Annotated in this window: 214 protein-coding genes and 2 riboswitches; of the genes, 60 read left to right on the top strand and 154 right to left on the bottom strand. The window is 52.5% G+C overall.

Features of this window, described 5'->3' with window-relative positions:
- Window positions 1-607 precede the first annotated feature (607 nt).
- Complete coding sequence (locus EDM58_RS13580; protein WP_122913789.1) at window positions 608-1,072, top strand: hypothetical protein; 465 nt, start codon at window positions 608-610, stop codon at window positions 1,070-1,072.
- A 53-nt stretch (window positions 1,073-1,125) separates the two neighbouring features.
- Here EDM58_RS13580 and EDM58_RS13575 read toward each other — a convergent pair whose 3' ends face one another.
- Window positions 1,126-1,386 (bottom strand): YuiB family protein, encoded by a 261-nt coding sequence (locus EDM58_RS13575; RefSeq protein WP_023558222.1) that lies wholly within the window; start codon window positions 1,384-1,386, stop codon window positions 1,126-1,128.
- Between the two features lie 625 nt (window positions 1,387-2,011).
- On the opposite strand from EDM58_RS13575, the gene EDM58_RS26390 reads away from it, so the two are divergent.
- Complete coding sequence (locus tag EDM58_RS26390) at window positions 2,012-2,137, top strand: hypothetical protein (RefSeq protein WP_281275086.1); 126 nt, start codon at window positions 2,012-2,014, stop codon at window positions 2,135-2,137.
- Window positions 2,138-2,197: 60 nt separating this feature from the next.
- Here EDM58_RS26390 and EDM58_RS25720 read toward each other — a convergent pair whose 3' ends face one another.
- From EDM58_RS25720 to EDM58_RS13565, 3 genes are all read right to left on the bottom strand, one after another.
- On the bottom strand, window positions 2,198-2,338 hold the full coding sequence (locus EDM58_RS25720; RefSeq protein ID WP_183187503.1) for a YuiA family protein: 141 nt from the start codon (window positions 2,336-2,338) through the stop codon (window positions 2,198-2,200).
- A 180-nt stretch (window positions 2,339-2,518) separates the two neighbouring features.
- Window positions 2,519-2,995 (bottom strand): NUDIX domain-containing protein, encoded by a 477-nt coding sequence (locus EDM58_RS13570; protein WP_122913788.1) that lies wholly within the window; start codon window positions 2,993-2,995, stop codon window positions 2,519-2,521.
- 80 nt (window positions 2,996-3,075) lie between these two features.
- Window positions 3,076-4,266 (bottom strand): NAD(P)/FAD-dependent oxidoreductase, encoded by a 1,191-nt coding sequence (locus EDM58_RS13565; protein WP_122913787.1) that lies wholly within the window; start codon window positions 4,264-4,266, stop codon window positions 3,076-3,078.
- A 338-nt stretch (window positions 4,267-4,604) separates the two neighbouring features.
- Between EDM58_RS13565 and EDM58_RS13560 the strand changes: the two genes are divergently transcribed.
- On the top strand, window positions 4,605-5,615 hold the full coding sequence (locus EDM58_RS13560) for an NAD(P)/FAD-dependent oxidoreductase (protein WP_122913805.1): 1,011 nt from the start codon (window positions 4,605-4,607) through the stop codon (window positions 5,613-5,615).
- Window positions 5,616-5,736: 121 nt separating this feature from the next.
- Entirely contained in the window at window positions 5,737-6,018 is a 282-nt protein-coding gene (locus tag EDM58_RS13555) for a hypothetical protein (protein WP_122913786.1), read from the top strand.
- A 6-nt stretch (window positions 6,019-6,024) separates the two neighbouring features.
- On the opposite strand, the gene EDM58_RS13550 is transcribed toward EDM58_RS13555, so the two are convergent.
- The 5 genes from EDM58_RS13550 to EDM58_RS13530 form a co-directional block, all read right to left on the bottom strand.
- The gene (locus EDM58_RS13550; protein ID WP_122913785.1) at window positions 6,025-6,555 is read right to left on the bottom strand and encodes a hypothetical protein; all 531 of its coding nucleotides are present in this window, start codon (window positions 6,553-6,555) and stop codon (window positions 6,025-6,027) included.
- 55 nt (window positions 6,556-6,610) lie between these two features.
- Window positions 6,611-6,970 carry a hypothetical protein gene (locus EDM58_RS13545; RefSeq protein WP_122913784.1) on the bottom strand — a complete coding sequence of 120 codons (360 nt, stop codon included), beginning with the start codon at window positions 6,968-6,970 and terminating at the stop codon, window positions 6,611-6,613.
- A gap of 152 nt (window positions 6,971-7,122) precedes the next feature.
- On the bottom strand, window positions 7,123-7,512 hold the full coding sequence (locus EDM58_RS13540; RefSeq protein ID WP_023558232.1) for a cupredoxin domain-containing protein: 390 nt from the start codon (window positions 7,510-7,512) through the stop codon (window positions 7,123-7,125).
- A 121-nt stretch (window positions 7,513-7,633) separates the two neighbouring features.
- Complete coding sequence (locus tag EDM58_RS13535) at window positions 7,634-8,446, bottom strand: metallophosphoesterase (RefSeq protein ID WP_122913783.1); 813 nt, start codon at window positions 8,444-8,446, stop codon at window positions 7,634-7,636.
- A gap of 216 nt (window positions 8,447-8,662) precedes the next feature.
- Entirely contained in the window at window positions 8,663-10,162 is a 1,500-nt protein-coding gene (locus tag EDM58_RS13530; RefSeq protein WP_122913782.1) for a DUF4153 domain-containing protein, read from the bottom strand.
- 141 nt (window positions 10,163-10,303) lie between these two features.
- Between EDM58_RS13530 and EDM58_RS13525 the strand changes: the two genes are divergently transcribed.
- Window positions 10,304-10,762: a DinB family protein gene (locus EDM58_RS13525; RefSeq protein WP_122913781.1), complete on the top strand. Its 459-nt coding sequence runs from the start codon at window positions 10,304-10,306 to the stop codon at window positions 10,760-10,762.
- Between the two features lie 74 nt (window positions 10,763-10,836).
- On the opposite strand, the gene EDM58_RS13520 is transcribed toward EDM58_RS13525, so the two are convergent.
- The 3 genes from EDM58_RS13520 to EDM58_RS13510 form a co-directional block, all read right to left on the bottom strand.
- Complete coding sequence (locus EDM58_RS13520) at window positions 10,837-11,178, bottom strand: YolD-like family protein (RefSeq protein ID WP_122913780.1); 342 nt, start codon at window positions 11,176-11,178, stop codon at window positions 10,837-10,839.
- A 270-nt stretch (window positions 11,179-11,448) separates the two neighbouring features.
- Window positions 11,449-11,808, bottom strand: a complete 360-nt coding sequence (erpA, locus tag EDM58_RS13515; protein WP_023558239.1) for an iron-sulfur cluster insertion protein ErpA — start codon at window positions 11,806-11,808, stop codon at window positions 11,449-11,451.
- A 138-nt stretch (window positions 11,809-11,946) separates the two neighbouring features.
- Entirely contained in the window at window positions 11,947-12,174 is a 228-nt protein-coding gene (locus tag EDM58_RS13510) for an aspartyl-phosphate phosphatase Spo0E family protein (RefSeq protein ID WP_023558240.1), read from the bottom strand.
- A gap of 254 nt (window positions 12,175-12,428) precedes the next feature.
- Here EDM58_RS13510 and mqnE point away from each other — a divergent pair, with 254 nt between their 5' ends.
- Complete coding sequence (gene mqnE / locus EDM58_RS13500; protein ID WP_122913778.1) at window positions 12,429-13,532, top strand: aminofutalosine synthase MqnE; 1,104 nt, start codon at window positions 12,429-12,431, stop codon at window positions 13,530-13,532.
- Window positions 13,533-13,627: 95 nt separating this feature from the next.
- On the opposite strand, the gene EDM58_RS13495 is transcribed toward mqnE, so the two are convergent.
- Window positions 13,628-13,888, bottom strand: a complete 261-nt coding sequence (locus EDM58_RS13495; RefSeq protein ID WP_023558242.1) for a YuzB family protein — start codon at window positions 13,886-13,888, stop codon at window positions 13,628-13,630.
- Between the two features lie 173 nt (window positions 13,889-14,061).
- Here EDM58_RS13495 and EDM58_RS13490 point away from each other — a divergent pair, with 173 nt between their 5' ends.
- Both EDM58_RS13490 and EDM58_RS26200 read left to right on the top strand, forming a co-directional pair.
- Window positions 14,062-15,129, top strand: coding sequence for an NAD(P)/FAD-dependent oxidoreductase (locus EDM58_RS13490; protein WP_023558243.1), 1,068 nt, complete (start codon window positions 14,062-14,064; stop codon window positions 15,127-15,129).
- Window positions 15,130-15,212: 83 nt separating this feature from the next.
- Window positions 15,213-15,347: an NUDIX hydrolase gene (locus EDM58_RS26200; RefSeq protein WP_023558244.1), complete on the top strand. Its 135-nt coding sequence runs from the start codon at window positions 15,213-15,215 to the stop codon at window positions 15,345-15,347.
- Window positions 15,348-15,377: 30 nt separating this feature from the next.
- On the opposite strand, the gene EDM58_RS13480 is transcribed toward EDM58_RS26200, so the two are convergent.
- On the bottom strand, window positions 15,378-16,466 hold the full coding sequence (locus tag EDM58_RS13480) for a threonine aldolase family protein (protein WP_122913777.1): 1,089 nt from the start codon (window positions 16,464-16,466) through the stop codon (window positions 15,378-15,380).
- A gap of 114 nt (window positions 16,467-16,580) precedes the next feature.
- Here EDM58_RS13480 and EDM58_RS13475 point away from each other — a divergent pair, with 114 nt between their 5' ends.
- Window positions 16,581-16,838, top strand: a complete 258-nt coding sequence (locus EDM58_RS13475) for a hypothetical protein (protein ID WP_023558246.1) — start codon at window positions 16,581-16,583, stop codon at window positions 16,836-16,838.
- A gap of 74 nt (window positions 16,839-16,912) precedes the next feature.
- Entirely contained in the window at window positions 16,913-17,773 is an 861-nt protein-coding gene (locus EDM58_RS13470) for an AraC family transcriptional regulator (protein ID WP_023558247.1), read from the top strand.
- 15 nt (window positions 17,774-17,788) lie between these two features.
- Here the strand turns inward: EDM58_RS13470 and EDM58_RS13465 are convergent, their stop codons facing one another.
- The 7 genes from EDM58_RS13465 to cysK all read right to left on the bottom strand — a co-directional run bounded on the left by EDM58_RS13465 (window position 17,789) and on the right by cysK (window position 23,830).
- Complete coding sequence (locus EDM58_RS13465; protein WP_023558248.1) at window positions 17,789-18,130, bottom strand: hypothetical protein; 342 nt, start codon at window positions 18,128-18,130, stop codon at window positions 17,789-17,791.
- Window positions 18,131-18,421: 291 nt separating this feature from the next.
- Window positions 18,422-19,315 carry a hypothetical protein gene (locus tag EDM58_RS13460; RefSeq protein WP_023558250.1) on the bottom strand — a complete coding sequence of 298 codons (894 nt, stop codon included), beginning with the start codon at window positions 19,313-19,315 and terminating at the stop codon, window positions 18,422-18,424.
- A 107-nt stretch (window positions 19,316-19,422) separates the two neighbouring features.
- Window positions 19,423-20,628 carry a hypothetical protein gene (locus EDM58_RS13455; RefSeq protein WP_023558251.1) on the bottom strand — a complete coding sequence of 402 codons (1,206 nt, stop codon included), beginning with the start codon at window positions 20,626-20,628 and terminating at the stop codon, window positions 19,423-19,425.
- Between the two features lie 105 nt (window positions 20,629-20,733).
- Window positions 20,734-21,168: a helix-turn-helix domain-containing protein gene (locus EDM58_RS13450; protein WP_023558252.1), complete on the bottom strand. Its 435-nt coding sequence runs from the start codon at window positions 21,166-21,168 to the stop codon at window positions 20,734-20,736.
- 230 nt (window positions 21,169-21,398) lie between these two features.
- Entirely contained in the window at window positions 21,399-21,734 is a 336-nt protein-coding gene (locus EDM58_RS13445; RefSeq protein ID WP_023558253.1) for a YuzD family protein, read from the bottom strand.
- Between the two features lie 37 nt (window positions 21,735-21,771).
- Window positions 21,772-22,905: a bifunctional cystathionine gamma-lyase/homocysteine desulfhydrase gene (locus tag EDM58_RS13440; RefSeq protein ID WP_122913776.1), complete on the bottom strand. Its 1,134-nt coding sequence runs from the start codon at window positions 22,903-22,905 to the stop codon at window positions 21,772-21,774.
- Between the two features lies 1 nt (window position 22,906).
- Window positions 22,907-23,830: a cysteine synthase A gene (gene cysK, locus EDM58_RS13435; protein ID WP_122913775.1), complete on the bottom strand. Its 924-nt coding sequence runs from the start codon at window positions 23,828-23,830 to the stop codon at window positions 22,907-22,909.
- A gap of 186 nt (window positions 23,831-24,016) precedes the next feature.
- Between cysK and EDM58_RS13430 the strand changes: the two genes are divergently transcribed.
- The gene (locus EDM58_RS13430) at window positions 24,017-24,244 is read left to right on the top strand and encodes a NifU family protein (protein ID WP_122913774.1); all 228 of its coding nucleotides are present in this window, start codon (window positions 24,017-24,019) and stop codon (window positions 24,242-24,244) included.
- Window positions 24,245-24,266: 22 nt separating this feature from the next.
- On the opposite strand, the gene EDM58_RS13425 is transcribed toward EDM58_RS13430, so the two are convergent.
- The 3 genes from EDM58_RS13425 to EDM58_RS13415 are packed head-to-tail and all read right to left on the bottom strand — an operon-like array spanning window position 24,267 to window position 27,200.
- Complete coding sequence (locus EDM58_RS13425) at window positions 24,267-25,202, bottom strand: alpha/beta hydrolase (RefSeq protein WP_122913773.1); 936 nt, start codon at window positions 25,200-25,202, stop codon at window positions 24,267-24,269.
- Window positions 25,196-26,158, bottom strand: coding sequence for a 2-hydroxyacid dehydrogenase (locus EDM58_RS13420; protein WP_023558258.1), 963 nt, complete (start codon window positions 26,156-26,158; stop codon window positions 25,196-25,198). Before EDM58_RS13420 ends, EDM58_RS13425 begins: the two co-directional genes overlap by 7 nt.
- Entirely contained in the window at window positions 26,115-27,200 is a 1,086-nt protein-coding gene (locus EDM58_RS13415; protein WP_122913772.1) for a hypothetical protein, read from the bottom strand. The genes EDM58_RS13420 and EDM58_RS13415 overlap by 44 nt, the downstream gene beginning before the upstream one ends.
- Before the next feature lie 179 nt (window positions 27,201-27,379).
- Here EDM58_RS13415 and EDM58_RS13410 point away from each other — a divergent pair, with 179 nt between their 5' ends.
- A complete protein-coding gene (locus EDM58_RS13410) occupies window positions 27,380-27,877 on the top strand; it encodes a phosphatidylglycerophosphatase A family protein (RefSeq protein ID WP_122913771.1) in 498 nt (165 codons plus the stop codon).
- Here the strand turns inward: EDM58_RS13410 and EDM58_RS13405 are convergent.
- From EDM58_RS13405 to hepT, 4 genes are all read right to left on the bottom strand, one after another.
- Window positions 27,874-28,656 carry a TIGR01457 family HAD-type hydrolase gene (locus EDM58_RS13405; protein WP_023558261.1) on the bottom strand — a complete coding sequence of 261 codons (783 nt, stop codon included), beginning with the start codon at window positions 28,654-28,656 and terminating at the stop codon, window positions 27,874-27,876. The two genes, EDM58_RS13410 and EDM58_RS13405, sit on opposite strands and share 4 nt — an antisense overlap.
- 49 nt (window positions 28,657-28,705) lie before the next feature.
- Window positions 28,706-29,983, bottom strand: a complete 1,278-nt coding sequence (locus tag EDM58_RS13400; RefSeq protein ID WP_023558262.1) for an Nramp family divalent metal transporter — start codon at window positions 29,981-29,983, stop codon at window positions 28,706-28,708.
- Between the two features lie 121 nt (window positions 29,984-30,104).
- Window positions 30,105-30,734: a helix-turn-helix transcriptional regulator gene (locus EDM58_RS13395; RefSeq protein WP_023558263.1), complete on the bottom strand. Its 630-nt coding sequence runs from the start codon at window positions 30,732-30,734 to the stop codon at window positions 30,105-30,107.
- A 91-nt stretch (window positions 30,735-30,825) separates the two neighbouring features.
- Window positions 30,826-31,215 carry a type VII toxin-antitoxin system HepT family RNase toxin gene (gene hepT / locus EDM58_RS13390; protein WP_246000716.1) on the bottom strand — a complete coding sequence of 130 codons (390 nt, stop codon included), beginning with the start codon at window positions 31,213-31,215 and terminating at the stop codon, window positions 30,826-30,828.
- 281 nt (window positions 31,216-31,496) lie between these two features.
- Here hepT and glpX point away from each other — a divergent pair, with 281 nt between their 5' ends.
- Window positions 31,497-32,471 (top strand): class II fructose-bisphosphatase, encoded by a 975-nt coding sequence (gene glpX / locus EDM58_RS13380; protein WP_122913770.1) that lies wholly within the window; start codon window positions 31,497-31,499, stop codon window positions 32,469-32,471.
- 10 nt (window positions 32,472-32,481) lie between these two features.
- Window positions 32,482-32,751, top strand: coding sequence for a DUF3055 domain-containing protein (locus EDM58_RS13375; protein ID WP_023558267.1), 270 nt, complete (start codon window positions 32,482-32,484; stop codon window positions 32,749-32,751).
- Window positions 32,752-33,228: 477 nt separating this feature from the next.
- Here EDM58_RS13375 and EDM58_RS13365 read toward each other — a convergent pair whose 3' ends face one another.
- The gene (locus tag EDM58_RS13365) at window positions 33,229-33,861 is read right to left on the bottom strand and encodes a YutD family protein (protein WP_246000715.1); all 633 of its coding nucleotides are present in this window, start codon (window positions 33,859-33,861) and stop codon (window positions 33,229-33,231) included.
- A gap of 123 nt (window positions 33,862-33,984) precedes the next feature.
- Between EDM58_RS13365 and EDM58_RS26025 the strand changes: the two genes are divergently transcribed.
- The gene (locus EDM58_RS26025) at window positions 33,985-35,097 is read left to right on the top strand and encodes a YhcN/YlaJ family sporulation lipoprotein (protein WP_221175410.1); all 1,113 of its coding nucleotides are present in this window, start codon (window positions 33,985-33,987) and stop codon (window positions 35,095-35,097) included.
- Window positions 35,098-35,158: 61 nt separating this feature from the next.
- Here the strand turns inward: EDM58_RS26025 and lipA are convergent, their stop codons facing one another.
- The 3 genes from lipA to EDM58_RS13345 form a co-directional block, all read right to left on the bottom strand.
- A complete protein-coding gene (gene lipA, locus EDM58_RS13355; RefSeq protein WP_122913767.1) occupies window positions 35,159-36,046 on the bottom strand; it encodes a lipoyl synthase in 888 nt (295 codons plus the stop codon).
- Window positions 36,047-36,138: 92 nt separating this feature from the next.
- Entirely contained in the window at window positions 36,139-38,322 is a 2,184-nt protein-coding gene (locus EDM58_RS13350; RefSeq protein WP_122913766.1) for an ATP-binding protein, read from the bottom strand.
- Window positions 38,319-39,443, bottom strand: a complete 1,125-nt coding sequence (locus EDM58_RS13345) for a metallophosphoesterase family protein (protein ID WP_122913765.1) — start codon at window positions 39,441-39,443, stop codon at window positions 38,319-38,321. Before EDM58_RS13345 ends, EDM58_RS13350 begins: the two co-directional genes overlap by 4 nt.
- A 160-nt stretch (window positions 39,444-39,603) precedes the next feature.
- On the opposite strand from EDM58_RS13345, the gene EDM58_RS13340 reads away from it, so the two are divergent.
- Entirely contained in the window at window positions 39,604-40,620 is a 1,017-nt protein-coding gene (locus EDM58_RS13340; protein WP_122913764.1) for a M23 family metallopeptidase, read from the top strand.
- A gap of 112 nt (window positions 40,621-40,732) precedes the next feature.
- Complete coding sequence (locus tag EDM58_RS13335) at window positions 40,733-42,265, top strand: aldehyde dehydrogenase family protein (RefSeq protein ID WP_122913763.1); 1,533 nt, start codon at window positions 40,733-40,735, stop codon at window positions 42,263-42,265.
- A gap of 7 nt (window positions 42,266-42,272) precedes the next feature.
- Here EDM58_RS13335 and kynA read toward each other — a convergent pair whose 3' ends face one another.
- A complete protein-coding gene (gene kynA, locus EDM58_RS13330) occupies window positions 42,273-43,121 on the bottom strand; it encodes a tryptophan 2,3-dioxygenase (protein ID WP_122913762.1) in 849 nt (282 codons plus the stop codon).
- Window positions 43,122-43,252: 131 nt separating this feature from the next.
- Here kynA and EDM58_RS13325 point away from each other — a divergent pair, with 131 nt between their 5' ends.
- Window positions 43,253-43,936 (top strand): hypothetical protein, encoded by a 684-nt coding sequence (locus tag EDM58_RS13325; protein ID WP_122913761.1) that lies wholly within the window; start codon window positions 43,253-43,255, stop codon window positions 43,934-43,936.
- A gap of 63 nt (window positions 43,937-43,999) precedes the next feature.
- Here EDM58_RS13325 and yunB read toward each other — a convergent pair whose 3' ends face one another.
- The 6 genes from yunB to EDM58_RS13300 form a co-directional block, all read right to left on the bottom strand.
- Entirely contained in the window at window positions 44,000-44,725 is a 726-nt protein-coding gene (gene yunB / locus EDM58_RS13320) for a sporulation protein YunB (protein ID WP_246000712.1), read from the bottom strand.
- 105 nt (window positions 44,726-44,830) lie between these two features.
- Window positions 44,831-46,015, bottom strand: coding sequence for an MFS transporter (locus tag EDM58_RS13315; RefSeq protein WP_122913760.1), 1,185 nt, complete (start codon window positions 46,013-46,015; stop codon window positions 44,831-44,833).
- 228 nt (window positions 46,016-46,243) lie between these two features.
- A complete protein-coding gene (locus tag EDM58_RS13310) occupies window positions 46,244-46,927 on the bottom strand; it encodes a hypothetical protein (RefSeq protein WP_183187502.1) in 684 nt (227 codons plus the stop codon).
- Window positions 46,920-47,615: a hypothetical protein gene (locus tag EDM58_RS25510; protein ID WP_148039325.1), complete on the bottom strand. Its 696-nt coding sequence runs from the start codon at window positions 47,613-47,615 to the stop codon at window positions 46,920-46,922. The genes EDM58_RS13310 and EDM58_RS25510 overlap by 8 nt, the downstream gene beginning before the upstream one ends.
- Window positions 47,616-47,627: 12 nt before the next feature.
- On the bottom strand, window positions 47,628-48,263 hold the full coding sequence (locus tag EDM58_RS13305) for a YhbD family protein (protein ID WP_122913758.1): 636 nt from the start codon (window positions 48,261-48,263) through the stop codon (window positions 47,628-47,630).
- 402 nt (window positions 48,264-48,665) lie between these two features.
- Window positions 48,666-49,982, bottom strand: a complete 1,317-nt coding sequence (locus EDM58_RS13300; RefSeq protein ID WP_122913757.1) for a globin-coupled sensor protein — start codon at window positions 49,980-49,982, stop codon at window positions 48,666-48,668.
- 214 nt (window positions 49,983-50,196) lie between these two features.
- Here EDM58_RS13300 and corA point away from each other — a divergent pair, with 214 nt between their 5' ends.
- A complete protein-coding gene (gene corA, locus EDM58_RS13295) occupies window positions 50,197-51,132 on the top strand; it encodes a magnesium/cobalt transporter CorA (protein ID WP_122913756.1) in 936 nt (311 codons plus the stop codon).
- 14 nt (window positions 51,133-51,146) lie between these two features.
- On the opposite strand, the gene EDM58_RS13290 is transcribed toward corA, so the two are convergent.
- From EDM58_RS13290 to EDM58_RS13270, 5 genes are all read right to left on the bottom strand, one after another.
- Window positions 51,147-52,241, bottom strand: coding sequence for an HD-GYP domain-containing protein (locus EDM58_RS13290; protein ID WP_122913755.1), 1,095 nt, complete (start codon window positions 52,239-52,241; stop codon window positions 51,147-51,149).
- Window positions 52,242-52,384: 143 nt separating this feature from the next.
- Entirely contained in the window at window positions 52,385-52,687 is a 303-nt protein-coding gene (locus tag EDM58_RS13285) for a YunC family protein (protein ID WP_122913754.1), read from the bottom strand.
- A gap of 72 nt (window positions 52,688-52,759) precedes the next feature.
- The gene (locus tag EDM58_RS13280) at window positions 52,760-54,199 is read right to left on the bottom strand and encodes a bifunctional metallophosphatase/5'-nucleotidase (protein WP_122913753.1); all 1,440 of its coding nucleotides are present in this window, start codon (window positions 54,197-54,199) and stop codon (window positions 52,760-52,762) included.
- A 24-nt stretch (window positions 54,200-54,223) separates the two neighbouring features.
- A complete protein-coding gene (locus EDM58_RS13275; protein ID WP_122913752.1) occupies window positions 54,224-55,048 on the bottom strand; it encodes a sulfite exporter TauE/SafE family protein in 825 nt (274 codons plus the stop codon).
- 2 nt (window positions 55,049-55,050) lie between these two features.
- Complete coding sequence (locus EDM58_RS13270; RefSeq protein ID WP_122913751.1) at window positions 55,051-55,920, bottom strand: DUF72 domain-containing protein; 870 nt, start codon at window positions 55,918-55,920, stop codon at window positions 55,051-55,053.
- Between the two features lie 26 nt (window positions 55,921-55,946).
- On the opposite strand from EDM58_RS13270, the gene EDM58_RS13265 reads away from it, so the two are divergent.
- Entirely contained in the window at window positions 55,947-56,402 is a 456-nt protein-coding gene (locus tag EDM58_RS13265) for a M67 family metallopeptidase (RefSeq protein ID WP_122913750.1), read from the top strand.
- On the opposite strand, the gene EDM58_RS13260 is transcribed toward EDM58_RS13265, so the two are convergent.
- Window positions 56,375-57,775 (bottom strand): aspartate kinase, encoded by a 1,401-nt coding sequence (locus EDM58_RS13260; protein WP_122913749.1) that lies wholly within the window; start codon window positions 57,773-57,775, stop codon window positions 56,375-56,377. The two genes, EDM58_RS13265 and EDM58_RS13260, sit on opposite strands and share 28 nt — an antisense overlap.
- Window positions 57,776-57,966: 191 nt before the next feature.
- Here EDM58_RS13260 and EDM58_RS13255 point away from each other — a divergent pair, with 191 nt between their 5' ends.
- Window positions 57,967-58,716: a polysaccharide deacetylase family protein gene (locus EDM58_RS13255; RefSeq protein WP_122913748.1), complete on the top strand. Its 750-nt coding sequence runs from the start codon at window positions 57,967-57,969 to the stop codon at window positions 58,714-58,716.
- A gap of 57 nt (window positions 58,717-58,773) precedes the next feature.
- On the opposite strand, the gene EDM58_RS13250 is transcribed toward EDM58_RS13255, so the two are convergent.
- On the bottom strand, window positions 58,774-60,309 hold the full coding sequence (locus EDM58_RS13250; protein ID WP_425455619.1) for a flotillin lipid rafts scaffold protein FloT: 1,536 nt from the start codon (window positions 60,307-60,309) through the stop codon (window positions 58,774-58,776).
- Between the two features lie 2 nt (window positions 60,310-60,311).
- Entirely contained in the window at window positions 60,312-60,851 is a 540-nt protein-coding gene (locus EDM58_RS13245) for an NfeD family membrane protein (RefSeq protein ID WP_425455618.1), read from the bottom strand.
- A 177-nt stretch (window positions 60,852-61,028) separates the two neighbouring features.
- Between EDM58_RS13245 and EDM58_RS13240 the strand changes: the two genes are divergently transcribed.
- Genes EDM58_RS13240 through EDM58_RS13230 form a run of 3 tightly spaced genes read left to right on the top strand, consistent with a single transcriptional unit; the run spans window position 61,029 to window position 64,662 of the window.
- On the top strand, window positions 61,029-62,432 hold the full coding sequence (locus tag EDM58_RS13240) for a spore germination protein (RefSeq protein WP_122913747.1): 1,404 nt from the start codon (window positions 61,029-61,031) through the stop codon (window positions 62,430-62,432).
- A 2-nt stretch (window positions 62,433-62,434) separates the two neighbouring features.
- Window positions 62,435-63,526, top strand: a complete 1,092-nt coding sequence (locus EDM58_RS13235; protein ID WP_122913746.1) for a GerAB/ArcD/ProY family transporter — start codon at window positions 62,435-62,437, stop codon at window positions 63,524-63,526.
- Entirely contained in the window at window positions 63,421-64,662 is a 1,242-nt protein-coding gene (locus tag EDM58_RS13230; protein ID WP_122913745.1) for a Ger(x)C family spore germination protein, read from the top strand. Before EDM58_RS13235 ends, EDM58_RS13230 begins: the two co-directional genes overlap by 106 nt.
- Here EDM58_RS13230 and EDM58_RS13225 read toward each other — a convergent pair.
- Together EDM58_RS13225 and EDM58_RS13220 are read right to left on the bottom strand one after the other, a co-directional pair.
- Complete coding sequence (locus EDM58_RS13225; RefSeq protein WP_122913744.1) at window positions 64,655-64,870, bottom strand: CLC_0170 family protein; 216 nt, start codon at window positions 64,868-64,870, stop codon at window positions 64,655-64,657. The two genes, EDM58_RS13230 and EDM58_RS13225, sit on opposite strands and share 8 nt — an antisense overlap.
- A 68-nt stretch (window positions 64,871-64,938) precedes the next feature.
- Complete coding sequence (locus tag EDM58_RS13220; protein ID WP_342769015.1) at window positions 64,939-66,378, bottom strand: aminotransferase-like domain-containing protein; 1,440 nt, start codon at window positions 66,376-66,378, stop codon at window positions 64,939-64,941.
- 154 nt (window positions 66,379-66,532) lie between these two features.
- Between EDM58_RS13220 and EDM58_RS13215 the strand changes: the two genes are divergently transcribed.
- Window positions 66,533-67,444: a DMT family transporter gene (locus EDM58_RS13215; RefSeq protein WP_122913743.1), complete on the top strand. Its 912-nt coding sequence runs from the start codon at window positions 66,533-66,535 to the stop codon at window positions 67,442-67,444.
- 33 nt (window positions 67,445-67,477) lie between these two features.
- Here the strand turns inward: EDM58_RS13215 and EDM58_RS13210 are convergent, their stop codons facing one another.
- The 4 genes from EDM58_RS13210 to EDM58_RS13195 form a co-directional block, all read right to left on the bottom strand.
- Window positions 67,478-67,945, bottom strand: a complete 468-nt coding sequence (locus tag EDM58_RS13210) for an NUDIX domain-containing protein (RefSeq protein WP_122913742.1) — start codon at window positions 67,943-67,945, stop codon at window positions 67,478-67,480.
- Window positions 67,908-68,504 carry a suppressor of fused domain protein gene (locus EDM58_RS13205; protein ID WP_246000710.1) on the bottom strand — a complete coding sequence of 199 codons (597 nt, stop codon included), beginning with the start codon at window positions 68,502-68,504 and terminating at the stop codon, window positions 67,908-67,910. The genes EDM58_RS13210 and EDM58_RS13205 overlap by 38 nt, the downstream gene beginning before the upstream one ends.
- A 199-nt stretch (window positions 68,505-68,703) precedes the next feature.
- On the bottom strand, window positions 68,704-69,561 hold the full coding sequence (locus EDM58_RS13200) for a hypothetical protein (RefSeq protein ID WP_122913740.1): 858 nt from the start codon (window positions 69,559-69,561) through the stop codon (window positions 68,704-68,706).
- Complete coding sequence (locus tag EDM58_RS13195; protein ID WP_122913739.1) at window positions 69,554-70,135, bottom strand: sigma-70 family RNA polymerase sigma factor; 582 nt, start codon at window positions 70,133-70,135, stop codon at window positions 69,554-69,556. Before EDM58_RS13195 ends, EDM58_RS13200 begins: the two co-directional genes overlap by 8 nt.
- A gap of 216 nt (window positions 70,136-70,351) precedes the next feature.
- Between EDM58_RS13195 and EDM58_RS13190 the strand changes: the two genes are divergently transcribed.
- From EDM58_RS13190 to EDM58_RS13180, 3 genes are all read left to right on the top strand, one after another.
- Entirely contained in the window at window positions 70,352-70,675 is a 324-nt protein-coding gene (locus EDM58_RS13190; protein WP_122913738.1) for a MazG nucleotide pyrophosphohydrolase domain-containing protein, read from the top strand.
- A gap of 168 nt (window positions 70,676-70,843) precedes the next feature.
- The gene (locus EDM58_RS13185; RefSeq protein WP_183187501.1) at window positions 70,844-71,350 is read left to right on the top strand and encodes a hypothetical protein; all 507 of its coding nucleotides are present in this window, start codon (window positions 70,844-70,846) and stop codon (window positions 71,348-71,350) included.
- Between the two features lie 66 nt (window positions 71,351-71,416).
- On the top strand, window positions 71,417-72,478 hold the full coding sequence (locus tag EDM58_RS13180; RefSeq protein ID WP_246000709.1) for a DUF3231 family protein: 1,062 nt from the start codon (window positions 71,417-71,419) through the stop codon (window positions 72,476-72,478).
- Between the two features lie 197 nt (window positions 72,479-72,675).
- Here EDM58_RS13180 and sufB read toward each other — a convergent pair whose 3' ends face one another.
- The 17 genes from sufB to EDM58_RS13090 form a co-directional block, all read right to left on the bottom strand.
- Window positions 72,676-74,073, bottom strand: coding sequence for a Fe-S cluster assembly protein SufB (gene sufB, locus EDM58_RS13175; RefSeq protein ID WP_023558335.1), 1,398 nt, complete (start codon window positions 74,071-74,073; stop codon window positions 72,676-72,678).
- Window positions 74,074-74,114: 41 nt separating this feature from the next.
- Complete coding sequence (sufU, locus tag EDM58_RS13170) at window positions 74,115-74,552, bottom strand: Fe-S cluster assembly sulfur transfer protein SufU (protein WP_023558337.1); 438 nt, start codon at window positions 74,550-74,552, stop codon at window positions 74,115-74,117.
- The gene (locus EDM58_RS13165) at window positions 74,539-75,765 is read right to left on the bottom strand and encodes a cysteine desulfurase (RefSeq protein ID WP_122913736.1); all 1,227 of its coding nucleotides are present in this window, start codon (window positions 75,763-75,765) and stop codon (window positions 74,539-74,541) included. The genes sufU and EDM58_RS13165 overlap by 14 nt, the downstream gene beginning before the upstream one ends.
- Entirely contained in the window at window positions 75,765-77,063 is a 1,299-nt protein-coding gene (gene sufD, locus EDM58_RS13160; RefSeq protein WP_122913735.1) for a Fe-S cluster assembly protein SufD, read from the bottom strand. The genes EDM58_RS13165 and sufD overlap by 1 nt, the downstream gene beginning before the upstream one ends.
- Before the next feature lie 21 nt (window positions 77,064-77,084).
- Window positions 77,085-77,873, bottom strand: a complete 789-nt coding sequence (gene sufC / locus EDM58_RS13155) for a Fe-S cluster assembly ATPase SufC (protein WP_122913734.1) — start codon at window positions 77,871-77,873, stop codon at window positions 77,085-77,087.
- Between the two features lie 233 nt (window positions 77,874-78,106).
- Window positions 78,107-79,582: an alanine/glycine:cation symporter family protein gene (locus EDM58_RS13150; protein ID WP_148039324.1), complete on the bottom strand. Its 1,476-nt coding sequence runs from the start codon at window positions 79,580-79,582 to the stop codon at window positions 78,107-78,109.
- Window positions 79,583-79,770: 188 nt separating this feature from the next.
- Window positions 79,771-81,348 (bottom strand): phosphoenolpyruvate carboxykinase (ATP), encoded by a 1,578-nt coding sequence (gene pckA / locus EDM58_RS13145; RefSeq protein WP_122913733.1) that lies wholly within the window; start codon window positions 81,346-81,348, stop codon window positions 79,771-79,773.
- 380 nt (window positions 81,349-81,728) lie between these two features.
- On the bottom strand, window positions 81,729-82,883 hold the full coding sequence (locus EDM58_RS13135; protein WP_122913731.1) for a M20 peptidase aminoacylase family protein: 1,155 nt from the start codon (window positions 82,881-82,883) through the stop codon (window positions 81,729-81,731).
- A gap of 76 nt (window positions 82,884-82,959) precedes the next feature.
- Complete coding sequence (locus EDM58_RS13130; RefSeq protein ID WP_122913730.1) at window positions 82,960-83,304, bottom strand: SCP-2 sterol transfer family protein; 345 nt, start codon at window positions 83,302-83,304, stop codon at window positions 82,960-82,962.
- A 176-nt stretch (window positions 83,305-83,480) separates the two neighbouring features.
- On the bottom strand, window positions 83,481-83,882 hold the full coding sequence (locus tag EDM58_RS13125; protein ID WP_023558346.1) for a VOC family protein: 402 nt from the start codon (window positions 83,880-83,882) through the stop codon (window positions 83,481-83,483).
- Window positions 83,883-83,907: 25 nt separating this feature from the next.
- Window positions 83,908-84,342 (bottom strand): hypothetical protein, encoded by a 435-nt coding sequence (locus tag EDM58_RS13120; RefSeq protein ID WP_023558347.1) that lies wholly within the window; start codon window positions 84,340-84,342, stop codon window positions 83,908-83,910.
- Window positions 84,343-84,593: 251 nt separating this feature from the next.
- The gene (gene gcvH / locus EDM58_RS13115) at window positions 84,594-84,974 is read right to left on the bottom strand and encodes a glycine cleavage system protein GcvH (protein WP_023558348.1); all 381 of its coding nucleotides are present in this window, start codon (window positions 84,972-84,974) and stop codon (window positions 84,594-84,596) included.
- A gap of 62 nt (window positions 84,975-85,036) precedes the next feature.
- A complete protein-coding gene (locus EDM58_RS13110) occupies window positions 85,037-85,489 on the bottom strand; it encodes a redoxin domain-containing protein (RefSeq protein ID WP_122913729.1) in 453 nt (150 codons plus the stop codon).
- A 483-nt stretch (window positions 85,490-85,972) separates the two neighbouring features.
- Window positions 85,973-86,521: a peroxiredoxin gene (locus EDM58_RS13105; RefSeq protein WP_023558350.1), complete on the bottom strand. Its 549-nt coding sequence runs from the start codon at window positions 86,519-86,521 to the stop codon at window positions 85,973-85,975.
- Window positions 86,522-86,684: 163 nt separating this feature from the next.
- Window positions 86,685-87,872, bottom strand: coding sequence for an aminotransferase class I/II-fold pyridoxal phosphate-dependent enzyme (locus tag EDM58_RS13100; protein ID WP_122913728.1), 1,188 nt, complete (start codon window positions 87,870-87,872; stop codon window positions 86,685-86,687).
- A 4-nt stretch (window positions 87,873-87,876) separates the two neighbouring features.
- Entirely contained in the window at window positions 87,877-88,239 is a 363-nt protein-coding gene (locus EDM58_RS13095; protein WP_122913727.1) for an arsenate reductase family protein, read from the bottom strand.
- Between the two features lie 92 nt (window positions 88,240-88,331).
- On the bottom strand, window positions 88,332-89,144 hold the full coding sequence (locus EDM58_RS13090; RefSeq protein ID WP_122913726.1) for a DUF2797 domain-containing protein: 813 nt from the start codon (window positions 89,142-89,144) through the stop codon (window positions 88,332-88,334).
- A gap of 191 nt (window positions 89,145-89,335) precedes the next feature.
- Between EDM58_RS13090 and EDM58_RS13085 the strand changes: the two genes are divergently transcribed.
- The gene (locus EDM58_RS13085; RefSeq protein ID WP_246000718.1) at window positions 89,336-89,995 is read left to right on the top strand and encodes a polysaccharide deacetylase family protein; all 660 of its coding nucleotides are present in this window, start codon (window positions 89,336-89,338) and stop codon (window positions 89,993-89,995) included.
- Between the two features lie 60 nt (window positions 89,996-90,055).
- On the opposite strand, the gene EDM58_RS13080 is transcribed toward EDM58_RS13085, so the two are convergent.
- Entirely contained in the window at window positions 90,056-90,787 is a 732-nt protein-coding gene (locus EDM58_RS13080; protein ID WP_122913725.1) for an amino acid ABC transporter ATP-binding protein, read from the bottom strand.
- A 92-nt stretch (window positions 90,788-90,879) separates the two neighbouring features.
- Complete coding sequence (locus EDM58_RS13075; RefSeq protein ID WP_122913724.1) at window positions 90,880-92,790, bottom strand: heavy metal translocating P-type ATPase; 1,911 nt, start codon at window positions 92,788-92,790, stop codon at window positions 90,880-90,882.
- 267 nt (window positions 92,791-93,057) lie between these two features.
- Between EDM58_RS13075 and sppA the strand changes: the two genes are divergently transcribed.
- Together sppA and EDM58_RS13065 are read left to right on the top strand one after the other, a co-directional pair.
- On the top strand, window positions 93,058-94,032 hold the full coding sequence (sppA, locus tag EDM58_RS13070) for a signal peptide peptidase SppA (protein ID WP_122913723.1): 975 nt from the start codon (window positions 93,058-93,060) through the stop codon (window positions 94,030-94,032).
- Window positions 94,033-94,042: 10 nt separating this feature from the next.
- The gene (locus EDM58_RS13065; protein WP_122913722.1) at window positions 94,043-94,510 is read left to right on the top strand and encodes an RDD family protein; all 468 of its coding nucleotides are present in this window, start codon (window positions 94,043-94,045) and stop codon (window positions 94,508-94,510) included.
- Window positions 94,511-94,780: 270 nt separating this feature from the next.
- Here EDM58_RS13065 and EDM58_RS13060 read toward each other — a convergent pair whose 3' ends face one another.
- The 9 genes from EDM58_RS13060 to EDM58_RS13015 all read right to left on the bottom strand — a co-directional run bounded on the left by EDM58_RS13060 (window position 94,781) and on the right by EDM58_RS13015 (window position 105,557).
- Window positions 94,781-95,971, bottom strand: coding sequence for an MFS transporter (locus EDM58_RS13060; protein WP_122913721.1), 1,191 nt, complete (start codon window positions 95,969-95,971; stop codon window positions 94,781-94,783).
- Between the two features lie 27 nt (window positions 95,972-95,998).
- Complete coding sequence (locus EDM58_RS13055; protein ID WP_122913720.1) at window positions 95,999-98,068, bottom strand: ABC transporter ATP-binding protein; 2,070 nt, start codon at window positions 98,066-98,068, stop codon at window positions 95,999-96,001.
- Between the two features lie 15 nt (window positions 98,069-98,083).
- Window positions 98,084-99,835 (bottom strand): ABC transporter ATP-binding protein, encoded by a 1,752-nt coding sequence (locus tag EDM58_RS13050; RefSeq protein WP_122913719.1) that lies wholly within the window; start codon window positions 99,833-99,835, stop codon window positions 98,084-98,086.
- A 281-nt stretch (window positions 99,836-100,116) separates the two neighbouring features.
- Window positions 100,117-100,683, bottom strand: coding sequence for a GNAT family N-acetyltransferase (locus tag EDM58_RS13040; RefSeq protein WP_023558364.1), 567 nt, complete (start codon window positions 100,681-100,683; stop codon window positions 100,117-100,119).
- On the bottom strand, window positions 100,680-101,150 hold the full coding sequence (locus EDM58_RS13035; RefSeq protein ID WP_023558365.1) for an OsmC family protein: 471 nt from the start codon (window positions 101,148-101,150) through the stop codon (window positions 100,680-100,682). The genes EDM58_RS13040 and EDM58_RS13035 overlap by 4 nt, the downstream gene beginning before the upstream one ends.
- 94 nt (window positions 101,151-101,244) lie before the next feature.
- Window positions 101,245-102,285 (bottom strand): S-methyl-5-thioribose-1-phosphate isomerase, encoded by a 1,041-nt coding sequence (mtnA, locus tag EDM58_RS13030; RefSeq protein WP_122913718.1) that lies wholly within the window; start codon window positions 102,283-102,285, stop codon window positions 101,245-101,247.
- A complete protein-coding gene (gene mtnK / locus EDM58_RS13025) occupies window positions 102,282-103,511 on the bottom strand; it encodes an S-methyl-5-thioribose kinase (RefSeq protein ID WP_122913717.1) in 1,230 nt (409 codons plus the stop codon). The genes mtnA and mtnK overlap by 4 nt, the downstream gene beginning before the upstream one ends.
- A gap of 117 nt (window positions 103,512-103,628) precedes the next feature.
- A riboswitch (SAM riboswitch) is annotated at window positions 103,629-103,771 on the bottom strand.
- Between the two features lie 81 nt (window positions 103,772-103,852).
- Window positions 103,853-105,043 (bottom strand): anti-sigma factor, encoded by a 1,191-nt coding sequence (locus EDM58_RS13020; protein WP_122913716.1) that lies wholly within the window; start codon window positions 105,041-105,043, stop codon window positions 103,853-103,855.
- A complete protein-coding gene (locus EDM58_RS13015) occupies window positions 105,024-105,557 on the bottom strand; it encodes a sigma-70 family RNA polymerase sigma factor (protein ID WP_246000708.1) in 534 nt (177 codons plus the stop codon). The genes EDM58_RS13020 and EDM58_RS13015 overlap by 20 nt, the downstream gene beginning before the upstream one ends.
- A gap of 153 nt (window positions 105,558-105,710) precedes the next feature.
- Window positions 105,711-105,855, top strand: a riboswitch (SAM riboswitch).
- A gap of 118 nt (window positions 105,856-105,973) precedes the next feature.
- Between EDM58_RS13015 and EDM58_RS13010 the strand changes: the two genes are divergently transcribed.
- The 4 genes from EDM58_RS13010 to EDM58_RS12995 are packed head-to-tail and all read left to right on the top strand — an operon-like array spanning window position 105,974 to window position 109,048.
- Window positions 105,974-107,188: a 2,3-diketo-5-methylthiopentyl-1-phosphate enolase gene (locus EDM58_RS13010; RefSeq protein ID WP_122913715.1), complete on the top strand. Its 1,215-nt coding sequence runs from the start codon at window positions 105,974-105,976 to the stop codon at window positions 107,186-107,188.
- A complete protein-coding gene (locus tag EDM58_RS13005; RefSeq protein WP_122913714.1) occupies window positions 107,185-107,859 on the top strand; it encodes a 2-hydroxy-3-keto-5-methylthiopentenyl-1-phosphate phosphatase in 675 nt (224 codons plus the stop codon). The genes EDM58_RS13010 and EDM58_RS13005 overlap by 4 nt, the downstream gene beginning before the upstream one ends.
- A 2-nt stretch (window positions 107,860-107,861) precedes the next feature.
- A complete protein-coding gene (locus EDM58_RS13000; protein ID WP_023558373.1) occupies window positions 107,862-108,521 on the top strand; it encodes a methylthioribulose 1-phosphate dehydratase in 660 nt (219 codons plus the stop codon).
- A 14-nt stretch (window positions 108,522-108,535) separates the two neighbouring features.
- A complete protein-coding gene (locus EDM58_RS12995; protein ID WP_023558374.1) occupies window positions 108,536-109,048 on the top strand; it encodes a 1,2-dihydroxy-3-keto-5-methylthiopentene dioxygenase in 513 nt (170 codons plus the stop codon).
- Between the two features lie 47 nt (window positions 109,049-109,095).
- On the opposite strand, the gene EDM58_RS12990 is transcribed toward EDM58_RS12995, so the two are convergent.
- From EDM58_RS12990 to EDM58_RS12965, 6 genes are all read right to left on the bottom strand, one after another.
- The gene (locus EDM58_RS12990) at window positions 109,096-110,214 is read right to left on the bottom strand and encodes a Ger(x)C family spore germination protein (protein WP_023558375.1); all 1,119 of its coding nucleotides are present in this window, start codon (window positions 110,212-110,214) and stop codon (window positions 109,096-109,098) included.
- Window positions 110,211-111,311 carry a GerAB/ArcD/ProY family transporter gene (locus EDM58_RS12985; RefSeq protein ID WP_122913713.1) on the bottom strand — a complete coding sequence of 367 codons (1,101 nt, stop codon included), beginning with the start codon at window positions 111,309-111,311 and terminating at the stop codon, window positions 110,211-110,213. Before EDM58_RS12985 ends, EDM58_RS12990 begins: the two co-directional genes overlap by 4 nt.
- Window positions 111,308-112,855 (bottom strand): spore germination protein, encoded by a 1,548-nt coding sequence (locus tag EDM58_RS12980; protein ID WP_122913712.1) that lies wholly within the window; start codon window positions 112,853-112,855, stop codon window positions 111,308-111,310. The genes EDM58_RS12985 and EDM58_RS12980 overlap by 4 nt, the downstream gene beginning before the upstream one ends.
- A 163-nt stretch (window positions 112,856-113,018) precedes the next feature.
- A complete protein-coding gene (locus tag EDM58_RS12975) occupies window positions 113,019-114,797 on the bottom strand; it encodes an acyl-CoA dehydrogenase family protein (RefSeq protein WP_023558378.1) in 1,779 nt (592 codons plus the stop codon).
- Between the two features lie 38 nt (window positions 114,798-114,835).
- A complete protein-coding gene (locus EDM58_RS12970) occupies window positions 114,836-116,014 on the bottom strand; it encodes an acetyl-CoA C-acetyltransferase (RefSeq protein WP_122913711.1) in 1,179 nt (392 codons plus the stop codon).
- Window positions 116,015-116,027: 13 nt separating this feature from the next.
- Window positions 116,028-118,436, bottom strand: coding sequence for a 3-hydroxyacyl-CoA dehydrogenase/enoyl-CoA hydratase family protein (locus EDM58_RS12965; protein WP_122913710.1), 2,409 nt, complete (start codon window positions 118,434-118,436; stop codon window positions 116,028-116,030).
- A gap of 455 nt (window positions 118,437-118,891) precedes the next feature.
- On the opposite strand from EDM58_RS12965, the gene EDM58_RS12960 reads away from it, so the two are divergent.
- A complete protein-coding gene (locus EDM58_RS12960; protein ID WP_246000706.1) occupies window positions 118,892-119,689 on the top strand; it encodes a hypothetical protein in 798 nt (265 codons plus the stop codon).
- Between the two features lie 72 nt (window positions 119,690-119,761).
- Here the strand turns inward: EDM58_RS12960 and EDM58_RS12955 are convergent, their stop codons facing one another.
- The 4 genes from EDM58_RS12955 to EDM58_RS12940 all read right to left on the bottom strand — a co-directional run bounded on the left by EDM58_RS12955 (window position 119,762) and on the right by EDM58_RS12940 (window position 123,979).
- Window positions 119,762-120,883 (bottom strand): S-layer homology domain-containing protein, encoded by a 1,122-nt coding sequence (locus EDM58_RS12955; RefSeq protein WP_122913708.1) that lies wholly within the window; start codon window positions 120,881-120,883, stop codon window positions 119,762-119,764.
- Between the two features lie 170 nt (window positions 120,884-121,053).
- The gene (locus tag EDM58_RS12950; protein ID WP_122913707.1) at window positions 121,054-122,712 is read right to left on the bottom strand and encodes a putative ABC transporter permease subunit; all 1,659 of its coding nucleotides are present in this window, start codon (window positions 122,710-122,712) and stop codon (window positions 121,054-121,056) included.
- Window positions 122,705-123,430 carry an ABC transporter ATP-binding protein gene (locus tag EDM58_RS12945; RefSeq protein WP_122913706.1) on the bottom strand — a complete coding sequence of 242 codons (726 nt, stop codon included), beginning with the start codon at window positions 123,428-123,430 and terminating at the stop codon, window positions 122,705-122,707. The genes EDM58_RS12950 and EDM58_RS12945 overlap by 8 nt, the downstream gene beginning before the upstream one ends.
- A 135-nt stretch (window positions 123,431-123,565) precedes the next feature.
- On the bottom strand, window positions 123,566-123,979 hold the full coding sequence (locus EDM58_RS12940; RefSeq protein ID WP_122913705.1) for a hypothetical protein: 414 nt from the start codon (window positions 123,977-123,979) through the stop codon (window positions 123,566-123,568).
- A gap of 185 nt (window positions 123,980-124,164) precedes the next feature.
- Here EDM58_RS12940 and EDM58_RS12935 point away from each other — a divergent pair, with 185 nt between their 5' ends.
- From EDM58_RS12935 to EDM58_RS12915, 5 genes are all read left to right on the top strand, one after another.
- On the top strand, window positions 124,165-124,881 hold the full coding sequence (locus tag EDM58_RS12935; RefSeq protein ID WP_122913704.1) for a DL-endopeptidase inhibitor IseA family protein: 717 nt from the start codon (window positions 124,165-124,167) through the stop codon (window positions 124,879-124,881).
- Between the two features lie 367 nt (window positions 124,882-125,248).
- The gene (gene proB / locus EDM58_RS12930; protein ID WP_122913703.1) at window positions 125,249-126,349 is read left to right on the top strand and encodes a glutamate 5-kinase; all 1,101 of its coding nucleotides are present in this window, start codon (window positions 125,249-125,251) and stop codon (window positions 126,347-126,349) included.
- A 70-nt stretch (window positions 126,350-126,419) separates the two neighbouring features.
- A complete protein-coding gene (locus tag EDM58_RS12925) occupies window positions 126,420-127,688 on the top strand; it encodes a glutamate-5-semialdehyde dehydrogenase (RefSeq protein WP_122913702.1) in 1,269 nt (422 codons plus the stop codon).
- A gap of 21 nt (window positions 127,689-127,709) precedes the next feature.
- Complete coding sequence (gene proC, locus EDM58_RS12920) at window positions 127,710-128,552, top strand: pyrroline-5-carboxylate reductase (protein WP_122913701.1); 843 nt, start codon at window positions 127,710-127,712, stop codon at window positions 128,550-128,552.
- A 63-nt stretch (window positions 128,553-128,615) separates the two neighbouring features.
- Window positions 128,616-129,437: a hypothetical protein gene (locus EDM58_RS12915; protein WP_122913700.1), complete on the top strand. Its 822-nt coding sequence runs from the start codon at window positions 128,616-128,618 to the stop codon at window positions 129,435-129,437.
- Window positions 129,438-129,482: 45 nt separating this feature from the next.
- On the opposite strand, the gene EDM58_RS12910 is transcribed toward EDM58_RS12915, so the two are convergent.
- The 5 genes from EDM58_RS12910 to EDM58_RS12890 form a co-directional block, all read right to left on the bottom strand.
- Window positions 129,483-130,814 carry an LLM class flavin-dependent oxidoreductase gene (locus EDM58_RS12910; protein WP_122913699.1) on the bottom strand — a complete coding sequence of 444 codons (1,332 nt, stop codon included), beginning with the start codon at window positions 130,812-130,814 and terminating at the stop codon, window positions 129,483-129,485.
- 96 nt (window positions 130,815-130,910) lie between these two features.
- Window positions 130,911-131,657, bottom strand: a complete 747-nt coding sequence (locus EDM58_RS12905; protein WP_122913698.1) for an ABC transporter permease subunit — start codon at window positions 131,655-131,657, stop codon at window positions 130,911-130,913.
- A 32-nt stretch (window positions 131,658-131,689) separates the two neighbouring features.
- The gene (locus EDM58_RS12900) at window positions 131,690-132,718 is read right to left on the bottom strand and encodes an aliphatic sulfonate ABC transporter substrate-binding protein (RefSeq protein ID WP_183187500.1); all 1,029 of its coding nucleotides are present in this window, start codon (window positions 132,716-132,718) and stop codon (window positions 131,690-131,692) included.
- An 11-nt stretch (window positions 132,719-132,729) separates the two neighbouring features.
- Window positions 132,730-133,944, bottom strand: a complete 1,215-nt coding sequence (locus EDM58_RS12895) for a M24 family metallopeptidase (RefSeq protein ID WP_122913696.1) — start codon at window positions 133,942-133,944, stop codon at window positions 132,730-132,732.
- Between the two features lie 17 nt (window positions 133,945-133,961).
- Entirely contained in the window at window positions 133,962-134,720 is a 759-nt protein-coding gene (locus tag EDM58_RS12890) for an ATP-binding cassette domain-containing protein (RefSeq protein WP_122913695.1), read from the bottom strand.
- A 287-nt stretch (window positions 134,721-135,007) separates the two neighbouring features.
- Here EDM58_RS12890 and EDM58_RS12885 point away from each other — a divergent pair, with 287 nt between their 5' ends.
- Together EDM58_RS12885 and EDM58_RS12880 are read left to right on the top strand one after the other, a co-directional pair.
- On the top strand, window positions 135,008-135,313 hold the full coding sequence (locus EDM58_RS12885; protein WP_122913694.1) for a ferritin-like domain-containing protein: 306 nt from the start codon (window positions 135,008-135,010) through the stop codon (window positions 135,311-135,313).
- 12 nt (window positions 135,314-135,325) lie between these two features.
- A complete protein-coding gene (locus EDM58_RS12880; RefSeq protein WP_122913693.1) occupies window positions 135,326-135,658 on the top strand; it encodes a spore coat protein in 333 nt (110 codons plus the stop codon).
- 50 nt (window positions 135,659-135,708) lie between these two features.
- On the opposite strand, the gene pdxR is transcribed toward EDM58_RS12880, so the two are convergent.
- On the bottom strand, window positions 135,709-137,163 hold the full coding sequence (gene pdxR / locus EDM58_RS12875) for a MocR-like pyridoxine biosynthesis transcription factor PdxR (RefSeq protein ID WP_122913692.1): 1,455 nt from the start codon (window positions 137,161-137,163) through the stop codon (window positions 135,709-135,711).
- Window positions 137,164-137,297: 134 nt separating this feature from the next.
- Between pdxR and EDM58_RS12870 the strand changes: the two genes are divergently transcribed.
- From EDM58_RS12870 to EDM58_RS12860, 3 genes are all read left to right on the top strand, one after another.
- The gene (locus tag EDM58_RS12870) at window positions 137,298-137,915 is read left to right on the top strand and encodes a LysE/ArgO family amino acid transporter (protein ID WP_122913796.1); all 618 of its coding nucleotides are present in this window, start codon (window positions 137,298-137,300) and stop codon (window positions 137,913-137,915) included.
- 81 nt (window positions 137,916-137,996) lie between these two features.
- Window positions 137,997-138,614 (top strand): DUF47 domain-containing protein, encoded by a 618-nt coding sequence (locus EDM58_RS12865; RefSeq protein ID WP_023558401.1) that lies wholly within the window; start codon window positions 137,997-137,999, stop codon window positions 138,612-138,614.
- A gap of 20 nt (window positions 138,615-138,634) precedes the next feature.
- Window positions 138,635-139,642: an inorganic phosphate transporter gene (locus EDM58_RS12860; protein ID WP_023558402.1), complete on the top strand. Its 1,008-nt coding sequence runs from the start codon at window positions 138,635-138,637 to the stop codon at window positions 139,640-139,642.
- A gap of 40 nt (window positions 139,643-139,682) precedes the next feature.
- On the opposite strand, the gene EDM58_RS12855 is transcribed toward EDM58_RS12860, so the two are convergent.
- Genes EDM58_RS12855 through EDM58_RS12845 form a run of 3 tightly spaced genes read right to left on the bottom strand, consistent with a single transcriptional unit; the run spans window position 139,683 to window position 141,266 of the window.
- On the bottom strand, window positions 139,683-140,240 hold the full coding sequence (locus tag EDM58_RS12855; RefSeq protein ID WP_122913691.1) for a DUF4825 domain-containing protein: 558 nt from the start codon (window positions 140,238-140,240) through the stop codon (window positions 139,683-139,685).
- Complete coding sequence (locus tag EDM58_RS12850; protein ID WP_122913690.1) at window positions 140,227-140,919, bottom strand: permease prefix domain 1-containing protein; 693 nt, start codon at window positions 140,917-140,919, stop codon at window positions 140,227-140,229. Before EDM58_RS12850 ends, EDM58_RS12855 begins: the two co-directional genes overlap by 14 nt.
- A 5-nt stretch (window positions 140,920-140,924) precedes the next feature.
- Entirely contained in the window at window positions 140,925-141,266 is a 342-nt protein-coding gene (locus tag EDM58_RS12845; RefSeq protein ID WP_122913689.1) for a PadR family transcriptional regulator, read from the bottom strand.
- Between the two features lie 187 nt (window positions 141,267-141,453).
- On the opposite strand from EDM58_RS12845, the gene EDM58_RS12840 reads away from it, so the two are divergent.
- A complete protein-coding gene (locus EDM58_RS12840; RefSeq protein ID WP_122913688.1) occupies window positions 141,454-141,843 on the top strand; it encodes a cupredoxin domain-containing protein in 390 nt (129 codons plus the stop codon).
- Here EDM58_RS12840 and EDM58_RS12835 read toward each other — a convergent pair.
- Genes EDM58_RS12835 through EDM58_RS12825 form a run of 3 tightly spaced genes read right to left on the bottom strand, consistent with a single transcriptional unit; the run spans window position 141,833 to window position 144,976 of the window.
- Window positions 141,833-143,050, bottom strand: a complete 1,218-nt coding sequence (locus EDM58_RS12835; RefSeq protein WP_122913687.1) for an MFS transporter — start codon at window positions 143,048-143,050, stop codon at window positions 141,833-141,835. The two genes, EDM58_RS12840 and EDM58_RS12835, sit on opposite strands and share 11 nt — an antisense overlap.
- An 8-nt stretch (window positions 143,051-143,058) precedes the next feature.
- Complete coding sequence (locus EDM58_RS12830; RefSeq protein WP_122913686.1) at window positions 143,059-143,997, bottom strand: 4-hydroxy-3-methylbut-2-enyl diphosphate reductase; 939 nt, start codon at window positions 143,995-143,997, stop codon at window positions 143,059-143,061.
- 49 nt (window positions 143,998-144,046) lie between these two features.
- On the bottom strand, window positions 144,047-144,976 hold the full coding sequence (locus EDM58_RS12825) for a ketopantoate reductase family protein (protein WP_122913685.1): 930 nt from the start codon (window positions 144,974-144,976) through the stop codon (window positions 144,047-144,049).
- Window positions 144,977-145,205: 229 nt separating this feature from the next.
- On the opposite strand from EDM58_RS12825, the gene glnA reads away from it, so the two are divergent.
- Complete coding sequence (gene glnA / locus EDM58_RS12820; RefSeq protein WP_122913684.1) at window positions 145,206-146,624, top strand: type I glutamate--ammonia ligase; 1,419 nt, start codon at window positions 145,206-145,208, stop codon at window positions 146,622-146,624.
- A 47-nt stretch (window positions 146,625-146,671) separates the two neighbouring features.
- On the opposite strand, the gene map is transcribed toward glnA, so the two are convergent.
- From map to EDM58_RS12805, 3 genes are all read right to left on the bottom strand, one after another.
- Window positions 146,672-147,421, bottom strand: a complete 750-nt coding sequence (map, locus tag EDM58_RS12815) for a type I methionyl aminopeptidase (protein ID WP_122913683.1) — start codon at window positions 147,419-147,421, stop codon at window positions 146,672-146,674.
- Between the two features lie 110 nt (window positions 147,422-147,531).
- Window positions 147,532-147,762, bottom strand: coding sequence for a LexA family transcriptional regulator (locus EDM58_RS12810; protein ID WP_122913682.1), 231 nt, complete (start codon window positions 147,760-147,762; stop codon window positions 147,532-147,534).
- The gene (locus EDM58_RS12805; protein WP_122913681.1) at window positions 147,752-147,967 is read right to left on the bottom strand and encodes a WYL domain-containing protein; all 216 of its coding nucleotides are present in this window, start codon (window positions 147,965-147,967) and stop codon (window positions 147,752-147,754) included. The genes EDM58_RS12810 and EDM58_RS12805 overlap by 11 nt, the downstream gene beginning before the upstream one ends.
- 193 nt (window positions 147,968-148,160) lie before the next feature.
- On the opposite strand from EDM58_RS12805, the gene EDM58_RS12800 reads away from it, so the two are divergent.
- Window positions 148,161-148,646, top strand: a complete 486-nt coding sequence (locus EDM58_RS12800; protein ID WP_122913680.1) for an immunoglobulin-like domain-containing protein — start codon at window positions 148,161-148,163, stop codon at window positions 148,644-148,646.
- Window positions 148,647-148,701: 55 nt separating this feature from the next.
- Here EDM58_RS12800 and EDM58_RS12795 read toward each other — a convergent pair whose 3' ends face one another.
- Window positions 148,702-149,376, bottom strand: coding sequence for a hypothetical protein (locus tag EDM58_RS12795; RefSeq protein WP_122913679.1), 675 nt, complete (start codon window positions 149,374-149,376; stop codon window positions 148,702-148,704).
- A 136-nt stretch (window positions 149,377-149,512) separates the two neighbouring features.
- Between EDM58_RS12795 and EDM58_RS25715 the strand changes: the two genes are divergently transcribed.
- Complete coding sequence (locus tag EDM58_RS25715; RefSeq protein WP_183187499.1) at window positions 149,513-149,662, top strand: hypothetical protein; 150 nt, start codon at window positions 149,513-149,515, stop codon at window positions 149,660-149,662.
- Between the two features lie 73 nt (window positions 149,663-149,735).
- Here EDM58_RS25715 and EDM58_RS12790 read toward each other — a convergent pair whose 3' ends face one another.
- Window positions 149,736-150,824: a quinone-dependent dihydroorotate dehydrogenase gene (locus EDM58_RS12790; protein WP_122913678.1), complete on the bottom strand. Its 1,089-nt coding sequence runs from the start codon at window positions 150,822-150,824 to the stop codon at window positions 149,736-149,738.
- 137 nt (window positions 150,825-150,961) lie between these two features.
- Here EDM58_RS12790 and EDM58_RS12785 point away from each other — a divergent pair, with 137 nt between their 5' ends.
- Genes EDM58_RS12785 through EDM58_RS12775 form a run of 3 tightly spaced genes read left to right on the top strand, consistent with a single transcriptional unit; the run spans window position 150,962 to window position 154,609 of the window.
- Window positions 150,962-152,068, top strand: a complete 1,107-nt coding sequence (locus EDM58_RS12785; RefSeq protein ID WP_246000704.1) for a GerAB/ArcD/ProY family transporter — start codon at window positions 150,962-150,964, stop codon at window positions 152,066-152,068.
- Entirely contained in the window at window positions 152,058-153,437 is a 1,380-nt protein-coding gene (locus EDM58_RS12780; protein WP_122913677.1) for a spore germination protein, read from the top strand. The genes EDM58_RS12785 and EDM58_RS12780 overlap by 11 nt, the downstream gene beginning before the upstream one ends.
- A complete protein-coding gene (locus tag EDM58_RS12775) occupies window positions 153,434-154,609 on the top strand; it encodes a Ger(x)C family spore germination protein (RefSeq protein WP_246000702.1) in 1,176 nt (391 codons plus the stop codon). Before EDM58_RS12780 ends, EDM58_RS12775 begins: the two co-directional genes overlap by 4 nt.
- 57 nt (window positions 154,610-154,666) lie before the next feature.
- On the opposite strand, the gene ald is transcribed toward EDM58_RS12775, so the two are convergent.
- The 4 genes from ald to EDM58_RS25710 form a co-directional block, all read right to left on the bottom strand.
- On the bottom strand, window positions 154,667-155,791 hold the full coding sequence (gene ald, locus EDM58_RS12770; protein ID WP_122913676.1) for an alanine dehydrogenase: 1,125 nt from the start codon (window positions 155,789-155,791) through the stop codon (window positions 154,667-154,669).
- A gap of 128 nt (window positions 155,792-155,919) precedes the next feature.
- On the bottom strand, window positions 155,920-157,113 hold the full coding sequence (locus EDM58_RS12765) for a PucR family transcriptional regulator (protein ID WP_425455620.1): 1,194 nt from the start codon (window positions 157,111-157,113) through the stop codon (window positions 155,920-155,922).
- Between the two features lie 135 nt (window positions 157,114-157,248).
- Window positions 157,249-157,602, bottom strand: a complete 354-nt coding sequence (locus tag EDM58_RS12760) for a response regulator (protein ID WP_122913674.1) — start codon at window positions 157,600-157,602, stop codon at window positions 157,249-157,251.
- Between the two features lie 90 nt (window positions 157,603-157,692).
- The gene (locus EDM58_RS25710) at window positions 157,693-157,860 is read right to left on the bottom strand and encodes a hypothetical protein (RefSeq protein WP_183187498.1); all 168 of its coding nucleotides are present in this window, start codon (window positions 157,858-157,860) and stop codon (window positions 157,693-157,695) included.
- 189 nt (window positions 157,861-158,049) lie between these two features.
- Between EDM58_RS25710 and EDM58_RS12755 the strand changes: the two genes are divergently transcribed.
- Both EDM58_RS12755 and EDM58_RS12750 read left to right on the top strand, forming a co-directional pair.
- A complete protein-coding gene (locus EDM58_RS12755; RefSeq protein ID WP_122913673.1) occupies window positions 158,050-159,057 on the top strand; it encodes a BMP family ABC transporter substrate-binding protein in 1,008 nt (335 codons plus the stop codon).
- A gap of 6 nt (window positions 159,058-159,063) precedes the next feature.
- Complete coding sequence (locus EDM58_RS12750) at window positions 159,064-160,890, top strand: sensor histidine kinase (RefSeq protein ID WP_122913672.1); 1,827 nt, start codon at window positions 159,064-159,066, stop codon at window positions 160,888-160,890.
- On the opposite strand, the gene EDM58_RS12745 is transcribed toward EDM58_RS12750, so the two are convergent.
- The 5 genes from EDM58_RS12745 to EDM58_RS12725 all read right to left on the bottom strand — a co-directional run bounded on the left by EDM58_RS12745 (window position 160,847) and on the right by EDM58_RS12725 (window position 167,466).
- Window positions 160,847-161,698, bottom strand: coding sequence for an alpha/beta hydrolase family protein (locus EDM58_RS12745; RefSeq protein WP_122913793.1), 852 nt, complete (start codon window positions 161,696-161,698; stop codon window positions 160,847-160,849). The two genes, EDM58_RS12750 and EDM58_RS12745, sit on opposite strands and share 44 nt — an antisense overlap.
- Window positions 161,699-161,855: 157 nt before the next feature.
- Window positions 161,856-162,269, bottom strand: coding sequence for a S1 RNA-binding domain-containing protein (locus tag EDM58_RS12740; RefSeq protein ID WP_122913671.1), 414 nt, complete (start codon window positions 162,267-162,269; stop codon window positions 161,856-161,858).
- Window positions 162,270-162,415: 146 nt separating this feature from the next.
- Window positions 162,416-162,913: a VanZ family protein gene (locus EDM58_RS12735; RefSeq protein WP_122913670.1), complete on the bottom strand. Its 498-nt coding sequence runs from the start codon at window positions 162,911-162,913 to the stop codon at window positions 162,416-162,418.
- Between the two features lie 49 nt (window positions 162,914-162,962).
- Entirely contained in the window at window positions 162,963-166,235 is a 3,273-nt protein-coding gene (locus EDM58_RS12730) for an efflux RND transporter permease subunit (RefSeq protein ID WP_122913669.1), read from the bottom strand.
- Complete coding sequence (locus EDM58_RS12725) at window positions 166,228-167,466, bottom strand: efflux RND transporter periplasmic adaptor subunit (RefSeq protein ID WP_122913668.1); 1,239 nt, start codon at window positions 167,464-167,466, stop codon at window positions 166,228-166,230. The genes EDM58_RS12730 and EDM58_RS12725 overlap by 8 nt, the downstream gene beginning before the upstream one ends.
- 286 nt (window positions 167,467-167,752) lie before the next feature.
- On the opposite strand from EDM58_RS12725, the gene EDM58_RS12720 reads away from it, so the two are divergent.
- From EDM58_RS12720 to EDM58_RS12710, 3 genes are all read left to right on the top strand, one after another.
- Entirely contained in the window at window positions 167,753-168,445 is a 693-nt protein-coding gene (locus EDM58_RS12720) for a CoA transferase subunit A (protein WP_122913667.1), read from the top strand.
- A gap of 39 nt (window positions 168,446-168,484) precedes the next feature.
- Entirely contained in the window at window positions 168,485-169,141 is a 657-nt protein-coding gene (locus EDM58_RS12715; RefSeq protein WP_122913666.1) for a CoA transferase subunit B, read from the top strand.
- A 150-nt stretch (window positions 169,142-169,291) separates the two neighbouring features.
- Entirely contained in the window at window positions 169,292-169,969 is a 678-nt protein-coding gene (locus EDM58_RS12710; protein WP_122913665.1) for an alpha/beta hydrolase, read from the top strand.
- On the opposite strand, the gene EDM58_RS12705 is transcribed toward EDM58_RS12710, so the two are convergent.
- Window positions 169,947-171,173 carry an MFS transporter gene (locus tag EDM58_RS12705; protein WP_122913664.1) on the bottom strand — a complete coding sequence of 409 codons (1,227 nt, stop codon included), beginning with the start codon at window positions 171,171-171,173 and terminating at the stop codon, window positions 169,947-169,949. The genes EDM58_RS12710 and EDM58_RS12705 overlap by 23 nt on opposite strands.
- A gap of 121 nt (window positions 171,174-171,294) precedes the next feature.
- Here EDM58_RS12705 and EDM58_RS12700 point away from each other — a divergent pair, with 121 nt between their 5' ends.
- Entirely contained in the window at window positions 171,295-172,185 is an 891-nt protein-coding gene (locus EDM58_RS12700) for a LysR family transcriptional regulator (RefSeq protein WP_122913663.1), read from the top strand.
- Between the two features lie 73 nt (window positions 172,186-172,258).
- Here EDM58_RS12700 and purU read toward each other — a convergent pair whose 3' ends face one another.
- The 9 genes from purU to EDM58_RS12655 all read right to left on the bottom strand — a co-directional run bounded on the left by purU (window position 172,259) and on the right by EDM58_RS12655 (window position 189,527).
- Window positions 172,259-173,155, bottom strand: a complete 897-nt coding sequence (gene purU, locus EDM58_RS12695) for a formyltetrahydrofolate deformylase (RefSeq protein WP_122913662.1) — start codon at window positions 173,153-173,155, stop codon at window positions 172,259-172,261.
- Between the two features lie 119 nt (window positions 173,156-173,274).
- The gene (locus EDM58_RS12690; protein WP_023558437.1) at window positions 173,275-173,949 is read right to left on the bottom strand and encodes a TetR/AcrR family transcriptional regulator; all 675 of its coding nucleotides are present in this window, start codon (window positions 173,947-173,949) and stop codon (window positions 173,275-173,277) included.
- A gap of 15 nt (window positions 173,950-173,964) precedes the next feature.
- Window positions 173,965-175,104, bottom strand: a complete 1,140-nt coding sequence (locus EDM58_RS12685) for an ABC transporter permease (protein WP_023558438.1) — start codon at window positions 175,102-175,104, stop codon at window positions 173,965-173,967.
- The gene (locus tag EDM58_RS12680; RefSeq protein ID WP_122913661.1) at window positions 175,101-175,871 is read right to left on the bottom strand and encodes an ABC transporter ATP-binding protein; all 771 of its coding nucleotides are present in this window, start codon (window positions 175,869-175,871) and stop codon (window positions 175,101-175,103) included. The genes EDM58_RS12685 and EDM58_RS12680 overlap by 4 nt, the downstream gene beginning before the upstream one ends.
- The gene (locus EDM58_RS12675; RefSeq protein ID WP_122913660.1) at window positions 175,868-177,058 is read right to left on the bottom strand and encodes an HlyD family secretion protein; all 1,191 of its coding nucleotides are present in this window, start codon (window positions 177,056-177,058) and stop codon (window positions 175,868-175,870) included. The genes EDM58_RS12680 and EDM58_RS12675 overlap by 4 nt, the downstream gene beginning before the upstream one ends.
- Window positions 177,059-177,288: 230 nt before the next feature.
- Window positions 177,289-181,131, bottom strand: a complete 3,843-nt coding sequence (gene addA / locus EDM58_RS12670; RefSeq protein ID WP_122913659.1) for a helicase-exonuclease AddAB subunit AddA — start codon at window positions 181,129-181,131, stop codon at window positions 177,289-177,291.
- A complete protein-coding gene (addB, locus tag EDM58_RS12665) occupies window positions 181,100-184,603 on the bottom strand; it encodes a helicase-exonuclease AddAB subunit AddB (protein WP_122913658.1) in 3,504 nt (1,167 codons plus the stop codon). Before addB ends, addA begins: the two co-directional genes overlap by 32 nt.
- A gap of 16 nt (window positions 184,604-184,619) precedes the next feature.
- Window positions 184,620-188,270 carry an AAA family ATPase gene (locus EDM58_RS12660; protein WP_122913657.1) on the bottom strand — a complete coding sequence of 1,217 codons (3,651 nt, stop codon included), beginning with the start codon at window positions 188,268-188,270 and terminating at the stop codon, window positions 184,620-184,622.
- Window positions 188,271-189,527 (bottom strand): exonuclease SbcCD subunit D, encoded by a 1,257-nt coding sequence (locus EDM58_RS12655; RefSeq protein WP_122913656.1) that lies wholly within the window; start codon window positions 189,525-189,527, stop codon window positions 188,271-188,273.
- A gap of 150 nt (window positions 189,528-189,677) precedes the next feature.
- Here EDM58_RS12655 and EDM58_RS12650 point away from each other — a divergent pair, with 150 nt between their 5' ends.
- The gene (locus EDM58_RS12650) at window positions 189,678-190,448 is read left to right on the top strand and encodes a hypothetical protein (protein ID WP_122913655.1); all 771 of its coding nucleotides are present in this window, start codon (window positions 189,678-189,680) and stop codon (window positions 190,446-190,448) included.
- A 45-nt stretch (window positions 190,449-190,493) separates the two neighbouring features.
- Here the strand turns inward: EDM58_RS12650 and EDM58_RS12645 are convergent, their stop codons facing one another.
- The 27 genes from EDM58_RS12645 to EDM58_RS12515 all read right to left on the bottom strand — a co-directional run bounded on the left by EDM58_RS12645 (window position 190,494) and on the right by EDM58_RS12515 (window position 213,836).
- Entirely contained in the window at window positions 190,494-191,408 is a 915-nt protein-coding gene (locus EDM58_RS12645; RefSeq protein WP_122913654.1) for a COX15/CtaA family protein, read from the bottom strand.
- Between the two features lie 135 nt (window positions 191,409-191,543).
- Window positions 191,544-192,479 carry a heme o synthase gene (gene cyoE, locus EDM58_RS12640; protein ID WP_023558447.1) on the bottom strand — a complete coding sequence of 312 codons (936 nt, stop codon included), beginning with the start codon at window positions 192,477-192,479 and terminating at the stop codon, window positions 191,544-191,546.
- A 118-nt stretch (window positions 192,480-192,597) separates the two neighbouring features.
- Entirely contained in the window at window positions 192,598-193,056 is a 459-nt protein-coding gene (locus tag EDM58_RS12635; protein ID WP_023558448.1) for a DUF420 domain-containing protein, read from the bottom strand.
- Between the two features lie 228 nt (window positions 193,057-193,284).
- On the bottom strand, window positions 193,285-194,727 hold the full coding sequence (locus EDM58_RS12630) for an NAD-dependent succinate-semialdehyde dehydrogenase (RefSeq protein WP_122913653.1): 1,443 nt from the start codon (window positions 194,725-194,727) through the stop codon (window positions 193,285-193,287).
- Window positions 194,728-194,750: 23 nt separating this feature from the next.
- Window positions 194,751-195,254, bottom strand: a complete 504-nt coding sequence (gene paaD / locus EDM58_RS12625; protein WP_122913652.1) for a 1,2-phenylacetyl-CoA epoxidase subunit PaaD — start codon at window positions 195,252-195,254, stop codon at window positions 194,751-194,753.
- A gap of 14 nt (window positions 195,255-195,268) precedes the next feature.
- Window positions 195,269-196,102: a 1,2-phenylacetyl-CoA epoxidase subunit PaaC gene (gene paaC, locus EDM58_RS12620; RefSeq protein ID WP_122913651.1), complete on the bottom strand. Its 834-nt coding sequence runs from the start codon at window positions 196,100-196,102 to the stop codon at window positions 195,269-195,271.
- Between the two features lie 17 nt (window positions 196,103-196,119).
- Window positions 196,120-196,461, bottom strand: coding sequence for a 1,2-phenylacetyl-CoA epoxidase subunit PaaB (gene paaB / locus EDM58_RS12615; protein ID WP_122913650.1), 342 nt, complete (start codon window positions 196,459-196,461; stop codon window positions 196,120-196,122).
- A 9-nt stretch (window positions 196,462-196,470) separates the two neighbouring features.
- Entirely contained in the window at window positions 196,471-197,439 is a 969-nt protein-coding gene (paaA, locus tag EDM58_RS12610; RefSeq protein WP_122913649.1) for a 1,2-phenylacetyl-CoA epoxidase subunit PaaA, read from the bottom strand.
- 120 nt (window positions 197,440-197,559) lie between these two features.
- Window positions 197,560-198,390 (bottom strand): methyl-accepting chemotaxis protein, encoded by an 831-nt coding sequence (locus EDM58_RS12605; RefSeq protein WP_246000700.1) that lies wholly within the window; start codon window positions 198,388-198,390, stop codon window positions 197,560-197,562.
- A gap of 99 nt (window positions 198,391-198,489) precedes the next feature.
- Entirely contained in the window at window positions 198,490-199,722 is a 1,233-nt protein-coding gene (locus EDM58_RS12600) for an ABC transporter substrate-binding protein (RefSeq protein WP_122913648.1), read from the bottom strand.
- A gap of 35 nt (window positions 199,723-199,757) precedes the next feature.
- Entirely contained in the window at window positions 199,758-200,501 is a 744-nt protein-coding gene (locus EDM58_RS12595; RefSeq protein ID WP_122913647.1) for an ABC transporter ATP-binding protein, read from the bottom strand.
- Window positions 200,502-200,505: 4 nt separating this feature from the next.
- Window positions 200,506-201,285 carry an ABC transporter ATP-binding protein gene (locus EDM58_RS12590; RefSeq protein ID WP_122913646.1) on the bottom strand — a complete coding sequence of 260 codons (780 nt, stop codon included), beginning with the start codon at window positions 201,283-201,285 and terminating at the stop codon, window positions 200,506-200,508.
- Entirely contained in the window at window positions 201,282-202,298 is a 1,017-nt protein-coding gene (locus EDM58_RS12585; RefSeq protein ID WP_122913645.1) for a branched-chain amino acid ABC transporter permease, read from the bottom strand. The genes EDM58_RS12590 and EDM58_RS12585 overlap by 4 nt, the downstream gene beginning before the upstream one ends.
- Window positions 202,298-203,176: a branched-chain amino acid ABC transporter permease gene (locus EDM58_RS12580; protein WP_122913644.1), complete on the bottom strand. Its 879-nt coding sequence runs from the start codon at window positions 203,174-203,176 to the stop codon at window positions 202,298-202,300. Before EDM58_RS12580 ends, EDM58_RS12585 begins: the two co-directional genes overlap by 1 nt.
- Before the next feature lie 133 nt (window positions 203,177-203,309).
- Window positions 203,310-204,137, bottom strand: coding sequence for a phenylacetic acid degradation operon negative regulatory protein PaaX (gene paaX, locus EDM58_RS12575; RefSeq protein ID WP_122913643.1), 828 nt, complete (start codon window positions 204,135-204,137; stop codon window positions 203,310-203,312).
- Between the two features lie 168 nt (window positions 204,138-204,305).
- Window positions 204,306-204,716, bottom strand: coding sequence for a thioesterase family protein (locus EDM58_RS12570; RefSeq protein WP_122913642.1), 411 nt, complete (start codon window positions 204,714-204,716; stop codon window positions 204,306-204,308).
- 22 nt (window positions 204,717-204,738) lie between these two features.
- Complete coding sequence (locus tag EDM58_RS12565; protein WP_122913641.1) at window positions 204,739-205,938, bottom strand: thiolase family protein; 1,200 nt, start codon at window positions 205,936-205,938, stop codon at window positions 204,739-204,741.
- Window positions 205,939-205,987: 49 nt separating this feature from the next.
- Complete coding sequence (locus tag EDM58_RS12560) at window positions 205,988-207,190, bottom strand: thiolase family protein (RefSeq protein WP_122913640.1); 1,203 nt, start codon at window positions 207,188-207,190, stop codon at window positions 205,988-205,990.
- 5 nt (window positions 207,191-207,195) lie between these two features.
- Window positions 207,196-207,945 (bottom strand): 3-hydroxyacyl-CoA dehydrogenase family protein, encoded by a 750-nt coding sequence (locus EDM58_RS12555; protein ID WP_122913639.1) that lies wholly within the window; start codon window positions 207,943-207,945, stop codon window positions 207,196-207,198.
- Window positions 207,929-208,786 carry a 3-hydroxyacyl-CoA dehydrogenase NAD-binding domain-containing protein gene (locus EDM58_RS12550; RefSeq protein WP_031306117.1) on the bottom strand — a complete coding sequence of 286 codons (858 nt, stop codon included), beginning with the start codon at window positions 208,784-208,786 and terminating at the stop codon, window positions 207,929-207,931. Before EDM58_RS12550 ends, EDM58_RS12555 begins: the two co-directional genes overlap by 17 nt.
- Before the next feature lie 23 nt (window positions 208,787-208,809).
- Window positions 208,810-209,586 (bottom strand): enoyl-CoA hydratase-related protein, encoded by a 777-nt coding sequence (locus EDM58_RS12545; RefSeq protein WP_122913638.1) that lies wholly within the window; start codon window positions 209,584-209,586, stop codon window positions 208,810-208,812.
- A 9-nt stretch (window positions 209,587-209,595) separates the two neighbouring features.
- Window positions 209,596-210,369: an enoyl-CoA hydratase-related protein gene (locus EDM58_RS12540; protein WP_122913637.1), complete on the bottom strand. Its 774-nt coding sequence runs from the start codon at window positions 210,367-210,369 to the stop codon at window positions 209,596-209,598.
- Window positions 210,370-210,399: 30 nt separating this feature from the next.
- The gene (paaK, locus tag EDM58_RS12535; RefSeq protein ID WP_122913636.1) at window positions 210,400-211,728 is read right to left on the bottom strand and encodes a phenylacetate--CoA ligase PaaK; all 1,329 of its coding nucleotides are present in this window, start codon (window positions 211,726-211,728) and stop codon (window positions 210,400-210,402) included.
- Between the two features lie 45 nt (window positions 211,729-211,773).
- On the bottom strand, window positions 211,774-212,559 hold the full coding sequence (locus tag EDM58_RS12530; protein WP_122913635.1) for an enoyl-CoA hydratase-related protein: 786 nt from the start codon (window positions 212,557-212,559) through the stop codon (window positions 211,774-211,776).
- A gap of 13 nt (window positions 212,560-212,572) precedes the next feature.
- Window positions 212,573-212,965: a PaaI family thioesterase gene (locus tag EDM58_RS12525; protein ID WP_122913791.1), complete on the bottom strand. Its 393-nt coding sequence runs from the start codon at window positions 212,963-212,965 to the stop codon at window positions 212,573-212,575.
- A 106-nt stretch (window positions 212,966-213,071) separates the two neighbouring features.
- The gene (locus EDM58_RS12520; protein WP_122913634.1) at window positions 213,072-213,533 is read right to left on the bottom strand and encodes a hotdog fold thioesterase; all 462 of its coding nucleotides are present in this window, start codon (window positions 213,531-213,533) and stop codon (window positions 213,072-213,074) included.
- Between the two features lie 3 nt (window positions 213,534-213,536).
- Window positions 213,537-213,836 (bottom strand): EthD family reductase, encoded by a 300-nt coding sequence (locus EDM58_RS12515; RefSeq protein WP_031306119.1) that lies wholly within the window; start codon window positions 213,834-213,836, stop codon window positions 213,537-213,539.
- Window positions 213,837-214,297 lie beyond the last annotated feature (461 nt).

Genomic DNA, 214,297 nt, shown 5'->3' with positions numbered 1-214,297 from the left:
GCCGCTAAGAGCGTGTTCCGCTTTTCCGTTCCCGGCTTGGTCAAGATCCCAAATGCCTTCGCTTTTTTCTCCTTTTTCCTCGACCAGCTCAGGTCTCCTACGCGCTCCAAGGTAAACCTTGTGATGACTTACACTTCAGAATTGCAGAAATCAGGAAAAAAAGAGAGGGAATCATAAACAATTTGTACATGTTTCCGTTTAAAAATAAGTAGACGCTAAACGGAAATGAAATGACAAACGAGATGATGATAAGTGGTGGTCGAACAAATGAAGCAATGAGTCCAATTAAAGCGGGAAGTAACAAAAGGATCGAGGTTAAAACGGAGATCGAAGAGTCAAGGAATAAAAGAGCCCAGAGGTACATTGTCCCTACAGAGGCAACCAAACCAAATAACAGCGAGATCGGATGTTGGTACGATTTAATCAAATTTTTCATTGAAGTCCCCCACTTAGTGCGATATGTAACACAAACATGGTATATTTACATAATATTACCAAAATATTCGATCTAATCGTTACATCTATTTGTTGTCAAGAAGATGGAAAAACCAACCACTAAAAGAGCCCCCAGTCGCTGTCCGAAAAAAATTAACTAAGGGGTGTAGGGATGAAAGTCAAAAGAATTTTGTCATTCGGTGCATTGCTCATTATTTTCATCGGTGTTTTTCTTCTTTTCAATCATTCCCAAACATGGTCCTATCACTTTCAAGGATCCAGCGACCATTGGGAAGGGCAGTGTATTTTGACACCTAACAGAGATAAGAGTATGGTGCTCTTCGTGGGTAAGCTGAAGCCAAAAACTTCTTCGAATATCACCCAATTTACAGTTCAGACAGACTTGGTTATAGGCCGACCTAAGGGCACATGGGAATCACCAGATTTCAAGGAAGGAAAGCCACTTCAAATATTTACATCAAGTGCGGGGAATGGTTCCATATCATTTCGTGCGGGGATGAGTACCGAAGAGATAAACCGTATTTTTTATCGGGACCTTGTTTTTGAAATCACTTGGAATGACGATTCGGGGATGCATACAGAAACAATTTTCTTGAAGTTTGTACCATCTTATTAGGTGGGCTACCTGAAAGAACAAAAAAACAGGCCTGTTCTTGGCCTGCCGTCTTGTTAAAACATCCGATATCCTTTTTTACGCAAAGTTTGAATCGTCCAACCGCTTGCGACAGTGCCGACCATGCCGCAGCCGAGAATAACCGCATCCCAAATTCCTGGGACGATCTGTTGGTAGATGAGTGTTCCGATTACCACGCCGATCGCGATGATGATCGGGAGCCAGGTCGTACGCAAGATCATGTTAAAAATAAATCCGATCCCAAAGCCAAGAACGGAGAATAGGACGATGGATACGACAAATTGCAGTATGCTCATGGATCGTTAGACCTCCTGCCTGTCTTTTCCGAAAACGATATCCTGACGGAAAAAGCTGGCTTGTTTTCGTATCCAAGTGTATCGAAATCAGCAAAACAGGTCAATACAAGAAGCCGATCCAATGGATCACTTGCTTGTTTCGGCGCACATCTGATGACAATCTGTCACAGTTGGGGTAGGATTGAAGAAGAGAAATTTTTTTAAGATGCTCGGAAAGGAAATCAAATGGCACTGCTCAATTTTCGATCCGCTCAAACATATATCATAACCGTTTTGGTGGCTTGTCTCTGTCTATTTGCGGTTGTACCTGCCTCGGTAAACGAGCCGATTACACCACAGCAGGAGACTGCCTATTGGTCGACCTTTACCGGTGTTTACCACTTCGTCAGCGTTCGCCCTCATGTCCTGATCAAGTTTTTGGACCACAAGCTGCAGTTCACCAGCCTGCCGGACATCTACCGGAATATTCCCGATGCCTCTTCGGCCCTGCCCGATATGTTTCTTTGCATCATCCAGGTTCTATTGATCCTTCTTTTGCTCGTGCCATTGAAGTATGGGTCCACCAGATTCGTGGCTGATGCCCCCGACAGAATAAAAAACATTCTAGAGAGGGGCAATAGGCGCGATGAAAAACAACGAACCTGTGAGCAAACTGATCGAGCGAACGGTAAAAGATTTGAAGAGTTTCCTCGTGTTTTTCGGGCTGGCAATCGTCGGACTGCTGGCAGCCAAATTTTACATCGGATTTTAACAGCAAATCCTCCCCCAATTTTTGCGGGGAGGATTTTTAGATTGATCTTGTCATGATTCTCTATTTTCTGCTTGCGAGGACGGCCTCTTGCGCATGTGCTCCTGTCCCCTCACAGCCGGGGCAACTCTCCGTTCCTCCCAGCAAGAGATGGAAATAACCTTCTCCTTTGCAGTATGGGCATTTTTCTTGTGTTTCTCTCATGATGCTCTCCCCTTTCCCTTGCCATGCACTGGAAACAATTGCATGTATTTTCAGATAATTTAGATGAGTTTTATAATATCATGCTTTTGCTGCGCAACACAATCCAATGATCTCGGAAAAAAGGCAAAAAATCGGCGGTGTAAGCGATAACATTGCCGATTTTTTGCTTCATGCTTTGAATTACTTAAAAATCTTATAGGACGTGTACGAAAAGACCGGGTCGATGGGATAGTTGCTGCCGCTCATTCCCTGCTCGCGCTTTCGGTATTCAGGAAGAATGATCTTCAGGTACGTCGAGGACAAAGGGTCCGTGATCAGCTGCTCAATCGGCATGAACCGTGCATCCTCAATCTCGCCTTCCTGCGGACGCGGCTCTCCTTCGATGTAATCCATCCAGAAAACCACCATATTGTCGCTGACGGTTCCCCGGATCACCCCGGAGCGGATCGCTGCCACCTGACGGATCTCAGCTCTAACCCCTGTCTCCTCCATCACTTCCCTTACGGCCGCTTCATCGACTGTCTCGCCCTCCTGCACAAACCCGGCAGGAAACGACCACTGTCCCTTCAAGCCGCTGTACGCCTTTTTCACGACCAATGCCTCGTCGCCGCGAATCACGATGCCGCATGCGCCCAGCCACACCTTGCCATCCCGCATCCACCAGCACTCCTTCTGACTGCAAAACCCCCGGCGCTTGCGTAGCCGGGGGCATTCGATGTCCTTTTTCGTCGTCTAGCTTACAGCTTTACTTTCTTCAATGCAAGCCCGACTCCGCCGATCTTCCACAAATAGCGCAGATCGCTTGCTTTTTTCATCATGGCTGCTGTGCTGCCAAACAGCTTTTTCGAGCCTACTTGACCGATGCCTTCCCCTTTGCCCAAGGAAGCCAGCGTGCCTTGCAGGTGAGGAACGAATTTTTGCGGAAGCTCTCCGCGCAGCATCGCCACCAGATTGTCGCCGAGCGTCTCGCCTTCTTGCACCGCGATTTGTGCGGTAGGCGGATACGGACGGCCTTCTTCATTGAAAATCAGGGCGCAATCGCCGACGACGAAGACATTCTCATGTCCGGGAGCACGCAGGAATTCGTCTACCTTGACCCGTCCGCGCATGACCTCGAAGCCTGCTTTTTCCACGATGCTGTTGCCGCGAACCCCCGCAGCCCAGATCACGGTCTTGGATTTGATTTCTTCACCCGTCGCGAGCAGTACGCCGTCCGGAGTGCATTTTTGGATCGGAGTGCCGATCTTGAATTCGATTCCTTTGCGCTCCAGTACTTCCATCGCATACTTGATCAGCTCAGGATCGAAGCCAGGAAGTGCCGTCGGAGCAGCCTCGATGCAATACACTTTCACCAGCGAAGGATCTACGTCGAACTCCTCGCACAATTCCGGAATCCGATCCCCCAGCTCGCCGCAGAACTCGATCCCGGTAAATCCGGCTCCGCCAACGACAAACGTGAGGTAATCCGTACGATCCCGCTCGCCTTTAAACTTCGCGAACATGTACTCGATATGCTCGCGAATGTGGCGCACGGCATTGATGCTGCGAATGCTGAAAGCATGCTCTTTCAAGCCCTCAATGCCGAATGTTTCCGGCTCGCTGCCAAGTCCGATCACCAGGTAATCATAGGAGAGAACGGTTCCATCCTCGAGTGTGACAGTTTGTTCCTCGGACTGGATGGATTGGACTGTCCCTTTGACGAAATTGACCTTGTCTTGATTGAGGATGCCTTCCAGATTGACGCGAGCATGGTCTGCCGTAGAAGTTCCGGCAGCCGGTTCGTGCAGCCAAGTCGTGATGTAATGGTAATTGTGCTTGTTGACCAACGTGATTTCCGCTTCATTGTAATTCAGTTTCTTTTGCAGCTGCAGAGTGGTCAGCAATCCTCCGTACCCTGCACCAAGGATGAGGATTTTGGGTGTGCTCATGGTATCCCTTCCATTCATCAACAGTGATATTTGGGCGAAGTTTGTGCGAAATTTCACGTAGAACGTTATAAAAGAAAATCAGTGCGGGTCATGATGCGGTATTATCTGTGAAAAAAAGCACAAACTCACGTAATACAAAATGTGACAATTTTTTAACAGTCACCCCCATCATATCCACAGAGCATTCTTTTTGCAAGCCTTTTTTCTCTATTCGCAATGTTTCAGCACAAGCTCGAAAAAAAAGGGGCAAAAAGCTGTTTTTTCCCTGCTTTTTTTAAATTGGAAGTATAGGTATAATGAGGAAGGAGTTTGTTCAGAATATTTCGGAGGTGCTGAGATTGAATCTTCTGCAAAAGGACGAGCAAGTATATGACATCACGATTATTGGCGGCGGTCCTGCCGGCTTGTTTACAGCATTTTACGGCGGAATGCGACAAGCAAGTGTAAAAATAATCGAAAGCATGCCGCAGCTTGGCGGTCAGCTTTCTGCTCTTTATCCGGAGAAGTACATATACGATGTTGCCGGATTCCCCAAAGTTTTGGCTCAAGATCTGATCAATAATCTGAAAGAACAGATTTCCCAATTCCAGCAAAGCATCTGCCTGGAAGAGAAAGTGGAAAACGTCGTGAAGAATGATCAGGATGTGTTTGAGATCACGACTGATAAGGGCATCCATTACTCCAAAGCAGTGATTATTACCGCGGGAGTAGGCGCATTTGAACCGCGCAGACTGGAACATCCCGATGCCGTCAACTACGAGAAATCCAATCTGCACTACTTCGTCACCGATCTGAACTCCTTCAAAGGGCAACGTGTAGCCGTCATCGGCGGCGGCGATTCTGCTCTGGACTGGTCTTTGATGCTTGAGCCGATCGCCAAGGAAGTCACGCTCATTCACCGCCGCGACAAGTTCCGTGCCCACGAACACAGCGTAGAGATGCTGATGGCCTCCAAAGTAAAAGTAACGACTCCATACGAAATAGCAGGCTTGGAAGGCGACGGCAAAATTGAGCGCATCACGCTTGCCCACTGCACCACAAAAGAGGAAATTGCACTGGATGTCGACGCGGTGATCGTCAACTTCGGCTTCATCTCTTCCCTTGGCCCGATCAAAAATTGGGGCCTGGAGCTGGAGAAAGGCTCGATCGTCGTCAACTCCCGCATGGAGACGAATATCCCCGGCATCTATGCAGCTGGAGATATTGCCACCTATCCAGGAAAAGTAAAGCTGATCGCCGTCGGGTTTGGCGAGGCTCCTACAGCCGTAAACAACGCCATCGCCTACATCAATCCCAACGCAAAATTGCAGCCAGGCCACTCCTCCAGCATGGACAATTTCAAATCGTAATGACTGCCAAAAGTCCTGCCGCTCCTCACTGAGCTGTGCAGGACTTTTTTGCCTTCTGCATACCTTCCTCCCTGTTCGCACACAGTAAAAAGGAAATTCATGCTCGGGAGGCGCCATCGCTATGAGTTATCTCTGTCCAGTATGCAACGGTTTTGAAACGCTTCAGGAGGATTGCCCCCTTTGCCAAACCACGTTACTAGACGGCGGACGGCTTTACGATTATTACGGCCAATACAGTCCATACCGGGAGATCGATGACGCCAAGCTCGACAATGGCTATTCGGATCTGCTCCACCATCACTGCCTGCATGCATGCTGGTGCCCCAATTGTGCGGCAGAGCGCACCGTCATCATCGAAGAATGGAATACCAAAAAGGGCGCATTTCCCATACGCCCCTCCTAGTTAACCTTATTTTTTTGCCTCTGCCACTTTTTTCGCCAGGCGCTCATTCTTCGCTTTCATCTGCTCCAGCAGCTTCGGCAGCACTTCCTTGATTTTCGCTTCTTCTCCAGACTCGATCGCCGCATGGAATTCTTTGTACACCTGTCTGGACTTCTCCATGTGGGCGCGATGATCGGCATCCTCGCTCTCGGTTTTTGCCTGCTTGTTCATTTTTCCCTCTTGGCTGGAGGTCTTCCGAGCTGCCTTCAGCTCCCCGATCAGTCTTTCCCTTTCCTTAAACACCGATTGCCACTCAGCCGCTTGCTTTGGAGTGTATTTTTCGGCCAGCAGCGTCATGTACATTTTTTGATGTACACTCAGCCGCATCTTGAACTTGTGATGTCCATGATGATCCTGGCTTTCCTGTTCAGGTACGCTTGTGACAGCTCCCGGATTGGATAGAGGCTGTGCCTGAATCGATTGTGCCTGTGCCCCTATCGGCATGACCAATCCCATTGCAAGTGCTGTCGTGACGATTCCTTTTTTCCATTGCTTCATCCCGCTCACTCCTTATTGATTCCAATTGATTGAATAGGCTCACAGCAAACAATACCTAGAACGGGCGCAAATCTTCCTGATCCAGCCGCAAGGCCTCTACAAGTCCCATCTGCTCCAGATCGCTTCTGGTTTTGGGAGTTCCAAGACGGTAGATGATTTGGTAAATGGACCGCAGGTTGTCATCGTACTCATCATTATCCCGATCAGGCATATCGGACCATAGCGTGTGACTGTGCATCCACATCATGAAGTCGCCATGGACGCAGTTGTTGAACAAATCCCGCAGCATCCCTACCTCTACTTCTGAAGCCTCGATTTCGTAATCATAAGCAGAGGTTCCTTTTACGTCGCGGATTTCAGCAACAGTCGTGCCCGCTTGCAGCGTGACGTAATACTTCTTTTTCTCCAGAACCATCCATCTCCTTTTCCTGCCACATGCGTCCTGTTCGTTGCCTGTAAACCTTCCTTCTATACCATGCACCATCTCAAGGTAAAATATGTATGAAAAAAGCACCCTGCCCGCTAATCGGACAAAGTGCTTGGTTTGATGTCATTTGGTTATGCCGCTTATTTTACGACCAGTGTAGCAACCATTTTTCCATGGTCCGGTCCGCAAATAATGTTGCAGAAGATTTTATACTCGCCTGGCTCGTCGACTTTCAATGTTTTGCTGCCGTCTTTTTGCAGGTCTACATCGAGACCTTCAATTCCGATTCCGTGGAAGCCCTCGGTGGATTTGAAGTTGATCGTGAATTCCTCGCCAGCTTTTACTTCAAATGTATCCTGGTTGAATTTCCAGTTGCTCGCTTCGATATTTACCTGTGTTCCAGAAGAAGCCGCAGCGGGAGCAGCCTCGTTGCCACTGGCAGCCTGGTTATTTGTTTCCCCACCACATGCTGTCATTAACATCGCGGATACGGCAACTGCCGACACCAGCAAACCCCACTTCTTTTTCATAGGAGACCCTTCTTTCTAAAATCTTATAATGATCTTTACATATTCATTGTACTGAATTCATGTCGTCCAATATATGGCAATCTGTGAACGAACCATGACAAACTGGCAAAGGATTGGTGAACTAAAGGGAAATCCGATCGGAATTAAAGCGATAAACCGTGATTTCTGGGAAACAACCGAAGCGTACAGGCAATTTGGTTGTTCCGAGCCCCCGACTGATCGCAAAAAGACCAACGCGATTGTCTGGCTTGACTCCTACGTGAAAATGCTTGTACGCCCCCCATGTTTTGCCGAACAATCTGACTTGCCCGCCGTGTGTATGACCAGTCAGCAGCAAATCTGCCCGCAATCCTCTTTCTTCTATATAAGAAATGATGTTCGGCGAATGGGCCAGGAAAACCGTATAGTCCGGTTCTTCTTCCCTATGCTGCGGGACGTATTTTTCATTTCCATAGACGGAATTGTCGAAGCCGTAAAGATAAAGGATCTTATTTTCAAAAGGAACCGCGATGCCTTGGTTTTCCAAGACTCGCATGGACCCTTCCCACACCCGCTTCATCCTCTCGTACTCCTGATCGGTATAACGCAATTTGCCGATGACGCGTTTCTCTTCCCGCTCGTAATTGCCGGGAACAAAAAAGATGCCCTCTCTCGCCTCGATTCTGCCGATCTCTCCCATTACGCGTTTCAATTGCCTACGAAACTGGACCAGATCTCCGGTCACACAGACGAGATCCGGCTGCCACTTGTTGATGAGACGATGCAGCGAGCCATTCAAAAAATGCGTACGTCCGTGAAGATCCGTGATGTGAATCAGAGTGAGTGCTGGCAGACGGGGCGCACGGCATTCGACAATGGTCGTGCGTACCAGAAAGGTGTGATACAGCAGCATTGCCATACCTATCATGATGCATATGAAAAGGAGGTGGCTCATTGTTTTCACACCCTTTTTTCAGATAACGAGCGGACCGCGAATATTGCTAACGATCTCTTCGGTTTTTCAAGCTGACATAGAGCGCTGCTAGAGCAGTAAGCAGCCCAGCAACCGCGATAATGGCAATAAGGATTTTCATGTCTATGACCTCCCTTTGCAAAAAGATATGGGGATCATACCCTCTAAATCTATCACACACGATCTATCCGTTGTCTATCAATTCCCTATTGCTTCCTCCACCTTTTTCATCGCCAGATACGTAGACAGATTGAACGATTGCCAGTTCCACTCCGACTCCCGCTCCTCTTCCAAGCGGATTTCCAGCCTCTTCTTCACCCGCTCTCCCATCTGCGGATCATTCGTCAAAGCCAATAAATAAGGATACGCGTCATCTGAGAGCCTCGTGAGATAATCCAGGTCGATGTTCCCGGTCTCGGCATAGCGTGCCAGGTTGTTTTTCACGATGATCGCATCGATGTTGATGTAGTTGATTACGACGTATGCGATCAAGCCGACGATCGCGTAGTATTTGACCAGGGAGAAGCCGCCACGCCAGATTTTGAGCAGCCCGATGAGAAACACGACCAACAGATACATCATGAAGGCGTGGCCCAACAACCGCGAATAGGTATAGCCGTAAGCCGCTTCGTACAACGAAAGCCGAAAGTACGCAGAAAAGAGCATGAAGCCTGTACATACGGTCAACAAGCTGAGCAAGACCTGAATGACCCGATAGACCCCGTGTTTTGCGCGCGAAGCAAAATGCATCGTGGCAATCAGGATAAGAAAATTGATCAGCGTGACCATAACCAATTCGTTAAATCCGTTTTTGGCGTACTCTGCATAGGTCATGCCCTCGGGCAAAAGCATCTTCTCCCCCGTAAACAAGTACGAGATCTGAACGGCTGTAAACGCAATGTACACCACATTGATAATCGTCAACATCGTTGCCAGCACAATTCCATCCCAGACGATCGGCTTTTCCTCCTGGTTCGGTACAGGAACTTCTGCGAAGGGCTCCCACTTGCCCACTAACGTGAAAAAATAAGCAAACATGCCTATCGCCAAGGCCCCGATCAGGAAGAGGCGAAACAGCGTCTCCACGGAAACGGTTTCCCAAAACAGGCGGGGAATCTCACCCAGGAAAAACCCAAACACACCGTCTGCCTGTGACAAGAGGGACAATACCACAAACAAGATAGGTAGCGAGACTCCGATCCCGGTCGCGATTTTTTTGCCGACTCCATACTTTTTCTGGTCGACCCTGCTTTTGATCCATTCTTTGATCCCGCCAAAAGGCACGCGGATATGGCGCAGCGTGTAGAGTAAAGCGATTTCAATCAAATTCCCGAGAAAGCCTAATGTATACCACTTTTTGCGGTTCCGCTCGGTCAGCAGGATCGTTTGTACGATGAACAAAAAGGGAACCAGCATAAAATTGGCGATGTGGAACAAGGAGTTGGAGAATAAGAGAAATGTAAAAGCAAGCAGCAGGATCGGCACCGTCATTCCCAGGGAAAAAGCGTGACGGCGAGCAATATTCATCCTGCCGTTCGCTCTCGCTTGCCACCAGAACAACCCGTATAGACTGAGTAAAAACAAAGGATACGAGATTCCCGGCGCTTTGCCGTAGAACAAAATATCAGCCCAGACGGCGAGAACCAACGAGCCTGCGCCTAACCCCAAAATCCTTGTTTGTCCTGTACCTTCCGTCATCTCACGTCGCTCCTTTTGCATATTCAACGGTAGATACGTGGAAGAAGCAGAAGCCGATACAGACAGTATGTAAAAATACACCAGACAAGCAGGAAGAAATCGGATACACTGGGGGGCAAAAGGAGGTTGGAGGACTCGATCATGAAAAAGCTGTTTTTGTATAACTGGCAAATACGGGCTGAGTGGTTCGAACGCTGTCGACTCGTCCCCCATGAAGAATTGCTGGTCAACCGTGTCGGGGGTGCGGGCAGCATTCTCTACACGCTGTATCATATCGTGGATGTGGAATACAGCTGGATTCGCGGAATTGCGGGAAAACCAGACGTACAGGTTCCTTTTGAGCAGGTCCAGACGCTTTCACTCGTCAGGGAGCTTTCTGATTCCTGGCATCACGAAGTCCGCTCCTTCATCGACAACTGGTCCAGCGACCTCGAACATGAGTTAGTCGACATTTCCTGGAACGACCGTCCCTACTCACAAGGGGACATTCTCCGCCACCTCATTGCACATGAAATTCACCACGTCGGACAGCTTTCCATCTGGATGCGCGAGCTGGGGATCGAGCCGGTATCCGCCAGTTTGGTGGACAGGAACCTATAGATAGGACTTGCGAGGCGATGCCTAAATAATAAAAACGGCCCATTCGCGATTTCTCGCCGTTGGGCCTTCGCTGATCACTTCTTTACGCTCACGAGATCCCGCACGTTTATCCAATGCGACTCCCAATCGCTGACGAGTTTGAACTGTTCGTACTTCTTATCAATCTCGCGCACTACGCCCCATGCGGACTCGAACGTGCCGAAGTCGCCTTTTTGTGGAATGAACCACTTCACATTGATCGGGTAGTTATACTGGGTTGAATCATAGATCCGGAAGCACATTTCGCCGAAATCCTCTTCGTCGATTTCCGGACGCGGCTCAAACCCAAGGATTTCATTGTTCTCAAGATTAGTTGCTCGCTGTTCCGGCAATGCCACCCTCATGCTATCGAATAGATCATCCATTTTCTTCGCCATACATATCACCCCATATATCGAACGCATGTTCCTATTATGGGGTCTTATTCAGAATTTATCAAGACTCAATCCGTCACTAGGAAAGGTACTTTTATCCATTTTGTTGGTAATCCGAGACTTCCCTCTCGTTCCGCTTCTGGCACTACTTAACCCCATGAAAAAGACCTCCTTAACGAGGTGTCGCACTTCACCGTTAAGAAGGTCGTTATCCGCAACCCTACAGCATACATGTGGGGTTGTTCTTGTTCGTTTCGGGATTGCTGACGCCAATTAATCGTCACACTTCTCTTCCTTGCCCTTCGCCAAGGCCGTCTTGAACGACGAACCGCAGCCGCAGGAAGCGATCGCATTCGGGTTATGAATGGAGAAGCCTCCGCCCATCATGGAATCCTTGTAGTCGATCTCGGTGCCTTTGATGTATAGATAGCTGTCCTGGTCGACAACAATTTTGATTCCATCCTGTGTGAAGGTCTCGTCGCCTTCCTTCATTTCCTTGTCCCAGCCGATTCCGTAGGTGAAGCCGCTGCAACCGCCTGGGCGAACGCCGACACGCAAAAACACGTTGGGATCATTTTCTGCGGCCAACATTTCCTTTACCTTCAAGCTGGCTTGCTCGGTCAATGTAATCATTTTGTTCCCTCCTTTGCCAGGCCCGTGAAGCACCTGCTTCCTCTATATAGTATACAAAAGAAGCGTCCTCTCCCACAAGGTTCCCCTACACTTGCGCAGCCCATTCTATAGCCAAATAAAAAAGAGAGGTGCCCCTCTCTATGCAAAGTGCGCTTTATTTTCCAGCAAATAAAAGCGATACGATTTTTTACTGCTAGTATCTACTACCTTAGACAGACTATGATCGATCTGGTTCAGTTCGTTATGCAGTTGATCAATTTGGATACTGTATTCCAGGACTTTTGGATGATCCAACCCAAACTCTAACCCCATGTTAACCATTCGCTGTCGAAGGAGTTCGATTTTTTCGAGTAAAATGTCCCGCATTTTGAAGCTCCTCCTATACATAGATCAGGCTTTCATACCTACATTTTACAAGAATTGCCTTGGTTTAGCAAACAAAATTTACCACCATTCTCGTTACTTCGGACATAAAATGCCGATATTTGTTAGTTTTTTACAGTCGACACTTGCAAGACATCTGATGTTGTTCGGTCATGACAAGAAGTTTATAATATAGATGCCCTTGTGTCCGATAGACCGTATGATTTTTTACGACTTGTAGAAAGGAAGTGATTGGAATGGCACTAGAGACTATTGCCATCCAAGACAAATCGCTCGCTGGTATTGCTGAAAAAGTACTACACGGCGAACGTCTGACACTGGAGGATGGCGTAACGCTATTCAACTCCAACGACCTGCTCACCATTGGCCAGCTCGCCAATTACGTCAACCAGCAAAAAAATGGTGACAATGTTTATTTTTTACAAAATCTTTACATCAATCCGACCAATGTTTGCGAAGCGCATTGCAAATTTTGCGGATTCCGTCGAGATCAAGGCGAAGATGGCGCCTACACCATGAGCATGGAAGAGTTGCTCCATTATGTAGAGACGCGTTATCATCCAGGCATCCGCGAATTCCACATCGTCGGCGGTCACAACCAGCACATGCCGTTCGACTACTATCTGGATACCCTGCGTACGCTGCGAAAAGCGTATCCCGATGTAACGCTCAAATCGTATACTGGCGCGGAGATCGAATTCTTCTCCCGCATCTCTGGCCTCTCCATCCGCGAGGTGCTGCAGGAATTGATGAAGGCCGGTCTGCAAAGCCTGACAGGCGGCGGTGCCGAAATCCTGACCGAACGCTACCGGATGAAGATGAGCCCGGAAAAAGCGAGCACCGATATGTACCTGCAAGTACACCGGACTGCTCACGAGTTGGGACTGAAGACACATACGACCATGCTTTACGGCTCGATTGAGACCTTGGAAGAGCGTGTGATTCACATGCTTCGCCTGCGTGAGCTGCAAGACGACACCAATGGCTTCATGGTCTTTATTCCGCTTGCCGTACAGCCAATCAAGGCGACTGCAGGCATCAAGCGCCGCAATTCCGCGATTGACGACCTGAAAACCATGGCGATCAGCCGTCTGATGCTGGACAACTTCCAACATATCAAAGCCTACTTCATTAATATTGGTACCCAACTGACGCAAATCTCCCTGACCATGGGGATCTCTGATGCACACGGCACCTTGATCGAGGAACGCATCAGCCACTCGGCAGGAGCCTTGACGCAGCAAGCCCTTACAGTAGATGAGCTGGTCTGGCTGATCAAAGGCGCAGGCAAACGCGCCCTCGAACGCGACACCTTCTACAACGTAATCAAAGAACACTAGCAAGCAAAAAAGCTGATCCATGTCTTGGAAGAGATACATGGAATCAGCTTTTTCTTTTTCTGCCATAGTAAGAGGAAATACGGCGAGCCCTCATGCTACAACGGGAGATCCTTGAAGGGGTCGTCCTCTTCCTTCAATACCTGCTTGATCTTATCCAGCAGCGCCTCTGCCGTTGGCGCTTGAACCAATTTTCCATTGACGAGTGCGAACGGCTCCAGATAACATTCGCCGCAATACCCCAAACACCCGTATTCGAGCACGTCCACATCCAATTCCGGATCTTGCTCCAATGCATCCATGACGGCCTGGGTGTAGGACGCGACGTTGCTCGCGCAAAATTCTACCAATGCTTTCATACCTTGTCACCTGCCAATTGCCTTGACTTCATATGCCCTTTATTGTACCGCGTCTTTTGCAAAAATACAGTGGGGATTGCGGGAAAAAGATTCTGCTTGCAATTTTGGCGAAAGAGAACTAAAAATAGAATGGGTGCTGTAAAAAACGGACATAAGAAAGGAATAGACCTTCTATGAAACGACTTGTAATCCTTGGCGGAGGATACGGGGGTCTTCGTATTATCGAGCGTGTCCTGTCTTCGGACTTACCGGACGATGTGATGATCACTCTGGTAGACCGGATGCCGTTTCACGGTTTGAAGACAGAGTACTATGCTCTGGCTGCTGGGACACAGCCAGAATCCCATCTGCGTGTCGCCTTTCCCAACGATCCACGCCTGTCAGTAAAATACGGCGAGGTATCGGCAGTTCATCTGGATGAGCAATCAGTCAGTTTTGCCAATGGAGACAGTCTTGCGTACGATTGGCTGGTCATCGGTCTGGGCTGTGAGGATCGCTACCACGATATTCCTGGCGCTGATCAATACACTTGCTCGATCCAATCCATGCGTTCCACTCGCAACACATACACAGCCATCAACGATCTGAACCCCTATGCTACGGTCAGCGTCGTTGGAGGCGGACTGAGCGGCGTAGAGCTTGCCGCCGAGCTGCGCGAGAGCCGTCCTGACCTGAACATACGGATCATAGACCGCGGACAAAGCATATTGAGCCCGTTCCCGAAAAAATTGCAGGAGTATGCGTCTCAATGGTTCATTGAGCATGAGGTGCAGCTTGTCTCGATGGCGAGCGTAACAAAAGTCGAGCCAGGAGTTGTGTACAATCACAACGAACCAGTCGAAAGCGACGTCATCGTCTGGACGGCAGGCATCCAGGCCAGCTCCATTGTTCGCAATCTGCCGATCGAAACCGACAACATCGGCCGCGCCAAATTGAACCAATACCATCAGATTCCATCCCATCCCAACGTCTACGTCGTCGGAGATTGCGCCAGCACGGCTATTGCTCCGAGCGCGCAAACAGCCGAGTTGATGGGAGATCAGATCGCTATGATCCTGAAGCTCGATATCAAGGGCGAAGCGTTCCCATCTTCCCTTCCCCCTCTCAAGCACAAGGGCTTTCTGGGGTCGCTTGGCAAAAAAGAAGGCTTTGCCAGCATGGGCAAAGTCTCGTTGGTCGGTCAAATGGCACGCGTCATCAAGAGCGGACAGTTGTGGATGTACAAAAAACATATGGGCTAACCCGATAACCCTATCTGGCACTCTAGTCAGATAGGGTTTCTTTTTTGTATGATGAGGAATGAAGAAATTGGGGGGAAATGGTAATGAACGACTACATACAAAGCATGCGCCGCCTCATCGGACAAGAAACCTTGATTACCGTGGGCTGTGGAGCGATTATCGAAGATGAGCATGGCCGTATCCTGCTTCAGCGTCGGAAGGATCAGAATTTATCCTAGACTGGGCGCAAGGAAAAGAGACCCCCATCGTCAGATAAGCTCATTCATCAATATGTGAAAGGCTTGCTTCAACGATTCCTTGGGTACCTGCGCATATCGATCGCCGATGCTGACCTCAAAATAACAGCCTGCCCCGTTGTGATCATCCCGGAGATAATGGGTCAGGGCAACACCTGTCGCTTCACAGACGGAAAGCAAAAGCGGCTCCAGCTTCTCTTTTGGCATCTGCACATGGACGTGGAACATATTGGAGACGGGCTCCACCGGTCTGGTCGCAAAGAAACGGCATTCATTATAATAACGCGCAAGTTCTTTGGCGTCTTCACAGTACTTTGGAAACTGGTCTTTTCTCTGTTCAAAATAGTAATCTGCGCTTACGATATATGGATACAAACTGATCAAATCGCCTCCATGGCGTCTTTTCCATACCTTCGATTCCTTGGTAAAAGCTTCGTCGCCGGCGAGAATAGCTCCGGCGATCCCTCCGATCCCTTTGTAAAAGGACAGGTAGACACTATCAAACAAGGCGCAAACCTCGGCTGCTGTTTTTTGATAATACGGGAGAACCTCCAAGAGACGGGCTCCATCCAGATGGATCTTGATTCCCTTGTCGCGACAGTACCGGGAGATCGCTACCAGCTCCTCATAATCAGGCAACTGCCCGCCAATCTCGCGCTGGGGGAGTTCAATCAACAGGCAGGCAATCTCTTCCTTCATGCTCCTTACATCTTCTAGAGTAATCACTCTCTCTTTATCTGCCAAAAGAACGGCTTCGATCCCGTGCAGCTTTTTCAAGCCATCTTCCTCATGAATCTCCAGATGGCACAAGGGATGGTAGGCGACCCTCTTCACTCCGAGCTGGTCAGACCAAATTCTCATGGCAATTTGCTGGGCCATCGTGCCGCTCGGAAAAAACACCGCCGTTTCTTTTCCGAGAAACGTTGCCATTTTCGCTTGAAAATCTTCAATCAGTGGACCAGAACCGTAGATGTCGCTGTCTTGATGGTCCTCCCACTCGCTCAAGGCATCTTTCAAGACTTGCAGATTTCTCGCCCGGTGTCCGGTTAAAGGGTATGCAGCGCGATCATAGGCTTGTTGCAGACTTGTAGCTGGACTCATAGGGTACATCTCCTTTTCCGATTCAAAGGATGGGGTTATTCTCTCTCCTGAATATACACCCTCTTTCCTTTTGTAACAGCAATATTTCAAAATATAAGAAAAGAGTGAGGAAGCATGGGTCCGATTGACAAGCGAAATCGTCTTGATGAAGAGCCTTTTGGCTCCCGCATCGCCAAAAACAATTCGGTTTTTATCGACTATCAAGGCAAGCCGATAAAATCGCTGAAAGGTACCGAAGCCGAAAAATTTCTCCAAAAAATCAACGCCGCGCAGGATAGCAAGGAGGTACAGCTCCTCCTGGCAAAGATTACAGGAAACTTCAAAAGAGGCAATGAGCGCTTGGCTTCCACTAAGAATAAAAGATTTCCCTAGCATAATCCGGCAAAAAATGCACGGCTACACGCAGAGCTAACCGTTATTGTTAATGAGAAAGGAAGACAGGGACAATGAATTGGGGCACGAGAATGAACCAAGTGATCGATTATATCGAGGAAAATCTTGCAGAGGAGATCGTCTATTCGCAAATAGCTAAAATTGCCTGTTGCTCGATTTACCACTTCCAGCGCATGTTCTCTTCGATTACGGAGATTTCGCTGGCGGAGTACATCAGACGACGACGCCTCACTCTCGCCGCCTACGAGCTTCAGAGCAGCCCGATCAAAGTGGTAGATCTCGCGCTCAAGTACGGTTATGAGTCCCCCGAAGCATTCACCCGCGCCTTCCACAGCTTGCATGGCGTCACGCCGTCAGCCGCGAGACAGGCCGGAGTGAATCTCAAAGACTATCCTCGCCTGACCTTTCAATTCAGTATCAAAGGAGCTGTCGAAATGAATTACCGATTGGAAAAATTGGATGCCTTCCAGGTCGTCGGGGTCAAAGAAAGGGTCAACATGAAAGAAGCTTTTCACATCGTGCCGCAGCTTTGGGGACGCGCTCGGGAGCAGGGAACCTTTGAAACGCTGTGGAACGTTCGCCGTGAGGGACATCCCGTCCGCGGGATTCTGGGCGTATGCGCAGACGGTGACTTCGGCAAGAATGAAGCGTTTGACTACGTGCTATCAATCGTGTCCGATCAGAATCCGCCTGAAGGCATGACGAAGCTTGCCTTTCCCGAATCGACCTGGGTAGTCTTTGACGTGGGTGGGAACCCGATGGAAATGCAAAAGGCCTGGCAGCAATTCTACGCGGATTGGCTGCCAGCCTCTGCCTATGATCCAGCTTATTTGCCTGCGATCGAATGCTATTTGCCGCCCGAAGAAAATAAAAACGAGCTGTGGGTGCCTGTCGTCAGCAAGAGCGCTGAATAAGGAAGGAATCTGCCATCACCGCTTTTGCACCCTCACGACCGGAACCTTTCGCACTTCGTAGGTCCCCGTCAGCCATTGTTCCTGCAAGACATTCAGCTTCAGCAAACTGGCGATTTTCCCTGTGTCCGCCCTGGACATGAGACGCCAGAGCGAGGCGTCGGGCAAGGCGTTGTATACCTTGTCATCGTTGTACTCCCGCCGTTCCTGGTAGCTGATCGTCAAGGCGTACTCCTCTGTCTCGGCTTTGCCAGCCTCGGCGTATTGTTCCAACAGCTCGCTGCGCAGCAGATTTAACTCTTCCTCGACCTGCTTTTGTGTCTCTTTTAATTGATAGTATCGGGCCAAATGATTGTCCATTCGCTCGTCCCTCCATTTGGTTGCGTCTTCCTCATGGATGATATGACCAGCGGCAGGAGCGTAGAACCAAGGAGGAGTCAGATGTTTGTAAAAGTGTACAGGTATCGGATCAAACCTGAAGAAATACAGCAGCCATATCAGAGATTCCTGGACGTACCGGATTCAGAAGAAGACATACTAGAGGAAGATTACCTGCAAATGATGGATATACAATCTTGATATGAACAAAAAGACAGCCTCCCTTCCATGTTCATGTAGGAAAAGAGGCTGTCTTATGTTATGCCATCAGGCTTACTTTTGGATCATCGTGTTGATCGCTTCACCTGGATGCTTCACCAGGAAGGTGGAATACTCGACTTCCCAAGGATTCCATTTCCCTTCGCCTTGGTAGCCCCAGACGCTGTTGATGTGTGAAACCGTATCGGTGTTGTTGATTCCGACGATTCGTTGTTCCCCTACCAATTCAAAGGTTCCGTTGCCGTCCATGTCGATGGGGGCCAAGGCACCGAAAGGATACGAGTAGACGGTTGTCTCTTCGTTGCCTTTCTGGATTTTGCCGGCTTGATCGTACAGCTTGGCCGCGACGTAGACATCCTTGTTGGCGCTCACATCAATCGTCAGCGGCTTTTCCAGCTTGGAGCCTTTGCCCTCTACCTTGAAGCCGTCCACGAACTTGCCCTCATAACGAATTCCTTCGTTCTCCTCTTCACCGAAGATGACTGCCGGCTTGTTGTTCTCGAAAGTGGCAATGACGTGGTTGTAAATGCCGCCGCTTCCGCCTGTCGCAGTTTTCACGAACGCATCGGCGACTTTATCGCCGGTAAAGTCTACAAGTGTAAGCTCACCTTCATAACCGCCCAGATCCTTGATGTTCGTTTTGACGTAGGCTTTGGATTTGCCATCCTGTACAACGAGATTCATATGGGAGGCGTAAATGTCTTCTGCCTTTTCCTTTTCTCCGACCAGATATACGATGTCCTCTACTTGATCACCGTTTACATCCGCAGATTTTTTGTCGATGACGTACGTGTTTTTCTCCAATCCGACTTGAGCTGCAGCCGCGAACAGCTTCCCTTTCTCCGAGTCGGCGTGCGCCACTTTTGTATTCCCTACAGTCAATCCCGCCGCTCCTACAACACCTGCCAGCAGCAAGAATGTAACAGGCTTCATCCATTTGTTCTTCATCGTTATTTCCTCCCAGTTGTCTTCGTTACATAGACAACTATAAGACGAAACCCCTTTGCTTTCGTTACAAACGGTTTACGAACTGAAAACAAAATGGTAACAAACGTCTATTTCACGTTATCCAGCACGCTTTTGATATTCGCCGCCGAGTCTTGTCGCAGACTCAGATTATAATGCGCTCTGACCGCCTGGTAAACAGCATTCAGGTTCTTGCTGCTTTTGTTTTTGCGATAGGCAGCTACTTCCTTCGCAAACTTGGGATGATGAATCAGATCGCGGCTCCAGTCCCATGCACGAGGTTTTTTCGCATCCTTTCGTGCTTGATCCAGCATTTGAGCAAACCGGGAAATGAAATACGCATCTACCTTTTTCCGTGCTTGTTGATAGGCGGGCGTATAGCGCACAGCATTGGAATAGGGATCGACAGGCTCGCCATTCGCCTGGATCACGTCCGGGATGCGCACCGGAACCATGCCTGGCTTCAGCTTGATCTGATAATATTCCCATCCGGTCGAGGTCTTTTTCCCGGGCATAATCAGCATGAGAAAGGGTAATAGGCGATCGTACGCATACTCTTCCACGTACTCTGTCGGTCCAGGGTCTTTTCTCAGTGGAGACTGCGGATACAGATACCCCTCTCTGTCTACCACAAATCCCGGCAGCCCTACCTCCACGGCCCAGCGTACAGCCGTATCCTCCGAGTCTTTCAAGTCGATTCCTCCATGATAAGGACGAACCTGATTGAACATCCGGTAAAGGACTGTCGCCACAAATTCCTTCGTCGCGATTCCGTCATCGATTTCCTCCCACTTGACGTATCCCGCATCGACGAGTGGCTGCAGACGCGCATTCATCTGGATCTCTGCTCTTTTTTGCTCCAGCTCGCGTCTTTCCTCCCAAGAGATGTTCGGATCGGCTATGCGCTTGTTGAGTTCGTCCAAATCGGAATTCGCCGGGAAATGCGGTGGAAGAACAGCGATGAAATGATACATGTTCCAGAGGAATCCTTTTTTGTAGGATTGGAATTTAAGATTGAGGTCATACGACAGTTTGTGATACGTGTCGCCCTCGCGATCCATCAGATAATCTTTCTGAGCGTAATCCAGTTTTTGCGCAGGCGTTTGCGGATTGAGGATGTCGACCATTTCCACATTCAAAAACAGGTATTTTTCCGGATTTGGCGGAAGCTGGTACGTGATCCGATAACTCGAAGCTTCCGCTTTGGCAATGTCCGTAACGGGAACCATGCTGATAAAGGTCGACATGCAAATGGTACTTGCAAGCGCTGCCTTGAGTAACTTTTTCCCAAGCATAATAAAACCTTCCTTTTTTTCGCATTTAATCGATTAGACGAAAAAAGTTCAGTGAAGTTTCGCTGTGGAATGCCATACTTTCCGGATAACCAAGCACCAGATCAATTAACGACTTTCTTCTATCGCCTTTTTACTTTGTATAAAAGGAGATAGCAGAATGGAAAAGAAAAAAAGGAAGAAAACCCCAGGTGCAGCCCAGTAATGAATAAAAAACTCTATGCCTGTTACCATTGAAATAATCCCCATCACAAAGAACAACAATATTGTTGCGGTACCTCCAATCCCAAAGCTTATAAAGAAATGCTTTACTTTTAAACCAGCGCTTAATTTTTCCTGCAATTTTTGATCCCCCTTGATTAAATAGTCTAAACTGACACCATACAAATCACTGATTGCCACCAAGGTCATCAGATCAGGGACGCTTTTATTGTTTTCCCATTTGGAGACTGCTTGCGGAGTTACATGTAGCAATTCTGCCAATTCACTTTGTGATTGCTTTTCTTTTGCTCTCAAGCTTTTTATTTTCTCATGAAAGTTCATATTGTTCTCCTTTCCTTTTACCCACAACTTTATCTGATTCTGAGCAAAATGATCAATCAACCATTGGTTGTAGGCCGCATAAACGCTTCGTTTATATAACCGTCACCCCTAGAATTGCTTGGTTTATCGCATGAACTTCCGGAATTTATTGCGTTACTGTAGTTAAGTAATCGGAAAGTAAAAAAACGACCAGACGGCTTGCATCTGGTCGCTTTTTGCATGCTCTATACTTATTCACTTTCCGCAGTTGCAGCAACTGGGTCCAGACCCATATCCTCCAGCTTCGCGTAAATATCCTTCAGCTTGGGATTGCCCTCGCCGACAATTTCCCCGGAAATTACGACAAGCGGATACCATAAATCTTCCTCGATGATGCGCTTGGCCCAGTTTTTGTCTTCCTCTGTCTGCGGTTGTTGAAAATCACTGTAGGCGATCGTAATGCTGTCTGCTCCGTACTTGCGGGAAAGCGCCGCTTCAAGCCATTCCGCCGTCTCCTTGGCGGAAGGGAGATTGACGCAGCTCGCGCATAACTGCTCCGTCCCGTATACTTTGACTTCGACACTCATCGCTTTTGCCACCTGCCTATTCGTGCGCTGCCTTTTCTTAGGAGAGCGCTTGTTCCAGGTCCTCGATCAGATCCTGTACGTCCTCGATTCCGACAGAGATGCGAATCAAGCCGTCGGTAATTCCCAGCTCAGCGCGACGTTCTGCCGGAATAGAAGCGTGAGTCATCCGGGCAGGCACGCTGATCAGACTTTCGACTGCTCCCAGCGATTCAGCCAGCGTGAAGTACTTCACTTTTGCCAGCACTTCATCGGCGCGTTCCGCACTTCCCACGTCGAAGGAGATCATGCCGCCAAAGCCGCGTGCTTGTTTTTGGATCAGCTCATGACCGGAATGACCAGCCAGTCCCGGGTAAATCACACGCTTGATGTCGCTGCGCTCCGACAGCCATTTTGCCAGGGTGCGAGCATTTTGTTCATGCTCTTCCATGCGAATTCCCAGTGTTTTCATCCCGCGCAGCAAAATCCAGGAGTCCTGAGGACCGAGGATGCCGCCGATTGCGTTTTGCACGTAGTGAAGCTCTTCACCCAGTTGTGCGTCTTTTACCACGACCAGACCTGCTACGACGTCGCTGTGTCCTCCCAGGTATTTGGTCGCGCTATGGAATACGATATCGGCTCCCAGATCCAGCGGGTTTTGCCAGTACGGTGTCATAAAGGTATTGTCGACGACCAGCAGCACGCCTTTAGCCTTGGCGATCTCAGCCAGTGCGCCAATATCGCTTACTTTCAGCAATGGGTTGGTCGGCGTTTCCATGACGATCGCTTTCGTTTCCGGGCGAATCGCAGCCTCGACCGCCTTCAGATCGCTAGTATCGACATAGGTCGCATCCAGGCCCAGTCTGGAGAAAACGCGTGTCACGACCCGGTAGGTACCGCCGTATACGTCGTCGCCGACAACCAGATGATCGCCTTTATTGAACAGGGAAAGGATTGTCGAAAGGGCAGCCATGCCGGAACCAAACGCAAAACCGCGCGCTCCGCCCTCCAGTTCCGCAATATAGGTCTCCAGAGCATGGCGCGTCGGGTTCCCGGTGCGGGAGTACTCAAAGCCTTTGTGTACGCCAATCGCCTCTTGCTTGTAGGTGCTTACCTGATAAATCGGAACCGATACGGCTCCAGTATGGGGATCTCCCTCGATTCCGCCATGAATAAGACGCGTCTTGATTCTCATTTTATATGCCCCCTTGGTAGATTTTTTTGCTGAGATAGCGCTCGCTGCTGTCGGCGAACAATACGACGATGTTGGTTCCCGGTGCGGCTTCCTTGGCTTCCCGCAAAGCTGCTGCCATCGCGGCGCCTGCAGAGCTGCCCACCAGCATGCCTTCCTTGGCAGCCAGTTGTTTCACCAGATCAAACGCCTCGACATCCAGGATCGTGTGAATCGCGTCGAAATAGCTGGTGTCCATGAATGGCGGCAAAAACTCCATCCCGATCCCTTCTGTCTTGTGCGGCCCGGATTCGCCGCCGTTCAGAATGGACCCCTCTGGCTCGACAATCACTGTCTTGACGTTCGGGTTCTGCTCCTTGAGATAGCGAGCCGCCCCCATGAAGGTTCCGCCTGATCCTGCTCCGGCTACAAAGACCTGCACATTACCTTCCATTTGTTTCCAAATCTCCGGTCCTGTGGTCTTGTAATGCGCATCCGGGTTGGCAGGATTTGCGAATTGCTGGGGAACAAACGAGCCCGGAATCGATTCCGCCAGCTCTTTCGCCTTTGCAATGGCCCCTTTGATACCCAGCTCAGTCGGCGTATTGATGACTTCTGCCCCGAGCGCGCGCATCAACTCCTGCTTTTCCTCGGAAAACTTTTCAGGAACGCAGAAAATCACCTTGTAGCCCGTGCCAACAGCCGCAAGCGCCACCCCGATCCCGGTATTTCCTGCAGTCGGCTCGATGATGGTCCCGCCCGGCTTGAGCTCGCCGCTCTCCTCAGCCGCTCGGATCAGCTCCATCCCGAGTCTGTCCTTGACGCTTCCCCCTGGATTGAAATACTCCAGTTTGGCAAACAACCGGACGCCCTGCGGCAGCTCAAACTGCGTGATTTCCACGATCGGCGTGTTTCCGATCAGTTCTTTTACGTTGCGATATACATTCACGTCAATCTGACTCCTTATCACGTAGTAATTTCAGGTCTATTATAACATGTCATTTCTGTAAAAAGGGGATACACTGCACATGCAAAGCCCATCCTTGTGCAAAGTGCAGACCAGGCGCGGAAGCAATGGATTTCTCCTCGCGTAATGATTATAATAAAGAGAAGCTGGGAAAGGAGTGAATGAAGCATGGAAGTTATGGATCAAGTACAAGAAGTTCTCGATAAACTGCGTCCGTACCTGCAACGCGACGGCGGCGACGTACAACTCGTCGATGTCGAAGATGGCGTCGTGAAACTGCGCCTGATGGGTGCATGCGGAAGCTGCCCTTCGTCCACCATCACCCTGAAAGCCGGGATTGAACGCGCACTGATCGAAGAAATCCCTGGCATCAAGGAAGTACAACAAGTATTCTAAGCCGATACAGGCGTAGAAGCAGCTACGAATCCGTAGCTGCTTTTTTCATATCCAAAACCTCATTCAAAAACTCTATCACCTTAAGCCCGTATTCTTCAGGGTGCATCGCATAGCTGCGCACATGTCCTGCGCCCGGCACCAGCCACAGCCGCGAGCCCGGATCGCCCGCCAGAGCGTACAGGCGCTCACTGTTCACTGCTGGTACTGTAGCATCTGCTGTCCCGTGGATGAAAAATATCGGTTTGCCGGCCTGCCTCACCGCGTCATACGGCTTCACATCACCCGGATTGGCCCGCATCAGCACAGGTGTCAACGTGAGGATAAACCAATTGAAGGGAAAACGCGGCAGGCCCGTCCATTGCGGCAAATTCTCTTGCAAATACTCTTGCAGGGAGTAAAAAGGCGAATCGGCTACAATCGCCACAATGCGCGGATCGACTCCCCCCACGAGCAAAGAAGTGGCCGACCCCATCGAAAAACCGATCAGCCCCAAAGCATGTCCCGGTCTGGTAGACGCAACAAAGTCAATCGCCCCTAGCAAATCCTGCTGTTCGCGAAGCCCGATCGTCGTCAAGGCATCACTGGATTCACCCGCGTTGCGAAAATCGAACATCAGGACATCATAACCGTCACGCACCAGCCTGGCTGCCAGCGACAAGGCGGGCAAGTGCGGCTCCTGCCTGTTTTGACTGTAGCCATGGGAAAATATAATGGTTTTCCCACGAGAACGGCCCGTCTCCTTTTCCGCCGAAAAATACCAGCCCGCCAGCGAAATGCCCGCTTCCCGACTGGGAAAGCGCACATCCTCCACCTGATCCAAGCCGAAGTCCTTCGGCTCCATATCGATGGGCTTTCTTCGGGGATGTGTCAGCTTCCACGTCACCTGAAACGAAATCAAGCCGATCACAATGGCAACCACCAGCAATCCCGCTGCAATGCTGCAAAGAACCGTTACCATAGAGGTGTCAACGGCTCCCTTCCGCCTAGCACCTCGACGATATTGGCTGCTGCCAATCGTGCCATCTCTGCACGGGCTTGCAGGGTCGCACTGCCGATATGCGGAAGTGCTGTGAGATTGGGCAAACGAAGCAGCGGATGGTCCGGGCTGACAGGCTCCTGTGAAAAGACATCCAGTCCGGCAGCCCAGATCTGCTTGGTCACCAAAGCTTGATACAGCGCATTTTCATCCACCGTGCCTCCCCTGGACGCATTGACAAACACGGCTGTCGGCTTCATCAAAGAAAACTCTCGCTCGCCGATGAGCATCCGCGTTTCATCCGTCAAAGGGGTCAGCACTACGACATGGTCCGACTCCCGCAACAATGTATCCAGATCGACATGTACCGCCCCTGTTTTCGCTTCCGCCTCTGGTCTCGGACGGCGGTTATGGTACAGAATCTTCATTCCGAAGCCATTCGCCCTGCGCGCAACCGCCTCGCCGATCCTGCCCATTCCAATGATGCCCAAAGTCGTTCCGTATACGCTTTGCCCTGCCAGCAAGGACGGACTCCAGGAGGTCCACTCCCCGGCCAGTATAAAGCGGTTCGCTTCCGTCAAGCGGCGAGCCGTCGCCATCAACAGGGCAAAAGTCAGATCCGCCGTTGCTTCCGTCAACACGTCAGGCGTATTCGTGGCGATTACTCCGTGCTTTTTGCAGGCTTCCACGTCCAGATTGTCGTACCCGACTGCCATATTGGCGACGATCCGCAGATGGGAGGCATGCGCCAACAGCTCTTCATCCACCTTCTCCGTCAGCATGGTCAGAATCGCATCTGCACGCTGCGCTTTTTCCAGAAAAACCGCGCGCGGCATCGGAGCATCCTCCTGCCAGACATCTACCTCCCCCGCCGATTCCAGCAATTCGATGGCTTCATTCGCTACTTTTCTCGTCACGACGATCCAAGGCTTTTTCATTTTCCCGCCTCCACAACCAGTCAATTTGTGGAATGGACGTCCCGTACTGTTGTTCAATCACCTGCGGATACCGACGGAGTGCCTCTTCCATATGAACAAGCTCGTCTTCCAAGTGTGTATGCCAGATCTTCGCATCTACAGCCTCCCGCTCCTCATCCGGCAGCTCCTGGTACGTCTCCACCAGCTTGAGAAATCTTCCCGGATACAGCATCAGGCCATAAATGATCGGATACTCGCTCTCCAGCAGGGGTGAGACGCTGTTGTATCCCTCTATAAAACGGATGGCCGACTCATCCTTCCATCCATTGCGTCTGCTCTCTGCCTTGAGCCACTGGCCAATGTCGCGAGCGCGCATATCCAACACCCAGTTCCACTCGCCGCCCATCAGCCTGACTTCCTGTTCATTCCATAGCATATACCCTTGCTCAAAGTTTTGGTAGGCTACTTTTCCAAAAGATGCAGTCTCCTTGACCACCCGATCATAGCCTGCCGCGCTCAAATATTGGACGGCAGTCTCGCCTAATTGATGGACGTACGTATAGCTGGTAAGCAAAAATTCGTCCATCGGGGTCAGCTCTCCGCTCACTTCGTCCAGTTCATCGCGGTATTCGTTGTAGCGGCGAAGCTTGCGGCGCCACATGCTCGGCCAGCTTCCCAACGAGCTGTACGGAAGAAATAGTTTGTCCCCGGTAAAAGATGCTGTGGCCTTGTGAAAGCGAGCCAGCGACTGACCGCAGGCGTACACCGGGTCATCCAGCTGTCCTTCTCTCACTCCGCGATAGAGATAGCACATCGCATCTTCATAAAATGTATGGGGATGCCCTTCTTTTGTCTTGACCAGCTTCAGCATCCCGATCTCCTGCTGCTGGGTCAGATGCTTGCGAACCCGCTCGACAAGCTTGCTTTTATATTTGTAACCTGCCGGTGCTGTATACAGATAGAACAGTCCCTGGTCCGTCTCCAGTACCTTCTGGGCTCCGGATTCCCGCCATCCATTGATGGTGAATCCGTACTCCTCTTGCAAGAACTCCTTCTCGTCCATGAAATGTCGACCTCCTCACACACCATCTCACCGCGCTCAGCGAAGCTTTGTTTCGCATCGCGCATTCTTTCCCTGTGAAAGTGTATGTGCAGGCGACCGGATAGGTGCCTATCTCGATGCAGATACTATCCGCATGTGAAAAGAATTGGCTTTTTTTTAAGAGGAGGAAAATCTCATCTATGGGAGACCACGCCTTAAACAGCTCATCCTGCCTGCAGATTGTCATCGACCTCATGCAGCAGCGCGGCGTAACGCTGGATGATATTGCCGACATCGTGATGTTTCTGCAAAAAGACTACATTCCGGACCTCTCTCTGGACTATTGCAAGGAGAGCGTCTATTCCGTCCTGAATAAAAGGGAAGTGCAGAACGCGCTGCTCACCGGCATCCAACTGGATATACTGGGAGAAGAAAAAAAGCTGCTTCCACCGTTGCAGGCCATCATCGAGACGGATGAGCCTCTGTATGGCGTAGACGAGGTACTGGCACTCGCGATCGTCAACCTGTACGGAAGCATCGGCTTCACGAATTTTGGCTATGTAGACAAGCTGAAGTACGGAAAGCTGGCGCAGCTCAATGACAAGCGAGCAGGAGTCCATACCTTCCTTGACGATCTGGTCGGCGCAGTCGCCGCAGCCGTATCGCTCATCGTCAAAAGCAGGAAGAAGAATGCTTAAGCCTTGATTCGCAGCAGCCACTCGGCTAAATCCTCTGCCACATGCGTAGGCCGGACAGCATGGCGCTGGGCATCCTCTCGCGTGGAATAACCGGTCAAGACGAGCAGGCTGTCCAGCCCGCTGTTGGCGCCTGCTTCGATATCCGTATGCAGATTATCCCCGACGATCAGCGTGTCTCCTGTATGAGTGCCCAGCTTGCCCAAGGCGTAGCGGACGATGATCGGCTCCGGCTTGCCGATGAATGTCGCTTTGGCACCGGAGGCTACCTCTACCGCCGCTACCAATGATCCGTTGCCTGGGATCAGCCCATGATTCGACGGCAATGCGGCATCTCCATTCGTGGCGATCAGGGCGGCACCGTTTCGCACCGCGCGTGCCGCAATCGCCAGCTTCTCATAGGAAAATTCCTTGTCGATCCCGACCACCACGAATTTCGGCTCCTCTTCAGTCAGGATAAATCCGCGACTGAGCAGCTCCGTACGCAGCCCCTCTTCCCCGATGACGTACACTTCGGCTTGATCTGCTTGCTCGGACAAATACTGGGCAGTCGCCATGCTGGACGTGTATACCTCATCCGCTGTCGCCTCAATGCCCATTTGCTGAAGACGCTTCGCCACTTGCTGCGGTGTCGCCGACGAATTATTGGTCAAAAACAAATACGGGATCTGCTCTTCTCGCAAATGTGCAAGAAAGGCTTCTGCCCCTGGCACCGCTTCCGTCCCGCGGTAGATGGTGCCATCCAGATCGAGCAAATAGCCCTTGTAGTTTTTACTATTCATTTGGGTACTCCTTTTTAAGTAGGAATCTGTAATACCGATAGGCTTGTCCTCACACGTCGGGAAACAAGGTCTCCCACAGCAAAAAAACGTTCAAGAAGACCACCAGAGAGGCAACAATCCAAGCAAAGAACGTCGTTACACGGTGGTTCACCAAGGCGCCCATAATCTTTTGACTGCTGGTGAAAAGGATCAACGGCACCAGTGCAAACGCAATGCCGAAGGACAGGATCACCTGACTCATTACCAGGGCATTCGTCGGATTGACGCCCCAAATCATGATGAGCAATGGCGGGATCATGGTAATGGCCCGGCGAATGTACAAATTGATCTTTTTCTTGATAAACCCTTGCATGACGATGTCGCCGGACAATGTACCGACTGCAGAGCTTGACAATCCGGCTATCAGCAGTCCCAGCCCGAATGAGATGGAAGCGACCGGACCGACATAATGTTGCAGTTCGTAAAAGGCTTGCTGCAAATCCTCCACGAACAAGCCATGCTTGTAAAACAATGCTGCTGATACGACCAGCATGCTCATGTTGATAGCTCCAGCGATAATCATTGCTATTATAATATCGATAAATTCGAATTTGAATATTTGTTTGCTTTCTTCATCATTCTTTCCCACCACGCGATTTTGCGTCAAGGAAGAGTGCAGATAAATGGCGTGCGGCATAACAGTAGCACCCAGGATCCCGGCAGCCAAGAGGATGCTGTCCGTACCCTGAAAGCGCGGAACGAAGATGCTTTTCGCCATGGCTGCCAGATCAGGCTTTACCAGAAAGGTTTGGACTGCAAACGCCAGCACGACGGCAAAGACCATGACCACAATCACTGCCTCGAAGGAGCGGAATCCTCGTCGTTGAACCTCCAGAATGGCAAAAGAAGCAATCGCAGTAACGATGGCAGCCAGCACGAGGTCAAGGTGAAACAATAGGTGCAATCCGAGTGCTGCTCCGATGAACTCTGCCAAATCCGTCGCAATGATGACCAGTTCGGCCTGAGCCCACAAGAAGATGGCTACGGATCTAGGCAGCCTTTCCCTTGCCACCTCAGGCAAGTTTTTTCTCGTGGCGATGCCCAGCTTTGCGGACAAGCTTTGAATCAGAACGGCCATGACATTGGAGACGACGATCACCCATAGCAAGAGATATCCGTACTTGGACCCCGCCGTAATGTTTGTTGCGAAATTGCCGGGATCGATATAGGCTACCGCTGCTATAAATGCGGGACCCAAAAAAGGAAGGAGCCTTCTGATGCCCCAACTCTCCCCTCGCAGCGTCGCCTGAGCGTTGCGGGCCGTCTTGTTCCCATTTTTGTCCGTCACTTTTATCCATCCTTATACTTTGCATTTTCCCTGCACGTATTGTGTAGAATTCCCCAAAAGGACAAAAAAAGCCAAAATCCACTCAACCATCAAGTGGATTTTGGCTTTCCCGGTTCCAGCTTTACTTTGCTTCTTTGATCTCGAACACGCATTTTTCGCCGCCTTTGGCCATGCACGAGGTCTGCTCGACATTGGCTTTGAGCACGCGGCGGAACAGCGAAAGCTCGCAGCTGCATGCCTGATTGTACTCACGGGCAACTTGCGAAATGGGACAGTTAAATTCTTGGATGCGGTAGCCGTCTCCGGATTCGACCTTTTCCCATTCCACCATATAGCCTTTGTCATTTTGCAGCTCGGCCAACTTGGCTACACGTTCTTCCAAATCTCCCTGAATCTGCGGCCGGTAGGTTTCCTCCAGACGATTCTCACGGCGGCGAAAAAGCATTTCCACTTTTCCCATGCCGTCCATGTCTTGCAAATCCCGAAGAAAATCTAGCGTCAAATGAGAATAATTGCGCGGAAACAATTCATCTGCTTCCTGCGACAAGGAATAAACGTTTGTTGGGCGTCCCATCGCTTGCCGAACCAAGGTAGACTTGATCAAGCTATCCCGTTCCAATGTATTTAGATGACGTCTCACCGCCATCTCCGTGATGCCAAGATCGACTGCCATGTCGCTGACTGAGAGCGACCCTCTGACCTTTAGCATGTGCAAGATCTGATCGCGGGTGGACGTTCCTTCATTTGTCATACGTATCACCGCCCTTTCTCTTTATTGTAGCGGATTTCGACACGTTAGTAAACTAATGAAAGGGTTTTGTATAAAAAATCCGCTTACCTGCTTAGAATAGCTCTTTTTCAAGATAAGTACGGACTGCTGGTTCGAATTCACGCAGAGTGGAAAGCGAATCCTGTACAACCTCATACATCTCGCCGGCAGGCACAGTCGTGTAATCGTTGACCAGATGCTTGCGGAAGTCAGTGACACGGGTTAGAATTCGGGCTTGCTGCTCGGTAATGACCTGCTCATCGCGCAGAATTTCGACAATATCGCTGTAGCTTCCAGGGTCGCGCATGATAAATCCGTCGATCAACGCATTGCCGACATCGATGACCGCTTCAATTGACAGATGCAGACCGCGCTCCATCGCAGCCGTCGCCACCTCGTCTGCCAGTACCGCATCCTTGCCGCGGCCACTCAGCTTTTCCAACAAATTTATCATCTTATTCATATGGGTAAAAACTTGATCGATACGTTTTGTATTTACATCATACATGTGATTTCACCTATTTCCGCTTTTTTGCTTTTCGCTTTGCGTAAAAAATGGTAATTGCGAATGTGAGAACAAGGACGAGAAGAACCAATTCCCCTTCCTGCAGGTAGGAATTGCTCACCGGCTGTCACCTCTTTTCAACCATCAGTATACCAAATTTGTACACGCTGTCACGATTCCCCTTGTACTTTATGTTACAATGATGGAGGTATTTTGCTGGGATCAAGGGAGGAAGACTTTTGGAACGCGAACTGGCACTGGAAATCGTGCGTGTAACAGAAATGGCAGCACTCGCCTCGTCCCACTGGTTGGGACGGGGGAATAAAAACGAGGCAGATGGAGCGGCGACCGAGGCCATGCGGGCCATGTTTGATACCATCAACATGCGGGGAACGGTTGTCATTGGTGAAGGAGAACTGGATGAAGCCCCCATGCTCTATATTGGAGAAAAACTGGGACATGCGGATGCAACAGGTCCAGAAGTGGACGTGGCGGTAGATCCGCTCGAAGGCACGACCATCGTAGCCAAGGGGCATAACAATGCCATGTCTGTCATCGCCATCGGGGACCGCGGCACGTTGCTCCACGCACCCGACATGTATATGATGAAAATGGCAGTCGGAAAACGCGCAGCGGGAAAAATCAAGCTCCACGATCCTGTCGACCAAATGATCGAAATCGTCGCGGAAGCCAACAACAAACGGATTCAGGATGTAACTGTCATTATCCAGGAGCGGGAACGCCACCAGGCCATCATCGATGCAATCCGGGAAAAAGGAGCCCGCGTCAAACTGTTCGGAGACGGAGATGTAGGGGCTGCAATCGCTGCCTGCCTCCCTCATACCGGAATCGATCTCTTCTTAGGGATTGGCGGCGCTCCAGAAGGTGTCATCAGCGCAGCTGCGATTAAATGTCTTGGAGGAGACATGCAAGCCCAGCTCAAGCCGCAAAACGACAGCGAGCGTGAACGCTGCATTCGGATGGGGCTTGCCAACCCCGAGCAGCTTCTTCACCTACATGATCTTGTTCGGGGTGATGACGCCATTTTTGCGGCAACTGGCGTGTCTGACGGCGAATTGCTGCAAGGCGTCCGCTTTTTGGGCGACGACATGGTGGAAACCCACTCCATCGTCATGCGCGCACAGACCAAGACGATCCGCTTTGTGCGTGCCCTGCACAACACAGAGCATAAACCACATTTACCATTGAGATAGGGGGATACACATGGCCCACGATTTGTTTTACCTGTACGACGACACAGAGGAAACCAAAACCCGCTTCGTCAGTTTCATGGCTGAGTCGACGCGCTTCGACCTGGCGATCACGACGACAAATCGCTTTTACGGAAAAAAACTGGTGATCAATATTCAAAATGGCCGTTCTGCCATCATCGGACATGATGACTTGAAGGAGGAAGGCTATCTCGAGTACGCCTTCAACATCAGCGAAGCAGAAGCGCAGGAACTGCACTCCTTTTTGGAAACCGTTATTTAATATTCCAGCCGACTCCGTTTGAGGGAAGAGCCCATGATGCTCTTCCCTCTTTGCTTTTGCCCAAGAGCCCAATTCTGTCCGGACAACGCTCAAGCAGGGCATCTATCCCGTATACTGCTACTGCACATACAGACATGGAGAGGAGTGCAGATCGCACAATGCAACCTTATCAACATGACCATCATGCGCAATATAGCACTGAGGAAGACTACCAATCCATTCCGGAAGACCAAGCGCACCCTGTATTTTGGCGTCGCCGCAGAAGAGACATCGATTTTATTTTTCCAATCGTAATTCCCTTTGGCACCTATCCTTACCCCTACCCTTACCCCTATCCTTATCCCTATCCTTACCAGCCTTATCCCTTCTATCCGTACGGAGGATATGGAGGATACGACGGATTTTAAGCTGGTCACCAATCAAATGATAAACAGCCCCTCCTGTTTCGGAAAGGGCTGTTTGCTTTTTTATCCTTTTCTATCCTTCACGTTTGGGCGGATTCGTGTTGGGGCTGCTTGAGACCTTGTCGCGCTCACGGTTCGGACGTGCTTGATGCGGTCGACGGTCTTTCCCGTTGTCCCGACCTTTCTCCATTTTATCCTTGTTCAATCTGGGCTTGTCTGATCGCTCACCGCGACCGGAGCCTGCGCGCTGCTCTTGCCCTGCTGCTGCGTTGCCTCGTTCTGACCGATCCTGCTTGTTCTGGCGGGGATTGAACCGACGGCGATCCTTGCGCTCTGTGTGAATCACATCGTCCCGAACGAGTTCCTGCCGTTCTTCCCCCTCTGCATCGTAAGCAGCCAGGTCCTGGCTCTGGGTTTCATCCGAACCAAATGCCCCTTTTACCTTTTGCAAAACGAAATAGGGGCACCCGAAATTGCAGAACTCCTGCAGGTATTCATCCAGAGCGGAAATTCGCTGCTCGAACGGCACTTTGCGATTCGCATCGGAATAAAATCCCCGCAGACGGAGTTGACCATAGCCCCAATCGCCTACGATGTAGTCGTATTTGTCGAGAATGTCGCTATAGCGCTCTTTGAATGCTTCTGGATTCCAGCCATCGCGATTTTCTTCCATGACTTCATAAGTACCGGCTTGCGTGCGAATCAAGTCCGCTCCCTCCTCACTCGTGCATACTACGACCATCTTACCATATTTCAAGCAATAAGAGCTAAAATTCCCACGAAAACGCCGGTCGCAGTGTGGACATTCTATCGTGTAGGAGGTGTTCCAATGAATAAGAAATGGCTCATTCCAGCAATCGCAGGTATCGCTTTGATGGCTTCCGCATGTGGCAACAACGCTGCCCCGAACTACACGACGCCGAACAAAACCACTACCCAGTCCACACGAAACTATACCGGGACTGATGGTCTGCATGTTCGCAACTACGATGGAGTAGGCCGAGGCACCACGTTTGGCACAGGTGCAGGCACGATGAATGGAACAAATTACGGGACCAATACTACTGGGTATGGTACAAGGGCAACTGGGTTCGGAAATTACACTGGCACTGGAACCAGCACCTATGGGACCAACGGGTATACAGGCACTGGCACCACGGGCACTGGCGCCGGGATGGGAGATGGCTTCCGCGGCTTCGGGACAAATGGAGGCAATGATGGTTTCCTCGGCTTTGGGACCAATGGAGGCAACGATGGCTTCCGCGGCTTCGGGATGGATGGACGCAACAATGGTTTCCGTGGTTTCGGAACAGATGGGCGCAACAATAACTTCAACGCCTACACCAATGGAACCCGCCCTTACACCGCCTTCCCCGATGGTGCGAGAAACCAATCCATTTACCAAAACACGGGAACCCGGACAGGCATGGGAACAATGGGAGCGACGGGCAATGGAATGCCTCATATGGGCTATGCCACGACCGATCGCAACGTACTCCGCGCTACAAACAATGCGAATCAGGTTTATGTAGACCGTGATGCATTGGCTCGTGCGGTCGGAAATGTAACTGCAAGCTGCCCAGGAGTACAACGCTCTACTGTCTTGGTAACCGATGAAGAGATCTTTGTCGGGCTGAACACAAATGGCCAAAACGCTGCGGAAGCGAAAAAACAGGCGAGAATGAATGCCATGTCTGTCTCTCCTCGCTACTACAAGGTATATGTAACCGACAACGCGCGTGATATTCAGGAAATCACTCGTGTTGCCAGCCGCACCAACAATACCATGGGTGTACGTTCAGTCGATGGGAACCAATTGAATTCGCTGATCAAGCGCATGGGTGGCAAAACAGATGCAGAGACCACAAGAGGCGGCAAGGCTGGGACAGCTAGCAAAAGAAACAAAGGCACGAATTCGCCTGTAGGCATCTCCAACCGTTAACGATCAAATGGCAAAACAAACCACCTGTTCACTTGTGACAGGTGGTTTGTGCATGTGCCGATTATTGTGCTTGCGCGATGCCTTCCTTCGCTGCATCCGCTTGTTCGTGGGCGTGGTACGAGCTGCGCACCAACGGCCCTGCTTCTACGTGGCTAAACCCTCGTTTCATTCCTTCTTCTTTCAGCCTGGCGAATTCATCGGGATGGTAATAATGCTCCACCTTAAGATGTTTTTTCGTCGGCTGCAGGTACTGGCCGATCGTCATGATATTCACGTCAACGGAGCGCAAATCATCCATGGTTTCGATGATTTCCTCCACTGTCTCCCCAACCCCGATCATCAGGCTGGATTTGGTCGGAATGTCTGGCTGAAGCTCCTTGGCTTTTTTCAGCAGGGCAAGCGTACGATCGTACTTCGCCCTAGCCCGGACGCGATCAGACATGCGACGCACCGTCTCGATATTATGGTTCAGAACATCAGGACGCGCATCCATAACCGTTTTGAGCGAATCCCAATTCCCCAAAAAGTCAGGAATCAATACCTCTACGGAAGCAAGCGGCAATCTGCGCCGAATCGCCCGGATGGTTTCGGCAAAAATCTGGGCTCCCCCGTCCGCCAGATCATCACGGGCTACAGAGGTAACCACGACATAGTTAAGGCCCATCTGTTCGGCAGCCTCCGCTACGCGCTCCGGCTCTGCCAGATCAAGCTCCGTAGGCAAGCCTGTCTTGACAGCGCAAAACCGGCAGGCACGGGTGCAGATATCTCCCAGGATCATGAAGGTGGCCGTACGATTTGCCCAGCATTCATGGATGTTGGGGCATTTTGCTTCTTCGCATACCGTATGCAGCGTCTGGCTGCGCATGGTTTGTTTCAATTCCTTAAATGTGGCAAGCTCCGGGCCGGATACCAGGTTAATTTTGAGCCACTCGGGTTTACGTTGCGTCATGGGGCCCACTCCTCACGTGACTTGGTCAATACGTTCATTATAGAGCTTGACCCAAGGTGGGGCAACCTCTTTGGCACTTCAAGCCAATTATGCTACGCCAGTATTTCGGCAAACGCATGTACCCGATGTTTTTGTGATGCCGACAGCATTCGCTCCCATACGAGCAGCTCCCGATCCGTACAGCTGAACAAGAAGATCTGGTGCTCCTCGCTTACTTCCTCCAGATAAGCCAATGCCTGCTTCAGACGCCGCTGATCGTAGTGGACAAAATGATCGTCCAAAAACAGCGGCAATGGCTCGGTCTGCTGGCTGACATGGTGAAACAAAGCCATTCTCTGGGCAAAGTACAGTTGATCCTGTGTTCCTGTAGAGCATTGCTCCTGTTCGAGCACGCGCTGATTGTGCGGCTCCAGTACTTTTACCGAAAAGCTGTCTCTCGGATCAAGTCGTACCTCCCGATAACGCCCATCCGAGATCTTGTCCATCACTACGGAAGCCTGTCTGTTGACGCCAGGAGATACATCCCGGTTCCACTCCGCCATCGCCTCGACCAAGGCATCACGGGCGAATTGGAGTGCCTCCCGCTTTTCCAGCAGCCGCGCGAGTCCCGCCCGGGCTTCGTCGTACTCTGCCCGTGACTGTGAGACAGATATCCCCTCATGCGCCTCCATCTGTCCGGTCGCCTTGGCAATCCGCTCTCTTACCAGCTGCAATTGCTCTTCTACCCTCGCGCATTCCGTTTGCCAATCACGCAAGCCCCATGTCTGCTTTTCGCGTGTCAAGCAATCCCGGACAGCCGTTCCCCACTCACGGATCAGTTTGTTTGCCTCTTCATGCCTCGAGAGCCGCTCTGCGGCTTGTCGACTTTCCCTTTCCCGAATCTGCAGCTGCAGGTCCTCCCGATATGCGATAAAAGCTTCCCAATCCGGCAGCTGCCAGTGGCCCAACAAGGCCTCCAGCCTTTCGTCCAGAAAAGCCAGCTCCTCTTGGATTCTCCTCATTTCTTCTGATGGAAGGCTGGCTCCAGGGTCATTCCTCTTCCGCTTACCGCCAAAAAACCAGGCCGCGGCTGCGAGAACAGCGGTCACAGCAAACGCTGCGGCACTGCTGCTAAATTGCTCAAACAGCCAAGAGATGATCCCGATTCCCGCAGACGCGACAGCACCCGTCCACAACCACTCTGCCCCCCCAAAGGACTGCCGCGGCTCCCTGCTTTCTGACCGTCGCGTGGAGGCAGCGAGCTGCGCCAGTCTGACATGCGCGTCTTCCCATTGCCTCCTCAGCGCTGCCCCTTGCTCATAATCGATTTGCAGGCGGCGCAGCAGCTCGTGTTCCTGGCTCGGGGCCATTGGCTCATGTTTGCTTTCTTCCGCAATCTTTAGACGATGCAGGGCAGCCTGCGTCTGCTGATGGAGCACCCGTTCCTCATGGGAGAGACTGGTTTCTTCCCACCATCTCCACTGCTCTTCATCAGGGGTGCTATGGCTTAGCTGCCACCGCTTCTGCCACTCCTCTTCACGCTTCGCCCAATGGGCTTTCTTTTGCAGCAATCGATGGCGCAGCTGCTCCAGGGAGACTCGCTCACTCTCCCAATCGGCAAGCTGGCGGCTCAATTGGCTCATCTCTTGGCTGACCGCCTCGGCTTGCCGCAGCTCCGCCTCTTTTTGGGCCAAGAGTGCTGTCGCCTTGCCCAGCAGCGTATTTTCCGCCTTCTCCTTTTTGCCGATTGCGCTCAAATCCCGCTCCAGCTCGGCGAGAATTTTGTTTGCAATGGGGTTGGGTTCCTGCGTATCCGCCATCAAAGCCGGCATCAAATGCTCCCCGGCGGCCAGCGGCTCCCGGCGAATCCACGTCACATCTGTAAACAAGCTGCGGCTAAGCCCCAGATGCTTTTCGATAAAATTGCGCTCCTTGCGCCTGTCCTCCTGGTAAACATCCGTCAGCTCTGTCCATTCAGGGTCCAAAAACAGGCGAGCCTCTTCCCGCTCTTTCAGCAAACTCCGGTGGAGCCGATACGTCCTGCCTGCCAGTTGATAGGTGATGATTGTTTCATACGGTCCCGGCTGCCACGGGCGATACTTTTCGTACTCCGGCAGGTAGCGGGTCGTTTTCACGTAATCCCGCTTCATGCCGTACAGTGCGGCGATCATGCCGTGCAGCAATGTCGACTTGCCTGCTTCATTGGGGGCAAAAAAGAGATTGATGCCCGGTGCGAAGCGAAACACAGCGTCCTGGTACTTGCCAAAACCTTTGAGCTGCACCTCTTCGATTCTCAAACTGAACTACCCCCAATCCGCTCCACTGCTTCCCGACGCGCCAGCCGGATCATCTGCCGCTGCGCTTCATCGGTGGCTCGGGCTTCCGCATCGGCCAGCTTGGCGAGCCATCTGCCCAATACGCCGCCCTCAGCCATCAGCTTCTCCTCGTCCACGTCAGGCCAAGTCTGGTCGGTAAAACGGATCAGGAAAAAGTGGCGAAATCGCTGCTGCAGCACGGCGAGCGACGGGGTGAAATGAGCAGCGCGCTCCCCGCTCAAGGTGACGTAAACCATATTTTCGGCAGACTCGGCTGCCAGCTCTTGTTGCACCAACTCCACCAGAGCCTCCATCGTCTCCACTCCGCCAAGCTTGATCTCAATCCTGCTGACACGCCTTTGCTCGACTGAGATGGGCGTAAGCGTCAGTCTGCCGTCCTGATCCAATTCGCCATACAAGACGCAGCGCTCCCCCTCCTCCTTGACAGTCAAGGCTTCTGGAGTCCCCGGGTAGGCGGCAATCGGCTGTTTTTTCAGCGGATGGACGAATTGCATCGGCTTGTGAATATGCCCCAGTGCCACATAATCCATCTCGGTATCCACCAATTCCTGTACCGTCACAGGGGCGTAAGGATGATGGTCGTCTCCCCCGCTGCTCCGCACATGTGCGTGGAGAACCATCACGTGATGCTTGTATCCCGACAGCTTGCCTGGAAAATGGCGCAAAGGCGATTCGTAAACATGCGGCTCCGGAAATCCCCAGCCGTAGACCACGCAGGATTTCTCCGGAAATTCAAAGGCCCCCCACTCCGGCGTAAACCAGAATACGTTGCCGGACCAGCTCAGGCTCTGATAATAGGAATCCTCTCTCCACGGATCATGATTGCCGGGTGCTATGCAGACGGGTACAGGCGCGACACTGGCAAACAAATCACGCAAAAATAAAGCCGTAGAGCGGCTGCCGCCGTGATATTCGAGCAAGTCTCCCGCGATCAGCCAGAAGTCTGCCTGCTTGTCCACGACCAGATCGCGGATCCGGCGCATCGTCCGGCGGAAATCATCCTGTCGGAGCGCATACTGCTCCGATAAAGCTTGCATCGGCGCATCCAGATGGACATCCGCCGTATGAATAAAGGTCAACAATTGCTTTCAACTCCCTGCCAGCCCAAAACTACGAACATACTTTCTCCTTATAATACAGGAAATATGGAAGCATTGAAAAGCCCTTCCAAAAAGTATCTGGATAATTCATTGCACCTGTCAGAAACTACATAAAGAAAATACTCGGGTGGAGGGAGACAGCATGAAGGTTTTCCGGCTCATCATTCAAATCGGCTTGTGCATCTGCATCGTATCTGCTGTCCTGCCGCTGGTACCGGCGAGCGCTGCCCCATCCGCCCCATCTGTCGATCCTGTTTTAGAGGAGCGTCTCCAGCTTTTTCAACAGATGGAGGCAATGTACGGGGTCCCCTGGACGTACCTGGCTGCCATTGATCAATATGAGCGGTCAATGAAGATACGCAAAAAGAAAAAGGGTGAACCCGAATCTGCGGCGAATCGATTGACGGCCATAGACATTTCCGCCGAGCGATGGTGCGGGGAGTTAAATCCAGATGACAAGGATACAAACCCCGCTTCCATATCCTTTTTTGGCGGGATCGGGATAGATGGAGATGGCGATGGAATGGCGGATCGCCACAATGACCGTGATGTGCTGGCGACTTTCATCCATTTTCTGTCCGACTACGGATTTGAGCGCGACGATTGGCGCATCGGACTTTGGGAGTACTACAAGCGAGGCCGTGCCGTCAGAACGATTCACCAGTTTGCCACCATCTACGACAAGTACCAGCATCTCGATCTGAACGGCCGTCATTTCCCCATCCCTTCTCGCTACACCTACAGCTACCGCAGCACCTGGGGAGATGCCCGCGGCTGGGGGGGACGGCGCATTCACGAAGGAACAGACATCTTCGCGGGCTACGGGACTCCTGTACTCAGCACGGGATACGGCATGATCGAAGTGGTCGGCTGGAACCGCTACGGAGGCTGGCGGATCGGCATGCGTGACATGGCGAACGTCTACCACTACTTTGCGCATTTGTCCTCCTTTAAAAAGGGATTGAAGCCCGGAGACATCGTGGAACCCGGAGAAGTGATCGGCTATGTCGGAAGTTCCGGTTACGGAAGGCCTGGAACCTCCGGCAAGTTTCCCCCTCATTTGCACTATGGCATGTATCGGGAAACAGGCGGCGACGATTGGGCTTTTGACCCTTATCCGTACCTGCGGCGCTGGGAACGGTTGAAACAGAAAAGGTGATTGGGAAGCTGCACGTCATGGCTGGAGAGGAAAAACGCCTCACTCCCGCGAACCTGTATGGAGCCAGCTTTTCTGTGAGCAGGCCCATTTTACGATGAAGAGGTGTTCGTCCATGACTGTCCTCTCCCTGTACAATCCCGCTACGGGCGAACAGATCGGCACGCTCCATGAAGCGACCCCTGATGAGGTCCGGCAAGCTGTCGAGCATGCTCGCCGTGTTTTTACGGTATGGTCGAAAACATCGCTTGCAGACAGGCTGGACTTGTTGGCCCAGCTTCGTCTGCATCTCGTCCGCCATGGCGAGGAACTGGCGCAGCGTATTAGTCAGGCTACCGGAAAGGTTCATTTTGAAGCATACATGACCGAGATTTTCGTTACGATCGACACCATACGCTTCTATGAAAAGCACGCAAGACGGATGCTGGCGCCGCAAAAAGCAGCGACACCCTTGCTGCTTAAGCCCAAGAAGTCCTACATCCACTACAGGCCGATGGGGGTCGTGGCAGTAATCGCGCCGTGGAATTATCCCTTCCAGCTAGCCGTCATTCCCGTCCTCTCTGCCTTGGTCGCAGGAAATACCGTTGTCCTGAAGCCATCAGAGGTCACTGCTTCCGTGGGGCTGTTGATCGAGGAGCTATTCCGGGCTGTTCCTTTCCCGGAGGGAGTCGTCCATGTGGTGCACGGCGGCAAAGAAGCTGGGCAGGCGCTAGTCTCGTCCCGTCCTGATAAAATATTTTTTACAGGATCAGTTCGCACAGGCAAATCGATCATGCGTGCTGCGGCAGAGCATCTCATCCCGGTTGAGCTGGAGCTTGGCGGCAAAGACCCGATGATCGTCTGCTCCGATGCGCATGTAGAACGGGCTGCCAATGCTGCTGTATGGGGGGCTTTCACCAATTCGGGACAAGTCTGCATGTCGGTGGAGCGCGCTTTTGTCCACGAATCCGTCCACGACCGTTTTGTCGCCTTGGTGACGGAGAAGGCCAAAGCCTTGCGCCAGGGCTTCCCCCAATCAGCCGAGGTTGGCTCGATGACATTTCCCGACCAGATTCCCATCGTTCGTGAGCACATCGAAGAGGCTGTTGCCATGGGAGCAACAGCCGTCCTGGGCGGGGATGTCCCGGTAGACGGCTCGATGTTTCTTCCACCGACCGTGCTGACCAATGTCACCCCGACTATGAAAATCATGCAAGAAGAAACGTTTGGCCCTGTGCTGCCGATCATGCGTTTCTCCTCGGAGGAAGAAGCTGTCAAGCTAGCCAACAGCTCACCGTATGGACTGAACGCTTCGGTCTGGTCGCAGGACAGCAGGCGTGCCCGCCGCATTGCCGAGCAATTGGAGAGCGGCAACGTCTGCATCAATGACGTCATCATCAGCTTTGCCAATCCGCATCTTCCTTTTGGCGGAGTGAAGGAAAGCGGCATCGGCCGATATCGCGGTCCTCTCGGGCTGCAGGCCTTCACCCACAGCACCTCGGTCATTCATGACCCGGGCAAGCGCAAGCGCGAGCTGAACTGGTATCCCTATACGGAGGACCAGCAGACCATGATGAGCGGCGTGACCAAATGGCTGTACGGAGAGAAACGGTCCCTATCCGCTGACACCCTGCGTGCCATCTGGCGGGAATTTCGCAGACTGCGCTGACTCATCATTACAGCTTGGTGCGCAAACTCCACAGCTCCGGGAAGAAACGGTGGTCAAGCACCCGCTTCAAATACTGGACACCTGACGATCCACCCGTCCCCATCTTGTTGCCGATGATTCGCTCCACGGTAAACATGTGATTGAGCCGCCACTGCTGTTGGCGGTTTTCGATGTCTACCAGCTTTTCTGCCAGTTCGTACAAGTCCCAATACTTGTTGACGTCCCGGTATACCGCGAGCCACGCATCCTCTACACTCTGGTTTGGCTGATAATCCTGTGTCCAGTCGCGTTGTAACGCGGCTGGATCGATCGGCAATCCGCGTTCTGCCAGCATGAAGATCGAGGCGTCATACAACCCCGGCGTCTCCAGCGCTTTTTTTAATTGCGCATAGATCTTTGGCTCATGCTCAAATACCTTGAGTGCATGGGGACTCTTGTACCCCATGGCAAACTCGATCAGGCGATTTTGATACGACTGAAAACCGGACGATTTGCCAAGTGTATCCCGGAACTCCAGATATTCGGATGGGGTCAGCGTGGACAACACATCCCAGGATTGGATCAACTGCTGCTGTATGCGCGACACCCTGGACAGCATCTTGAAGACCGGGTCCAGATTTTTCTCCCAAATACAAGAGATGGCTGCCTCCAATTCGTGCAGGATCAATTTCATCCATAACTCGCTCGTCTGATGGATAATGATGAACAGCATCTCATCGTGATGATCGGACAGCCGTCGTTGCGCAGAGAGAATGGACTCCAACTGCAGATAGTCGCCATAGGACATCTCCTTGGAAAAATCCATATGAATACTCGCTTCGTTGCCCGCCTGTACGTTCCGCTCGTGGTTTGACATGGCGTTCTCCTTTAATCTTTGTTAGAATGTTGTGAATTTAGTTTATGATAGTTATTGACATGATGTCAATATCTTTGGACGACTTGCCGCGATTAGGCAGGCGCCACTTTAACCCGGAAAGGAAAATCGGCATGAAGCCCTCACCATTTCTTGTTCTATTGCTGCTGATGACAACTGGCATCGTATACGGCTGCCAATCCTCCGGCTTCGGCCACGCTGGGAGCAGTGTCGAGCTGTCCCTCGAATCTGGGACAATTTCTGTTCCCACAAAAGAATTGCCAGAGCTGGACGACTACATGGCATCCTTCGATTCTTCCGAGCGCCAAATCGAATGGGAACGCGTGAACACTTCCGCATTCTCCTCCCCGACAGGCGTAGTTTACGGGGACATCCGCTACAGCTGCGGCACCAAGCTGTGTGACCATCTCTGGCTGCAGATCAAAGAAGAACAGCACCGTACCTTATCCCTGCCTGCCTACGATGGGAGCATATTCGTCAGCCATGCTTTTTCCCCGAACGAAACCTATCTTGCCCTCCTGATGGGCCGAAATGAGGGAGCAGAGCTGGTGCGCCATCAGCTCCTTGTGTTGCGTACAGATGAATTCAGTGTTGCAGCTGTACACGGAGAACCTGCCACGATTTCCGAACAAGCTGTTTCCGGAGATTTTGCCTTCCCGATCCTGGATCTGAAATGGAAGGATGATCAGACTCTCGAGGCCACGATTCCCGATACAGCAGATCTGTCCTATGAAGGATTGCAGCAATGGCGGGAGCAAGGAAGCAAAACGAGGACACTCCTGCTGCAAGTGTCCTGAGGGATTTCTCTTCTTTACACCCGGACGCAACAAAACCCCTGGCGATAGCTGCCAGAGGTCTTGTCAATCCGCAGGCATTTCAAATTCTGATTTGGCCCGCGGCACATCCGGCTTGCCGTCGGGGTTGTTGTACAGGTACTGCGGCACATCCCCGATGATCAGTGAATGCGTAATGGGGATTCTTGTAGTCACGGTCTTCTCTTCTGTGGCGAAGGGGATGACGATCCTCAAATCCACCTCGACAAAAATGTAGACGGTCACTAGCACCATATTGATGCCTGCCTCTTTGAGATTTGTCTCCAGCTTGGTTTTGACGGAGCCAATCGGGACGAAGGTGATCGGGAGCTCGGGTCCCATGTTGGCAAGGAAGCTGTTGCCCGTAGCCAGCCCAAGCGGTATTGAGTGGTCTACTTTATTTTGCTCGAATTCCTGCAGCTTGTTCTGGACTCGAAAGGTCGTCTCCCCCACGATCCGGGAATACTCGCGATAATTGAACTGATAGGACTGAATGCGCCCTTCATTGTCTTTTTCAATCATGACGATTTCATTGAAGTCGACACCTTGCTGGGAAATCCGCTTGGTAACGGCATCTGTTATCGCGTCTTTTGCAAGCTGTTCAGCCTTTTGGGAAGCGAGAATCAAAAGTGTGGGTTCCAGCCGCTTTTCGAGCATGACCAGCATCTGGATGGTCAGAATGAGAAAGATGATTAGCGCGATCAAGAAGGCTTTTGTGCGGGAAAGCGGGTTTCTCCATCGCCGACGGGTTCGAAACATCGCCAATCCCGTCACCTCCCAGTTGGTACATCCTATGGCAAACACGTGGAAAAAAGACTAAGCCCTGTGTAAAAACGCGAAAGCCGCAGGCTATATCAGCTGCGGCTTGGTGGACTCAATTCATACGTTCTTTCGGTTCAGGTACAAATACGAGAGCAAAAGCAACATGCCCCCTGCGAAAACTGCTTGCGCCAGAATGACCATTCCCGACAAATCCCAGAAGCCGACGACCGATGGGCCAGCCAGGAATCCGACAAAAAAGCCGCCTCGGCTCAACGTGTTCTGGACTCCCATCACCCTGCCGCGAATTCGGCTCTCCGCCCCCTGGAGAATCGTATTCCTGCATACCTGGGCAATTCCCGTAAACATCCCCGCCAGGCCCAAGAACAGCAAAACAATCCATAGCTGGCTACCTGCAAAGGAGAGCGATATCGTAATCGCAAGCAAAAACGAGGCTGCAAAAAGGCTCGCTACCTGATGGGATCGCAGATGGGAAGCCAAATACGTCCCTGCCCATGCGCCCGCGCTCATCAGCGACCACATGCCTCCGTGGAGAACAGCATCCTTTGGGATAAACAGCTCCGCCAAGAACGGCAATCCGTAGTTATGCGAAGCCGTGCTCAAGGCTTCGAAAAATGCTAGCAGACTGACTGCGAGCAGAAGCGGGTGCTTTGCCAGATAGGCGTATGTGGCGCCAAACCAGAACCGGCTGGCCGTCTCTCGCTCCTGCCGTACGGCCCCATGTTCCGTTCCCTGCTGCTCGTCATTCTCCCAACGCAGCCGCATCAGGACGATCGCCGATACAAAGAACGTAGCGGCATCAAAGGCGATGACTACGGCATACCCGAAAGATTCTGTCAAAACTCCCCCGAAAGCGAAGCCAGCAATCCCCACGATAGACTCCAGTCGCACAGTCAGCCCATTTATGTTCACCAATGCGTCTTTGCCGAACATCTGCGGCAAGGAAGCCTGAAAGCTGATGTGAAACAAGCTGTACAGCATGCCTTTGACAAAAGCCGCCCCGACGATGACGTACGGATGCGGGTACAGCAGCACCAGCAAGATCGACAAGCCTGCCCCGAAGTCGCTTATCAGCATGGCGCGTCTGCGATCCATGCGATCCGCGAGAATGCCCGCAGCCATGCTGAACATCATTCCGCCGATTTGGCGAGCCACAAAAAAAGCGCTCAACCAATAAACGCTATCTGCAAATGTAAAGATCAACGCACTCGATGCGATCAAATCCATCCTCGATCCCAGCGAAGACAGTGCATTGACATACAAGTATCCTTTGTATCCCTTCATGTTCCAAACCCCCTGACGAATGCAGGCGGTTCAGTTCGCACGCCCCTGATTACAGGGTGCGTACACTGATTGTGGCCGTTGACATGCGCAAGCCTCCTTTTAGCATACAGAATAGCAAAAATGAGTGTTTGTTTTCAGGGGCGTCTTCCCTGAAAGCTCCTGCTTGGCACATCACTGCGCCTTATCTCTATGGTAGCGCAAAAGAACGGCACCGTCATGCTTGAAAATTCACGCTCGCTCACTCAGGCAAATCTGTTCTTTGACGGACGCTTCCGGATGAACCTCCAAGCTTCCCCAGTATTCCACCCGCCCAATCTCGCATCCCTGTCCGATGACGACGTCCTTGCCCCGGACAATACCAGCTTTTGTGTAATCAAGATTGAGCACATCGCCTTCGATCACCTCGGCAAGAAGAACAACCTGCGAATCCTGTCCGAACCATTGCTTCCAGATAGTCCCTATGCTTCGCTTCACATCCAGATTTCCCCCGCCGATCTCCCTCGCCTGGCAGGGTCCGAGCATTCTCAGCTGCAATCGCTCCGCACTCAACAATCCTTGGACTTGGATGCCTCCGTTGACCTCCAGCAGACCGGACTCGCAGTCACCCTGAACCTCGAGATTTCCTGTAAAGCGGATTTCCTCCCCGCAAATCCGGCTGTCAATAACCAAATCTCCTTTGCCGCGGATTTTCTTCGTGTTCACATCCCCTGTGATCTGCATGTCTCCGGTCATCGACAGCTCTCCTGTCAGCAAGTTGCCGTGAATGGCCGCGTCGCCTGTACACGAGAGCTTCTCGCATTCCACATCCCCAGCTATGGCACACTCTCCGGTAATCTTGACCCGTCGATACTGTCCGCCAGCACAAGACGAGTTTCCCACTACCTTTAAATCCTGCTTGGATTCTTCAGTCACCAACCTTCATCTCCTCCCCCACTTTTGCCTTCGGATGCTTGATCAACTCGGATCGATACTCGACTCTGCCAATGGTGCATCCTGGCCCGATCGAGACCCGATTGCCCCGAACGACGTCTGTTGTCGTATATTCCAGATCCAGCTCATCCCCTTCAATCACTTTCGCCTGCAGCTCCGGGTTGAACTTCGGGATGAATCGCAAAAGATTCCATTTGCTTTTCGAGAGCCGGCGGACGCGGAGGGCTTCCACGCCGATTTCGCTAGCCTTGCTCAAGCCATGCAGGTGAATCTCTACATGCCCTGCATTCAATAGGCCGTCAATGAAAAATGCCCCTTCTGTCTTCATTCGTTCGATTTCACAATTCTTTTTGACCTTCCATACGCCGTATACCTCCAGATGCTCCCCGTCAAGCGTCCCTTCGATGGTCAGCATCCCGTCCATTTTTCCCTCTGCAATGTGGGCATTGCCATGCACAGTAAGGATTCCTTCACAGATCATTTCCGTGGATTCCAAATCACCCAGCACTTTGAACTGGCCGTTAGCCCGGAACGCTCGGGACTTGACCGCCCCGTTGATTTTCCCGACACCGTCGAGGTTGACGCTGTCATAGACTCCGCCACCGGCATTGCATACTCCGTCGATTGTCAGTTTCGGCAGCAACTCGGATTTATTCTCCGATCCAGTCATCTGATTTCCTCCTCATATCAGCTTCCCCTTTACCTGCTCGGTTAGATCCAACAGCGAGAGCCTCGCAACCACTTTTACCCCTTTATCAAAATGCAGCTCTGCCGGAACAGACACGATCACACATGAGGAAAGCCCCATTTTCCTGAAAAAAAGCAGATCGCACGGCTTGCACTCCAGCTTGGGCCACTGCTCGTTCAGCGTCTCCACCAGCAATCCACCCTCCTCCAGACTGATTTCCCCGGCAGCAAGCAATTGATCAATCACATACAGCGGGAACAACTCTGGAAAGGAATAAACCGCTCCCCTCTCCCCCGCTGGAGTTATCCCGTAACGATCCAACACAACCTTGGAAACAATGTTACGATCCAACAATTCACCTGCCGTTGCATGCATGTCAGGCAGCAACGGGGATTGAGAGAGCTTTTCCGCCAGCTCATCCAATGACAGATCATCCTTTTTGTTGACGATTTGATCGATGCGCCCGAGGATCAGCTCCTTTGGAAAAAACGTTTCCTGCCCCGTAAAGGTGGATTTGCGAATAAACCATTCCTCTGGAATCAGCCGCTTTCGCTTCCATCTATACAATTGGCCGTAGGAAATACCCGTTATCTCCAGCAGCTCTTTTTTGGAAATCAACTCACGTTCCACTTTTCATCTCCTCCGATTATGAATGTAACATAACACTGTTACGTTGTAAAGCTATGTTTCGTGGTCCTCCATCTATAGTGGAGCTGAGGAAAAAGGGAAAAACGCTTCAGGCTGTTGGGATCTTCACTGGGGGTAAGCCAGGGCCGGCTACACTCCAAAGGCGGAACCGCGGCCAAAAGCAGCCACTTCGAAGAAGTGGTTCAAAGTTGGCCGCTGAAATCGTGTTCCGCCTTTTCCGCTGCGCCTGGGTAAAGATCCCAAATGCCTTTTGCTTTTTTTCCCTTTTTCCTCGACCAGCTTTTACTGGTCCTCCTGCGATTCTCTGTGGGTTTCTCATGAAGAATTCAAAAAAACGATATAAAAAACAGAGAAACCGTCGTCTCTCTGTTTTCCTGCCCACTCTTATAGGTTTTCCGTAATGTCAGAAAGCTCATCGGCGGAGTAAGCTACCTGCGCCACCGCTTCATTCATGTCCTCCATGACGCGGAAGAAGCTTTCCAACTCCCTTTGGATGCGCGTGCTCTGTTCCTTACTGTCCGATACAGCGCTGATAATGCCTTCAAAGAATGCATTGGTCTCTTTGGTCATCGCCGTGCTGGAGTGAACGAGGTTCTGGATCTCTCCGACGATTTTGGACAGCACGATGGTCTGTTGATTGGTTTTTTCGATCAGTTCCCGAACACCAGACACGGATTGTTTGGTCTGCTCCGCCAGCTTGCGCACTTCATCGGCGACGACAGCAAAACCGCGCCCCTGCTCCCCAGCCCGCGCTGCCTCGATTGCAGCGTTCAAGGCTAGGAGATTGGTCTGCTCGGCAATCGACGTCACGACGTCGACGATGCCGCGAATCTTCTCCGCGGTGTCTTCGAGCATGTTCATTTCCTCTGCGATTTGATGGACGCTGCCCTGAATCAGGTTCATCTGCTCCTGCTGATTCTCCAGCTTCTCCTTCCCTTCCTGGGAAAGCTGCTGTGCTTTGGAAGAAAAGCCTGTCCCATTTTCAGCAAAGCGCATCACTTCGCGCGACTGCTCCGTCAGCTGCTGTACAGACGCGCTGTTTTCCTCCGCCACCGCTGCGAGCTCATGAGCCGAGTTGGCGAGTGAGGCACGCAGTTCATCTTTTTTCTTCTGCTCCATTTGGCGGGCGCGCTCATGTTCGTTCTCATACTCTTCCAGAACGATCTGCTGCTCGATGTTGAGCAGTTTTGTCACCACTTGCACCGCCATGACGAATTCACGCTTGTCCGGGATTGCTTCGTCCAGAAGATCAATGATTGAAATGAGCAGATTCTGGAAGGCGCACATATACCACTTCGGCTCCAGGCCGATCCGCATGTGAATGACCGCGATCCGGCTTCGCTTCGCAATATATTCACTGTCGATCTTGCCGCTGAACATTTCGGTGATGTGCCGATTCAGTGTTTGCTTCAACCGATCTATTGTACTGTTGTTGTCAATAATGGTCATAAGCAGTTGTTCGCGGGCAATATTCTCGTAAAAACAGTCTACAATTTTGCTTATATTTTGTATGATAATGGGTTGAATCGCTTTGGCGATCGTCAGGTCTTGTTCCGTCAAATGGATTTGCGCCAACTGTCTGGATAAAAGTGAATCAGGATCGATGTTCACTTCCCCCCGCTCCCTCATTTCTCCAAAAAAGGACTCATTCTGCAATTTTCCTTTTAGTCTGAACATGCTGGAAAACGGACGTGTGCTCATGGGATGTACTCCTTTTATTGTCAAGAATTAAAAGATAATTACCAATTCTATGAATTATATACTGGATCAAAGAACCTGTAAACATACTGCGAAACGGGAATGGGGAGATCTTTTGATCTGTCTGCAAGAGCAGATGGAGCGTATGATATGGTAAAATGCGGAGAAAGTATGATTGATCTGGGATATCCAACCACTACCTGCAGGAGAATGACCAATGAAGATACTGTTGATCCAAAACGGACTTATAACTCCGGTCGATGATCTTGAACAAACCGTCGCCCCGCCAGATAACGGATTCTACTGGATTGACGCGACTCCCTTCGATCTATCCGTTCTGCAGCCCTTGTTCGGATTGCACCATCTGGCCGTCGAGGATTGCATCGACGAAGAGGAACAGCGTCCCAAGCTGCAAATGTATGATGATCATTACTTTCTGGTCGTAAACGGCATTACGTTCCAGAATCATGATATTTTTTTACGTGAAATCAATCTGTTTTTGGGCAGCCATACGATTATTACCGTGACCAAGCAGGAAGCCCCGGAGTTTGCAGAACTTCTTGCCTTGATTCGGGAAAAAGAATTGAATCGCCCCGCAGAACTGCTCTATCAGCTGGTCGATCAAGTCGTAGATCGGTATTTTGATGTTATTGAAAATATTGAAGATATGATTGAAAAACTGGAAGAAGAAATTTTGGTGAATACGCGCAAATCGCATCTCGAACAAATCATTGGATTGCGCAGTGAAATTTTATATGCGCGGAAAATGCTGTTGCCGCAACGAGATCTGATCGACGAACTTCATAAAAAAGACCTTCCGCTCATCGAGCCTTATTTACGGAAGTACTTCGGCGATATTGTGGAGGATGCTGTAAAGGTCGCGGAGAGCTTTGAAACATTTCGCGACCTGATCGGCAACTTGCGTGAAGCCTACCAGGCATCCTTGGCTGGACGTGCCAATGACATCATGCGCGTATTTACTGCCTTGACCACGATCTTCATGCCCTTGACGATCGTGACCGGCATTTACGGCATGAATTTTCATAACATGCCCGAACTGGATAATCCATACGGCTATTACATCGTTCTCGGCTTCATGGCGGCCATCGGCGTCACGATGTACCTCATTTTCAAGAAAAAAGAGTGGCTGTAATCTGCGCGCCTAGACTAGACGAGCTCATCACAAGCAGTAATCATCAGATGAAGCTTCTTGGACAGATCCACTTCATAAGGCACATCCACCTGTTCTCCCGCTTCATTCATCAGAATGCGTATGATCGGACGACTAGGCAGCCCGATGTTGGCATCGACTACCACGCCGGACTCTCCGGTATTCAATGTCACGCTCAACCCCAGCGGATAGAGGGCGATCGTATCCCGCAATGCCACCACATAGCTATGATCAAACAACCGGTCGGCTCCAGAGTACAGCACCTCCATCGCAGCATGAGGCAGCATCGGCTCGCGATAGATCCGGTGTGTCGTGAGTGCGTCAAAGACATCTGCCACTGCCATCAATCTTCCGTAGGGATGGATCTCCTCCCCCTTTAACCGGCGCGGATAGCCTGATCCATCCCAGCGCTCGTGATGCTGGAATGCGCAATGCGCTGCCAGCAAGGGAATATCTTCTTGCTTGCGCAGCAATTCAAAACCGATCTCGGTATGCCTTTTCATCATTTCAAATTCTTCTGCCGTCAGTCGTCCGGGTTTTTTCAAAATCGAATCAGGGATGTGCATCTTCCCTATATCGTGGAGCAGTCCGCCGATTCCGATCTCCAGCACTTCTTTTTCCGTGAAGTCTGTCTTCATCGCCAGCGCTGTGCTGTACAGGGCGACATTGAAGGAATGCGTAAAGATGTAGTTGTCATAGGCACAAGCATCCGCCATGAGGTTCAAAGCCGAACGGCAGCCCTTCATCTCGTCTGCAACTGTCGTCATGATATGGCGAAGCTGCCTTCCGAACGAACGATCAGTAAAGATTTGTTGCCATTTTTGAGGCGATTCTCCTACTGCAAACAAGGTTTCATGGATGATCGCCATCGCTTCCCTGCGCGTCTCCTCAGTAAGGACACCCTCGACGATGATGTCATCTGTCCGTTTATCTTGTATGTACAGGCTCGTGATATTCTTGTTTTTCAATCTCGTCAGCATGCGTTCCGTCAGTTCCACACCTGCCCCGACGAGCACCATGCCGGTTTCGGTGTATATAGAACGGGCGAGCGTATCGCCCGGACGGCATTTTCGTATGGATATCAGTCTCATCTTTCCAATAATCGCCTCTCTTTTTCGTCCACCTCATTATAGCGTGATTCGACTGGTTTCAACACGAAAAAATGCACAATAAAATGGAAAAAAGCCTTCGTCGACGATCCTTGACAAAGGCTTTTGGCAATAATATGGATGGTCTACAGCATTTTGACAATCGCATCTCGACCGAGCATGCCTGCCGTAATCCCCATCTGTTCTGCAGTGCGTGTTACAGATTCCAATGGCGCGTCGAGCAATTCCTGAATGGTCTTCACCCCGACAGCACGCCCCGCCACGATCTCCCGTTTGGCAAGCCGATCGTTCAGCAAGCCGACATCGAGCGCCCCGCACATGATATACCCGTTATCAGTCGTTACTGCCAGCAGCGTGGTCTTGGGCAGATGCACCGTAATCGCTATCGCCGTTCCTTCTGACAAATGTATGGGTTGGACTTCAACCATCGCGCACTCTCCTCTCATCGCCCTGTGAGGCCGTTATATTCTATGAAAAAAGGAAGGCGGCTGTGCATCCGCTCAGCCTGCCCTTACCGGAATCCATCTGCGTGAAAACGAACGTGCAAGCATCTCCTCATTCTGCAGGGTCTCGGCGAGGAGCTCGCGCAATAGAACCGGAAGAAAAAATTGTACATCGCTTCCTTGCAGCAGCACGGGAAAAAGCCGATTGTACATGAACATATCTACGGTCCCCACGCGATACTTCCGGCTTGCCTCCAATTTCTGGCCGTTCACTTCGATGGAGACAATGCGGGGATGTTCATCCTCTACGTACTCGATGCGCAGGCCGTCGACGCCCATCCAGCCCTCCACTTTCCCCCGAAAACCGCAGCCGCGCAGCTCCCGTTTCACGATCTGCGGCTGAATCGCTTGTTCCAGGACTTGTGTAAGCTGTTCTCCCGTCAAGGTGAGCGCGCACAGATTCAATGGATGTGGCACGCAACGCAACAGGTCTGCCCGGGACAATCCGCCTTGCTTCAGATCGGTCAACAGCAGTCCTCCGTTCGCCAGCCCCACCTCAGCCCCTGTTTTTTCCCGGATGCTTGCAGCCAAAAAGGAGCCGAATGCCGTCTCTTCCTCCCAGCCGATCCGCAAATCATGGGCAAGCGTGGCAATCGGTTGGTTCAACCTGCTTTCCGCAGCTTCCATCTCCTCCTGCAGATATTGGCTGATCTGTGTATCCGCCGGGTACTGCTCTGTCGGAAATACCTCTGCCGTCGCTTCGATCACGGTTTTCTTTTCCCGATCCAGAACAAGTCGAACATGGCCGACGTACTGTCCAAAACGGCCGGTCTGGGCAATCAACGTGTTCCTGATCCGAACTCCCTGTTCCAGAAGATGGTGTGTATGGGCTCCCAAAATGACATCGATCCCCTCCACCTCCTCGGCAAGACGGCAATCCTCCTGATACCCCAAATGGGACAAGAGGACGATCACGTCAACCTGCGCCCGCAAAGCCGCCACCTGATCGGAGAGAATGGGCTTGGGCTCCAGGCTTGACCAGCCCATCATCTGATAGGAATGCGGATAGGGGATCGTCGCGCCCAGCAGCGCAACCCGCAAATCCCCCCATTCATGGATGGCATACGGCACCGACCAATCAGGCTGCCGTCCGTCCGGCGGGTCCAGCAGGTTGCTTGCAACGACCGTGAAAGCGGCGTGCTCGTACAGGGTATTGAGCTGCTTTTTTGGCAAGGTGATGCCTTCATTGTTGCCGATGGTCGCATACTGGTAGCCGCTTCGGTTCATCAGCTCGACATTTACCTTGCCGAAGCTGGCCTCCGTAATCAGATTCATCCGATCGAGATGATCGCCGACATCGACGGTCAGAACGTGCTCATTGTTCTGCTCCCAGGTCTGGCGATGCGTACGAAGACAGGTGACGATTCGAGGCAAGCTCGCGAAATGGCTGTGCAGATCATTCGTATGCAGCAAATGCAAAGTACAGATGTCCGCCACGATCTCCCCTCCCCTCTGTTCCCATTAGCGAAAAATCGTTTCCCCGATCATTTGGACCGCAATGCCTAAAATAAGGACCCGCAGCAGCAAGACGATGGTTTTCCCCTTCATCCTGTTGGCTACAAAGGCGCCCAATTGACCGCCGGCCCAGGCGCCAGGCCCCAGCATGGCGGCGTACATCCAGTTGATATAGCCATGCGAGATGTTTGTGATGGAGCCGACTACCGCCGAGAAAAGGATCACCAGCATCGAAGTTGCCGCAGCGATATGCGGCGGAAATCGGAACAAAATCATCATCGCAGGCACCATCAGGACACCTCCGCCTACTCCAAACAGCGAGGAAGTAATCCCGACGAAAAAAGCGACCAATATCGCCATCCATCTGGCGTATCCGTATTCGTATTCATTCCCCTCGCTATCGACGAAATGGCGCTTTACGTCCCAGTGCAGCTGTCGGGGCTTGATCTTGTCCTTCACCATCAGTACGATGAACATGCAAAGCTGAAACAAGCCGAAGAGCAGCGAAAACTGATTCGTTTCTAGTAATGTATTAAGGTAAACACCTACGATAGCACCGGGAGCGCTCCCGATAAAAAAAAGCAGAGCGCTTTGCAAGTCCACCTTTTTTTGCTTCAGGTAGGAAATGGAGGAGGACAAGGCAGTCACCGCAATGACGATTAGCGATGTCGCTGCCGCTGTGTGCGGCTGCATCGATCCCGGCATGTAGAGATTGGCAAAAAACAACAGGGCAGGAACAAAGAAGATCCCGCCACCCAAACCGGCGATACTGCCGACTACTCCCGCAGCTAGTCCAATAAAGAGGAACAATAACGCAATCGTTACAAACATGGCTATCCTTCTTTCTCTAATGTAAACAGCTCCATCTGTCGAGGGTTTAACCCGCTTGGCACCAGTCCCAGCATGCTCGTAAACTGCTTCGCGTTGGCTACTGCATCTCCACCAGAGTTATTGTTGAATAAAATGCATACTTCTTCTGCTTCGCTCGCAATCTGTTCGATGCGCGGGACCCACTCCGCAAGCTCCGCCTCACTGTAACGGTACAGGTAGCGGACATCCCGCCAGTTCTGCCCTTCTCCCGGATCACGCCAGCCCGCCATGTTTCGCCCATGAAAGCGGACCAAGGACAGAGCAGCGTGCGTGACGCCTACCACGATCGGCACAGAACCGCGTCCTGCCTGCGGCTCGTCGCAAATCACATGCGTTGCTTGCAATTGGCGAAGAAAATCCAGCGTGCGCTCCCGATATTTTTCCTCAAACCAGCTTTGATGACGAAACTCCACTGCGAACGGATACTCCGCCATTTCCCTGCGGCAGGCTCGCACGTACTGCACATGTTCGCGGGTGCAATCGAACCATGGCGGAAATTGAAACAGAAGTGTCTTTAGTTTGCCCGCATTCACGAGCGGTTGGATACTTTCCTCAAACTGGCGAAAAAGCTGGCTGCGGTCTGTCGGCACTGCCGTCCGCTGATGGCCTGTCAGAGCCTGATACGCTTTGACAATAAAGCCAAAGCGATCCGGTGTTTCCCGTACCCATGCTTCATAATTTCGTTGTGGTAATATAGCGTAAAAGGAGCTGTCCAGCTCCACGATTGGAAAGTGGCCCGCATACACTGACAGCTTGTCCCGGCTGCGTACGCCATGGGTATACAGATCATGTTGATCTCCCCAGCCACATACACCGATCTGAACGTTGCGCATACAAATGATCACTCCCGGAGGATACCATGTACATCGATCTGTTGGGTGAACCCTTTGCGTCTAAGGATACCAGACTATCCATTGCCCGAAAAGTGCAGAAACAGCTCCTGGCCGAAGCGCAGGCAAGCTGGCCTCACGAATACTCTGCCCTGCTCTACGGTCGCGGGGCTTCCATCTGCGGCCATCTTGCCATGCCTGCCTCAGGCCATGACAGGCACAGCTTTTCCTGGGATGGCCCGCCTTTTCTTCAGGCACTCAAGCAGATCCGCCATTCCCGGATGCAATGGCTCGGTGTCCTGCACTCCCATCCGCATACGCCGCCCACCCCATCCTCCCACGATGCTGCGGGATGGCATTATCCCTCCCTGAGCTACTGGATTCTGGGAATGCAAACACCCGCCACTCCTCTGTGGCGGGTCTATCAATGGGTGGACGGGGGATTTGCTGTCCGCTCCTACACTGTCAGCGACGACAGCGAGTGAGCCTGCTCCCGTTCCTCTTCTTTTCCAAAAAAAGCATGGTACAAGGCGATGACAGCGCGGTCTGCATCTTCTGCTTTCACTCCGAACATCATGCTTACCTCGGACGAGCCCTGGTTGATCATGTCCAGGTTGATCCGGGCGGCAGCCAGGGCGGCTGTCGCCTTTGCCGTAGTTCCGACCGATTGGCGCATTCCCTCGCCGACGATCATGACCAAAGCCAGGTCATGCTGTACGGCAATATCGTCTACCTGAAGCTCGGACTTAATGCGCTCCACGATCCGCGCTTCCTTGGCCGGAGTGAGATCGCGTTCACGCAGAATGACGGAAATATTGTCGATCCCGGATGGCGTATGCTCGTAGGAAATGCCTTCCTCCTCGAGGATCTGCAGCAGCTTGCGTCCGAATCCGATTTCTTTATGCATCAAGTATTTGCTCACATAAATACTGCAAAAGCCTGTATCGCACGCGACACCTGAGACGCGGTTGGCAGAGGCTGGACGCTCCGCTACAATCATGGTTCCAGGCGCGGACGGATTGTTTGTGTTCTTGATGCAAACCGGAATTTCAGCCTGATAGGCCGGCAAGAGCGCTTCTTCATGGAATACGCTGAATCCCGAGTAGGACAGCTCACGCATCTCCCGGTAGGTAATCTCCTTGATCTCCACCGGATTTTCCACCAGATTCGGATTGACCACGTATACGGAATCGACATCCGTGAAGTTTTCGTATACCTCCGCCTTAACCGCAGCAGCGAGGATCGAACCGGTGATGTCCGAGCCGCCACGGGAAAATGTAACCAATTCTCCTGCTTCCGTATAACCGAAAAATCCTGGGAAGACCAGAATTCCTTGTCTGTCGCGAAGCTTTTTCAGCCTCTCGTAGGCTGCAGGCAATACATGCGCGTTCCCTGCCTCATCGGTGACGAGCATACCGGCTTCACGCGGATTGACATAGTGGGCATCTTCTCCCAGGCTTCGCAGATAATGAGCCACGACCTTGGCGCTGTTATCCTCTCCAGCCGCTTTTACCGCATCGACAAAACGCTCGGGCGCAAGTCCCGCCTCATTGGCGAGCACGGCCCCAAGCTCAGCCTCGATTTGCTGACCGACCTCCGCGGGCAAACCAAGCTCTTGGACGATCTCGCGGTAGCGATTGAATACGGCTTCCTTCTCTGCAGGCGCTTCTCCCTTTTGCAAGAACACTTCCGCATAGCGAATCAGCAAATCCGTTACCTTGTCGTCTTCTTTGAATCGCTTTCCCGGAGCAGACACGACTACCAGACGTCGATTCCGATCTGCTCGAATAATACTGCATACCTTCTTTATCTGCTCCGCATTGGCTAAAGAGGTTCCTCCAAATTTGGCAACTTTCATCTCCGACTCCTCCACCTATCTGTCTCTAGCATGTTATTAGATTACGGTATCCTCCTAAAAAGCACAAGTGTCTTTTTAGAGCGGACACAACACTTTCACTCCGATCCCACATATTCGCTTGCCGATTGTGCATAGTAACAAGGCATAGCTACGATTTGTAACGCAGACAAATGGGATAAGGAGAGAAAAGCATGAACAAACAACTTTCGTTCATTCTGCTGGCCTGCCTCTTCCTGCTGCCCTGCCAGACAGAGATCGCCCTGGCAAAAAAAGAAAAGGATCGGGATTACTATGAGGCGAGAGGTGAAATCGTCTGGGAGGTGCCCACGAACAAAAAGGTGATTGCCCTGACCTTCGACGATGGACCTGATCCGGTCTATACCCGCCAGATCGCGGAACTGCTGAAACAATACAAGGCCAAAGCGACTTTTTTTGTCGTCGGCTCCCGGGTCAAAGCACATCCTGGCGTCATTCAGCAATTGGCAAAGGATAAGCATGAATTGGCGAACCACACTTACACGCACCCTGATCTCCGCCGTATTTCTCCCGGCAAGCTGAGAGATGAAGTATTGGCGACCCAACAGGAGATCTTCAACAGCACGGGAATCGAGTCTCATCTGTTCCGTCCTCCTGGCGGCTACTACAGTGAGTCCCTGGTAAATGTGGCAAAGGAAACCGGCTATTTGGTCGTCTTGTGGTCATGGCATCAGGATACGCGGGATTGGAGCGATCCGGGTGTGCAAAAAATCGTCGACAAAGTGTTGAACAATGCGCGTAACGGCGATATTGTCCTGTTTCACGATTATGGCGGGAATCGCAAGCAAACAGTCGACGCTTTGCGTATGGTCCTGCCGGAGCTGCAAAAACGCGGCTATGAATTCATCACAGTCAGCGAAATGATGAAGCTCTACGACAACACCAAAAAGGTAGGGAAGGACTAAACGCGAATAGGCTGTCCCTGAAGAATCGGGACAGCCTATTTGGTATGCGTGCTACGCTTATTTTTCTGCTTCCTTCGGCTGATCGGCCGAGGCTGTATTCTCGGACTGCTGTTGCGGAGCCGGAGCATCTTTCTTTTGCATGAAGTCCGTAATCATTTTGTTCATATCCAGACCGGAGACATCCTTCAGCATCTCAGGCAACTGCGCCATCAGCTTGGTGACGTTGCCGCTCAAGCGGTTGATGCCGTCTCCCTGGCCGCCCCCCGCATCGACGATCGTAACCTTGTCGATCGCTTTGATCGGCTCGGCGATTTTTCCTGCCAATTCCGGAAGCATTTTGGAGACAATGTCCAAGACAGCAGCGTGACCGAACTTTTCGAAAGCTTCTGCCAGTTTTTCCTTCCCTTGCGCTTCTGCTTCCAGCTTCAGTCTCGTTACCTCTGCCTCTGCCGTACCTTTGGCTCTCTCCGCTTCCGCGACTGCCAAGCCCTCCAGGCGTTTCTGTTCGGCGAGCGCCTTGGCCTCTGCCTCGATACGATAACTGAGAGCATCTGCTTCACGCAGCTTTTTGGCTTTTTCCGCCTCGGCTGCCTGCTCGACCGAGTAGCGTTCCGCGTCCGCCTTTTTCTTGACTTCTGCGTCATACTGCCGCTCGCGGCGCAGAATTTCCTTTTCCTCCAGCTCGATTTCCTTCTGTTTGCGGACGAGCTCAATCTTCATTTCCTCTTCGGTAACCTGCTGCTTCGCTACGGCTTCCTGCAGCTTGTAGGCTTGGTCCGCGCTTGCTTTGGCCTTATCCTGTTCTTGTTTGAAAGACGCGACCTTCAATTCTTTTTCCTTTTCGGCTTCAGCGATATTCGTCTCTTTCAGCACCTCGGCCTTGCGCGCTTCTTCCTCTGCCTGTGCTTGCCGGATCCGCGCTTCTTTGTCGGCATCCGCCTGGGAGATCATCGCATCGCGCTTGACCGCAGCAATTTGCGGAATCCCCAACGCAGCCAGGTACCCGTTTTTGTCGCGAACATCCTTGATCGTGAAGCTCACGACGGACAGACCCATTTTTTTCAGGTCCTTGGCCGCCACACTCTGTACTTCCTGCGCAAAGCGCTCGCGGTTTTTGTAGATTTCCTCGACAGTCATACTTCCCAGGATGGCGCGCAGATACCCTTCCAGGACCTCTTGCGCCTCTGTTTTGAGAGCCTCGTCTGTCTTGCCCATAAATTGCTCGGCAGCCGTCGCAATATCTTCAATCGAACCGCCGACCTTGATGATAGCTACCCCGTCTGCCATGACAGGAACGCCCTGTTCTGTGTATACCTCCGGAGTGGAGACGTCAAGCTTATGTGACAGAAGACTGAGAAAATTCGCCTGTTGGAAAATAGGCAGAATAAAGGCGCCGCCGCCGCGTACAATCTTCATCTTGCGCCCTGATTCGTCAGACAGCACGTTTTTGCTGCCGAGATAGCTTCCTGTAACAATCATGGCTTCGTCGGCGCCTACTGTTTTGTACCGGGCCCAAAACGCGATTCCCAGTACCACAAAAACCAGCACGATGACGGCCGCTACCATGAGGACAGGTGAATCCATTAGATCCATGCTTAATCCTCTCCTTTTTCATGATCTCCCGGGAAAGGGGTGACGTACAGGACATGGTCTCGCACCTCTACTACGACGACACGCGTGCCAGCCGGAATGCTCTCTTTCTCCATGCTGGATGCCATGTGGTAAGTCGTTCCGCTCACCATCTTGACCAGCACTTCGCCCAACCCTTCGGAAGGAATCGTCGTCCCTACTTCCCCGATTTTCCCAGCCAGTTGGCTCATGGAATAGCCTGTTGACGTTTCCGCCTTGTCCATGGGTTTGATCCAGAGAAAATACGCTGCCACCGCAAGCAAAGCTCCTACTACGGCGGAAAGCAGAAAAACAGCGAGACCGGACCATGCCGTCAGTCGAGTCAGCAAGAACCCGACTCCGCCAAACGCGGTCAAGCCGCTCACGAGCAGAATCGGCTGCAGAACCGGCAGATGAAGCTCACCCAGCATGTCGGATATGGCATCACCTAAAAGCAACGTCACAAGTGCGTAAATGAGTCCGCCAACCAAACAAATGAGGTAGATCATCTCCATTGTGCCCATCATTGTCACCCCTTCCCAATTTTGTCTCTATTTTTCATACGAATCACGACAAAAAAGGTTGCGAAATCGCCACATTTCGGCGAAATTCTTCCTGGTTTTTCCATTTTACAGAAATTTACAATGAATATTTTCGATTTCACGAAACAAAATAGCAATATTCCTTCTCCAGGAGGTTTTGCTATGAAATGGGATGAGGAATTGGCCAATCGGCTAGGCGGCAGCTCTGATTTTCAACGTTACGAGCTTGGCACGGAGGAAAAGCAGCTCCTCTTTTTTTATCTCGACAGTCTGGTAGCCCTGTCCTATATCCAAAACCATCTGGTAGACAAGCTGTTCCAAGATCAGCATCCCTATCCCCTGACAGCCGTCCATACGGTAGATGAAGCTGTCCAAGCCATATTAGAAGGATTCATTGTCATCTGGTCGCCGTCCGAGCAGACCGCCTATAAAGCAACCAGCAAAGGCTTGGAAACAAGAAGCATACAAGAGTCCGAGAACGAGAGCAATCTGCGCGGCCCACGCGACGGTTTTGTGGAATCTCTCAGCACCAACTTGTCCTTGATTCGCAGGCGGCTTCCGAACGCTGATCTACACATTCACATTCGGGAAATCGGGCGGCAGACAAAAACAAAGGTAGCCCTGCTGTACGTCCAGGGGATCGTCCAGCCAGAGGTTCTAAACGAGGTTCGCAGCCGACTGGACACGATCGACATTGACCAGGTTCTCGACAGCGGGATCGTCGAACAATGGATAGAGGACAACTTGTACTCTCCGTTCCCGCAGGTACAAAATACCGAGCTGCCGAACAAGGTTTTGCACGCCATATTGGAGGGGCGCGTCGCCATTATGGTGGATGGTTCTCCTTTCGTCCTGATCGTCCCCGTTACCTTTTCCATGCTCTTTCAGGCTCCTGACGACTACTATGACCGCTGGCTGATTGGAAGCGCGATTCGCATCATTCGTGCTGTCGGCGCTCTGGTAGCCCTTTTTTTGCCAGCTCTCTACATCGCGCTTATTTCCTACCATCCCGGAATGATTCCGACGCAGCTCGCCCTGAGCATTTCCGCCACACGTGCTGAAGTGCCGTTCCCCTCCTTGGTAGAAGCGATCGCCATGGAGGCCACCCTGGAGATGTTGCGTGAGGCTGGGTTGCGCTTGCCCAAGATGCTGAGTCAGACAGTGGGGATCGTAGGCGGACTGGTGATTGGTCAAGCCGCTGTGGAAGCAGGGATTGTCAGTCCCGTCCTAGTGATCGTCGTCGCCATCACCGCTATCTCGACTTTTCTCGTCCCCGCCTACAACGCCTCGATTGCCCTGCGGATGCTCCGCTTTCCCATGATGCTTTTGGCCGGAAGCCTAGGGCTGTTCGGATTGATTCTGGGCGCAATGTTGATCCTGGCCCATCTCGTATCGCTCAAGTCGTTTGGCATCAACTACTTTTCTCCTATCGTCCCTTATCGTCCAAAAGACTGGAAGGATTTGCTCGTCCGTGCCCCGCTTCCTTACCTGAAGGAGAGACCGGAAATCCTGCATTCGTTGAACCCAAAACGGATGAATCTCCAAAAGCGCAAGAAAGGGTGGTAGCGATGATCAAAGATAAATTGACCGGCACGCAAGCGTCCCTGCAAATGTTTGCCGCAATGGTAGGAGTGGGTGTCCTCTCCTTGCCGTCCGGATTAGTTCGCAGTGCAGGGGTGGACGGATGGCTCGTGATTCTTCTTGCCGGAGGTTATGCTGTCATTGCGGTGTCGATCATGGCCTACCTGGGCAATCGCTTCCCGGGCAAAGGCATTATCCAGTACGCGCCGCTGCTCCTTGGACCTGTTCTAGGCAGATGCGTTTTGCTGGCTTTTCTTCTCTATTTTTTGATGTTCGTCGGCACGATTGTGAGAATGTCCGCCGATGTCACGAAGCTGTTTCTGTTAGATTTGACTCCGGTAGAGGTAATCGTGCTCGGCATGCTGGTTACCAGCACGTATCTGATTCTGCAAGGAGTGAACGCCATCGCTCGTTTCAATGAATTTATCCAGCCTCTCGCATTGTTCGCCTTGTTGCTAGTGCTGACGCAAACCTTGCGCGAGACCGACTTCGGCAGGCTTCTCCCCGTCCTGGGAGAAGGGATTCAACCTGTCCTGCAATCATTTCCCAGCGTCTTTTTTTCGTTGCTAGGTTTTGAGATTTTGCTGTTTCTCCATCCCTTTATGGAAAATCCGTCTCGTGGGCTGCAATCTGCCATCCTTGCCATCGGGATGACCGTTGTCCTCTACGCACTCCTGACGATTCTGAGCATTGCCCTGATGGGAGCCGCCGAAGTAAAGCTGATCGAATATCCTGCGCTTGCCATCATCAAAAGCATTGAAGTTCCCGGCTCGTTTATTGAAAGACTGGATTCGGTCATGATGATGGTCTGGGTGCCTTTTGCTGTCACTTCGATTGTCATGTTCCATTACTGCGCCAGTCTGATCACGGCTCAGTTGCTAGGTTTGCAGGACCATCGTGTCGTCTCTTTGCTTTATGTACCGATCGTGTTTTTGATCGCCGTTCTTCCTCGCAACGTACTGGAAGTGGAAAGATGGAGCCAATGGACAAGCTGGCTCGGTGCCGGGCTGGTCAGCCTGGTTCCCCTGTCATTGATCGTGGCGTACAAATGGAGGGCAAGGAGGGTATCGTCGACGTGAAAATCCGCCCGCTTCTCTCGTTATTCTTTCTGTTGCCGTTCCTGCTGGCTGGCTGTTGGGACAGGGTCGAGATTCAAGACCGGCTCATCGTAATGGCGGTCGCGATCGACAAGGTGCGTACGGAGGATGAGAAGCGCAATTTCTATGAATTTACAGCACAGCTGACAGAAGCACAGGCGTTGTCGGGCCGAATCAGTACCCCGAATATCTCTCCGGTATGGAATGCGAGTGCTACCGGGCCGTCCATTTTTGAATGCATTCGCATCTTGACCACCCGGGTAGCGCGCCAGCCCTACTACGATCACTTGCAGATCATCATCATCGGCGAAGAATTGGCGAAGGAAGGGATCGATCGCGCACTCGACCTGTTTTATCGCGATCATGAATCCCGCCCCAAGATCAAGCTCGTGATCGCCAAAGGCAGGGCAAGGGAAGTCCTGGATCTCGACCCCAAGCTGATGCCCATCTCGGGAAGATACATCAGCACATTGATGGAGGAAGGCGAGGCCAAGACCGCCCGATTTCCCAAAACCTCTACGATCGGGCAGTTTTCCAGCTACTTTCACGGGGGTGCAAACTGTGTCCTCCCCGCTCTGCGCATCGAAAAGCGAGAAGCCAAGATGGCTGGCGGAGCCATCATGCGCGGAGATCGACTCGTCGGCTGGCTGTCCGATCAGGAGGTCAAGACGCTGCGTTGGCTCAACGGCACATTTACCGCAGGAGATGAAGTCATTGTAAAAAATGGGCCCGAACAGGAGAGAAACGTCACCACATTCGAGGTGCGAGGCGCGCGCTCCAGCGTCAAATCGGAAATCCGCAATGGAATTCCTGTCTTCACATTCTCCATTCGCGGGGAAGGATCCCTGGCGGAGGACGGATTCGATCATAAGCCCTCTTTGAGGAAGTTGAAAGAGCGCGAAAAGGAAATCAGCAGAAATATCAAGGAAAACGCCGAAAAGCTAATCGTCAAAATGCAAAAAAAGAAAGTCGATATCTTCGGTTTGTATGAAGAAATGCGCCGTCATCAGCATCCGTACTGGAAGCAGCATCGGAATAATTGGGACGAAGTGTTTCAACATGCCGACATTCACATCGATGTCGTCACCTATATTCGCAGGTTCGGACAGTTCAAGTAACGACAAAGTGCATGACCAACACGATAGCAGAGAGAATGAGACAGGTATAACCTCCCCCTTTTGCCAAAGCTGCGTCCCGGTTCATCTCGCGGCTTTGGTAGGCGGGATGGTAGCCGAAGCGCAGCACCAATCCCGTAATCAACAGAACCAGCGTCAAATAATAAGAAGTGAGGGATTCGATAAACCCGATAACCAGCGAAAACCCCATAGTCCCCCTCCTTTTTTAACGTCATTGGTAGTATGATCCGGGATGCATCCTGTTATAGCCAACTGCCATTAAAATGAATGCAAAACACGAGCCAATCGACGTATCCCTTCCTGGATGCCGGCTTTGCTCTCCCAAGAATAGGTGAGTCGAAGCCAACCAGCCTCCGCACCGTATACACCTCCGGGGGTGCAGACTACTCCTTCGCGGATCATGGCATCCAAAAGCTCTTCTTCATCGATGGGCCTATGCAGTCTGCACCAATAATGAAAGCTGCCCTCCGGGTCATTCCATGACAAGAAGCCACCCGCCTCCCTCTCCAATGCATCCAGCATGGTCTGACGCTGCTCCAGCAAATAGGAGGACAGACGTTCCATTTGGGCCGACCAGCTTGCGTCTTCCAGGAAAGATGCAGCAAGCTGCTGCGAGATGCTGCTCGTGCCAAAATCCATCTGCTGTTTGGCGTCAGCAAGTCGCTCGATGACGGATCTGGGGCCTGCCAGCCATCCGATGCGCAAGCCGGGAGCAACCGTTTTGGACAGACTGTTCACGTAGAGCACCACGCCGCTTTTATCGATCGCTTTGATGGGCAGGGGAGGCTTGGCTCGCCCATGCAGCGTGAGTGCGCCGTAGGCATCGTCTTCTACAAGAGGGAGGCGCAGTTCCTGACAGATCTCCAATACATGGCGCCGACGGGACTCGCTCCAGACGATCCCCGTCGGATTGTGGTAGGTCGGATTGACGAAGACCATGCGAATCTTATGCTTTTGATGAAGAGAGCGAATCTGCTCAGGCAGGACTCCCTCTTCATCCATCGGCAGCCGATACAAGCGCAACCCTGCAGAGATAAAGAGCGGCAAGGAATAAAAGTAGGAAGGTCCTTCCATCGCGACCGCATCACCGGGACTGAGCAGGCACAAGGAGAGAAGATGAAGCGCTTGCTGCGCCCCCGAGGTCACAAGAATCTCCTCAGGCGAAGCAGTTATGCCGTATTGGGTGCGCAGATGAACAGCCAGGACCTCCCGCATCTCCGGACTTCCCTTGGGATGCGCATAGCCGAGCGAAAGCCCCGCTTGATGAAGGCTGGACAGACGCTCCAGCGGCATCGCGGCAATCATGGATGGAGACAGTTCCGCCTTTGCCAAATTGATGATGCCGGGTGCAAAGCACGCTTCTCCTATGCGCTTGCTCAGGGGATAAGCAGGCAAAAATGCCCCTCCATGCGTATATTTGTGCCAATTCGGTATCTGCTGCACGCCCCAGAGATGGCGGCTCACCCAAGTGCCGCTTCCCTGCAAGGATTGGAGCAGACCGGATGCCCGCAGCTCCTCGTAGGCTGCCGACACCGTCCCCCGGTTCACTCCGTAACGTCTTGACAGAGCCCGCTCGGCCGGCAAGACCGTTCCCGGGGGCAGCTCCCCGTCGATGATCTGCCGCTCCATATGTTTTGCGATCTGTTGATAGACAGGCTCACTGCTCTGCTTATCCGGTTTCCACTCCACTTCCAACACCGCCCTTTTTGTTCTCCTGCACCTTTCATCTTGAAGCTTTTCGACAAATTGGCCTACCCATCCTGCAACCAATTGGCTCTTTGCTTTCTGTCAAGCCGGTTCTAAGATGAGAGAACAGTACACATGTACGTCTCAAATAAAGGATGGGATCCAAATGTTGCATGCCGAAGCAAAGGCAAAAGAAAAAAGCAGCCTGTCAGTCGAACACGCAGGTATACTTTACGGCTTGTTGGGTGTTTGTAGTTTTAGTCTGACCCTTCCCTCTACCAGACTCATTGTAGATGTGCTCTCCCCTGCTTCTGCCGGATTGGGACGCTCTTTGGTGGCAGCTTTGCTGGCGGCGATGCTATTGGCAATCAGACGCGTGCCCTTTCCCCGTTGGCCGGAAATCAAACAGCTTTTTCTTGTCGCCGCAGGAGTGGTGTTCGGCTTTCCGTTTTTCTCTGCCTGGGCGATGGAACGCGTACCTGCCTCGCATGGCGCCATTATCATCGCACTCTTGCCCTTGGCTACGGCAGGGGCAGCTGCCTTTTTTTCCGGTGAACGTCCTTATCGCCTGTACTGGCTCTCCAGCATCACGGCTTGTGTCACGATTCTCGGTTACGCCATCAGTTCCGGGATGGGGGCATTGCAATGGGCAGACCTAGCCTTGCTTGCTGCCGTCCTCTCAGCAGCGATAGGCTACGCAGTTGGCGGAAAGCTCTCGCGGACCCTGGGAAGCTGGCAGGTCATTAGCTGGGCATTGGTGCTTGCCTTTCCCTTTTTGGTTGTCCCCATCGCAGGCCCTCTGCTGGAAGAATTGCAGCAGGCGACCTGGTCCACCTGGCTTGGCTTTGGCTATGTGAGCGTCATCAGCCAATTCCTCGCCTTCTTCGCCTGGTATCACGGGCTTGCCATCGGCGGGGTTGCCAAGGTGGGGCAAATCCAGTACGTCCAGCCCTTTCTGACGATGCTGGCCTCATGGCTGCTGCTGGCAGAATCCATTACAGCAGGGGGCATTATCGCCGCCTTGATCGTGGTTTTTGCAGTAGCGAAAGGACGAAGTGCAGTCGTGAGAACCTCCTGACAGAAGTGCAACGAGCGGCGCATGCCGTGCCGCTCAGCTTTCCTGCGCCTCCCACACGTTTCCATGATAATCAGGAGAATAGTCCGCTTCTGACAAGGCTCCCCATACCAGATTTTTCACTTTGCCCTGCAGGGATGGCAAAGTCCTCCACTCCTCCAGCGGAACCCAGCCCGCCCACTCGATTTGCTCATCCTCCAGCCCCCCAGGGATCGGCTCAGTCTGTTCCCCCACCAGTCTGGCTAGCACCCCGATGCCGACCGTGTGCTTCCCTTCCCCTGCGTGGTCGATCCGATCATCGACCCAAAGCAGGCGCTCCATCTCTACCAAGAGACCTGTTTCCTCCCATACCTCCCTGCGTGCCGCCTCTGCAATCGTCTCCAGAAACTCGATCTGACCGCCAGGCAGGCTATAGCCTTCCCTGCTGCTTCTTTTTTCCTTTATCAGCAGGATGCTTCCCTGGTGCTCAACTACTACCGTTACTCTCAAGCCGATCGTCTTCATTCTGCTCCATCCCTCCTCCAACGACAGGGTGACGCATCAAATCAAGAGAATCTACACCAGCTCGGACAAACAACTCCTCCAGCGCAGCAAAACCATGCCTCTCCAAAAATTCAGCCTCATCCCGCGCGATCGCATGCAGCATCAGCAAACGAACAACCACGCGGCCATCGGTAAAGTAATCAAAGCCCTCTTCTTCAAAATCAAGCGGCGCAGCCATCACGTATTGCAGAATCGACTTCTCTGCCACAGGCTGCTCCAACCGATAGACAGAGCCGGTCTGTATGCGCTCCCTGCCTTCCTCCCACTGCCTGATGATCTGCGCCGAGACAGCAGCCAGATGCGCCACGATCTGCGTCTCGAATCGGTAGGAATACATCACACACTCGCTCTCCCCCGTGCGATGCAGCTCCAATGTCACGTAGCTCCACCAGCCCCGCCTTTTGGTCGGGGGGTAGACCGCGATCAGCACATCTGCTGCTTCGTATTGGTACAACGAAGCTTTTGCTCCAAACAGCGTATTGCAATGTTGAAGCAGTTGTCCTGCCATTATCATATGCATGTCCCCGTCCCAATCAGAAAAAAACTTTCTTTATCCGCTAGTATACCTCAGCACTTGACGGCTTTCATCCTGTCCCGTGGGTCTCGATGGCGGTAGAGCAACGAGGAGCCCCTTCTGGCTGGTCATACAAAAAGAGAGTGTCCCGCAGCCATTGGCTTTGGAACACCCTGCTCTCTTGAGCATCGTATCCTTGTGTATCCTACTCATTTCCAGCTGCAGGAGCTGGAGCAGGACCGGCTTTTTCTGATTGCAACGAGCTTTCTAATAGACCTTGCGCTTTCTTAACCTCCTCTTGTGTCAACGGTTCACCTATTTCAAAGCTGCTGATGATTTTTTCAAGAGTGACAGAGTCAAAATCCTCCCGGGCGTACAACTCTACCGTGTATCCTTCATTCTCCCAAATCACAATCCCGTTTGCGAAATAGACTTTCTTCCCAGCAATAACTTCTGTTTTGACTTCACCTGAGGTTCCGATGCCGTTTTCACCACCATGAGAGATCAGGAAATTTGCCGTTTTTTCATCTTGCTTGTATTGGACCTCCACCATCGATTTGCCGTGAATGACAGTGTTGACATATGCAAAATCAGCCACCCATGAAGGCGCCGGGAAATTCATGCCTGTTGCCAAACGAGCTTCTTGCAGCGTAAGCTTGGGCTGAATCGGCAGTTCAACCACATTCGATACGGCTTCGCGATCCTGCTCGACCGATCCGGCTGTTTCAGAAGGCGGCAACTCCTTGTCGTATTGAACAATCTCCAAATTCCCCACCTGGAAACGCGCCAGGATCGATTGGATCATTCCCTGTGCGTATGAGTTCGTTGAAAGCGCACCGCCAATGAAGATGATAGCTGCTGTTGCTGCAGCAACCGTTTTCCATTTTCTTTTCATCATCGATATCCCGTCCTTTTTCGTATGTTGGGGTTGAATCGTTCCCGTCTCCATCTTGTTTACCAGTCGCTTGAAAATGCGCTCTTTGGCCAAATGGTTATCGAGCTCCATATCCTCAAGCAGATGAACTACCCTCTCAAATGACTTCGGATCACGTTTTTCACTCATCTCGATCCCTTCCTACCTCCAAATATTTACGCAGCTTGTTTATGATCCTGTAGACGACCACACCAATATTTGACTCGCTTACACCCATTAGCTCTGCAATTTCTGAATTTTTCAGACCTGCAGCGAATTTCATTGCGATGATGTTCCGTTCTTTATCACGCAGCTTGACCATTGCTTGAAACATCGCCTGATGTTCGTCATCCCGAATTGCCAACTCTTCGGGGGATGGTTTCGACAGAATCAACTCAGTAATAGAATCAAGCGAAAAATGAAATCTTTTTTTCCGTGAGCGAAAGTAATCCGTGACCGTGTTTCTGGTAATCGCAAACAGCCATACATCAAACCTGGCTTTTTCTTCTGAGAAGGTGTGGTATTTGGTAATGACTGTTTCAAAAACCTGGCTGCAAAGATCTTCTGCCTCGTAATGATTGTTAATCCGATAGCAGATATACTTGTATACACGGTTGAAATACATTTCGTAAATCTGAGAAAACTCATCTGTGGTCAAAACGTCCCCGCCAAGTTTGTCTTCTCGATTCTGTAAAATTTCAAAATTAACTCGAGCGCTCTCCAATTCCTTCCCTCCTTTCACTAAGTAGGCCTACCTAGGAAATTTACATATGTTAATACGTCGGTACAAGAAAAGCATTAACAATGAAAAAAACCCGTGTCGGCGGGTCTTTTGTCATGTGCTTGTCCTTCTCCCGCTAGCTGCTCGAATTCTTTCAAATCATCCATACAGTCTTACATATCTTTTTGCTAAAATGGAACGAAAGAAGGGGGTTACATTTTGGACACTTCCAAATTCCAATCATGGGTCAAGGAATATTATGAATCAAGAGGCTGGACCGAACTTGATATTTTCGTGCGCATCGGTTTTTTAGCTGAAGAAACAGGAGAAGTCGCAAGGGCAATCCGAGCATTAGAGGTTGGCCGCGATCGACCTGATGAGGACACGAGAACACATGAAGAGTTAAAGCAGGAGCTGGTCGAAGAATTAGGGGATGTTTTGGGTAACGTGATTGTGATTGCCAATAAATATGACATACCCCTTGAGGATATTTTTGAATCTCATCGAGACAAATTGCAAAAACGTTATCAGGGTAATCAATAGTTCCGGCTGGTTGGTTATTCGTGGATGCTGCTCTCAAAAACAAGGACTGCGATGTCCTTGTTTTTTTATTGCCTCGAGTGGTCTTTTTTTAAAAATAAAACACAGCTAATTTGGCATCCTATACCCAAGGAGGTGAGGCGCAATACAGTCACATGAGGGTAATCTCATATGGTCAAGGGCAGGGAAGACAAATTGATAAAAAGTACAGCAATTGAAAAAATAGTGTGGAGTATTGCTCTACCGGGATTTGGTCAATTATTAAACGGTAAGTTTTTAAAGGGATTAACGTTGCTTGGTCTTGAATTCATCATCAATCAGAAATCCCATCTAAACCAGACCATCATAGCGAGTTTTCAGGGAGAAATCCCGATGGCCATTCGAGTAACGGATTATCAGTGGCTTATGTTTTATCCGTGTGTGTACATGTTTGCCATATATGATGCGTACCGGGATACCCTTTCAGGCGATACTCCCCCCTACTCGTTTTTTCCATTTGCCTTCGCAGCTTTTTTCGCGACAATTGGCGTTATTTATTCCCCTAATTTCCGTACTTTTGGAGTGTTATTGGGTCCTGTATGGCTGCCGATCATATTCTGCTTTATCGGTATTCTCATAGGGAATGCTATAAAGATTGTTTGTCGAAACAAGCTTCCTCCTCCAAGCATCCATAAATAGGAAACATATTTCGACCCATTACTGGTGAGAATGTTAATCAGAAATTGTTCGACGGAGGGATTATTAGTGGAAACCATAGTGGATGAGCAAACGAGTGGATCAGAGCAATCCGATCTATTGGCTCAAGAAAATAATAATAAATTGTCTTCTGCCGAGCAAGGCAAGCTTTGGGCAACGTATGTTGGAAATACCATGTCGGTTTGCGTGTTGAATTATATGCTGAAGCATGTTGAGGATCAGGAAATAAAAAGCATTCTGGAAAATGCATTGCATTTGTCTGAAGAGTTTGTACAAACGATCCACAAGATCTTTGTTCAGGAAAAGTTTCCGGTCCCCGTAGGATTCACAAATGAGGACGTCGATTTAACAGCGCCAAGATTATTTGAAGATGAATTTTACCTGCACTACTTGAAATATGTTGCCAAGGCGGGAATCAGTCTATACGGAATCGCAGTTCCATTGGTAACAAGAGCTGATATTCGACAGTTCTTTACGTATAGCATGGACCAGACAGTGAATCTCATTAATCAGGTCACCACTGCCTTGCTGAAAAAAGGATTTTTAACGAAACCACCATATATACCTTATCCAGAAACTGTGGATTTTGTAGACAAGCATAGCTTTCACAATGGTTTTTTTGGTCGTATCAGGCCGCTGCAAGCCCTGGAGATTACACATCTATACGATAACGTTGAAAACAATGCGACAAGCAAAGCGGTTTTGATTGGCTTTAGTCAGGTGGCAAAATCCAATCAGTCAAAGGCGTATTTTCGCAGAGGGTTGGAGATTGCCACCAGCCACTACGAAACGTTCAGCGGAATCATGCAGGAGGCTGGTTTGACTGCTCCCTCCATCATCGACCAGCTGGTGACCACCTCCACTACTGCCCCCTTTTCTGATCGCTTAATGCTGTTTCATAAGATGGATATGTATGCGGTTCGAATAAGAGCTTATGGAAATGCCCTCTCTATGTGCGCCAGACATGATGTGGCAGCCAAATACATCGCCTTTTTGGCGGAAGTCGGAAATTACGCCGAGGATGGATCGAATCTCTTGATTAAAAATGGTTGGCTGGAACAGCCGCCTCAAGCTGTCGATCGAAAAGCCCTTGCCTCCAACAGGCATTAAGTGCCCCCCTATTCATACGATGGCCCCCTGACCTGATACGGTTAGGGGGCCATTGTTCATCATTCAATAAAATAAAAATACGTGTCCGAGCGGCTTGCACGCAAGCGTGAAAGCCGCAACAAACACGTATCTACATGTTATGGGCAAAAAACGGGCAAACCCGCTTTCAGAAGCCGGAAACCCTTGTGGCGCAAGGGTTAACCGATACTTCCCTCCATCTCGAATTTGATGAGACGGTTCATCTCTACCGCATACTCCATCGGCAATTCTTTGGTAAACGGCTCGATGAAGCCCATGACGATCATCTCGGTCGCTTCGGCTTCGGACAAACCGCGGCTCATCAGGTAGAAGAGCTGGTCTTCCGATACCTTGGATACAGTCGCTTCATGCTCCAGCGTGATGTGGTCGTTCATGATCTCGTTGTACGGAATCGTATCCGACGTAGAGAGCTTGTCGAGAATCAGCGTGTCGCATTTGATGTTGGACTTGGAGCCTTCCGACTTGCGTCCAAACTGCGAGAGGCCGCGATACGTTACTTTTCCGCCATCACGGGAGATGGACTTGGAAATGATGGTGGACGTGCAATCAGGCGCCAGGTGGATCATTTTCGCACCCGCGTCTTGGTGCTGTCCTTTTCCTGCTACCGCGATGGAAAGAACGGTACCTTTGGCACGAGGTCCTTTCATGATGACCGCAGGATATTTCATGGTCAGCTTGGAACCGATGTTGCCGTCGATCCATTCCATGTTGGCGTCCGCGTACGCAACTGCACGTTTGGTAACGAGGTTGTATACGTTGTTGGACCAGTTTTGGATCGTGGTATAACGGCAGCGCGCGCGTTCCTTGACGATGATCTCTACGACTGCGGAGTGGAGGGAATCCGTGCTGTAGATCGGAGCCGTACAGCCCTCTACATAGTGGACGAATGCGTCTTCGTCAACGATGATCAGCGTACGCTCGAATTGTCCCATGTTCTCCGAGTTGATGCGGAAGTATGCTTGCAGCGGAGTTTCCACTTTTACGCCTTTTGGCACGTAAATGAAGGAACCGCCGGACCATACCGCAGAGTTGAGCGCTGCGAACTTGTTGTCTGCTGCAGGGATGACTGTGGAGAAATACTCCTTCACGATATCCGGGTACAGCTTCACAGCGGAATCCATGTCGCAGAAGAGGACACCCAGCTTCTCCAGGTCTTCCTGCATGTTGTGGTAGACGACCTCAGACTCGTACTGAGCGGATACACCGGCGAGGAACTTCTGCTCGGCTTCCGGAATCCCCAGCTTGTCAAAGGTAGCCTTGATCTCTTCCGGCACCTCATCCCAGCTGCGTCCTTGCTTCTCAGACGGCTTGACGTAATAGGTGATGTTGTCGAAATCAAGATCGTCCAGATCGCCGCCCCATTTTGGCATCGGGAGGCTGTTGAAAATGTCCAATGATTTCAAGCGGAATTCCAGCATCCATTCGGGCTCTTCCTTGATCTTCGAGATTTCCTCGACGATCTCGCGAGTCAGACCCTTTTTGGTACGGAATACGGATACGTCCTTATCGTGAAAGCCGTACTGGTAATCCTGTATTTCAGGGGCTTTTTTTGCCATCGTGATTCACTCCTTTATCTTCACATGCTTATGCCTCATGACTATTCCTGACCTGATTGTTTAATCCCCTGCTCCAGCGCTTTCCACGCCAGTGTCGCACACTTGATGCGGGCTGGGAACTTGGCGACGCCGGACAATGCCTCGATGTCGCCCAAGTCAATCGAATCATCGATCTCCTTGCCCTGCATCAGCTCGGAAAAACGATGCGCCAGCTCGAGAGCTTCCTCTACGGACTTTCCTTTCACTGCATCCGTCATCATCGATGCGGAAGACATGCTGATCGAGCAGCCTTCCCCGAGAAACTTGGCATCGGTGACTTTGCCGTCCTCTACCTTCAAGGACAGGGAGATGCTGTCGCCGCAGGTAGGATTGTTCAAATTGACGATGAGACCTTCTGCTTCTTCCAGCTTGCCTCGATTGCGCGGCTTCTGGTAGTGGTCCATAATGACACGGCGGTACAGATCATCAAGAGAAGACATTGCCAAAATACTCCTTCGTCTTCTTCAACCCCGCCACGAATGCATCCACTTCATCCTCTGTATTGTACATATAGAAGCTTGCCCGTGCGGTTGCGGTAACGTTCAGCCAGCGCATCAGCGGTTGTGCGCAATGATGTCCGGCACGAACGGCAATCCCGTAGCTGTCCAGCACGGTCGACAAATCGTGCGGATGTACCCCGGCCAGGTTGAATGTGATTAAACTGCTGCGGTCCTGCTGCGGGCCGTAAATGGTCATACCTTCGATTTCGCGCATCTGCTCCATCGCATACGCCACCAGCTTCTTCTCGTGGCGCTCGATGTTGTCCATGCCGATCTCCTCCAGGAAGTCGATCGCGGCTCCCAGACCAATCGCTCCTGCGATGATCGGCGTACCTCCCTCGAACTTCCAGGGAAGCTCTTTCCAGGTAGAATCATACAGCTCGACGAAATCGATCATCTCTCCGCCGAATTCCATCGGCTCCACGCGCTCCAGCACTTCACGCTTGCCGTACAGGACACCTACACCTGTCGGGCCAGCCATTTTATGGGCTGAAAACGCGTAAAAATCGCAATCCAGATCCTGAACGTCGATTTTTTTATGCGGAGCGCCCTGGGCGCCGTCCACAAACAGAAGGGCGCCGTGCTGATGGGCGATCTGAGCAATCTCCTTGATCGGGGTAGTATCCCCCAATACGTTGGAAATATGGTGGATCGCTACGATTTTTGTGTTATCCGTAATGGTATCTCTAACAGCATCGAGTGTTACCGTGCCGTCCTCTGCCAGAGGAATGAACTTGAAAGTAGCTCCGGTCGCCTTGGCAGCCTGCTGCCAGGGGATGAAGTTGGCGTGATGCTCCACTACGGTGGTCACGATTTCGTCTCCCGGCTTGAGAACGGCGCGCGCATAGCCGTAAGCCACTGTGTTTACCGCAGATGTCGTACCGCGTGTAAACACAACCTCCGCCGCTTCACGAGCATTGATGAAGGCGCGCACTTTCTCGCGTGCGCCTTCATAGCCGTCCGTCGCCAAGCTGCCCAAGGTGTGTACCCCACGGTGTACGTTGGAGTTGTACTCCTTGTAGTATTTATCCATCGCTTCGATCACCTGGATTGGCTTTTGCGAAGTCGCGCCGTTATCCAGGTAGACCAGCGGATGTCCGTTTACTTCCTGATGCAGGATGGGGAAATATTTCCGAAGCTCCTTGGCGTCCATTAGCCTAACTTCCTTTCCAGAGCCTGGCGAAGTCTGTTCTGTACTTCTTCGATCGGAATCTCAGCTACCACCGGATCAAGGAATCCGAGAATAATCAGCCGTTCTGCTGCCTGGCGGGAGATCCCGCGTGACATCAGGTAGTAGATGGACTCTTCACTGAAGCGGCCTACGGATGCCGCATGGCCTGCCTTGACGTCATCCTCGTCGATCAACAGGATCGGGTTGGCATCGCCACGCGCTTTATCGCTAAGCATCAGAACATTTTCCGCCTGCTCACCGTTTGCTTTTTCGGCACCTTTTTCGATTTTGGTAATCCCGTTCAAAATGGAGACGGCTTCCCCTGTCATAACGGCCTTGCTCACCATGTTCGACTCGGAGTGAGTTCCGATATGCTGAACCTGGGAAGTCAGATTCTGACGTTGGGAACCTGTCCCGACCGAGATCGTCTTGGTCTCGGCTGTGGAAGCCTGACCTTTGAGGATCGTGGTGTTGTTTGCCACGGTATTTCCATCGTTCATCTCACCGAGAATCCATTCCATTGAACCATCGCGGTCGACAGTGGCGCGGCGGAAGCTGTAGTCGTGCACATCTGCAGATAAGGAACGGACGGAAGCCACCTGCACCGAAGCGCCAGCGCCGACGAATACCTCGACGATGCTGTTGGCTACCATGCTGCTGCCTTCGCCGGAAACGAAGGAATCGACATAGACTACCTTGCTGTGCGCTTCAGCCACGATCAGCACATGCGGGCTGACGAGCGCGTCATCCCCGGCTACTTCGAACACTGCTTGCACAGGAACCGTCATTTCTACGTTTTTCGGAACGTAGAGGAAGACCCCTCCGTTGACAGCAGCTGCATGCAGCGCAGTCAATTTGTGCTCGTCGTAGGCGACAACCTGACCAAAGTATTTTTCCACGAGATCTCCATGTTCCCGCAGAGCGGTGTGTAGCGGAGCGAAAATGACGCCTTGCTGCTTCAACTCGTCGCTCGCTGCGAAGAACGGGGTGGATGCGTTTTTTTGCACCAGCAGATTGTTTGCGTTGTCCAGGTTGATCTGGCCCTGAACCACTTCATCCAACTCCTGAACCGATGCCACTTGGGGGCTAGTTTGGAATGGGACGAACTGCTGCGTATTCCATTTATCAATTTTCGTTTTCTCCAACACAGGCAGTTGCAACTCACCCGCTGCCTTCAAGCCGGCAAGACGCTTTTCCAGGAACCAGGCAGGCTCCTGATTGGCCCGGGAGAACTCGGTGATCGCTTCTGCGTCAAAGCGGAGTTGTATATCCACACTCATTTCACTGCTGCCTCCTTCTTCCTACACGTTGGCGTTTACGGTTTCGTCCTCGATGCCGAGCTCTTCCTTGATCCAGTCGTACCCTTCCGCCTCGAGGCGCTCAGCCAGCTCTGGTCCGCCGGATTTGACAATACGGCCCTGCATCATCACGTGTACGAAGTCAGGCTTGATGTAGTTCAGCAAGCGCTGATAGTGGGTGATGATCAAAAAGCCACGGTCAGCCGTGCGCATTTCATTTACGCCATTCGCTACTACTTTCAAAGCGTCGATGTCGAGACCGGAGTCGATCTCGTCGAGAATACAGATGCTTGGTTCGAGCATCATCATTTGCAGGATCTCGTTGCGCTTTTTCTCCCCGCCGGAGAAGCCTTCGTTCAGGTAGCGGTGGGAGAAGGACTCATCCATTTCCAATGTGCCCATTTTTTTGTCCATCTCACGGATGAATTTCATCAGGGAGATCTCATTGCCCTCGCCGCGGCGCGCATTGATCGCGGAACGCAGGAAGTCGGAGTTGGTTACACCGCTGACTTCAGACGGATACTGCATGGCCAAAAAGAGTCCAGCGCGAGCCCGCTCGTCTACTGCCATATCCAGCAGGTCTTCGCCGTTGATCAGAACTTCGCCTTCTGTTACCTCGTACTTCGGATGTCCCATCAAAGTTGAAGCCAGGGTGGATTTCCCTGTTCCGTTCGGACCCATGATCGCGTGTACTTCGCCGCCCTTGATTTCCAAGTTCAAGCCTTTGAGGATTTCTTTGTCCTCAATCTTGGCGCGAAGGTTTTTTATCTGCAAATGCGGTATTGCTGTCATCTGTTTTTCCCTCCATAACGTCAAAAGTGAGTTGGTTTATTCTCAATCCATTCTCAATACCCATCTTATAATAAGAATAATTATAAATCAAGGAATGAAACATATCTGTAATTTTTAAATCATTATATTTAGAAAGTCCTTCGTTTGTTATAGACTCCTGTACCTCCTTCCTACGAAAAAGAATGCCTCCCCTAGCAGCAGTTTAGCCGCTTGAAGAGACATTATTATCTTCATCAGGTTCCGGACTTTTTCAGTTCAACCCCATTTTTTGATCGATTGTTGTATTCATGCTCCCAAAAATCGGCGTCCTCCACTCCTGCAACTTTCGGGTCAAAGACCGGATCCAATCCTTCCCTCTTCTGTCTCTCGTAGTCTTTCAACACCCGCAGAGCCGGCTTGGTAAGCAGCAGAATGGCGATGATGTTGAGCCACGCCATGCTGCCGACTCCGATGTCCCCAAGCGTCCATGCCAGCTTGGCAGACTTCACGCTGCCGTAGATGACCATGCCCATCATGACCAGCTTCAACGCATATTCGGTCCACACCCGTCTGACTCGGTTGTTCAGATAGGCCAGGTTGGTTTCAGCCATGTAATAGTAGGCCATAATTGTCGTAAATGCGAAGAACAACAGCGCGATGGCGACAAATGGCGCACCGAACCCTGGAAGTACCGCTTCTACGGCATTCTGCGTGTAGATGGGACCTGGCTCTACAGCTCCCAGCTTGTTCACGATCGGGTTCATTCCTTCCGGCTCGACATTGTACATCCCGGTGATCAGGATCATGAAAGCTGTAGCCGAACAGACAAACAATGTGTCCACATAGACGGAGAAAGCTTGTACGATCCCTTGCTTGGCCGGATGGGATACCTCTGCAGCAGCGGCAGCATGCGGAGCCGTCCCTTGTCCCGCTTCATTGGAGTAGATGCCGCGTTTGACGCCCCACATGATCGCAGCGCCGAGAATACCGCCAAAGGCGGCATCAGTACCGAACGCACTTTGGAAAATCAGAGCGATCATCCCGGGAAGCTCCGAAATATTGAGAAAAACAATCAGCAAAGCCACGAGAATATAGCCAAACGCCATGAAAGGCACGACAACCTGTGCAACATTCGCAATTCGCTTGACTCCGCCAAAAATGATCAATCCCAATATAATCGCCAGGAAAATACCCGTAATCCACGGATTGGTGCCAAATGCGGTGTTCATCCCGGAAGCGATGCTGTTGGCTTGAACTCCCGGAAGAAGTACCCCCGTAGCGATCACAGTAACAACGGCAAACAAAACAGCGTACCACTTTGCCTTCAAGCCCTTTTCGATGAAATAGGCCGGTCCCCCGCGAAATTGTCCGTTCCGCGTGGTTTTATACACTTGTCCTAGCGTGGCTTCAATAAAACCGGTGGCGGAACCGAGAAACGCCATGACCCACATCCAGAAAATCGCTCCAGGGCCCCCGTAAGCAATTGCCGTTGCCACACCGGCAATATTTCCAGTCCCTACCCTGCCCGACAAGGCGATGGACAATGCCTGAAAGGATGAAACGCCTGCATCCGAGCTTTTTCCGTCAAACATGAGCCTGATCATGTCCTTTAGATGGCGCACCTGGAGAAAACGAGTAGTAATCGAATAAAACAAGCCTGCTCCTAAACAAAGATAAATAAGTGCCTGACTCCAGATCATATCATTGAGCCAATTGACGAACTCCTCCAAAAGCGATCCCTCCTATTTCTTATCGTTTTTGCCTATATTCTTTTCACTATTATAGAGAGTATTTTCACTATTATAAATATTATCTAAAAATAAACTGTTAAAATATGACTAATATACTATTTTTACCCGAAACAGCAAAAACGGTTAGACCATGGTGTCTAACCGTTTCGGATTCTCGTTGAATCAGTCTATGCTTTTGGACCTGCCTTGGCAATCTCTGTTGCCTCAGGGAACTTTTTCTGGAAGTTTTCGATAAAGCGATTCGCCAGGTCTTTGGCTTGCGCATCGTAAGCTTCTTTGTTTTCCCAAGTGTTGCGCGGCTGCAGAACATCAGCCGGTACATTCGGGCAAGAAGTAGGGACCTGTACGCCAAAGACAGGGTCTGTTACGTACTCTGCCTGCTCCAATTCTCCGCTAAGGGCCGCGGTTACCATCGCGCGGGTATAGCTCAGCTTCATGCGGGATCCCACCCCTACAGGGCCACCTGTCCAGCCGGTGTTGACGAGGTATACCTGCACGTCGCGCTCATCGATCTTTTTCCCGAGCATTTCCGCGTACACGACAGGGTGAAGCGGCAAGAATGGAGAGCCGAAGCAAGTCGAAAATTCTGTTTGCGGTGCAGTGACGCCGCGTTCTGTGCCTGCCATTTTGCTGGTGTAGCCGGAAAGGAAGTGGTACATCGCTTGCTCGCGGCTCAGCTTGGAGATAGGAGGCAGTACGCCGAACGAATCAGCTGTCAAGAAAATGATGACATTCGGCTGTCCGCCTACTCCAGGAATCACAGCTCCTGGGATCGCTTCTACAGGGTAAGCGGCACGGGTGTTCTCGGTGTATTTGTCACTGTCGTAGTTGGCTGTACGTGTTTGTTCATCCACGTCTACGTTCTCCAGGACCGTACCGAATTGGATCGCCTTCCAGATCTGCGGTTCGCCTTCCTCGGACAGCTTGATGCATTTTGCGTAGCAGCCGCCCTCGATATTGAATACGCCATTATCAGACCAGCCATGCTCATCGTCACCAATCAGGAAGCGGTTCGGGTCAGCGGACAAAGTCGTTTTGCCAGTACCGGACAGCCCGAAGAACAGCGCTACATCTCCGTCTTTGCCGATATTGGCCGAGCAGTGCATGGAAAGCACGTTGCGCTCCGGCAACAGGAAGTTCATCACGCTGAAGATCGATTTCTTCATTTCTCCCGCATACTCGGTTCCGCCGATCAGAACCATCTTTTGCTCAAAGCTGAGCACGATGAACGTCTCCGAATTGGTTCCATGAACAGCCGGGTTCGCTTTGAAGCTCGGTGCATATACTACAGTGAATTCTGCTGTGTGAGCAGCCAATTCTTCTGCCGAAGGGCGAATAAACAGTTGACGGGCAAACAGATTATGCCATGCAACTTCGTTCACAACACGGATTGGCAAACGGTATGTCTCATCTGCACCTGCAAAGCCGTCAAAGACAAACAGCTCTTTGTCCTGCAGATAAGCCATGACATCCTGATGCAAAAGTTGGAATTTTTCTTCAGAGATCGGTTGGTTGACCGGACCCCAGTTGATTTTATCGTGTACAGAAGCTTCGTCCACAACGAATTTATCCTTTGGCGAGCGGCCTGTAAACTTGCCTGTCAGCGCGTTGAGCGCCCCTTTGTCGGTCAAAATCCCTTCGCCACGCTTTACTGCCATTTCTACGAGCTGGGTTACAGGGAGGTTGAAATGAACCTCTGTAGCTGCCAGAATGTCAGAAAGCTTGTGTGCCGTTTTGGTTTCCATGTGTGAACGGTCTCCTTCCCAAATGTGTACCTGTATAGTAGCATTTCATTATCCTCTTGATTTGTAATTAGTATATCACATTTAGCCAATTAAGCTACATAATTTTATAATTTCTTATGGAGAATGTGTGACTGCCTGTCTTAGTTTGTCCGGGTGGAGAAAAACATATAAAAAAGATGCCGTTGTTGGAGGCTTCAGTGGCGGGGAGGAAAAAGCGGGAAACGCTCTAGCGGGTTGGGATCTTTGCTGGGGAGCGTCACTGGCCGCCTCCCACTCCAAAGGCGGAACTCAAAAAGACGATGATAGAGCAATGAAGGGTAACATAGCCAAAACAAAAGAAATCACCAGCCCGATGCATTGGTGATTTCTTTTTGTTGCTTCTACAACTCGCTTTGCAGCTTCTCGAACGTCCTTACGACGACACGCGCCATGATCTCTACGCCCTTGATCAGGTCTGGCTGATTGAAATGCATTTTGGGGTGGTGCAGTCCCGGCTGCAGGTCGCAGCCTAGCGCGAGCATGGTCGCTTTGATGTGCGGACGCTCGACGGTGTAGAAATGAAAATCTTCCGCCCCTGGAGTGACCGGGGCTGGCTGCAGATTCTCTGGACCGAGTACGTCTACGATGGCCTGCTCCATCAATTGCTTCGCCTCTTCCGCTACCTCGGCGGCGACCATTCTGGCTCCCTGCTCCAGGGAAATCTCGGCCTGATACGAGAGCGCTACGCCTTCTATGATCTGCTTGACGCGCTTGACGAGATCATCCATCGCCTCATTCGTCTGTGCCCGCAGGTCGAGGGCGAAACGCGCCTTGTCGGGAATGATGTTGTAGCTTTCTCCGCCCGCCTGCAGCATGGTCATTTTTACTGTCGCCGGAACCATTGGATTGGTATGTACCTGCCCGATCCCTGAGAGGATTGCCCCCGCTACCTCGATCGCATTGACGCCGAGATGCGGTCTGGCACCGTGCGCGGACACGCCAGTAATCTCCCCGTATATAAACATCGCGCCGCCATTGTAGATAGCCCCTCCGCAATGTCCGCTTCGCATCTCCTGGATCGGGCGCAAATGGACACCGTACAGGTAGTCGATATCATCCACAACGCCTTTTTCGACCAGCTTCAAGGCTCCGGTCCCTTTTTCTTCGGCAGGCTGAAAGAGAATCTTTAGCGTCCCCGGCGGCTGATACCCGGTTGCCATCAGCGATTCTACCGCTTCCAGCACCACGGTCATATGCGCGTCATGTCCGCAAGAATGGTTGGCTTTCCACTCTCCGTCCACCTCCTGCCACAGTGCGTCAATGTCTGTCCGCAGTCCGACCACCGGCTTGCCTTCGCCCCATTCCGCGACAAGCCCCGTACAATCGTCGAACGTCATTACGCGCAATCTCAAAGCACGCATGCGTTCCGCCAAGTATCGGGTCGTCTCTGTTTCCTTCCAGCTTATCTCCGGGTTGGCGTGCAAATGCTGGAATGTTTGGGCAATTGTTTGCTCACGAGAGGCTACAGCTTGGCGAAGCGACAACGCAGTGGTCATCGTGTAATTCCTCCTCAATCAACTTTTTTCCCATTATAGCACAGGTCCCCTCCGGCAATCGGAAGTTCCGCAGCCGTTATCTGCAGGTAAGCCGAAAAAGCGCATCCAGCTTCAACTGATCCCTGCAAGTCCCCGTCATCTTCACTTTTTGTTTGGCGATCACATAACGCATTTCATCCCCTTCCAGCAGCATCCCGATCTCCTGCTCCCTGCCGCGCACCACCAGGTCCGGCTGTTCCGTCCCGCTCCATTCTTGACACATAGACCCCTCTCTGGAAAAGACAAGCTGCCAGCGGATCTGCGTATCCTCTGCTACGATCCCGATCCGCCGTTCCCATCCCATCATTACGGGCCAAAGATGCTTTTTTCGCTGCAAACGCACGAGCATGTCATCAAGCAGGTTTTCAATTCGAGTCGTCATGGCCGATCGCCTCCCTCTTATCCAAGGGGTTCGCGCGTCCTTGCGTCGAATCCTTTGACGAGGCATGAGAAGCCCTGTCGCCTCTTGTCAGGCAGGGAAATTACTTCTCGACAACTGGCAAAAAAAAAGACACCTGCTTCCTGCAGATGCCTGTTGTTTCCTATCCCTATTCGCTATTACTCTTCGATTTCGTCGAATTCATCCTTGTCCAGACGGACCTCCAGATGATGGCCATCGGGTGTTTCAAAATACAGGTTGAAGCTAGTGGGCCTGGTGATGGGGCCTCGGTAGCAGATATTTTCCGCCTCCAGCTTGTCTACCAGGTAATCCAGTTCGGCGCGGCTAGTAACAGAAAAAGCGATGTGGTCTACCTGTCCCACTCCGCCTTTTCCCTCTTCCCCGCTGTGCGGGTGCAGGCCGATCCGTGTGTATGTGCCAATTTGAAAGTAGACAGGCTCTCCTTCTACAATACTTTCTTCCGGGATAGGAACTTCCAGGATGTCATGAAAAAACCGAGCTGTTTTCCTCACATCACTGCAATTTAACGCGATGTGATGAACTCCTTTCAAATGAAACATTCACACTGCCTCCCAGGTCTTTCGATCAAGCGCTTTTCTGCGAAATTTGCTTTCTCTTGTTGTAGTGCTTCAATCGCTCGCTTAACCGTTTCAAACGGATCATCAACGCTTCTCGCCACTCGTCATCCTTCAGATCTTTGGCTACGCCAAGCAGATCCAACGAGATGTCGATCTGTTGTTTCAACACGTCAGAGAAGCTGATTGCTTCGTCCGTCATGGTACAATTCTCAAACAACTCCGATGTATTGTCAACACTCACGAAGTCGGTGAAGTCCACTTCAGGAGCTTTATCTCCCTGTGCATATTCTACTAAAATTTCGTATTCCCCTTCAATAGCAGGATGAACGTCAATTCTGTCACATACAGGACAAAACATGATGGGGACATTGTGCACCAGCGTTTTATGATGACGGACAGACCCAATTGACCCTACCATTCCAGCGCCGCAACAAAAACTCATTTCGTCTCCCTCCTTCTTCGCCCAAACAAATAAGTCTCGTGTTTGAACGATAGTCTGTCTGTACTAGTCATTGTAGCCTAAATGACCTAGAAGTCTCTACCCGCAAAAGATGCCAAAAGTTGATCGTAAAAGTAAATGTACAATTATTGTACTCGATGAAAGAGGAAACGACCACTATTTTCTGACTAGTTAGATTTTTCCTGGAGCATTCAAAAAAGCTGAGGACTGTGCCCCAGCTTTCTTTTGCCTGCCTATTCTTTTACCATCGCTTCGTATTTGTCGGCATCCATCAGCTTATCCAATTCTGCTTCGTCCGACAGTTCCACGACGATCATCCACGCTTTCTCGTACGGCGAGGAATTCACCAGTTCAGGCGCATCTTCCAGCTCTCCGTTTACCTCGATGACTTTGCCGCTCAAAGGCGCGTACAGCTCCGATACGGTTTTGACAGACTCGACACTTCCGAATGGCTCGTCCTGTTGAATCGTGGAACCAACCTCCGGCAACTCGACGAACACGATGTCACCCAGTTCAGATTGTGCAAATTCTGTAATGCCGATATAAGCCTTATTGCCTTCAATACGCACCCACTCATGCTCTTCGCTGTATCGCAGATTTTTTGGGAATTCCATCGTTTACGTATCCTCCTATTCGGGTACAATCCATTCTTCCATAAAGATATTTGACGCCTTTTCTAGGATTCCTCTTCAATGCCTAAAATTCGGAACAGGCGTTTTTTAACCAGGTTCAAGCCCTTCTCTCCTGCCTGGAAATGGCGAAGCTGCAGATTCTCGTCAAAGAGATAAAAAGCTGGGACGTACTCATTTTGAAAAGCATCCACGGTCTTCATCTCGTTGTCGATGGCGACCGGATGGGTCAGCTCGTACTCCGCAATGGTAGCCTTGATCGCTTCGATATCCGTATCCTTCTCGGAGCGGGGCATGTGGACGCCAATCACCTTCAGCCCATTGGCTGCGTATTTGTCCCGCCACTCATTGATATTGGGCAGAGACTCCTTGCACATGTAACAGCTGACCGACCAGAAGTGGACCAGCACAGCACTGCCTTGCAAATCCGCTTTTGTGACCTGCCCGTTCACCCATTCTGTGATTCCCGGAAAATCTGGCAATTCTTCACGCAGACGCATCCTTCACACATCTCCTTTTCAAAAGGCTGGACAAACTTTCCTATACCTGACTATACCTGTTCTTTGTCCATAATTCCAGTTACTTGTCTCGGATGTTTTGGAAGTGGTGGTCGTCCAGCTGTAGTGGCGGGGATGAAAAAGGGGAAAACGCTTCAGGCCGGTTTGGATCTTTGCTGGGGGGATAGCACTGGTCGTCTGCACTCCAAAGGCGGAACCGCGGCCAAAAGCAGTCGTCGCCAGGAAGTGATTTCAGGGTTGGCCGCTGAAATCGTGTTCCGCCTTTTCCGTTCCGACTGGGTCAAGATCCCAAATGCCTTCCGCTCTTTTCCCCTTTTTCATCGACAGCTTTTCCAGGTCTCCCTTCATTTTGTAGGCTTTTCAAGGGGGTATAGGCGCATCCGATCTTCTCAACAAAAAACGTGCAGCCCCTCTAAAGAAGAAGGACTGCACGTTATTGATGGTTCTTTCAATAGTAATGCTCGATTACTTCGCAGTCAGTTGAGCTTGTCCTGGACGCCAGTTAGCTGGGCACAGACCGCCGGATTGCAGAGCTTGCAGTACGCGCAGAGTCTCGTCAGTGGAACGGCCGATGTTCAGGTCATTTACTACTTGGTATTTCAGGATGCCTTCTGGATCGATGATGAACAGACCGCGGAACGCTACGCCTGCTTCTTCATCCAGCACGCCGTAGTCGCGAGCTGTTGTTTTCAGGAAGTCTGCAGCCAGTGGGTAGTTCAAGCCACCCAGACCGTTTTGGTCGCGAGGAGTGTTGATCCAAGCGCGGTGGGAGTGGATGGAGTCTACAGAGATGCCGAGAACTTCTGCATCCAGGTCTTTGAATTCTTCGATTGCATCGCTCAGTGCGATGATCTCAGTTGGGCATACAAAGGTAAAGTCCAGTGGATAGAAGAACATTACCAGCCATTTGCCACGGTAGTCGGACAGGGATACTTTGCCGAACTCTTTACCGTTTCCGAGTGCTGTTTCCAGAGTGAAATCTGGTGCTGGGAGACCAACCAAACGTTGTGCCATATGTAAAAAACCTCCTTGGAATGTGGTGTACTAGCTTACCTATCACATAATATCATTGCTATCACTTTATAGTCAATACAATGTAGGAATTATTTCAACCTGTTATTCATTTTCATTCCATTCGGAACAAGCACAAAAGTAATGTTTCCTGCAGTCCCGTCCCCTATGCATCCTTTTTTCTCTGGAGTATCCCGGAGCTGGCGATGGATGCGGCTGCCTCTCTCAATACTTCTCGATCCTGGACAAGCGCAATGCGCACATAGCCTTCCCCTTCGGCGCCAAAAGCGCTCCCCGGAATCACGACGACACCCGCCTCCTCCAGCAAGGCCAACGCAAATTCATGTGACGTCCACCCCGTCGGCACCGGGGCCCAGACAAACATCGTAGCTTTTGGCGGTTCAATCACCCAGCCCGCTTTCGCCAGCTCCGCCAGCAATACATCACGGCGCTCCTGATACAGCTCGCTTACGCTGTTTTGGCCGCCGGACAGGCGATCTTCCCTCATCGCTGCGACCGCCATCTCCTGTACAGGCAAGAAAACGCCGTAGTCTACATTGGACTTGACGATGGCGAGCGGCTTGATGATCTCCGCATTTCCCACGACATAGGCGATCCGGCAACCAGCCATATTGAAGCTTTTGGAAAACGAATTGAACTCGATCCCCACTTCTTTGGCACCGGGAGCTTGCAGAAAGCTGGGCGGCTTGTAACCATCAAAAGCCATTTCCGAATAGGCGAGATCATGCACGACGATGATGTCATGCTTACGGGCAAACTCCACCACCTCTTCAAAGAAGGCGACGGTAGCTACAGCCGAGACGGGATTGTTGGGATAGTTGAGAATCATGAATTTTGCCTGCTTGGCTGCCTCTTGCGGGATCGCAGCGAGATCCGGCAGAAATCCGCGCTCCGCTTTCAAGGGCATAAAATAAGGAGTGGCCCCGGCCAGATGGACACTGCCGGCGTAGATCGGGTATCCAGGGTCAGGAACCAGCACCAGATCGCCCGGGTCTGTCCAGGCAAGAGCGAAGTGGGCCAACCCGTCCTGGGATCCCATCAGGGAATGGATCTCCCCATCCGGATTCAACTCTACGCCAAAACGATATTGATACCACTGCGCAACCTCTGCCCGAAACGCTGCCGTCCCTTCACTGAGTGCATAGCCAAAAGCCCCCGGCTTCTCCACCGCTGCCGCAAGGGCTTCCAGCAGCGTGCGCTCTGGCTGCTGATCCGGACTGCCGATGCTCAGATCATAGACTCTCCTGGTCTGGGCTACCTCCCGTTTACGATTTGCCATCTCCGAAAAAATCGCGGCTGACAACTGTTCCAGTCGCTTCGACGGTCTGGGCATGATTTCACTTTCCTCCCCAGGTTTTTTCCAGTTCTTCTGGTTTAAAGCCCAAAGTTACCTTTTTCTCATCGGTGATCAAAGGACGCTTGATCAGCTTTCCATTGGAGGCGAGCAAATCCAGCATCTCTTCCTCAGACATGGTTGGCAGCTTGTCCTTGAGGCCCAGCTCTTTGTACTGAACTCCGCTCACGTTAAAAAACTTGCGAAGCTCAAGTCCGCTCGCCTGCCAGATGCGGCGCAGCTCCTCCTTGCCCGGTGGAGCCTCTACAATCGGTATTTCCTCAAAGCCGATTCCTTCCTCAGTCATCCACTTCTTCGCTTTGCGGCATGTGTCGCATTTGTTGTACAGGTAGGCTTTAATCGCCATGATCGCATCACCTCTGTCATTTTATAAGGAACGACAGCCCAAAATCTCCAGGCTGCCGTCTTCTCGCTGTTCTCTCGCTGCTGTTTTAGTTTTTACGAACCGGATTTGACCGTAATTTGGACCTGGTATCCCGCATGCTTTCTCGCTTGAAAGACGCCATTTTCAAAAATCAGGTACTGGGCCTTCACCCCGATCAAGCGTCCCCCGATGCACTCTTCCTTGTCGAGTGTCTTGGAGCTGATCTTGTCGAGTGACTCCAGGATTGGATAGGTAATATCCACCCATTCATCTTCGCGGTATTGGAATGGCTTGAACGCATCCGGGAAATGGCTGTACACCTCATCGCGCAAAGAGATCAGGTCGACCTCCCGCACTTCCCCTTTCAGCATTTTGCGCCAGTTGGTTTTATCCGGGAGAAATTGGCTGAGGTGAAACTCCAGCTCTCCTGCCATACGTCTCGTCGGCACCTCGGCGATCGGAATCGCGCGGATTGCTCCTTGATCCACCCAACGTTTCAATTCATTGTTCTTGCGCGTCAAACCCACTTTAATATCGCTGGAAACAGCCAGATAGACGTAATGAGGGATCATGCAATGCGTCTGGCCGAAGCTCTCATCCCGGCATGTCCCCAGCTCAAAATGACATTCATGCGGTTTTACGATGCACAGATCATTTTCCGGCAGCTTGGTAAAGCAAGGATAGCAATAGCCGCTGTTGAAGGTCTTGTTTGTCTTGCGGCCACAGGCGATGCAATTTTTTTGTCCCAGATAGGAAATCGTGACTTCGTGATTCAGCCACTCGTTTAGCGGCAAACGGTCTTCTCCGATTTGCAGATAGTAGTCGACAGGCTTGTCCTTGCCGTGGTATTGGTGTGTCAAGCCATGCAGCAAACCGCTCAGTTCCAACCTACTCTCCCCTTCCCGATTTACATCTTCTCATTCTATCACATCATCGGTATGCGTCGACGGCTGCTTTGTTTTGGCTGCATGTTTTCACAGCCTGGGGGCGAAGCTATGACCATATTCGATGGAAGGAGGCGTTTTTCCTGAGATACCGCGTCCTTGGTGCCTGGTTAACGATCGCTTGCTTCCTAGGCATCATTGCCCTTCCTTCTCTGGCAGCTGCCCCTCTCCCCACATACGAGCCGATACACCGGATCGATACCAAGAAAAAAGTGGTAGCCCTTACGTTCGACGATGGTCCTGATGCTACCTATACTCCGAAAATACTGGAGGTCCTGCACCAGCATCAAGTCCAGGCCACTTTTTTTGTGCTCGGCTCGCAGGTGGACAAATACCCCAAGGTGATGCAATGGATCACCAAAGCGGGGCACGAGATCGGCAATCACGGCTACGATCATCACGACTTGAACAAATTGACCGAGCAGGAGGTCTATGATGACATCAAGCGCGGTGAACTTTCCATTTTGCGGACGACGGGGATTCTCGCCCAGAATTACCGGCCTCCCGGGGGGGTAATGACCCACGACGTGATGAATGCAGTCCAGGCATGCGGCTATGATCTGATCCACTGGTCGATCGATCCGAGAGATTGGTCCATGGCTCGGACTGCTTCCATTATTGCCAAAAGCGTGAAGAGCAACGTCAAGGCTGGCGACATCATTCTGTTTCACGATGGCGGCCTGAATCAAAAGCAAACGGTGGCGGCTCTGAGGGATTTGATCAAGGACCTGCGGGCGCAGGGGTATCGCTTTGTCACCGTCAGCCAGTTATTAGATGAAGCAAAAGCAAAATAGGAAAAGGCACCAGTCCTTCCGGTTGCCGGAACGACTGGCGCCCATGTTATCATCTACTGCTCATCCGACCATTACCTTGCCCAAAAACGAACGCAGCCGCTCATTCTTCGGATGTTCAAACAGCTCCTCCGGCTTCCCTTCCTCCATGATGATTCCCTGATCCATAAAAATGACGCGATCGCCCACTTCCCGGGCAAAGCCCATTTCATGCGTCACTACGATCATTGTCATTCCTTCCGCAGCCAGGTTTTTCATAACCGCCAACACTTCTCCGACCAACTCCGGGTCGAGAGCGGAGGTAGGCTCATCGAACAGCATCACTTTCGGATTCATTGCCAGGGCTCGGGCAATCGCCACACGCTGCATCTGTCCTCCCGACAACCGATCGGGATAGACGTCAGCCTTATCCGCCAATCCTACTTTCTTGAGCAAGGCCATGCCCGTTTTTCGCGCTTCCTCCATAGGCGTCTTGCGCACCTTGATGGGAGCAAGCATTACATTTTCCAGGACAGTCTTATGCGGAAAAAGATTGAACCGCTGAAAAACCATCCCCACGTCTTCCCGCACCTTGTTGATGTCCACCTTGGGATCGGAAAGATCATGTCCGTTCATGATGATGGTTCCGCTCGTCATCTCCTCCAGTTGGTTCAGACAGCGCAAAAACGTGCTTTTTCCCGATCCGGAAGGGCCGATGACACATACGACTTCCCTTTCCGCGATCTGTGTCGTGATTCCTTTTAACACCTGCAATTTGCCGTAGTTCTTTTTCAAGTCCTTTACCTGAATGATCATGGCATCACCTCCAGGAGCTTCCCTGCTTGTGCTTGTGCTTGCGCTTCATATGCTTCTATCATACACGAAAATTGTCGCAATTGCATGAAAGATTAGCCTTTTGCCGTTAACTGACAATCTCCCTGACAAGTACAGGACGAGCAAGAAACCGCTGGCGGAGTCATGTGCTTATGCTTGTTTTGGCTGGACAGGTAGTGGATCAAACGCGCTGAATTCAGCACCACCAGCACGGAGGTAGCGTTGTGGACAAAAGCTCCGCCGACGGGTCCGAGGGTGCCTACCATCGCAAAAATGACCGCGGCCGCATTGATCAAACTGGAAATCATCAGATTTTCACGGATGACTCGCATCGTTTTCTGGCCGAGCTGGACGACATCCGCCACTTTAGAGACATCATCGTGCATGATGACGATATCGGCTGCTTCCGAAGCGATTTGGGTCCCCCCTTCTCCCATGGCGATTCCTACGTGTGCCGCGGTCAGAGCGGGAGCGTCGTTGATGCCATCGCCTACCATCCCGACGACAAGTCCTTTTTGCCGATATTCCTCTATCCGCTGATACTTGGCTTCCGGAAATTGCTCGGCATAGACGGTCGTGACCCCAGCTTGACGAGCGATCTGGGTTGCTGCTCCGCGATTGTCTCCGGTCAGCATTGCAATCTCGCCTACTCCGTGTAGCCGCAGACGTCCGATTGTCTCCCGCGATTCCAGACGGACGCGATCCGCCAGCGATACCAACCCGACGAGCCGACGATCTTTTGCGACCAATACCGCCGTATGTCCGGCCTGCTCCTGTTCTTCCCGCAGTTGGGTCAACTCGGTTGTATCGATCCCCATCTCGGTAAAAAAGCGGTGATTCCCGACCAGCACTTCACGACCGTCGATCTGTCCGGAGACTCCATTGCCCGGATGGACGAGAAAAGCATCTACCCGTGGGATCTCGATGCGCCGCTCCTCGCTTGCCTTCAGGATGGCCTGTGCGACCGGATGCTCCGAATGGGCTTCCAAAGCAGCTGCCAGGCGAAGAACATCGTCCGCCTTTTCGCTATGCAAACGAGCTACCCCTGTAACCTGCAGCTTTCCTTCCGTCAGCGTCCCGGTCTTGTCAAACAACAGAGCATTGACTAGCCCAATCTGCTCCAGCGCGACTCCGCTTTTGATGAGAATGCCATGCTTGGCGGCACTTCCAATCCCGGCCATGATCGCAGTAGGTGTAGCCAGCACCAACGCGCACGGACAAAAGACAATCAGGATCGTCACTGCTCGGACCAGGTCTCCTGTAAACAGATACATCAGGAGAGCCAGTGCCAGACTGCTCGGCACGATCCAGGCAGCCCATCGATCCAGCAAGCGTTGGACAGGAGCCTTTCGTTCCATCGCTTCGGCCACGAGCCGGGTTACCTTGGCGAATGTCGTTTCATCGCCGATCCGCTCCGCCTCGATCTCCATGATCCCGTTGGTATTCAATGTTCCCATGAACACCTCATCCCCGGGACGTTTTTCCACGGGCAACGACTCGCCTGTCAGTGCCGCCTGATTGACCGCTGCCTGCCCCTGTCTGACTACCCCGTCGACCGGGATTTTTTCACCCGGCTTGACCTGAACGACGTCTCCTTTGACGACCTCCTCCAAAGCGACTTCGAGCCAGCCATTTCCTCTTTTGACGTGTGCGGTCTGCGGCGCCATCTGCACCATTTCTTCCAACGCTGACGCCGCCTTGGCCACCGTCCGATTCTCCAGCCACATGCCGATCATCATAATCAGCGCTACTTCTCCCGCTGCGAAGATCTCTCCAATCGAGACTGCAGCGATGATCGCAATCGACACCAGCACATCACTGTTGATCGAGCGCTCCTCAATCAATTCCTTCCCGGCCGCCCAGGCGATCGGAAGTCCGCACAGCACGACCGCCAGCCAGGCCAAATCGAGTCCCCAGACCTCTCCATACAGCCAACTGACCAATAATCCTGCACCCGACAGCAGCATCCCCAGTTTTTGCATCATAGCACCCATCTCCCCTTTTCTTCCCCCATTGAGAAAGAGAATCAGACTTATTTCTCCCGTAAAAACAGTGGAAGCTGCTGCCCGTAGGCAACAGCATCCTAATTGATAATGATTATCCCTATCTTTACCTAGGCGAATTCTTTTGCGCAAGGTAAATATTTTTATATTCATTCTAATGTAGAACTCTCTTACCGTCAAACCCAATTTTCCATTATTTGATGTGTAACACCGACGAGGTCTGCTCATGATAAGAGGGAGGTGAAAAGCATGCAGCGTAAAAAATGGATTGCTCTCATCATCGTTATGGCTGTCTTGTTCGCGGGACTTATTGTAGAGGGATTTGCCGGGCCCCCCGCAGATTTGGCAAATCATCCTGGCTATGCATGGGAAGAAAGCGTGGTCTCGGGGACTGGCAACGCCAAAATCCTTCAGCTTTTTGTCAATGGCGTCATCTCCGGAGAACGAAACGCGGCTGGCATCCCTACCAATACAGAGGTTCTGCGCGAACAGCTTCGTTATGCCGAGGAGGATGAAAACGTCAAAGCGCTGGTACTGCGGATCGACAGTCCCGGAGGGGAGGTTGTAGCCACTGATGAAATCTACAACCGGCTGTTGCGATTCAAACAGGTTCGGAAGATTCCCATCGTTGTCAGCATGGGCTCGACAGCGGCATCAGGCGGTTACTACCTGGCTACAGCCGCAGATACGATTTTTGCCAATCCGAATACGCTGACGGGCAGTCTTGGCGTCATTTTTAATCTCGTCAATTACAGCGAAGCCGCCGATAAGCTGGGCATTCACCAGTACGCCATCAAAAGCGGACGATTCAAGGATATCGGCAGCCCCGCTCGCCCCGTTACCACTCAAGAGCAGCAAATTTTTCAGACGCTCGTCAATGAAAGCTACAATAAATTCGTCGATGTCATTGTCAAAGGACGCAATTTGAGCCGCGAAAGGGTACTGGAGATCGCCGATGGACGTGTCTATTCCGGGGAACAGGCGAAACGCCTTGGATTGATCGACCAGTTCGGCGATCTGGAAGAAGCGACGCAGCATGCCCTCTCCTTGTCCGGTGAACAAGCGGCGACAGTCATACGGTATTCCGATCAAATCTCATTCAGCAAATTGCTGTTCAGCATGAAACAGCATTGGTCCAACCCGGATCCTTTGGGCCTGTCCCGTATATTGGATCGCCATTCCACGCATCGTTTGCTGTATCAATTCATTCCTGGAGAATCGTAGGAGGTAAGCCATGACGGAAAAAATGCTGGACGATTCACCTCCTGCCGAGCCTGTGTCCACCCACGCTTTTGCCGGCTTTTGGATCCGGGTGGCAGCCACAATCTTTGATTCCCTCTTTCTGATGGGCGTCTCCTTGTTGATCTTCAATCCGCTGCGCCGTCTGTTCGGTGTGTACGGAGCCGTCTTTTCCCGGATCGATCTGCTGGAAATCCTGTTCTCTCTGTTTTATTTCATCCTGCTCACCTGGTGGACCGGACAAACACTCGGCAAAATCATTACCGGAATTCGCGTCATTCCTACGGGTGACGGGAGAGGGAACCTCTCTGCCGGTCAGGTCATTCTGCGCGAGGTCATCGGCAAATTTCTCTCGTCCCTGGTGTTTGGGCTCGGCTACATGTGGGTTGGCTGGAACAAGAAAAAACAAGGCTGGCATGATCTGATTGCCAATACCCTTGTCATTCGTGAGAAGCGGATCTAGGCAGCAGCAAACAAAAAACCGCTTCCGCGTCACTCACGCGAAAAAGCGAGTTTTTTACCTTGCTTGCATTTGTTGTTGCGGTGCTGCAGGAGCAGGCGGTTTGTCCTCTTCTTCATAAAAGAATGGGAGGAGGACCAAGCTCACGACGAAAAACAGTATCCAGATGATCCCACGCTTGAAGATGCACGGAGTAAGCACATGGACCAACCCCTTTTCACGTCATTCTCTATATATCTACGCTTCCCCACCTGCCGCCCGTTTATCCCAATTTTATGCACCTGTAAAAATTTTTTGTCCATGCTGTTCCGTTGCCGCTTGTTTCGGCCGGCTGCGATGAACCAGACAGGCCGCAGCAAACGCCAGCAACTGCGCTCCCATCAGCCAAAACATCGTCCACGGTTCCCACGCCTGCATCAGATACCCGTTGATCCCCGGAGCAAGGATACTGGCTACTCCGAAATTAATTCCCGCCACGATGCCGACGGTCGGAATCAGGGACCCTGGCAAGAGATCTGCCGCATAAGCCAAGCCCAGCGAATAAAACGAACCGACAGCCGCCCCGGCCACCGCCAAGAGCAGCATCATCACCCAGACGTTCTCACCCGCCAGCGGAAACAGGAAAAAGGCAGCCGCGCCAACCAAGGCACAGACGAACATCACTTTTTTGCGTCCTATCCTGTCACTCAAGGCCCCGAGCGGCATTTGCAGAATGATGCTCCCGACGATAAACGACGGAAGGATCAGGGACATCCACTCCAGCGACAAGCCCGTACGCAAGGCATACACAGGAAAGCTTCCGTTGAGTGACGTTTCCATGAAGCCGTAGAGAAAAGCCGGGATCAGCGCCAGCCAGCCAATGCGCAGAACCGTTACATATTTGTTCTGCTTTTTCTCCGTCTGCCTGATCTCCTCGGGGAAGTCATTTTTGATCCGTGCCAGCAGCATATAGGCGATGCCGTACAGCACAATCAACGCTGCAAACGGCACCCACAAGCCAAACGCAAGCAGGTTCAAGCCCAAAGGACCAATCCCGAAGCCGATTCCAAATGCCAGTCCGTAGATCGACAAGTCGCGACCGCGATTTTTCTCCGAGGTAATTTTCGTTACCCACATCTGGCTGGCGTAGTGCAGGCTGGAATCCCCGACCCCCATCAGCAAACGCAGGATAAACCAGATCGTCAAGGAAGAGAAGACAGGGACCAGCAAGGTTGATCCCGTCAACAACACCAGTCCCCAGAAGATCGTGTTTTTATAGCCCAGACGACGCAAGGGGATCTCCAACCAAGGAGAGACCAGCACGATACCCAGATACAAAGCCGTTGCATTCAAGCCATTGACCACAGAGGATACGCCCTGCTGCTCCAGCAAGACGGCCAGCAGTGGAATGGTCAAGCCTTGATTGGCTCCCGCGACCGCCACGACGACGATCAACACCCAAAAGGTGTAGCGCGATGATTGCATGGTGTTGAACCCTCACTTTCATGATCCCTATACGGTAGCAGAAAGACTTCCTTGTTGGAGCTGGTACATTTTTCGATACAGGCCGTCACGACCCATCAGCTCCTCATGTGTCCCTCGCTCCACCACTTCCCCGCGCGACAATACCAGAATTTGATCAGCATGCTGAATCGTCGACAGCCGATGCGCGATGATGAATGTGGTCCTTCCTTGAGACAGCACGTGCAATGCCTCCTGGATGGCAGACTCCGTCTCGCTGTCGATGCTGGCTGTCGCCTCGTCCAGGATCAGAATCGCGGGATTGCTGACCAGGGCGCGAGCAAAGGATATAAGCTGTCGCTGTCCTGCCGACAAAGTCGATCCCCGCTCCACGACCGGTTCGTCATAGCCGCCTGGCAACTGCCGGATAAAATCATCTGCACGAACAGCTTTGGCTGCTTCGCGGATCTGTTCATCCGTAACGTGATCATTGTACATGCGTATGTTGTAGCCCACGGTTCCCGCAAAGAGAAACGGATCCTGCAAAACCAGACCGAAATGGCGCCGCAAGGATTGGATGTCCAACTCGCCCATTGGCCTACCGTCGATCAAAATCTGCCCTTTTGTCACGGGATAATAGCCAAGCAGCAGGTTCATCAATGAGCTTTTTCCCGAACCCGTGTGGCCAACCAAGGCGATCGTCTCACCCGGTTTTGCCGTGAAAGAAACATCCTTGAGTACGTATTCATCTCCTGTATAGGCGAAGGATACATGATCGAACACCACTTCTCCCTTTGGTCGGGGAGCGGCCGTTTTCTTCTCATCCTCCTGCGCTGGAGTATCCAAAATCTCGAAGACCCGTTTGGCCGAAATATTCGCCTGCTGAAGCTGTGAGAGGCGATCCATGATCATGTTGATCGGCTCGAAAAAACGCCCCATGTAATCGACGAAGGCAAACAGCGCCCCGAAGGAGATCGCGCTGTGAAAGGAGGCAGAGCCGAAGTACCAGACGATCAAGGTCAATGCCACCTTCCAGATCAGGTCGACAGCCGGACGAAGCAGGAACGACTCGACGTTGATTTCCTTCAGTCTGACTTTGAAATACTCCTCGTTCATCTTGGCGAATTCCTGCTGTACGCCCTTTTCGCGGCGAAACGCTTGCACGATCGTCATGTTTTGAATCATCTCGTTGATCGTCGCGTTCATGTCGCTGAGTCGAGTGCGAATAAGCGTGTAGTAACGCGAGCTGTACTTGCGGTACACGATGACGAGCAAGACGAGCAGCGGCACTGTCACGCAGCAAAACAGAGCAAGCTCTGGCTGCAGCAGAAACAAGGCGATCAAAATCCCGACCAGGTAAAAACCGTTCTGCACAAAGGTAGCCAAAACACTGACGTACAGCTCCCGAATCGCCTCTGTATCATTGGTGACACGCGAGACAAGCGAGCCTACTGGCGTCTTGTCGAAAAAGGAGACCGGAAGCTTCTGCAGATGGGAAAACAGCTTCATCCGCATCTGCTGGATAATGCGCTGCGCGATCTTTTGCAGCCACAAGATCTGAATGTAATTGAAGCCCGCCGACAAGAGGATCAGGACCCCATAGCCCGCAGAGAGCCAGATAATCGGCTGGACATCTCCCTCGTACATCGCCCGCACCTCTGCTGCCGTCAGTCGTACTCCTGCGGCAGGCGCGGACTGGTTCACGGTCACTTCTACCCGCTCTCGTCCATTTTCTTCAGTGATCGGCGTAATCTGCTTTTCCCCGTTTTGCTCGACGATCCCCTCGACCAGGTAGTACGTCAAGCCTTCTGTCAGCACGGTCATCCGAAAATCTTGCAGGCTATCCGGTGATACCCCGAGCGAGGGAAGATGATCTTCCCGCACGTAATAGTTGCCATCCACTTCGACTGCGATCTCTGCAGCTGCCTGCGGCTTCTGCTCAAACTGGTACCAGGTCTGCTGAATGGCGAGGATGTGATTGTCGATCATCACTTTCGCCAAGAAGGGACCCGCCAGCTCTGCTCCCGTGCCAAGCACCAGAAGAAAAAGCGCTCCCGCTATTTGTTTTTGGAAGGGTCTGGCGAATGCCACTAACCGTTCCCATACGTTCTGCCCACTCATGAAACGCTCTCCCTTCTAGCCTTGACCGGCTGCTACGTCCTGCTCCATCTGTTGACGGCGATACTGCTCGGCGTACCAGCCCCCCTGCTTCATCAATTCCTCATGGGTTCCACGCTCCACGATTCTTCCCTCATCGAGGACAAGGATCAGCTGTGCATGCTGTACGGCCGACAAGCGATGGGCCGTGATGATCGTCGTTTTTCCTTGCCGTTCCTGGCGGAGATGGTGGACGATTCGCTCCTCTGTCCGCGCGTCGACGGCTGAGAGCGAGTCGTCGAGAATCAGAATATCCGCATCCATCAGCAAAGCCCGTGCAATCGAGATGCGCTGCTTTTGTCCCCCGGACAAGGTGACGCCCTTCTCCCCGACCATCGTTTCAAGTCCTTCACCAAATTGCGCGAGATCACGTCCCATCTCCGCCAGTTCGAGTGAGCGCATGACCTCTTGCTCAGTCGCTTCCGGCTTGCCAAAGGCCACATTTTCTGCAATCGTCCGTGAGAACAATAGATGCTCCTGCGGCACATAGCCGATTTTGGCGCGCAAGGAATCGAAGGAAATCTGCTCGATCGGCACACCACCGACGAACAAGGCATCCTTTTCCATCCGATACTGGTGCAGCAAGGTCCGGCACAGGGTGGATTTGCCGCTCCCTGTTCGTCCCACGATCCCCAATGTCTCACCTTCCCCCAGCGAAAAGGTGATGTCATGCAGGACAGGTTTGTCCGTCCCCGGATAGGTGAAGGTAAAATGGCGCGCTTCGATATGATTGGCCCCTACCTCTGTTACGGGGTGGGAGGTCTCATGAACGTCCGGCTCCTCCGCCAGCATCTCCGTCAGTCGTTTGAGTGAAGCGCTCCCCCGCTGTACGACGTTGATCAGCCAGCCAAACGCGAACATCGGCCAGATCAGAAGGCCCAGATACAGGTTGAAGGCGACCAGATCGCCCAAGGAAATCGAACTGGTAAAGACCAGATACGTGCCGTAGCCCAATCCGATCAGGAAGCTGAATCCAATAATGATGCCAATGGTTGGTTCAAACAGCGCGTCGATGCGCGATACATTCACATTTCGCTCCAGTGTTTTCTCGCTCACTCGGCGAAACGCCTCCACATCCTGGTCTTCCTGAACGAAGGCCCGCATGACTCGCACGCCGGAAACGGACTGCTGAACGTGGTCGTTCATTTCTCCAAATGCCTCCTGCGCCAGGTAAAAACGCTCGTGAAGCAACCGTCCGTAGTAAGCGGTCGACCAGGCGAGAAACGGCATGGGAACCAACGCTGCCAAGGTCAGCTTCCAATCGATGGACACGATCATCACGCCAAGCGTCAGAAGCGTCATAAACAGCGAATCCACCAGGGTCAAAACGCCCATGCTCGCCGTCCGCTCCACAGCCGGAATATCGTTGGTGGCAATCGCCATCAAATCTCCGCTTCGCCTGCGTTGGTAAAAAGAGGGGGTCATGCGGGTCAGATGGCCAAACAGCCGCTCCCGCAGCACCCGCTCCAGTATCAGCGCCCCGCCATTGAGCAGGTACCGCCAGACGAAACGCATCATATATAGAACCACGCCCAACGAAAGCAGAATGAAAACTGTCTTCGTCAAACCAGACTCGCTCAGCGAACCATTGCGAATCGCATCCACTGTCTCCCCGATCAGGCGAGGGGGCCAAAGCATCAGGACATCAATCGCAAACAAAAAAGCGATCCCCACGACGTACCGTTTCCAATGCGTCCGAAAAAACCAGGACAATTCTCGCAAGATGTACACGTTTTTTCACCTTCTTTACTAAGAGAAAAACGCGAGGAATTACCCGCGTTGTTTTTGGTGGTGGTTTTCCAGCTTTCCTGCCGGGGGAGGAAAAAGGGAAAACTCCAGCTTGGTCAAGATCCCAAATGCCTTCGCTTTTTTCCCTTTTTCCTCGACCAGCTTTGTCTGGTCCCCCTCAACCTTTTGACGGTTTCTCAAGGAGTGCAAGATGTATGAAAAAGGGTTGCACAGTCGCAACCCTCATTTTGCTCCTATCATCGTAATTGACAGAATTTTACCTGTCAATTGCTTTTGCGCGACCGTAAATCCAGCCATTCGGAGCGCAGCATGCTGTATACGGCATGGTCCACATAGTGATCATACAGGAATTCATTTTGGCGCAGGACACCTTCCAGCGTGAACCCGAGCCGCTCCGGAATCGCCCGGCTTTTGGCATTGCCCGTCGCCGCCTGGATCGTCACCTTTTCCATGCCCCAAGAACCAAAAATCAAGCGATCCATATACGTCTCGACAGCCATGGACATCAAGCCTCGTCCCTGATACCCGGCCCCCAGCCAGTAGCCCAGGGAGGTTTTCTTGTTGATCCAGTCCAGGTTGTGAACACCCAAAGTCCCGGCCATTCTCCCCCTGTACCAGATTCCGTAATGCGTTCCCTGGTTGTTGTTGTGCTGATTGATCGTCATCGCAATAAAATGGGCAGTATCCTCCACCTGCCTGGTGTAATCGAGCCAAGGAAGCCACTCGCGCAAATACGCTCGATTCGTATCGATCAGCCAAAACATCTCCGCTGCATCAGAAGGCTCCAATTGCTTGAGAAATGCATCTTCTGTCATCGGCAATACTCTCATCTCAATCCCTCCTTGGACTCCTCTGCTGGCATGGGGAGCTCTTGGCCGTTCAATATGACCTGCAAGATGATCTCGGCATGCAAAGATTTCGCCACTGGACAATACTGCTCGGCCTCCAGCTTCACAGCCTGCCAGATGCGCGATGGCGCAACTTCACCGGTCGCACGAAATGTAAGGTGGATCTGTGTGATCGCGTGGGGGAGCTTGGCCTCGCGAATCCCGTCGGCCTCGATTTCAAGAGATTCCAGTGATTGCCGCATCTTCTCCAGCAATTGCGTCACCCCGATGCCGATGCAACCGGTCAAACCGACGAGCAGCAGCTCCAGCGGACTGTTTCCTGCTCCTTCGCCGCCGTATTCTTCCTTGGCATCCATCCGGACAGGATAACCACTCGGTCCGACGGCTTCAAATTGCCGTCTTCCCAACCATTGTGTTCTGACACCGATCCTTTTTTGCCCTTCCGCCATCTGGATCCCACTTCCTTTTCTACTATCATAACAGGAGTTGACCAAAAAATGGAGAAAAGCGTCCAGCCGCAGAATGCAGTGGACGCTTTATGTGCTAGGCCTTGCTTTTCGCAATCTCTTCCGGTTTGAAAATCCCTGTCTCCGTCACGATCGCCGTGATATAGGCTGCAGGGGTGACATCGAATGCGGGATTGTACACCTTGATGTCATCCGGCGCTACCTGCTTGCCCAGACCGTGCGTAATTTCTTCGCCAGGGCGCTCCTCGATCGGAATCTGTGCCCCTGTCGCCGTCTCCAAATCAATAGAAGAAAGAGGTGCGGCCACGTAGAACGGAATGCCGTGGGCTTTCGCCAAAACGGCTACGCCGTATGTGCCGATTTTGTTGGCTACATCCCCGTTGGCCGCCACGCGGTCGGTACCGACGATGACCGCCTGGACCTTGCCCTGGGACATGACCATTGCCGCCATGTTGTCGCAGATCAGCGTGACATCGATGCCAGCCTGCTGCAGCTCATACGCGGTCAGACGCGCTCCCTGCAGAACCGGACGTGTCTCATCGGCGAATACCTTCAGGTTCCAGCCACGCTCCTTCGCCAGGTAAAACGGCGCTGTCGCTGTACCGTAAGCTGCTGTCGCAAGTGCGCCGGGATTACAGTGCGTCAGAACACCCATTCCGTCTTCCAGCAAGGTAAGCAGATTCTCCCCGATCGTGCGGCAAACCTCCGCATCCTCTTTTTGAATCGCCAATGCTTCATCCAACACCGCTGCCTTGAGCTGGGCCACAGCTTTATCTGCATCGCGCTGCACGCGCGCCTTGATCCGATCCAATGCCCAGAACAGGTTTACGGCTGTAGGACGGGAACTGCCCAAATACTCGGCCTTTTGGTTCACCTCAGCGATAAAGGCTTCCGCTGTCGCTGCCTGGCTATTGCGAACGCCGAGATACAAGCCGTAAGCTGCCGCCATGCCAATCGCCGGGGCTCCCCTTACCTGCAGGTGGCGGATCGCCGCCCATACCTCTTCTGCAGTGGTCAATGTCAAATAGATCGTTTCTACTGGCAATTTCGTCTGGTCGAGCAAGACCAGCGCGTCACTCTCCCACTTTACCGGGGTAAGTTGTGTACTTGTTGTCATACGGTTGCTGCCTCCTGGTAAAATTTCGCGGTAACGGAACGGACCAGATCAGTAATATCGGTCGACTCGCCTATCTCGGTGCGCTGCAAAATCAACGCTTCCCCGATTGCGAGAGCCAGACGTTCCGCTTCTGCACGCGTCTGCTCATCGGCGATCTCGTTCAGATCAGCCACTCCCGCAAGCCCAATGACGCGACGCAGAATTTTGCAGCCTGCATATCCGGCCGTGTCCTGGATCAGTCGGTTTACATAGCTCTCCCACAAGCCTTCTACATGAGCGCTGCGCTCCTTGGCTTGCTTGTGCCAAAGCTGAACAAACTGCGAAACGAATTCGTTCCACACATCCTCTACCGTCTCCAACAGGTATTCGCGATACGATGCCCGTTCTCCTGGGTCTGCTTGCAATCCGTGCTGTCCTGCGTAGTTGAGCAGCAGATTGGCGATCACCGCACCGATGTCAAAGCCAAGCGGTCCATAATAGGCGAATTCGGGATCGATCACTTTCAGGCTGGTCTTCGTCACGAAGATGCTTCCTGTATGCAGATCTCCATGAAGCAAGGCTTCTGCGCGCGTCAGAAAATCGTATTTCAGCTTGGCGATTTCCAGCTTCAGCGGCTTGTTCTGCCAGATCGCTTCCACTTCCCGCTGAATCAGCGGATTGAAGTTGTTGGTCGGCGCATTTTCATAAGGGTCTGTGAAAACGAGATCTTCAGTAATTTTGCATAATTCTGGATTGATGAATCTTCCGACAAGTGCTTTTTTCTCATACGGATGAGATCCGAGATCAGAGGTATAGAAAAGGGTGTGCGCGAGAAACTTGCCGATCTGCTTTGCGAACAGCGGATAGCGGTTGCCCTCGATCAAGCCTTTGCGCATGATGATGTGGTCTCCGACGTTCTCCATCACGGTCAACGCAAGCTCTTGATCAAAATGGTACACCTGCGGCACCAGCTCCGGCACTCGTTTGTACTGGATTTGCAGGGCCTCGCTTTCGATGCGGGCACGATCCAGCGTCAAGGGCCACGACTCGCCTACCACACGAGCATACGGCAGCGCCTGCTTCACGATGACGCTTTTTCCTGTTTCTACCTCGCGAATATCAAACACCAGATTCAGATTCCCGTCGCCGATTTCCCGACTGGACAGTTCGGCCCCTTCTGAAAACAGCCCGGGCAATTCCTTTACATACTGTACTGCTTCTTGCTCTGTCAGCGCGCGATATGCCATTGTCTGCCATTCTCCCCTCTAGTTCTTTTTTGATCTATTCCAAAGAAATAAAAAACCTCTTTTCTCGAAGAAAAGAGGTTGTCATCGTACACGCATCAGGTAAACGTGCCCGTCTCCCCCTTATCTTCCAGACCACTTTTGTTTCTGCAGGAATTAGCACCGTGCACGTCGCATGCTTCAGTCGCGGTATGCGGCTGAGTCGCGTCATGTCGGTTGCCGGGTATCATCGGGCCAGTCCCTCCACCTTCTCTGGATAAGGTATCCAACGTATGCAGTTTTGATTAGTTTGAATCATACAACCCGTTGTGGAAGCTGTCAACTCCCTTTTTGCTCCGTCATTGTCACCAGCTGTTCTGAGAGCCGGACGCGGAGGGGCGTTCCCAGTTCCACCAGTCCACCTTGCCCAAAAAGGCGGCGGTGATCGAAGGCTCTTCCCGAAGCTTGAGTAATTCCTTGGTCGGTCCTGTGACGACGGCTCCATAGATGCGGACACCGTTTTTCTGCAGGTATTGATAGCGATCTTGGATTTTCGGATCATTGGTCCACATCAGGCCTCTGCCGACCGCCTTGCTCATCCGCTCCTGCTCGGCTAAATACTTCATCTCGGATACGTAGGCTGCTGCCCGTCGATCTCCCTCACCGTTGACCTGAATTGGCGCCCCTCCATAATCCAAGCTGCGCTCGGAAAAGCCCCAGACCTCCCCTGCTGACAGCAAAATGTCGCCTCTCTCCTCGTCCTTATCTGCCTGTTTGATCTCTTCCCCCGTATCTACCGCGAACCAGACCGTCTCCTGCTCGTATTCAGGCAGATGGCTCAAGATCAGTTGCTGATACTCCTGATAGGTCAGAAGCCGATCGAAGGAGATTGCCAATTGTGAGACCGTTCCCTCCGGCAGCTTTTCCATTGCTTTCCACGCTGGGTCCCGCCGGAATTTCGTCTCTTCTGATGTCGCTGCTTCATGCGGGTAGCGAAAGAACAATTTGACATCGCGGATTCCGTTGGGCCACTTGGGCTCTGCATGGATCAGCCACAAAAGATTGGTGCTCTCCATCCTGCCTGCGTTCTGTTTCTCTTTTCCCACCTGTTCGCGCAGCTCCATCTGGATATTTCCGTACAAAAGGCCGATCTGCGAGCCGCTGCTTCCGGCAGTGATCCCCGGTTGGGTGAAATTCACCATGCTTCTCGTCACCCGAAACAGGTCATCATACATCAGTCTGCCAAACCAACCATTGATGAAAAAAATCAAAACTCCTGCTGCAAACGCGATCCCCAACGTAAACGCCGAGTTGCCAAAACGCATCCGCCATTTTCCGCGACGCAGGATTTTGCGCTGTTTTTCCTCGGGCAGTCCAATCGGTTCGGACGATTTCTCCTCGTTTTCCTCTCCGAGCAAAAGTCGCTCAAGCTTCTGCGCATATTCCTCATCGTCAGCCAGTTCTTCTTGTAGCCGTTTCTTCTCCTCTTCCGTCAACTCGCCGCGCAGATAGGCGAGCAGCCGTGCTTCTTTGTCGTTATCTTCCCTGTTCGTCATCCGCCTGATCCCTCCACAACTTGCGCATCTTTTGTCGTCCGCGAAAGAGCGAACGCTTGACATCTGCCAGACTGATTCCCAATACCTCGGCGATCTCTGCGTATCGAAACTGCATGGCAAACAGCAGGATCACCTGTCGCTGCTGCTCAGGCAAAAGCTCCAGATAGGCGTGCGCCGTCTCCCACATCTCCTGTGATACGAAGGCTTCTGCCGGGTCCATCGCCTGCAGGTCCGCTCTCTCCGGCAGTCGCTCCATGATCTGCAAAGGGTGTCTTGCCTGCTTGCGATGCCAATCGACAAACGCGTGGTAGGCTACCTTGAAAAGCCAAGGGCGCACCTTTTCCCCGCGGTAGTCATCCAGGGACAGAAAAGCGCGGAAAAAGGTTTCCTGCGTCAAATCCTCTGCCTGCCTCGCATCCCTTGTCAGTCGGAAAAGATAGCGGTAGATGTCGTTTACGTGCATCCGGTACACGTCTTCCAGGCCTACTTTCCCAACTTTCTCACACCCTTTCATCTCTTACCACGTCCGGCAAGCCAAAAAGGTTTCACTCATCTCTTTTCTCTCCCCCATTCGGGTGTCTGCCGGGAAAAACAAAGATTGACTCCTGTTTGAGAACGTCATATCATGGGTGTATCTCATACGCGTCTACGCGTATCAACAACATAACTCTTATCGCGAGCTGGCTGAGGGACTGGCCCTATGATGCCCGGCAACCGGCGCTCATCTACCACGTTGTAGTGAGCGAAACGGTGCTAATTCCAACGGATAAGTGTCAAGCACCCGTCTTGACTTTTTACCCGAGAGATGAGAGGCGACGAAAAAACGTTCATCAGACGACAAGCGCCTCCCACTCTGGGAGGTTTTTTTCGTTTCCGAAGCTTCTGCGAGCAAGATGATCTCGAATGATAAAGGAGGCTTAATTCCCGACGATGAGTGAACAGCGCATCCTTGTTACGTATTTGACACAAGCCAAAGATCTGTATAAAAAGGCAGAGGCGATCGCCGTCGGCATGACGGTAGGCTCCTGGACAGATTTGCCAGCAGCCAAACAAGAGGAATTGAAGCCCTACCTCGGGGAAGCCGTCCACGCCGAAGTGCTGGAAACACTGGAGAACGGCGAGCAGCGTGGCTTGATTACAGTCAGTTATCCAGTACGCAATTTTACCCCGGATATCCCTTCACTGTTAACCGGGATTTTCGGCAAACTCTCAATGGACGGAAAAATCAAACTCATGGACATCAGCTTTCCGGAGTCGCTCCTGGGACAGTTCCCAGGGCCCAAGTTTGGGATCGACGGCCTCCGCAACCGACTCGGGGCTCATGATCGTCCGCTGCTCATGAGCATTTTCAAATCATGCCTGGGTCTTCCGTTTGAAGACCTGAAAACCCAGTTTCGCGCTCAAGCTTTAGGCGGTGTCGATCTGGTCAAGGACGATGAAATCTTCTTCGCCGATGATCGCGCGCCCTTTCTGGAACGGATCAAGGCGTTCAAACAGATCGCGTTGGAGACGGAGGCTGAGACAGGAAAACCGGTCCTTTACGCAGCCAATCTGACTGGACCTGTCCATGAATTGAACGAAAAGGCGAAACGCGCAGTTGAAGCAGGAGCTGATTGCCTGCTGTTCAACGTGCTGGCTTTCGGATTCGACGCCCTGCATCGCTTGGCGGCTGACCCGGATATCAACATCCCGATCATGGCTCACCCGGCATTGGCGGGGGCTTACTACCCGTCGCCTGATTACGGCATCGCCACACCGCTTCTGCTCGGTACACTGATGCGGATCGCGGGAGCTGACCTGGTTCTCTTCCCATCGCCGTACGGGAACGTCGCCTTGGACAAAAACGAAGCGCTGAAGCTGGCTGACCATCTGACCAAGCCGCTCGAAGGCGTCCGCCGCTCATTCCCAGTGCCGTCCGCTGGCATTCACCCTGGGCTCGTCCCGCAGTTGTACGCGGACTTCGGACTGGATCAGATCGTCAACGCAGGCGGCGGCATTCACGGCCATCCTGGCGGAGCGACTGCTGGAGCGAAGGCATTCGTCGCTGCGATCGAAGCGGTGACAGCAGGCCGAAGCTTGCAGGATGCAGCGGCCGTTTCCGCTGAATTGGCGATAGCCCTGGAAAAATGGGGTGGCGGACGATGAACAAGAAATTAGTCCTTTTTTGCGACTTCGACGGAACCATCACCGAAAAAGACAACATCGTCTCCATCGTGCGCAAATTCGCGCCACCCGAGTGCGAAACACTGATCGAGCAGATCCTGACCCAAAAAATCACGATACAATCTGGCGTCGGCCAGTTGTTTCAGATGGTCCCCTCCTCGAAAAAACAGGAGATCATTGATTTTATTCTTGAAGAAGCGAAGATTCGTCCGGGCTTTGCCGAGTTTGTCCGCTTCTGCCGGGAGGAGGGCGTAGAGCTTCTGATCACCAGCGGCGGCATCGACTTTTTCGTAGAGCCGATCCTCGCTCCGTTCGATTTGACAGGCGTGCCGATCTACTGCAACGGAAGCGATTTTTCAGGAGATCACATTACGATCACCTGGCCGCATCACTGCGACGAGCATTGCTCGACCGGCTGCGGCATGTGCAAGACAACGATCATTCGCCGCTACGACCCGAATCAGTATTTTCGCGTCGTAATTGGCGATTCCATCACTGACCTGGCAGGAGCCAAAATCGCCGACTACGTGATTGCCCGCTCCCTTCTGGCGCAGAAAGCGCAGGAGCTGCAATTGCCGCATCGCACCTTTGCCACCTTCCACGAGGTGATTGCCATTTTACAGGATTTGAAACACCAACAGGAGGTCTCTTAGCCATGACAGCAACATTGGAGCAACGCCTGGATGCCTTCCGCCGTCTCGATGACGTGAAAATGACCTTTGCCCGTCGGGACTGGTTCCCTGGCACCAGCGGCAATCTGTCCATCAAGATCGCGGATGATCCCCTGCAATTTGCCGTTACTGCAAGCGGCAAAGACAAAACCAAGCTTTCACCCGAGGATTATCTCATCGTCGATAAAGACTCTCGTCCGGTCGATGCCACTACCCTGAAGCCTTCCGCCGAGACCTTGATCCACGCTGTCGTCTATAAAAAATTCGCGCAAGCCGGTGCCTGCTTCCACGTGCACACCGTCTGGAATAATCTGATCTCAGAGCTGTACTTCGGTCAGCGCGCCTTCTCCATTCAGGGCCAGGAACTGATCAAGGGCCTGGGAATCTGGGAAGAAAATGCACGGATTACGATCCCGATCGTCGAGAACTTTGCAGATATTCCTACTTTGGCAGTCGCCATCGAAAAAGTCATCACGCCGGAAGTCCCCGGTGTCCTGATCCGCAACCACGGCATCTATGCGTGGGGCGGCAATGACTTCGAGGCGAAGCGTCACCTCGAAGCATTCGAATTCCTGTTTGAGTACCACGCTCGCTGGCTGCAGCTGCGTCACGCGACCGTGTCCACTTCTACCACCACAATCTAAGGAGGGCTTCAAGCATGGCACAAGTTCGTTTTCACGATACCAACGAGTACATCAAAGGCGCTGCGGAAGTAAACGACTTCCTCAGCACCCAGGGCATTATTTATGAGCATTGGGGAGTTGATCGCCTGGCTCCCAACCTGCGCGACAACTACAGCCCGACAGAGGAAGAGAAGCAGCAGATTCTGGACGCGTTCAAACCGGAGATCGAGGACATCAGCAAGCGTCGCGGCTATCTGACAGCTGACATCATCGTCCTCTCCGACAACAACCCCAATCTGGATGAGCTTCTCGTCAAATTCAAAGCAGAGCATCACCATACAGATGATGAGTGCCGCTTCTGCGTAGACGGCCATGGCATTTTTGCGATCAAAGGCGATGACGGCCGCTACTTTGACGTAGAATTGGAGCCGGGCGACCTGATCTCCGTACCGCCCAACTTCCGCCACTACTTTACTCTGATGGATGACCGCAAAATCAAGGCGATTCGCCTGTTCGTCACCCCTGCAGGCTGGGAAGCCATCTATTAATCAACAGCACCCTGGTTGCCAACACTGCCGACCGGGGTGTTTTTTTGTTATTTGACCACGCCATTACCCTTGATCGATACTTCCGGGATTATCTGGACGGAGGCTTTGGTAAATTCTTTTGTCCAGTTATCCTTCACCTTCTTCCACTCCTCGTATTCGTAAGCCCTGGCATGCATGCCAAAACCAAATGGATCTGTGGCGGATTTCTGGCATTTTTCGATTAATTTGGCGTATGACTTGCGCAGTTCTTCCTCAATCTCCCGCTCCATTTGCTTGTATCCCTTCTCCATATCGAAAGGAAACAGTCTTTCTGTAATCGATATTTTCAGCTTCTGGCGCACCGTAAAATGAAAACGGCCATCCTGATACGAAGTCTCTATTTTATTGGATACATCTTTTATGACGATACTAACCTTGCTTTTTATAATTTTGCCGCGCTCTTGATGTTCCGGTAGAAGAAAGCTCATCGCAACATCCCCTTGCTTTCCATCAAGCAACAGCAGCAGAAGAGTAGATTCTGGCGGCTCAATCAGTTTTACATAGGTTCCTTTTCCGCTCAATAGTGCAATTCCCATCACCTTCACTACCTGATTATCTTTCTTGATCTCTGTGAGTATGGGTGTAATCCCTTTCTCCAGGATTTGGCGATGCAGATCCTGCGCTTTTGTTTTGACAGTCACGTTTCTGCGGGCGGCTGTATCAATGAGCTTCGTCAGATGAAGAGCTAGGCGCGGCTTGTCCTTCGGGTTAAAATGAAATAATTCATGGACATCTCCATCGTATACAACCATTCGTGAGTTAACCGTAAGGCGCGCATCCCGATAGATCACATCCAAGTATCTGAACCACTCCGGATGCTTCAAAAACCGTTTTCCAAGAATATACACCTGAATTTTTCCTGGCAGCGTAATTCCCGTGACCACCTCGTCCAGACGGACCCTAGCCTCTCGAAAGGTATCCGCCTTCACACCAAACTCCTCCGACTTTTTCTTTGCCTCTTTACTGAAGACAGGGCTTGATAAATAAAACAGAATTTCGTTTTTTTCATTCAAGTCAATTCCAGCCATAAGCGTGATCGTCGTATCCTCCAGATCGATTCTGTCCATACAGCCGGATAAGCACGTGGTCACCATCACCAACAACAAGATTCGTATGCACGCTTTCATATTTTTCTCCCCTTGGCTGATCGATGGTATAGCCAGATAGGTCCTGATATGAGTAGAGGAACGAAGTATCCAAAGATCAGGCCAGCATGGCTCCAGAGCTCCGTCAATCTTCTCAGATCCATAAAGGTTGGCGTGTACAGCCAAAAAGCCGCCACGAGCAGAATTAAGAAGACTTTCAATTGCTTTACAGGGTCCCATTTTTTCAGTAAATGACTGGATGAAAGGATTGTAAAGTAGACGTAAGGGAGGATGGTCGTAGACAGTACCATCAAGTAGAAGGACAAGAAAGTAATGTCCACTCGCTCCAGAAAACGATATTCTATGCCCTTCAGCAAAATAAGGGTAGGCCATGTATACTTCGTGATCTCATCGGGACTGAAATAAGTAAAGCAAAGTATCGTAACGTGCAGAAAAACAAGCAAGGACCAGGTATTGGCTGCTACGATCCCGAGCGCTGCATACTTCTTATTGTGCAGGAAGGGATATGCAAAGAAAGCCAGCTCAAATCCAAGGAAGGAGTATACCGTTAATCTAGCTCCCGAGATGATGGGGCCCCACCCCTCTTTTACGACAGGAAGCAAATTCAGCCAATGCGAGTCGGACAGCGTGGTCGTCAGCACAATTGGCATCCAGAGTGTAAGATAGAAAATCAGTTCTGAATATCTTGCAAGTACATGTATGCCTTTCTTGAGAATTACATAAGTCGGAATCACAAACAGGAAAACGATCAAATAGCCAGGTGTCTGAGTGAGAATCCATATATTCAAGATTCCCACCGTATTTCCAATAACTGTTATACACGCTAACAAACAGTACAAAATGACCAGAGCAATCGCTGCTCCCCCTACCCATTTTCCCAAGAATAGCGGCAGAAGCTCAACAATCGTATGATTCGGATACCGTTTCATGACACTGATAATCAGCAGACTGGCGATTACGGCTGCACCCCAACCGATCAAAAGAGAGATCCACCCGTCCGTTCCTGCCGCTTCCGCCAACTCCCGGGGCATAGACAATACACCGATTCCCACCTGTGTTCCATGTATTAAAAAAATGTACTGGAGGACCGTCAATTTGGGTGGTATCAATTTGTTCATTGCTGATCCTCCTTTCTCCAGTTTTTCCCCTGCCGGCGTGATTGCGTTGACAAGACACTTGTTGGCCGGTCCTTCATGAGCCAAAGTGGAAGCCGCAGAAACGTATCCTTCAAATCCCGAAACCTTACTGGTGCAAACGGACTTCCGTAAGGTGCCCCCAGCGATTCCAAGGAGATCAGATGACCAATCAGGATCATAAAGCCGATGATAATGCCGATGATCCCGAACATCGAGGCAAGCCCCATCATGGCGAAACGTACCAGCCTGATCGCAGCCGCCATGTCATAGTTGGGAAATATGAACGAGGAAATCGCTGTAAACGCCACCACAATCACCATGACATTGCTGACAATCCCTGCTTGTACGACAGCCTGTCCAATGACAATACCTCCGACAATCCCAACCGTTTGCCCAATCGGGGAAGGCAACCGAACCCCGGCTTCCCTCAGCATTTCCAGCGTCAATTCCATCATCACCGCTTCGATTAAGGGCGGAAAAGGCACCCTTTCCCTTGATTCTCCCACCGTTAGAATCAGATCTAGCGGGATCAACTCGTAGTTGAACGAGATCAAGGCAATGTAGAGGGCAGGTAGAAAAGTGGCAACCACCATTGCTGAAAATCGAAGCAAACGGATAAAGGATGATACCAGCCAGCGCGTACTGTAATCGTCCACGGATTGAAAGAACGAGACAAACGTGCTTGGCGCTATCAGCACACTTGGTGAACGGTCTACTACGATGGCAATTCGGCCCTGCAACAAATGAGATGCTGCTGTATCAGGCCTTTCCGTCGTATAAAATTGGGGAAAAGGCGAGTATGGATTGTCTTCAATCATTTCCTCCAGCTCACCGGTGTTGAGCACGGAGTCAACTTTGATAGCGCTAATCCGATCCTCCAAGATTCGAAGCATATCCGGGTCGACTATATCTTCGACAAACATGACAGAGACTTTGCAGACTCCTCTTTCCCCGATCCAAAATTCCTTGATCTTCAGTTCTCGATTGGGAATGTATCGCCGAATCAAAGCAATGTTTTGCAAGGCCGTTTCAACAAAGCCTTGGTGAGCGCCCTTCAAGGAAGTCTCTAACTGCGGATCTTCAATAGCGCGTTGCGGCCATCCGTTCGTATCCAATGCATACGCTTCTCGCTGCCCTTCAATAAACAGCAAGCTGCTTCCTTGCAGAATTTTATCTTCGACAGCTTGAAAGTCGTAGACAGGTGAAATCTGACTAATAGACAACAAGCCAAATATATTGGTGCCTCCTTGTTCGGGTGGATCCATAAGAGGACGCAGCACATTGTTGTTGATGGAATTTTTGTCCACCAACCCATCCAGGTAAACCAACGTTACCTGCCCCTCCATATAGTTGCTGGTAAAGCTGCGTATAACCAGGTCAGGGGTCTGGGTAAATATATTGGTTATCTCTTCGATATTCTCGCTTGTGCGATTGCTGATCATGCGATTTTGAACAAGGGGAGCAGACGGGCTGATTCTCTCAGTCACTAACGCCTTTTTTCTTCTCATCCATCCTCTGATTCTCATCTTGCGGCTTTCCTGCCTCCCAGTAGTTTGTTCTGTTAGCGTTGGTGACTACTGGGAAAACTATTCACTACCGATTGGAAAGGACGCTGCTTTTTGGAGATTTCAAATAAAAAAGGAGCCAAGGGAAGTTTCCCTTGGCTCCTTAGTGATTCTACACCAGGTATTACACCACATATCCGTCAGCTTCAATGACGCGATCGGCAATGGCTCTTTTCAGTTGAACGGTATTGATCGGTGTACGGCGAGTCAGCTTTTTCAGGATGGAGAGGCGCAGACGCAGATCGTCTCCTTCTTCCATCGCGGCCAGAGCTTCCTTCGCCCAAGCCTCTACGCGGTCAAACGCTTCCTGCACATAGACGACCGTCAGATCCAGCTTTTGCTGCTCTTGCTCCAGCCCGTTGGCAGCAATCGCTTTTTCCGTCCGTTTTACGACGCTGTCCATCGCATACAGCTCGATCAGCATATCGGCCGCGAAGACCAACAGCTCCTGCTCCTTGGAGATGGCTTGCTGGTACTTCATCAGCGCTGAGCCCGCGACCATCAGGATGATTTTGCGCGTCATCTCGATCAGATGCTTCTCTGCCACCAGCGGCGCGTCTTCGATCTCCTCGGGATAGTAGCTCATCAGCTCTTCCTGCAGACCTGCGGCGGCTTGCAGCAACGGCAGCTCGCCTTTCATCGCTTTCTTCACAAGCGTATCTGGGATCAGCAAGCGATTGATTTCATTGGTTCCCTCAAAAATGCGGTTGATGCGGGAGTCGCGGTACATATTCTCGATCTCATATTCGGACATGAAGCCGTACCCCCCATGGATTTGCACGCCTTCGTCCACGCAGTAATCGAGCACTTCTGTCGCAAATACTTTATTGATCGAGCATTCAATGGCATAATCCGCAATGGCTTTGGCGATTTCCTTCCCATCGTCGGCCTTCTCGCCCAGGCTGTTGAGCGCCACATCGAACAGGCCCACAGTACGGTAGACGGAGCTTTCCGCCGCATATGTCTTGGTCGCCATATTGGCCAGCTTGTTTTTGATCAGCGTGAAGTTGGCAATCGGCGTTTTGAACTGCTTGCGTTCCTTCGCGTAGGTCGTGGCAAGCTCCAAAGCACGCTTGGCAGAACCTACAGCACCTACTGCCAGCTTGTAGCGCCCGACGTTGAGGATGTTGAAGGCAATCACATGGCCGCGCCCAGGTTCACCCAGCAGATTTTCTACCGGCACCGGCACATCCTGCAAAATGACGGTGCGCGTCGACGACCCCTTGATCCCCATTTTCTTTTCTTCCGGTCCAAAAGAAACACCCGGGAATGTGCGCTCAACGATAAATGCGGTAAATTTCTCCCCGTCGATCTTGGCGTACACCACGAATACATCCGCAAAGCCCGCATTCGTAATCCATTGCTTTTCCCCGTTGAGGATGTAGTGTTTGCCATCCTCCGAGAGCGTCGCGGTCGTCTTGGCACCGAGGGCGTCCGAGCCTGAACCCGGTTCGGTCAAGCAGTACGCAGCCAGGCGTTTCCCGGACGCCAGATCAGGCAGGTAGCGGTTCTTCTGGTCTTCGTTTCCGAAATAGACGATTGGGAGAGAACCGATCCCCACATGGGCGCCGAAGCTAAGCGCAAAGCCGCGAGAGAGCGCGAATTTTTCCGTGACGAGAGCGGTGCTTACCTTGTCGAGTCCCAGACCTTCGTACGTCTCTGGCACATCACCTGCCAACAGCCCCAGTTCCCCTGCTTCTTTCAACAGACGCACGGAGATATCGAATTGATGGTTCTCGATTTCCTCCAGGTGCGGACGAACCTCATTGACGACGAATTCTTCCGTCGTTTTGGCGATCATTTTTTGTTCTTCGGTATACTCCTCCGGCACGAACACATCATCAGCCGAGCCTGCATCAATCAAAAAACTGCCACCGCGGATCAATTCTTTTGTCTCTCCCATGTCTATCTCTCCTCACATTTTGAAATTGTTGGATTGATTTACATCATTTCAAAAACGCCCGCTGCACCCATGCCGCCGCCGATGCACATGGTAACGACACCGTATTTACCGCCGCGACGCTTCATTTCATTCAGCAGCGAGACGGTCAAGCGAGCGCCTGTGCAGCCCAACGGATGCCCCAAAGCAATGGCACCGCCGTTGACGTTTACCTTTTCCTGATCGAGTCCTAATTCGCGAATGACTGCCAAAGCCTGGGAAGCGAACGCTTCGTTCAACTCGAACAGATCTACATCCTCGATCGTCAGGCCAGCCATTTTCAATGCCTTCGGAATCGCAACGACCGGACCGATCCCCATCACATCCGGGTCTACCCCGCCGACGGTAAAGGAACGGAACTTGGCGATCGGCTCCACGCCCAACTCTGCCGCTTTCTCCGCTGACATGATCAACACGGCTGCCGCACCATCGCTCGTTTGCGAGGAATTGCCTGCCGTGACGCTCCCCTTGACGTTGAAGACTGGCTTCAGCTTGGCGAGCGCTTCCGGCGTACTGTCCGGTCGCGGCCCCTCGTCCGTAGTGAAGACGCGCTCCTTGACCACCAGTTTTCCGTTTTGATCAAAAGCATGCTGCTTCACCGTGACCGGCACGATCTCATCCTGGAACTTGCCAGCCGCTATGGCTGCTGCTGCCCGCTTATGACTGGTCAGGGCAAACGCATCCTGGTCTTCACGGGAAATGTTGTAGCGATTCGCTACCTCCTCCGCTGTGTGTCCCATGCCCATATACGCTTCCGGCAAGGTTTCCACCAGCGTCGGGTTGAGTGCCACCTTGTGCCCTGTCATCGGTAAAAGGCTCATGCTTTCCACGCCGCCAGCCACGATGACATCTGCGCCGCCCACCATGATCTGCTGGGCGCCGTACGCAATCGTCTGCAAGCCGGAGGAGCAGAAACGGTTGATCGTAATGCCCGACACATTCGTCGGCAATCCGGCGCGAAGTCCGATCAATCGCGCCATGTTCATACCCTGCTCCGCTTCCGGTACGGCATTCCCGATAATCACGTCTTCGATGTCGGCTGGGTCCAACTGCGGAACTCGGCGCAGCAGGTCGCGAATCACCTCTGCTCCCATATCGACGGGATGCATATCCTTCAGGCTTCCTTTTTTTGCTCGGCCGATCGCGGTGCGGGCACCTGCGACAATCACTGCTTCTCTCATCCTTTTTACCCCCCTAGTTGCGCAATGGCTTGTTTTTCGTCAGCATGTGCTGCATCCGCTGCTGGGATTTTGGAGTCTTGATCAGCTCCAGGAAGGCTTGCTTCTCCAACTCCAAAATGTAATCCTCGGTCACTTCGGTCCCTGCTGGCAGGTTGCCGCCGGACAGAACATAGGCGATTTTGCTGGCAATCAGTTCATCGTGATCGCTGATGTAGCCGCTTTTTTTCATTGCGTAAACGTTCTGGCGCAATGTCGCGTAGCCGGTATCCCCGATGACGCGGACTTTGCGCGGTACTGGCGGGGTGTAGCCAGCGCGATCCATCTCGAGCACCAGCTGCTTGGCATCGTACAAGAGATGATCCGGGTTGACGCTGATCCGGTCTGTCGGGCGCAGATAGCCCAGGTTGATCGCTTCGTGACCGCTTGTCGACACCTTAGCCATCGCAATCGTCTCAAAAGCGCGAGCGACGAACGGGAAAGGATCGACCGGGACGGTACCGCCCTGCGGCACATTTTCCATGGCACGGAAGAGCATTTCCTTGGTACCGCCGCCACCTGGCAACAAGCCCACGCCTACCTCCACCAATCCGAGATAGGTCTCAGCTGATGCCTGCACCCGGTCCGCAAGATAGCTGACCTCTACTCCGCCGCCCAAGGTCATGCCGAAAGGTGCGGCAACGACTGGGCGATGCATGTAGCGGATGGCACGCGCCGCCTTGTGGAAATTGGTCACCAGCATGTCGAGCTCGAACCAGTTCTCGTCCTGCGCCTCCATCAGCGCCATCGCCAGATTCAAGCCCACGCAGAAGTTCTTGCCCTGGTTGCCGATGACGAGACCCAGGTAGTTTTTCTTCACTTCCTCTGCGGCGAAATTCGCCATTTGCAGGACATCCATGCCTAATGCATTGTTCGGAGAGGTGAACTCCAGGCAAGCCACGCCATCTCCCAGGTCGATCAAGGCAGCGCCGGCGTTTTTCTTGATCAGCTTGCCCTGCTCCTTGAGCGCCGCCAAATTGATTTTTTCCTTTTTGCTCTCGACTTCCTTATACTTGCCGCCGATCGAAAAGACCGAGAGACGTCCCTCCTGCTTCTGGTAGAACGAGGTTTTTCCGCTTGCCAGAAGCTCTTCCACGAGGGCAGGGATTCTCTCCCCTTCTTCTCTCATACGCGCGACCGACTTCTCGACACCGATGGCGTCCCACGTCTCGAACGGCCCCAGCTCCCAGCCGAAGCCCCATTTCATCGCCTGGTCGACCGCCACGATATCGTCTGCGATCTCATACGTCTTGTCCGCGGCATACAAGAGAACCTTTTTGAAGACGTTCCAGACGAATTCGCTTCCCTTGTCTTTGCCGTAGACGAGCGCCTTCAGCTTCTCAGGCAAGGCTTTTGCCGTCTTGGCGGCATCGAGGGAGGGGAATTTCGCCTTCACGCTTGGACGGTACTCCAGCGTCGCTGTGTCGATCGCATGGATTTCTTTTCCTTGGGCGGTTTTGATTTGTTTAAAGAAGCCTTGGCCCGCCTTCTGGCCGATCCATCGCCGCTCGACCATCTGCAAGACAAACTCCGGTATTTCAAAGACAGCCTTTTCTTCCTCATCGGAGCTTTTGTTTTTTACGTTGTTGGCGACGTGCACGTAGGTGTCCAGTCCCACCACATCCAGCGTGCGAAAAGTGGCGCTCTTTGGACGACCGATCACAGGTCCGGTCAACGCGTCTACCTCGTCGACACCCAGTCCCGCCTTGACCATCTCCTGGATCGAGACCTGCAAGCCGTATGTACCGATCCGGTTGGCGATGAAGTTGGGCGTATCTTTGCAAAGGACCGTTCCTTTGCCCAGCACCCGCTCGCCAAACTGCATCATGAAGTCCACGATGGCAGGGTCTGTATCCGTGCCTGGAATGATTTCGAGCAGCTTCAGATAGCGAGGCGGATTGAAGAAATGCGTCCCGAGAAAATGCTTGCGGAACTCCTCGGAGCGGCCTTCGCTCATCTCGTTGATGGAAACTCCCGATGTGTTGGAAGAGACGATTGTGCCTGGTTGACGCACTTCCTCGATCATGGCGAACACCTTCTGCTTGATTGCCAGATTCTCCACCACGACCTCGATAATCCAGTCCACTTCCGCGAGCAAGGAGAGATGATCCTCGAAATTCCCAACTGTGATCCGCTCACTATATTGCTTATCATAGAGAGGAGCGGGTTTTTCCTTGAGCAGACGATCCTTGCCAGCCTGCGCGATCCGGTTGCGGACGGCAGCATCATCCAAGGTAAGCCCTTTTTTGCTCTCCTCCTCCGTCAGTTCACGCGGCACGATGTCGAGCAGATAGACGGGAATTCCCACGTTTGCCAGATGTGCGGCGATCCCGGCCCCCATCACGCCAGACCCGAGAACGGCAGCTTTGCGAATTTTGCGTTCCATCACCAAATCCTCCTCAGTTATGATCGATTATGCGGCAATCATAAAAATTTTCTGAATAGCGTGCTTTTCCTATTCATTATACGTTTTTGGCTGTCGTTCTGTCATGTAAATCATCTGATGTTTTGAATGAATACTCATTCATTTTGTGGGGAAAAAATGACATCTCACTTGCGGCCGGATGAGCCATGAGATGTTTGGTTCCACAAACTGAATCAGCGTTCAGTTGTCATTGTAATCGAAAATTCTGTCTCTTGCAAGATGAATGTAAGTCTTTAGACGTACAGGATAATCAAACCTGCGTTCCAAAAAGTTCCTCCTCGCGGTCATTACTCCCTCCTGGCTCTATACCATACACTCGACCTATCACATTTTTTACGATTGGGTGAGGTATTGTGCGAAATCAGACAGAAGGGAATACAATTCCCCACATTTCTTATTTTCAGGGAGAAAGAGGGTTGGTCCTCACTGGATTGCTTGGTTTTCTGCTTGCTGGAATATGCGCCGTTTGGGTCTTGCTGTACGGGGCATCTGTCGGCTCTGAAGGCGATGTCTCAAAAGCGTTTTCCTTCAACGCTGCACTCGGCATCTTTTTGCTGTCGACGGCTGCAATCAGTCCATTTTCGGGGATGAGCCGGATCAGCAGAACCGTTTTCCGGTGGAGCTACATCTTGCTTGCCCTTTATTCTTATTTTGCAGAAAACGTACAGAACTTTCGCGGCGTAGACCCCAGATTTCACAGCAACGGCAGTCCCTTTGATTACGTTGTATCCAACACATTTGCTTTTGTTGCTCTCCTTTTGGTCTTGTTTTATCTGTTTTTCGGTCTGTCATTCTTCCGTAAAAAAGCGTACAATCTTCATCCAGAACTTGTATTGGGCATCCGTTACTCGATGATCGCCGTCCTCTTATCCATGGCGGGCGGGGTATGGATTTCCTTCCTCCAGAGCCGGTATACCGGTCTGGACGGAAACATTATCTGGCTGCACGGCATAGGCTTTCACGCCCTGCAGATCATTCCCGTCGCCGCCCTGCTGGCAAAGCATGCGCTGTCGGAACAGCTTCGCAGCTGGTGGATTCATCTGACTGGACTCCTCTACTTGCTCGGCTTAATCGCGGTCGGGTGGCAAACGCATCTGGGCTTATCCGTACTCGAACTGTCACTTTTCCCCCTGCTGGCGTGGGCAAGCTTTCTTGCGATCATCGCAATGGGTGGAATCCTGCTCTACAAGAACGTCAAGAATAAGCAAAGGTAGGGAATGATCTTAACCGTTCTGGTTACAAAAAAGGGCACCCGGGTAGAGAATGGGCGCCCTTCATTTCGTTCCTTATTTCTGCTTGTAAATGACGTTGACCAGCCTGCGGCCAAACGGACTGTATTCATCTGCTTCAAACACATATTCGATCTGATAAGTACCGTTTGCATTGTCTTTGTACTGGCCCACTACGATCAGTTTTTTCTTGTTGCCCTCATCGATTCTGGCTGTTAGATTGATATGCTCCGTATGCTTGGGCTTAAACGGGAAATCGGACCATTTTTTCAAAATGGACGAATCGAAAAACTTCGACAATCTTGCTTGATCGTTTTTTTCGTAAGCCAGGCTGGCTGCAGCCAAATAAGCTTGTGCCGCCTTGACATGACGGGCGTTGGAAGGCCCTGTAAACTGGTTGACGACATCACGCTCGTAAAAGCTGTGAAGACGGGTCAAGACCACAGCATACTGCGCTCGAGTCATGTACTCATAGGGGTTGAACTCGTCAGACGCGCCAAACAGACCGTATTCACTGATCGCGGTCGCATATGGAGAGTAGGTGTCTCGATAGTAGCTGTCCTGTTTCCATTCGTAAAAGCTGGTGAAATACGACTTGGCATCCTCTGGCTTGATATTGATTCCGCGAAATTTTTGCGGGGTCATCATATGGAACAGCACCATACTCGCCTCTTCTCGAGTGAGCGGACGCTGCAGGGCCGTCGAAGAAAGCCACCACTCCGGGTTATCCTTTTCCGGTTTGCGCATCAGCTTCCCGCTCTCAGCCAGGTACAAATAGTAAAGCATGCGATCGCCCGGGTCATAATCGGTGACAATGCCGGTCTCGATGCGGTACAGGGCTCGCAGATTGGCCAGAAGCTGCTCGATCTCCCAACGCGAGTTGTACCGGTAGTCCAGGTTGCCTTTGCGTTCAGGCTTTGCGAGGGGACCGTACACCGACTCAAACACCCGGTTCAGCAACGCGATCGCTTCCCCGCGCGAGATGTGTTTGTCTGGGTAAAATGACTGCCTGCCATCCCCCTTCAAAATCCCTAAATTGGCCAAATATTCAATATCGTCTTGTGCCCAATGTCCCCTTATATCCATATAGGGACTTTGTGCCGAGGCGCTTCCTGTCAAAGCATTTTGCGCAACCAGCAATAGCATCAGAAAACAGAACAGAATACGCTTGAAAGTCATCGTTTCGTTCTCCTTTCCACCTTTTTCTAGATCTGTTATCCTCATATCGATAGGGAAAAATGTAATAAGCTCACTGTCAAACAAAATACCAATTTATTGCCAGTATGTAAAGCTGATTTCGCCTGAAAACAAAGAAACTGCCCTATAGACCTAGGACAGTTGGATTAGTGTTACTCTTCAATTTTATCCATCCACTCAGGTCCCTTTTTTACCAGAACCCGGTAGAGCAAGAGGTTGAGGATGCCAAATACCAGGAATAGGACCAAAGCCACAGGAATCAGCGAACCTCCCCAGCTGACCACCCCAATTACCGTAATCCCAGTGAGCAGCACCCCGAACAGAAGTGAAAAAAGTGGATTGATATTTTGCTTGACCGCTTCTTGTTCCGAGGTCCACCCCAGCTTGGGTCTTTGTAGATCAATCAAAAACCCGAACTGATTCATCAGCACCACGCCAGGTATGGAGACCAATACCGCCAAGCTAGCAAGCAGCGGTGTAATCGGCAGAAACCAGGCCGCTACAGCCAGCAACACCAGAATGCTGAGCATGCTCAGGATTGTACCGGGAAAAAGCTTTGCCAGTAAAAACTGGCGGAAAGGCAGCGGAAAGCTTTTACTCAGAAAAAAGGCTTGCCCTTCTCTCGTGATCGCTGTCACGGAAGCAGAGTTCATGCATGCTAAAACGATGCTGCCGGCAAGAAAAATGGCGACGCTGAGTCCTCCTGTACCTGTTATCCAGCCGCGGATGGCTTCAAGCACATCCTTTTTTTCCTGAATTCCCACCAATGGAATCAATATCAGAAAAGGCATCAACAGGCTTGGCAATAAACAATTGAGCATATAGGCAGGGGTCCGCCAGATCACTCGCCATTCCTTGATGGCAAAGGACCACCAGGCTGAGCGTTTTTGGGCCAGTTTGGCAAAGGCATCCCCCTCTACCTTCTTGCGTGTACCTGCTGATTCACTAATGCCCATTACTCCTGCAAAGTAGAGTCGGTCTCCTGCGAAGGAAAAAACCAGGAATCCCGCTATCGTTGCCAGGAGAAAGGCGAGCAGATACCCCATCCCGCTCCAGTATCCGCTTTCCACCAAGGCCAGGACAGCAAGCTTGGTACTGGGAAAAAGCTGTGTGGCGAGATTGAGCAGCACATTCTCTCCGGACAAGAGCTGCTGCTGCAATTGCTCGATGTCCTCCATCGCGCTGCGTTGCTTCTGAATGAAGTACTGGAAGCCCAGCACCGCTCCAATCCCTACGATCCCGCCGATCAGTCGGAAGCGATCCTTTCGCTTTCCGATATTGGTAAACCGCATGAACAGCATCACAAGAATGGAGGAAAGCGCCAGCGGCACAACGGGCACAACGAGAAAAAGGATGATCGCAAACAGATAGTACAGCACACCGGCGTCACTTTTGACCCCGTATACTACCAGCAAAGGCCCGATCAAGATCAACTCGGTCAGGTATTCATAGAACAAGGCGACCAAAAATTTCGCCCCCAAAATTTCCCTTGGAGCCAAGGGCAGGGGCAATAGGTGCTCCACGTCCTGCGAATAGTAAAAAACCGTAATGACGTAGATTATGCCCAGCACGAAAATCGCACAGGAGACAAGCGCCAGGCCCAATCCCAAAATGGCGCTCTCTTGGCCGATCTGCGCCAGTCCATCGTACAGCTCCGCGACAAACCAGACACCGCTGATGATCATTGGCAAAAACCCGATAAGCATCAGCGCTACAAGCATCAAGCTTTTCCACTCGCCGCCCTTTTTTCTTGACCCAAGCCGGCTCGAGTTTTTCAGCATGATTTTGGTCAGCAGCCAGATGTTATTCATGCTTGGTCAACTCCAGGAACAGACTTTCCAGCGATTGATGGGACTGAAAGTGTTCCTGCATCTGCGGGAAGGTGCCGCAGAAAAGGATTTTCCCCTTGTTGATGATCGCCACTCGGTCACAGAGCTTTTCCGCTACCTCCAGCACATGCGTCGAAAAGAACACCGTCCTGCCGCTGTCAGCGTGCTCGCGCATCATCTCCTTCAGAGTAAAGGAGGATTTGGGATCCAGTCCCGTCAAGGGCTCATCCAGAATCCACACCTCGGGATGATGGACCAATACGCCCATGATGACGATTTTCTGCCGCATGCCGTGAGAGTAGCTCTGGATGGTGTCGCCAAGCGCATCCTGCATGTCAAAGCGCTTCGCCAGCGTTTCGATGCGGCTGTTGCGCACATCCTGCTCCACGCCGTATATATCCGCCATAAAGCTGACGTATTCCAGACCTTTCAGCCGTAAAAACAAATCCGGGCTGTCCGGTACGTAGCCAAAGCGCTGCTTTGCCTTGATCGGATCTGTAGCAATGTCGGTTCCATTGATGCGGATTTGCCCGGCATCCGGCTTGATGATCCCCGTAATCATTTTGATGGTCGTGGTTTTACCGGCTCCATTGGGACCCAGGAAACCGAATATCTCACCGTCAGGTATAGTCAAATCAAGGTTATCCACTGCCCGACGAATACCGTTGTAACTTTTGCTGACACCATTTAGTTCAATCATGGCAACCTCTCCTCTTTCATAGAGAATTCCGTACTTCCCTTCTGTTTCATACGAATTTGCTTATGAAAAAGTAACTGAAAAAAATGGAAGAGCCGGATCGTGAATACCCAGCTCATTTGCCTGCCTACCTGCTATTTACATTGGCGGTACGTAGCTTCCATCGCGAAGCATGGTCAGCTCGCCCATGATAAACGCCAGATCGGGATCATCCCCATCTCCGCTCTCATCGATTGCTTCCAGCCTGCGCAGCAAAATGCTGGCAAAATCCTGGATCATGACAGGCTGTGCTTCCAGGTCATTCTCGTCAAACACATCGTAGCTGGTCAGTGCTTCCAGATGGGTCGCAAGGTGAAAGCCGCCGATATCCCCCAGAATCTCCCGTCTGTTCAATTTGGATTTTTCCAATTTTTTCAACATAGAGACAATGTCATTGGCATACACGCTGGGGAATGCCACTTGATAAAAGTTGCGGTTTTTCGCGTCATTCGTTTTAATGATCAGGATGTCGATTCCATCCGGCTTCTTTGCCTTTTTCCCAAATCCAAACATTTATTTTCCACCTCAATTGTTCGATCTGCATAGCTCCCTCCATGATAGACATATTCAGGTTGCGAGACAACCCCCATCCTGTTTCCTTTTTTCATTTTGGTCTAGCAGGCAACGGTAAATCTTAACACGTCTATTCCCTCCCTCTCCCACACACCCTAAGTAAAAATGCCAAAGAGGTGCAAAAAATGAAGCTAAGGAACATTTGGGTCTGTCTGCTGGTAGCAGCCTTTCTGATAACGGGCTGCACCGGTTCTAAAGGCGGGGAGAAAAAAGAAGAAAAGACTACAAAGACACAAAGCAAGAAAGACGAAAAGACAACCAAAACGAAAACAAAAAGCAAAAAAGACAATAAGACAGCCAAAACAAAGAGCAAAAAAGCCGGTGAATCAAACAAGAAAAAGACAGTCCATTCTTCGGCAGTACAAAAGCTGGGCAACAATAAAATGGACATCGTCCTGTTTTTGAACCGTGCGGAGAACGTCGTGTCGGACGTCTACTTCGCTACCCTGGAGCACAAGGGAAAAACGGTAACGGAGGACGGCAAGCAATATCGGGAGCTGCCCAAACGCTTTGACACCAAGGAAAAAATCATCTCCCATTTCAACCGCTACTGGAGCCGACCGTTGGCAGAAAGTCTGTACGACAATCTGTCCACGAAGCAAGTCAATAAGAAATTGTATGTCTCCATTCCAAATGTGGATTATCCGATGATGATTTCTGTACGAAATACGACGGTTCAAAAACAGGACGATCACGTGCGCGTCACTGTCAAGAATGTGACAGACCCTGCCTACTCCCCTGATGACCGTACGCTCCACTATCTTCTCGGACGGGACAGCAAAACCAAACGCATTGAGATTGAATCCCGTACCGGCGCCTATGGAAAAGAACATTTTCAATGAGCCCCTTGACATTTCGGTGAAGGAAAGTGAATAATAGTTAATTAATAACGCGATTAATAAAGCGCATACGGTCGCTATGACGGGGAAAAGTAGAACTGCCCTTCAGGTCCAGAGAGCGAAATCCATTGGCTGAGAGATTTCGTCCTTCGAATCAGTTTGAACCCACCCTTGAGCTTCCAGGGATGACCTGGACAGGTTTCTTTCACCTGTTATCCAAGAAAGAGAGCCGGACGTTACCAGCCTGAAGCATCGCTTCTCGCTATAAACGTCAAGTAAGGTGGTACCGCGGAGGTTATCAAGCCCTTTCGTCCTTATTCAAGTGACGAGAGGGCTTTTCTATTTTCAACGAAAATCAGGAGGAAGCACGATGAAGAAGGGAAAAATGCGGTTGGTTGTAAAGGTGGGCAGCAGTTCATTGGCAGCTGCAAATGGCGGGGTCGATCCAGAAAAAATGTCCCTGCTCGTCTCGGCAGTCAATCACCTGCGCGAGGCTGGTCATCAGGTCGTACTCGTCTCATCAGGAGCAGTAGCCAGCGGTTATCAAAAACTGGGGTACCAGCAACGACCGCGAACCCTCGCCGCCAAACAGGCAGCAGCAGCCATCGGGCAAAGTCTCCTGATGCAAACCTACACACAGTTATTTGCCGCCCATCAGTGCAGTGTGGCCCAAATTCTTTTGACCCGCGGCGATTTTTCCGACCGCGAACGCTATCAGCACGCGTTCCAAACCTTGTCTTTGCTGCTCGACAGACAGATCCTGCCGATCATCAATGAAAACGACACTGTTTCCGTGGCGGAGCTGACGTTTGGCGACAACGACATGCTTGGTGCCCTGGTAGCCGGTCTGGTCCATGCCGACTTGTACATGATCCTGACAGACACCAACGGTCTGTACGACAAGGACCCTCGCTCCAACGCCGACGCGTCGCGCATCCCTTGGCTGGCAGAAGTGACCGAAGAGGTGGAACAGCTAGCAGGAGGCGCTTCCCGGCTGGGAACAGGAGGCATGCGCTCCAAGCTGATCGCAGCGAAGACAGCACAAGGCTTGGGGATCCCCAGTTTTATCGGAAAATTGGAGCAACCGCAAGACCTGCTGGCAGTCGTGTCCGGAGACGGCAACGGCACCTATGTCAATTACCGGCCCGAAGAGCCCGCTCCAAGCGGTTTGCCTACTCGCAAGCAATGGATCAAGCTGCACTCCCCTACCCGCGGCTCGATCACCATTGACGAAGGCGCTGCAGAAGCGATTCTCGAGCAGAGACGCAGCCTGCTTCTGGCTGGCGTACGCGACGTAAACGGGACATTCTCCCCTGGTGAAGTCATCGAGGTGTACTGTGGCGGCGAACTGATCGGCCGCGGAGTCAGCCGTTTCGCAGCGGAAGAACTGGCAGAATCTCTTTCTACCGCCAAGACAGCGCGACGCAGCGGCACCGTGATCCATCGCGATCAGTGGACAGAGACGATCTAAACGAACGGTTTCAACCGATGTATGCCATCGGATTCTATAAAATGATGAGAGAGAAAAGGAGAGGGAGATTATGGGGAACTGGAAGCAGCAGCTTCAGGAGCAATTGCGATTGGCGAAGCAAGCATCGCGCAAATGGGCATTGTTGACCACCGAAGAGAAAAACAACGCGTTGACCGCGATCGGGGAACAGCTTCTGGCAGACGAGACTGCCATTCTGGAAGCAAATAAGCAGGATTTGGCCCGTGCAGAAGCAGATGGGCAAGCTAGCTCGTATCTGGACCGTCTCCGTCTGACACCGGAGCGTATCCGCGATTTGGTCGACGGTCTGCAGCAGCTCGTCGCTCTGGAGGATCCGGTCGGCCAATCGATGGACAGCTGGACTCGTCCCAACGGACTGGTCATGGAACAAATCCGCGTGCCGCTCGGCGTGATCGGCATGGTCTACGAGGCTCGCCCCAATGTGACGATCGATGCCGCAGCCATTGCCTTGAAGACCGGAAATGCCATCGTTCTGCGCGGCAGCCACAGCGCGGTGAACAGCAATCTCGCCCTCGCCCGGAGCATGCGCGACGCTCTGACGAAAAGCGGCCTGTCTCCTGAGGCCGTCCAATACCTGCCTTTTGCCGAGCATGAATCCGTCGACATGCTGTGTACCGCGAACGGTCTCATCGACGTGATCATTCCACGGGGCGGAGCCGGATTGATTTCCCGCGTGCTGAAAACCGCGAGCGTCCCTGTACTGGAGACAGGAGTCGGCAATTGCCATATTTTTGTGGAGCGCACAGCCGACTACGGCATGGCGGAAGCGATTGTACTGAATGCCAAAACCAGCCGTCCTTCCGTCTGCAATGCGGCGGAGAGCCTTCTCCTCGATCGCGAATGGCCGCTCGCTTCGCAGCGCAATCTCTTGCAGCGTCTGCATGAAGCCGGGGTAGAAATTCGGGCGTGCGAGCTGACACGAAAGCAGCATCCCGAGCTCTCCTCTTTCCTGAAGCAAGCAAACGAAGAGGATTGGGATACGGAATACATCGACCTGATTATTGCGGTGCGCACCGTGGAAAGCCTGGAGGACGCATTAGAGCATATTTCGTTGCACAGCACCGGCCACTCCGAAGCCATCGTGACTGAAGACGAAGCCGCTGCTCAGCGCTTCTTGGCAACGGTGGACGCCACGACAGTTTATCACAATGCGTCAACCCGCTTTACGGACGGCGGAGAATTCGGCTTCGGCGCAGAAATCGGCATCAGCACACAGAAGCTGCATGCTCGCGGTCCTATGGGCTTGCCTGCGCTTACTTCCTATAAATACGTCGTACGCGGCAATGGTCAGATCAGATAGTCCGGAAAGGAGGCAACATCTATGAACCCGCAACAGGGTAGTTCCATTGAAGGACAAATTGGTTTTCTCGGGGCAGGCTCCATCGTCGAAGCCATGCTCGCTGGCATCATCAAAAAGGGACTTGTCTCCCCGAATCACATCCTAGTCTCCAACCGGAACAATCAGGAGCGGCTGGATCAGCTGGCACGCGCCTTTTCAGTACAAGTGACGCAGGACAAACACGCCCTGGTACAGACGTGCGACATCCTGATCCTGGCGATAAAGCCCAAGGATGCCGCAGAAGCGCTGATGGAGCTTCGCGGAGCGGTCCGTCCTGGACAGCTGGTCATCTCTGTCATCGCCGGAGTCGCCACTTCCCTGATCGAGGAATGGCTGGGTGTGGAGTGCTCCATCATTCGGACGATGCCGAACACCTCTTCTGCAATCGGCCTGTCTGCCACTGGCCTTGCCTGCAACCGTTTTGTCACAGAGGCTCAGCTGCAGCTTGCCACCCGGCTCTTTGAAGCGATTGGCACCGTCTATACCGTAGCCGAAGAGGAGCTTGACATTGTCACTGGACTCTCCGGAAGCGGCCCAGCCTATATCTACTACCTCGTCGAAGCCATGGTGGGGGCCGGGACCAAGGCTGGCCTGTCCCGCGAAACATCTCGTCAGCTCACCCTGCAAACCTTGTTGGGAGCAGCGCACATGCTGCTGGATACCAGTGAGGAGCCGGCTCTCCTGCGCCAAAAGGTAACCAGTCCGGGCGGAACGACGCAAGCCGGGCTGGAGGTTCTGGAAGCGTATCAATTCCAGGAGGCTATCTCTTCCGCCATTCTGCGTGCGACAGAGCGTTCACGGGAGCTGGGGGCGCAATACCGGTAGCTTTTGCTGGTCCTCTCCCCTGTTGTATACTGGATGCAACTGTGTAAGAATACGGAGGTTCTCATGAACATATACGCCTTGTATGGGACGAGCGGAACGGGCAAAAGCTCCATCGCACTGGAATTGGCCCATCGCATGCAGATTGATGCAATCATCGACGATGGCATTCTGATTTACCAGGGACGCAAAGTGGCGGGTACCTCCGCCAAGTACGAAAAGACGAAGATACAGGCAGTCAAACGCGCTATTTTTCACTACAAGGAGCATGCCGGCGAGGTCCGCAAAACGCTCGCTGCGCTCGCTCCTGAGCGCCTGCTGATCCTGGGTACGTCGCAGCGGATGATCGAACGCATCGTGGAGGCTCTCGGACTGGCGGAGCCGGACGAGTACATTCCCATCGAGTCGATCAAACGCCCCCAAGACATCGAGGCGGCCCGCTACATCCGGGAGACGATGGGCAGACACGTGATCCCTATTCCCCGCGTAGAGGTAGAGCAGGATTTCCTTACGCGTCTGCTCTCTTCTGCCACACGGATCTTCTCCTCCAAAAAGGAAATTGGCGGTGAGTCCACTGTGGTTCATCCCCCCTTTTCCGGTGGCCGCATTATTATTCATCCGCAGGTGCTGCGAAAAATGGTGCAGGGAGTGTGCAATCAATACGAGGAAGTGGAGCAGATTGTCAAATCAAGAGCATCGTTCGACGATTTGCCGCGAATCGAGTTGACTTTGTCCTTGAAGGTTCCTTACGGCTCGTATATCCCCGAACGGATTCGCACGCTGCAGTCAGAGCTGCATGAGGAGATCAGCTATTGCCTGAACATTGCTCCCGCTAGTATTGATATACAAGTAGTTGGGTTGCAGTTTTCGGAAAATGGAGTCCAATAGTTTTCATGGGACGTGGGTATTCACCCGCGTCTTTTTTGTTGGTTGTTATTGGCTAACCAGCGATTGAGGTACGAAGAATTCAGGTCGGGGCAAACCCAAATGGTCGCGCAAATGGTTGCCTTCGTATTCTTTTCGAAACAATCCTCGCTGCTGCAATACGGGTATCACTTGGTCAATAAATTCTTCGAACAGCGTTGGATAGTATGGGATCAATAGATTAAATCCGTCTGCCGCTTCATGGTTGAACCATTCTTGCAACTGATCGGCAATTTGTTCAGGAGAGCCAAAAATGAGTCGATGGCCTCGTGCACCAGCGACTTTTTTGTACAATTGCCGTATCGTCAATTTCTCCCGTCGAGCCAAATCGATGATCAGTTGACGGCGACTTTGGTTTCCGTTGGTCGCTGGAATTTCATCGGGTAACTCACTGTCCAAATCATAGTGGGACAGATCCAAACCTCCCAAGTAATCCGACAAAAAAGCCAATCCAATATCCTCGGGAATCAAGTTTTGCAGCTCTTCGTATTTAGCGCGCGCTTCTTCCTCTGTTCTGCCAACGATCGGTGAAACACCAGGCAATATTTTGATATGATCGGGATTTCTCCCCAAGCGCTTCGCCGTTTCCTTGATATCTCGATAAAACACCTGTGCTTCCTCCAGCGTTTGCTGCGCGGTAAAAATGACTTCTGCTGTCTTCGCTGCGAAGTTCTTGCCGCGCGGCGAAGAGCCTGCTTGAATCAATACCGGATGGCCTTGAATGGGACGGGAAGCATTCAGAGGACCTTTCACCTGGAAGTATTTTCCTACATGATTTGCCGTGTGCAGCTTGCCTTTTTGAAAATAAACTCCGGCTTCCTTGTCGCGGATCAGCGCATCGTCTTCCCAGCTGTTCCACAGTTTCTTGACCACTTCTACGAATTCATCCGCAATCGCGTATCGCTCATCATGTTCCGGGTGAGAAGACTTGCTGAAGTTGTACGCATCATTTTCGTAATAGGAGGTTACAATGTTCCAGCCTGCTCTACCTTTGCTTAAATGGTCAATCGACGCAAATTTTCTCGCTACGTTAAATGGTTCGTTATAGGTTGTGCTTACAGTAGCAACCAATCCGATCCTTTCCGTTACCGCTGATAATGCTGAGATCAACGTCAACGGCTCGAATCGAACCATTTCAGATGGATGGCTTTTTTCTGTCAAAGAGAGAGCGTCACTGATAAAGAGCATGTCCAGTTTCCCTCTTTCGGACATTTTCGCCAGTTCTTTGTAAAAGTCAATATTTTCATAACCGTTTTGCGGCGTATTCGGATGGCGCCAAGCTGCGATGTGATGACCGGATCCCATCATGAATACCCCTAAACTCATTTGTCTTTTTGCCATTGCTGAGTCCCTCCATCTGCTCCGCATTCTTCACAAAAAATCCCCCTGTTGTTTTTCTGTTGCCAGCTAACAAGACAAGGGGGACACCGATTCAACTTAAGCCCGCCAACTAAGCAAGCGCTTTTCAAAGGCTTTGGCAATCAAGTCGGATAATTTGCCAAGAGCCGCATAGATCATGATGCTCAGGATAATCACATCCATTTGCATAAAATCTCGCGCGTTCATGGCCATGTAGCCTATCCCGGAATCAACGGCCACGGTCTCTGAGACGATCAATGTCAGCCACATGATGCCCAATGATTGTCTCACGCCCACAAGCGTCGCAGGCAGTGCGCCTGGCAAGACGACCTTCGCAAACAACGTCCAGCCCTTTAGCCCATACACTTTCGCCATCTCGATCAGACCCTTGTCGATGGAGCGAATTCCGTAAAAGGCGTTTACATAGACAGGGAAAAACACACCCACTACAACGAGAAAAATTTTGCCCTCTTCGCCTATCCCAAACCAAATGATCACAACCGGAATCAACGCTAAATGAGGAATATTACGGATCATTTGAAGAGTTGAATCCAAAAATTTTTCTGCTATCGGATACAAACCGTTCAGAAGTCCGAAGAACATGCCGATTGCGACGCCAATCACCAGCCCGGTAAAAGCCCGTTGTGAGCTTGCCCACGTATGTGCCAAAAGCTCCCCGCTTAGCGCCAATTTGAAGAATGCCGTCAATACCGCTACCGGGCTAGGAAAAAGCTTCGTATCCACCCAAGCAAATTCAGTTGCTATGTACCAAATGATCAAGACGAGGAGAGGGATTATGAAAGGAATCCATTTGCCTTTTTTCACTGCATCCTTACCTCCCTCTGGGTACTGTCCACTTACTTGACGAACCAATTGAAGTTTTCGTCAGAAGCATTCAATTTCTCTGGAATGACTCCTTGTTCATAGAAAAAGTCGGAAATATTTTGCAGCGGTTCGATTGTAGCTTCACTCATGGGCAGAATTTCACGTGTTCCTCCACGCTCTTCTACCACCTTTAAAATATCTGCATTGGAGCTGTATAGATTGGCCAGGATTTTTGCGGCTTCATCTGTATTCTCGTTTGCCCACTTTCCTACGATCGCGAGCTCATCAAGAATAATTTTGATCGCATTGGGGTGTTCATTGGCAAATTTGCGCTCTGCGTAATAGAGATTCTCGCCCTCGAGGGGTGCTTTATCCCCAAATACAGAAGTATTGTCCGCGATCACGCGAGCATCAAACGACGCCTCAGCCTCTGCCGTAAACGGGTCCCAGATTGCCCACGCATCAAAATTTTTGCTGCCAAATGCGGAGAAAGCCTCTGCAGGATTGATAAACTGCAGCTGAATATCATTCACGCTGAGCCCCTCTTTTTCCAATGCGCGAACAAGCATGTAATGCTGCGTCGTTCCCTTCGAAACCACTACTTTTTTCCCTTTCAAATCTTTCACAGATTGAATATCCGAGTCGCCTCGAACAATGATGGACGATCCGCCCGATACGCCAGTTTGAGCACCGATGCGGACAAATGAGCGCCCCGCTTGTTGCGCGTAGATGCTGCCTGTCGCTCCGCCACCACCAAACACGATGCCTCCGTCTACCATGGCTTCGAGCATGGCTGGTGTAGCAGAAAACTCATTCCAGGAAATTTTGAATCCTTCAGCCTCCAGGCGCTGTGCCAAGTTGCTTTTTTCTTTCAAAAGACTGAGCAATGGCATCCCTTTTTGATAGCCTAACTTAATCTCGACCAAATCTTTTTTCGTTGAATCCGGTGCTGTACCTCCGGTGGATGGGTTCGACGACGCGTTGTTACCGGAGCATGCCGTCAACAGCAAAACCAAAACCATGGCTGAGATGAAAAATAGTTTTCTGGATGTTGTTTTCATTGTTCTACCCCTCATCGTGATACCCAATGTAAGCTTTCATTTACGTTTGTAAACAAATCGATGCCATCTGCGGTAACCACAAATGTATCTTCTACGTTATATCCGCCTGTCGTGCTGTAATACGGGCATTCAAAACAAAGTACCATGCCCTCCTCAAACACCCAGTCGCTTTCCGGCGAAATCAACGGATACTCTTCGATGAAGGTATCCACGCTGATGGAGTGTCCAACATGACCGCGAGCATACTGCGGTATCCCTGTCTCCTGAACCGTTTTCTGTGTGACCTCAAAAACCTCCGAAAACCTAACTCCTGGTTTGATGAGTGAAAGGCCTTTTTTAAACCCGGCGAGGATGGCTTGATATTTTTCCTCCTGTTTTGGGGTTGCCAGTCCACCAACCACGAACGTGCGTGCAATATCGGATTGGTAGCCAAAGTACGTAACGCCACCATCCAAACGCACGATGTCCCCTGCTTGCAACACGTAATCGCGCGGGATTGCAGCCGCCGAATAGTTCGGACCGACCGAACTGATCATAAGCGCTTCCGTTACATGTTTATCGAGGGCATAGGCATGCTTTTTGTAAATCGCATGCACGTCTACCTCTGTGTGTCCTGGTTGTAATTCCTTCGCAGTCAAATAAAAGGCTTCTTCTGCAATCTGGGCCGCTCTGCGCAACACTTCTATTTCCCATTTTGTCTTGATCGAACGCGCTTTATTGAAAGGGAGCGTTCCATCCACAATGTGCTCACGACCAAAAATCGCGGAAAGCCGTTCTACGTCATCCCATGTCAAACTGCTGCGCTCAACAGCAAGAACTGGATCCTCCTTGAAGCTTTTTATCGCATCGACTGCGATATCGAATGACTGCCCCAGATTCATTTCTGCCGTTTTCTTGAGGGTAGAGGCTTCCTGCGAATCATCCTCGATAAAAATCCAGGAGTTGTACTTCACAATATCTACACCCGTTGTCTGATACTCGGCTGCCTGCCTTTCAAAATCATTTACGATCAGCTTTATGCTCCCCTCAGCCGGTACGACTGCGTAAGCAACGCCGGGTTTTTTCATCAAACCAAGAAATCTGCTGGAAAACCCGGTTGCATAATAAATACTCTCTTGCTTTGTCAACAATAGGACATCAATGTTATGCTTCTTCAGCTCCCTTTGCAATTTGGCTTGTATCTCATTCTGATTTCTCGTAATTTGTTTATTTCCGACAACTGTCATCAGAATTCTCCTCTCTTCTAGATCGCGAAGGTCTCGACTTTTTCTACTTTTCCCAAAACTCTGTTTAAAATCGTTCCTTCCAGCTCCGCGTACATCGCATTTCCACGCTCGCGCGGTCGATACAAGGCGATCTTTTTATCTAGCGTAATTTCACCTGCTTCAATCAAAATCACCCGATCTGCCAATGCAACAGCTTCACTGACGTCGTGCGTAACCATGATTGCAGTAAAGCCTTGTTCTCTCCAGAGATTTTCGATCAGCCTTTGCATGTCGATCCGAGTAAGCGCATCTAGCGCTCCCAGCGGCTCGTCTAGCAAAAGCAGACGTGGACCACTTACCAAAGCACGGGCTAAGGCGACTCTTTGCTTTTGACCACCTGACAGAACGGACGGCCATTCATTCGCGCGATTTGCTAATCCTACCTGTTCTAACGCCCAATCCGCCTTCCCCTGCCAGTCTCCGGTCAAACCAAGCCCGACGTTGTCTCGGATTTTTAACCAAGGGAGCAACCTGGAGTCCTGAAACATGATTTTGGAATCTGGATGGAGCCCCCGCAATTCATGATGGTCATGGTAGATGACACCTTCGCTCGGAGTATCAAGACCGGCGATTTGACGAAGCAACGTGCTTTTTCCACATCCGCTCTTCCCCACAATCGCGATAAATTCGCCTGCTTGAATCTCCAGATGGATATTCTTTAGTACTTCTACGTCGCCGAATCTTTTCTTCAGGCCTTCTATTTTTAGATGTACACCCTGCCTTTGTGTCGAGTCCATGCTCTGCACCTCCTATCACGTAGACTATGCTGACTTTTATCTATACTATCCCTAGCGAATTACTATGATTATTGTCGTGAATCGTCCATTTGTCAATTACAAAATCATCATGCAGTGTCCTCCACCTGCCATTTACCTACAGCGGGCTCTCGCACCGCGAGCAGCTCCCCGAGCGTTGTTTCGCTTGTATGACGGCATCTCGGTACTTTTTACATCCTCCCCGCAAGGATACTTATCTGCATGTTGCTCATGCTATACGTGTATTACTTCATGAAAGGAGCAGTCTGATGCCATCTATGCTGTCTTCGATGCAATCGACGCAAGTGCCGATTCCCGAACCTCCACAGGTCATCACGACGAAGGACTGCAGTTATTTGAAGGACGCCTTGTCTTGGAACCTGCTCGCCTTCAAAAAGCTGCATTTTTTTGCGCAGCAAGCCAAAGATCCGGAAGTGAAGCAGCAATTGGAGAAGGCCGGACGGATGCACCAAAAGCATTACCAGATCCTGCTTGGCCACCTGCAAAACAACAATGCGGCAATCATGGCCACGCTTCCTCAAACCCAATCCCAGCAACAGCAGCAGATGCAGTAAGGGGGAGATCCTATGCCAAACCAAAACCAGATCGCGAACCCGCAGTCCGGCAGCCTGCCGCAAGTGAAAACGCCTGAAATGAATGACCGCGACTTTCTCAACGACTGCCTGGCCACCTGCAAATATTTGACGGACAGCTTGAACATAGCCGTGCGTGAAGCCAGCCATCAAAAGCTTCACCAGGACATGATGCAGATCCTGATCGAGACCCACCAGGGAGCACGGGAGGCGTACGACCTCATGTTCCGCAAGGGCTGGTACAAACTGGAGGCAGAGGAAGAACAAAAGCTGCAGCAAGCCTACCAGCAGTTCAGCGGCTATTCCAGCCAGTTCCCTTATCAGTAATCTTCAACAGAAAAGCAAACAAGAACATCCCGCCCGATGTTCTTGTTTGCTTATTTCCGCATCATGTCTTTGATACAGACAGCCAGTCGATACATGGCTTCTTCCATTTCCCCCACATCTGCATAGGAGTAGGACAGTCGGAGGTGACGGCTGTCGTTCTGATCGTAGATATAGCCAGGATTGAGCAGGATGCCCTGCTTCAAGGCGCGATCAAACAAAGCGCGCATCGACAGGGCGTGGCGAAGCTGCAGCCATACGTAGAAGCCGCCCCGCGGTTTTTCCCAAATGGCGATGTCGCCGAACCATCGCTGGAGGCAATGGCACATCTGATCGCGCCGATGTCGCAAAGCCTCGCGCACCTCCTGCAAATGCTGCTGGTAGCATGCTCCGCTTAGCCATTCGGCCGCCACCCATTGAGAAAGCCCGCTCGCCCCGTAATCTGTCTGCATCTTCACATCAGCCAGGCGATCAATCACGGGCTGCGGTCCAACGAGCCAGCCGATCCGCAAACCGGGAGAAAGAGTCTTGGACAGGCTTCCGAGGTAAAGGACCTGGCCCTGGGGATCTCTTGTCTTCAGCGGCGCAGCCCCCGGCTCATCCAGCCACAACTCCCCGTACACGTCATCCTCGAGCACCGGCAAGCGGTCGCGTTCACATACAGCCATCAACTGCTCCCGACGCTTCACAGACATGCAACGTCCCGTCGGATTGTGAAAAGCAGGGATTGTATACAGCAATGCTGCCCGCTGTGCCTGTTGCTTATGCCCCAAAGCCTCGGGAATCATCCCGTCCTGATCCATCGGCACCCCGACCAGCCGCAGGCCGGATGCCTGGAACAGCGGCAGAGAGTACAGGTATGAGGGACGCTCTGCCAAAATCGTCGAGCCGGGGTGCAAGAGTCCCTGGGTGATCAACTGCAAGGCCTGCAGCGCTCCTGAAACGATCAGAATGGAGGCCGGAGAAGCCTCGATCCCCCTTCCCCGCAGATGCTGGCTGACAGCCTGCCTGAGGGGAAGCAAGCCCTTTGGCTCCGCATACCCCAACGAAGTCATGTTTTTCCCTGCGCGCCTCATCATCTCATTCATTTTTTCCAGGGGTATCAAAGACGGAGATAGCTCTCCTGTACCCAGCCGTATATAGCTGGGGTCTGGCTCCAGGCGATTAATCTCCTGAATCGTCGGCAAATTGGGCGGATGCGTCCCTGCCTGGACATAGCTCATCCAATCTGGCGGAGGTGTCGCCGAAAGCAAAGACCAGGTATTATTGCTCACCATCGTCCCGCTTCCGACTGTCGATTCGATCAGCCCTTCCGCTCTTAACTCATCCAGGGCTGTGACCACCGTGCTGCGGTTTACTCCCATTGCAGATGCCAAGGCTCGTTGAGTTGGGAGCTTGCTATTGACCGGCCATTCTCCTGTCTCTATTTTCTCTTTGATATACGCGACAATTTGCCTGTAGACGGCAATATCTGATGATTTGTCAGGCTTCCAGTCAATCGACAGCATCTCGATCCCTCCTCTTATCTGTATTGTACGAATTGGTTGGGGTAGAGGCAAACCAATTGGCTGGAGACAGACGTTCGAGCAGAAGCGATAATGAAAAAAAAGAACGCTGTTCGCAATCATCGGAGGGAAAAAAATTGATTGAAGCTATTCTACATGGATTCTTGCTCGCATTCGGACTGATCCTGCCGCTTGGGGCACAAAACGTCTTTGTCTTTACACAGGGGGCGCTTCAGCCTACCTTATGGCGCGCTTTGCCTGTCGTCCTGACAGCCGCGCTATGCGACACCATCCTGATCCTTTTGGCTGTTCTTGGGGTATCGCTCGTCGTCCTTTCTGTAGCCTGGCTGAAAACGCTGCTGTATGCCATCGGGATCCTTTTTTTGCTGTACATGGGCTACCTCACCTGGCGCAGCCAGCCTTCCTCGGAAAACGAGCAAAAGGCCGTACAGTTTTCTCCCAGAAGACAAGTGATCTTTGCCGCATCCGTTTCATTGTTCAATCCTCACGCGATTCTCGACACGATCGGGGTCATCGGCACCAGCTCGCTCAGCTACGCCGGAGCACCGAAATGGGGTTTTACGATCGCCTGCATCGCTGTCTCCTGCCTCTGGTTTTTCGGTTTGTGCCTGGCAGGTCGGCTGATGGGTGAACTGGATCGTTCCGGCCGATTCCTTCGCGGGCTGAACATCGCTTCTGCCTGTATCATGTGGGGTGTCGCCCTGTACATGGCCTGGGGGCTTTTCACGCGATAAATGGCATTTTGGTGCATAATCCACCTCCTCTCCACCGACAATACTCCTAGTCAGAGTCATTCTCGAAAGGTAGAGGTCCCTATGCTTTTTACCAAATCAGACCCACTCTTGGATGATCTTCTCCTGATCGCCCAAAACGTCCACGACTCAGCCGTTTTTTTCAATCAGTACAAGGTCCGGTCCCTGGAATCAGTGGAAAGCTTCGCCAACACGATGAAGGAGTTCGAGTCCAAAGGCGATCAGCTGATTCACGAGATCATCGTGCGGATCAACAAGACTTTCATTACCGCTATCGAACGGGAAGATGTGATGGAGCTGGCTATCAAGCTCGATGACGTTCTCGACGGTCTGGAGGGGTGCGCAGCCCGTCTGTATATGTTCGATATCACCTTGGGCGATGAAGTGATGATCCAATTTGCCGAGATCATCGAGCAGTCGACCAAGCAAATTGTACTGGCGCTCGAGCTGTTGCAAAAACAAAAGCTTTCTGCGATGAAAGAGTACATCATCGGCATCAACGAGCTGGAGAGCCAAGGCGATGAACTGCTGCGAAGCAGCGTGCGGGGATTGTTCAAGAATTCATCAGATGCCATACACATCATGCAATACAAGGAAATCTACGAGCTGCTGGAAGAGGTAACGGATAGCTGCGAGGATGTAGCGGATGTCCTGGAAACCGTGATCATGGGAAACACCTAAGAGAAGGAGAAACATGCCCTATGGAAACGGGTCTCACATTAGTGGTCCTGGTTGTGCTGCTCGCTGTTTCCTTTGATTTTATCAATGGGTTTCACGACACGGCGAATGCAATCGCAACAACAGTCTCGACAAAAGCCTTGCCCCCTAGAATCGCCATCATCCTGGCCGCCTCCATGAATTTCATCGGGGCTCTCACATTCACTGGGGTAGCCAAGACCATCGGCGGAAAAATCGCTGATCCGGCACAGTTGGACTTTGGCGTACTGGTCGTCATTGCCGCTTTGCTGGCCGCGATCACCTGGAACCTGGTGACTTGGTGGTACGGAATTCCCAGCAGCTCGTCCCATGCCTTGATCGGTTCGCTCGCCGGAGCTGTCATTGCATCAGCGGGATGGGGACAAGTCAACTGGAGCGGGTTTATGGATATTTTCAAAGCCCTGATCCTGTCCCCCATCATCGCACTCGTAGTCGGCTATGTTCTGATGAATTTGCTCTACCTGCTGTTTAGCCGGGTGTCGACTCCTCCCGTGAAGGTAAATCGAGGATTCCGCTATTTTCAAATTCTCACTGCCGCTCTGCAATCCTTTACACATGGTACCAACGACGCCCAAAAAGCGATGGGCATCATCGTCTTCGCGTTGGTGGCGGCCAATGTACAACAGGATGCCTCACATATCCCGTTTTGGGTTCAGTTTGTCTGCGCATTGGCAATGGGTCTGGGAACTTCTGTAGGCGGGTGGAAAATCATCAAGACTGTCGGAGGCAAGATCACGAAAATCGAGCCGATCAACGGAGCGACTGCAGACCTTACCTCTTCGACAATCATTTTCAGCTTTACTCAGCTTGGCTTGCCCGTCAGCTCCACTCATGTGATCTCTTCGGCCATCATGGGTGTAGGTGCAGCCAAACGCTTCAAAAACGTCAATTGGGGAGTAGCCAAGCGAATTGTCATCACCTGGTTTATTACTCTCCCGATCTCCGCGATCATTGCAGCCTTGTTTTATTTAGTGCTGGCCCTTTTTCTGTAGTGTTGTAGATCAGCCCTTGCAGGCATTTTCTGCAGGGCTGCTACCCTCCAAATACCGTCTCCACGCTTTTCTCAAGGAACTCCTCGTCCGCCCATTTCTTCTGTACATCCTCCTGCCAGCGCTCCTCCTTCAGCAATTCGGCCAAAGGTCCCGGGAAGATTCGCTCCACATCTGCCCGCCTCGCCGTCAACGTCGTGTCGGTGAAATGATAGTGAACAACCTGGAGATTGTCGATCAAGGCGAAAGCTGCGAGGGAATTGTACAGCAGCTTTCTTTTCAATTCTTTCATGCCGATTTCCCCTGCGGCTTCCTTGTAGTGCAGATTCACAGTAAATCGATCCGATTCCAGCTCATAGGTACGCTCCAACTCATTCAGCGGCAGATGCGCAAACAAGTTGATCAGATTTCCTGCATTCCCCATGTACGGATTTTTATAGGGCAGAACGCTTTTTAGATCATGCGTCCATGGCTCCTGCTGCTCGCGTTGGTACTGCTCTGCTTTTTCCTCGTTAGCCGGGATGACAATCCCTTGAATCACCGCATAGAGAAAACCCCCGATCAGCAGGAGCAAAAGAATCGCTTTATTACGCCAATTCATCTTCATCCACCTCGTATTTCATCATCAACTTAGGTGAGACGTGAAGCAGCAACGGGACGATCAGACTAAAAAAAGGCAAGATATACGGGATCGCCATTTCCGCGAATTGGTACGGACCTGAAATCTGCACCTCGCGCCAGAACCAGATGTTGCTGCCAAATCGAACCGCCGTTGTATAAAGGACGGAGACAAGGATGAAAACAGCCCAAAGCCACCAGCCCTTTTTTCGCAGGCTATAGGCGAACCGCATGTTCAAGAAAGCCCTCTTCTCCCGAAATGCCTGATCTCTCAAACGTACAAGCAACACCAGGTAGACTGCGCCAATGAGCAAGCTGATCACAAAAAACAAGGAATGGATCACTGCTCCTGTCCCGACGACCCGAAGCGGCATGGAGACGATCCAGGCAATCAGCGCGTACAGCAGCGCGATTTGGACGTACTCGACGCTATACTGGTTGACGTAGACGCTCCGGTTGTCATCGATCAGATGCTCTACCGACGGAATGCTTGCGGTAGCCTGTGCGATGGCTTCCTCGCGATCCATTCCACCTGCTGTCAGATCAGCTACCTTCGCCTCCAGATTGCTCAGCACCTCGCGCTTCAATTCCTCAATCTGTTTGCTGGCGCCCCGGTTGTATTTCCGAAACAAAACCTGCACGTGACGTTGTAATGGGTCCATTGTGATTACTCCTTTCTCTCCAAAAGCTTGTCGATAAGCTCTCTGGCTACCTTCCAGGCTTCCAGTGATTGTTCATAGGCTTCCCGTCCCAGCAGGGTGACCTGATAATACTTGCGCCTGCCGCCCTGGCTCTCATCTCCCCAATAAGAGGAGATCAGCTTTTGTCCCTCCAGGCGTTTCAAGCTGGTATACAAGGAGGGCTCCTTCAATTCGTACTGGCCTTCACTGATTCGCAGAATGGCCTTGATGATCTCGTACCCGTAATTGTCGCCTTCGCATAAAATCCGCAGAATAATCGTATCGATATGGCCGCGGATCAGGTCACTGCTTATGCTGCTGTCGCGCATCTAAATCACCTCGCAGAGTATAACGTACCACATATTACTATGTATGACAAAGTAATATACAAAAAAATAGTCCCCATTGAGCATCAGGGACTTTTTCGCATCCTTCTTTTTTGGTTATCTCTCCTCTTGCAGGGACAGCCTAATCATACAAACACCATGGCATCATGCGCAAAAGGAGTCGATAGGAATGCACTTTCGACGGTTCAAGCAGTTGGGCTATCCGTTCCTGGCACTCGTGATGATCACAGGACTTTTGGCGATGCATCGATCCGTACAGGTACATACCCACTTTCCTGCCGCAACACGGACCCAGACTGTGACCATTTCCAATGCCGGTTTTCTGCCCAACCGCATCACCGTTCGCGAAGGGGATCTCGTCTCGCTGATGATCGTCAACACGGATCTGAAACCGCATAATTTGGCCATCCGCGATCTGAAAATTGCATCCAGCGAGTTACAGCCAAGCCAGTCAGCCCTTCTGCAATTCTCAGCCCGAAAAAAGGGCAGCTATGCCTTCGTCTCGGACACACCCGGCTACCCCGAGACCGGATTCCAGGGGATGCTGATTATCCAGTAACTCCCACGTCTTCTTTTTCCTCGACTGCTTTCCACGGTCCGAAGCGGATGAGCAGCAAGGGGATCAGTCCCAAGATGGTCACACTGCCGAAAAACAAATAGATGGATAGCGTAGAATATGTATCTTTGATCCAGCCAGCCGTGAGATTGCACAGCATCGTGCCGAGTCCGTGTCCGACAGAGAAAAAGAGCGCCAATGCCGTCACTTGCAGAGCGGCCGGCGTATTCTCCCGAACAAACTGAGCGGCTGTAGCGAGGTAAAAGCCGACGGATATCCCCTGTATGAAAAAGAGCGCAATGACAGCGGTTGTACTGGGTGCTGAGCTGTACCAGAACCAGCGAACGGCGGAGACGCTGGCAGCGAGCAAGATGGTCAGCTCCAGTCCCCAGCGCCGTGCGCAATAGCCGGCAAGCTTCATGCACGGGGCTTCGCTCCCGGCAAAAAGCAGAAAAGCAAGCCCGACACCCGCTACCGTCCCGCCAATCTCCTGGTAGTACAAAGAGAACCAGATGTTGTTGGCATTAATCGAGCCAAATACGAAGAAGGACGCCGCCAGAAAGAGCAGAAAGCGCGGCAGCTTCAGCAGGTCTTTGATTCCCGCCAGCATGCTCGTCGTAAATTTCGGAGCAGCGGCCGTTTCCACCGGCACACGCTGAAGGAACAGGATCGCGGCAACCATGGCTGCAAAGTAAGAGATGAAAATGACCGACGGACCCCATTTTTCAATCAAAAGGCCCGTTACAAAAGCGGCCAGGGCAAAGCCAATCGCGCCCCACATGCGGATGTCGCCGAACTGCAGCTGATATTTTTTTACGTAGCCGAGAGCGATGCTGTCCGATACGGGAACAACAGCACTTTGGAACACAGATAGCAGCGTATACAAAATCAGGACTAGCGCAAAGGTGGAAACCGCTGGAAACAGCAGGCCGATCAATCCGGAGACAAGCAGTGTCAGGACAAGCACGCCTTTGCGGATCTGAAACTTGTCGCAAATCATTCCCCAGAGCGGCTGGGTCACAATCGAGACGATCGGGGTAGTCGCACTGATCAGCCCGATCTGCGTTCCGGTGAGGTTGATCGACTGGTAATACTGCATGATCAAGGGGGTAAACGCCCCAAGTCCATAGTAAATGAACAGATAAAGAGCGCTGAGATGTACCAGCTTGCTCCCAGCGCTGCTTTTTTGGCGGTCAAATTGTGTTTGCATAGCGTCTCCTATTTAACTGCGGGCAAAATTTTTGCCATGTTCACCGTACGTTTCTTCTCCCATGTGGCCGGGTTGAATTCATCGAACTGCTCCAAAAAGCTGATGACCTCCTTGGTCAGCGGCGTAGGCGTCGAAGCACCAGACGTCACCGCGATGTTCTTCTTCCCTTTCAGCCATTCAATGTCCAGTTCGGACAGATCCGCAATCCGGTAGGACGGTACGTTGGCAATCTCCTCCGAGACTTGTGCCAGGCGGTTGGAGTTGTTGCTTCGCGGATCGCCGACGACGATGCACAGGTCTGCCTCTCCCGCTTGGGCAGCCACAGCTTCCTGCCGAACCTGTGTAGCCATGCAAATCTCATTGTGGACCTCCACCTGCGGAAAACGTTCCACGATGGCTTCCATTAAATGCTTGACATCCCATTGGCTCATGGTCGTCTGGTTGGTCACGATCAGCTTGTCTGCGGGCACCTCTCCGATCGCATCCAGATCCTCCAGCTTTTGCACCAGGTGCACATGATCCGGCGCGATGCCGATCGCCCCCTCTGGCTCGGGATGACCCTTTTTGCCAATGTAGATCACGTGGTAGCCTTCTTCGACTTTTTCCCGAATCAAATCGTGGGTTTTGGTCACGTCCGGACATGTCGCATCCACAACAGTCAGGCCCTTGTCCCGCGCTTTTTTGCGCACCTCTGGCGAAACCCCGTGAGCCGTAAAAATAACGGTCCCCTCGTCGATTTGATCCAGCAGAGCCATTCTGTCCTCTCCGTCCAGCGTTTTGATTCCTTGCTTCTCAAACGCCTCCACGACGTGCGCATTGTGTACGATCATACCCAATATGTGAATCGGACGCGGCATGTTGGCGTCTTGAGCGGTCTTGACTGCCAAAACCATCGCATCCACGACACCATAACAGTATCCGCGGGGGGAAATCTTGATGACTTCCATCTCAGCCCCTCCTCATTTATCAAATGACTTGTTCTTCGACCATTATACCTTATTTTGCGTCTCCCCGCTTCTGTTCATATACCTTCAGATTGGTATATACCACCTTAAGCAGCGGAGTGGAGAGCTGCAGTTCTTGGGCTCGCTTTAACAGATAGCCTTGCAGATGATCCGCTTCAACGGGAAGCCCTTTTTCCATGTCCCGCAGCATGGAGGATTTCATGCCGGCATGTGTTTTTTTGAATTGCTCCATTTGTTTGTCCACTATGTCGTCATCGAGCGGCGCTTTCAGGGAGCGCATGACCAACGCCACTTCTTCCGCCAGCTTCCAGGTCAGCTCCAGCCCGGATGGCGTCGAGTAGATTGGACCGACCGACGAATTCATCAGCGTCGTGACTCCGGAAAGCGTCGTGATCAGCAGATACTTGTGCCAAACCTCCCGCTGGATGTGGCTGCTTGCCCGAAACTTCCCGTTGATCCCCGAAAAGGCTTCCTGGATCCGCAAGGCGCGCTCGCTTTCTCCGCCTTCCCACTCCCCGAAGACAGCGTCATGGTTCTTGCTGGTTTGCACGACGTCACCCTGCGCATTCAAGGTCGATTCAATGTAGCAAAGCCCGCCCATGACCCGTTCCTTGCCGAAGCGCTCCCACAGCGTCTCCATGTGCGCAAAGCCGTTGAGCAACGGTATGATGACAGTCTGCTCACCTACATACGGAGCTATCGAATCGATGCTGTCTGCCAGATGATAGGCTTTATTGGACAAGAGGATGACATCAAATTCCCCGGCCTCTTCTCCTGCCGCAATCAGTTGCGGATTTTCCAGAATCGCGTCCCCATGCACACTTTCGATCCGCAAACCGCGTTCTTGCAACTGCTGACGCCGACGCTCCCGAACAAGAAAGGTCACATCGACACCGCTCAGCGCCAAACGTCCCCCAAAATAACCGCCAATCGCACCTGCCCCCAGAACCAGTACCTTCATCCGTCTCTCCTCCATTTCATATTCCGTAGTCGCTTGTCTCCATTCTACAGAAAAGGAACGATTTGCAACACTACTTCATATTATGTCATATATTCTCACATCAAATGTAACAAAAACTCTTGACGAACGTTTTATCGGGTCGTTATAATCCAAACATAGAAAAAAGGATAAGGAACGAACGATAAGGGGAAGTTCCGGAAAATAATTCGCGAATAGAGGTGTTTTTTACATGGATATGAAAACAATCTTGTCCACTATTGAATCGGAAGACATCAAGTACGTCGATTTTCGCATCGTTGATTTGCTCGGCCGTCAGCATCATGTCACGGTTCCTGCCTATGCCGTAGACGAGGATACCTTCCTCTACGGGGTAGCTTTCGATGGTTCCAGTCTGACAGGTTATAAATCCATCGAGGAAAGCGACATGGTTGCCATGCCCGATCCGGCTACAGCCTTCATCGACCCTTTTGTGGAAGAGAAAACATTAAACATCGTCTGCAACATCTTCAATCCCGACAACACCCCCTATGATCGCGATCCCCGCGGTATCGCCCTGAGAGCGGAAGCCTATCTCAAAGACCTGGGCATTGCTACCGCCGCCTATTTCGGTCCTGAATCCGAGTTCTTCCTGTTTGACCACGTCCGCTACGCATCCGGTCCGTCCGGTTCGTTCTATCACGTCGATTCCGAGGAAGCCTACTGGAACTCAGGCAAAGAAGGACAAAACCTGGGTTACAAAATCCGCAACAAAGGCGGTTACTTCCCTGTACAGCCAACTGACACCCAAGCCGATATCCGCAACGAGATGTGCACATTGCTGACACAGACCGGCCTCAAGGTCGAGCGGCATCACCATGAGGTAGCTACAGCAGGGCAAGGAGAAATCAACTTCCGTTTTGACACCCTGACCCGCACGGCGGACAATCTGCTCCTGTTCAAATACATCGTGCGCAACGTCGCGGCCAAACACGGCAAAACCGCTACCTTCATGCCGAAACCCATCGTCGGCGACAACGGCTCGGGCATGCATGTCCACCAAAGCCTGTTCGACGGCGATACTCCCCTATTCTTTGAAAAAGGCGCTTACGCCAATCTGAGCGAAACCGCGCTCTATTACATCGGGGGAATCCTTCATCACGCACCTGCACTGATCGCGCTGACCAACCCGAGCACCAACTCATTCAAACGTCTGGTTCCCGGCTATGAAGCTCCGGTCAACCTGGTTTTTTCCAAAGGCAACCGCTCTGCGGCCGTCCGAATTCCGGTAGCTGCGGTAACACCGAAAGCATCACGCATCGAGTTCCGCACACCTGACTCCACCGCGAACCCCTACCTGGCCTTTGCCGCCATGCTGATGGCTGGACTGGATGGCATCGCGAAAAAGCTGGACCCGCGGGAAATGGGCTTCGGTCCGCTTGATAAAAACATCTACGACCTGTCTGACGTAGAGAAAAATGAAATCAAGAGCTTGCCTGGTTCATTGGCTGAAGCCTTAAGCGCACTGGAGCAAGACCACGAATTCCTTTTGGCAGGCGACGTATTTTCCAAGGATCTGATCGATAGCTGGATTTCTCTCAAGCGCGACGAGATCCAACAAGTCGAACGCACTGTCACTCCGAAGGAATACGAACTGTATTATGATCTGTAAGGAGCAAAAAGGAGCCCTTCTCTTCTGAGATGGGCTCCTTTATCGCATTATATAGCCGTTAAAATGATGGGTTTATCCTTTGTGACTACTACCGTATGCTCATATTGGGCTACCAGGCTCTTGTCCGGAGTGATATACGCCCATCCATCAGAACCTTCGTCAATGTATTCTGCACCCGTAGAGATGAAGGTTTCTACCGCCAACACCCATCCTTCCTTTAATAAGCGGGTGTCAGATTTATCGTAGTAGTTGCAGATGTGGTCCGGCTCCTCATGAAGCTTTCTTCCGATCCCGTGGCCTGTAAGATTCTTGATTACGGTAAAGCCTCTTTTTTTCGCCTCGTTCTGCACAGCACGGCCAATCTGGTTGAGCTTCCCTCCCGCTTTCACCTTTTCGAGCGCGAGATAAAGAGACTCTTCTGCACAACGACATAAATCATCCTTCGTGTTCATTGCTTCACGTCCCACTACGATGGATGCACCTGTATCGCAATAGTACCCGTCCAATACTGCGGAAACATCCACATTTACATAATCCCCTTCTTGCAGGACCGTACGATCTGGAATGCCATGCGCAACCACGTGATTTACACTTATGCAGGTGTATCCCGGAAAGTTGTATTCCACTTGAGGAGCAGACTTTGCGCCGTACTTGTTGAGTATGCTGCCGCCAATCTCGTCTAATTCCGCTGTCGTAATTCCAGGACGGACAGCTTTTAGAATGGCTTCTCTTGCTTCTGCAACGATTTTCCCGATCTTGCGCAGCCCTTCCAAGTCCTTTTCGTTCTCAATTGACATTCTGATTCCCCCCTTTTTTGCTCGTTCCCCGATCATTACGATAAGCAAACCGCACAACTTGATTTTACTGTTCCCCGCAAATATTTCAAGTAATCGGGGGCATTTCACGGTCAGCGGACTCCACCCTTGCGCTCCCATGCCTCCAGTACGACGATTTGATCAGGCAGCGAACGCTGCCATTCAATATAACCTTCCCGGACCAGCACCTCCAGCACTGTCATGATTCCTCCGCGATTGCGCCCTGTTTTGATGCACAGCTCGTCGATCGTGGGGGTGCGTCGGCGACCGGCCGAATAGTTGGCGATCACACGCAAAACCTTTCGTTCGATGTCAGACAACACGCATGCTCACCACCGGTTGAATCGCCAGGATGTTGGCAATGTGAAAGACCCTCGGTGCTCTGCGAGAAAGACAGTATGCTTTTAGCCGGTCGCCCGTGAGTTCCAGCGGCCGGATGATGCGCTGTGTAGCCTGGCCTGTACGGCCAAGGTAGATGATTTGAATCTGTTGCTTGCGTGCAATCGCACGTTGCAATTGTTTGCTCATGTTGTTCGCCTCCGAAAGCAGAACGTTTGTTTGTATTATATGGGAACACAAGTTCGTTTATCAAGTGAAATTTGTTCCAGCTCCTAAAGCGGTATTCTCTACTTTCCAGGATATACACGGCAGCAAAAAAAGAAACCTGCGAAGAAACAGATACCCGCTTCGGCCGTCTTATTGATAAAGGAGGTCTTCCCACATGACCCAGAGAATAATGGCTCTCTTTTTTGCTGCCCTAGTTGCCTTGTTCACAACTGCCTGTTCTCCGGAACCCTTAACCAAATTGTCCCAACCATCAGGGTACGGCGAGCTATCCAGCTCCTATACCGATCCAGAGATCAGCGTGGATCTGCATCTGGAGAAAGCAGAGTACGAAGCTCCACTTGACACCATCCCATTCGAGGTGAAAAATTCGGGACCCGGCACGATCCATTTTGGAGTTGAATTCGAGGTCGACAAACTTGAGCAGGGTGTCTGGCACGTCGTTCCTTTCAGGGAGGATCATGGTATTCCCTCGATCGGGATCGAACTGGAGCCGGGAAAGGCATATCAGGGAACAGTTGAAGCAGCATCCTTTGACTACAGCTTTCCACCGGGCGAATACAGGATCATCAAAAAACTTTACTTAGACGGGAAAGAAATCGTACTGGCGACAGTGTTTCATGTCAAAGAACCAGCTAAATAGGAATAAGAAAAAGAAAGACCGATACTCTTCCGTAATGGAAAAGCATCGGTCTTTTTTAACATGAGCGGCAATCATTCAACATTTTTTTATTGATTATCCTTATTTTATCCACACTGGCTTCTGAGCTCTCCGCACTGATGAAGACCTCATTATCCCCTGCTTTGTAGAAAAGCGTGTAATCGCCATCTACCAGGCTTTCCCCCTGTTCAACTGGTGGACCCAGCGCATCAATGATCCTCGTCAGATTGGTTTCGCTCAAATGAGTGGCACTCAGATGGATGGCGTAAACACGATTTTTGTTGTCAAAGTAAAAAATGCCTTCCGGGAGCTTCTCAAACGCGTAGTAGATGCCCCCTTCGTAAACCTCCACCCTTGTGACCTGTCCGTACTTCGCGATGACGTCATCCTTCGTCATGCCGATGGATACATCGAATCCATTGCTTTCATTCCGCGCCAGACGGGGCAGAAACTCCTGGTCCAAGAGGAGCTTCTTCTGCTCAACCTGTTCAGGGACATCCTTCGGCTTCGGAGAGAGTTCTCCTGCAGGCACGGGTTCTTTTGTAGTTACGGGTTCTACCGTAGTTACCGATTCTACCGTAGTTACGGGTTCTGATGCAGGTTCTTCCTCTTGCGAAATGATCTCAAAGGTTCGATCGCTGGCTGTTGTACACCCCATTACGAGCATACTGGTGAAGATCAACAGAAAGGCAAAACGCTTCAATCCACTCACCAACTTTTTCCATAGTCCCTACATGAACTAAGACGTACTGGCAAGCGGATTGTTACTGGGTTTTTCCTACATGTTCAGGGAAAACGAGGGGAAAATAAATAACGCATCGCTATTATTTGCTCCAAGGAGGATCGGCATGTCGTCCGTATATCGTTGTTACCACTGTGAACATGAGTCTCCTTCTGCCCACTTGATCACGTTTTTCCAAGGAACAGAAGAGCGGGACGAGCTACTCTGCGACTCCTGTTATGCTGACTGGCTGGAAGGCTTGAAGGTAGAACCGTAAGAGCGACCGTGTATGAACTTGCCAGATCCCACCCCAATCCGTTTTGGACTGGGGCGGGATCTGGCATTTGCTATTATCGGGCGTCGACGCCAACTGCTTGACTGATGTGGGTAAAACCGTCCTTCGCCATGAGCTCGAGCAGCTTTTTGTTAATCTGCTTGGCAATGCCAGGCCCCTGGTAGATCATCCCCGTGTAGACCTGGACCAAGCTGGCGCCAGCCCGTATTTTCTGGTAGGCATCTTCACCGGTAAAAATGCCCCCTACCCCGATCACAGGCACTTTATCTCCGACTTCCTGATAAATTTCCTTCACCCATTGCGTAGAACGCTCCGTCAACGGTCTTCCGCTCAAACCGCCCGTCTCATTCGCATTGGGGTGATTCTGGACGGCTTCGCGGGAGAGCGTGGTGTTGGTGGCAATAATGCCGGAAATGCCCTCCTCTACTGCGGCCTGAACGACATCGCGCATATGCTCGTCCGACATGTCTGGCGCTACCTTGAGGAGAATCGGTTTTTTTCTCGCACCGCGCGCTTCCAGCTCTGCTGCTTTTTCCCGTATGGCACGCACCAGGTTGCGCATGCTTTGCGTCTCTTGCAGATCGCGCAGGTTGGGCGTATTGGGAGAGCTGATGTTGATCACGAAGTAGTGGCCGTAAGAATACAGCATGTCCAGGCATTTGCTGTAATCGCTAGCCGCTTCTTCATTCGGTGTCGTCTTGTTTTTCCCGATGTTGATGCCGACCGGGGCTTCCGAATACGCGTAATCGATCAGGTTCTTCCCTGCAAGATAGGCTCCGTGATTGTTGAAGCCCATTCGGTTGATCACAGCCTGATGCTCGGCAAGGCGGAATAGTCTTGGCTTGGGGTTGCCCGGCTGTCCCTGAGGCGTCAAAGTTCCAATCTCAACAAAGCCAAAACCAATGGCTGCAAGCGCGTGATACACTTCGGCATTCTTGTCAAATCCGGCTGCGAGTCCAACCGGATTGGGAAATGTCAGGCCCCAGAGTTCGGTCTTCAACCGTTCATCCGAGACTCCGTAGAGCATTTTCAGCATCCGCTTGCCCACGCCTGACTCCTCTGCCAGTTTCAAAGCATGAATCGTCTTTTCATGAATCTCTTCCGGATCGAGCCGGAAAAGGTATTTTCGTAGTAATGGATACATCGTAGGCTGCACTCCTTACCGCGTTTTCCTTCACGTAGGATAACATAATTTCTCGGCGAGAGTAACCTTTATGCGCGATACATATTTCCAATTGATCAGGCAAACGCTATCATTACCAGCGACTGGAGGGTGACAGCATGCAGATGAAACTGGACGGAAAAATCGGCATCGGACAAACGATCATGTTGTTCATGCTTACAGTTGGAATCACCAATCACGTCACCGTCATTCCCTTATTGTTGAGTGCGGCAGGGCGTGACGCCTGGCTTTCCGTCCTGATTGGCGCGATTCCCTTTGTGGGATGGGCATGCCTTCTCGCTTTTATCACCTCGCACCTCCGCCAGGAATCCCTGCATGCATGGATCAAACGAACGCAGAGCAAATGGGCCAGAAATCTATTGCTAGGACCTGTCGTTTTTGCCTTATACATGATGGCCCTGGTTCACCTCATCGACACGCAGACGTGGACAACAGTCAATTACCTGCCTCGCACACCGGAATGGTTTACCGCTCTCGTGCTCGTTGTGTTTTGCGTGATTGCTGCTTACGGGGGCATTTCCCCTTTGGGTATCACGTCAGGAGTCATTTTGCCATTTGTCTCCATCCTCGGCTTCTTCATTGCCTTTGGCAATATACCCAAAAAGGACTACACCCTGCTTCTTCCCTTTTTGCAAAACGGGATGGAGCCTGTCCTCCACGGATTGGTGTACGTCGGCGGCGGATTTACCGAGATGATCATCGTGCTCCTGCTCCAGCATCACGTCAGAAAGCCGTTGCGTCTTGCTCATTACATCGCCATGCTGATCATAGCGATTGTCCTGACCCTGAGCCCACTGACCGGCGCGATTGCTGAATTTGGGCCTATCGAATCAACACGCCAGCGGTTTCCAGCCTTTGAACAGTGGCGGTTGCTGTCGATCGGCAAAAACTTCGAAAACATGGAGTTTTTTGCAATCTACCAATGGCTCTCCGGTTCTTTCATTCGCATCTCGTTATGCCTTTTTTTAATGGTGGAGCTGATGGAAATCATCAATCCCCACAAAAAAATCTACACGCTGGTGTTTTTGGGGTTCAGCATGATTGCATTCACAAGCTTGCCTTTCAGCGACATGCATTTTATGACCTTCTTGAGCAAGGTGTACTACCCTCTTTTCATGACACTCATCCTCGTGATTACGCTTTGTATAGCAGGGCTTGTCTTGAGCAACCGTAACCGAAAGAGGGATACCAACCATGGATCGTGAAGCCACGTTGCGGGACACTTATGCGCATTGTGCCGACGTAAACTTTCTTCGGCTGGTTACCAGCGAAAATCAGCCCATTCTCCTCATGTACTGCGAAGGTATGGCAGATACCGCTCATATGCAAAAAACCGTCCTGCCCAGACTCCACCATGCCCTGACAAAAGGGGATTTGCGAACACTCCCGCTGCATCAGCTGGACGATGATCAAGAAAAATGGAATGAACGCCTGTTTTCAGGGGACCTGATTATTTTCCCCGGCGAATCCCCTCCGTTTACCTGGGATATTTCCAACCGGCCGCAACGCACTACAGAGGAACCCAATACCGAGGTCTCGATCAAGGGCCCGCGAGACGGATTTGTGGAGGACCTCTCCGTCAATGTAGCCTTGATTCGCAAACGTCTGCGCACGACCTCTCTCGCTTATGAAGCGTTCGTCCTGGGTACTCGATCTCATACCAAGGTCGCGCTGCTCTACATCATGGATGCTGCACCGCCTGACGCCGTGAATATGATGCGGGAAAGACTGCTCGACTGCCGCAATAAAAAAATCGTCAACAGTGCGGTTCTGGAACAAAAACTGAGTGACCACACCTATTCCTTGTTTCCTCTCGTCGACTATACGGGCCGGCCAGACTACGCCATCTACATGCTCATGGAAAGAAAAATCCTGGTGCTGGTCGACGGATCACCCATTGGGCTGATCGCCCCGGTAGCCCTGCTGGAGCAAATCAAGTCCCCGGAGGACGATCAGTATCCGATTATCTTCGTTTGGCTGGAGCGCATCCTTCGTTTGGGCGGCATCTTCATTGCGATTTTTCTCCCTGGGTTCTGGATCGCACTTGCCGCTTACAACATCGAGGAGTTCCCGCTCCAATTATTGGCAACTGTGACGCAGGGGCGGCAGGGGCTGCCATTCTCTGCCCCCATGGAACTATTTGGCATTCTCTTTATCTTTGAATTCTTGCGTGAAGCCGGGGCCCGTCTGCCCAAAACAGTCGGCCAGACGCTTGCCTTGGTCGGTGCGCTGATAATTGGCGATGCCTCCATTCGCGCGGGAATCACCTCCCCATCCATGCTGTTCGTAGGCTCGCTGACGATCGTCGCTTCCTTTACCCTGATCAACCAATCCTTGAGCGGAGCCGTCACCGTGGCGAGAGTGGGGGTTTTTCTTCTCTCCTCGATTGTCGGCATGTACGGGTTCATCATGAGCATTCTGATCATCGTCTACTATTTGTCGACACTCTCTTCTTTGGGAAGACCCTATGTCTTGCACAACTCATCGAATTTTATAGTGACGCTCGGAAAAATGCTGTTTGCTCCCTTGATCCATATTTTTAAAAGTCCCCGTCAAAAAGGAGGAAAGCAATGATGAAGCGCCCGCTTGCCGCTTGCCTGATGCTGCTCTTTTCATTGGCCTTTATCAGCGGGTGCTGGGATCAAAAGGCAATCCAGAATCTTCGCTATTTGTCTGCTCTGGGTCTCGATTTTGTCGATGGGGACTACGTGGTCTATGCGCAATCCGTCGATCTGAGTACGGTTGCCATGCAGGAAAAGGGAGGAAGAAACACCCCTACTCCCTCCATCATCTCGATTGGACGCGGTGATACCTTGCAAAATGCAATTGACAATATGCAAAAAAACTCACAGATCCCCCAATTCTCCGGGTTCGTATCCGCACTGATTTTTCACGAGCGTCTATTGAAAAAGGAAATTTTGCCCACCTTTGATATTTTGAACCGTTACGGGCTGCTCCGTTATACAAAATGGGTATATGGCACGAGAGAATCCCTGACCGAGTTGTTAAGCGACCATTCGGCTTTCGGATTTTCTCCGCTTGTGTCCATCTTGCATGAACCATACGACCTATATCGGGAACGCTCCTTTATCGAACCGATTCAGTATTACCAATTTGCTTCTCGCTTCTGGGAGCCGAGCAATACGGTCCTGCTGCCCAATATCACCGTCTACAAGCACTCCTGGAAGGAAAATGAAAAAAACCTTTCGCGGCTCACTCTGGACGGCGTTCACGCGATCTACCGCGGAAAATGGAATCAATTTCATCCTAGCAAGGATTTGCTCGGTCTTCGCTGGATGAATCCGCGCACCGTCTTTTCAGGCTTGGTTGTTCGCGAAAAGAGTGTACCCAAGGCCACTCTTCGCATTCAACATGTCAAACTGGATGTAAAAAACGTTTCAGATGGCAGCAACCCCCGCTTTCATATAACCGTCCATCTTAGAGGCTTTGTTCGTGAGCTCTTGAGCGATGTATCCCTTGCATTCATCAAACAAAATGCGGAACATCAGGTCAGAGAACAGATTGAAAGCACATTTGCCAAAGCGCTTGCAAAAGGAGCAGACATATACGGTTTGGAATCGTACTTGCAGAAATACAAAAACAAGACCTGGAAGGAATTTGCCAAAAATCACAAACGAAGGCTGTCCAAGGACGCGATCGCAGGGCTTACCGTCAAACTGTACTTGAGCGATTCAGGAAAAATGAAGATGAAGTGGTATGACTATCCCGATAATATGCTGCCCTAAAGAGACAAAAAAGCTGCCTGCCTCCCAACACGGGAGCAAGCAGCTTTTATCATCGCTTTAGTTTTTCACCAGCAAAACTTCTTCAATAGGAGCGTACGGCAGATTATGTGCATCTGCAACCGCCTTGTAGGTCACTTTGCCGTCAATGACGTTGACGCCTTTGGCCAGCGGACGGTTGTCGCGGATTGCTTGGGCATAGCCTTTGTTGGCAAGCTGCACAGCATACGGGATGGTGACATTGGTCAGAGCCAGTGTCGATGTGCGTGCTACGGCTCCCGGCATGTTGGCGACAGCGTAATGGAGAACGCCGTGTTTTTCATAGGTCGGATTGTCATGTGTCGTGATGCGGTCGATCGTCTCCACGGATCCTCCCTGGTCGATCGCAACGTCTACGATGACAGAGCCTGGAGTCATGGTTTTCACCATTTCCTCTGTGACGAGGCGAGGTGCGCGCGCTCCCGGAATCAGGACAGCGGCTACGAGCAAATCAGCCTTTTTCACCGCGCTGGCGATGTTGAAGGAGTTTGAGATTAATGTCTGTACGCGGCCCTGGAACAGATCCTCCAGTTGGCGCAAACGATCTGCGTTGACATCGAGTATGGTCACATTGGCTCCCAGGCCAACCGCCATTTTCGCTGCGTTATAACCGACAATACCGCCACCCAGGATGACGACTTCGCCTTTTGGCACACCAGGTACGCCGCCGAGCAGCACGCCTTTGCCGCCGTATTGCTTTTCCAGGAATTGCGCTCCGATTTGAACGGACATGCGGCCAGCCACTTCGGACATCGGCATGAGCAACGGAAGCGCGCCGTTGTCGAGTTGGATGGTTTCATAGGCGATGGCAATCACTTTCTTGTCCATCAGTGCGCGGGTCAGTTCAGGTTCTGGAGCCAGGTGAAGGTAGGTAAAGAGAATCATATCTTCTTTGAAGTAGGCATATTCGGATGGAAGGGGTTCTTTCACTTTCATGACCATGTCTGCTGCCCATGCTTCTGCAGCGCTGTCTACGATTTGGGCGCCTTGAGCTGCATAATCTTCGTTGGTGAAACCGCTTCCCAATCCTGCGTTATTTTCAATGCGCACGGAATGTCCACTTTGTACGAAAGCTGCAACCCCTGCCGGTGTGATGGCAACGCGATTTTCATTGTTTTTGATTTCCTTCGGTACTCCGACGATCATGACAGGTAGTCCTCCTTCAAATTGCCGTTATAAAAGATTATTACCATTTTACAGTGTCTTTCACCTTTTTTTCCTTGGCGATTCCCTTAATCTTCACATTCCGCATTTTGTGTATATTCACAAACGAACTACTGTTCGCGATTTATCTTGGCCATTTTCAGTTCCAGATACAGGGCGGCGCGCTGATTCATATTCTCCAGATCGATCCCCATGATCTCCTCGATCCTGCGCAGCCGATAGCCCAGAGTATTGGTATGGACATGCAGCAATTGAGCCGTGACATTCATTTTGCCGGCAGCATCCAAAAAGGTTTCCAGGGTTTCCAGCATGGCGGTCTGGTTGTCGCGATCATACTGTTTCAATTTATCCAGGCGCTCATTGTGGTAGCCCTCTTCTTCCTCCCATTTTTTCAACTGCAACAGATAGCGGTAGATGCCCAATTGATGATACCCGTGGATGCCTTCCGTCTCTCGCGGGAACAGCTTTTTCACCTTGACTGCGTGGAGCGCTTCCTTGTAGCTTTTCACAATCTGGGCGTATCCGCCGCTGTATGCTCGTCCATAGCCCGCGATAACCTTTCCTTCGCTAGCGTGCGTAACGAGCTTGCTGAGCGAGTCTGCGAGAAACTGCTCCACTTTTTTCACCAACCCGTCCCACTCGTCCTTCTTCGCGTCTGAACGGCCGATCAGAAGAATGATTTGCGCGCCGTCTACGACCCAGTACAGCTTGTCGCGCATCAATAAGGGATACAGATATTGGTCCAGCCTTGCTCCCGCCGCTTCGACGATGCAGATCAGGTACGTCGCAGGCATTTGCATCTGCAAATTCTCCGCCTTCTGTCTAATGGCAGCTTCGCTCGAGTGATTGCCCAGCAGCAATTCCCATAAAAACTCGGTACGCCGCTGCTCCTCTGCCTTGCGCTTCCCTTGTCTCTGAATCAACCTGGAGACGGCCGCTTTGGCTGCCTGCCGCAGGATTTCATCATCCTCTGACGTCAACGGCCTGTTGACTTCCTGTGCCCAGATATACCCCAGTACGTCATTGCTCCGCTTGATCGCGATTGCGACCCGCTTGCCCAACCCGATATCCTCCTTGGCCGGGATATGCACCGGATCATCCTGCGTCAACAATTCCTGAAAAACGCCATCCTTCCACAAGCGCGTCAACACCTTCTCCGGCACCCTGCGCCCCATAATCGTAGACCATCTGGCAGGGTCGGTACTGTCGCCATGAGAGCTGTATGCAATCAGTTTGTGATCCGAATCTTCTATCGTAATCGGATTTTGTACAAGTTCTGCGATCAAATCAGCCAGCTCATCCATATCCGCATGCGGGTACTGTTGAAAGTAACGGGGTTGAGAAGACACATTTTCACCTCTTTGCCGTGCAGATTTACGTGTTCTTCCATTATACCAAAAAACCGCCTCTTCTCCACGAAGCGGCGGTCATGATTCTCTTTATACCAAGCGTGTGATGGCATCCAGAATCTGCTCTTTTTGAAACGGCTTGACGACAAAATCGCTTGCCCCTGTCTTCATCGCCTCCAGCACCTTCTGGCGATGGCCGATGGCAGAGCAGATCAGCACCTTGGCATTGCTGTCATACTCCAGGATTTGGCGCATGGCTTCAATCCCGTGCATATGAGGCATGGTAATATCCATCGTCACGATATCGGGCTTTAATTCCTTGTACTTCTCTATGGCGTCTATGCCATCGCTGGCCTCTCCGCAAACCTCATGATGACCAGCAACCATGTCACACAGCATCTTCCGCATAAATACAGCATCGTCAACAATCAGCAAACGGGCCAAGCTGTCCCATCTCCTCGCTCATCTTTTCTCTTAACTTTTACAAAAAAATGAGCAGCTTGTCCACGAGAGAAATTGACAACTTTTGTCGAACTACTCGCGAAAATCCGCGTCGCCCCACCCGTATATGGCATTCGGGTGACTGGACGGGTCAGGATGAGGGGTTGAAATGCCGATTTCAGGGCCCGTTACCTGGGTGAATTCATCTGGGATGTGAACCTGCGGAAGCTCGGTCATTTCTTTTTCTTGTTCTTTTTCCATTGGTTTTTCATGCCTCCTTGGGTTATTTTGAAGAGGTGCATTCTACCATAGCCTGCCCCCGGGGAGTGTCTGTCATTCGATCGCACTTTTTGGACCAATTTCTTCAAATTTCCAGCAGGATAATGTAGAAATAAGTCGAAGGTATTATTTTTGGGCCATTACTCACGCTCAAATTAGGAGGTATGATGGATGCCCAAGCTGCGGTCATTTCCCGCACTCTTTACCGGCTTTATCATCGGGTTGCTCATCCTCGTTACCAGTCAGTTTCTGATCAGCATGCATCAATTGGATTCCATCCACAATCATAGCAAGAAATCCAATCAAATCCGTGTTGCGCTTCTGCTCGAAGGCCCTACCTACGACCAGGGCTGGAACAGCAGTGCGCTGGAGAGCTTGCAGGAGCTCCAAAAGAAAATGGGATTTTCGCTCGACATCGCCAACAACGTGAAGCCCGCAGAGATCGAGGAGGTCGCCAAAAAATTCGCTGCCAACGGATACGATCTGGTTTTCGGTCACGGGGTGATCTTTTCAGAAGCTTTTACCAAAGTAGCGGCAAACTATCCGCAGACTCGATTTGTTTCCTTTAATGGGGAAGCGAGATATGAAAATCAGACTGCGATTCGCTATGATATGAAGCCTGCGGGTTATCTCGTGGGTTATCTGGCTGCAAAAATGAGCAAATCACGCAACATCGGCTACATCGTCGTCAATAAACCGCCTGAGATGATGCAATTGGAAGGGTTTCGTGAAGGGGCAAGAAAGGCAAACCCGAATGTTGCCGTCTCGGTGGGGTATGTGCGTGATTTCAACGACATCGAAAAAGCAGTGGAGATCACACGCGAGATGATTGCCGCTGGGGTCGATGTCGTATACACCACTGGCGACAGCATCAACCTGGAAGTGATTACGGAAGCGCAACGCTCCGGGGTCTATTCCATCGGGTACATCGCAGATCAACACTACATCGCGCCTGATTATGTACTTACCTCCCTGATCCAGGACGTCGGGCAATGCTATCGTTTGATCATGGACCAATTCGTTCAGGGGAAACTTCCGCATGGCACCGTCAAGTTCGGCCTGTCCGAAGGCGTCAACCATCTCAGTCCCTTTGGCCCAATGGTTCCCCAAGAAATTCGCGAGGAAATCAATCAGGTACTGAATGCACTTATCACGTCACCTGATCCGCTTGGAGGATAATCAACCATGTTGTTCATCCGCAATCTGGGTTTTCAGAAAAAAATGATGCTCAGTTATCTCGTCATGATGCTGCTGATCGGCATCGTCACATCTCTGTTCAGTTACCAAATGACAAAAGTGACAGCCGATGAAATGTATCTGACACAGACGCTGCTGCCGCAAACCAGCGCTCTTCTCGAAGTGAAAAATCAGGTTTACGAAAAGTCATACGCCTTGAAAATGTATACGGCTACGGGTGACCCTACCTACCTCGACACGTATTACACCAACTTGATCGACAGCTCCCGTTTTGAGTCCGTCACCCCAACCGAAATGAACAGCAGCTTGTTCACGACTATCGACTCGATTCGCAAGCTGGATTTTTTGTTCATGAACAAGGTCAATCCTTTATTGAAAGCGGACAATGTCACAGCCGTCAGCTACGTTCTCAAGCATGAGGTGCAGCCGCTTATCGATCAGCTGGAGCGGAACCTTTCCTTTTCGCTCAATCAACTGGATTACCAGACCAACAAAGAGTTTCAGCAAACAACAGAAAGCATCGAGGTCTCTCTCATCCTGACGTACTCCGTATCCATCGCTTCCATTCTGTTCGGATCGTTTTGCACGATCTACTTCAGAAGGGAGCTGCTGCGCCCGATCCATTCGCTGGTCCAGCAGGTGCGGGACGTATCGAAAGGCACGTTCGGACAGCAGATCGTCTACACGGGGCAGGATGAGTTTCGCGAATTGGCAAACGAGTTCAACAAGATGTCTCTCAACATCGCCACCCTTTTTGAACAGGACAAAGAACAACGGCTGGTGCTGACAGAGGAGAAAAATCTGCGGGAGCAAATCCTCAATTCCCTGCCGGTCGGCATTATTACGCATCCCTCCCCTACTGCTGAAATCCACGTCAACGAGCTGGCGAAAAATCTGATTCAGTTGGACGAGCAGGGGTACCCGGTTACGGAAGGATCAGGGAAATCGTTGAGCGAGGAAGGAGAGGGCTCCTGGTTCGTCAATCAGAAAATGACGTTGTTCAAGCAGGATGGCACGCCTTTTACAGCACTGGTATCACGCGTCCCCCTGCACCACCAGCATCAGCCCAGGGAAACAGGCTGCATGATCGCCTTCCTGGATATTACCGAACAGGAAAAGGTCCAGGAGTACCTCAATCAATCCGAAAAGCTGGCAATGGTCGGCCAGTTGGCGGCTGGAGCGGCGCATGAGATACGCAATCCGCTGACCGTCATTTACGGCTTTATCCAATTGCTCGAACAAGGGCTGTCCGATCAGGAGCGCGAACGATACTATATTCCGTTGATTCTGCAGGAGATCGAGCGGGTCAATCGGATCGTTACAGAGCTGCTGATGCTGTCCAAGCCATCCCTGCCGAACTATCGGGAGGTCAAGCTGTCCGAGGTTCTGGATTCGCTCCTTCCGCTGATGCAGGCAGAGGCTTTGCTGCACGGCATACAAATTGTCAACCGTTGCGAACCGGATACCCGTATTCATGTCGATGTGGAGCAGTTCAAGCAAATCCTGCTCAATCTGATGAAAAACAGCATCGAGGCTATGACGGGAGGCGGTCTGCTCACCATCGAAAGCCAAATGGATGAGACATGCGTCCACATCACCGTCAAGGATACCGGGGAAGGCATCTCCCCCGAATTCCTGGTCCGGATATTTGACCCGTTCTTCTCACTCAAGGACGAAGGGACAGGTCTTGGACTCCCGATCTCTCGCCGGATGGTGGAAAATCACGGCGGAGAGCTGAACATCCAGAGCAAAAAAGGACAAGGGACGGAAATCACGATCTCTTTGCCGCTGCATCCAAACAATCTGGATTCCTAGCGCTGGCCCTGCCGCCGACAGCATCCAGCCAGGCAAACATGCGACGTGTATAGCTCTCCAGCTCTTCTCCCTTGAACAAGTGGCTGGCCTTGTCTGCCAGCCATATTTCATAGGGCTTGTCATGCTGCTGCAGGGCATGGGCCAGACGTCTGGCATGCTCCACGCCGACATTTTCGTCCGCGGTCCCGTGAATGATCAGGACCGGACAAGAAATCTCCGCGACTCGGTACAAGGGCGTTCTGTCCCGATAGGCCTCCGCCTGTTTGCGCGGATGACCCACGATCCTGCGCAGCATTCTCCGCAGGTCTACTCGTTCCTCATAGGTCAAAAAGAGATCGCTGACGCCTCCCCACACCACGACGGACAAGAGATCGCGGCATTCCATCGCGGCAAACAAGGCCATCATCGCACCGCGCGAAAAGCCGTAGGCGCTGATCCGCTCCCGGTCCACACAAGGCAATTGCCGCAGCACCTCATAGGCGGCGTATACATCATGGCGATCTGCACCGCCAAATTCATCTCTGCCCTCTCCACCCTCATTTCCCCGGTAATGCGGTGCGAGGATAACGTATCCGAATGCCGCCATCTGGCTGATCCGTTCGGGGCGTACCTGGCCTACCCCGCGTATCCCGCCGCGGCAGTAGAGCAGAGCGGGCAATTGGCGGCCTTCTCTGTCTGCTTCTGCCAGCTGTTGCTCCGGTACAGCCAATGCTGCTTTGACCCGTAGCCCCTGACTGCTATAGGTGACCGTGTACAGCGCGACGCCGGGAACTACAGAATCCGCTCTGTCTATGCTTACTCCCTGCATCTGCGCGCCTTGTATGTTCAAAGTCCTCTCCCCCTTCTCTTTCACCAGATGACAAGCCTAGTATCCGCTGCTGAACTTCGCCAATCACTCTGAAAAATACGGAAAAGAAAAAGGACGGGGAAGGTCCCCGCCCTTATCTTTTTCGTTATAACAAGGCTTAGTAGCCGCGTTTTGCGTTCTTTTTGTTGATGGTCGCGAGGTTTTCTTCGCTGTGCTTCATCCATTTTTTCAACTTATCCTCAAAGGATGCCGCGCTATCCCGTCTAGGGTTCCCTCCGCGGTCGCCACCACGATACCCACCACCACGACGCTCTTCTCGTTCCGGACGCTCAGGCGCTGGGAGTGCGGCGCGAACCGAAAGCGAGATTTTACCTGCATCATCAATCGAGAGTACTTTTACTTTCACTTGTGCTCCCACGGAAAAGTGATCGTTAATGTCCTTTACAAAACCGTTTGCTACTTGGGAAATGTGGACCAGACCCTGCTCCGTTTCGCTGACTGCTACAAACATCCCAAACGGTTTAATTGCTGTCACTTTTCCCTCGATGATGCTTCCCACTTGTACTGCCATCCAGTTTGCACTCCTTTTATTATTTCCAAAAAATGGTGAGGTCTTTTTTCTAGAAGCCTCATTACCTTAGTATAACAGAGAAAATGAAATACTGAAAAGCCTATTTGTCAATCCGTACATTCTAGAATGGGGATTCCCGCTCCATTTTATGACTTTGCTCGCGCTTTTGCCCACAAATTGGCAAGACAAATACAGGCCAGCATTGTCAAGGAGCCGGACAAATCGAGCAGCACATCCTGAACTACCCCCACACGATCGGGAGTAAATGTCTGATGCCATTCATCCAGGACGGCCACCAGCAGACTGAGGAAGGCGCTCCACGGCAAAGCAGCTGAGAAAGCAAGGCGATATCGCAATACGCGGTACCAGCAATAAGCCAGAAAGGCAAATGTGGCAAAATGAACGCCTTTTCGCAGAAAAAATTCGATAAAGCCCGCTGTTCCCTTCTCTTCGATGCTGACCTCACGCCCGCTGTACTGCAAGGTTATATCCTGAAAACGCGCTTCCCAGTTTTTTTCATCTACGACCTTGGAGATCGTCCCGCGCATGTCCTGATCGGCATAGGGCTGAGAGGAAGAAATGAACAAGCCAATCAGGACAGCCGCCAGCAGCAGACAGTGCAGAAGAAACCCGAATCTGCGCATCTTGTACCCCCCATCTCTATCCCCGATTGATCCATGTTGTCTGAAAGCATTATGCCTGAAATTTCTCGGGATGGGAAGCGGGGGCAAGCGGAAGAAAGTCTTCTTCGGACAGCTCTCCCTTCGCTCGGGTGCGGAGCTGAGGGTTTCCCTGCTCCTGCATTGCTTCTTTACGCGCTTTTTTCAGTCGTCGAATCGCTTCCTTCTTGTCCTGGCGGCGAATGCGGCCGTTCTCCCAAGCGGCTTGCAGCAGGCGAATGGTGTCTGGCAGCGTCCACTCTGAAGCGACGGCCTGCTTCCGCTCGGCTGCGAACTGCATCCCGGGCACCAGTACGAGAACGCCAAATACCGCTACTGCCGCACCGAACAGCAGACTGCTGGTGAAGGACGAAATGAAGCCTCCGTCTGCGACCCAGCCCCCGGCCAAAGGGAGAGAAACGAGAATGATCCCGGCAAACACAGCCGCTTGGCTCCCAGCGACACGGGATGTCCCCGTCTGCAGCTCCTCCCAGATCTCTGCAGATCTGGTGCGAAGAGCAATCAGTTGATCCAGGTGAACCAAAGTTTGATGAAGCATGATGGCCGCCGCGGCAGCCAATCCGTAGAAGCCCAGGACGTTCATCGGGCGATCCATGACCAGCAAGCCGAGGATGACACCGCCTGACAACAGCGGCAGCAAGGCCAAGGCAATCCATCCATCCCTAGTTCTGCCCCGCAGCAACAGACTCGCCAGCAAGACGCAGACAGCGAGAGAGCCGATGGCCAGGATTCGTCCCACGGTGTCCTTTTTGCCCGCCATTTCCTTGTCCAGCTTCTCCACCTCATCGGCATTGAGTATCGTATACCCCTCGGGGATCGTCATGTCCTTTTTCAAACGGTACGGCAAGGCATACGACATGGTGTCGATGCGCATGACATCGGAGACGGCGCTGCTGATCTTGAAGACGTACAAACCATCCTCCCGCGAGTATACCGGCGGCGGCTGTCCGTACGACCAATCTGCCAGATCGGCCAATCGAACTGCGCCCTCCGGTGTCCGTATGAGCAAGTTCTTTACCTGATCCGGATGATCCATCCACTGATCGGGAAAACGCGCCTGGATCGAGACCTCTTTTCCATTCCACTGGGCGTTCCCGATTTTTTGCTCACCCAGGTAACCCTCCACCTGCCGCCTGATTTCGGCTTCCGTCACACGGTAACGGGTCAGCATGTCGGCTTTCGGGTAGAGATCGAGATAGATGCCGGTCGTTTTCTCCCCGATACGCTCATCCGTTATGACCTCTCTCCCTTTCTCATCTCGCGTCGTCACCCGCTTCATCTGTTCGAGAATAGCATTGGCGATGGTTTCTCCGATCTGGATAGAGGGTCCTTTTACCGTAAATTCCAGACGGGACCGCACTCGATCGTTTACGATAAAGGAAAACGGATCAGTCCCGGGAATACCCCGCAATTGCCGGTCCAGCTCCTTTTCCAGCTCAGTGAGGGAGCGGTTCCAATCAATATGGTCCTGCAGCTTGAGGGTGAAGTCGAGCCGATCCCGCGAAGCCAGCGTGAACACGTCACGCACCTCGGCAACCCCGCGCAGGCGTTCCTCCGCGATCTGGGCTGCACGAATCGCCTCATCGACGGTACTTCCCTGCACCATCTCCAGGGTCAGCTTCTTCTCATCTGTCGTCGTCTTCGTATAAGGATCGACCAGTACAAAGGTATGGAAAAGGAAGCTGACGAGCAAAGAGACGACCAGTGTGATGCCGTATGGCAAATACCCTCTTTTGACCAAGGTCTCCCAACCGCGGAGGACAGGATTGGGCTTTTTTTTCGCTGCGGGCTGTTCCTCCGGGAGAACTGTCTGCTCCCGGTGGCGCTCCGTCTTCCACGCTCCGCCCAGTACCGGTACGATAAACCCGTATACGATCAGCAAGGAGAGCGTCCCCAGGATCAAAATCGGCCAGGCATCCACCAGAACGGTCCGGTCCTTCGCCTCGATGAAATCCGTCAGCATGACGCCAAACCAGCACGCTGTCAGGATGACAATGGTTAACAGCATCGTTTTTTGCAGGTGCCAGGCAGCTTGCAGGCAGTGGAAAGTCGTCCATTGCCTCAATTGATGCAGCCTGGAAAAAAGGGCGGAGCCTGCTCCGATGGACAGGATGCCAAAAAGACAAACTGGCCCGATCGTCGATAAGCTGAGCGGCAAGCCGACCAGCCACATCCCCCCGAGCAACGTGCCTGTCGCGAGTACGACGGAAGCGAACAAGAGGATGGCTGCCGTTTTGCTTTTTTGCATCCAGCCTAGCACGACCGCCACGAATGCTGCAGCCAGGATTACCAGCCACGTCATTTGCCAGATCGTATCGACCAGCGGTTTGGCGTAGTCTTCCACCAGATCGATTTGGTAAAGACCTGCCCCCGCTTCATTCAACTCCGCTATCGCCTGCAGCATCTGGGCGCGCACAGCCGGAGCCTGTGCGGAATCTGCTGCGTAAAGCGTGATCCCCAAGGCCGGTTCGCCCCGGTAGACGGCGACTTGATCGCCCTTGCTGCCGCGCAGATCGCGAATCTCCGCCAGCGTCTTCAAGGAGACATATCCCTTTTGTGTTGCGATCATCTGTTTTCCCAATCCGAAAGGCCCGTCCGTCTGGCTGTACCACTGGACAGTGATCCGCTCTGTCCCTCTGCCTATGGAGCCGACCTGATCCGCAGACACATCGCCGGACAATTGGTTCAGCACATCTGCAGGAGTCAGGCCATATGCTTGCAGCATGGATGGACGAAACAAAATGTCCACCTGCTGACGGGCCACCTGATCATCCAGATCGACGCGGGCCACTCCAGGCAGATTGATCAGCTTGGCGTAGACGGTGTACTCTGCTACGTCAGCCAGCGTTTGCACATCCGCGCCGCGCAGGAGAAGATGTCCGATGCGGTTGTCCGCCAGGTCTTCCTGATTGACGCTCCACTCCCGTACAGGCAGCGTCTTGGCTGCTTCACTCAGCTTTTCTTCCAATCGTTCCCGATAGTCGGTCCCGAGTCTTTCCGATGCTTCGACGACCACCACAGCCACGCCCTGACGCGACTCTGAACGGATCTTGTCGGCCTGCCCCAGAGAACGGACCGCAGCTTCGACAGGCATGGTGACGTTCTGATCTACCTGGAGCGGATTCAGCCCGGGAGCAGCAAGCCGAATCTCATACTCCGGCACAGGCAGGTCCGAAAAGCTCCGGATGTCCATGCGAAAGAGCGCGCCGATGGTGAGCAACAGGCAGATGACAGCCAGCAAGCGGGCAATCGTAGGGTATGTCGAGGAAAATGTCCGATTATTCATCTTCCACCCTCACCACCTCGCCGTCCACTACATAGGAAAGCCCTGATGCCAAAATGGTATCTCCTTGTTCCAAGCCCTCCAAAATTTCATAGTGGGCACCGTGAATCGCTCCGACTTTGACAGGCGTCTTTTTGACCACCAGCTCGTTGATTTTCATCACGTAGTATCCCTCATCCGAAACGCCTACGCTATTGACAGGAACCAGCAGAGAATGGTCGGCCTGCAGCGGATATGCACAGGTCACGGTCATGCCGCCCCTCCAATTCACATCACTGCCCGCAATCGTCACCTCGACTGGGTAGGCTCCGGTTTTTTCATCTATGACAGGAGAAACGAACGTAACCGTTCCCTGCGCTTGCGTACCGTCAGCGGATTTGACAGTCACTGCCGCCCCCTGTTGCCAGCTTGCGATCTGCTCGCTTTCCACCTGCAAATCAACCAGCCATTGGGACGTATCCACCAGACGGATCACCTCGCTGCCAGGACCTGTCTGCTCGGCTTCGGCTTGCGATATCGCAGCCACTACTCCGGCAAATGGCGCCTTCATGACCGCCTCCGAAGCTTCTTGTCTGGCTCGATTCAACTGGACGTTAGCCTGTTGCAGGCTCGCATTGGCCGCCTCCACATCGAGCTGATCAGCGCCCTGCAGCAGTTCGCTGTAAGCCACCTGCGCCTCCTGCAAGCTCAGATTGGCCTGTTTTTCCGCCAGAGCGACCCGATCCAGCTCATCCTTGGAGATCGCGCCGTTGTCATAGAGCAGCTTGGCTTGTCGATGATCTTCTTCCGCCTTGGCTGCTACCTGCTTTGCCTTTTCCACTTTCAGCTTCTGCGTCTCAACCTCGTGGCTTTTCGGTCCTTGCATCGCCTGATTGCGTCGAACATTGGCACTGGCCACCTGCCCCATGGCTGCGCTCACTTCCTGCTGCCACACTCCTCCGTCCAGGGTAGCCAAGGTTTGTCCCTCCTTGACCAGACTCCCTTTTTGCACCTGAATGCTGGCTATTCTGCCCGAGGTGCCAAAGGATAAGGACAGCTCCTGCCGCGGCTTCAATACGCCGGAGACCTCCAGCATGACGCCGTTTGCGTTTGGCATGACCTGGTACGCATTCACGGTTTTTACTTTCATTACATGCTCTTCTTCCACTCGCTTGAGCTGCTCAATCTCTCTCTCCAGCTTCTGGCAGCCCATCAGGAACAGGGCCGCAAGCGACAGACTGATCCATTTTTTCACCTTCTCAACCCCCGTGCCATCTTCATGGCTCCCTTCCAGTTGCCTGGTAATGTTCCTATATGAAAAAAATAAATGACAAAATATATTTTACAGAATCTTTATAGAGTTGTATCATTTTTCTGTCATTTTTTATTATTTTTTATAGGTTCAAATCTGTCACTCTTTTGTAACTCATGCAGGCTATAATCAAGGCAATAGGGAAATAAGAGTGTAGTTGCTGTTAAGCAGGATGTCAGCGCTTACACGATTCATGTTTTATCATCTTTTTTAGGTGGGAGTGATCGTCATGGCAAAATTGTATACTTCGTACTCGGACATCGTGGCCGATATTCATGATGGCGCCACGCTGCTCGTGGGCGGATTTGGTCTGGTAGGGATTCCCGAGAATCTGATTATCGCCTTGCGCGACAAAGGCGTGAAAAATCTGACTGTTGTCTCCAACAACTGCGGTGTCGATGATTGGGGACTCGGACTCTTGCTGCGCGAAAAGCAAATCAAGAAAATGGTTTCCTCCTACGTCGGTGAAAACAAGGAGTTTGAGCGCCAATTCCTCTCCGGCGAACTGGAAGTGGAACTGACCCCGCAAGGCACCCTCGCTGAGCGTATTCGTGCAGGCGGTGCCGGCATTCCCGCCTTCTATACCCCTGCAGGCGTAGGGACTCCGGTAGCGGAAGGCAGAGAAACGCGTACGTTCAACGGCAAGGAGTATCTGCTCGAACATGGCATTACCGGTGATTTTGCTTTGATCAAGGCCTGGAAAGCGGATAAGATGGGGAACCTCGTCTTCCGCAAAACAGCACGCAACTTCAACCCGATGATGGCTGCCGCTGGCAAAATCACCATCGTGGAAGTGGAAGAGATCGTCGAGACCGGAGAACTGGATCCCGATCAGATCCACACGCCAAGCGTCTATGTGCAGCGCCTGATCCAGGCACCATCGTTTGAAAAACGGATCGAGCGCCGCACAGTCCGCTCCTAAGCTAGAATCCAGGCAAATCACTCAAGGGAGGAAATAAAGATGTCGCTGACTCGTGAACAAATCGCCATGCGTGCCGCCCAGGAGGTGGAGGATGGCTTCTATGTAAACTTAGGGATCGGTATGCCAACTCTGGTCGCCAACTACATCCCGGAAGGAAAAACCGTGGTGCTTCAATCCGAGAATGGATTGCTGGGAATCGGTCCTTATCCGACCGAAGATGAAATCGACCCGGATTTGATCAACGCCGGCAAGGAAACGGTGACGGCGATTCCAGGCGCTGCTTACTTCTCCAGCGCAGAGTCGTTCGCCATGATCCGCGGCGGACACATCGACCTGGCGATTCTGGGTGCGATGGAAGTATCGGAAAAAGGGGATCTCGCCAACTGGATGATTCCCGGGAAAATGATCAAGGGCATGGGCGGTGCTATGGACCTGGTGCATGGTGCGAAGAAAATCGTCGTCATCATGGACCATGTCAACAAACACGGCGAAACCAAAATTCTCAACGAATGCGCTCTTCCCTTGACCGGAAAAGGCGTTGTGAACCGGATCATTACGGATCGCGCCGTCATGGATGTCACCCCGGAAGGCCTCGTCCTGCTGGAAGTGGCGGAAGGCTATACGGCTGAGGATATCCAGGCCTGCACGCAGCCCAAGCTGATTGTTTCTCCGACTTTGAAAACCATTGGATTGTAATGCTGCCATACAAAAAGAAAGCTGACTTCATCTCTGCGGATGAGTCAGCTTTCTTTTTTTGCACCGCTGAATCGCATGGACTTCTTCATTCGTACTATAATACAGGATGTACATTCCCAGATTTCCCTAGATAAAGAAAGGAGACGCAAGATGTCCGGAAAAGTCGGTTGTCTCATTATCCACGGATTTGCAGGAGATATCAACGACGTCCTCCCTCTCGCCCAACGTCTGCGTGAAGTCGGATACGAGGTGGAATGCCCGACACTCGAAGGGCATGGAGCGAGCCGGCGTCATTTGGCCAAAAGCAACCGTCAGGACTGGATTCGCTCTGCCGACGAGGCCTACAAACGCCTCTCCATGCGAGCTGACACCATCGTGGTGATCGGCTTTTCGATGGGAGGATTGCTTTCTTTTCACATCGCTACTACCTATCCCGTCAAATTGCTGATTACGTTAAACACGCCTTACAAATACTGGGATGTCAAACAAGCGATGCGCTATTTGCGCACCGATTTCCAAACCCATTGGCGCCGCTATCTGCACGGCATTGGAAGAATTCCGGTCCGCAGCATGTTCCAGTTCCGTCTCCTGCTCTCCGAGACCAAGTCCTTGCTGCCGCAGGTTTCCGTTCCCTACGTCCTTTTTCAGGCCAAGCAAGACGATACGGTGCACGCCGTCAGCGCAAAACTGCTCGCCGACCGGGTAGGTACGAAGACGACCCAGATCAACTGGTTCGAGCATTCCAATCACATGCTTTTGCACGGCCCTGAAAAGGAAGAAGCGATCGAGGAGGTCATCGCTACCATCAGGAAGCATTGTCCATCCTGACGGCAGGCGTCCGGCTCTCCCGGATGCGCAGCCACATCAGCGCAAGCAGCAGCATGACGAGAGCCACTCCCAGATAAAGCAACCCCAAGCCGAAGCTTTCATCCAGCCAAAAGGCAAGCAGCGGTCCAAGCGCAGCCCCTACATCCGTGACAACCGAGTAGTGGGTCATCATGGCGGTGCTGTTTGCCTGCCTTGCAGCTACGTCGGCTGCCCACGTATCGGTCAGCGTCGTCAGCACCGTCGCCGTCCATTGGATGCCGAGCAGCACAACCATCAACCAGCCAAAGGATACAGGCGCGTAGATCATGCCAAACAGGATAGCGGCGATCAGCATCGTCGCGACCAGCATGCGCTTTCTCCCATAGGTGTCAGAGAGACGTCCGAACCAGGGTGCTGCCCACGGCTCCCAGCCCCAGCGCACTCCTTGAAAGATGCTGGCCATCACTGCTGCACCGACCGCGATCCCCCCGATCGTCGTCAGAGGTTGGCGCAGCTCGATCAATCTGCTGAGCGTCGAGGCGAACACGCCTTGATACACCATCGCGATCAAAAGGCCTGTCAGCAGCGTGACCAGGACGCCTTCTTTGCTCCACAACGAGGTTTTCGCCTCCATACGTCCGAGGAGCTCCCTTCCCTCTGTACAGGACTGCGGCCGTATGCAGGCGAAGATCAGAATCAGCGCAGGCAGGACAAGTCCTGCAAATAACAAGGATGTGTATTGCAATCCGATCGATGCGACCAGCAATGCCCCCGCTACCATCCCCCCAAGGCTTCCCAGACGATACAAACCGTTGTACAGACCCATCAACTGGCCCCGATTCTGCTCCTGCGAGACAGCGATAATCAGCGAATAGGCACCCAGCCGCAAAAACGTCCAGGCAATCCCCCACAGGCAGCGCATGACCAGCCAAATCCAAAACCCATGCAGGGCGTAGCCTGCTGTCGTCACCAAAGCAAGGGCGACCGCGATTACCAGTCCGGTGCGCACACCTGAACGCTCATACCATTTCCCGATCAGCGGCCCCAGCGGAATGCGCACAAGCCGATTTGCCGAAAGCAGAATCCCCACTTCAAACAAGGAGGTCAGCCCTGCTTCCTGCCAATAGAGCGGCAAGACGATATACAGCATGGAATCTCCCAACAGACAAAGGGCTGTCACCAGCGCGACTGCCACAACCTGTTTCTTTTCGTCATATTTTGGCATGTCCAGGTTCTTCTCCTTTGCTTCGCCCGTATTCATGGTTTACAGTACAGAGAAGCAGGTATAAATTCCAATACATCTTCCTGTCTTACTCATAAATAAAATTGATGAATGGAGAGAGGGCATGAATCTTCACGCTCTGCGTATATTCGTACAAGTCGCATCTGCCGAAAGCGTCACACAAGCCGCTCAAGCCTTGGCGATCAGTCAACCAGCCGTGACCGCCCAGATCCGAAAGCTGGAGCAGGAATTGGGTCTGACCTTGGTCTCAGCACAGGGACGAGGCATTGCACTGACGCATGAAGGACGTTTCCTCTATGAAAAAGCCCGCCGCATTTTCGATTGGGAAAAGGAACTGGAAGCGCAAGTAGCGCAGGTCAAAGAAGGATCGATCGGAAAATTGCGGATCGCTTCCACCTTCCTGCCTGCCCACTATCTCTTGCCAGCCTGGCTCGCCGCTTACAAAACCCGTTATGAGCATGTGGAGGTCGAGATGCGCTCCGGCAACTCCCAGCAATCCATCGAACGGCTGTTGCGCTGTCAGGCAGACCTGGCCATCATCACCAATGAATCCTGGGATGATCGCCCGATTCGGCTCCAGCACATGACAGACGTCTTTTATTGGTTTATCGTCCCCCCGGCCCATCCCTTCGCCGGCCGTGAAGTAACGTTGGGAGAGCTGGTTCAGGAGCCTTTTTTGCTGAGAGAAAAGGGCAGTTCGACCAGAGAACGGCTTTTCGCCCTCTGCCGGGAGCACGGCGTTCAACCTCCCAAGGTAGGGCTTCAATACCACGGGCTGGTCGAGTCGATCCAATCCGTACGAGCGGGCTACGGCACGATGCTCGCCCCCGAGCCGGCTGTCAAGGAGCTGGTAGCACGCGGCGAAGTGGGACGAGTCTATCTCCCGCAGATTGAGATCAAGCGGCCCGTCTATCTGTGCCAGCGTGACGATGGCGACACGCCACTCCCTGCCGTTACCCGTTTTCTGATGATGCTGGAGAAAACGATGGATTGAAAAAAGGATGCTCCGTACCGCAAAACAGCGCGGACAGGCATCCTTTTTCATCTTCTTGCCGACTTACCTATGGTTATGGAAACACAATCGTTTTGTTCCCGTAGACAAGCACGCGGTCTTCCAGATGCCAGCCGACAGCGCGGGCCAGTACGGTGCGCTCTACCTGGCGCCCAAGCTGTTTGAGCGTCTCGACATCCTCCTGGTGAGAAACGCGCTGAACGTCCTGCTCGATGATCGGCCCTGCATCCAGCTCTTCCGTGACGTAGTGGGCTGTCGCACCGATCAGCTTCACGCCGCGGCGGTACGCCTGTTCATACGGCTTCGCACCCACGAACGCTGGCAGGAACGAGTGATGGATGTTGATGATGCGCATCGCATAGTCGTCCAAAAAGCGCGGCGACAGAATCTGCATGTAGCGCGCCAGGATGATCAGGTCCACACCCTGCGCGGCTGCCAGCTGTTCTTCTTCGGCCTGCGCCTTGTTCTCTTTGGTCACCGGGATATGGCGGTATGGAATTCCGAACGACTCTACCGTCTCTTTCATATCGGGGTGATTGCTGACTACGACGGAGATGTCTGCGTGCAGCTCGCCGGATTTCCAGCGCCACAGCAGCTCCAGGAGACAGTGATCTTCCTTGGAGACGAAGATCGCGACCTTTTTGCGATTCTTCGCTTCGACCAGGGACCATTCCATCCCGTAGTTCTCCGCTACCGGCCAGAACGCATCCTTCAGCGATTCGAGACGATCCGCCAGATTGACCAGATCAAACTCGATGCGCATGAAAAAGCGGCCAGTCTCCGGGTCTGTTGTATATTGGTCCGACTGGACGATGTTGGCGCCTTGGGCAAATAAAAAGTTGGATACCGCCGCCACGATCCCCGCTCTGTCTTCGCAGGAAATCAACATCCGCGCACGGTCCTTGTTTTTTTGTTTGTACGCTAACCATTCTCTCTCTGACAAACGATGCATGATTTCTTCTCCTCCATGATTCTTAGGCAAAAGTTGTCTGCAATTATATCATGTCCTATTGATCTTTCCATACCCAAACCTTTTGAAGAACGATAAATGATTATTGATTGATAAAATATTTACTCTCTACTTCCGATCCCGTTCATCAAAATGTCCACCGTATAGGCGATCTGCTCCTCGTCGCTGTACTCGGCAAATTCATCCGGGTCCAGCACCTGCCTGAACATGACCAGGCCGATCATTGAATGCAAAACTGCGCGAAAAACGGCTTGCGAAGGCAAACGCCGCAGCTCGCCCGCGTCCATTTTTGCTTCGATCAGCTTATAGACCATCTCCTTGGCATCTTTGAAGACAGTCGCGATCAAGGCCTCCCGGATTTCATCGTGAAAAAAAGCTTCCTGCAGCAGGATACGGATCGTCTTTTCGTTTTGCAAGACCAGATTCAGGCGATTCCGGAAAAGCTCTGTCGTCACTTCCTTGAATGGCTTTTCAGCCTGCTCTTTGAAAATCTCGCGGATGTCCTTCAAAATAAACGGCGCAGCGAACTTCACCAAAACAGGAGCTACAACGGCAAGCAGAATGTCCTTTTTCGACTTGTAGTGGCGAAAGATCGTCCCTTCCGCTACCCCTGCTTCCTTGGCGATCTCAGCCGTTGAGCTCGCGTGAAACCCCTTCTCCGCAAACAGCTTGATGGATGCGCGCAAAATGCTTTTCTGCTTCTCGGTCATCTCGCTTTCGTCCTTGAGTTCCTCCACATATTGCAACAGGCCCTCTTCAAAGGATGGCTTGTTCATTTTCTTTTACGCTCCTTATTCGATCTTCTTGCGGAAACGCAGCATTGCGACGATCAGGATGAACAGACAAAAAATCCCCATCCCCAACGTATCCTTCCAAAGCGAAGCCAGATCGACCCCTTTTAAAAAGATTCCCCGCAAAATCGCTAAAAAGTAGGTTAACGGGACAAAGCCTCCCAACCATTGTATCACGTACGGCATCGAATCGCGCGGGAACATGAAGCCGGACAACAGAACGCTGGGAAGAATAAAGGCAAATGCGATCTGCATGGCTTGAAGCTGCGTCTTCGCTACGGTGGAGATGAAAATGCCCAGGATCAACGTAGTCATCAGAAAGAGAATCGACAGGCTGACCAACAGCGGGACGCTTCCTTTGACAGGCACCCCAAACCAGTACGTGCCGACCAAGAGGACGAGGCAGAAGGAAAAAAGCCCGACGCCTACATACGGCGTAATCTTGCCCAGCATCAGCTCGAGTGGACGAATCGGAGTTACGATCAACTGCTCCATGGTTCCCCTCTCCTTTTCCCGTACAAGCGAAAAGGCGGTCAGAATCATGGTTACATTTTGCATGATCAACCCGATCAAGCCGGGAATGTTGAATACAATGCTTTCCATGTTGGGGTTAAACAACACGCGGGTGTTCAGTTCCATCGGAGGCTTGATCTCCCCCATTCCCTGTTTTTGCAGGAGCTTCTCCTGCAGGGCGATGGAGCGGTTTTGCACAATCAGCTGTGCATTGGATAACGCAGTTCGCGCAATATTCGGATCCGAGCCGTCAATCAGCAGCTGTATGGCGGCTGATTCGTTGCGGTCTCTTTTGCGTGTGTAGTCAGGCGGGATCACCAGCGCGACATTGGCGCTGCCGTCATCTAGCATCGCTTCAATTGCCTTGTAGCCACTCTCCTGGGCAATGACCTCGAAGACACGGGTATTGACGAATTGGTCGATCAACTCCCGGCTTTCGGCGGAGGGACTTTGATTCCATACCACCATCTTGATGTCGTTGACGTCCGTATTGACGGCATAGCCGAATAAAAACAGCATCATCAGGGGCATGACCAGCGCAATCGCCAGGCTGGGACGGTCCCGCTTGATCTGAATCACTTCTTTTTTGACTACGGACCAGTAGCGCTCCCAGACAAAACGCTTCATCGGACACCGCCCTCCCCGGCGCCAGCTTTGGCAAGCCGTTCTTCCTCCCGTTTTACCAGCTCGATGAACACATCCTCCAGGTTCCCGACTTCCATGCCGTCGATGAGCTCTTGCGGCGTACCCTGTGCCAGCAGATTGCCGAAAAAGATGAAGCCGATCCAATCGCAGGTCTGGGCCTCGTCCATGTAGTGCGTGGTGACGAGAACGGTAATCCCCTGCTTCGCCAGCTCATGAATGACGTCCCAGAAAATCCTTCTGGAGACCGGGTCTACTCCTGCTGTCGGCTCATCGAGAATCAGCAGCTCCGGATTGTGCAGCAGCGCGCAGGAGAGAGCCAGACGCTGCTTCCAGCCGCCGGACAAGGAGCCGGCAAGCTGCTTTTCCCTGCCCTTCAGGCCTGCCATCTCGATCAACTCGGCTTTGCGCTGTTTTCGCTGCGAGGAGCCAAGCTGATAGACTCCTGCGTAAAAGTCCAGGTTTTCTTCTACCGTAAGATCCTCGTACAGGCTGAACTTCTGCGACATATAGCCAATCCTTTGTTTGATCTCCTCGCTTTGCGTCATCACGTCATATCCAAGCACGGTACCGGTACCCGAGGTCGGCGTCAACAGGCCGCACAGCATCCGGATCGTAGTCGACTTGCCCGAGCCATTTGGCCCCAAAAACCCGTAGATCGAGCCTTTTGGCACGGAGAGGGTCAAGCTGTTGACCGCGACTCGCTGCCCGAAGCGTTTGGTCAATTGCTCACATTGAATGGCGACTGTCATTCTTCTCCCCCCTCGTCAGGCAAAAGCACGTCGGCCGGCATGCCCGCCTTGAGTTTATCCAGTCCTTCCGTGATGGTAATCGTAACGGCAAAGACCAGCTTCGTCCGTTCATCGGGAGTCTGCACGTTTTTTGGCGTAAATTCAGCCTTTTCCGCAATATGGGTGATGGTCCCAATAAACGTCTCGCCCGGATAGGCGTCCACTTGGATTCCAACCTGCTGCCCCTTGCTCACGCGGTTCAGCCTGTCCTCCGGGATGTACACCTTCAACTTGAGCTTATCTGCTTTCATCATTGCGAACAGATTGGCTCCTACTTTCGCCACTTCCCCTTCAGTAACAGAAGATCGCAGCAGGATGCCGTCGGCTGGCGCTGTGATTTTCGTCTTTTCCAGCTGCAATTCAGCTTGATCCAGCTTGGCCTGCGCCTGCTGCTGAGCTGCCAGCAGCGCACGAATGGCATAGCCTGTGCTGCCCTCCTGCAACAGGTCCAAATCTGCGACAGCTCCTGCCTGCTGCGCTGACGCAGTCTCGGTCTGCGCTACGGCGGCAGCGGCTTCTCCTTTGGCCGATTCGTACTGGGCTTCGGCGGAGGCAGCCTGTGCGGCCAGCTGAGCCACCTGTGTACGCGCCTGGCTGACCGCTTCCTGTTGTGTTTCTAAATCCTTCTTGGAGATCGCCCCTTTTTCAAACAGAGCAGTTGCCTCATGCAAACGGTTTTGCTGGAAGGCGAGGGTCTGTTCTGCCCCCTTCCACTGCGCCCTCACTTGTTCCAGTTGCTCCTGTGCCCGGGATATCCCGGCATCAGCCTGTTTTTTTCTTGCCTTGGCAACCTGGAGATTGGCGTCTGCCTGTTGGACTGCCGCGATGCCTTTTTGGATCGAAGCGTTGCGGGAACCGGCCTTGGCTTCCTCCCATTTTGCCGTCGATTGATCCAACAAGGCCTTTGCTTCAGCCGCCTGATGCTCGTATACACGCGGATCGATCTGAGCCAGCAGTTGCCCTTTGGTGACATGTGTTCCTTCCTCTGCCGCAACCTTCGTTACCAATCCGCCGACTTCAGCTACAATCGGCCACTCATCTGCTTCGATCGTTCCTGACAAGGCCGTTTCCTTCGTCTGCAGCCAGGTGCAGCCTGATAACGCCATAAGCAGAATGAAAATCAACAAGGAGAAAAGAAGACGTCTCATAAAGCCACCTCATCGCTAAAATATAATAGTGAGTAATCACTCATTTTATTGGGCAAAAGAATACCAGCGGAGACGCTGGTACCGGAATGTAATGATAAAGGTAATATCGGGACGAAAAGCGAGTGATTACTCACTTTTGATTATAGATTCTCTTTTTCAACTTGTAAATCCTCTTGTAGAGAAATGATGGCGGAGGTGTATCTCTCCCTCCGCCACCATGAAAAATCCGATCAGGAAATCCTTATAGAAAACCCGCCTGCCAGCAGATACAGATGGCTTTCGATCGATTGCTCGTCTTTGCCCGTGACTTGCTGAATCGCGCGCACGTACAGTCTCAACTGCTCCTCGTAGCGGCTGGTCATTTCCTTGATCGCCTGCTCCGTAGCTTCCGCTGCCAGCCAGTCGGTCTTGAAGTCGATGAGCAGCAGCCGTCCATCCGCTTCTTCGACCAGACAGTCGATTACCCCCTGCACGATGACTTGCTCCTGGCTGTCCTCGCCCAGCTCGGGCTCTACCTCCTGTGCCGGAATCGCCAGGGTAAACGGCAATTCCCGGTGGACAATCGGCGCTTGCTTCATCCTCTGACCAAGAGGCGTATGGAAAAATTGGGCGATTTGCGCCAAATCCACGGCCTTTGCCTGCTCCTCCGTAAGAAAGCGGTTGGCAGCCAGCGCGGCTATTTGTTCCTCCAGGTCCGCCAGATCCAGCGATCGACGCAAATCCAAATGCTGCATGATCAGATGCGTCAGCGTCCCCTTTTCCGCTCCGCTGAGGCGATTCTTCTTTTGCTCCAACAGGAACTGGGGCTTTTCTGTGATCGTCGGGAGGTTGACACCTTGACTGCTTCCGTTTGAGCGGGCACGACGTTTCAGTTCGCTGACACTCCACTTCGCTGCCACTTTCGGGGCGACCGGATGCGGCTCCCGCCAGCCGAGCCTTTGCTCTACCAGCTCCCTGGCCTTTGCATCAACCGGCCGATCCGCAATCGGCTTGCGTTCCGTCATCTGCTCCCAAATCGCCAGATCCTCGGCGGACGGCCCTGTCTGGGCACGCAGCGTTTCTGCCTGGTAAAAATGGAAGGACCAGATCGAATCATCCGGGATTGTACGCACCTGTACGGTCTCGCCACCCCCCTGTGTCGTGGGATAGGCACGCAGCGGTCCAGCTTCGGGATGGCGCAGCAATGCCCGTCCAACCCAGTCCAGATAGCCTTTTGCACGGGCCAAGGCTTCATCGCTCAGACGCTCCCCGTCATCCTGATTGCCCCATTCGCTGATGCTCTTTGCCAGATTTTTGGCTGAGCCGAGCAATACCAGCTTCTCTCGGGCACGCGTCAACGCCACGTACAAGACACGCATCTCCTCTGCCAGCAGATCGCGGCGCAATTGCTGGCGGATTCCCAGAGCCGCCATGCTCGGATACCGCACTTGCGAAGCTACATCCACCGCCATCGGCCCAAAGCCGAGATCTTTGTGCAGCAGAAATTGGGCTTTCAGATCCATCGTATTGAACTGCTTGCCCATCCCCGCCACAAAGACGACCGGAAACTCCAGCCCCTTGCTTTTATGAATTGTCATGATGCGCACCACGTCTTCGTTCTCGCCGACCGTTCGCGCTTCGCCGAGATCATTGCCCGCTTCCTGCATGCGGTCCACAAAGCGCAGGAAACGGAAGAGTCCACGATAGGAGCCTGCTTCGTACTGTCTCGCCCGGTCGTACAAGGCACGCAGATTGGCTTGCCGCTGCTGCCCATTCTCCAGCGCAGCCACGTAGTCGAGATAACCGGTATCCCGGTACAGGGCAGCGATCAGCTCTGACAGCGAACCTCTGCGCGCCAATGTACGCCATCCGGTCAGCCGTGTGAAAAATTCCTGCAGGTCCCGCTCCCATTTCCTCACTGCTGGCTTTTCTTGTACGTATTGCAGGACTGCTCGATGGAAGGGTCCTGAAGGATACGAAATGCGAATCTGTGCCAATTGCTCCTCTGTCAAACCGACGATCGCAGAACGCAGCACCCCCGCCAGCGGAATATCCTGCATCGGGTTGTCGATCACCCGCAGCAAAGAGAGCATGGTCTCTACCTCTGTCGTCGCAAAGTACCCGGAAGTCTGCTCTGCATGGACAGGGATGCCGGCAGCAACCAGCTCCTGCTGCATCGTCTCTCCCCATCCTGATGTAGCACGCAGCAGAATCACGATATCCCGGTATTCCAACGGTCTGATCCCGCCTGCCTTTTTATCGAACACAAGCAGCGGATCTTCCCCTTCCCCCGGCTCCATCCAGCGGCGAATCCTTCCGGCGATCAGACGTGCCTCCAATTGGGCAACGCTCGCTTCCTCCAAGGCTTCAGCGCGATCCGGCTCTGCTGTGGCTGCCTCCGCCTCTTCTCCTTGCGACACTAGTTCTGATGTAGCCTCTCCGCCTGCATCTGCCCGATCAATCAGATGCATTTCTACGCGCAATCGCTCCGGGTCCACATCAGGATACGCCGCACGGTTGATCAGCTCTGCGGATTGGTCGTAATCGATCTCGCCTACACCCGGCGACATGATCTGCCGGAACAAATAGTTGACGGCGTCCACCACCTCGCGCCTGCTGCGAAAGTTGGCCGCCAGATCGATTCGCCACCCCTCTGTTCCATGAGCTTCGGGCGTGTCTCCTTCGAGAAGGGCTTCTTCCTTTCTGTAAGCGAGATACTTGTCCAGAAAAAGCTGAGGCTCCGCCAAGCGAAACCGGTAAATGCTCTGCTTCACATCCCCCACCATGAAGCGGTTGGCTGCCCCATTCGTCACCCAATCGCGCGACACCATCTGGAGGATCGTCTCCTGCACCAGGTTGATGTCCTGATACTCGTCTACCAGAACCTCGGCGAATTGCTCCCGAAGCTGCAAGGCGACCCGGGAAGGCCGAAGCTCCCCGCTTTCATTGCTCTCGGTCAGGATGCGCAGGGCGAGATGCTCCAAATCGCCGAAGTCGACCAGGGAGCGATCCCGTTTGGCCTGCTGAAACGCTTCCCCGAACGAGATCACCAGACGGGCGAGCGTTTGCATATGCGGTGCCAACTGCTTCAAGTCCGCCAGGTATTGCTCGACCGACGTCGCAAAGTACTGCTCTTTCAAATCAGCCAATGCTTTTTTTGCATGGTTGCGCAGATTTTGCACCTGTTCCTTCAGGTCTGGATCGGTCCCTTTGACAGGCGGCAGTTTGGCAAAAACGACCGCTTGTACGGCCTGCTGTGCCCCTGCCCAGCCTTGACGGGTTGCCAGGCAGGCCCGCTGAATGGCGTCCGCCTCCGCCTCGAGCAAGGGGAGGTAAGCGGCTGGACCGTCCGCCGATGAGGCAAGAGCGACAGCCTGGCGCATTTGCTGTGCCATCCCTTCCAACTCGAGCGACAGGGAACGAAGCACGCTGCGTGCCCATTTCAGACTGTCCAGTCCCTTGCTCGCATCCACATCAAACATCTCCGCCGCGTGCGTCAGCCAGGCTGCTGGGGCCGGATGACTGCGTGAAAACTCGTACAGACGCAGCAGCAAGGTGACAAGAGCCTGATCGTCCTGACCATCCAGCATGACATCTGCCAAGGCATGAAACGCGGGATCCTGCTCATACCAAGTCTCTAACTGCTCTTCCAGAACATCCTGCCGCAGCAATTCGCCCTCCATCTGATCCGCGATGCGAAAATCAGGGTCGAGGTCGATCAGGTAGTAATACTGACGCAAAAGCCCCAGGCAAAACGAGTGCAAAGTCGTGATGGTAGCCCGTTGCAAGAGCGCAAGCTGACGGCGCAGATGGGGGGAATTCGGCTCTTCCGCCAAAGCCTTGCGCAGCGCTTCTCCAATCCGGTGGCGCATCTCGGCCGCAGCAGCATTGGTAAAGGTCACGACCAGCAATTGGTCTACGCCGATCGGATCATCAGTATCCATGATCCGCCGGATGATCCGCTCGACCAGTACAGAGGTTTTCCCGGATCCCGCCGCCGCTGCGATCAAAAGGTGATTGCCGCGCCGGGTGATGGCCTGCCACTGTTCATCTGTCCACTGCTCAGGCTTGGTCGGTGCTTGTTGCTTCGCCATCTCTATCCGCCTCCATTCCGCTGTTCTGCTGGGCGAGCATCTCCCAAATCTCCTTGTTGCTCCATTTCGACAGCAGGCGATGCTGATTGCCTCCCGTCTGTGCATCAAACTGGCAGACGGGCTTGTAGGTGCAGTAATCGCATGCCGTCATCGTTCCCTTGGTATAAGGCTCAATCTGAATATCGCCCTCTGTCATGCGGGTGCTGATCTCCTTCACCGTCTGACGGACGTACTCTGTCAACGCTCCGAACTGATCGGCAGTCGCTACAGAGGAACGAGAGGAGAGCGTGCCGTCTTTTTTGATCTCAAACGGCAAAAGCTCTGACGCCCCTTGCTCAATCTGAGCGTCCATCATTCGCGCCAGCTCTGGATCCGCCAGCATCAACCCCTTCATGCGAAGACGCTTGGCCCGTTCCTTCTCTGCCTCCTCGGCTGTCAGCATGCGTTTTGCCGTGACGAACGGATCCGCGACCTGATAATAAAAGACACCGCCCATCTCCGCCTTCCTGCCGAGCCACTTCTCCGAATTCGAGACCACCACATCGAGGTAGACGAGCAATTGCAGGTTCAGTCCGTTCCACACATCCGCGAGCTGCAAGGGCTTGGGGCTTGACTTGTAATCGATCACGCGCAGATAGGGAACCTCGCCGTCGAGAGACTGGTCCACCCTGTCGATGCGTCCAATCAACTGCAGCTCGACGCCGTTCTCCAGAGAGAGGGAGAGTCCCGGCAAATCGCCTTTTGGTCCAAAGGAAACCTCCAGTCCCACCGGGGCAAAACGACTGCGCTTGGCGTGTTCGCCCAAAACGTAGATCGCTCTGCCGACAGCCCGCTTCAGCTTGCCCGACAAGTAGCGATAGCGCGCGGTCCGAGTCAGGATGCTGCTTCGCGTCGCAGGCACGAGCTCTTCGACGACATCGCTGGCAAGCTGCATGCTGCTAGTCTCTGTCATGCGTCCCCATTCCAGGTTTTCTTCATTCATTTTTTCGACCGCCCGCTTCAATGAGGCGTGAAACAGCTCTCCCACATCAAAGCGTTCCAGCTTGTACTGCATCCGCTCTGCAAGCCGCAACCCATGTGAGGAAAAATGAGAGAACGGACACGAAGAGAATCGCTCCAATCGCGACACGCTCATCCTCAACTGCTGTCCGTACAAGCTTTTGCTCGTCTCTGCCTGCAGCTTTCTTGGCAGATTTAGATAGCGCAGGGCAGACAGCAGCCATTTTTCCCGTTCTGCGTCGGGGGAGGAACGCAAGAACCAGTCGTAGACCTCCCACCAAAAAACGGGCAGCTCCCCGCTCTTTTTCATCGCGCGGATCAAAGTCAAGAGATGGCTGAATACACGCTGCGGGTTCCCCAGCAAAAAAGCGTCCGCAGCCATTTCACCTGTCGGCTCGTTGTAGAAGATCTGGTGCTTGACCTGCGGCAGCACTTCCTGCACCCGATTGAACAAAGCCGCAGGCAGCAATGCTTTGCCCTCGTGATCTGCCAGAGCGCAGCTCAGCAGCAATCGCTCGGAGGGGCGGGTCAATGCCTGGTACAGCAAATAGGACTCTGCCATCAGCCGCTGCTTGGCTCCGGGGGCCAGCTCGACTCCGAGCTCAGCCAGACGCTCCCTCTCCGCTTCATCCAGAATGCCGTCCTCGCGCGGGCGCATCGGTATCACGCCGTCATTGACGCCCAATAGAAACAACGCCTTTACATCCGGCTGACGAGAGCGCTCCATCGAACCGATCAGTACCTGATCCAGCGCCGGCGGCACCAGGCCCATCTCGATCGTCTCCAAACCGCTGTCCAAGACACGGGCATAGGTGGACAGCTCCATTTGCTCCTCGCCCATCACCTCGACGATCTGATCCATCAAGGCAATCAAACCATTCCACACCTGTCCATGCACTTGAGCAGACTGCAGGTCTCCTTCCTGCTCCGCCTGCTTCTGCCAATGCTCTAGCTTTTGAGGTATGTTCAAGGCCGCGAGAAATTGATACAGAACCGTCGTCATGGCCCTGACATCTTCGCGCACCGCCCGCTTCATCTCATCTTCAAAATGCAGCAGAGGTGCTGCGTACTTCCGGCGCAATTGATCGATCCTGGCGTCCTCTTCCGCTCCTGCTTGGCCGCCAAAATGCCAGGGGGATTCCTCTGCCCACTGGTAGCCAAACACGCCGTGAGCCAGCACGTAATTTTCCAGCAGGTCGATTTCTTCACGCGCCGTCTCCTGCTCTTCGTCTGCCGCCAGCAGGTCTGTCTTTAGACAGCGGAATACAGCATCGTAGCGCCAGCGGTTCACGATCGCTTCCAATGCGGAGCGAACCAGCTCGATCAATGGATGATGCAGGAGCGTGCGCTTTTGGTCAAGGAAGTGAGGAATGCCGTATTCACTGAAAACAGCACTGATCTCATCGGCGTAAGTGCCGATCTCGCGCAGCAAAATCGCCATATCCCGCCAGCGGTACCCCTCTTCGCGGGCAAGCGAGAGGATCTTCAACGCGACAGCTTCCACCTCTGCGCGGCGATTGACAGCAGACAAGAGAGCTACTTCATCCGCACGCTGCTGCTCGGGGGCTTCGCCGGGATCTCCCCACTGGAAATAGGCGCTTTCCAGCTTGTTCAACCACGGACTTCGCGCAAAACGGTGCGGTGTAGTGAGCAGAAGCGGCTCACGGACAGTCACGCCATTTTCCCGGGCAATGGTTTTCAACGCCTGATAGGTCCGCCATGTCGGGTAAAAGAGACTTAGCTCGTCCAGCTGCTCGTCCCGCTCTTGCGGGTCCAGCGTCAGGGCAATCGTCACCTGGCGGGCATGGACCATCAATTGTTCGATCAGTCTCAGTTCCTGATTGGTAAAGCCGCTAAACCCGTCGATGAAGATTTCCGCCTGTCTGATGTAAGCAGAATCCCGCACCTTGCTTGCGACGCGGTTGAGGATATCCTCAGCATCACAGTAGCCTTCCGCCAGATAACTGTCATAGAGATTCATCACCAGCCGCAGATCACTGATCTTCTGATTCAGGCTGGACGTCCCCCATTCCAGGTTTTCCGAATGGGCAAAGCTCACGCCGTATGACTTGCACTCGCTGATCAGTCTGCCAAGCTGCGCGGCAAAGCCCGGTTGCAGCGCAGAACGGCCAAATACCTGCAATTCCTCACGATGCCGCTCCAGCAGCATGCGCAAGACCATGTTTTTCCCCAGATCATCCACCGGGACTAGGGTCAGATCCCCCAGCTCCTGCATCAACCGATGCGCCAGCCGGCCAAAGCTGAGCACCTGCGAGCCCATCATGCCGCCGTTCTCCGATTTGACCGCCAGTTCATACTCTGCCTGAAAACTGGCCTGTTCCGGGACGAGCAGGATCATCGGAGCGCCTAGAAGCTGTCCCTGACGCGTCTCTTTTATTCGTTTAAACAACTGCTCCTGGAGCGCCGCTGTCTTCCCCGTGCCAGCGCGTCCGAGTACGAATTGTACTGCCATGCTTCCCTCTCCTAAGCTATTCGATTTCCAGATGAATCCTGCTGCCCGCTCCCATCGGTTCGGCTGGCGTGATGACCAGTCGCCGCGGCATGCGTACGCGGATCTCCGGGACGTGGCTGATCACCCCGATCGTAAAGTCCTCCATCCGCAGCCGCTCCAGCGCGTCCATGACGGTCTCCAGCAGCTCTGGATCAAGCGTGCCGAAGCCTTCGTCGAGGAAAAAGAATTCCAGTCTTCCTCCGCGCATCTGGATTTCCATCGACAATGCGAGAGCGAGCGATAGAGAGGTCAGGAACGTCTCCCCGCCAGACAAGGTGCTGACCGGACGCCGCATTCCCCCTGCTGCTTCGTCACGCAGGACAAACTCTCCCTCGTCGCCAATTTCCAGCGCATAGCGGTTGGCGGTCATTTTCATCAGATGATAGGAGGCATCGCGAGCAATCGAAACCAGCTTCTCTTCAGCGATGAACTGGACGAATGCTTTTGCCTCAAACAGCTTTTTCAGCTCTTCCAGACGGCTCTGCTCGTCCATGCACTCCGCAAGCTGCGCTTGCAGCTCCAGCCATCTGCTGTGGTTTCGCTCCAAACGGTCTACATGTTCCTTGGCGACTGCCACCTGCTTTTGCGCCTCCTGGAAGGTGCGCTCCCACTCTTCCCAGCTCTCCTTGACCGTTAAAAACTCCTCTCGGGAGACAAAACGTCCGGCAATCGACTCGCTAAGCCGCTTTTCATCGTAGTGCAGTTGTCCTACCGCTTGCTCATAGGCCTGCACCTGCGCCTGGGCATGCTCCAAACCGTCTCTGCTGGCGTACAGCTCACGAACCAGGTCCAGATTTGCGATACTGCTGTGCTGCAGTGCTTGCTGCAGTCCTTCCTGCGCTTCCTGTCGCTGTTTGGTCAAAACCGCATACGCTTCCGAATGTTTCACCAGCGTGTTCTGCACCTGCTCCCGCGTCAGCGCGGCCGCTTTGCGTCTCTCCTCCGCCTTCAAGGCTGCCTGACGCAACCCTTCAAGCTCCTCCGCTATTTGACGCAATCCTTCCTGAGCCGGAATCCCCCCGGTACGCTCCTGCCATTGCGCATGCTTTTGTTCCCACATGCGCTTGCGATCCTCAACGCGCTCACGCAGGTTCCCTTCTCGTCCCTTTTGCTCCGCCTGTAGCTGTTTCGCCGTTTCGAGGGCTGCGATCAGTTCCGCACGCTGCGTTTCTTTTTCTGTGCGGATCTGCTGCAGCTGAGCCATTTGACGATCCATTCTGCTGAGTTCCTCATAGCGACGCTCGATATCCTCCACTGCCAGATCACCGCGTTTTGCATCCAGCTCCTCCAGACTGCGCCGGACCATCCCGTTTGCGCTCTCCAGTCGCTCTCTGCCATCCGCAAGCGACTTTTCCAACTGCTCCTGCAGGATTTGGCTTCGTTCCAAAAGACGCAGCAGCCCCGCCTCCTCCTCGCGCAATGCATCGATGTGCTGCGCAAGCCGCTCCCGCTCCTCCTTTGCCTGCTCACGGGCGGATTGCTTGGCCAGCAATTCCTTTTCCTCGCGCTGATAGACGGCCAACAGCTCGTCGAAGCCCTGTACCAGCCAAGGCTCCCCTTGACTGTGGCACTCCTGCCGGATGGCGCGGATTCTCTCCTCGATCCCCTGCTGTTCCTCCAAAAGTGCGCCCAATCGCTCAGCAAGCGCTGTCTGCTCGGCCCCCGCTGTCAGATAGGCCTCCTTTGCCAACCGCGCCTCTTGCTCGGCCTTGCGCAATGCCTCCTCTGCAGCCTTGATCCGCGTCCGCAGCATCTCGCCCTGTGAAGCAGCCTCGCCTTGTTCTGACAAGCCCTGCCCTCTGTGGATGTGATGGGTCGAACCGCATACCGGACATTCTTGTCCTTCCTCCAGCCGCTCCCGCAAAAAGCGAGCCATGTTTTCCTGCTGCCAATGCTCCCATTCCTGTCTGAGCGCATCCAGCAAGTCCTGCTGCTCTGTGGCCTGCTGCTCGTTCTCCCGGGCCACTGCTTCCAGCCGATTCAGCTTCTCCTGCGTCCGCTCCCGCTCTTGTTCCAGCTTCTCTTTTCGTGCCTGCAAAAGCTCCTGCTGCTGCAGCTGTTCGCGCCATTGCCGTCCCGCCTGCCTCATCTCTCCAAGGACGAGCCGCGCCTGCTCCCACTCGCTGTCACTCAGGCTGGGTTTCGCTTCCAAAACGCTCCATTGCTCTCGCGCCTGCTTCAAACGTCCGGCGCATTCCTCCCAGCCCTGACGATGCTTTGCCGCCTCTTCGGCAGTGCTTTTCAGTTGCTCTTCCAGCGCAGCCAATTCCGCTGCCAGCTCCTGCTGCTTCGCGGCCTCCCTGCCCCATTGCTGCTTGGCTTCACGAGCCGCATTGACCTGATCGCGCCACTCCGGGGTCACGCTGACTGCCCTGATCTGCTCGTCCAGTCGCCTGCACTCCTGCTCCCAGGCCTGCAAGGCAGCTGCATCCTGCGCCAGTCGAGACTCGGTCCCTTTCAAGGCCGCCTGAATCTCCTGCCATTCCCTCTCCAGGCTCGTCCATTCCGTACGAAGGCGGGACATCTCGGCTTCCCATTCCGCGGCTTGCGTCAGCCTGCTCTTTTGTTCGTGCAAATCCGGTTCCCGAGCAGCAAGTTTCGTCTGGGCATTCCGTGCTTCCTCTTCGGCTTCCTGCCATGCGAGATCGGCGCTTTCCTGCTCCTGCCGGCTTTTTTGCAAGGAAATTTCGGTCGCATGCCACTCCTCGTCGAGCCGTTCCCATTGCTGAAGCATCGGCCACAGACGGATGCTCGACTCCCAGCTTTGGATTTTTGCTCTCCACGCTGCCATCTCGTCCTGCCTTGCAGCCAAAGCCGCCATCTGCGATTGGACACGCTCCCGCTCTTGCAGCCACGCGTAAAGCTGTTCCAGCTCCTTGAGCTTTTGGGCAAGCTCCTCTTTCTGCTCGCGATACGCCTGCTCCTTTTGCGCAGCTTCTGTCCAAATCTGCTGCGCTTCCTCCAGCGCCTCAGGACCCGCTTCCCCTAATGCCGCCATTTCCAATTGCAGTTGATGCATGTGCTCCTTGGTTTTATCCAGCCCATGCCGTACGCGCTCGCTCAATTTTTCTCCATAAATATGTAATTGGAACATGCGCTGCAGCATCTCATTGCGCTCGCTGCCTTTCAGCGTCAAAAACCTGGAGAATTGCCCTTGAGGCAATACGACCGCACGGGTAAAATCCTGCAAGGTAAGCCCGATCAGCGACTCCACTGCTGCTGTCGCGGCGGTCGCCTTGGATTCAAGAACGACATCCTCTTCGCCAGTCAAGTGGCCCAATTGAATCAGACGCACCTCGGGCTGGCGTTTATTTCCTTTTTTATCCAGACCGAACTCCCGCTCTACCGTGTACTGGCGGCGATTGCTCCCTTTGCCCAGCTCGAAGGTGAAGGAGACGAAGATGCGCTGCTCCAGCTGGTTCAGCACTTCCTTCGGGTGATTGCCCCCGCCGAGGCGCACGACTTGTCCGTAGAGCGCAAGCGTAATCGCATCCAAAATGGTGGACTTTCCGCTTCCTGTCGGTCCAAAGATCCCGAACAATCCAGCCTGACAAAGCACTTCAAAATCAATTTCCTGCATTTCGCGGTAGCTGTGCATCCCAGCCAGCTTCAATCGGATCGGTTTCACTTACGCTTCCTCCTCTCTCCCTGCCTCCGTCTCCAGCAGCAAACGCTGAAACATCGCGACCAGCCGTTCATCAGGCCTGGCCCCTCTCTTGCGTTCATAGAAGCGGCGAAACAGCTGGTCCGGAGTCAACTCCGTCAATTTCGCTTGAGCTTCCAACTCTTCTGACTCTTCGCGGTCCTCTCGCACGACGACCCGCTGAATCTTGAGAAAATCGTCGCTCAGCTTGCGCAAACGCTGAAATTCCGCTGGATCAATCACATCCGAGACGTGAATCTCCAGGTCAATCCAAGCCCCGGCGTCCCTGCCTTCTGCGAGCCAGCGTTCCACCTGTTCGATCCCCTCTGTCGCCTTCCAGCGGGCCAGCGGTCTGCCGCTCGTCAAATAGAGGATTTCTTCGCGCACCTCTTGACCCGGCTCGATCTCGACCAAGACGACCGCTTTGCTCTGGCCCGCCTCGGAAAAGCTGTAGCAGAGCGGCGATCCGCTATAGCGAACAAGCGGCTTCTCCCGCAGCTTTTGCAGGCGATGCAGATGCCCCAGCGCGACATAATCGGCATTTTCCGGAAATGCCTGTGTCGAGACAGTCATCGCTCCCCCGATCTGGATCGGCCGCTCTGATTCCGTCTCTGCTCCGCCCATTACGAACAGATGGCTCATCACCAGATTGACGGTATCTTCGCGAAAGTGAGCGGAAAGCTCGTTCAGCAGCTTGCCGATTCGGTCCGAGAACGCAAGCTGCATCTCTTCCTGCGTAAAGCTCTCGCTCAGCAGTTCCTTCAGACGGGATTCCGACGGATAGGGCAGAGCCAGAATGACGGCATGATGCTCGCAGCCTGGCACAGCCAGCTCCAGCCAGGACGGCCCTCCTTGGACAATCTGCACGCGATCAGACGCGGATACAGGCTCCTCGGGCAGCAAAGGCGCTTCCTTGGGCAGCCCCAACAGGACGATCCCGTGTTTTGCCGCCAGCGGTGCGGCTGCGCGGACACGTTCCGGCTGGTCGTGATTCCCCGCTATGACCACGACGCCGCGGCACCCTCCGCCGGACAACCGTTCGATTGCTTCGTAAAAGAGCTCCTCCGCCCAGGCAGGAGGATTGACCGAATCGTATACGTCGCCCGCAATCAATACCAGATCCACCTGACGCTCCTCCGCAATCCGGCAAATCTCTTCCACGAAAGCCGCCTGCTCAACTCTCCGGTCACGCCCTTCCAACTGACGTCCAAAATGCCAGTCGGCTGTATGTAAAATGCGCATTCCCTCCACCGTCCCATCACGATCATGTGTTTGCTTTTATTGTAACAAAAGATAGACGCAGGCGCGGGTTGAAATTTCGCCCACATACGTAACTTTTCGCGCTGATCAGGCGTCTACTAAGCATCAGCCTTTGGAAGGAGCCGTCTATTCTTGCCTAAGAAAAAAACAGCCATCGCCGTCGCCGGTCTTGCTTTGTTTGCGATCGCCCAGATCCTCCCGATCACTTCCCTGTCTGCCTCTGTCCCTGCCCCTGTCACGAATCCAGCTGCACTTGTGGACTCACCCAGACAAGAGGTCATGGACTGGATCAATGAACAAGCAAAAGACCCGGTCACCACAGATTCCTTTCAATTCCAAACCGTCAATCTCGACGACGATGACGATATGGAAATCATCGCCAAGCATAATGGAGCCGTCCACATCGGCAGCTTCTACGTTCTGGATCGCCAAGCAGATGGCAGCTATAAACTGATCGCAGAGAAATCCTGGAATGTGCCTCGCTTTCAACTGGACCGCTGGGATACGACGCGATACGAAGACACTTCGGAATGGAACAGCCAGCCTGTCCAAGAGCTTGGACGCGTAGCCGGCAAACGCCTCTTTGAAACGATAAACCGGACTGGCGGCTCCGGCGTGGACATCCTCGAAGCCCATCTCTGGTACCTGCAGGACGGAAAACTCGTCGAGGCGTGGAGCGGCACGCTCCAGGGAACCTCCTCCATTCCTGGCGGCCAGCTTATCCAGATGGCAGGAAGCTACCAGCTGGTTGGCGCGGATACGGAGCATCCACTGCTTTACACCTGGCAAACAACCCAGGAGCTGGACCCTGACACTGGACTTCCGCTCTCCAAAAAGGCGGAAACGACGACCGAGATTCTCTCTTGGAACAATGGCGCCTTCCAAAAAGCGCCGCAAAAATAGCAGCAAGCCGCTTCCTCCATCAGAAGCGGCTTGCTGCGTTCGGTCTTATTTCAGCGTTTTTTTGTCCCGCGGTGATTTCAAGGACTGCAGGCACATGTAGCACATGACGCCGAACAATATCGTAATCACCATAGAGTGGAACAGCGTCGTGTACAGATGGAGCCTGGACAAAACCAGCACACCGCCGCTTACGACCTGCACCAGGATCAGGACAAAGGACAAGATGCTTGCGCCGTACAGATCACGCCTAGTCTGTTTGAAGTGGCGCATGGCGTAGATCATGATCCCCAGCAGCAAGACTGCCAGCAGCAGCGCTCCCAGTCTGTGAACAAAAGCGATCCCGGTCTGACCGGAAAGCTCAGGAATCAGCTTGCCCTCACACAAAGGCCAGTCGCTGCAGCCCAAGCTGGAGCCGGTGTGTCTCACGTACGCGCCGAGATATACCACACCGTAGGCGTAAATCGTCGCGCCCCAGATCCAATTGCGAAACTTTTGCGTCACCGGTCCCTGCACCATCCGCTCCATCTTTTCGCGTTGCAAAACAAACAGCGTCAGCAAAAAAACACCGCTGAAGGCAAGAAGCGAAAAGCCGAAGTGAAGGGCCAGCACGGGAGAGGATTGCGGCCAAATGACGGCAGAAGCGCCCAACAGCGATTCGACCACAATAAAAAACAACCCGAAGATGGCGAGACTGCGAACTTCACGATTGCCGCGGTAAGCGCGCCAGCATAGCACAGAGAAAACCACGACGATAATCCCGGCAATTCCGGTAATGAGTCGATGCGAGTATTCGATGATGGAAGCCAGTGTGTATTCCGGCACCCATTTGCCGTTGCACAAAGGCCAATCATTTCCGCATCCCAATGCAGAATCCGTTTTGGTTACCAGCGATCCGGCAACCATGACGATGAACATGACGATCGTAGAGAGAACCGCTAACGGCTTCAGCCATTTTTCCATAGTCGCTACACCCTGTTTCTGTAGAAGGTTCGAGGATCAGCATCCGCTGCCTCCAACATCTGTCCCTTCCTACGATAGTGAAACATCCCCTGCTAAGCAAGGGATGTTCAGTGAACATTTCGTGATGGTTCCGTGTCAATAATGGTAAACCATCGTACTGACAACAATGGCTACGCAGAAGATCGTCAAATACAGAATCGAGTAGCCGAACAGCTTTTTCGCCCAAGCCAAATCATCCTTGGCGTGGAAGCCCTGATAGAGCAGCACAACATAGAGCAGGCCCATGATACCCATGACGATCAGGTAGACGTATCCGACGCTGCCATGCAAAAACAGCAGCAAGGATGCCGGAAACAGCACCGAACCCCAGAGGAACATTTGCCGCTTGGTTTCGGCAAAGCCTTTGACGACAGGCAGCATTGGCAGGTTGCCTGCGCGATATTCTTCCGTCTTCATCATCGCCAATGCGAGGAAGTGAGGCGGCTGCCACAAGAACAGGATGAGGAAGAGCAGCCAGCCGGTAAAGTCCATCGTCCCAGTCACTGCTACCCAGCCGATTACTGGCGGTACAGCACCGGAAACCCCTCCGATGACTGTATTTAAAGTCGTTACGCGCTTCAGCGGTGTATAGATCAATACGTAGAAAATATGACCAATCAGTCCCCAAACGGCTGCCAATGGATTAGCGTACACAGCCAGGATAGCCAACCCAAGAAGCAACAAGCCGATTCCGGTAATCAAAGCGTTCCGGGCGGATATGCGCCCTGTGGCAACAGCACGATTTTTGGTCCGTTGCATTTTTTTGTCCAGATCGCGGTCATAAAAGTTGTTTAACGTACAGCCCGACATGATGACGAGCGCTGTCCCGATCATGGTCAAGATCGCAAGTTTCCAGTTTGGAAAACCAAAGGAAGCTAGCCAAAGGGCCGCAAATGTGGTCATCATGTTGGAGATGGTAATGCCCGGTTTTGTCATTTCCACATAGTCGCGCCAAGTGGCCTTTTCCACCGGTTGTGCCTGCATGGGTGTGTCGCTGTTCAGCGATTCCTGCATCGTCACTTGCTGATCCACGTTGTATACCTCCTATCAGAATCTATCTGTAAAGACGAATGTCCCCTCGTTCAAACGGCAAACTATGTTTCATTTTAGCCAATGCCCAAGAATGTAGTCAACTTGTATAGACTGCCCATTACCAGCCAAAAATCACATCGAGGACGCCGGTAGTCTCACCGCCGGGGTAAATCAAATACAGCAGCGTGTACACGGTCACTCCCGTAATGGCGGTCACCAGCCAGATAACGGATGTCCAAGGACCGATCTTTCTGTGCTTGTCATAACGTTTCTTGTACGCGTAGTTGAGTGTGACCAGCCCCATTACGCCCCCAACCGTAGCCAGGATAATGTGGAAGATCAGAAATACCTGGTAGATGACACGAATATTGTCCGGACCGCCGAAGAGTGTGTTCCCGACAAGAGCCGTGCGTGATACATATGTGATGAAGAAAATCGTAGCGCAAATCGCTGCCCATTTCATCAGCTTCATATGTCGTTCGATATTTTTTTTGGCGATCGCGTACCAGCCGAACGCTACCAGAATTCCACTGATCGCAATAAAGGATGTACTGATCGTGGGCAACAAGATGGCCATTATTCTACACCTCATCTGTTCTCTTTTTCTATCCGCTGACGCGAGCTGGCAAGCTCTCGCCGCAATGGTAGTCTATTAAAAAGGGTACCCTGTATTCATTCTCCATTATACCGTTGTTTTCGCCAATGTTCTCACATCAAATTGAACAAAGTGTTGACAAATGTGACGAAAAAAAAGGAAGAGCCGGACAATCTTGTCCTGAGCTCCTCCCATTCTAGCAGAACCTTTTTACAAACCAAAGGAAACGAATTTGGTCTCCAAATATTCATCCATCCCGAAGTGTCCGCCTTCGCGACCAATTCCGCTTTCCTTGAAGCCGCCAAACGGCGCTTGCGTCTGTGTCGGGGAGCCGTCATTGATCCCGACAATCCCGTATTCCAGCTCTTCCGCCATGCGGAAGCAGCGCTGGTTGTCGCGGGTGTAGACATAGGCTGCCAGACCGTAGCGCGTGTCATTCGCCTGACGGACGACTTCTGCCTCATCCGTAAAGCGGACGATTGGCACGACTGGTCCGAACGTTTCTTCATAAGTAATTTTCATGTCAGTGGTCACATTGGAGATGACCGTAGGCTCACAGAAGAAGCCTTTGGCGTAATCGCCCTCTGTCATTCTGTTGCCGCCGAACACTACTTGAGCGCCTTTGTCTCTGGCATCCTCAATATGCTCCAGAACCTTGTTCAAAGCGCGTTCATTGACGAGCGGTCCGATTTCGGTCTCCTTCTCGCGTCCGTCTCCCACCTTCGCCCGCTTCAGGCGCTCGACGAGCTTCTCCGTGAAGGCATCCGCCACTTCTTCGTGTACGTACAGGCGATTCGTGCAAATGCACATTTGGCCGGAGTTGCGGAACTTGCTCTCGAACAAGCCCTTTACAGCCGCATCCAGATCCGCATCTGCAAAGACGATAAACGGCGCGTGACCGCCTAGCTCCATGCTGACGCGCTTCACTTGCTTGGCTGCCCCTTCCATCAGCAGCTTGCCGACGCGGGTAGACCCGGTGAAGGCGATTTTGCTCAGCTTCGGATTGTCCAGGAACTCCCCACCGACGGATTCCGCGTTTCCGACAACCAGGTTGACGACGCCTTTGGGGAACCCGGCTTGCTCGATGAGTTCAAACAGACGCACAGCGGTTAAAGGTGTGCTCTCCGCTGGCTTGAGGACGACAGTGCAGCCCGCTGCCAGTGCCGGGGCGATTTTGCGCACCACCATGTTGATCGGGAAGTTCCAGGGAGTAATCGCCCCCACGACCCCAACAGGCTGGCGCAGGACCATGATCCGCTTGTTCGCCACGGAAGAAGGAATGGTTTCTCCGTACACGCGTTTGGCTTCCTCCGAATACCAGACGAAGTTGTCGACAGCGCCCAGCACTTCTCCCTTTGCTTCTCCCAGAGGTTTGCCCATCTCGGCAGAAATCAGCCCTGCGAGCTCATCTCGGTTTTTGCGGACCAATTCAGCCAGCGTGCTCAAATATTTGGAACGTTCACGAGCTGTCAGGCGAGACCAGCTTTGGAAAGCTTCGTGCGCGGCATCAATCGCCTTTTTGGCTTCTCTTGCGTCACCGAACGAGACTGTGCCGACTTGCTCACATGTCGCCGGGTTGATGACCGCCAAGGTTTCCCCGCTCTCGGCAGAGACCCACTCTCCATTGATATACATTTGCTTGCTTTCTCCCATGACTTTTCGCTCCTCTCAATCTTTCAATAGATAGGTTTCAAGGCTTCAAACGGATTTTTGCAGTGTCGGCAGTACAAGATGCTGCGGCATGCTGCTGGACCGAAAAGATTTTCAATCTGTGTAAAAGGAGAATCACAATACGGGCATTTCACTTCCCACGAATCTCCCGGCTTGTAATTAAACGGCGGCGGCGCGATGCCGAAGCTGCGCAATTTGTCCCTCGCCTCTAGCGCGATGCGGTCTGAGGTCCAGGCCGGATCATAGATGAAGTCGACTTTGACCTCCTCGATTCCCTCTGCCTCCGCCAGCTTTTCTGTAATGTTTTTTTTCATGATTTCAAGGGCAGGGCAACCGACAAAGGTAGGGAGTACCTCCACCTTGACAATGCCCCCTTCTGCCTGCACCCGATGAATCATGCCCATCTCCACCATGCTGATCACCGGAATTTCCGGGTCTTTGACTTCCTGCAGCAGTTCCCAGCATGTCGCTTCCAGTCTCTCGTCGATTTGATTCAGGTCTTGCGCCATGCCATTCACCCCTTTTACCAGCTCGCAGCCGGATCGATGCGATATACTTCGGACAAGGTAGCTACAGCCTGTTCCAGGTCGGCGGTATGCTCGCCAGCCCGCCCACGCTCTGACGCAGTTCCTGGTTCTCCCGGCCAGTTCAATCCGGCACTTTGGAAAATCTCCCTGGTTTTCGCCAGCCATTTTTGGCGCAGTATTTCTTCGCCTGCAATCAAACCGAAGCGAACGATTTGCTCCTTGCTTGGACCCAGATCGCTGAGTTCACCCGCGTCCTGCCACACCTTGGCAATCGCCGCTTCCAGTCTTTGCCGGGCATCCTTCGTGCTGTTCGCCAACTGATTCAGCCACACCTGCCAGTGCATCAGATGGTAGCGATGCTCGGTCATCATCTTGCGGCTTACCTGTGCGAGCGGCACATACGTGGATTGCTGCAACGCTTCCAGGCGGACTTGCTTGTACAGGCCGTATACATAACTGCGGACAATCGCATACGCCCAGTCATAATGAGGATTGTCGTTATACTCTCCAGCGCCATTTTTGCGCTCGACCAGAATGGCATTGCGGAAGTCCTTCGCCTCTCGAAGCTGTGCGATATCATCCGCTTTTCCAAGTCCCAGCGACTCCAGCATTTCATAAAACATGACGGCGTGACCCATCATATCCTGGGACATCGAGGAAAAGGCGACATCTTCTTCGATGTGAGGCGCCAACCCCAGCCATTCCGATCCCCGGTAAGCCAGAATGAAATCGTCATCGGCAAGCTGGAACAGGAGGTCAGCCAAGGCTTGCGCGTATTCCTGATTTTGCTTTGCTTGCTCTGCTGTTTCTATGAGTACTCTATCGGCCATGATTGCTTCCCTCCCGCTTAGCTGCCGCTCTTCGCTTTTTGCTGCTGTTCTTCATAACGCTCTTTGTGCTTGCGCCATCTCGCCTGCAGATCTCCGTAGCCTTTGGTCTCCCGATAGCTTTTGTTATCGAGCCGCTCCAGGAACGGGCGCTCTTCTGGAGACAGGCCGTAGATATCGTCCCGTTTGACGACCCAAAGATTAAAGCAAGGCTCGCGCCGCAGAAAGTTCTCTCTCGCCATCGTCAGCGCCACTTCCTTGTTCGGCGCCAGCAGGCTGAACTGATGGACGAATGAGGATGTCACGTTTTTCTGGCTGAATACCTCATAGATGTCAAAATCCTTTTTTGCTTCTGTACCCATTTTCTTCACCTACCCTGCTTGGCGGCCAAACGACATGATCGCATCCCGCACCCATTTTGTATCTTCATAGGAAGTTTCCCGAAGGTTCAGACGGTGGGCAGAGCGCGGGCCTTGCCCTTTGACAATCAGCTTGAACGCTTCCCAATCCGGTTGTTGATAGATCCATTGGCCTGAGGCTTCATCGAAGTGGATCGTTTCATCCGGCAGCGTAAATCCGAGGTGGAAGATTCTCGGTACGTACTTGGTCAAAAACGCCTGGCGCAGCTCTTCGTTGGTCTGCGAGCGAATCTTGTATCTCATGTTGGCGGACTGGTTGCTCGTAATCGTTCCGTTTTCTGGCGGACCGAAAAACATCAGCAAGGATGGCCACCAGCGAGTGATGGATTCCTGCAGCATTTGACGCTGAGCTTCCGTACCCTCCGCCAATTCCAGAACAATGCTCTCCCCGTGCTGTGCGTGGAATTTCTCCTCTGCACAAATGCGATGCAACGCACGCGCATACGGTGCATAAGACGTATCGAGCGACATCGTTTGGGTAATGATTGCCGCACCGTCCACCAGCCAGCCAATCACTCCGGCGTCTGCCCATGTAGGCGCTTCCATGTGAAAGACGTTGTGGAACTTCAGACGGCCAGTAAACAAATCCTGCATCAAATCCTCGCGCGTTTTGCCCAAGGGAGCCATTAGATCCTCGGCCACGCGAAGCAAGAGCTGACCATGCCCCATCTCATCCTGCACTTTCGCCATAATCGCCAGCTTGCGGCGCAGTGTCGGCGCTTTTGGCACCCATTCCTTTTCCGGCAATGCCCCCATAATCTCGCTGATGCCGTGCATGGAGATCAGCTTGATCAGTTGGTTGCGGTAATCTGCAGGCATCCAGTCATCCGCTTCGATTTTTTCTCCTCGGTCGATGCGGGCTAAGAACGCTTCCATTTTTTCATTTTCCGTCAATTCCGAATGTTCCATTCGTGTTTGCATGGAGTAAGCCCTCCCTTTTATCTGGACTAGCTTATGTTATTTTTATAATACGTTTTTGTAACGTTATAATAACATAACGTCATACGTTTTCGCAATACTGCATTCGTGAAAACCCTTTCTTTATTCTGATCGTCCGCCCATAACGGCTGCCTCTCTCAACTGATCGGCCATCCGGCGCAGCTCCTGCATGACGGCATACAGCTCCTGGATGCGTGTCGACTGATGCAGGCTGTGGTTCCTCGTCTTCTCCATTTCACTGGAGACCAGACCTACCAACTCATTCATTTCATCAAGGATGCGAAAAATGTCTTTGGCTGACGTCGAAGTGGTGTTCGAAAGCTTGCGTATCTCCTCCGCCACGACGGAAAAGCCGCGACCTGCAGCACCTGCCCGCGCCGCTTCCAGAACGGCATTGAGCCCGAGCACATTGGAGCGCGTGGAAATATCCCGAATCAATTGGCTGATCTGCGAGGTTTCAGCTATTTTTCTTTCCATTTGAATCGCCGCGTCACTCAAGGTCAGGCTGGCAGAAGACAGCTCGTCCGCTTCTTGGGCCAGACTTTCCGTATGCTGGGCGATGCCTTCCAAAGCATCGGTAAGACTTTCCGCCAACCCCCGCAAGCGGTCTTCCTGATCCGTCGTTACACCGGTGGACAGGCACCCCACCACTTGCCCGTTTTCGACGAGCGGATAGCCGACCGCAATATAGGGAATCCCGTAAACATCCTTGCCAATTTTGCGTACAACCCGCTGGTTCTCCGCTATCGCTGTGGCATTAATGCTGCCAGGTCGCAGCGGATCCCCTACCCGAATCCCCAGATTCAAGCCTTTGGTCGGGTAGTAAGCCAGGAACTTCTCCCTGTCTGTAACCCCGATCATGCAGTCAAACAGAAAAGCTTTTTGCAAAATCGGTGCTACCATAAGCACACTGTCTATCAGCTTGGACACCATTCATACCTCCTGACGATTTGACGAAAACGGCTATTCCCCTCGCACGCTTTCCATGCGAAAGGAACAGCCATCTGACGTTCTTCCAAGAGTTGTAAGGCCTTACTTCAAAAGCTGAAACTTGCCGTCCTTGACTTCCACCATAATCATGCTGTCTTCCGTCAAGCCGTTATGGTCTTCAGCCGAGAATTTGAACTCACCGGTTACTCCTACATAATTTACTTTTTCCAATACTTCTCCGAGCTTGGAGGCATCGCCGCCTGCTTGCTTCAGGCCCTCAACAAGCAGGTTCAGACCGTCGTAGCCGTAGCCGGCGAAACCGTCCGGCTCTGCATTGTACGCTGCTTTGTAGCCGTCTACGAATTTTTTGATGATCGCAGCCTGCGGATCGTTGGCATCTACCTGATCCGGCACGAGCAATTTGCCTGCTACCATCAGCACACCTTCACCCGCGTCGCCGACCAGCTCCAGGAACTTGCTGTTCGCCGAACCATGGCTGCTGATGATCGGAATGCCCAGATTGAGCTGCTTCGCTTCCTTTACAATGGTAGCGGGTGCCGGGTTGGTCCCTGCTACGATCAGCGCCTGTGCGTCTGTTCCTTTGATCTTCGTCAATTGCGAGCTCATGGAAGGATCTTTTGTGCCGTATTTTTCTTCGGCTACAATCGTAATGCCGTATTCAGGAGCGTATTTTTGGATCTGCTGCGTCCAACCGCTGCCGTACGGGTTGCTGTCGTTCAATGTGGCAATCTTGGTGATGCCCTTTTCTTGCAGGTATTTGAAAATGCGTTTGGTTCCGTGCACATCGGTATGCGGTGTTTTGAAAATGCCGGCCCGAACCGGATTGGTCACTTGGTCAGCCGCTGCCATCGAGATCATCGGGAGCTTTTCGGCAGCCGCGAACTCAGCCATCCCAAGCGATGGGCCGCTTCCGGAAGAGCCCAGAACCGCTACGATCTTGTCTTTGGATACCAGCTTCTTGATCGCTTTCACTGCTTCTGTATTGTCTGATTTGTCGTCTTCAAAGATGATTTCGACCGGACGGCCATCGACGCCGCCTGCCTCGTTGATTTCTTTCAGCAGCAATTCCACCGCCTGCTTTTCTGGCACGCCGAGCGGACTGTTGGCACCTGTCAGGGAGAAAATTGCGCCCACCTTGATCGGCTCTTTGGAAGACTCCGCGGCTGGCTGAGCTTGTCCTGCCGGTTGTTCTCCGCCTGTGCTGCCGCCTCCGCTAGTCCCCGCTGGCTGCGCTCCTCCACCACAGGCTGAAAGCATGACGAGGGAAGCAACTGCCAATGGGTACAACCACTTTTTGATCTGGCTTTTTTTCATAGTGAAACCCCCTAGAATGTTTGTGGCTTATTATGTCAAACCGCTTCGTGGGAATGTCCCAGATAAGCAGATTGCACACGTGGATCATTGCTGATTTCCTCTGCAGTTCCTTCGAGCATCACCATTCCGGTGCTAAGTACATAGGCACGGTCGGAGATGGCAAGCGCGGCCCGCGCATTTTGCTCGACCAACAGGACGGTCGTGCCCCATTGCGAACGAATTTCCTGCACGATCTCCAGAATTTCCTTGGCAATCAGGGGAGCGAGTCCCAGTGATGGCTCGTCCAGCAGCAGGAGCTTGGGTCTGGAGAGCAATGCCCTGCCGATCGCCAGCATCTGCTGCTGGCCGCCGGAAAGGGTTCCGCCGAGCTGCCATTTGCGCTCTGCCAGAATGGGAAAGCGCTCGTAGACAGTCTCCATTTCTTTGGCGATTTCCTTTTTGCTTGTCTTGGGAAGCCGCACGGAGGCACCCAGCCAGAGATTGTCCTCTACGGTCAGCGTAGAGAAAATTTGTCTGCGCTCCGGTACATGCGCCATGCCGCGTCCGACGACCAGCTCGGCTGGGACCCGGGTGATCTGCTCTCCTTGAAACCAGATCTGTCCCTCCTTGGCGTCATGCAAGCCGCAGATGCAATTCAGCAAGGTCGTTTTCCCTGCACCGTTGGAGCCGAGCAGCGAGACGATCTCTCCTTCATTCACCTGTAGATTGATGCCGTGCAGGACCTCTACCGGGCCGTAGCGAGCCACGATATTATCGACCTTCAAGATCTCTTTTGCCATCTCTTCACCCCCTGCCTTCCTCTTCTTCCGTCCCCAGATAGGCGGCGATCACTTTCGGATTTTCCTGGATTTCGCGCGGAGTGCCCTCCGCGATCTTGGTGCCTTGATCCAGCACGACGATCCGATCGGCAATCGCCATGATCATGTCCATGTCGTGCTCTACCAGCAAAATGGCGGTTCCATTCGCCCGAATATCCTGAAACATCTTGCTCATCTCAGCGGTCTCCGTGTGATTCAGACCTGCCGCAGGCTCGTCCAGGAGCAATAAGGTTGGTTCCGCCACCATCGCCCGGGCGATCTCCATCAAACGCAGCTTGCCATATGGCAGACTGCCTGCCTGGGCAAAAGCCAGCGAAGCGAGTCCGACATGCTCCAGCCACATTTGCGCCTGCTCCCTCATCTTTTGTTCCTCTTTGCGGGCGCGGCCAAGATTCAAACCGCAGGAAAAGAGGCTTGATTTGGTCTTGGTATGCATCCCGACCATGACATTTTCCAGTACGGTCATGTCATCGAAGGTCTGCAGATTTTGAAAGGTCCGCGTAATGCCAAGTCCTGCATACTCGTAACCTGGCACCTGCGCCAAGCCTTGATTGTTATAGCGGATTTCCCCCTCTGAAGGCGGGATGACCCCGGAGACCATGTTGAGCACTGTGCTCTTCCCTGCACCATTGGGACCGATCAAAGCCAGGATCTCTCCCTGCTTCACCTGAAAGTCGACCCGATTGACGGCTCGCACGCCGCCAAAATCGCGTGAAAGGGATTGTACCTCCAACAAAGCTGTCATGTTGTCGCCTTCCTTTCCATCCGCTGAAGTTCTTCCCTGGCTTTCGCCTTTTTGGCCCGCGACTTCTCATAGAGGGAGCGAATGCGCGGCACAAGTCCTTCTGGCATGAACATGATGATCAGCACCAGAATGCCTCCGAATACGATGGTGTCGATGTCCCCTTGCAAGCCAGGGACGAATTCGCTCATCGCGATCAAACCTTCACTGATGAAATTGATCAGCAAGGTACCAATCAAGGCTCCCCAGATACTTGTCATACCGCCGACGACAACCATCGTGAGAAACTTGATCGACTCATGCAGCCCAAACGGCTGCGGATCGAGAATTCCCATGTAATGGGCGTACAATCCGCCGGAGATGCCCGCAAACATGCCGCTGACGACGAAGGCATTCAGCTTGAAGCGGCGCACATCGATCCCCATCGAGGTTGCGGCGATCTCGCTTTTATGGATGGCGCGAAAAGCACGGCCTACCCTGGAGTTCAGCAAATTGAGAGAGAACAGCAAGACGCAACTCACGACAGCCCAGATCAGGTAGTACATGGACAGTTCGCTGTCTCCGAAAAAGGGAACCCGGGGAATGCTGATCATTCCGCTTGCGCCGCCTGTGACCGGCTCCCATTCCGTAATGCCAATCTGCACGATATAGCCGAAGGCCAAGGTAGCCATCGCGAGGTAATACCCTTGCAGTCCGGCGATGGCTCGCCCGAGGATGAAGGCGAACAGTCCCGGCACGATAGCCGAAGCCACCAGCCCGACGAGCGGAGGCAGTCCGTATTTGGTAGTCAATACAGCCGAGGTGTACGCCCCGATCCCCCAAAATGCTGCCTGGCCCAAGGAGATTTGTCCTGCCAACCCCATCACCAGGCAAAGTCCGATGGTGACGATCGCATGCAGTCCGATAATGATGCCTACGGAGCGGTAGTACTCATCCGGCATCACGAATGGAAAGAGAATCATTAAGACGAGATAAATGCCAAAGCTTTTTCCCCATTTCTGGATAACCTGCTTCATCATAGCCCTCCTTTCCCTACGCTGCGCTCTCCAAAAATGCCGGATGGCTTAATCAGCAGCACACCGATCAACACCAGAAAGGCGATTGCGTCCTTCATGCCGGAGCTGATATAGCCTGCTCCCAGCGATTCGACGATCCCGAGCAAAAAGGCGGCAACCGCAGCTCCCAATGGATTTCCCAGTCCGCCGAGGATTGCGGCGGAGAAGCCTTTGATTCCGAGGAGCACGCCGATGTCGTAGGAGGTGACGCTGAGCGGTGCAATCACGATGCCAGCGATCGCTCCTGTCGCTCCGCTGATGCCAAAAGCCAGCATGCTCATTTTGGCTGGGCTGATTCCCATCAGGCGAGCGGCCATCGGATTAATGGAGCAGGCGTTGATTTTTTTGCCGAGAATGGTTTTCTCCATCAGGTACCACAGGAAAATCAGGATGACGAGAACGGAAACCAGAATCCAGACGCTTTGCTGTGCGATCGTCACGCCTGCCAGCGTGATTGGCTCATTGCTCGTGATCGGCTCCAACGCAAAAGCGTCTTTGCCCCAGATCAAACTGGCGACCCCGCGAATCAGTGTGGAAATGCCTATTGTCAGAATTATCAAACTTATTGGATTAGCTTTCTTCACATATGCAATCACATACTTCTGCATCATCACGCCAATCAGCGTAACCACAAGGATGGCCAGCAATACCGCTGCCGCATACGGAACGTTCATTCCGATCATCGCGACCGTCACCATCCCGCCCAGCATCAAAAATTCTCCCTGCGCCAGATTGATCACCTTGCTTACGTTGTAGATGGTGATGAACCCGACGGCGACAATAGCGTAAATCCCGCCGCTAACCAGACCATTTGCCACGTACTGCAACAATTCTGTCATGTATGCGCCAAACCCCCTCTTGATCTCTTGCACTTTTTCCCATATGAAACGCTTACATTTTAAAAAATGGGAGTTGCATCGGCATGTAGACAAGCCCTAGACATGCTAGGGCCCATCTGTGCGTGACCGCCTCCTATCTGGATGGCGCTGCCTCATACACGTTCTCGAAAAATCGAATAGCCCCTGGATTTAAAAGTTCGTAGTAGTTTTGGAACAACTGATCCGCTTCTTTGCCCAGCCACAGCTCCGGCAGCAATTCTTGCGGCAAATCAGGATCGATGAACAAAAACTTGCGATACTGGTGGACAAGATTTGTTTTTTGTACAAAGCAGTGGCTGTCGGCGACCTCCTGGTCATGGCGGATCTTGTCAGCCAGCTCTTCGTACTCCTGGCGATAGCTATCGATGAATTCCTTGTACTTCTCATTGATCTCATCGATATTCCAGCATTTGCGCACAAGCAGCTTGGAATCGCTCCAGCCCTGGTGCTCGGCTGTGAAAATCTCCACATGGTCTGTGATCTCGTATGCCTCGGTAAGCTCCTTGACGCGATCTCCCAACGGATTGGGACTGATCCAGGTACTGGTTGTCAGCATCCCGAATCCCATCCAGCCCAGCTCCTTGCGCAATTGGTCCCGCAAAGCGCGGCGTTCCTCTGGAATGTTGTAGCTGACAATGCACCATTTGCCGTCCCATACACCTGTATCGACCTTGTAGATCCGCTCAGCAGCCTCTTCCAAACGCTTCTTGCCGCGCCCTGATACGGAATAATAACTGCGATTTCCTACCTTTCGCGACTCCAGCCAGCCTTGGCGAAGCATCCGTGAGATGGCTGCGCGGACAGCAGGCTCAGACAATCCGAACTCGCCCATCAGCTTGGTCAAGCTGCCAATCCAGATCTCACTGCCATAATGGCGGACATATTCCCCGTAAATCGTGAACAACATCGATTGTGGCTTCACTCTATTCACCCCGTAGATCAATTCATACCTCGTCGCTGTGAAATTGTACCATAATCTCTACGAGTACGTGAACGGCTCGACTTCATATGACGTTATAATGTATTACGTTTTTATAACGTTATTATATTAGACCATTTCATAATAGTCAATTTATTCTGTCGAAATTTCTTATTTCGTGTCTGCTTCCTCTTGAATGGCTTGGAATCTGCGACTCATGTCGTGCTTGTTGAAAATCGCCTGGGTAAAGGTTCCCACCCCTACCCGGTTGCGGGTGGTGTCCGCTGTCACCTCGCACACCACCCGTTTTTCCGTCACTTCCACACAGACTGCCCGAAACGTAACCTCCTGCCCCTCGACCGCAGGCCCGACATGCTTGATGTCGACAGCGAGCCCGCAGCCTTCCTCATGATCCTCCAGATAGGGCAAAATGACGTGGCGTCCAGCCATTTCCATGTAATAAATCATACTGACTGTCGACATGACCGGATGGACGACCTGACCATCGAAGGCAGGAAACATATCCGAAGTGACCTTCACGGTGATTTCCGCTGTCGTCCCTGGCTGCAGTCCGCTGTTCATGAGATTCTCCTCCTCGTAACGGCTATACGCGTTCGATAATCGTCGCGATGCCCTGGCCTACGCCAATGCACATGGCCGCCAAGCCATAGCGGGCTTCACGCCGCTCCATCTCGTAGAGCAAGGTGGTCATGATCCGCGCTCCGCTGCACCCAAGGGGATGGCCCAACGCAATGGCACCGCCGTTTACATTGACCCGGTTCTCGTCTACGCCAAGCTCGCGCACGCTGGCTACCGCCTGTGCCGCGAACGCCTCGTTGAACTCAAAGAGATCGATCTGCTCCACGGACAGACCAGCCTGCTTCAACGCCTTGCGTGTCGCCGGGACAGGTCCGATCCCCATGACAGAAGGGTCGACCCCCGCTACGGCGGAAGCAATAATCCGGGCGCGCGGTCGTAAGCCCAGCTCCAGTGCTGCTGTTTCCTCCATGATCAGCAGGGCGCTTGCGCCATCGTTCAGACCGCTGGAATTGCCCGCCGTCACTGTCCCGTCCTTTTGAAAAGCCGGCTTCAGCTTCTGCAATTGCTCCAGAGTCGTCTCCGGGCGGGCATGCTCGTCTTGCGAAAAGAGCGTTACCTCGCCTTTACGCCCACGCAGCTCTACCGGCACGATTTCCGCTTCCCATTTTCCTTCTGCCAGTGCCCGTGCGTAGTTCTGCTGGCTGCGCAGCGCGAAGGCATCCTGGTCCTCGCGGCTGATCTGGTACTGCTCCGCTACCCTTTCCGCAGTCTCACCCAAGCTGATCGGCGGATACATCTCCACCATTTTTTCATTCACCAGCCGCCAGCCCAGGGTCGTGTCCACCAACTGCTGGTTGCCGCGCTGAAACGCTGTGCCGGGCTTCAACATCACCAGCGGCGCCCGCGTCATGCTCTCGGTCCCCCCTGCGATATAGACCTGGCCTGCTCCAGCCTTGATTGCATAGGCGCTTTGGTTGACAGCTTCCAGACCGGAGCCGCACAGCCGATTGACGGTAACCCCTGGCACCTCTACCGGGAGACCGGCAAGCAGCAGGGACATCCGCGCTACATTGCGATTATCCTCCCCTGCTTGATTGGCACAGCCCATAATCACGTCATCGATTCGCTTCGGATCGATCGGATTGCGCTCCAGAAGCTTTTGAATGACCAAGGCCCCCAGATCATCCGGGCGCACTTCTTTCAACGCGCCGCCGATCCGTCCAATCGGAGTCCGCACAGCATCGATAATGACAGGTGTGTTCATCTCCTATTCCTCCATCCCGCAGTCTGTACAGACAGCCTGCCTCTTTTTCTTACAGCGCTTCTACGAGCGTAGCCAACCCCTGTCCTCCGCCGATGCACAAGGAGACGACGCCATAGCGCTGCTTGCGGCGGCGCAGCTCGTACAAAATCGTCCCCAAAAGTCTGGCGCCGCTGCAGCCCAACGGATGTCCCAGCGCGATCGCTCCGCCATTCACATTGGTCTTATCAGACGGCAATCCCAGCTCGCGCATGCAGGCCAGCGACTGGGATGCGAAGGCCTCATTCAATTCAAACAAATCGATCTGCTCGACCGTCATGTCCACTTCCGCCAGCAGCTTGCGTATCGCCGCTACCGGACCGATTCCCATGATGCGCGGGTCCACGCCGGCAGTAGCGAAGTGAACGATTCTTCCCATTGGGGAAAGACCGCTTTCCTTGAGACTTGCTTCATTCATTAGCAGGACAGCGGCGGCACCGTCGTTGATACCCGATGAGTTGCCAGCTGTAACGCTGCCGTTTTTGCGAAATGCCGGGCGCAGCTTCGCCAATGACTCCAGACTGGAATCGCGGCGAGGGAATTCATCCGTATCAAACACGGTGACATTTCCTTTTTTATCAACCAGCTCAACAGGGATGATCTCTTCGCGAAAACGTCCCGCATCGATGGCAGCGATGGCGCGGCGTTGGCTTTCCGCTGCAAACAGGTCCTGGTCCTCGCGGCTGATTCCGAACTGCTCCGCTACATTCTCAGCCGTATCGCCCATCGTCAGCTCCCCGTACAAAGAGACGGGAGCAGAACGAGGCCCGCCGAAGGATTCCATCAGCGTCTGCGTTCCGCGCTGATAAGGTTGCTCGAACTTTTCCATGATGTAGGGGGAGCGTGTCAGGTTCTCCACTCCGCCTGCCAGCATGACGCTGCTGTGTCCCGCCTGGATCGACTGGGCGGCCAGATTGATCGCTTCCAGCCCCGAGGCGCAGACGCGGTTGACCGTGAGGCCCGGCACTGTTTCCGGCAATCCGGCTTTCAAAAGGCCAACCCGGGCGATGTTGATGAACGGTCCTGCGGAAATCACATTCCCCATGATCACACCGTCCACGGCCTCGCCAGACTGTCCTGCTTGCTTTAATGCTCCATTTAGAACGATCGCAGTCAGATCATCGATCGGTGTATGCTTCAAGCTGCCGCCCAATTTTCCGATCGGGGTGCGAACGGCTGCGGCCACATAAACTTCTGTACGTGTCAATGTCTGCATCCGCTTCACACCTCCTCTTTTTCATAGCAGTAAAAGCCTTGCCCGCTGCGAATGCCAAAACGCTTGGCGAGCACCAGCTTGCGCAACAGCGGTGCTGTGCGGTACCGCTCTTCGGCCAGATCGCGCGACAGGCCGCGGGAAATCGCATAAATCTCATCCAATCCGATCCGATCGGCCCATTCCAGCGGCCCATACGGATAATTGGTCCCCTTTTTCATCGCGATGTCGATATCCTGCGGTGTCGCAGCCTTTTCCATCAAGGTAAAGGCAGCCTCGTTGATGATCAGTGTGAGAATGCGAGGAAAAACCAGTCCCACCTCATCCTCGACCAGCTCCGTCTCCTTGCCCAGCGAGTGAAAAAAGGCTTCTGTGTTGCGAATCGTCTCCTCTTCTGTTTGCAGAGCCGGGGCGATCTCGATCAGCTTCCTTTCCGCAAGTGGAACGAGCGTGCCAAAACCGCAGATTCGCTCGGGATGCTCCGTCCAGGACGCCGCTTCTGTCGCCGTGATCGCCAGGGATGTGGTCACAACCGGGACATGGGCAGGGAGCAAGCGATCCAGTTCAGCAAGCTGCTCCCGCTTTTTCGTCAAATCGAAATTATTCACTTCCAAAGCGAGGGTAACGGCTTCAGGAGTCTGTACAGCTTCCTCCAAGGACATCACCTGATGGCCCTGCTCCGTGAGTAAAGCAGAAAACGCTGCGTGAAGCGGACTGTCCCCCGTCAAGATGACGGTTTGCTTATTTGTTGTAGTCATAAAAGCCTTCCCCCGTCTTTCTGCCCAGACTGCCGGCCTGAACCATGCGTTGTTGAATCCGGCTGGGCTTGAATCTGCCTTCCTGGAAGAAGTCGTTGTACACCGACTGAGTGGTGGCAAAATTGATGTCGATGCCGATCATGTCCTGCAGCTCGAACGGGCCCATCTTGAATCCGCCAGCTTCTTTCATGATGCGGTCGATCTGCTCGGCATTCGCGACGTGGTCGCCCAAAATGCGCAATGCTTCATTATAGTAAGGACGCGCGATGCGATTGACGATAAAGCCCGGCGTGTCTGTCACCCGGACAGGCACTTTGCCCAGCTCCTCGGCAAAACGATACGCGGTCTGCATGTTTTCTTCGCTGGTTTTCTTCCCTTGGATAACTTCGACCAATGGCATGACCGGAGCCGGGTTGAAAAAGTGAAAACCGAGAATGCGCTCGGGATGCGGAAGTCCTCCGGCAATTTCCGTGATCGAAATCGAAGATGTATTGGTCAAGAGCAACGCGTCGCTTTTGCAAATCCGCGACAGCTCGGAAAAAATGCTTTTCTTCAAATCAAGCCGCTCAGGTACAGCTTCAATCACTATCTCGCATACAGCCAACTGTTCCATGTCGGAGACGAGGTGGACCCGCTCCAGTGTATCCGTCTTTTGTTCCGCGTTGATCTTGCCCTTCTCTACATCCCGGGACAAGGTCGACTGCAAGTAGCCAAGAGCCTTATCCAGGACAGCCTGATTGGCATCCAGAAGCTTGACCACGTGGCCTTTTCTGGCGCAGACGAGGGCAATTCCTGCCCCCATCGTTCCGGCACCGATGACGCCTACTGTTTTTGTGTTCACTCGTCCGAACCTCCTCTTCGCGCCTATCTCCCTGTAAAGCGGGGAGCGCGTTTTTCCATGAACGCACGAACCCCTTCCTGATAATCCTCTGTACTGCCCGCCACTTCCTGGGCATACGCTTCGTATTCCAGTGTCTGCTCCAGGTCCATTTCCAGGCCTTTGTACATCGCGCGCTTGATCAAGCCGATCCCTCGTGTCGGCAGGGAAGCCAGCTTGCGGGCATAGGCCATCGCTTCCTCCATAAACTGCTCGGCTGGGTACACCTGATTGACCAGTCCCAGGCGCAGCGCTTCCTCCGCTGGCACCTTTTCCCCGGTCATCGCCAACTCCAGCGCCTTCCCGATCCCGACGATCCGGGGCAAAAAGTAGCAGCCGCCCGAATCAGGCACCAGACCAATATTGACGAAGGCATTCACCAGGGAAGCCTTATCGGAAGCCAATCGGATGTCGCAAGCAAGCGCGATGCTCATCCCCGCCCCTGCTGCGACCCCATTGATTGCGGCGATAATCGGTTTTTCCGTTTTCCGGAATTGGAGAATCATCGGATTGTATCGATCGCGCAAAAAGCCGCCGAAATCCACATTCCCATCGGAGACCTCTCCCAAGTCCTGCCCTGCATTGAAGGCGCGTCCCGCCCCCGTCAGCAGAATGCAGCGAACCTCCGAATCCTTCTGGGCTTGCTTCAAGGCATCCGTAATCTCTTTGTTCATCTTTGCCGTAAAAGCATTGAACTTGTCGGGACGGTTCATCGTCAGGACAGCGATACCGTCCGTTACCTCATAGAGAATCGTATCGTACATGGCTGCCTCCTAGTTTCCCGTAAACCGGGGAGTGCGCTTCTCCAAAAATGCCTGCATGCCTTCCTTGCGATCATCGCTTGCCAGCAAGAGATAAAAGGCGTTGCGCTCGTAATCCAACGCATCTGCCAACGGCAAATCCTGCGCTTTATGCACGCTCTTTTTAATGACCTGGACAGCGAGCGGCGCTTGCTGCGCGATTTGCTTCGCGAGCCTGAGGGCTTCCTGGTAGTAGGCTTCGACAGGAACTACCCGGTTCACCAGTCCGTATCGAGCCGCCTCCTTGGCCGAGATCGGCTCGCCAGTCAAGAGCATCTCCATCGCTTTTTGCAAGCCGACCGCTCGGGTCAGGCGTTGTGTGCCGCCTGCTCCCGGCATGACGCCCAGCTTGACCTCCGGCTGGCCAATGACAGTCGTCTCTGAAGCTATGACAATGTCGCAATTCATCATCAGCTCGCAGCCTCCACCGAGAACGAAACCGCTGACAGCCCCGATGATCGGCTTGGAGATCAGGGAGATCCGATCCCAGACGGCGAATTGATCACGCTTCATGATTTCGATTGCCGATGCTTCCGCCATCTCGTTGATGTCCGCGCCTGCCGCAAAGGCCTTGTCATTGCCAGTCAAAAGGATTGCGCGAATGTCCGCATCCTGATCCATCCGCTCCAGCTCGCTGACCAGCTCATCCATCAGTTGAAGGTTTAGTGCATTGAGAATCTTCGGTCTATTGAGTGCGATCACACCGACACCGTCCTCAACAGCCACCTTGATATACGCGTACGACATGACGTCCCTCCCCCTTTCGTGAAGCAGCTATCAGATCGCAGGCTGCGGTTTGTTGCGGTTGTCCACGATGCGAATGGCTTTTCCTTCGCTGCGCATCAAGGAATTCGGCGGCAGGACTCGCAGGACCACCGTTACACCCAGCGTGCATTTGATCATGTGGCTGATCTCTTTTACCAATGGCGCAAGGGCTGCCGGATCATGGCTGCCAATCTTGCTGGCATACTCCTGGGTCAGCTCGCAATGGACTTCAAACCGATCGAGCGCACCGTCGCGTTCGATGACTACTTGGTACTGCGGAGCCAGCTGGTTGAAGGTGAGCAGCACGGATTCGATCTCCGTCGGGAACACGTTCACGCCGCGAATAATCAGCATGTCGTCGACGCGCCCTTTGATGCGGGACATGCGCATGGTGGTGCGTCCGCATTTGCATGGCTCCGGGTTGAGGGAAGCGATATCTCCCGTGCGGTAGCGAATGACAGGGAAAGCCTCTTTGGTCAGAGACGTGAAAACAAGCTCTCCTTCCTGTCCATACGGAAGAACTTCACCTGTCACTGGATCAATGATTTCCGCGTAGAAATGGTCCTCTGCGATATGCAATCCATCCTGCACCTCATGGCATTCGATGGATACGCCGGGACCCATCACTTCACTCAGCCCGTAAATATCGACCGCTTTGATGTCCAAGGCTTCTTCCAGTTGGGCGCGCATTTCCTCGGACCACGGTTCTGCGCCAAAAATTCCGTACTTGATACTCGTTGCGCGAGGATCGATCCCTTGCTTTTTCATTTCCTCGACGATATTCAACACGTACGAAGGGGTGGCAGCAATCCCTCTTGGCTGGAAATCCTCGATCAATGTAATTTGCCGAGGTGTATTTCCGCCGGAGACAGGGACAGCGACAGCACCCATGCGCTCAATGCCGTTATGCAAGCCAAGACCGCCGGTAAACAGACCATAGCCATATGCATTATGGAAAATATCACCCGGCTGTCCCCCCGCACAGCAAATGGCACGCGCGACGATTTCCGCCCAGTTCTCCAAATCCTTTTTGGTATATCCGACAACAGTGGGCTTTCCTTTGGTTCCGGAAGAACCGTGGATGCGCGCTACTTCGCTCATTTCGACCGCGAACAGGTTAAAAGGATAGTTTTCCCGCAAATCGGTCTTCTTCATGAACGGAAGCTTTTGAATATCTTCGATCGTTTGAATATCATCAGGTTTGACCCCGGCTGTATCCATTGCTTTTTTATGAAAAGGAACCCGTTCATACACGCGCTTTACCGTTTCCTGCAAACGCTCCAGTTGAAGCTTTTCCATTTTGTCCTTTGACAGCGTTTCCATTTCCATGTTGAAGATCATGTATATTCTCCCCCATTCCGCTTTTCTCTATGGTTGAAAATTCGTTTATTCCCCTTTGAATACGGGTTTTCTCTTTTCTCGAAAGGCCTCCAACGCTTCTAATCGGTCCCGGGTCGGAATAATGACCTCGTAGCACATCGTCTCGATATCCAGTCCCGTCTGCAGATCAACGCTTGCCCCGCGATCAATCGCCGCTTTTGCCTGGTAGACAGCGAGCGGAGCATTTTCGAGAATCTCGCGTGCGAGTCCATACGCTTGCTCCTCCAGCTCCTCGCCATTCTCCGCGACGCCGTTCAAGATTCCAAGCTGGTATGCATCACGCGCGGTGATGCGGCGGGCGCTTAAAATCAATTCCTTCGCACGAGATGGTCCGATCAGGCGGGAGAGACGCTGTGTACCCCCAGCACCGGGAATGATCCCCAGGCTTACCTCTGTCAGGCCCATTTTGGCCTCGGCTCCCGCAAAGCGGAAATCACAGGCAAGCGCCAGCTCAAACCCGCCGCCGAATGCAAAGCCGTTGATCATGGCAATCGTTGGTTGAGGCAGTCTTTCCACGGCTGTAAACACGTCGCGGATCTTGCGTACATTGCGGCGTACTTGCTGCTCGTTCAAGGTACGGCGCTCCTTGAGATCTGCTCCTGCGCAAAAAGCGCGTCCCTGGGCCCGAACGATCACGACGCGAACCTCTTTTTGATTCAGGCGAATCTCGTCACAGATCTCGCCTAGCCGGACTAGAGTATCGTAATTTAAGGCATTCAGCTCATCCGGACGGTTCAGGGTAATGATGCCCATGTACCCGTCGCGTTCCCATTTTACGGTTTCCTGAGTCATCCTTTTCCTCCATCTATCCCTTTTGGTTGTGAACCCTCGCATATGTCCCGGTCGCACAGGCTACCAGTTTGCCGTCGCAGGTGACTCGTGCTTCCATGATGATCAGGTTCTTGCCGCGCTTCAGCACGCGGGATTCCGCTTCCAGCCGTTCGCCTCTCGCGGGGTACAAGTACTGGATCTTGCTTTCGACGGTTACGCATTGCTGAACTCCGTCCACATGCGGAGCAGCACCGTGTCCCATCGCAACGTCTGCCAAAGTCGCCGTCACTCCGCCGTGCACGACTCCTTCGATACTGTTGTACAAGTCAGGGCGAATGGTTAGCGCCACCTTGCATCCCTCGTCATCGCGATGCAGGACTTCTATCCCCAGGTAGTGATTAAAGCGGTTTTTGATTTCCTCGGTCACTTGCATCGTCCTCTCTTCCTATCCTTCCCTGAGGGCTTCTAAAACGGGGAAAGGAGCCCAAGCACGAAGCATGCGGCATCCTTCTCCTGACCGTATCTCCTGTTCCCTACTTCTCTTCGTCTGGCTCCACGAAATATTCATTTTTTCTGTATGCCAATGCATCCAGGGTAGCCACGAGACCGTGCTCGCTTTCAACGCGAATCCGATACCAGGCGGTGCGGTTGTTTTTCTTCTCTTCCGTCGCTGTCGCGACCAGCCGGTTTCCTTTCATCGCCGCAGCCAGGAAGCCGATATTCATCGATAAGGCTACAGATGTTTTTCCGTAGGAATTACAGGCGGCTGCAAAAGTGAAGTCTGCCAGTGAAAAAATGATAGCCCCATGCGCAGTGCCATGGGCATTCAGCATATGCTCCTGGACAATGACTTCCGCCGTAGCCGTCCCTTCACCCAGTTCGACCAGCCTGATTCCGAGAAATTTCGCAAATTGATCCTGTACCAATTTTTTGCAAATTTCGTCGTAGTGCTTGCGGTGAAGCTCGCTTTCGTCTATAAATTTTTTACTGCTCATGACTTATACCAGTTCAGCGATGTGCATAGAAATAATGGGACCTGCAAAGCCGCGCAAGTCTTTTCCTGCCGCACGTCCTTCTGGAGATGACAACGCTTCCAGAAGCGCGTCTTTGGATTCAAAATACATTTCCGCAATCAGATGCAAGTCGCTTTCACCGCCAGGAGCTCCGATGACCTTGCTTACCTCCATTTTGATCAGGCCCGGCATTTTTTCAGCCAACGGGGCGTGAACCTCGAAGTAGTGCTTGTCAAATGCCTCGACATCCTCTGGTTTCCGATAAATCGCTACCAATTTAACCATCATGATCCCTGCCTTTTCCTCAAGAGTTTTAAAGTGTGACAACAATTTATATAACGTTATTTTAACGCACGTTATTGTTTTTATTATATAAACACTTCGTTCATGGCGCAAGTATTTTTAAAAAGGGGATTAAAATGATTATATGGAATATTCAGTTATTTTGCTGTCTTTTTGGTATGGCGGTCTACCAGCTGCAGTGTTGGGGAGGAAAAAGGGAGAAAGCTCCAGGCGGGTTGGGATCTTTGCTGAGGGGCATCCCTGTCCGCTTCCACTCCAAAGGCGGAACCGCGGCCAAAAGCAGCCGACTTCGGAGAAGAAATTCAGGGTGTAGAGTAGAGAACTGACGCTTTCTGGCGACCGTTTGGTCGCCTTACTCCTATCAGTTCCCCCTCATCAAACCGTACGTGAGGTTCTCCCTCATACGGCTTTCCGATGTTCTTCTTTCCTTGGCATTCGGTTAT

Origin of the sequence: Brevibacillus panacihumi (assembly GCF_003710985.1) — a bacterium.
GTDB classification, from domain to species: domain Bacteria; phylum Bacillota; class Bacilli; order Brevibacillales; family Brevibacillaceae; genus Brevibacillus; species Brevibacillus panacihumi.
Note: the sequence above shows the minus strand (reverse complement) of the source record. Positions and strands in the feature narration are given on the sequence as shown.

Coding starts and splice junctions, on each gene's coding strand:
- EDM58_RS13580 (WP_122913789.1), top strand. CDS start 608: ATGAAAGTCAAAAGAATTTTGTCATTCGGTGCATTGCTCATTATTTTC.
- EDM58_RS13575 (WP_023558222.1), bottom strand. CDS start 1,386: ATGAGCATACTGCAATTTGTCGTATCCATCGTCCTATTCTCCGTTCTT.
- EDM58_RS26390 (WP_281275086.1), top strand. CDS start 2,012: ATGAAAAACAACGAACCTGTGAGCAAACTGATCGAGCGAACGGTAAAA.
- EDM58_RS25720 (WP_183187503.1), bottom strand. CDS start 2,338: ATGAGAGAAACACAAGAAAAATGCCCATACTGCAAAGGAGAAGGTTAT.
- EDM58_RS13570 (WP_122913788.1), bottom strand. CDS start 2,995: ATGCGGGATGGCAAGGTGTGGCTGGGCGCATGCGGCATCGTGATTCGC.
- EDM58_RS13565 (WP_122913787.1), bottom strand. CDS start 4,266: ATGAGCACACCCAAAATCCTCATCCTTGGTGCAGGGTACGGAGGATTG.
- EDM58_RS13555 (WP_122913786.1), top strand. CDS start 5,737: ATGAGTTATCTCTGTCCAGTATGCAACGGTTTTGAAACGCTTCAGGAG.
- EDM58_RS13550 (WP_122913785.1), bottom strand. CDS start 6,555: ATGAAGCAATGGAAAAAAGGAATCGTCACGACAGCACTTGCAATGGGA.
- EDM58_RS13545 (WP_122913784.1), bottom strand. CDS start 6,970: ATGGTTCTGGAGAAAAAGAAGTATTACGTCACGCTGCAAGCGGGCACG.
- EDM58_RS13540 (WP_023558232.1), bottom strand. CDS start 7,512: ATGAAAAAGAAGTGGGGTTTGCTGGTGTCGGCAGTTGCCGTATCCGCG.
- EDM58_RS13535 (WP_122913783.1), bottom strand. CDS start 8,446: ATGAGCCACCTCCTTTTCATATGCATCATGATAGGTATGGCAATGCTG.
- EDM58_RS13530 (WP_122913782.1), bottom strand. CDS start 10,162: ATGACGGAAGGTACAGGACAAACAAGGATTTTGGGGTTAGGCGCAGGC.
- EDM58_RS13525 (WP_122913781.1), top strand. CDS start 10,304: ATGAAAAAGCTGTTTTTGTATAACTGGCAAATACGGGCTGAGTGGTTC.
- EDM58_RS13520 (WP_122913780.1), bottom strand. CDS start 11,178: ATGGCGAAGAAAATGGATGATCTATTCGATAGCATGAGGGTGGCATTG.
- erpA (WP_023558239.1), bottom strand. CDS start 11,808: ATGATTACATTGACCGAGCAAGCCAGCTTGAAGGTAAAGGAAATGTTG.
- EDM58_RS13510 (WP_023558240.1), bottom strand. CDS start 12,174: ATGCGGGACATTTTACTCGAAAAAATCGAACTCCTTCGACAGCGAATG.
- mqnE (WP_122913778.1), top strand. CDS start 12,429: ATGGCACTAGAGACTATTGCCATCCAAGACAAATCGCTCGCTGGTATT.
- EDM58_RS13495 (WP_023558242.1), bottom strand. CDS start 13,888: ATGAAAGCATTGGTAGAATTTTGCGCGAGCAACGTCGCGTCCTACACC.
- EDM58_RS13490 (WP_023558243.1), top strand. CDS start 14,062: ATGAAACGACTTGTAATCCTTGGCGGAGGATACGGGGGTCTTCGTATT.
- EDM58_RS26200 (WP_023558244.1), top strand. CDS start 15,213: ATGAACGACTACATACAAAGCATGCGCCGCCTCATCGGACAAGAAACC.
- EDM58_RS13480 (WP_122913777.1), bottom strand. CDS start 16,466: ATGAGTCCAGCTACAAGTCTGCAACAAGCCTATGATCGCGCTGCATAC.
- EDM58_RS13475 (WP_023558246.1), top strand. CDS start 16,581: ATGGGTCCGATTGACAAGCGAAATCGTCTTGATGAAGAGCCTTTTGGC.
- EDM58_RS13470 (WP_023558247.1), top strand. CDS start 16,913: ATGAATTGGGGCACGAGAATGAACCAAGTGATCGATTATATCGAGGAA.
- EDM58_RS13465 (WP_023558248.1), bottom strand. CDS start 18,130: ATGGACAATCATTTGGCCCGATACTATCAATTAAAAGAGACACAAAAG.
- EDM58_RS13460 (WP_023558250.1), bottom strand. CDS start 19,315: ATGAAGAACAAATGGATGAAGCCTGTTACATTCTTGCTGCTGGCAGGT.
- EDM58_RS13455 (WP_023558251.1), bottom strand. CDS start 20,628: ATGCTTGGGAAAAAGTTACTCAAGGCAGCGCTTGCAAGTACCATTTGC.
- EDM58_RS13450 (WP_023558252.1), bottom strand. CDS start 21,168: ATGAACTTTCATGAGAAAATAAAAAGCTTGAGAGCAAAAGAAAAGCAA.
- EDM58_RS13445 (WP_023558253.1), bottom strand. CDS start 21,734: ATGAGTGTCGAAGTCAAAGTATACGGGACGGAGCAGTTATGCGCGAGC.
- EDM58_RS13440 (WP_122913776.1), bottom strand. CDS start 22,905: ATGAGAATCAAGACGCGTCTTATTCATGGCGGAATCGAGGGAGATCCC.
- EDM58_RS13430 (WP_122913774.1), top strand. CDS start 24,017: ATGGAAGTTATGGATCAAGTACAAGAAGTTCTCGATAAACTGCGTCCG.
- EDM58_RS13425 (WP_122913773.1), bottom strand. CDS start 25,202: ATGGTAACGGTTCTTTGCAGCATTGCAGCGGGATTGCTGGTGGTTGCC.
- EDM58_RS13420 (WP_023558258.1), bottom strand. CDS start 26,158: ATGAAAAAGCCTTGGATCGTCGTGACGAGAAAAGTAGCGAATGAAGCC.
- EDM58_RS13415 (WP_122913772.1), bottom strand. CDS start 27,200: ATGGACGAGAAGGAGTTCTTGCAAGAGGAGTACGGATTCACCATCAAT.
- EDM58_RS13410 (WP_122913771.1), top strand. CDS start 27,380: ATGGGAGACCACGCCTTAAACAGCTCATCCTGCCTGCAGATTGTCATC.
- EDM58_RS13405 (WP_023558261.1), bottom strand. CDS start 28,656: ATGAATAGTAAAAACTACAAGGGCTATTTGCTCGATCTGGATGGCACC.
- EDM58_RS13395 (WP_023558263.1), bottom strand. CDS start 30,734: ATGACAAATGAAGGAACGTCCACCCGCGATCAGATCTTGCACATGCTA.
- hepT (WP_246000716.1), bottom strand. CDS start 31,215: ATGAATAAGATGATAAATTTGTTGGAAAAGCTGAGTGGCCGCGGCAAG.
- EDM58_RS13375 (WP_023558267.1), top strand. CDS start 32,482: ATGGCCCACGATTTGTTTTACCTGTACGACGACACAGAGGAAACCAAA.
- EDM58_RS26025 (WP_221175410.1), top strand. CDS start 33,985: ATGAATAAGAAATGGCTCATTCCAGCAATCGCAGGTATCGCTTTGATG.
- lipA (WP_122913767.1), bottom strand. CDS start 36,046: ATGACGCAACGTAAACCCGAGTGGCTCAAAATTAACCTGGTATCCGGC.
- EDM58_RS13340 (WP_122913764.1), top strand. CDS start 39,604: ATGAAGGTTTTCCGGCTCATCATTCAAATCGGCTTGTGCATCTGCATC.
- EDM58_RS13335 (WP_122913763.1), top strand. CDS start 40,733: ATGACTGTCCTCTCCCTGTACAATCCCGCTACGGGCGAACAGATCGGC.
- kynA (WP_122913762.1), bottom strand. CDS start 43,121: ATGTCAAACCACGAGCGGAACGTACAGGCGGGCAACGAAGCGAGTATT.
- EDM58_RS13325 (WP_122913761.1), top strand. CDS start 43,253: ATGAAGCCCTCACCATTTCTTGTTCTATTGCTGCTGATGACAACTGGC.
- EDM58_RS13315 (WP_122913760.1), bottom strand. CDS start 46,015: ATGAAGGGATACAAAGGATACTTGTATGTCAATGCACTGTCTTCGCTG.
- EDM58_RS25510 (WP_148039325.1), bottom strand. CDS start 47,615: ATGACTGGATCGGAGAATAAATCCGAGTTGCTGCCGAAACTGACAATC.
- EDM58_RS13300 (WP_122913757.1), bottom strand. CDS start 49,982: ATGAGCACACGTCCGTTTTCCAGCATGTTCAGACTAAAAGGAAAATTG.
- corA (WP_122913756.1), top strand. CDS start 50,197: ATGAAGATACTGTTGATCCAAAACGGACTTATAACTCCGGTCGATGAT.
- EDM58_RS13290 (WP_122913755.1), bottom strand. CDS start 52,241: ATGAGACTGATATCCATACGAAAATGCCGTCCGGGCGATACGCTCGCC.
- EDM58_RS13285 (WP_122913754.1), bottom strand. CDS start 52,687: ATGGTTGAAGTCCAACCCATACATTTGTCAGAAGGAACGGCGATAGCG.
- EDM58_RS13275 (WP_122913752.1), bottom strand. CDS start 55,048: ATGTTTGTAACGATTGCGTTATTGTTCCTCTTTATTGGACTAGCTGCG.
- EDM58_RS13270 (WP_122913751.1), bottom strand. CDS start 55,920: ATGCGCAACGTTCAGATCGGTGTATGTGGCTGGGGAGATCAACATGAT.
- EDM58_RS13265 (WP_122913750.1), top strand. CDS start 55,947: ATGTACATCGATCTGTTGGGTGAACCCTTTGCGTCTAAGGATACCAGA.
- EDM58_RS13260 (WP_122913749.1), bottom strand. CDS start 57,775: ATGAAAGTTGCCAAATTTGGAGGAACCTCTTTAGCCAATGCGGAGCAG.
- EDM58_RS13255 (WP_122913748.1), top strand. CDS start 57,967: ATGAACAAACAACTTTCGTTCATTCTGCTGGCCTGCCTCTTCCTGCTG.
- EDM58_RS13250 (WP_425455619.1), bottom strand. CDS start 60,309: ATGGATCTAATGGATTCACCTGTCCTCATGGTAGCGGCCGTCATCGTG.
- EDM58_RS13245 (WP_425455618.1), bottom strand. CDS start 60,851: ATGATGGGCACAATGGAGATGATCTACCTCATTTGTTTGGTTGGCGGA.
- EDM58_RS13240 (WP_122913747.1), top strand. CDS start 61,029: ATGAAATGGGATGAGGAATTGGCCAATCGGCTAGGCGGCAGCTCTGAT.
- EDM58_RS13235 (WP_122913746.1), top strand. CDS start 62,435: ATGATCAAAGATAAATTGACCGGCACGCAAGCGTCCCTGCAAATGTTT.
- EDM58_RS13230 (WP_122913745.1), top strand. CDS start 63,421: ATGGAGCCAATGGACAAGCTGGCTCGGTGCCGGGCTGGTCAGCCTGGT.
- EDM58_RS13225 (WP_122913744.1), bottom strand. CDS start 64,870: ATGGGGTTTTCGCTGGTTATCGGGTTTATCGAATCCCTCACTTCTTAT.
- EDM58_RS13215 (WP_122913743.1), top strand. CDS start 66,533: ATGTTGCATGCCGAAGCAAAGGCAAAAGAAAAAAGCAGCCTGTCAGTC.
- EDM58_RS13210 (WP_122913742.1), bottom strand. CDS start 67,945: ATGAAGACGATCGGCTTGAGAGTAACGGTAGTAGTTGAGCACCAGGGA.
- EDM58_RS13205 (WP_246000710.1), bottom strand. CDS start 68,504: ATGCATATGATAATGGCAGGACAACTGCTTCAACATTGCAATACGCTG.
- EDM58_RS13200 (WP_122913740.1), bottom strand. CDS start 69,561: ATGAGTGAAAAACGTGATCCGAAGTCATTTGAGAGGGTAGTTCATCTG.
- EDM58_RS13185 (WP_183187501.1), top strand. CDS start 70,844: ATGGTCAAGGGCAGGGAAGACAAATTGATAAAAAGTACAGCAATTGAA.
- sufB (WP_023558335.1), bottom strand. CDS start 74,073: ATGGCAAAAAAAGCCCCTGAAATACAGGATTACCAGTACGGCTTTCAC.
- sufU (WP_023558337.1), bottom strand. CDS start 74,552: ATGTCTTCTCTTGATGATCTGTACCGCCGTGTCATTATGGACCACTAC.
- EDM58_RS13165 (WP_122913736.1), bottom strand. CDS start 75,765: ATGGACGCCAAGGAGCTTCGGAAATATTTCCCCATCCTGCATCAGGAA.
- sufD (WP_122913735.1), bottom strand. CDS start 77,063: ATGAGTGTGGATATACAACTCCGCTTTGACGCAGAAGCGATCACCGAG.
- sufC (WP_122913734.1), bottom strand. CDS start 77,873: ATGACAGCAATACCGCATTTGCAGATAAAAAACCTTCGCGCCAAGATT.
- pckA (WP_122913733.1), bottom strand. CDS start 81,348: ATGGAAACCAAAACGGCACACAAGCTTTCTGACATTCTGGCAGCTACA.
- EDM58_RS13135 (WP_122913731.1), bottom strand. CDS start 82,883: ATGACCACTGCGTTGTCGCTTCGCCAAGCTGTAGCCTCTCGTGAGCAA.
- EDM58_RS13130 (WP_122913730.1), bottom strand. CDS start 83,304: ATGACGACTCGAATTGAAAACCTGCTTGATGACATGCTCGTGCGTTTG.
- EDM58_RS13125 (WP_023558346.1), bottom strand. CDS start 83,882: ATGTTTCATTTGAAAGGAGTTCATCACATCGCGTTAAATTGCAGTGAT.
- EDM58_RS13120 (WP_023558347.1), bottom strand. CDS start 84,342: ATGAGTTTTTGTTGCGGCGCTGGAATGGTAGGGTCAATTGGGTCTGTC.
- gcvH (WP_023558348.1), bottom strand. CDS start 84,974: ATGGAATTCCCAAAAAATCTGCGATACAGCGAAGAGCATGAGTGGGTG.
- EDM58_RS13110 (WP_122913729.1), bottom strand. CDS start 85,489: ATGCGTCTGCGTGAAGAATTGCCAGATTTTCCGGGAATCACAGAATGG.
- EDM58_RS13105 (WP_023558350.1), bottom strand. CDS start 86,521: ATGGCACAACGTTTGGTTGGTCTCCCAGCACCAGATTTCACTCTGGAA.
- EDM58_RS13100 (WP_122913728.1), bottom strand. CDS start 87,872: ATGCCCAGACCGTCGAAGCGACTGGAACAGTTGTCAGCCGCGATTTTT.
- EDM58_RS13095 (WP_122913727.1), bottom strand. CDS start 88,239: ATGGCGATTAAAGCCTACCTGTACAACAAATGCGACACATGCCGCAAA.
- EDM58_RS13080 (WP_122913725.1), bottom strand. CDS start 90,787: ATGATCATTCAGGTAAAGGACTTGAAAAAGAACTACGGCAAATTGCAG.
- EDM58_RS13075 (WP_122913724.1), bottom strand. CDS start 92,790: ATGATGCAAAAACTGGGGATGCTGCTGTCGGGTGCAGGATTATTGGTC.
- sppA (WP_122913723.1), top strand. CDS start 93,058: ATGCAGCGTAAAAAATGGATTGCTCTCATCATCGTTATGGCTGTCTTG.
- EDM58_RS13065 (WP_122913722.1), top strand. CDS start 94,043: ATGACGGAAAAAATGCTGGACGATTCACCTCCTGCCGAGCCTGTGTCC.
- EDM58_RS13060 (WP_122913721.1), bottom strand. CDS start 95,971: ATGCAATCATCGCGCTACACCTTTTGGGTGTTGATCGTCGTCGTGGCG.
- EDM58_RS13055 (WP_122913720.1), bottom strand. CDS start 98,068: ATGAGTGGGCAGAACGTATGGGAACGGTTAGTGGCATTCGCCAGACCC.
- EDM58_RS13040 (WP_023558364.1), bottom strand. CDS start 100,683: ATGAGAGTATTGCCGATGACAGAAGATGCATTTCTCAAGCAATTGGAG.
- EDM58_RS13035 (WP_023558365.1), bottom strand. CDS start 101,150: ATGGCGGAAGGGCAAAAAAGGATCGGTGTCAGAACACAATGGTTGGGA.
- mtnA (WP_122913718.1), bottom strand. CDS start 102,285: ATGACAACAAGTACACAACTTACCCCGGTAAAGTGGGAGAGTGACGCG.
- mtnK (WP_122913717.1), bottom strand. CDS start 103,511: ATGGCATATCGCGCGCTGACAGAGCAAGAAGCAGTACAGTATGTAAAG.
- EDM58_RS13020 (WP_122913716.1), bottom strand. CDS start 105,043: ATGACGAACAGGGAAGATAACGACAAAGAAGCACGGCTGCTCGCCTAT.
- EDM58_RS13015 (WP_246000708.1), bottom strand. CDS start 105,557: ATGAAAGGGTGTGAGAAAGTTGGGAAAGTAGGCCTGGAAGACGTGTAC.
- EDM58_RS13010 (WP_122913715.1), top strand. CDS start 105,974: ATGAGTGAACAGCGCATCCTTGTTACGTATTTGACACAAGCCAAAGAT.
- EDM58_RS13005 (WP_122913714.1), top strand. CDS start 107,185: ATGAACAAGAAATTAGTCCTTTTTTGCGACTTCGACGGAACCATCACC.
- EDM58_RS13000 (WP_023558373.1), top strand. CDS start 107,862: ATGACAGCAACATTGGAGCAACGCCTGGATGCCTTCCGCCGTCTCGAT.
- EDM58_RS12995 (WP_023558374.1), top strand. CDS start 108,536: ATGGCACAAGTTCGTTTTCACGATACCAACGAGTACATCAAAGGCGCT.
- EDM58_RS12990 (WP_023558375.1), bottom strand. CDS start 110,214: ATGAAAGCGTGCATACGAATCTTGTTGTTGGTGATGGTGACCACGTGC.
- EDM58_RS12985 (WP_122913713.1), bottom strand. CDS start 111,311: ATGAACAAATTGATACCACCCAAATTGACGGTCCTCCAGTACATTTTT.
- EDM58_RS12980 (WP_122913712.1), bottom strand. CDS start 112,855: ATGAGAATCAGAGGATGGATGAGAAGAAAAAAGGCGTTAGTGACTGAG.
- EDM58_RS12975 (WP_023558378.1), bottom strand. CDS start 114,797: ATGGGAGAGACAAAAGAATTGATCCGCGGTGGCAGTTTTTTGATTGAT.
- EDM58_RS12970 (WP_122913711.1), bottom strand. CDS start 116,014: ATGAGAGAAGCAGTGATTGTCGCAGGTGCCCGCACCGCGATCGGCCGA.
- EDM58_RS12965 (WP_122913710.1), bottom strand. CDS start 118,436: ATGGAACGCAAAATTCGCAAAGCTGCCGTTCTCGGGTCTGGCGTGATG.
- EDM58_RS12955 (WP_122913708.1), bottom strand. CDS start 120,883: ATGACTTTCAAGCGTATTCTGTTCTGTTTTCTGATGCTATTGCTGGTT.
- EDM58_RS12950 (WP_122913707.1), bottom strand. CDS start 122,712: ATGAATAACATCTGGCTGCTGACCAAAATCATGCTGAAAAACTCGAGC.
- EDM58_RS12945 (WP_122913706.1), bottom strand. CDS start 123,430: ATGATTGAACTAAATGGTGTCAGCAAAAGTTACAACGGTATTCGTCGG.
- EDM58_RS12940 (WP_122913705.1), bottom strand. CDS start 123,979: ATGTTTGGATTTGGGAAAAAGGCAAAGAAGCCGGATGGAATCGACATC.
- EDM58_RS12935 (WP_122913704.1), top strand. CDS start 124,165: ATGAAGCTAAGGAACATTTGGGTCTGTCTGCTGGTAGCAGCCTTTCTG.
- proB (WP_122913703.1), top strand. CDS start 125,249: ATGAAGAAGGGAAAAATGCGGTTGGTTGTAAAGGTGGGCAGCAGTTCA.
- EDM58_RS12925 (WP_122913702.1), top strand. CDS start 126,420: ATGGGGAACTGGAAGCAGCAGCTTCAGGAGCAATTGCGATTGGCGAAG.
- proC (WP_122913701.1), top strand. CDS start 127,710: ATGAACCCGCAACAGGGTAGTTCCATTGAAGGACAAATTGGTTTTCTC.
- EDM58_RS12915 (WP_122913700.1), top strand. CDS start 128,616: ATGAACATATACGCCTTGTATGGGACGAGCGGAACGGGCAAAAGCTCC.
- EDM58_RS12910 (WP_122913699.1), bottom strand. CDS start 130,814: ATGGCAAAAAGACAAATGAGTTTAGGGGTATTCATGATGGGATCCGGT.
- EDM58_RS12900 (WP_183187500.1), bottom strand. CDS start 132,718: ATGAAAACAACATCCAGAAAACTATTTTTCATCTCAGCCATGGTTTTG.
- EDM58_RS12895 (WP_122913696.1), bottom strand. CDS start 133,944: ATGACAGTTGTCGGAAATAAACAAATTACGAGAAATCAGAATGAGATA.
- EDM58_RS12890 (WP_122913695.1), bottom strand. CDS start 134,720: ATGGACTCGACACAAAGGCAGGGTGTACATCTAAAAATAGAAGGCCTG.
- EDM58_RS12885 (WP_122913694.1), top strand. CDS start 135,008: ATGCCATCTATGCTGTCTTCGATGCAATCGACGCAAGTGCCGATTCCC.
- EDM58_RS12880 (WP_122913693.1), top strand. CDS start 135,326: ATGCCAAACCAAAACCAGATCGCGAACCCGCAGTCCGGCAGCCTGCCG.
- pdxR (WP_122913692.1), bottom strand. CDS start 137,163: ATGCTGTCGATTGACTGGAAGCCTGACAAATCATCAGATATTGCCGTC.
- EDM58_RS12865 (WP_023558401.1), top strand. CDS start 137,997: ATGCTTTTTACCAAATCAGACCCACTCTTGGATGATCTTCTCCTGATC.
- EDM58_RS12860 (WP_023558402.1), top strand. CDS start 138,635: ATGGAAACGGGTCTCACATTAGTGGTCCTGGTTGTGCTGCTCGCTGTT.
- EDM58_RS12855 (WP_122913691.1), bottom strand. CDS start 140,240: ATGAATTGGCGTAATAAAGCGATTCTTTTGCTCCTGCTGATCGGGGGT.
- EDM58_RS12850 (WP_122913690.1), bottom strand. CDS start 140,919: ATGGACCCATTACAACGTCACGTGCAGGTTTTGTTTCGGAAATACAAC.
- EDM58_RS12845 (WP_122913689.1), bottom strand. CDS start 141,266: ATGCGCGACAGCAGCATAAGCAGTGACCTGATCCGCGGCCATATCGAT.
- EDM58_RS12840 (WP_122913688.1), top strand. CDS start 141,454: ATGCACTTTCGACGGTTCAAGCAGTTGGGCTATCCGTTCCTGGCACTC.
- EDM58_RS12835 (WP_122913687.1), bottom strand. CDS start 143,050: ATGCAAACACAATTTGACCGCCAAAAAAGCAGCGCTGGGAGCAAGCTG.
- EDM58_RS12830 (WP_122913686.1), bottom strand. CDS start 143,997: ATGGAAGTCATCAAGATTTCCCCCCGCGGATACTGTTATGGTGTCGTG.
- EDM58_RS12825 (WP_122913685.1), bottom strand. CDS start 144,976: ATGAAGGTACTGGTTCTGGGGGCAGGTGCGATTGGCGGTTATTTTGGG.
- glnA (WP_122913684.1), top strand. CDS start 145,206: ATGGATATGAAAACAATCTTGTCCACTATTGAATCGGAAGACATCAAG.
- map (WP_122913683.1), bottom strand. CDS start 147,421: ATGTCAATTGAGAACGAAAAGGACTTGGAAGGGCTGCGCAAGATCGGG.
- EDM58_RS12805 (WP_122913681.1), bottom strand. CDS start 147,967: ATGAGCAAACAATTGCAACGTGCGATTGCACGCAAGCAACAGATTCAA.
- EDM58_RS12800 (WP_122913680.1), top strand. CDS start 148,161: ATGACCCAGAGAATAATGGCTCTCTTTTTTGCTGCCCTAGTTGCCTTG.
- EDM58_RS25715 (WP_183187499.1), top strand. CDS start 149,513: ATGTCGTCCGTATATCGTTGTTACCACTGTGAACATGAGTCTCCTTCT.
- EDM58_RS12790 (WP_122913678.1), bottom strand. CDS start 150,824: ATGTATCCATTACTACGAAAATACCTTTTCCGGCTCGATCCGGAAGAG.
- EDM58_RS12785 (WP_246000704.1), top strand. CDS start 150,962: ATGCAGATGAAACTGGACGGAAAAATCGGCATCGGACAAACGATCATG.
- EDM58_RS12780 (WP_122913677.1), top strand. CDS start 152,058: ATGGATCGTGAAGCCACGTTGCGGGACACTTATGCGCATTGTGCCGAC.
- EDM58_RS12775 (WP_246000702.1), top strand. CDS start 153,434: ATGATGAAGCGCCCGCTTGCCGCTTGCCTGATGCTGCTCTTTTCATTG.
- ald (WP_122913676.1), bottom strand. CDS start 155,791: ATGATCGTCGGAGTACCGAAGGAAATCAAAAACAATGAAAATCGCGTT.
- EDM58_RS12765 (WP_425455620.1), bottom strand. CDS start 157,113: ATGGATGAGCTGGCTGATTTGATCGCAGAACTTGTACAAAATCCGATT.
- EDM58_RS25710 (WP_183187498.1), bottom strand. CDS start 157,860: ATGGAAAAAGAACAAGAAAAAGAAATGACCGAGCTTCCGCAGGTTCAC.
- EDM58_RS12755 (WP_122913673.1), top strand. CDS start 158,050: ATGCCCAAGCTGCGGTCATTTCCCGCACTCTTTACCGGCTTTATCATC.
- EDM58_RS12750 (WP_122913672.1), top strand. CDS start 159,064: ATGTTGTTCATCCGCAATCTGGGTTTTCAGAAAAAAATGATGCTCAGT.
- EDM58_RS12745 (WP_122913793.1), bottom strand. CDS start 161,698: ATGCAGGGAGTAAGCATAGACAGAGCGGATTCTGTAGTTCCCGGCGTC.
- EDM58_RS12740 (WP_122913671.1), bottom strand. CDS start 162,269: ATGGCAGTACAAGTGGGAAGCATCATCGAGGGAAAAGTGACAGCAATT.
- EDM58_RS12735 (WP_122913670.1), bottom strand. CDS start 162,913: ATGCGCAGATTCGGGTTTCTTCTGCACTGTCTGCTGCTGGCGGCTGTC.
- EDM58_RS12730 (WP_122913669.1), bottom strand. CDS start 166,235: ATGAATAATCGGACATTTTCCTCGACATACCCTACGATTGCCCGCTTG.
- EDM58_RS12720 (WP_122913667.1), top strand. CDS start 167,753: ATGGCAAAATTGTATACTTCGTACTCGGACATCGTGGCCGATATTCAT.
- EDM58_RS12715 (WP_122913666.1), top strand. CDS start 168,485: ATGTCGCTGACTCGTGAACAAATCGCCATGCGTGCCGCCCAGGAGGTG.
- EDM58_RS12710 (WP_122913665.1), top strand. CDS start 169,292: ATGTCCGGAAAAGTCGGTTGTCTCATTATCCACGGATTTGCAGGAGAT.
- EDM58_RS12705 (WP_122913664.1), bottom strand. CDS start 171,173: ATGCCAAAATATGACGAAAAGAAACAGGTTGTGGCAGTCGCGCTGGTG.
- EDM58_RS12700 (WP_122913663.1), top strand. CDS start 171,295: ATGAATCTTCACGCTCTGCGTATATTCGTACAAGTCGCATCTGCCGAA.
- purU (WP_122913662.1), bottom strand. CDS start 173,155: ATGCATCGTTTGTCAGAGAGAGAATGGTTAGCGTACAAACAAAAAAAC.
- EDM58_RS12690 (WP_023558437.1), bottom strand. CDS start 173,949: ATGAACAAGCCATCCTTTGAAGAGGGCCTGTTGCAATATGTGGAGGAA.
- EDM58_RS12685 (WP_023558438.1), bottom strand. CDS start 175,104: ATGAAGCGTTTTGTCTGGGAGCGCTACTGGTCCGTAGTCAAAAAAGAA.
- EDM58_RS12680 (WP_122913661.1), bottom strand. CDS start 175,871: ATGACAGTCGCCATTCAATGTGAGCAATTGACCAAACGCTTCGGGCAG.
- EDM58_RS12675 (WP_122913660.1), bottom strand. CDS start 177,058: ATGAGACGTCTTCTTTTCTCCTTGTTGATTTTCATTCTGCTTATGGCG.
- addA (WP_122913659.1), bottom strand. CDS start 181,131: ATGGCGAAGCAACAAGCACCGACCAAGCCTGAGCAGTGGACAGATGAA.
- addB (WP_122913658.1), bottom strand. CDS start 184,603: ATGGCAGTACAATTCGTACTCGGACGCGCTGGCACGGGGAAGACAGCG.
- EDM58_RS12655 (WP_122913656.1), bottom strand. CDS start 189,527: ATGCGCATTTTACATACAGCCGACTGGCATTTTGGACGTCAGTTGGAA.
- EDM58_RS12645 (WP_122913654.1), bottom strand. CDS start 191,408: ATGGAAAAATGGCTGAAGCCGTTAGCGGTTCTCTCTACGATCGTCATG.
- EDM58_RS12635 (WP_023558448.1), bottom strand. CDS start 193,056: ATGGCCATCTTGTTGCCCACGATCAGTACATCCTTTATTGCGATCAGT.
- EDM58_RS12630 (WP_122913653.1), bottom strand. CDS start 194,727: ATGGGAGAAAGCAAGCAAATGTATATCAATGGAGAGTGGGTCTCTGCC.
- paaD (WP_122913652.1), bottom strand. CDS start 195,254: ATGGCGCAAGACCTGAATCAAATCGACGAGAGACTGGAAGCGACATGC.
- paaC (WP_122913651.1), bottom strand. CDS start 196,102: ATGGCCGATAGAGTACTCATAGAAACAGCAGAGCAAGCAAAGCAAAAT.
- paaB (WP_122913650.1), bottom strand. CDS start 196,461: ATGGGTACAGAAGCAAAAAAGGATTTTGACATCTATGAGGTATTCAGC.
- paaA (WP_122913649.1), bottom strand. CDS start 197,439: ATGCAAACACGAATGGAACATTCGGAATTGACGGAAAATGAAAAAATG.
- EDM58_RS12605 (WP_246000700.1), bottom strand. CDS start 198,390: ATGGTGTCCAAGCTGATAGACAGTGTGCTTATGGTAGCACCGATTTTG.
- EDM58_RS12600 (WP_122913648.1), bottom strand. CDS start 199,722: ATGAAAAAAAGCCAGATCAAAAAGTGGTTGTACCCATTGGCAGTTGCT.
- EDM58_RS12595 (WP_122913647.1), bottom strand. CDS start 200,501: ATGGCAAAAGAGATCTTGAAGGTCGATAATATCGTGGCTCGCTACGGC.
- EDM58_RS12590 (WP_122913646.1), bottom strand. CDS start 201,285: ATGACAGCTTTGTTGGAGGTACAATCCCTTTCACGCGATTTTGGCGGC.
- EDM58_RS12585 (WP_122913645.1), bottom strand. CDS start 202,298: ATGAAGCAGGTTATCCAGAAATGGGGAAAAAGCTTTGGCATTTATCTC.
- EDM58_RS12580 (WP_122913644.1), bottom strand. CDS start 203,176: ATGACAGAATTGTTGCAGTACGTGGCAAATGGTCTGGTTAGCGGCGGG.
- EDM58_RS12570 (WP_122913642.1), bottom strand. CDS start 204,716: ATGAACAGCGGACTGCAGCCAGGGACGACAGCGGAAATCACCGTGAAG.
- EDM58_RS12565 (WP_122913641.1), bottom strand. CDS start 205,938: ATGAACACACCTGTCATTATCGATGCTGTGCGGACTCCGATTGGACGG.
- EDM58_RS12560 (WP_122913640.1), bottom strand. CDS start 207,190: ATGCAGACATTGACACGTACAGAAGTTTATGTGGCCGCAGCCGTTCGC.
- EDM58_RS12555 (WP_122913639.1), bottom strand. CDS start 207,945: ATGACTACAACAAATAAGCAAACCGTCATCTTGACGGGGGACAGTCCG.
- EDM58_RS12545 (WP_122913638.1), bottom strand. CDS start 209,586: ATGTACGATACGATTCTCTATGAGGTAACGGACGGTATCGCTGTCCTG.
- EDM58_RS12540 (WP_122913637.1), bottom strand. CDS start 210,369: ATGTCGTACGCGTATATCAAGGTGGCTGTTGAGGACGGTGTCGGTGTG.
- paaK (WP_122913636.1), bottom strand. CDS start 211,728: ATGATCTTCAACATGGAAATGGAAACGCTGTCAAAGGACAAAATGGAA.
- EDM58_RS12530 (WP_122913635.1), bottom strand. CDS start 212,559: ATGACTCAGGAAACCGTAAAATGGGAACGCGACGGGTACATGGGCATC.
- EDM58_RS12520 (WP_122913634.1), bottom strand. CDS start 213,533: ATGAGCAGTAAAAAATTTATAGACGAAAGCGAGCTTCACCGCAAGCAC.
- EDM58_RS12515 (WP_031306119.1), bottom strand. CDS start 213,836: ATGGTTAAATTGGTAGCGATTTATCGGAAACCAGAGGATGTCGAGGCA.